Origin of the sequence: Kitasatospora sp. NPDC058048 (assembly GCF_042885555.1) — a bacterium.
GTDB lineage: Bacteria > Actinomycetota > Actinomycetes > Streptomycetales > Streptomycetaceae > Kitasatospora > Kitasatospora lactacystinica.
This window is the reverse complement of record NZ_JBHVRT010000008.1, coordinates 1-224,428: the sequence shown is the minus strand read 5'-3', so window position 1 is coordinate 224,428 and position 224,428 is coordinate 1. Positions and strand designations below refer to the sequence as shown.

General features: G+C 73.2%; 198 protein-coding genes, 5 pseudogenes and 1 CRISPR repeat array (1 of these 204 cut by a window edge). Of the genes and pseudogenes, 93 read left to right on the top strand and 110 right to left on the bottom strand.

Going from position 1 to position 224,428, the window contains the following annotated elements; genetic code table 11:
* Positions 1-685, bottom strand: partial view of a peptide-N4-asparagine amidase gene (locus ACFVVA_RS11500; protein ID WP_387688201.1) — the start only. The gene continues 980 nt to the left of window position 1, outside the view; 685 of the gene's 1,665 nt are visible here — the first part of the coding sequence; it begins with the start codon at positions 683-685; the stop codon falls past the left edge of the window.
* Positions 686-896: 211 nt separating this feature from the next.
* Positions 897-1,799 carry a LysR family transcriptional regulator gene (locus ACFVVA_RS11495; protein ID WP_380356538.1) on the bottom strand — a complete coding sequence of 301 codons (903 nt, stop codon included), beginning with the start codon at positions 1,797-1,799 and terminating at the stop codon, positions 897-899.
* A 138-nt stretch (positions 1,800-1,937) separates the two neighbouring features.
* Between ACFVVA_RS11495 and ACFVVA_RS11490 the strand changes: the two genes are divergently transcribed.
* Positions 1,938-3,029, top strand: a complete 1,092-nt coding sequence (locus ACFVVA_RS11490) for a pseudouridine-5'-phosphate glycosidase (protein WP_387688198.1) — start codon at positions 1,938-1,940, stop codon at positions 3,027-3,029.
* 3 nt (positions 3,030-3,032) lie between these two features.
* On the top strand, positions 3,033-3,911 hold the full coding sequence (locus tag ACFVVA_RS11485) for a carbohydrate kinase family protein (RefSeq protein ID WP_387688196.1): 879 nt from the start codon (positions 3,033-3,035) through the stop codon (positions 3,909-3,911).
* A 9-nt stretch (positions 3,912-3,920) separates the two neighbouring features.
* Here the strand turns inward: ACFVVA_RS11485 and polX are convergent, their stop codons facing one another.
* Together polX and ACFVVA_RS11475 are read right to left on the bottom strand one after the other, a co-directional pair.
* Positions 3,921-5,651: a DNA polymerase/3'-5' exonuclease PolX gene (gene polX / locus ACFVVA_RS11480; protein ID WP_387688194.1), complete on the bottom strand. Its 1,731-nt coding sequence runs from the start codon at positions 5,649-5,651 to the stop codon at positions 3,921-3,923.
* A 76-nt stretch (positions 5,652-5,727) separates the two neighbouring features.
* Positions 5,728-6,453 (bottom strand): sensor histidine kinase, encoded by a 726-nt coding sequence (locus ACFVVA_RS11475; RefSeq protein ID WP_387688192.1) that lies wholly within the window; start codon positions 6,451-6,453, stop codon positions 5,728-5,730.
* A 279-nt stretch (positions 6,454-6,732) separates the two neighbouring features.
* On the opposite strand from ACFVVA_RS11475, the gene ACFVVA_RS11470 reads away from it, so the two are divergent.
* Together ACFVVA_RS11470 and ACFVVA_RS11465 are read left to right on the top strand one after the other, a co-directional pair.
* The gene (locus ACFVVA_RS11470; RefSeq protein WP_387688190.1) at positions 6,733-7,350 is read left to right on the top strand and encodes a helix-turn-helix domain-containing protein; all 618 of its coding nucleotides are present in this window, start codon (positions 6,733-6,735) and stop codon (positions 7,348-7,350) included.
* Positions 7,347-8,714, top strand: coding sequence for an MFS transporter (locus ACFVVA_RS11465; RefSeq protein WP_387688188.1), 1,368 nt, complete (start codon positions 7,347-7,349; stop codon positions 8,712-8,714). The genes ACFVVA_RS11470 and ACFVVA_RS11465 overlap by 4 nt, the downstream gene beginning before the upstream one ends.
* A gap of 182 nt (positions 8,715-8,896) precedes the next feature.
* On the opposite strand, the gene ACFVVA_RS11460 is transcribed toward ACFVVA_RS11465, so the two are convergent.
* Both ACFVVA_RS11460 and ACFVVA_RS11455 read right to left on the bottom strand, forming a co-directional pair.
* Positions 8,897-9,568, bottom strand: coding sequence for a DUF6629 family protein (locus ACFVVA_RS11460; RefSeq protein ID WP_387688186.1), 672 nt, complete (start codon positions 9,566-9,568; stop codon positions 8,897-8,899).
* 6 nt (positions 9,569-9,574) lie between these two features.
* Positions 9,575-10,594 (bottom strand): DMT family transporter, encoded by a 1,020-nt coding sequence (locus ACFVVA_RS11455; RefSeq protein ID WP_387688184.1) that lies wholly within the window; start codon positions 10,592-10,594, stop codon positions 9,575-9,577.
* Between the two features lie 267 nt (positions 10,595-10,861).
* Between ACFVVA_RS11455 and ACFVVA_RS11450 the strand changes: the two genes are divergently transcribed.
* Complete coding sequence (locus ACFVVA_RS11450) at positions 10,862-11,125, top strand: dsRBD fold-containing protein (protein ID WP_380546048.1); 264 nt, start codon at positions 10,862-10,864, stop codon at positions 11,123-11,125.
* Positions 11,126-11,474: 349 nt separating this feature from the next.
* Here the strand turns inward: ACFVVA_RS11450 and ACFVVA_RS11445 are convergent, their stop codons facing one another.
* The 3 genes and pseudogenes from ACFVVA_RS11445 to ACFVVA_RS11435 form a co-directional block, all read right to left on the bottom strand.
* The gene (locus ACFVVA_RS11445) at positions 11,475-12,248 is read right to left on the bottom strand and encodes a hypothetical protein (RefSeq protein ID WP_387688182.1); all 774 of its coding nucleotides are present in this window, start codon (positions 12,246-12,248) and stop codon (positions 11,475-11,477) included.
* Positions 12,249-12,525: 277 nt separating this feature from the next.
* Positions 12,526-13,204: pseudogene (locus ACFVVA_RS11440) on the bottom strand (transposase).
* A 166-nt stretch (positions 13,205-13,370) separates the two neighbouring features.
* Positions 13,371-14,240, bottom strand: a complete 870-nt coding sequence (locus ACFVVA_RS11435; protein ID WP_387688180.1) for an alpha/beta fold hydrolase — start codon at positions 14,238-14,240, stop codon at positions 13,371-13,373.
* A gap of 164 nt (positions 14,241-14,404) precedes the next feature.
* On the opposite strand from ACFVVA_RS11435, the gene ACFVVA_RS11430 reads away from it, so the two are divergent.
* Positions 14,405-14,860: a MarR family winged helix-turn-helix transcriptional regulator gene (locus ACFVVA_RS11430; protein ID WP_387688178.1), complete on the top strand. Its 456-nt coding sequence runs from the start codon at positions 14,405-14,407 to the stop codon at positions 14,858-14,860.
* Between the two features lie 10 nt (positions 14,861-14,870).
* On the opposite strand, the gene ACFVVA_RS11425 is transcribed toward ACFVVA_RS11430, so the two are convergent.
* Entirely contained in the window at positions 14,871-15,797 is a 927-nt protein-coding gene (locus ACFVVA_RS11425; RefSeq protein ID WP_359907535.1) for an AEC family transporter, read from the bottom strand.
* A 286-nt stretch (positions 15,798-16,083) separates the two neighbouring features.
* On the opposite strand from ACFVVA_RS11425, the gene ACFVVA_RS11420 reads away from it, so the two are divergent.
* Complete coding sequence (locus tag ACFVVA_RS11420) at positions 16,084-16,542, top strand: HD domain-containing protein (protein ID WP_387688176.1); 459 nt, start codon at positions 16,084-16,086, stop codon at positions 16,540-16,542.
* A gap of 236 nt (positions 16,543-16,778) precedes the next feature.
* Here ACFVVA_RS11420 and ACFVVA_RS11415 read toward each other — a convergent pair whose 3' ends face one another.
* Both ACFVVA_RS11415 and ACFVVA_RS11410 read right to left on the bottom strand, forming a co-directional pair.
* Complete coding sequence (locus tag ACFVVA_RS11415) at positions 16,779-17,153, bottom strand: transglycosylase SLT domain-containing protein (RefSeq protein WP_387688174.1); 375 nt, start codon at positions 17,151-17,153, stop codon at positions 16,779-16,781.
* Positions 17,154-17,719: 566 nt separating this feature from the next.
* Positions 17,720-19,282, bottom strand: a complete 1,563-nt coding sequence (locus ACFVVA_RS11410; protein ID WP_387688172.1) for a carboxyl transferase domain-containing protein — start codon at positions 19,280-19,282, stop codon at positions 17,720-17,722.
* Between the two features lie 280 nt (positions 19,283-19,562).
* Between ACFVVA_RS11410 and ACFVVA_RS11405 the strand changes: the two genes are divergently transcribed.
* Positions 19,563-19,955: a ribonuclease gene (locus tag ACFVVA_RS11405; protein ID WP_380356563.1), complete on the top strand. Its 393-nt coding sequence runs from the start codon at positions 19,563-19,565 to the stop codon at positions 19,953-19,955.
* 96 nt (positions 19,956-20,051) lie between these two features.
* Here ACFVVA_RS11405 and ACFVVA_RS11400 read toward each other — a convergent pair whose 3' ends face one another.
* Positions 20,052-20,882: an MOSC domain-containing protein gene (locus ACFVVA_RS11400; RefSeq protein WP_387688169.1), complete on the bottom strand. Its 831-nt coding sequence runs from the start codon at positions 20,880-20,882 to the stop codon at positions 20,052-20,054.
* Positions 20,883-21,026: 144 nt separating this feature from the next.
* Here ACFVVA_RS11400 and ACFVVA_RS11395 point away from each other — a divergent pair, with 144 nt between their 5' ends.
* Both ACFVVA_RS11395 and ACFVVA_RS11390 read left to right on the top strand, forming a co-directional pair.
* The gene (locus ACFVVA_RS11395; RefSeq protein WP_387688167.1) at positions 21,027-21,755 is read left to right on the top strand and encodes a TetR/AcrR family transcriptional regulator; all 729 of its coding nucleotides are present in this window, start codon (positions 21,027-21,029) and stop codon (positions 21,753-21,755) included.
* A gap of 234 nt (positions 21,756-21,989) precedes the next feature.
* Complete coding sequence (locus ACFVVA_RS11390; protein ID WP_387688165.1) at positions 21,990-22,517, top strand: universal stress protein; 528 nt, start codon at positions 21,990-21,992, stop codon at positions 22,515-22,517.
* A gap of 39 nt (positions 22,518-22,556) precedes the next feature.
* Here ACFVVA_RS11390 and ACFVVA_RS11385 read toward each other — a convergent pair whose 3' ends face one another.
* Together ACFVVA_RS11385 and ACFVVA_RS11380 are read right to left on the bottom strand one after the other, a co-directional pair.
* Positions 22,557-23,279, bottom strand: coding sequence for an alpha/beta hydrolase family protein (locus ACFVVA_RS11385; RefSeq protein WP_387688163.1), 723 nt, complete (start codon positions 23,277-23,279; stop codon positions 22,557-22,559).
* 290 nt (positions 23,280-23,569) lie between these two features.
* Complete coding sequence (locus ACFVVA_RS11380; protein ID WP_359907558.1) at positions 23,570-24,376, bottom strand: IclR family transcriptional regulator; 807 nt, start codon at positions 24,374-24,376, stop codon at positions 23,570-23,572.
* Positions 24,377-24,702: 326 nt separating this feature from the next.
* Here ACFVVA_RS11380 and ACFVVA_RS11375 point away from each other — a divergent pair, with 326 nt between their 5' ends.
* The 3 genes from ACFVVA_RS11375 (at position 24,703) to ACFVVA_RS11365 (ending at position 28,070) form a co-directional block, all read left to right on the top strand.
* Positions 24,703-26,013, top strand: coding sequence for an extracellular solute-binding protein (locus tag ACFVVA_RS11375; RefSeq protein ID WP_387688161.1), 1,311 nt, complete (start codon positions 24,703-24,705; stop codon positions 26,011-26,013).
* 132 nt (positions 26,014-26,145) lie between these two features.
* On the top strand, positions 26,146-27,123 hold the full coding sequence (locus ACFVVA_RS11370; protein ID WP_359907564.1) for a sugar ABC transporter permease: 978 nt from the start codon (positions 26,146-26,148) through the stop codon (positions 27,121-27,123).
* 122 nt (positions 27,124-27,245) lie between these two features.
* Complete coding sequence (locus ACFVVA_RS11365; protein ID WP_359907610.1) at positions 27,246-28,070, top strand: carbohydrate ABC transporter permease; 825 nt, start codon at positions 27,246-27,248, stop codon at positions 28,068-28,070.
* 111 nt (positions 28,071-28,181) lie between these two features.
* Here the strand turns inward: ACFVVA_RS11365 and ACFVVA_RS11360 are convergent, their stop codons facing one another.
* The 4 genes from ACFVVA_RS11360 to ACFVVA_RS11345 form a co-directional block, all read right to left on the bottom strand.
* On the bottom strand, positions 28,182-28,793 hold the full coding sequence (locus tag ACFVVA_RS11360; protein WP_387688159.1) for a hypothetical protein: 612 nt from the start codon (positions 28,791-28,793) through the stop codon (positions 28,182-28,184).
* A 179-nt stretch (positions 28,794-28,972) separates the two neighbouring features.
* Positions 28,973-29,731, bottom strand: coding sequence for a VOC family protein (locus ACFVVA_RS11355; protein WP_387688157.1), 759 nt, complete (start codon positions 29,729-29,731; stop codon positions 28,973-28,975).
* Between the two features lie 135 nt (positions 29,732-29,866).
* Entirely contained in the window at positions 29,867-30,508 is a 642-nt protein-coding gene (locus ACFVVA_RS11350; RefSeq protein WP_387688155.1) for an alpha-ketoglutarate-dependent dioxygenase AlkB, read from the bottom strand.
* A 257-nt stretch (positions 30,509-30,765) separates the two neighbouring features.
* Complete coding sequence (locus ACFVVA_RS11345) at positions 30,766-31,473, bottom strand: DUF1062 domain-containing protein (protein WP_387688153.1); 708 nt, start codon at positions 31,471-31,473, stop codon at positions 30,766-30,768.
* 722 nt (positions 31,474-32,195) lie between these two features.
* Between ACFVVA_RS11345 and ACFVVA_RS11340 the strand changes: the two genes are divergently transcribed.
* The 3 genes from ACFVVA_RS11340 to ACFVVA_RS11330 all read left to right on the top strand — a co-directional run bounded on the left by ACFVVA_RS11340 (position 32,196) and on the right by ACFVVA_RS11330 (position 33,966).
* Positions 32,196-32,633 (top strand): hypothetical protein, encoded by a 438-nt coding sequence (locus tag ACFVVA_RS11340; protein WP_387688151.1) that lies wholly within the window; start codon positions 32,196-32,198, stop codon positions 32,631-32,633.
* 102 nt (positions 32,634-32,735) lie between these two features.
* Positions 32,736-33,353: a hypothetical protein gene (locus ACFVVA_RS11335; RefSeq protein WP_387688149.1), complete on the top strand. Its 618-nt coding sequence runs from the start codon at positions 32,736-32,738 to the stop codon at positions 33,351-33,353.
* A 94-nt stretch (positions 33,354-33,447) separates the two neighbouring features.
* A complete protein-coding gene (locus ACFVVA_RS11330) occupies positions 33,448-33,966 on the top strand; it encodes a universal stress protein (protein ID WP_380545787.1) in 519 nt (172 codons plus the stop codon).
* A gap of 7 nt (positions 33,967-33,973) precedes the next feature.
* Here the strand turns inward: ACFVVA_RS11330 and ACFVVA_RS11325 are convergent, their stop codons facing one another.
* From ACFVVA_RS11325 to ACFVVA_RS11260, 14 genes and pseudogenes are all read right to left on the bottom strand, one after another.
* Complete coding sequence (locus ACFVVA_RS11325; RefSeq protein ID WP_387688147.1) at positions 33,974-35,650, bottom strand: amidohydrolase; 1,677 nt, start codon at positions 35,648-35,650, stop codon at positions 33,974-33,976.
* The gene (locus ACFVVA_RS11320) at positions 35,647-36,489 is read right to left on the bottom strand and encodes a PaaX family transcriptional regulator C-terminal domain-containing protein (protein WP_387688145.1); all 843 of its coding nucleotides are present in this window, start codon (positions 36,487-36,489) and stop codon (positions 35,647-35,649) included. Before ACFVVA_RS11320 ends, ACFVVA_RS11325 begins: the two co-directional genes overlap by 4 nt.
* 92 nt (positions 36,490-36,581) lie before the next feature.
* Positions 36,582-37,334 carry an Asp/Glu racemase gene (locus tag ACFVVA_RS11315; RefSeq protein WP_387688143.1) on the bottom strand — a complete coding sequence of 251 codons (753 nt, stop codon included), beginning with the start codon at positions 37,332-37,334 and terminating at the stop codon, positions 36,582-36,584.
* A gap of 32 nt (positions 37,335-37,366) precedes the next feature.
* On the bottom strand, positions 37,367-38,299 hold the full coding sequence (locus ACFVVA_RS11310; RefSeq protein ID WP_387688141.1) for a fumarylacetoacetate hydrolase family protein: 933 nt from the start codon (positions 38,297-38,299) through the stop codon (positions 37,367-37,369).
* A gap of 17 nt (positions 38,300-38,316) precedes the next feature.
* Positions 38,317-39,456 (bottom strand): cupin domain-containing protein, encoded by a 1,140-nt coding sequence (locus ACFVVA_RS11305; RefSeq protein ID WP_387688139.1) that lies wholly within the window; start codon positions 39,454-39,456, stop codon positions 38,317-38,319.
* The gene (locus ACFVVA_RS11300; RefSeq protein ID WP_387688137.1) at positions 39,453-40,424 is read right to left on the bottom strand and encodes a carbon-nitrogen hydrolase family protein; all 972 of its coding nucleotides are present in this window, start codon (positions 40,422-40,424) and stop codon (positions 39,453-39,455) included. The genes ACFVVA_RS11305 and ACFVVA_RS11300 overlap by 4 nt, the downstream gene beginning before the upstream one ends.
* Before the next feature lie 9 nt (positions 40,425-40,433).
* Positions 40,434-42,809: an FAD-dependent monooxygenase gene (locus ACFVVA_RS11295; protein WP_387688135.1), complete on the bottom strand. Its 2,376-nt coding sequence runs from the start codon at positions 42,807-42,809 to the stop codon at positions 40,434-40,436.
* 88 nt (positions 42,810-42,897) lie between these two features.
* A pseudogene (locus ACFVVA_RS11290) lies at positions 42,898-43,242 on the bottom strand (acyl-CoA thioesterase); the annotation flags it as partial.
* Positions 43,243-43,314: 72 nt separating this feature from the next.
* Positions 43,315-44,925, bottom strand: a pseudogene (locus ACFVVA_RS11285) (AMP-binding protein); the annotation flags it as partial.
* A 136-nt stretch (positions 44,926-45,061) separates the two neighbouring features.
* A complete protein-coding gene (locus ACFVVA_RS11280; protein WP_387688133.1) occupies positions 45,062-46,114 on the bottom strand; it encodes a hypothetical protein in 1,053 nt (350 codons plus the stop codon).
* A gap of 360 nt (positions 46,115-46,474) precedes the next feature.
* Positions 46,475-47,800, bottom strand: coding sequence for a hypothetical protein (locus ACFVVA_RS11275; protein ID WP_387688131.1), 1,326 nt, complete (start codon positions 47,798-47,800; stop codon positions 46,475-46,477).
* 71 nt (positions 47,801-47,871) lie between these two features.
* Positions 47,872-48,885, bottom strand: coding sequence for an alcohol dehydrogenase AdhP (gene adhP, locus ACFVVA_RS11270; protein WP_387688129.1), 1,014 nt, complete (start codon positions 48,883-48,885; stop codon positions 47,872-47,874).
* Between the two features lie 148 nt (positions 48,886-49,033).
* Positions 49,034-49,531, bottom strand: coding sequence for a GNAT family N-acetyltransferase (locus ACFVVA_RS11265; protein ID WP_380545771.1), 498 nt, complete (start codon positions 49,529-49,531; stop codon positions 49,034-49,036).
* On the bottom strand, positions 49,528-50,874 hold the full coding sequence (locus tag ACFVVA_RS11260) for a DUF6271 family protein (protein ID WP_387688126.1): 1,347 nt from the start codon (positions 50,872-50,874) through the stop codon (positions 49,528-49,530). Before ACFVVA_RS11260 ends, ACFVVA_RS11265 begins: the two co-directional genes overlap by 4 nt.
* A gap of 358 nt (positions 50,875-51,232) precedes the next feature.
* Between ACFVVA_RS11260 and ACFVVA_RS11255 the strand changes: the two genes are divergently transcribed.
* The 3 genes from ACFVVA_RS11255 (at position 51,233) to ACFVVA_RS11245 (ending at position 54,371) form a co-directional block, all read left to right on the top strand.
* Positions 51,233-52,426, top strand: a complete 1,194-nt coding sequence (locus ACFVVA_RS11255) for a peptidoglycan-binding protein (protein WP_387688124.1) — start codon at positions 51,233-51,235, stop codon at positions 52,424-52,426.
* Between the two features lie 158 nt (positions 52,427-52,584).
* Positions 52,585-53,292, top strand: coding sequence for a DUF2269 domain-containing protein (locus tag ACFVVA_RS11250; protein ID WP_387688122.1), 708 nt, complete (start codon positions 52,585-52,587; stop codon positions 53,290-53,292).
* Positions 53,293-53,363: 71 nt separating this feature from the next.
* Positions 53,364-54,371 (top strand): LLM class flavin-dependent oxidoreductase, encoded by a 1,008-nt coding sequence (locus ACFVVA_RS11245; protein ID WP_387688299.1) that lies wholly within the window; start codon positions 53,364-53,366, stop codon positions 54,369-54,371.
* Positions 54,372-54,522: 151 nt separating this feature from the next.
* On the opposite strand, the gene ACFVVA_RS11240 is transcribed toward ACFVVA_RS11245, so the two are convergent.
* Both ACFVVA_RS11240 and ACFVVA_RS11235 read right to left on the bottom strand, forming a co-directional pair.
* Positions 54,523-56,097 carry an APC family permease gene (locus tag ACFVVA_RS11240; RefSeq protein ID WP_387688120.1) on the bottom strand — a complete coding sequence of 525 codons (1,575 nt, stop codon included), beginning with the start codon at positions 56,095-56,097 and terminating at the stop codon, positions 54,523-54,525.
* A 208-nt stretch (positions 56,098-56,305) separates the two neighbouring features.
* The gene (locus tag ACFVVA_RS11235; protein ID WP_387688118.1) at positions 56,306-57,952 is read right to left on the bottom strand and encodes an amidohydrolase; all 1,647 of its coding nucleotides are present in this window, start codon (positions 57,950-57,952) and stop codon (positions 56,306-56,308) included.
* A gap of 205 nt (positions 57,953-58,157) precedes the next feature.
* Here ACFVVA_RS11235 and ACFVVA_RS11230 point away from each other — a divergent pair, with 205 nt between their 5' ends.
* The 5 genes from ACFVVA_RS11230 to ACFVVA_RS11210 all read left to right on the top strand — a co-directional run bounded on the left by ACFVVA_RS11230 (position 58,158) and on the right by ACFVVA_RS11210 (position 61,976).
* On the top strand, positions 58,158-58,766 hold the full coding sequence (locus tag ACFVVA_RS11230) for a TetR/AcrR family transcriptional regulator C-terminal domain-containing protein (protein WP_387688116.1): 609 nt from the start codon (positions 58,158-58,160) through the stop codon (positions 58,764-58,766).
* 659 nt (positions 58,767-59,425) lie between these two features.
* Positions 59,426-59,809, top strand: a complete 384-nt coding sequence (locus tag ACFVVA_RS11225) for a hypothetical protein (protein WP_359898247.1) — start codon at positions 59,426-59,428, stop codon at positions 59,807-59,809.
* 4 nt (positions 59,810-59,813) lie between these two features.
* Positions 59,814-61,043, top strand: a complete 1,230-nt coding sequence (locus tag ACFVVA_RS11220; RefSeq protein ID WP_387688114.1) for a hypothetical protein — start codon at positions 59,814-59,816, stop codon at positions 61,041-61,043.
* Between the two features lie 82 nt (positions 61,044-61,125).
* On the top strand, positions 61,126-61,521 hold the full coding sequence (locus ACFVVA_RS11215) for a roadblock/LC7 domain-containing protein (protein ID WP_387688112.1): 396 nt from the start codon (positions 61,126-61,128) through the stop codon (positions 61,519-61,521).
* An 80-nt stretch (positions 61,522-61,601) separates the two neighbouring features.
* A complete protein-coding gene (locus ACFVVA_RS11210) occupies positions 61,602-61,976 on the top strand; it encodes a hypothetical protein (protein ID WP_359898244.1) in 375 nt (124 codons plus the stop codon).
* Between the two features lie 121 nt (positions 61,977-62,097).
* Here ACFVVA_RS11210 and ACFVVA_RS11205 read toward each other — a convergent pair whose 3' ends face one another.
* The 6 genes from ACFVVA_RS11205 to ACFVVA_RS11180 form a co-directional block, all read right to left on the bottom strand.
* Positions 62,098-63,231 (bottom strand): NUDIX domain-containing protein, encoded by a 1,134-nt coding sequence (locus ACFVVA_RS11205; RefSeq protein WP_387688110.1) that lies wholly within the window; start codon positions 63,229-63,231, stop codon positions 62,098-62,100.
* A gap of 403 nt (positions 63,232-63,634) precedes the next feature.
* Positions 63,635-64,513 (bottom strand): SGNH/GDSL hydrolase family protein, encoded by an 879-nt coding sequence (locus ACFVVA_RS11200; protein ID WP_387688108.1) that lies wholly within the window; start codon positions 64,511-64,513, stop codon positions 63,635-63,637.
* Positions 64,494-65,822 (bottom strand): glycosyltransferase, encoded by a 1,329-nt coding sequence (locus tag ACFVVA_RS11195; RefSeq protein WP_387688106.1) that lies wholly within the window; start codon positions 65,820-65,822, stop codon positions 64,494-64,496. The genes ACFVVA_RS11200 and ACFVVA_RS11195 overlap by 20 nt, the downstream gene beginning before the upstream one ends.
* On the bottom strand, positions 65,819-67,036 hold the full coding sequence (locus tag ACFVVA_RS11190; protein WP_387688104.1) for a glycosyltransferase family 4 protein: 1,218 nt from the start codon (positions 67,034-67,036) through the stop codon (positions 65,819-65,821). The genes ACFVVA_RS11195 and ACFVVA_RS11190 overlap by 4 nt, the downstream gene beginning before the upstream one ends.
* 109 nt (positions 67,037-67,145) lie before the next feature.
* On the bottom strand, positions 67,146-67,334 hold the full coding sequence (locus tag ACFVVA_RS11185) for a YegP family protein (protein WP_387688102.1): 189 nt from the start codon (positions 67,332-67,334) through the stop codon (positions 67,146-67,148).
* Between the two features lie 137 nt (positions 67,335-67,471).
* A complete protein-coding gene (locus ACFVVA_RS11180) occupies positions 67,472-68,149 on the bottom strand; it encodes a TetR family transcriptional regulator (RefSeq protein ID WP_387688100.1) in 678 nt (225 codons plus the stop codon).
* Between the two features lie 81 nt (positions 68,150-68,230).
* On the opposite strand from ACFVVA_RS11180, the gene ACFVVA_RS11175 reads away from it, so the two are divergent.
* Positions 68,231-69,112, top strand: a complete 882-nt coding sequence (locus tag ACFVVA_RS11175; protein WP_387688098.1) for an SDR family NAD(P)-dependent oxidoreductase — start codon at positions 68,231-68,233, stop codon at positions 69,110-69,112.
* A gap of 135 nt (positions 69,113-69,247) precedes the next feature.
* On the opposite strand, the gene ACFVVA_RS11170 is transcribed toward ACFVVA_RS11175, so the two are convergent.
* The gene (locus tag ACFVVA_RS11170; RefSeq protein ID WP_387688096.1) at positions 69,248-69,895 is read right to left on the bottom strand and encodes an HNH endonuclease family protein; all 648 of its coding nucleotides are present in this window, start codon (positions 69,893-69,895) and stop codon (positions 69,248-69,250) included.
* 190 nt (positions 69,896-70,085) lie between these two features.
* On the bottom strand, positions 70,086-71,486 hold the full coding sequence (locus ACFVVA_RS11165) for an amino acid permease (protein WP_387688094.1): 1,401 nt from the start codon (positions 71,484-71,486) through the stop codon (positions 70,086-70,088).
* Between the two features lie 440 nt (positions 71,487-71,926).
* Here ACFVVA_RS11165 and ACFVVA_RS11160 point away from each other — a divergent pair, with 440 nt between their 5' ends.
* Positions 71,927-72,142: a hypothetical protein gene (locus ACFVVA_RS11160; RefSeq protein ID WP_359912359.1), complete on the top strand. Its 216-nt coding sequence runs from the start codon at positions 71,927-71,929 to the stop codon at positions 72,140-72,142.
* Positions 72,143-72,185: 43 nt separating this feature from the next.
* On the opposite strand, the gene ACFVVA_RS11155 is transcribed toward ACFVVA_RS11160, so the two are convergent.
* The gene (locus ACFVVA_RS11155; protein WP_380545737.1) at positions 72,186-73,178 is read right to left on the bottom strand and encodes a deoxyribonuclease IV; all 993 of its coding nucleotides are present in this window, start codon (positions 73,176-73,178) and stop codon (positions 72,186-72,188) included.
* Positions 73,179-73,394: 216 nt separating this feature from the next.
* Between ACFVVA_RS11155 and ACFVVA_RS11150 the strand changes: the two genes are divergently transcribed.
* From ACFVVA_RS11150 to ACFVVA_RS11140, 3 genes are all read left to right on the top strand, one after another.
* On the top strand, positions 73,395-74,759 hold the full coding sequence (locus ACFVVA_RS11150) for a cytochrome P450 (protein ID WP_387688091.1): 1,365 nt from the start codon (positions 73,395-73,397) through the stop codon (positions 74,757-74,759).
* A gap of 347 nt (positions 74,760-75,106) precedes the next feature.
* Complete coding sequence (locus ACFVVA_RS11145) at positions 75,107-76,189, top strand: nitrous oxide reductase family maturation protein NosD (protein WP_387688089.1); 1,083 nt, start codon at positions 75,107-75,109, stop codon at positions 76,187-76,189.
* A 155-nt stretch (positions 76,190-76,344) separates the two neighbouring features.
* Positions 76,345-77,379 carry a methyltransferase gene (locus ACFVVA_RS11140; RefSeq protein WP_387688087.1) on the top strand — a complete coding sequence of 345 codons (1,035 nt, stop codon included), beginning with the start codon at positions 76,345-76,347 and terminating at the stop codon, positions 77,377-77,379.
* 114 nt (positions 77,380-77,493) lie between these two features.
* On the opposite strand, the gene ACFVVA_RS11135 is transcribed toward ACFVVA_RS11140, so the two are convergent.
* The 9 genes from ACFVVA_RS11135 to ACFVVA_RS11095 all read right to left on the bottom strand — a co-directional run bounded on the left by ACFVVA_RS11135 (position 77,494) and on the right by ACFVVA_RS11095 (position 84,283).
* Entirely contained in the window at positions 77,494-78,162 is a 669-nt protein-coding gene (locus ACFVVA_RS11135; RefSeq protein ID WP_387688085.1) for a class F sortase, read from the bottom strand.
* 102 nt (positions 78,163-78,264) lie between these two features.
* On the bottom strand, positions 78,265-78,756 hold the full coding sequence (locus tag ACFVVA_RS11130; protein WP_387688083.1) for a hypothetical protein: 492 nt from the start codon (positions 78,754-78,756) through the stop codon (positions 78,265-78,267).
* Between the two features lie 328 nt (positions 78,757-79,084).
* On the bottom strand, positions 79,085-79,414 hold the full coding sequence (locus ACFVVA_RS11125; protein WP_359912339.1) for a TcmI family type II polyketide cyclase: 330 nt from the start codon (positions 79,412-79,414) through the stop codon (positions 79,085-79,087).
* Positions 79,411-79,866: an SRPBCC family protein gene (locus tag ACFVVA_RS11120; RefSeq protein WP_387688081.1), complete on the bottom strand. Its 456-nt coding sequence runs from the start codon at positions 79,864-79,866 to the stop codon at positions 79,411-79,413. Before ACFVVA_RS11120 ends, ACFVVA_RS11125 begins: the two co-directional genes overlap by 4 nt.
* A 1-nt stretch (position 79,867) precedes the next feature.
* Positions 79,868-80,128: an acyl carrier protein gene (locus ACFVVA_RS11115; protein ID WP_359912333.1), complete on the bottom strand. Its 261-nt coding sequence runs from the start codon at positions 80,126-80,128 to the stop codon at positions 79,868-79,870.
* Between the two features lie 29 nt (positions 80,129-80,157).
* Complete coding sequence (locus tag ACFVVA_RS11110) at positions 80,158-81,396, bottom strand: beta-ketoacyl synthase N-terminal-like domain-containing protein (RefSeq protein WP_387688079.1); 1,239 nt, start codon at positions 81,394-81,396, stop codon at positions 80,158-80,160.
* A 5-nt stretch (positions 81,397-81,401) separates the two neighbouring features.
* Positions 81,402-82,658: a beta-ketoacyl-[acyl-carrier-protein] synthase family protein gene (locus ACFVVA_RS11105; RefSeq protein ID WP_387688077.1), complete on the bottom strand. Its 1,257-nt coding sequence runs from the start codon at positions 82,656-82,658 to the stop codon at positions 81,402-81,404.
* Positions 82,655-83,080 carry a cupin domain-containing protein gene (locus ACFVVA_RS11100; RefSeq protein WP_359912324.1) on the bottom strand — a complete coding sequence of 142 codons (426 nt, stop codon included), beginning with the start codon at positions 83,078-83,080 and terminating at the stop codon, positions 82,655-82,657. Before ACFVVA_RS11100 ends, ACFVVA_RS11105 begins: the two co-directional genes overlap by 4 nt.
* Before the next feature lie 27 nt (positions 83,081-83,107).
* Positions 83,108-84,283: a SchA/CurD-like domain-containing protein gene (locus tag ACFVVA_RS11095; RefSeq protein WP_387688075.1), complete on the bottom strand. Its 1,176-nt coding sequence runs from the start codon at positions 84,281-84,283 to the stop codon at positions 83,108-83,110.
* Between the two features lie 303 nt (positions 84,284-84,586).
* Between ACFVVA_RS11095 and ACFVVA_RS11090 the strand changes: the two genes are divergently transcribed.
* Positions 84,587-86,212 carry an FAD-dependent oxidoreductase gene (locus tag ACFVVA_RS11090; RefSeq protein ID WP_387688073.1) on the top strand — a complete coding sequence of 542 codons (1,626 nt, stop codon included), beginning with the start codon at positions 84,587-84,589 and terminating at the stop codon, positions 86,210-86,212.
* Positions 86,213-86,272: 60 nt separating this feature from the next.
* On the opposite strand, the gene ACFVVA_RS11085 is transcribed toward ACFVVA_RS11090, so the two are convergent.
* On the bottom strand, positions 86,273-87,934 hold the full coding sequence (locus tag ACFVVA_RS11085) for an APC family permease (RefSeq protein WP_387688071.1): 1,662 nt from the start codon (positions 87,932-87,934) through the stop codon (positions 86,273-86,275).
* Positions 87,935-88,202: 268 nt separating this feature from the next.
* Entirely contained in the window at positions 88,203-89,123 is a 921-nt protein-coding gene (locus tag ACFVVA_RS11080) for a serine/threonine dehydratase (RefSeq protein ID WP_387688069.1), read from the bottom strand.
* A 277-nt stretch (positions 89,124-89,400) separates the two neighbouring features.
* Between ACFVVA_RS11080 and ACFVVA_RS11075 the strand changes: the two genes are divergently transcribed.
* Positions 89,401-90,282, top strand: coding sequence for a DMT family transporter (locus ACFVVA_RS11075; RefSeq protein ID WP_380630445.1), 882 nt, complete (start codon positions 89,401-89,403; stop codon positions 90,280-90,282).
* Positions 90,283-90,366: 84 nt separating this feature from the next.
* On the top strand, positions 90,367-90,627 hold the full coding sequence (locus tag ACFVVA_RS11070; RefSeq protein WP_387688066.1) for a hypothetical protein: 261 nt from the start codon (positions 90,367-90,369) through the stop codon (positions 90,625-90,627).
* An 80-nt stretch (positions 90,628-90,707) separates the two neighbouring features.
* Here ACFVVA_RS11070 and ACFVVA_RS11065 read toward each other — a convergent pair whose 3' ends face one another.
* On the bottom strand, positions 90,708-91,034 hold the full coding sequence (locus ACFVVA_RS11065) for a hypothetical protein (RefSeq protein ID WP_359898446.1): 327 nt from the start codon (positions 91,032-91,034) through the stop codon (positions 90,708-90,710).
* The gene (locus tag ACFVVA_RS11060) at positions 91,031-91,381 is read right to left on the bottom strand and encodes an SAV_915 family protein (RefSeq protein ID WP_387688064.1); all 351 of its coding nucleotides are present in this window, start codon (positions 91,379-91,381) and stop codon (positions 91,031-91,033) included. The genes ACFVVA_RS11065 and ACFVVA_RS11060 overlap by 4 nt, the downstream gene beginning before the upstream one ends.
* 425 nt (positions 91,382-91,806) lie before the next feature.
* On the opposite strand from ACFVVA_RS11060, the gene ACFVVA_RS11055 reads away from it, so the two are divergent.
* Positions 91,807-94,029, top strand: coding sequence for an NADP-dependent isocitrate dehydrogenase (locus ACFVVA_RS11055; protein WP_359898448.1), 2,223 nt, complete (start codon positions 91,807-91,809; stop codon positions 94,027-94,029).
* Positions 94,030-94,163: 134 nt separating this feature from the next.
* On the opposite strand, the gene ACFVVA_RS11050 is transcribed toward ACFVVA_RS11055, so the two are convergent.
* Together ACFVVA_RS11050 and ACFVVA_RS11045 are read right to left on the bottom strand one after the other, a co-directional pair.
* The gene (locus ACFVVA_RS11050) at positions 94,164-94,751 is read right to left on the bottom strand and encodes a YdcF family protein (protein WP_387688062.1); all 588 of its coding nucleotides are present in this window, start codon (positions 94,749-94,751) and stop codon (positions 94,164-94,166) included.
* Between the two features lie 178 nt (positions 94,752-94,929).
* On the bottom strand, positions 94,930-95,937 hold the full coding sequence (locus ACFVVA_RS11045) for a cytochrome c oxidase assembly protein (protein WP_387688060.1): 1,008 nt from the start codon (positions 95,935-95,937) through the stop codon (positions 94,930-94,932).
* Between the two features lie 202 nt (positions 95,938-96,139).
* On the opposite strand from ACFVVA_RS11045, the gene ACFVVA_RS11040 reads away from it, so the two are divergent.
* Positions 96,140-97,105 (top strand): NAD-dependent epimerase/dehydratase family protein, encoded by a 966-nt coding sequence (locus ACFVVA_RS11040; protein ID WP_387688058.1) that lies wholly within the window; start codon positions 96,140-96,142, stop codon positions 97,103-97,105.
* Between the two features lie 39 nt (positions 97,106-97,144).
* On the opposite strand, the gene ACFVVA_RS11035 is transcribed toward ACFVVA_RS11040, so the two are convergent.
* The 7 genes from ACFVVA_RS11035 to ACFVVA_RS11005 all read right to left on the bottom strand — a co-directional run bounded on the left by ACFVVA_RS11035 (position 97,145) and on the right by ACFVVA_RS11005 (position 104,462).
* Positions 97,145-98,206 (bottom strand): CU044_5270 family protein, encoded by a 1,062-nt coding sequence (locus ACFVVA_RS11035; RefSeq protein WP_387688056.1) that lies wholly within the window; start codon positions 98,204-98,206, stop codon positions 97,145-97,147.
* Positions 98,203-98,838, bottom strand: a complete 636-nt coding sequence (locus tag ACFVVA_RS11030; RefSeq protein ID WP_387688054.1) for an RNA polymerase sigma factor — start codon at positions 98,836-98,838, stop codon at positions 98,203-98,205. Before ACFVVA_RS11030 ends, ACFVVA_RS11035 begins: the two co-directional genes overlap by 4 nt.
* Before the next feature lie 112 nt (positions 98,839-98,950).
* A complete protein-coding gene (locus ACFVVA_RS11025; protein ID WP_387688052.1) occupies positions 98,951-99,946 on the bottom strand; it encodes a 2-hydroxyacid dehydrogenase in 996 nt (331 codons plus the stop codon).
* A 118-nt stretch (positions 99,947-100,064) separates the two neighbouring features.
* On the bottom strand, positions 100,065-101,090 hold the full coding sequence (locus tag ACFVVA_RS11020) for a 6-phosphofructokinase (RefSeq protein WP_359898455.1): 1,026 nt from the start codon (positions 101,088-101,090) through the stop codon (positions 100,065-100,067).
* A 352-nt stretch (positions 101,091-101,442) separates the two neighbouring features.
* Positions 101,443-102,171, bottom strand: a complete 729-nt coding sequence (locus tag ACFVVA_RS11015; protein WP_359898456.1) for a glutamine amidotransferase — start codon at positions 102,169-102,171, stop codon at positions 101,443-101,445.
* A 46-nt stretch (positions 102,172-102,217) separates the two neighbouring features.
* Entirely contained in the window at positions 102,218-103,480 is a 1,263-nt protein-coding gene (locus tag ACFVVA_RS11010; RefSeq protein ID WP_359898457.1) for a MurT ligase domain-containing protein, read from the bottom strand.
* A gap of 286 nt (positions 103,481-103,766) precedes the next feature.
* On the bottom strand, positions 103,767-104,462 hold the full coding sequence (locus ACFVVA_RS11005) for a GNAT family N-acetyltransferase (RefSeq protein WP_387688049.1): 696 nt from the start codon (positions 104,460-104,462) through the stop codon (positions 103,767-103,769).
* Positions 104,463-104,726: 264 nt separating this feature from the next.
* On the opposite strand from ACFVVA_RS11005, the gene ACFVVA_RS11000 reads away from it, so the two are divergent.
* The 3 genes from ACFVVA_RS11000 (at position 104,727) to ACFVVA_RS10990 (ending at position 109,485) form a co-directional block, all read left to right on the top strand.
* Positions 104,727-108,647, top strand: coding sequence for an amino acid adenylation domain-containing protein (locus ACFVVA_RS11000; RefSeq protein ID WP_387688047.1), 3,921 nt, complete (start codon positions 104,727-104,729; stop codon positions 108,645-108,647).
* 115 nt (positions 108,648-108,762) lie between these two features.
* Positions 108,763-109,002 (top strand): hypothetical protein, encoded by a 240-nt coding sequence (locus tag ACFVVA_RS10995; protein WP_380348989.1) that lies wholly within the window; start codon positions 108,763-108,765, stop codon positions 109,000-109,002.
* A 192-nt stretch (positions 109,003-109,194) separates the two neighbouring features.
* Positions 109,195-109,485, top strand: a complete 291-nt coding sequence (locus ACFVVA_RS10990; protein ID WP_387688045.1) for a muconolactone Delta-isomerase family protein — start codon at positions 109,195-109,197, stop codon at positions 109,483-109,485.
* 9 nt (positions 109,486-109,494) lie between these two features.
* Here ACFVVA_RS10990 and ACFVVA_RS10985 read toward each other — a convergent pair whose 3' ends face one another.
* The 4 genes from ACFVVA_RS10985 to asnB form a co-directional block, all read right to left on the bottom strand.
* Positions 109,495-109,962: a hypothetical protein gene (locus ACFVVA_RS10985; RefSeq protein ID WP_387688043.1), complete on the bottom strand. Its 468-nt coding sequence runs from the start codon at positions 109,960-109,962 to the stop codon at positions 109,495-109,497.
* Between the two features lie 129 nt (positions 109,963-110,091).
* Positions 110,092-111,546: a pyridoxal phosphate-dependent decarboxylase family protein gene (locus tag ACFVVA_RS10980; protein WP_387688041.1), complete on the bottom strand. Its 1,455-nt coding sequence runs from the start codon at positions 111,544-111,546 to the stop codon at positions 110,092-110,094.
* A 159-nt stretch (positions 111,547-111,705) separates the two neighbouring features.
* Positions 111,706-112,824: a hypothetical protein gene (locus ACFVVA_RS10975; protein WP_387688039.1), complete on the bottom strand. Its 1,119-nt coding sequence runs from the start codon at positions 112,822-112,824 to the stop codon at positions 111,706-111,708.
* A gap of 330 nt (positions 112,825-113,154) precedes the next feature.
* Positions 113,155-115,005 carry an asparagine synthase (glutamine-hydrolyzing) gene (gene asnB / locus ACFVVA_RS10970; protein ID WP_387688037.1) on the bottom strand — a complete coding sequence of 617 codons (1,851 nt, stop codon included), beginning with the start codon at positions 115,003-115,005 and terminating at the stop codon, positions 113,155-113,157.
* A 216-nt stretch (positions 115,006-115,221) separates the two neighbouring features.
* Between asnB and ACFVVA_RS10965 the strand changes: the two genes are divergently transcribed.
* Positions 115,222-115,497, top strand: a complete 276-nt coding sequence (locus ACFVVA_RS10965) for a hypothetical protein (protein WP_359898466.1) — start codon at positions 115,222-115,224, stop codon at positions 115,495-115,497.
* A 45-nt stretch (positions 115,498-115,542) separates the two neighbouring features.
* The gene (gene glmS, locus ACFVVA_RS10960) at positions 115,543-117,369 is read left to right on the top strand and encodes a glutamine--fructose-6-phosphate transaminase (isomerizing) (RefSeq protein ID WP_387688034.1); all 1,827 of its coding nucleotides are present in this window, start codon (positions 115,543-115,545) and stop codon (positions 117,367-117,369) included.
* Between the two features lie 119 nt (positions 117,370-117,488).
* Here the strand turns inward: glmS and ACFVVA_RS10955 are convergent, their stop codons facing one another.
* The 3 genes from ACFVVA_RS10955 to ACFVVA_RS10945 all read right to left on the bottom strand — a co-directional run bounded on the left by ACFVVA_RS10955 (position 117,489) and on the right by ACFVVA_RS10945 (position 119,433).
* On the bottom strand, positions 117,489-118,400 hold the full coding sequence (locus tag ACFVVA_RS10955) for a glutaminase (protein ID WP_387688297.1): 912 nt from the start codon (positions 118,398-118,400) through the stop codon (positions 117,489-117,491).
* Positions 118,401-118,600: 200 nt separating this feature from the next.
* Positions 118,601-119,299 carry a DUF3152 domain-containing protein gene (locus ACFVVA_RS10950; protein WP_387688032.1) on the bottom strand — a complete coding sequence of 233 codons (699 nt, stop codon included), beginning with the start codon at positions 119,297-119,299 and terminating at the stop codon, positions 118,601-118,603.
* On the bottom strand, positions 119,296-119,433 hold the full coding sequence (locus ACFVVA_RS10945) for a hypothetical protein (protein WP_387688030.1): 138 nt from the start codon (positions 119,431-119,433) through the stop codon (positions 119,296-119,298). Before ACFVVA_RS10945 ends, ACFVVA_RS10950 begins: the two co-directional genes overlap by 4 nt.
* Positions 119,434-119,783: 350 nt before the next feature.
* Here ACFVVA_RS10945 and ACFVVA_RS10940 point away from each other — a divergent pair, with 350 nt between their 5' ends.
* Positions 119,784-119,999 (top strand): heavy-metal-associated domain-containing protein, encoded by a 216-nt coding sequence (locus ACFVVA_RS10940; protein WP_359898470.1) that lies wholly within the window; start codon positions 119,784-119,786, stop codon positions 119,997-119,999.
* Between the two features lie 68 nt (positions 120,000-120,067).
* Here ACFVVA_RS10940 and ACFVVA_RS10935 read toward each other — a convergent pair whose 3' ends face one another.
* Positions 120,068-120,604 carry a DinB family protein gene (locus tag ACFVVA_RS10935; RefSeq protein ID WP_387688028.1) on the bottom strand — a complete coding sequence of 179 codons (537 nt, stop codon included), beginning with the start codon at positions 120,602-120,604 and terminating at the stop codon, positions 120,068-120,070.
* Between the two features lie 99 nt (positions 120,605-120,703).
* Between ACFVVA_RS10935 and ACFVVA_RS10930 the strand changes: the two genes are divergently transcribed.
* On the top strand, positions 120,704-121,681 hold the full coding sequence (locus tag ACFVVA_RS10930; RefSeq protein ID WP_387688026.1) for a helix-turn-helix transcriptional regulator: 978 nt from the start codon (positions 120,704-120,706) through the stop codon (positions 121,679-121,681).
* An 88-nt stretch (positions 121,682-121,769) separates the two neighbouring features.
* Here the strand turns inward: ACFVVA_RS10930 and ACFVVA_RS10925 are convergent, their stop codons facing one another.
* The gene (locus ACFVVA_RS10925) at positions 121,770-123,104 is read right to left on the bottom strand and encodes a PLP-dependent aminotransferase family protein (protein ID WP_387688024.1); all 1,335 of its coding nucleotides are present in this window, start codon (positions 123,102-123,104) and stop codon (positions 121,770-121,772) included.
* Positions 123,105-123,260: 156 nt separating this feature from the next.
* Between ACFVVA_RS10925 and ACFVVA_RS10920 the strand changes: the two genes are divergently transcribed.
* From ACFVVA_RS10920 to ACFVVA_RS10910, 3 genes are all read left to right on the top strand, one after another.
* Positions 123,261-124,043: a crotonase/enoyl-CoA hydratase family protein gene (locus ACFVVA_RS10920; RefSeq protein ID WP_387688022.1), complete on the top strand. Its 783-nt coding sequence runs from the start codon at positions 123,261-123,263 to the stop codon at positions 124,041-124,043.
* 54 nt (positions 124,044-124,097) lie between these two features.
* On the top strand, positions 124,098-124,868 hold the full coding sequence (locus ACFVVA_RS10915; RefSeq protein ID WP_387688020.1) for a GNAT family N-acetyltransferase: 771 nt from the start codon (positions 124,098-124,100) through the stop codon (positions 124,866-124,868).
* Between the two features lie 88 nt (positions 124,869-124,956).
* Positions 124,957-125,340 (top strand): hypothetical protein, encoded by a 384-nt coding sequence (locus ACFVVA_RS10910; RefSeq protein ID WP_387688018.1) that lies wholly within the window; start codon positions 124,957-124,959, stop codon positions 125,338-125,340.
* Positions 125,341-125,358: 18 nt separating this feature from the next.
* Here ACFVVA_RS10910 and ACFVVA_RS10905 read toward each other — a convergent pair whose 3' ends face one another.
* Entirely contained in the window at positions 125,359-126,282 is a 924-nt protein-coding gene (locus tag ACFVVA_RS10905) for a LysR family transcriptional regulator (RefSeq protein ID WP_387688016.1), read from the bottom strand.
* Between the two features lie 384 nt (positions 126,283-126,666).
* Here ACFVVA_RS10905 and ACFVVA_RS10900 point away from each other — a divergent pair, with 384 nt between their 5' ends.
* Positions 126,667-127,008 (top strand): hypothetical protein, encoded by a 342-nt coding sequence (locus ACFVVA_RS10900; RefSeq protein WP_387688014.1) that lies wholly within the window; start codon positions 126,667-126,669, stop codon positions 127,006-127,008.
* Positions 127,009-127,029: 21 nt separating this feature from the next.
* Here the strand turns inward: ACFVVA_RS10900 and ACFVVA_RS10895 are convergent, their stop codons facing one another.
* Both ACFVVA_RS10895 and ACFVVA_RS10890 read right to left on the bottom strand, forming a co-directional pair.
* A complete protein-coding gene (locus tag ACFVVA_RS10895; protein WP_387688012.1) occupies positions 127,030-129,549 on the bottom strand; it encodes an FtsX-like permease family protein in 2,520 nt (839 codons plus the stop codon).
* Entirely contained in the window at positions 129,543-130,289 is a 747-nt protein-coding gene (locus tag ACFVVA_RS10890; RefSeq protein WP_387688010.1) for an ABC transporter ATP-binding protein, read from the bottom strand. Before ACFVVA_RS10890 ends, ACFVVA_RS10895 begins: the two co-directional genes overlap by 7 nt.
* A gap of 110 nt (positions 130,290-130,399) precedes the next feature.
* On the opposite strand from ACFVVA_RS10890, the gene ACFVVA_RS10885 reads away from it, so the two are divergent.
* Positions 130,400-131,677 (top strand): histidine kinase, encoded by a 1,278-nt coding sequence (locus ACFVVA_RS10885; protein ID WP_387688008.1) that lies wholly within the window; start codon positions 130,400-130,402, stop codon positions 131,675-131,677.
* Positions 131,659-132,312 (top strand): response regulator transcription factor, encoded by a 654-nt coding sequence (locus ACFVVA_RS10880; RefSeq protein ID WP_359898483.1) that lies wholly within the window; start codon positions 131,659-131,661, stop codon positions 132,310-132,312. Before ACFVVA_RS10885 ends, ACFVVA_RS10880 begins: the two co-directional genes overlap by 19 nt.
* 56 nt (positions 132,313-132,368) lie before the next feature.
* Here the strand turns inward: ACFVVA_RS10880 and ACFVVA_RS10875 are convergent, their stop codons facing one another.
* Positions 132,369-132,860 (bottom strand): HPP family protein, encoded by a 492-nt coding sequence (locus ACFVVA_RS10875; protein ID WP_387688005.1) that lies wholly within the window; start codon positions 132,858-132,860, stop codon positions 132,369-132,371.
* 142 nt (positions 132,861-133,002) lie between these two features.
* Here ACFVVA_RS10875 and ACFVVA_RS10870 point away from each other — a divergent pair, with 142 nt between their 5' ends.
* On the top strand, positions 133,003-134,220 hold the full coding sequence (locus ACFVVA_RS10870) for an amidohydrolase (RefSeq protein WP_387688003.1): 1,218 nt from the start codon (positions 133,003-133,005) through the stop codon (positions 134,218-134,220).
* An 85-nt stretch (positions 134,221-134,305) separates the two neighbouring features.
* Here the strand turns inward: ACFVVA_RS10870 and ACFVVA_RS10865 are convergent, their stop codons facing one another.
* From ACFVVA_RS10865 to ACFVVA_RS10850, 4 genes are all read right to left on the bottom strand, one after another.
* Positions 134,306-135,211, bottom strand: a complete 906-nt coding sequence (locus ACFVVA_RS10865; RefSeq protein WP_387688001.1) for an immunity 49 family protein — start codon at positions 135,209-135,211, stop codon at positions 134,306-134,308.
* 109 nt (positions 135,212-135,320) lie between these two features.
* On the bottom strand, positions 135,321-136,736 hold the full coding sequence (locus ACFVVA_RS10860; protein WP_387687999.1) for an erythromycin esterase family protein: 1,416 nt from the start codon (positions 136,734-136,736) through the stop codon (positions 135,321-135,323).
* A 394-nt stretch (positions 136,737-137,130) separates the two neighbouring features.
* On the bottom strand, positions 137,131-138,804 hold the full coding sequence (locus ACFVVA_RS10855; RefSeq protein ID WP_387687997.1) for an amidohydrolase: 1,674 nt from the start codon (positions 138,802-138,804) through the stop codon (positions 137,131-137,133).
* Positions 138,805-138,866: 62 nt separating this feature from the next.
* Positions 138,867-139,559: a TetR/AcrR family transcriptional regulator gene (locus tag ACFVVA_RS10850; protein WP_387687995.1), complete on the bottom strand. Its 693-nt coding sequence runs from the start codon at positions 139,557-139,559 to the stop codon at positions 138,867-138,869.
* 71 nt (positions 139,560-139,630) lie between these two features.
* Between ACFVVA_RS10850 and ACFVVA_RS10845 the strand changes: the two genes are divergently transcribed.
* From ACFVVA_RS10845 to ACFVVA_RS10825, 5 genes are all read left to right on the top strand, one after another.
* On the top strand, positions 139,631-141,067 hold the full coding sequence (locus ACFVVA_RS10845) for a purine-cytosine permease family protein (RefSeq protein WP_387687993.1): 1,437 nt from the start codon (positions 139,631-139,633) through the stop codon (positions 141,065-141,067).
* Positions 141,068-141,336: 269 nt separating this feature from the next.
* Positions 141,337-142,572, top strand: a complete 1,236-nt coding sequence (locus tag ACFVVA_RS10840; RefSeq protein ID WP_387687991.1) for a glycosyltransferase — start codon at positions 141,337-141,339, stop codon at positions 142,570-142,572.
* A 259-nt stretch (positions 142,573-142,831) separates the two neighbouring features.
* Positions 142,832-143,572: a DUF6461 domain-containing protein gene (locus tag ACFVVA_RS10835; RefSeq protein WP_387687989.1), complete on the top strand. Its 741-nt coding sequence runs from the start codon at positions 142,832-142,834 to the stop codon at positions 143,570-143,572.
* A 612-nt stretch (positions 143,573-144,184) separates the two neighbouring features.
* The gene (locus ACFVVA_RS10830) at positions 144,185-145,774 is read left to right on the top strand and encodes an alpha/beta hydrolase (protein WP_387687987.1); all 1,590 of its coding nucleotides are present in this window, start codon (positions 144,185-144,187) and stop codon (positions 145,772-145,774) included.
* A gap of 87 nt (positions 145,775-145,861) precedes the next feature.
* Positions 145,862-146,581 carry a DsbA family protein gene (locus ACFVVA_RS10825; protein ID WP_387687985.1) on the top strand — a complete coding sequence of 240 codons (720 nt, stop codon included), beginning with the start codon at positions 145,862-145,864 and terminating at the stop codon, positions 146,579-146,581.
* A gap of 109 nt (positions 146,582-146,690) precedes the next feature.
* Here the strand turns inward: ACFVVA_RS10825 and ACFVVA_RS10820 are convergent, their stop codons facing one another.
* The gene (locus ACFVVA_RS10820) at positions 146,691-147,284 is read right to left on the bottom strand and encodes a DUF1707 domain-containing protein (RefSeq protein ID WP_387687983.1); all 594 of its coding nucleotides are present in this window, start codon (positions 147,282-147,284) and stop codon (positions 146,691-146,693) included.
* Between the two features lie 532 nt (positions 147,285-147,816).
* On the opposite strand from ACFVVA_RS10820, the gene ftsH reads away from it, so the two are divergent.
* The 4 genes from ftsH to ACFVVA_RS10800 all read left to right on the top strand — a co-directional run bounded on the left by ftsH (position 147,817) and on the right by ACFVVA_RS10800 (position 152,857).
* Entirely contained in the window at positions 147,817-150,009 is a 2,193-nt protein-coding gene (gene ftsH, locus ACFVVA_RS10815; RefSeq protein WP_387687981.1) for an ATP-dependent zinc metalloprotease FtsH, read from the top strand.
* A gap of 65 nt (positions 150,010-150,074) precedes the next feature.
* Positions 150,075-150,914: an ammonia-dependent NAD(+) synthetase gene (gene nadE / locus ACFVVA_RS10810; protein ID WP_387687979.1), complete on the top strand. Its 840-nt coding sequence runs from the start codon at positions 150,075-150,077 to the stop codon at positions 150,912-150,914.
* On the top strand, positions 150,911-151,891 hold the full coding sequence (locus ACFVVA_RS10805) for an ADP-ribosylglycohydrolase family protein (protein ID WP_387687977.1): 981 nt from the start codon (positions 150,911-150,913) through the stop codon (positions 151,889-151,891). The genes nadE and ACFVVA_RS10805 overlap by 4 nt, the downstream gene beginning before the upstream one ends.
* A 198-nt stretch (positions 151,892-152,089) precedes the next feature.
* Positions 152,090-152,857 carry an SDR family NAD(P)-dependent oxidoreductase gene (locus ACFVVA_RS10800; RefSeq protein ID WP_380540564.1) on the top strand — a complete coding sequence of 256 codons (768 nt, stop codon included), beginning with the start codon at positions 152,090-152,092 and terminating at the stop codon, positions 152,855-152,857.
* A 24-nt stretch (positions 152,858-152,881) separates the two neighbouring features.
* Here ACFVVA_RS10800 and ACFVVA_RS10795 read toward each other — a convergent pair whose 3' ends face one another.
* Positions 152,882-153,586: a hypothetical protein gene (locus ACFVVA_RS10795; RefSeq protein ID WP_387688295.1), complete on the bottom strand. Its 705-nt coding sequence runs from the start codon at positions 153,584-153,586 to the stop codon at positions 152,882-152,884.
* Between the two features lie 356 nt (positions 153,587-153,942).
* Here ACFVVA_RS10795 and ACFVVA_RS10790 point away from each other — a divergent pair, with 356 nt between their 5' ends.
* Positions 153,943-155,073, top strand: coding sequence for a YncE family protein (locus tag ACFVVA_RS10790; protein WP_387687974.1), 1,131 nt, complete (start codon positions 153,943-153,945; stop codon positions 155,071-155,073).
* 118 nt (positions 155,074-155,191) lie between these two features.
* Here ACFVVA_RS10790 and ACFVVA_RS10785 read toward each other — a convergent pair whose 3' ends face one another.
* On the bottom strand, positions 155,192-155,629 hold the full coding sequence (locus tag ACFVVA_RS10785) for a DUF5997 family protein (RefSeq protein WP_387687972.1): 438 nt from the start codon (positions 155,627-155,629) through the stop codon (positions 155,192-155,194).
* Positions 155,630-155,687: 58 nt separating this feature from the next.
* On the opposite strand from ACFVVA_RS10785, the gene ACFVVA_RS10780 reads away from it, so the two are divergent.
* Positions 155,688-156,515, top strand: a complete 828-nt coding sequence (locus ACFVVA_RS10780) for a LysR family substrate-binding domain-containing protein (RefSeq protein WP_387687970.1) — start codon at positions 155,688-155,690, stop codon at positions 156,513-156,515.
* A 54-nt stretch (positions 156,516-156,569) separates the two neighbouring features.
* Positions 156,570-157,151, top strand: a complete 582-nt coding sequence (locus ACFVVA_RS10775; protein WP_387687968.1) for a DUF421 domain-containing protein — start codon at positions 156,570-156,572, stop codon at positions 157,149-157,151.
* 88 nt (positions 157,152-157,239) lie between these two features.
* Here ACFVVA_RS10775 and ACFVVA_RS10770 read toward each other — a convergent pair whose 3' ends face one another.
* Together ACFVVA_RS10770 and ACFVVA_RS10765 are read right to left on the bottom strand one after the other, a co-directional pair.
* Entirely contained in the window at positions 157,240-157,971 is a 732-nt protein-coding gene (locus tag ACFVVA_RS10770) for a rhomboid-like protein (protein WP_387687966.1), read from the bottom strand.
* A gap of 140 nt (positions 157,972-158,111) precedes the next feature.
* Positions 158,112-159,461 (bottom strand): cytochrome P450, encoded by a 1,350-nt coding sequence (locus ACFVVA_RS10765; protein ID WP_387687964.1) that lies wholly within the window; start codon positions 159,459-159,461, stop codon positions 158,112-158,114.
* A gap of 308 nt (positions 159,462-159,769) precedes the next feature.
* On the opposite strand from ACFVVA_RS10765, the gene ACFVVA_RS10760 reads away from it, so the two are divergent.
* Positions 159,770-161,173, top strand: coding sequence for an amidase (locus ACFVVA_RS10760; RefSeq protein WP_387687962.1), 1,404 nt, complete (start codon positions 159,770-159,772; stop codon positions 161,171-161,173).
* A gap of 106 nt (positions 161,174-161,279) precedes the next feature.
* Here the strand turns inward: ACFVVA_RS10760 and ACFVVA_RS10755 are convergent, their stop codons facing one another.
* Positions 161,280-163,241, bottom strand: coding sequence for an FUSC family protein (locus ACFVVA_RS10755; protein WP_387687960.1), 1,962 nt, complete (start codon positions 163,239-163,241; stop codon positions 161,280-161,282).
* Between the two features lie 432 nt (positions 163,242-163,673).
* Between ACFVVA_RS10755 and ACFVVA_RS10750 the strand changes: the two genes are divergently transcribed.
* The 6 genes from ACFVVA_RS10750 to ACFVVA_RS10725 all read left to right on the top strand — a co-directional run bounded on the left by ACFVVA_RS10750 (position 163,674) and on the right by ACFVVA_RS10725 (position 170,222).
* Complete coding sequence (locus ACFVVA_RS10750; protein ID WP_387687958.1) at positions 163,674-164,768, top strand: phytanoyl-CoA dioxygenase family protein; 1,095 nt, start codon at positions 163,674-163,676, stop codon at positions 164,766-164,768.
* Positions 164,750-166,063, top strand: coding sequence for a DUF6271 family protein (locus ACFVVA_RS10745; protein ID WP_387687956.1), 1,314 nt, complete (start codon positions 164,750-164,752; stop codon positions 166,061-166,063). The genes ACFVVA_RS10750 and ACFVVA_RS10745 overlap by 19 nt, the downstream gene beginning before the upstream one ends.
* 204 nt (positions 166,064-166,267) lie before the next feature.
* Complete coding sequence (locus ACFVVA_RS10740; RefSeq protein ID WP_387688293.1) at positions 166,268-167,437, top strand: type III PLP-dependent enzyme; 1,170 nt, start codon at positions 166,268-166,270, stop codon at positions 167,435-167,437.
* Entirely contained in the window at positions 167,434-168,006 is a 573-nt protein-coding gene (locus tag ACFVVA_RS10735; protein WP_387687954.1) for a GNAT family N-acetyltransferase, read from the top strand. The genes ACFVVA_RS10740 and ACFVVA_RS10735 overlap by 4 nt, the downstream gene beginning before the upstream one ends.
* A 5-nt stretch (positions 168,007-168,011) precedes the next feature.
* Complete coding sequence (locus ACFVVA_RS10730) at positions 168,012-169,217, top strand: MFS transporter (protein WP_387687952.1); 1,206 nt, start codon at positions 168,012-168,014, stop codon at positions 169,215-169,217.
* Between the two features lie 264 nt (positions 169,218-169,481).
* A complete protein-coding gene (locus ACFVVA_RS10725) occupies positions 169,482-170,222 on the top strand; it encodes a PIG-L deacetylase family protein (protein ID WP_387687950.1) in 741 nt (246 codons plus the stop codon).
* A 7-nt stretch (positions 170,223-170,229) separates the two neighbouring features.
* Here ACFVVA_RS10725 and ACFVVA_RS10720 read toward each other — a convergent pair whose 3' ends face one another.
* From ACFVVA_RS10720 to ACFVVA_RS10710, 3 genes are all read right to left on the bottom strand, one after another.
* Positions 170,230-170,898: a DedA family protein gene (locus tag ACFVVA_RS10720; protein WP_387687948.1), complete on the bottom strand. Its 669-nt coding sequence runs from the start codon at positions 170,896-170,898 to the stop codon at positions 170,230-170,232.
* 44 nt (positions 170,899-170,942) lie between these two features.
* Entirely contained in the window at positions 170,943-171,137 is a 195-nt protein-coding gene (locus ACFVVA_RS10715) for a DUF1918 domain-containing protein (protein ID WP_359898515.1), read from the bottom strand.
* Between the two features lie 127 nt (positions 171,138-171,264).
* Positions 171,265-171,927, bottom strand: coding sequence for a TetR family transcriptional regulator (locus tag ACFVVA_RS10710; RefSeq protein WP_387687946.1), 663 nt, complete (start codon positions 171,925-171,927; stop codon positions 171,265-171,267).
* Between the two features lie 374 nt (positions 171,928-172,301).
* Here ACFVVA_RS10710 and ACFVVA_RS10705 point away from each other — a divergent pair, with 374 nt between their 5' ends.
* The 7 genes from ACFVVA_RS10705 to ACFVVA_RS10675 are packed head-to-tail and all read left to right on the top strand — an operon-like array spanning position 172,302 to position 181,864.
* The gene (locus tag ACFVVA_RS10705) at positions 172,302-173,129 is read left to right on the top strand and encodes a phytanoyl-CoA dioxygenase family protein (protein ID WP_380540512.1); all 828 of its coding nucleotides are present in this window, start codon (positions 172,302-172,304) and stop codon (positions 173,127-173,129) included.
* Positions 173,130-173,140: 11 nt separating this feature from the next.
* Entirely contained in the window at positions 173,141-173,710 is a 570-nt protein-coding gene (locus tag ACFVVA_RS10700) for a DUF6309 family protein (protein ID WP_387687943.1), read from the top strand.
* Entirely contained in the window at positions 173,707-178,152 is a 4,446-nt protein-coding gene (locus ACFVVA_RS10695) for an AMP-binding protein (protein ID WP_387687941.1), read from the top strand. Before ACFVVA_RS10700 ends, ACFVVA_RS10695 begins: the two co-directional genes overlap by 4 nt.
* 11 nt (positions 178,153-178,163) lie before the next feature.
* Entirely contained in the window at positions 178,164-179,438 is a 1,275-nt protein-coding gene (locus ACFVVA_RS10690; RefSeq protein ID WP_387687939.1) for an aspartate aminotransferase family protein, read from the top strand.
* Positions 179,439-179,450: 12 nt separating this feature from the next.
* Positions 179,451-180,314: a TauD/TfdA family dioxygenase gene (locus ACFVVA_RS10685; RefSeq protein ID WP_387687937.1), complete on the top strand. Its 864-nt coding sequence runs from the start codon at positions 179,451-179,453 to the stop codon at positions 180,312-180,314.
* Positions 180,311-181,096, top strand: coding sequence for an SDR family oxidoreductase (locus ACFVVA_RS10680; RefSeq protein ID WP_387687935.1), 786 nt, complete (start codon positions 180,311-180,313; stop codon positions 181,094-181,096). Before ACFVVA_RS10685 ends, ACFVVA_RS10680 begins: the two co-directional genes overlap by 4 nt.
* Positions 181,097-181,099: 3 nt before the next feature.
* Positions 181,100-181,864, top strand: coding sequence for a methyltransferase domain-containing protein (locus tag ACFVVA_RS10675; RefSeq protein WP_387687933.1), 765 nt, complete (start codon positions 181,100-181,102; stop codon positions 181,862-181,864).
* An 87-nt stretch (positions 181,865-181,951) separates the two neighbouring features.
* On the opposite strand, the gene ACFVVA_RS10670 is transcribed toward ACFVVA_RS10675, so the two are convergent.
* Positions 181,952-182,653: a Tat pathway signal sequence domain protein gene (locus ACFVVA_RS10670; protein WP_387687931.1), complete on the bottom strand. Its 702-nt coding sequence runs from the start codon at positions 182,651-182,653 to the stop codon at positions 181,952-181,954.
* Positions 182,654-182,697: 44 nt separating this feature from the next.
* On the opposite strand from ACFVVA_RS10670, the gene ACFVVA_RS10665 reads away from it, so the two are divergent.
* From ACFVVA_RS10665 to cas2, 5 genes and pseudogenes are all read left to right on the top strand, one after another.
* Positions 182,698-184,281 carry a recombinase family protein gene (locus ACFVVA_RS10665; protein WP_387687929.1) on the top strand — a complete coding sequence of 528 codons (1,584 nt, stop codon included), beginning with the start codon at positions 182,698-182,700 and terminating at the stop codon, positions 184,279-184,281.
* A gap of 357 nt (positions 184,282-184,638) precedes the next feature.
* On the top strand, positions 184,639-185,157 hold the full coding sequence (locus ACFVVA_RS10660) for a hypothetical protein (protein ID WP_387687927.1): 519 nt from the start codon (positions 184,639-184,641) through the stop codon (positions 185,155-185,157).
* Positions 185,158-185,261: 104 nt separating this feature from the next.
* Positions 185,262-186,520 (top strand): annotated as a pseudogene (locus tag ACFVVA_RS10655) (rhodanese-like domain-containing protein); the annotation flags it as partial.
* A gap of 45 nt (positions 186,521-186,565) precedes the next feature.
* Positions 186,566-187,060, top strand: coding sequence for a CRISPR-associated endonuclease Cas1 (cas1, locus tag ACFVVA_RS10650; RefSeq protein WP_387688291.1), 495 nt, complete (start codon positions 186,566-186,568; stop codon positions 187,058-187,060).
* Positions 187,060-187,350, top strand: coding sequence for a CRISPR-associated endonuclease Cas2 (cas2, locus tag ACFVVA_RS10645; RefSeq protein ID WP_387687925.1), 291 nt, complete (start codon positions 187,060-187,062; stop codon positions 187,348-187,350). The genes cas1 and cas2 overlap by 1 nt, the downstream gene beginning before the upstream one ends.
* Positions 187,351-187,487: 137 nt before the next feature.
* A CRISPR array of direct repeats spans positions 187,488-188,109; the repeat unit is 37 nt; unit sequence GTGGCGGTCGCCCTCCGGGGCGGCCGAGGATCGCAAC.
* Between the two features lie 31 nt (positions 188,110-188,140).
* Here cas2 and ACFVVA_RS10640 read toward each other — a convergent pair.
* The 3 genes from ACFVVA_RS10640 to ACFVVA_RS10630 all read right to left on the bottom strand — a co-directional run bounded on the left by ACFVVA_RS10640 (position 188,141) and on the right by ACFVVA_RS10630 (position 193,337).
* Positions 188,141-189,577 carry a tyrosine-type recombinase/integrase gene (locus ACFVVA_RS10640; protein ID WP_387687923.1) on the bottom strand — a complete coding sequence of 479 codons (1,437 nt, stop codon included), beginning with the start codon at positions 189,575-189,577 and terminating at the stop codon, positions 188,141-188,143.
* Between the two features lie 372 nt (positions 189,578-189,949).
* Entirely contained in the window at positions 189,950-191,455 is a 1,506-nt protein-coding gene (locus ACFVVA_RS10635) for a tyrosine-type recombinase/integrase (protein ID WP_387687921.1), read from the bottom strand.
* Between the two features lie 739 nt (positions 191,456-192,194).
* Positions 192,195-193,337: a hypothetical protein gene (locus ACFVVA_RS10630; RefSeq protein WP_387687919.1), complete on the bottom strand. Its 1,143-nt coding sequence runs from the start codon at positions 193,335-193,337 to the stop codon at positions 192,195-192,197.
* 116 nt (positions 193,338-193,453) lie between these two features.
* On the opposite strand from ACFVVA_RS10630, the gene ACFVVA_RS10625 reads away from it, so the two are divergent.
* Complete coding sequence (locus tag ACFVVA_RS10625; protein ID WP_387688289.1) at positions 193,454-193,963, top strand: lantibiotic dehydratase; 510 nt, start codon at positions 193,454-193,456, stop codon at positions 193,961-193,963.
* A 9-nt stretch (positions 193,964-193,972) separates the two neighbouring features.
* On the top strand, positions 193,973-194,464 hold the full coding sequence (locus ACFVVA_RS10620; RefSeq protein WP_387687917.1) for an AAA family ATPase: 492 nt from the start codon (positions 193,973-193,975) through the stop codon (positions 194,462-194,464).
* A 357-nt stretch (positions 194,465-194,821) separates the two neighbouring features.
* On the opposite strand, the gene ACFVVA_RS10615 is transcribed toward ACFVVA_RS10620, so the two are convergent.
* The 7 genes from ACFVVA_RS10615 to ACFVVA_RS10585 all read right to left on the bottom strand — a co-directional run bounded on the left by ACFVVA_RS10615 (position 194,822) and on the right by ACFVVA_RS10585 (position 203,362).
* The gene (locus ACFVVA_RS10615) at positions 194,822-195,856 is read right to left on the bottom strand and encodes an aldo/keto reductase family protein (RefSeq protein WP_387687915.1); all 1,035 of its coding nucleotides are present in this window, start codon (positions 195,854-195,856) and stop codon (positions 194,822-194,824) included.
* A gap of 55 nt (positions 195,857-195,911) precedes the next feature.
* Positions 195,912-197,378, bottom strand: a complete 1,467-nt coding sequence (locus ACFVVA_RS10610) for a type II glyceraldehyde-3-phosphate dehydrogenase (RefSeq protein WP_387687913.1) — start codon at positions 197,376-197,378, stop codon at positions 195,912-195,914.
* Positions 197,375-198,367, bottom strand: a complete 993-nt coding sequence (locus tag ACFVVA_RS10605) for an isocitrate/isopropylmalate family dehydrogenase (RefSeq protein ID WP_387687911.1) — start codon at positions 198,365-198,367, stop codon at positions 197,375-197,377. The genes ACFVVA_RS10610 and ACFVVA_RS10605 overlap by 4 nt, the downstream gene beginning before the upstream one ends.
* Positions 198,364-199,383 (bottom strand): hypothetical protein, encoded by a 1,020-nt coding sequence (locus ACFVVA_RS10600; protein WP_387687909.1) that lies wholly within the window; start codon positions 199,381-199,383, stop codon positions 198,364-198,366. Before ACFVVA_RS10600 ends, ACFVVA_RS10605 begins: the two co-directional genes overlap by 4 nt.
* On the bottom strand, positions 199,380-200,507 hold the full coding sequence (locus ACFVVA_RS10595) for a hypothetical protein (RefSeq protein ID WP_387687907.1): 1,128 nt from the start codon (positions 200,505-200,507) through the stop codon (positions 199,380-199,382). The genes ACFVVA_RS10600 and ACFVVA_RS10595 overlap by 4 nt, the downstream gene beginning before the upstream one ends.
* A gap of 66 nt (positions 200,508-200,573) precedes the next feature.
* Positions 200,574-201,620, bottom strand: coding sequence for an alcohol dehydrogenase catalytic domain-containing protein (locus ACFVVA_RS10590; RefSeq protein ID WP_387687905.1), 1,047 nt, complete (start codon positions 201,618-201,620; stop codon positions 200,574-200,576).
* Positions 201,617-203,362, bottom strand: a complete 1,746-nt coding sequence (locus ACFVVA_RS10585) for a 1-deoxy-D-xylulose-5-phosphate synthase (protein WP_387687903.1) — start codon at positions 203,360-203,362, stop codon at positions 201,617-201,619. The genes ACFVVA_RS10590 and ACFVVA_RS10585 overlap by 4 nt, the downstream gene beginning before the upstream one ends.
* A 408-nt stretch (positions 203,363-203,770) precedes the next feature.
* On the opposite strand from ACFVVA_RS10585, the gene ACFVVA_RS10580 reads away from it, so the two are divergent.
* Positions 203,771-204,367, top strand: coding sequence for an LmbU family transcriptional regulator (locus tag ACFVVA_RS10580; RefSeq protein WP_387687901.1), 597 nt, complete (start codon positions 203,771-203,773; stop codon positions 204,365-204,367).
* 156 nt (positions 204,368-204,523) lie between these two features.
* Positions 204,524-204,821, top strand: a pseudogene (locus tag ACFVVA_RS10575) (pyridoxal 5'-phosphate synthase lyase subunit PdxS); the annotation flags it as partial.
* A gap of 53 nt (positions 204,822-204,874) precedes the next feature.
* Here the strand turns inward: ACFVVA_RS10575 and ACFVVA_RS10570 are convergent.
* Positions 204,875-205,726, bottom strand: a complete 852-nt coding sequence (locus ACFVVA_RS10570) for an EamA family transporter (protein WP_387687899.1) — start codon at positions 205,724-205,726, stop codon at positions 204,875-204,877.
* A gap of 232 nt (positions 205,727-205,958) precedes the next feature.
* Here ACFVVA_RS10570 and ACFVVA_RS10565 point away from each other — a divergent pair, with 232 nt between their 5' ends.
* Both ACFVVA_RS10565 and ACFVVA_RS10560 read left to right on the top strand, forming a co-directional pair.
* Positions 205,959-206,765, top strand: coding sequence for an inositol monophosphatase family protein (locus ACFVVA_RS10565; RefSeq protein ID WP_387687897.1), 807 nt, complete (start codon positions 205,959-205,961; stop codon positions 206,763-206,765).
* Entirely contained in the window at positions 206,765-207,691 is a 927-nt protein-coding gene (locus ACFVVA_RS10560) for a PfkB family carbohydrate kinase (RefSeq protein WP_387687895.1), read from the top strand. The genes ACFVVA_RS10565 and ACFVVA_RS10560 overlap by 1 nt, the downstream gene beginning before the upstream one ends.
* Before the next feature lie 81 nt (positions 207,692-207,772).
* On the opposite strand, the gene ACFVVA_RS10555 is transcribed toward ACFVVA_RS10560, so the two are convergent.
* Genes ACFVVA_RS10555 through ACFVVA_RS10535 form a run of 5 tightly spaced genes read right to left on the bottom strand, consistent with a single transcriptional unit; the run spans position 207,773 to position 212,537 of the window.
* Positions 207,773-209,035: an acetyl-CoA carboxylase biotin carboxylase subunit family protein gene (locus ACFVVA_RS10555; RefSeq protein ID WP_387687893.1), complete on the bottom strand. Its 1,263-nt coding sequence runs from the start codon at positions 209,033-209,035 to the stop codon at positions 207,773-207,775.
* Positions 209,032-210,306 (bottom strand): hypothetical protein, encoded by a 1,275-nt coding sequence (locus ACFVVA_RS10550; RefSeq protein ID WP_387687891.1) that lies wholly within the window; start codon positions 210,304-210,306, stop codon positions 209,032-209,034. The genes ACFVVA_RS10555 and ACFVVA_RS10550 overlap by 4 nt, the downstream gene beginning before the upstream one ends.
* A complete protein-coding gene (locus tag ACFVVA_RS10545) occupies positions 210,307-210,555 on the bottom strand; it encodes a phosphopantetheine-binding protein (protein ID WP_387687889.1) in 249 nt (82 codons plus the stop codon).
* Positions 210,556-210,582: 27 nt separating this feature from the next.
* Positions 210,583-211,461 carry a ribose-phosphate diphosphokinase gene (prs, locus tag ACFVVA_RS10540; protein ID WP_387687887.1) on the bottom strand — a complete coding sequence of 293 codons (879 nt, stop codon included), beginning with the start codon at positions 211,459-211,461 and terminating at the stop codon, positions 210,583-210,585.
* On the bottom strand, positions 211,458-212,537 hold the full coding sequence (locus ACFVVA_RS10535; RefSeq protein WP_387687885.1) for a Gfo/Idh/MocA family protein: 1,080 nt from the start codon (positions 212,535-212,537) through the stop codon (positions 211,458-211,460). The genes prs and ACFVVA_RS10535 overlap by 4 nt, the downstream gene beginning before the upstream one ends.
* 189 nt (positions 212,538-212,726) lie before the next feature.
* Here ACFVVA_RS10535 and ACFVVA_RS10530 point away from each other — a divergent pair, with 189 nt between their 5' ends.
* The 8 genes from ACFVVA_RS10530 to ACFVVA_RS10495 are packed head-to-tail and all read left to right on the top strand — an operon-like array spanning position 212,727 to position 222,236.
* Complete coding sequence (locus ACFVVA_RS10530; protein WP_387688287.1) at positions 212,727-213,596, top strand: isocitrate lyase/phosphoenolpyruvate mutase family protein; 870 nt, start codon at positions 212,727-212,729, stop codon at positions 213,594-213,596.
* The gene (acnA, locus tag ACFVVA_RS10525) at positions 213,593-216,193 is read left to right on the top strand and encodes an aconitate hydratase AcnA (protein WP_387687883.1); all 2,601 of its coding nucleotides are present in this window, start codon (positions 213,593-213,595) and stop codon (positions 216,191-216,193) included. The genes ACFVVA_RS10530 and acnA overlap by 4 nt, the downstream gene beginning before the upstream one ends.
* 49 nt (positions 216,194-216,242) lie before the next feature.
* Positions 216,243-217,058 carry a phytanoyl-CoA dioxygenase family protein gene (locus ACFVVA_RS10520; protein ID WP_387687880.1) on the top strand — a complete coding sequence of 272 codons (816 nt, stop codon included), beginning with the start codon at positions 216,243-216,245 and terminating at the stop codon, positions 217,056-217,058.
* 6 nt (positions 217,059-217,064) lie between these two features.
* Positions 217,065-217,820 carry an inositol monophosphatase family protein gene (locus tag ACFVVA_RS10515; protein ID WP_387687877.1) on the top strand — a complete coding sequence of 252 codons (756 nt, stop codon included), beginning with the start codon at positions 217,065-217,067 and terminating at the stop codon, positions 217,818-217,820.
* Between the two features lie 28 nt (positions 217,821-217,848).
* Positions 217,849-218,865 carry a hypothetical protein gene (locus ACFVVA_RS10510; RefSeq protein WP_387687875.1) on the top strand — a complete coding sequence of 339 codons (1,017 nt, stop codon included), beginning with the start codon at positions 217,849-217,851 and terminating at the stop codon, positions 218,863-218,865.
* The gene (locus ACFVVA_RS10505; protein WP_387687873.1) at positions 218,862-219,491 is read left to right on the top strand and encodes an NUDIX domain-containing protein; all 630 of its coding nucleotides are present in this window, start codon (positions 218,862-218,864) and stop codon (positions 219,489-219,491) included. Before ACFVVA_RS10510 ends, ACFVVA_RS10505 begins: the two co-directional genes overlap by 4 nt.
* Before the next feature lie 9 nt (positions 219,492-219,500).
* Positions 219,501-220,739 carry an MFS transporter gene (locus ACFVVA_RS10500; protein ID WP_387687871.1) on the top strand — a complete coding sequence of 413 codons (1,239 nt, stop codon included), beginning with the start codon at positions 219,501-219,503 and terminating at the stop codon, positions 220,737-220,739.
* 12 nt (positions 220,740-220,751) lie between these two features.
* A complete protein-coding gene (locus tag ACFVVA_RS10495; RefSeq protein ID WP_387687869.1) occupies positions 220,752-222,236 on the top strand; it encodes a glucose-6-phosphate isomerase in 1,485 nt (494 codons plus the stop codon).
* A 234-nt stretch (positions 222,237-222,470) separates the two neighbouring features.
* Here ACFVVA_RS10495 and ACFVVA_RS10490 read toward each other — a convergent pair whose 3' ends face one another.
* Positions 222,471-223,511: a tyrosine-type recombinase/integrase gene (locus ACFVVA_RS10490; protein ID WP_387687867.1), complete on the bottom strand. Its 1,041-nt coding sequence runs from the start codon at positions 223,509-223,511 to the stop codon at positions 222,471-222,473.
* Positions 223,512-224,428 lie beyond the last annotated feature (917 nt).

The following is a 224,428-nucleotide window of genomic DNA, read 5'->3' as shown; positions in this document are numbered from 1 at the left end:
CCTCGGCGGTGAGGCGTTCGAGGTTCTGCGGGAAGGTGAGGTCGCGCCCGGCGGCGGGGGAGGTGCTGGTGAGCCCGAACGGTCCGGTGGTGAGCAGCCGGTCGGCGGCGCGGGCGGCCGGCCAGTGGGCGTCGGCGGTGTAGAAGGTCAGGCTGGCGCTGATCGTGAAGACGCCGGTGTAGGTGGCGTCGGTGACGTTGGCGAGGTCGAAGGAGAACTCCTGCGGGCCGCCGGTGAAGAGCGGGGCGTAGCGGGTGACGTCGTGCTCGACGTTCCAGGCGATGCCGTCCTTGGACGGCTCGGGGGTGGAGGAGAGCAGCACCTGGACGCCGCCGACGCGGACGCTGAAGATCCGGTCGAACTGCCGTCCGGCGACCTGTCCGTGGAGGTCCAGGACCACCGCGGACCAGGGGCCGGCGCAGTCGGCGGGCGGGGCGAGGGTGGTGGTGTACGGGGTGTCCGGCGGGTTGCCGTACCCGTTGCGGAACTCGCGCTCGTGCATCGCCTCGACGGTGCAGGAGCGGGTGTCGGGGCGGGTGAGCGGCTTGGTGGCGGTGACCGGGTCGTGATAGTCGGTGCCGAAGTCGGCGTGGGCCGGACCGGCGGCGGTGAGGGTGCCGGCCAGGGTGAGGACGGCGGCGCCGATCAGACCGGCGGCGCGGCGGAGCAACGGGCGCAGGGGCAAGGCGGGTTCCCGGGGTTCGGCGGCCCGCGGGCGGGTGCCGCGGGCCGGTCGGATGATCCGGGAATCCTTCCGGTGGTGGCATGCCAGCGTCAAGGATTCCGTCGGTCGGGCTCGAGCTCGGATTCGGACTCGGACCCGGATTCGGACTCGGACCCGGGCTCGGACCCGGGCTCGGACTCGGACCCGGGCTCGGGCCGCGCGACGGGGCGGGTCAGACGTCCTCCAGCTCCGCGGCCTCCTGCCGGATCAGGTCCCGCAGCGAGGCCAGCCGGGGCCGCCGGTCGTCCGTCCGCCACTGCATCTCCAGCGGTAGGGTGGCCCGCCCCTCCAGCCGTACGGTGGCCACGTCCTCGGTGAGGTGGCCGGTCATCGAGCCGGGCACCAGCGAGAAGGCGCGGTTGCGGGCGAGCAGGTAGAGCCGGGAGCCGACGATCCGCGGCGGGCTGACCAGCACCGGCGGGTCCACGCCGTGGTCCGCGCAGAGGCCGAGCACGTGGTCGTAGTAGCGGGGGTGCTGCTCGCGCGGCCACAACAGCAGTGGCAGGTCGCGCAGTTCGGCCAGGCCAAGGCTGCTCCGGCGGGCCAGCGGATGGTCCCGGCCGAGCGCCACCAGGACCGGCTCGTCGGCGATCCGCTCCAGCCGGTAGCCGGTCACCTCGTCGAGGAAGCGGCCGAGCCCGATGTCGGCCAGCTCGGCGGCCAGGGTGGCGGAGACCTGCCCGGTGTCCACGGCGAGTTCGGTGGTGTCGAGCGCCGGAAGCTCCTGCTCGGCCCGGCTGACCACGGCGGGCAGCAGCCGGTTCACCACGCTCGGCGAGGCGACGATCCGGGCGGTGCCCAGCCGGGACTCCTCGTGCAGCCGTACCCGGGTCAGCAGCGTCTCGGCCTGCCGCAGCAGTCGGGCGCTCTCGGTGGCCATCACCTCGCCGGCCTCCGTGAGCGCCACCGAGCGGCGGCTGCGGTCGAACAGCTCGACGCCGACGGTCCGCTCCAGCCGGGCGACCTCCTGGCTCACCGTCGGCTGCGAGATGTGCAGCCGCTCGGCGGCCCGCCCGAAGTGCAGCGTCTCGGCGACGGTCAGGAAGACCTGGAGCTGACGCAAGGTGAGACCCATGGTTGTCAGGGTAGACGAACCAATAGATGCGGGACTATCGGAAACCTCAGGACTCATTCTGGATTCCGATGCGAGCCGTCCATACGCTGGGCAGCACGTTGCCCCACCGCAGTGGCAGCCTCACAGAGAGTTCGCATCATGACCGGACTTCGCCCCACCGCCCCCGCCGTCCAGGTCTCCGAGGAGGTCGCCCGGGCCCTCGCCGAAGGCCGGCCGGTGGTCGCCCTGGAGTCGACCATCTTCACCCACGGACTGCCGCGGCCGCGCAACCTGGCCGTCGCGCTGGAGGCCGAGCGGCAGCTGCGGGCGGCGGGCGTCGTCCCGGCCACGATCGGGGTGCACGCCGGGGTGCCCACGGTCGGGCTGAGCACCGGGCAGATCACCGAACTGTCCGCCGTCGACGGCCTGGACAAGGTGAGCCTGCGCGACCTCCCGGTGGTCGCCGCGCTCGGCCGGCACGGCGGCACCACCGTCGCCGCCACCGCCTTCCTCGCCCACCGCGCGGGCATCCGGGTCTTCTCCACCGGCGGCCTCGGCGGCGTGCACTTCGGCGCCTCGGAGAGCTTCGACGAGTCGGCCGACATGACCACCCTGGCCGCCACCCCGGTCACCGTGATCAGCGCCGGCGTGAAGTCCATCCTCGACATCAGGGCCACCCTGGAGCGCTTCGAGACCTACAACATCCCGGTCATCGGCTACCGCACCCGCAAGTACCCCGGCTTCTACGTCACCGACTCCGGCCACGAGATCAACTTCAGCGTGGAGTCGCCCGAGCAGGCCGCCAGGATCATCGAGTCCCGGGACCGGCTCGAACTGCCGCAGGCCGTCCTGATCGCCAACCCGGTCGACCCGGCCAAGCAGCTGCCGCCCGAGGAGCTGGACGGCATCCTCGCCCGCGCCTGGGCGGAGGCCGAGCGCCGGGGCGTCACCGGCAACGCCTCCACGCCGTTCCTCCTCGACTTCATCCAGCGGGACACCGGCGGGCGCAGCCTGGAGGTCAACGTCGAGGTGTACCGGGGCAACGTCCGGCTCGGCGGGGAGATCGCGACCGCGCTGGCCGCGGGGGCGGGTGACGCCGCTGCGGACGGTGCGGGCGCGGGTGTGGGAGCGGCTGGTGACGCCGCAGCCGGTGACGCCGCAGCCGGTGACGCCGCAGCCGGTGACGCCGCAGCTGGTGTAGCCCCAGCCGGTGACGCCGCTTCGGCCGCCGTCGCCGACACCGGGGCCTGAGCCGTGCTGGGGGTGCTCGGCGACCTCGTCGAGGACATCGTGGTCTGGGCCGACGGCCCGCTGCGGCACGGCACCGACTCCGGCGCCCGGATCTTCCGGCGGCGCGGCGGCAGCGCGGCCAACGTCGCCCGCTTCGCCGCCGGGCAGCACCCCGCCCGCTTCCTCGGCTGCGTCGGCGAGGACGCGGTCGGGGACGGCGTGGTCGCCGAACTGGCCGGACACGGCGTCGACGTGCGGGTCTCCCGGCGCGGCCGGACGGGCAGCGTCGTGGTGCTGATCGACCAGGACGGCGAGCGGACCATGCTGCCCGACCGGGGCGCCGCCACCCTGCTGGAGCGGGTCCCGGACGAGTGGCTGACCGGACTGACCCACCTGCACGTGCCGGCCTACTCCTTCGACGGAGAGCCGGTCGGCAGCACGGCGGTGGACGCGCTCGCCCGGGTCCGGAGGGCGGGCGGCACCACCTCGGTGGACGCCTCCTCGACCGGCATGCTGGAGCGGTTCGGACGGGAGCGCTTCCTCTGTCTGCTGGCCGAGTCGGCGCCGACCTTCGTGTTCGCCAACCGCTCCGAGTCGGAGTTCCTCGGGCTGCTGGTCGGCGGTCTGCCCGGGCCGGAGCGTGCCCGGCTGGCGGCCACCACGGTGGTCACCAAGGCGGGTGCCGAGGCGACCGCCGTCGACGTGCCCGGTGAGCCGCTGGTCATGGTGCCTGTGCCGCCGGTGGCCGAGGTGCGCGACCTCACCGGGGCCGGGGACGCTTTCGCGGCGGGGTTCCTGGCCGGCTTCCTGGACACCGGGGACCTCGGGCGGGCGGCCGGGCTCGGGCACCGCAGCGCGGCCCGGGTGCTGGCCTCGCCCGGGGCCTCCTGCGGCGGGGAGTGACGTTCGGGGCTACCCGGGCACCGCGTCCTTGCGGAGGAAGTGCTTCAGCTTCTGCCAGGTCCAGGTGTTGACCACGTCCTCGGCGGTGAGCCAGCCGCGCTGCGCCGTGCCGATGCCGTAGCGCGGGTAGCCGAGCTGGCCGGTGGCGTGGGCGTCGCTGTCGATCGCGAAGCGCACGCCGTGCCGCCGGGCCCGCAGGACGTCCTCGTCGCGCAGGTCGAGCCGCTGCGGGGAGCTGTTGATCTCGATCGCGGTGCCGGTGCGCGCGGCGGCCTCGAACACCGCGTCCAGGTCGACGTCGATCGGCCCGCGCCGGCCGATCCGGCGGGTGGTGAGGTGCCCGATGACGTGCACGTACGGGTTTTCGCAGGCGCGGATCAGCCGACGGGTCTGGGCGGCCCGGTCCAGGGTGAAGTGCGAGTGCACGGAGGCCACGCAGACGTCGAAGCCGGCCAGGAACGCGGGTGGCCAGTCCACCCCGCCGTCCGGGCCGATGTTCAGCTCGGTGCCGTGCAGCAGGCGCAACTTCCTGTGCCGGCCGGCGAGTCGGCGCAGCTGCTCGCGCTGGGCGAGCATCTTCTCGTCCGTCATCCGCTGCATCACCAGGTCCGGGGCGTGGTCGGTGACGGCGAAGTAGGAGTAGCCGCGGGCGGCCGCGGTGTCGATCATCTCCTCCAGGGTGGCCAGCCCGTCGGTCAGGTCGGTGTGGGTGTGCAGGTCGCCGCGCAGGTCGGACTCCTGGACGAGGTCCGGGAGTCCGCCGTCCAGCGCGGCCTCGATCTCGCCCCGGTCCTCGCGCAGCGGCGGCGGGATCCACGGCAGTCCGAGGGCCGCGTACACCTCGTCCTCGGTCTCCGAGACCACCTTGGCGCCGCCGTCCACCTCGAACAGCCCGTACTCGGAGAGCTTCAGCCCGGCCCGGACGGCCATCGTGCGCAGCTTGATGTTGTGCGCCTTCGAGCCGGTGAAGTAGACCAGTGCCGCTCCCCAGTCCTCCTCCGGGAGGACCCGCAGATCCACCTGTACGCCCTGGGTGGTACGGATCGAGGTCTTGGTGCTCCCGCTGCCGATCACTTCGGCGACGGAGGGGAGGCCGGTGAGCGCGGCCATCAGCGGGGCGGAGTCCTCGGCGGTCGCGAGCACGTCGATGTCGCCCACCGTCTCGCGCATCCGGCGCAGCGAGCCCGCGTACGCGCAGCGGGTGCAGCCGGGGACGGCGGAGAGCACGGCGACGAGCTGCTCGGCCAGCTCGGTGGCGGTGTCCAGCAGCGTGCGGCCGCCGGACTGCCGCATCAGCTCGATGCCGTGCAGGATCTTCTCGCCGCTGCGCTCGCCGAAGCCGGGCAGGTCGGCGAGCCGCTCCGCGCGGGCGGCCGCGGCGAGTTCGTCCACCGAGGAGATCCCGAGGTCGCGGTAGAGGGCCAGGGCGCGCTTGGGCCCGACACTGGGGACGGCCATCATCTCCCGTACGCCGGACGGGATCTCGGCGCGCAGCGCCTCCAGGGCGGGGACGGTCCCGGTGGCGAGGTACTCGGCGATCTTCTCGGCCGTGGACTTCCCGACGCCGGGGATCTGCTGCAGACCCTTGACGTCCAGTCCGGCCAGGTCCCCGGGGTGGCCGCCGACCGCCCGGGCGGCCTTCTCGTAGGCGCGGGCCCGGAAGGCGTCCCCGCCGGTGATGTTGATCAGGTCGGCGTACTCCTGGAGCAGCTCCCTGACCTGGTCGTTGAGCCGGGGCATGGGGCAAGTCTAGGTTTCGTGGGCCGAATCCGCCGGGTGCGCGCCCCGGTCCGGCCCCGGACGCCGCGGTACTCCGTCAGTCGTACGCGACGGTCAGCAGCAGGACGACGGTCAGCCCGCCGCCGGGGGTGGGCTCCACCGCGAGCCGGCCACCGGCGGCGTCGACCAGGCTGTGCAGGGCGGGCCCCACCACGCCGTCCGTCCGGACACCGGCGGTCAGCCGTTCGCGCGCCCCGCTCGGCTCGGAGGAGCCCCGGTCGCAGACCCGGATCTCCACCCGGCCGCGGGTCGCCGCCGCCCGTCCGGACGCCCGCGGTGCGGACGTGCCACCCGCCACGTCGGCCCGGACCAGCACCCGGCCGCCCGGCGGGCTGCGCCGGATCGCCTGGTCGACCAGCCCGGCGACGGCGGTCTCCAGCCGGCAGGCGTCCCCGGCCACCACCGGCAGCCCCGGCGCCACCCGGACCGTGACGGCCGCCGCCCGGCCACCGCCGCGCACCACCCGGCGGACCAGGTCGGCCACCTGGACGTGCCGGGCCGTCGGCTCGCAGCCGTCCTGCCGGCCGGTCCAGCGCAGCCGCTCCAGCTCGGTGCGGGAGAGCGACCTGGGCGCGGCCATCACGCCCGGTGAGTACGGGCCGAGGCCCTCCTCGGCCTCGGTGGTCGCCGGCGCGCCCGCGCGCCCGGACCCGCTCCGGTGGCCGGTGCCGCCCGCGCCGCCGAACGCGCCGACGGCGCCGCCGAACGCGCCGAGCGCCCGGGCCCCCGACGCGACGTAGCTCCAGAGCCTCCCGCGTGCCATCGCCCTGCCCCTCGTGCTCCCCGGCGGCCGACATCGAATCCGCGGCCGACCGGGACGGGCCGACTACCGGGCCCTTCCTGCCAGCCTGCGCCTCGCCCGGCCGGGTGACAATCCCGCTCCGGGCCGCGGTCCGCCCCGAGGCCCCCGCCGAGCGGCCGGTCGGGCACCCGCCGACCGGCGGGGTCCCGGAGGCGCGGCCTGCTGCGCGTCGAGCAATCGCGAAGACTTCTTCGCAAAAAACCCTTTGCAAAGAAGTCTTTGCGGTTCTAGTCTCCTGCCATGACCGAAGAGCGCGGCTGGAAGCACAGCGACGACCCGCACATCGCCATCACCGCCAAGAACATGCGGGCGATGGCGCACCCCGTGCGCATGCAGTTGGTCGGACTCCTGCGCAAGCACGGCCCGTCGACGGCGACGAGGCTCGCCGCACAGCTGGGGCTGAACTCCGGAGCCACCAGCTACCACCTGCGCCAGCTCGCCGCCGCGGGCTTCGTCGAGGAGGACGAGGAGCGCGGCAACGCCCGCGAGCGCTGGTGGCGTTCGGCCCACCCGCTGACCGTCTGGACGGTGGACGACATGGCGGACGACGACCTCGACACGGCCGCCGGCTTCCTGCGGTCCGTCCTGGCCGCGCACACCCTGACCGCCCAGCGCGCGCTGGACGCCTTCGAGACCATGCCGCGCGAGTGGCGCCGGGTGACGGACCTCAGCGACCGGGTCCTCCAGCTCACCCCCGCCGAGGCGGAGCGGCTCTCCGGCGAGCTGTTCGAGGTGGTCCGGCGCTACCGGCAGATCGACCACGGCGAGCCGGTCCCGGAGGGCACCGAGCAGGTCTCCGTGATCGTCCACGTCCTGCCGGACACGAGCACCACCACGACCGAGGGGGAAACCGCATGACCACCACCACCACCACCGGCACCGGTGCCGCCGCTCTCGACGCGCCCGGGCGCAGCTTCCGCCCGCTGGCCGGGGTGCTGGCCGCCACGGTCGTCTCCGTGACCGGCACGCGCGTCTCGGCCATCGCCCTGCCCTGGTTCGTCCTGGCCACCACCGGCAGCGCCACCATGACGGGCCTGGTCGCCTTCGCCGAAATGGCGCCGTACGTGGCGGTCAAGGCACTGACCGGGCCGTTGGTGGACCGGCTCGGGCCGCGCGTGGTGTCCTGGACGACGGACGCGGTCAGTGCCGTCACGGCCGGGCTGGTCCCGCTGCTGCACGCCCGGGGGCTGCTCCCGTTCTGGGCGCTGCTGGTGATGGTCGCGGTGATCGGGGCGATGCGCGGCCCGGGGGACCTGGCCAAGTCCGTCATGGTCCCGGAGGCGGCCGACCGCGCCCGGGTGCCGATGGAGCGCGCCACCGGACTGTCGGGGGTCACCGAGCGGTTGGCCTCCACCATCGGTCCGGCGGTCGGCGGCGGGCTGGTCGCCCTGATCGGGCCGCTGGCCGGGCTGGCGGTCAACGCGGCCACCTTCGCGCTCGGGTCGCTGATCATCGCGGTCGCGCTCCCGCGCGGCATGGGGCGCCCGGCGGTGCCCGCCGTGGCAGCCGAACCCTCGGCCGAGGAGCAGCCCGCGGGCTACTGGCGGATGTTCCGCGAGGGCTTCACCTTCCTGCGCTCGGAGCCGCTGCTGCTCACCGTGATCGTGATGATCGGCATCACCAACCTGATCGACGCCGGGTTCACCACCGTCCTCGTCCCGGTCTGGGCGCGCGAGTCCGGCAACGGTCCGGCCGCGATCGGCCTGGCCACGGCCGTCATGGGCGCCACCGCGGTCGTCGGCAGCCTGATAGCGGCGGCCGTCGCCTCCCGACTGCCCCGCCGGACGGTGTTCTTCGCCGGCTTCCTGCTGTGCGGCGCGCCGCGCTTCCTGGTGCTCGCCCTCGACGCGCCGATGTGGCTGGTGCTCACGGTCTTCGCGATCGGCGGCTTCGGCGCCGGCTTCCTCAACCCGATCCTCGGCGCGGTCCTCTTCGAACGGGTGCCCCGCCACCTGCTGGGCCGCGTCCACGCCCTCGGCGACTCCCTCTCCTGGGCCGGCATCCCGCTCGGTGGACTGGTCGCCGGTGCGGCGGTCGCGACGGTCGGGCTGATACCCGGCCTGATCGCCGGCGGAGCCCTCTACTTCGCGACCACGACCCTGGCCGGGCTGCGCCCCGAGTGGCGCGAGATGGACCGCTTCCGAGGGCACGCGGGCAGCGCGGTCCAGGCGGGCGGCGCGGCCGACGCGGCCGACGACTCGGAACCGGCGCACTGCGCCTAGGCCCTCTCTTTCGGATCACGCCAGGCGGTCGCCGCCGGAGCACGCACCTCGCCGGCTTGTCGTCGGTCGCCGATGCTCCGCATGGACTCCCTCCTCCGCACCGCCGATGCACGCACTCCAACGACGCCCACTGGTCCGACGTGATCCGAAAGAGAGGGCCTAGGTGGCCCCCAGGACACGCCCTACCGGGCCCGGTCTTCGGCAGGGGCTGGTCGGCCCGGCGGTCGGTGGCCCGCCCACTGGAGCAGCAGCAGGCTGGTCAGCGCGGCGAGGGCACACCACGTGGAGACGAAGGCGAGGTGCCAGAGCAGGGCGCAGGCGGCAGCGCCCGCGCCGGTGAGGAGACCGAGACGGCCGAGCAGCCGGTCGCCGCTCACCAGCAGGGAGCCGACGGTGACGAGGAGGTAGCCGGCCAGCAGGAGAGCCGGGTACGGGATGCCCACCGCATAGCCGAGGGTGTGGCCGTGCACGGTCGCCCCCACCGGGTGGGAGCCGATGGCCACGGCCAGCGGAGCGGCGACCACCGCACCGAGCAGGGTGAGCGCGGCGAGCAGCCGTCGGCGCGGGCCCTCGGTCGCGCACCACACGGCGGCGGGGACCAGGACGGGCAGCAGCGGCAGGGCGACCACCGCCCAGGCGGTGCGGGCCGCTCCGGCGAGGCCGTCCGGCAGCCCGCCGTCGGTGCCGAGCCAGACCAGCGCCTCGATCAGCTGGTGCATGCCCAGGACCAGGGGGAGCGCGGCGAGCGGCAAGCGCTCGGGCCGGCCGGCCCGGTGGGCGCGGACCAGGCACGCCACCCCCGCGACCGCGACCAGCCCACCGGCCACGGCGTCCGCCTGCGCACTCCAGCACATCGGGGCCTAGCCGGTGCTCCCGGGGCGGTCGTGCTCCGCGGACCCGCCCGTCGGTTCGTCCTTCGGCTCATCGTCCGGACTGCCCTCCGCCCCGCCGCCGGACTTCTGCTCCGCCCCGCCCTCCCGCGGCTCCGCTCCGTCCTCCGGCGGTGCCCCGATGCTCTCCAGGGTGTCGCGGACGGTCCCGGGCATCGCCGGATGGCGGCCGATCACGATCACCCCGATCACGATCGCGACCAGCCCGGCGGCCTGCCAGGCCAGCGCCGCCGGGGTCACCCGCAGCCGGTCCCCGAGGAACCCGACCGCGCAGGCGATCCCGGCCACCGGCTGGGCGGCGGTCAGAGCAGGCAGGGACATCCGCAGCGGCGCCGCCTCGAAGGCGCTCTGCACCAGCAGCAGCCCGACCACGCCCGCCACCACCACCGCGTACGGTTGCCAACTGCGCAGCACCGCGGACAGGCCCTCGTGGTCGAGGCGCAGGGTGGTGGTCCGGGTCAGCGCGTCCTGGAGGCCGTAGAGCAGCCCGGCGGCGAGCGCCAGCAGGGTCGCCTCCTCGAACAGCGGCAGCCGCCGGGCCAGCGAGACCAGCAGCACGACCAGCCCGACCACGGTGCCGACCACCAGCCAGTGCCGCAGCTCCCCGGCGGGCGCCCCGCCGCCGGTCGGTTGCCCGGCCACGATGAAGGCCGTCACCCCGAGGGCCAGCAGCAGCACCCCGGCCCAGCCGGAACGGCCCAGGGTCTGACGGGTCAACACCCGGGCCAGTGCCATGGCGAAGATCAGATTGGTGGCTAGCAGCGGTTCGACCAGCGACACCTCGCCCTGGTTGAGGGCGAACGCCGAGAGGATCAGCCCGCTGACCATGAACCCGGTGCCGAGCAGCCACTGCGGCATCCGCATCAGGTCCAGCAGCAGCCGCCAGCGCAGCAGATCGGAGCGCGGGGCTTGCTGCGCCGCGTGCTGCTGGAGGACGAAGCCGAGCCCCAGACAGCAGGCCGCACTGAGAGCGAGGAGGAAGACCGCCACGGAGGGACCACCAGGTTGTCGCTGCCCGCGCCGCGCCGACGGCTCCGAGAGGTGGGTCGGAGGTCGCGGCCGCTCCCGCCAGCCTACCGCCGGGCCGGTGCCCGGGCCGGGCGCACGACACGCGCGCGGCGCGGAGGGCACCGAGCCGTCCGGCAGCGCTTGCCGCCACCGGCGGGGCAGGCGCACGCTGGTGTGAGCGGCCGCCACGGGTCACCGTCCGTGCCGGTCCGGACAGGCGCGACGGGGGCCGGCGCCAGGAGGTGTGGCATGCACAACCAGTGGGACGTGGAGCTCAGCTTCGAGGAAGACGGCGTGCACACGGCGTGCGAGGCCAGGCTGACCGGCGCCAGGGCGCCAGGTCTGAGCGCGCACGGCGAATCCGTGAAGAGCGCGGACGACCGTCCGCTCGCCAGGATCGGCGAGGAGGTCGCGGCCGCCCGGGCCCTGGAGGACCTGTCCCGCAAGCTGCGGGCCCAGGCCACCGGGGAGATCGACGACGAAGGGCACCGCCCGGGGTACCTGATCTACTGAGCCCACCGGCAGCCGAACCCCCGTAGGCCGCGGCGGCCCGTGCACGGCTACCGGACCGGGAACGGCGTGCCATCGTGCCGCCGGATCGTCGTGCCGCCGGATCGTCGCGCCGCTGGATTCGCGCCGCCGAGCGGAGCCGCTCCTCCCGGGTCGCGAAGGCTTCGAGCAGCTCGGCGACCACGCTCGACAGGGTGTTCGCAGCCGACGGCGTCCACGCAGGCGCGCTCCGCCTCGGTCCGGCCCGAGGGAGGCGCCGCCACACCACGTCCGCCGTCCCCCGCGGTGTCACGGCCCCGGCCCTCCGCGGCGCTCGGGACGGCCGCCGCACTGGCGGATCCGGTCGGCGCTCCTACCGGCGCCACCAGGGAGCGCGCAGGACGTCGTCCGGGTCGACGGCACAGTTGGTGCCGCTGACCACCTCGTGCGCCGGGACGTCCCAGCCGACGACGCCCGCGGCCTGCCGGTCCAGCTCGACCAGCCGGGCGCGCTGCGGGCCGGTGCCGGTGTCGACGTCGCACATCAGCACGCTCGTCCAGGAACGGCCGTCGAGAGCGGCGACGACCGAGAACGCCGGAAGCACCACCAGGGAGAGCAGCAGCGCCGCGACCCGGACCGCCTCGACGGCCCGGGCCCCGAGGGCCGTGGCCGGCCGCCCGGTGCGGTGGCCGGTGACGGCCGAACGCGCGCCGGTCCGGTACTCGGCCACCACACCGAGGCGCAGCAGATAGCCCAGGGCGCCCGCCGCTACACCCCACCACAGCCCGTTGAACGCGCCGACCACCACCCCGAGCGCCCCCGGCAGGATCGCCGCCCGGGCCGCCGTCTCCACCAGCGCCCGCCCCTGGTGCCGGGCGGCCCCGCCGTGAGCGGCCCGATAGGCATAGCTGATGTAGGAGAGCACCGCCGCCAGCACGACCGCCAGCACCGGCTCGGCGAAGAACATCCCGATGACGACGTCCACCCAGTTCGCCGGCCCCATCGCCAGCAGCGCGTCCCGCGCCGCGTCCCCGCCCCCGAGCGTCCACGCGAGCTTCAACACCGGAATGGCGAACAACACTGCGGGCGCCATCACATGAGCCGCACTCACCTGCCGCCAGCCGCCGGCCCGCGTGGTTTCGATCATCCGGCAACGCTGAGCACGCCGCCCGTACCCCCGGCCGTCCGACACCCACCGGTGCACCTCGTGGCCCAACCCTCCCGCGCCCCCGGCGACGGCCGGCGACCCTCGCGCGCCGGACCCGTGCTCGTCGAGAAAGCCCGCCCGCCGCCGGTGCTCCTCGCGGCCCCGCCGCCCGAGCAACCACTCCCGCCGGAACGCCCCCGACCCCAGCCACCAGGTCGTCCCCGCCCACCGGAAGTCGACCTGGCCGACTTCCGGCGCCGTCGAACCCTGGAGCGTGTCAGAAAGTTCGTGCAGGAGGAGCTGACACGCGTCGGTATGTGATCACGCAGCAGGCCAGCTTGAGGAAGGCCTCATGGATCGTCGCGGATGTCCCAGCGGATCCGCAGGTGCAGGAAGCCGTGGATCCACGCGGTTGGGCCGCTCGACGACCCATCGCACGGCTCCGAGACCGGAGCCGTGCGGCACACCCCGGTGGGCGATCACCGGCTTGATGCCCTGCTTCCACAGCAGGCGACGGTACTTGTCGAAGTCGTGGCCGCGGTCGGCGAACAGCTGCCGGGGCAGGTGGCGCGGACGACCGGTCCTGTCACGGATGTGGCGGATCGCGTTCAGCAGCGGCAGGAGCCGGGTGACGCCGTGGCGGTCGCCGCCGGTCGGTGCGATGGCCAGGACCGGTCCAACCCGCCGGCGCGGTGCAGTTCGGTCAGCAGCACCTGGTGGAGACGGTCCCACACCCCCGCCTCGTGCCAGTCCCGTAGTCGGCGCCAGCAGGTCATGCCCGAGCCGAAGCCGAGCTCCTGCGGCAGCCACTCCCACTGGATGCCCGTGTGCAGCACGAACAGGATCCCCTGCAGACAGCCCCGGTTTTCCAACGGCGGACGGCCGGTCTTGCGAAGCCGCTGCTGCCGCACGGGCAGCAGCGGCTCGATCCGGCCCCACAGGTCATCCGACACCAACCACGGCGCTCTCTTCCCCGGGGCCCACTCAACGAGCCGCCAGGCGAACAGACATGGGCACCACGCCGTTCTGTCAGCTCCTCTTGCGCGAAGTCCCTTACGTGCCCGAACCCTGCAGCACGAGAAGTCGGGCGGGCCGACTTCTCGTGCGGGTGGGTGCGGGTGGTCAGGTCTGGTGGGTGGGGCTGAGGAAAGCGGTGAGGCGGGGGTTGAGGTCCTGGGCGGCGGCCATGGGGAGGTTGTGGTGGGAGACGCCCGGGAGGATGGCGACCTTTGCTCCGGGGAGGGTGCGGCGGGCGGTCCGGGCGATGCGGTGGGGGTCGTGGGTGCGGCTGTGGGCGGCGAGGAGGGTGAGGACGGGGGCGGTGAGGGTACGGAGGCGTTCGGGCGAGGGACGGGGGCCGGTCACGACGGGGGAGGCGGGGAAGTCGGCGTAGCCGAGGGCGTAGAGCTCGCGCCAGGCGGGGTCGAGGGGCGGGGTGTTGCCGGTCTCCCAGTCGAGGTAGGAGCGGGTGCGGCCCGGGGTGCGGCGGGGCAGGAAGAGGGGGAGGGCGCGCAGCAGGTAGCCGGGGCGGAAGCCGGCGAAGCACTGGGTGGGGTCGAGCAGGGCGAGCCTGCCGACCCGGGTGGGGGCGTGCAGGGCGTACTCCAGGGCGATCCAGCCGCCGTACGAGTGGCCGCAGAGGTCGGCCCGCGGGACGTCGAGTCCGTCGAGGACGGCGTCCAGCCAGTCGAGCAGGCCGGGGACGCCGTTGAGGGCGGCGCCGTCGTGGATGCTGCGGCCGGGGTCGCCGATGAGGTCGACGGCGAGGACGCGGTGTCCGGCCTCGGCCCAGGCGCCGGCGTTGGCGAACCACATGGTGGAGGTGGCGCCGCCGCCGTGGAGGAGGACGAGCGGGTGGCCGTCGGCGGGGCCGCAGGCGTTGATCCGGGTGGTGCCGTGGGCGGTGCGGACGGTGAGTGCCTCGACCGGGACGGGCCAGCGGGCGAGCAGGGCGTCGTAGGCGGCGAGGAAGGGGGCGGTGCGGGCGGACATGGGGCCTCCGCTGGTGTGGTGTGATGGCGGCCGGGTCGGCTGAATCACTCGCCGAACACGAATCGCGCTGAACACGTACAGCGCTGAACAAGCATCTCGCTGAGCAATTATCTCGCTGAGCGAGAGAATAGTCGTACATGCCCTCCCCGAGGAAGGACGACAGGGTGTCCGAGGTTGCCGAGCCGATGCGGCTGGTCCATCTGCTGCGTGGCCTGACGGTCGAACTCGACCTGTTCGGAGCCGAGTTCGCGGCCCGCAACGGTCTGCACCCGACCGATCTGCGGGCGCTGATCCACCTGCTGGACGCGGCCAGGGCCGGGGAGGTCGTCACCCCGGGCCGGCTCGGCGAGGCGCTGGGGCTGAACTCGGCGGGCACCACCGGCCTGGTGGACCGGCTGGAGCGGCTCGGGCTGATCCGGCGCGAGCGCGACCCGCAGGACCGGCGCCGGGTGCGGCTGCTGGTGGAGGAGCGGGCGATGGAGCTGGGGGAGGGCTTCTTCGGCGGGCTGATCGGCGATCTGGTCGCGGCGATGCGGCGGTTCGAGTCGGGGGAGCTGGACACGGCCCGGCGCTTCCTGGCGGCCGTGACCGAAGTGGTGTCGGCCGCCAGGGAGAGGTGAACGGCCGGAACTACGCGGGGCCGAGGGTCCAGCTGATCACCGACAGCGTCGCCATCGACAGGAGCGTCGACCAGAGCACCGCGTCCCGGGCGAGGGCGGTGCCCCGCTGGTACTCGCGGGCGTAGGTGTACACGTTCTGCGCGGTGGGCAGCGCCGAGAACAGCACCACGGTGAGGAGCTGGTGGGCGGGCAGGTGGAGCAGTGGGCCGGCCACGGCGAGTGCGACCAGCGGCTGGACCAGGGTCTTGAGCACGACGATCAGCCCGACCTCGGTGCGGCGCGGACGGCCGTCCGCCGGTGGGCGGTTGTGCAGCGAGAGGCCGAGGGTGATCAGCGCGGTGGGGACGCCGGCGCCGCCGAGCAGTTCGCAGGAACGATTCAGCTCGGCAGGCAGGTGCACGCCGGTCGCCGAGACGACCGCGCCCAGCGCGGTGGCCAGCAGGATCGGATTGCGGACGGGCAGGGTGAGCAGCGCCCGGCGGCCGGCCGCGCCACCGTCCAGGACGGCCAGGACGGCGGGGGTGACCACCAGGATCTGGAACAGCACCACGGGCGCCACGAAAGAGGCGTCGCCGAGGACCTGCATGGTCACCGGGATGCCGAGGTTGGCCGAGTTGACGTAGCCGGAGGCCATCGCGCCGATGGCCAGTTCGCCGGGCTTGCGGTGGAACAGCAGCCGCCCGGCGAGCAGCCCGAGGCCGATCGCGACCGCGGTGCCCGCGGTGAAGGCGAGCATCGAGGCGTTGGCGAAGCGGTCCAGCGGGGTGCGGGCGATCATCAGGAACAGCGCGGCCGGCATCGCCACGTGGAACACGAACCGGTTGAGCACCGTCTCGGCGTGCGGCCCGAGCAGCCCGGCGCGGCCGACGACGTAGCCGACGCCGGTGAGCGCCCAGATCGGCGCGAAGGCGGACAGCAGGGGATGCAGGGCTGGCATGGTTCCTCGGATCGCTCGGACGGGTCTGCCGGTGCGACGGGGGTGTCCCGTCGGGGGCGCCGACTTCCGAGCGCGGTGACCCCCCGAAGCCCATGAACCCCCGGGGCAGTAAACCAGTGGCCGCGGGCGCGGCGATCAGTGGGTCTGTCGCGAGCACGCCAGCAAGTCAGGCCGTCCGGGACGGTGCCGGCCGGCAGGGGACGGGGCCGAGGGACCGGCGCCCGGCCGATCGCCCGGGCGCCGACTGCCCGGAGCCGCGCCGATCGCCCGGGCCTACGATGGCCCGATGGAGGACCAGTACCTGAGCCTGTCCGAGGTGGAGGCGATCGCGCGCCGGGCCCACCAGGGGCAGGTGGACAAGAACGGCCACCCGTACGGCGAGCACATCGCGGCGGTCGCCCGGGGGACGGCGGCGCGCGGCGGCAGTGCGGCGCAGATCGCGGCGGGCTGGCTGCACGACACCGTCGAGGACGACCGGCTGAGCCGGGAGTGGCTGGCCGGGGCCGCGCTGCCGGAGGAGACCAAGGCGATCGTGGACGCGCTCACCCGGCGCCCGGACGAGCCGGTCGAGGAGTACACCGCGCGCATCCTGGCCACGCCGGGCGCGCTGCTGGTCAAGCGCGCGGACCTGGCGCACAACTCCGATCCGGCGCGCCTCGCCACCCTGGACCCGGCGACCGCCGAGCGGCTGGCCGCCAAGTACGCGCGAATGCGCGAGCTGCTCGGACTCACCGGCGAGCTGTAGCCGTACGCCGGCATGCCCCGCGAGCGCGAAGCCCGCACGCCGTAAGCCCGCGAGCGCGTAGCCCGCGCACGGAGGTCCACGGGTCGGGCCGCCGCCGGAGAACCAGGAGAGGGCCCGGACCACGCGGGTCGCGCGGGTCCGGGCCCTCTCGGGCACCCCGGTGGTCCCTGTCCGACCCCCGGGGTGAGGGGGAGTGGTCAGGTGACGGCGGTGGTCGGTGGGCCGACGGGGTCGGCTTAGTACCAGTGGTGGGTCTGCCAGAAGTTCCAGGCGGCGTTCGGGCTGCCGTAGCGGGTGTTCATGTAGTCCAGCGCCCACTTGATCTGGGTGGTCGGGTTGGTCTTCCAGTCCGCGCCGTGCGTGGCCATCTTGGAGCCCGGCAGTGCCTGGGCCAGGCCGTACGCGCCCGAGCTCGGGTTGGTCGCGGTCACGTTCCAGCTGGACTCGTGGGCGATGATCTGGTTGAAGGACGCCAGCTGGTTGGCCGGGACGATCTGGGCGGCGATGGCCTGCGGGGAGGCGGTGGCGGCGTTCGCGGTAGCGGGCAGGACACCCGCGCCCAGGGCGGTCAGACCGGCGGCGCCGGCGAGAATCGCGGCGGAAGTGCGCATGCGGAGCTTGAAAGCGGGCATGAAGAAGAGGACCTCAATCGGGTTGGGCCGGTCGCTCCCCGCCCAGGACCACGGCCCGACAGGGGCCGAACGGTTGCGGGGTGCGACGCGATCAGGAAGCCGTCCACCGGCGGGACAGGAGCCGGTGCGGCTGGCGATGGAAGCCATTGTTGCCAGACCGGATCGGCCGTCGCCAAGACCCGCTCGGTACGACCCGCGGTCGTACGGAACGGGACGCCGTGGATTCGAAGGGCCGGTCGCGCGAAGCCTGCCGACCGGTGCTGAGCTGCGGGAACGCGGGGAGTGCCGGGGTGGCGCGGGTGCCGCCGGGGTGTCCACTACCGTCCGTCGTAGTCGTTGATCACGTGTGAGCGCACTCACCGTTCGGGGCTCGGGGGGCGTCACTCGCCGGTCCGGCGGCCGCACGGTGGGTGCAGATGATCAACGCTGCCTTGAGACCGGGGCCACACCGTGGTGCTGAGACCGGGGCCACATTGCCCTGGCCGTGCCGATGCCGGTGTCACGCGGTCGCGGCGGGACCGGAGCCGAGCCGCCGTGGTGGACGGCTAGCGAAGGTCGCCCAGGCGCCGGTGCCGGGCGGCCCGGGCCGCGAGCCGGTCCGTTTCGGTGGTGGCAGCCAGGGCGCCGAGCGCCGCGCCGACCGCCTGCCCGAGCCGGGCGCAGAAGGCCTCCGGCTCCTCGGAGGCGTCCGGCAGCTCCGGAACCACCTCGTCGACCAGCCCGACCTCGGCCAGGTGACGCGCCCCGATCCCCTGGGAGCGGGCCAGCTCGGCGGCGTGCGAGCCGTCCCGGTGGACGATCGCCGAGGCGCCCTCCGGCGGCAGCGGTGCCAGCCAGGCGTGCTCGGCGGCGATCACCCGGTCCGCCGGGAGCAGCGCGAGCGCCCCGCCGCCCGAGCCCTGGCCGAGCAGTACGGCCAGGACGGGCGTGCGCAGCGCGAGCAGGGTGGTGAGGCAGTGGGCGATCTCCACCGCGATGCCGTCCAGCTCGGCCCGCGCCGACAGTTCGGCGCCGGCCGTGTCCACCACGGTGACCAGTGGCAGCCCGAGCTGTTCGGCCAGGCGCGCGGTGCGCCGTACGGCCCGCAGGTCGGCGGCGGTGAAGGGGCGCTCGTGCTCGAGGGTCTGCCGCTGCTGGCCGACGACCAGCACGGGCCGCCCGCCGAGCACGGCCAGTGCCCGGACGAGCGCGCCGCCGCGCCCGCCGGGGGCGTCCAGCAGCACCAGTTCCTCGGTGGTGTGCCGCAGCAGTTCGCGGGCGCCCGGGCGGTCGGGGCGACGGGTGCGGCGGACGGAGTCCCAGGCGTCCGGGTGTCCGGGGGCGTCCGGGTCGGCCTCGGCCTCGGGCACGGCCTCGGGCACGGGCTTGGGAGTGGGCGTGGGAGCGGGCGCGGACCCGGGGCCGGAGGAAGGGGCCGGCGGTGCGGCGGCGAGCACGGTCAGCGCGCGGCGGAGCAGTTCGCGCAGTTCCTGCGGCGGCACGACGGCGTCCACCAGCCCCTGGCCGGCGAGCGTCTCGGCCCGCTGGACGTCCGGCGGCAGCTCCACGCCGCGCAGTTCCTCGTACACCCGCGGGCCGAGGAAGCCGAGCCGGGCGCCCGGCTCGGCGAGGACCAGCTGCCCGAGCGTGCCCCAGGAGGCGAAGACCCCGCCCATGGTGGGGTTGCGCAGATAGGTGACATAGGGGAGGCCGGCGGCGCGGTGCGCCTGGACGGCGGCGGTGATCCGCAGCATGCAGAGGAAGGCCGCCGACCCTTCCCGCATACGCGTCCCGCCGGAGACCGGCAGGGCGAGCAGCGGCAGCCGCTCGGCGGTGGCGCGTTCGACGGCGCGGGTGATCCGCTCGGCGGTGGCGACGCCGATCGAGCCGCCGAGGAAGCCGAACTCGGAGGCGATGAGGGCGACCGGCCGGCCGCCGATCAGGCCGAGGCCGGTGAGGACGGCCTCGTCCAGGCCGGTGCGCTCACGGGCGCGGTCGAGCGAGGCGCGGTAGCCGGGGTCGGCCCGGTCGTCGGCCGGCGGCTCGTCCCAGCTGCGGAAGCCGTCGGGGTCGACCAGCAGTCCGATCAGCTGGTGGGCCGTCAGTGCCGTGCCCGAGCCCGTACCCATGCCCACCCCGTCAGAGATCGTTCCGGCCCTGCCGTGATCCGCCACGCTACGGGGCACTCTATGCGGCCCGGTCCGGGCGGGACAGCTCCGACTTGAGTTCGATGACGGTCGACCCTTGTGTCGGCCGGGCGGTTCGTGGGCATCGTGCGGGTGGCCCCGGGGGCGGGGTGCGGTGGTCGGCGTACGGCTCAAGTCTCCGCAGGTAAAGGGGGGTTACTCACTGGTTAATAGTTTTCCCGAAGGCTTCCAGAGTTGACGGTGTCCCGCCACACTGAGGGGCATGACTCGCACTCTACGCGCGTGGAAGTCCCGCGCCGCCGCCGTCACCGCCGTCGCCCTGATGACCCTCGCCCCGGTCGCCGTCGCCACCGACGCGCACGCCGACGTGAGCGGAACGGTCTGCCTCTCCGCCCTCCCGTCGCAGGCCGCCGACACCCTCGACCTGATCGCCTCCGGTGGCCCCTTCCCCTACTCCCAGGACGGTGTGGTCTTCCAGAACCGGGAGGGCGTCCTGCCCGGTGAGTCCTACGGCTACTACCACGAGTACACCGTCATCACCCCGGGCTCCCCGACCCGCGGCGCCCGCCGGATCGTGACCGGCCGGTCCTACCAGGAGGACTACTACACCGGCGACCACTACGCCACGTTCTCGCTGATCGACCAGACCTGCTGAACCTCCACTGACCGACCGTCCCGGAACGCTTCCGGCGCGACGGTGGCCCCGGCCCGCTTCCCCGCCGAGGTCACCGCCGTGCGGGTCGCGCCGGGCTCAGAGCTCGGACGGCCCCCAGGCGCCCACCGTCAGCTCGTCCCCCACCCGCAGCGTGCCGGGCCGCAGCACCGCGAACTTGCTGCCGAACGCCACCCCGCCCGCAGCCGCCCGACGGTACCGGGCCAGGGTGCGCAGCGGCTCCGGCCCCGCCTTGGTGCCGCTGGACTGGTCCAGCGTCGTCACGGCGCAGCGGATCGCCAGCTTGGCGTAGCCCAGTTCGGCCTCGCCCACCTCGATCCTGCGGGCCAGGTCCTCGGTGTGCGGTTCGCTCCAGCCGTCCACCACCAGGTTCGCGCGGAACCGGTCCATGGGCACCGGCCGAGCGTCGGAGAGCTCGCCGGACAGCCCGTTGAAGTGCTTCAGCGAGGAGTGCGACACCAGGAGCACGGCGCAACTGTCCGCGTAGCCCGAGGTCCCCGGGGTCAGCCCGGTGGTCACCCGGTCGTGCTCCGGCGGCACCCGGACCAGCCGGCCGCGCGAGCCCAGCACCTCGGACAGCCAGTCGGCGGCCTCCTTGCCCTGATCGATGCCGAGGAACGGCAGGTGGAACAGCCGCACCTCGCGGCGCGGGCCCTCGGTGTCCACCGTCACCGACAGCGGCTCCATCCCGGAGGCGGTCAGCGTCAGTGAGCGGCCGTCCCGCGTCACCGCCGGGCGGACGGTGGCCAGGACCGGGTCCCGGCGCTGGGAGCGGAACACGCCCTCCTCGTCCACCACCATGAACTCCCGATCATGGGCCAGCCCGGCCCGGGTGAGCTCCGCCTGCGCGGCCGTCACCCCGGCGCAGCCCTTGACCGGGTAGTACCGCAGCTCCGTCACCGTGGCCATCGCTTGGTCGCCCCCTTCGTGCAGGCGCACCGTTCTGCGCCTGCGTACCATCCATCTCGTCGACCCCACAGGGTAGTTGAGCGGCTCGGCGGGGCTGGTGGGCGGTGCCCGGTGGGCGAGCCCGGCGCTTGCTAGGGTCGGGGCATGGCACCACCGAGCAGCGCGAACCCCCCGGGGCGGCTCCGGCGGGACGCGCAGCGCAACCGTGACCAGCTGCTCGCCGCCGCCCGCGACATGTTCTCCCGGCACGGCCTCGACGTGCCGCTGGACCAGATCGCCAAGGAGGCCGGCGTCGGCAACGCCACCCTCTACCGGCACTTCCCGACCCGCGAGGCGCTGATCGCCGAGGTGTTCGAGGACGCCGGGGGCGGCCTGGCCGCCGCAGGTGAGGAGGCGCTCGCCGCCGAGGACGCCTGGAGCGGCCTCGAACGGTACTTCGGGCGGATCTTCGAGCTGGTCGCCGCCGACCGGGGCATCAACGACCTGGTCACCCAGGCCATCCCGGCCATCCCCGGAATGATCGAGATCAGCCGCCGGCACGCCTCCACCGTCGGCGCCCTGATCGCCCGTGCCCAGGAGCAGGGCACCATGCGCCGAGACGTGGTCACCATGGACCTGCTCTTCCTCCTCGGCCCGCTCTGCCGTGCCCTGCCCGCCGCCACCGAGCTGCGCCCCGACCTCTGGCGCCGCTACCTCGCCCTCCTGCTCGACGGCTTCCGCGCCCGGGCCGCCCATCCGCTGCCGGTCCCGCCGATCGGGGAGGAGCACCTGGACCGGATGTTCGCAGACCTCTGGGAGGCGGGGGCGCCGGAGCAGCCGGAGTCGCAGAAGCAACCGGGGCGGCAGGAGCGGCAGGAGTCGCCGGAGCGCTGAGCGCGCCTCGCCCGCGCGGCATCAGGGACGCGTACGGAACGGCGGGCTCCACGTCAGAGCCGCGTCAACGGGCGGTGCCGTACGGGCGCGGACCGCTTTGCTGGGGTGGAATCGGCGCGGTCCGGTGCGGCACGGGCCAGGGCGGTCCGGTCCAGTGCGCGGGCACCCGGGCACCTTGGCACCCGGGCACCAGGGCATCCGCGCGCGGCCGGACGGAGAGGCAGGGGCGGAGCCATGGCGGACAGTGGTACCGACGAGGGCCGGATCGTGGTCGGCATCAGCGGCTCGCTCGGCAGCCTCGCCGCGCTGCACCACGCGGTGGCCGAGGCCCGCCGCACGGACGTCGAGGTGCTCGCGGTGCTCTGCTGGACCCCGCCCGGCGACGAACTCGGCTACCGCCGGACCCCGTGCCCGCCGGTGATCGAGGCCGGCCGCGACGCCGCCGTGGCCCGGCTGCGGCAGGCCCTCGACGAGGCCTTCGCCGGACGCTACGCGGGCGTCCGCCTGCGCTGCCAGACCGTTCGCGGCGACACCGGCCACACGCTGGTGCGGTGCGCCGACCGGCCCGGGGACCTGCTCGTCCTCGGCGCCGGCCGGGAGCGCGGCCGCCTCGCCCGGCTGGTGCACCCCTCGGTCACCGCCTACTGCGTTCGGCACGCCACCTGCCCGGTCCTGGCCGTCCCGCGCCCACCGCTGCAGCGCGACCTGGAGGCGCTGGAACGCGGCCATGGGCTGCGGGAGCCGGCGGCGGGGAACGGTTAGCGGCCCGCGTGGCCCGGCGGGCGGGAGCCCGAGGCGGGCCTACGACAGCCCGGCCGCCTCGGCGAGGACGGCGGCGGTCCGTCGGCCGGCGGCCAGGGTGGCGGCATCGGTGGCCGGGAGGCAGCGGCGGGCCTCGGGACGGTAGGCGGTCATCACCACGCCGGCGTGGTCGGTGGGGAGTTCGAGGGTCCGTACCGCCGACATCTGCTTTGTAAGAGCAGCGCTCAACTGCCGGGTGTGCTCGACGTCCACGATCTCGTCCGCCGTGCCGTGGACCAGCCGGAGCGGGACGGGGGAGGGGGTGGCCGCCAGGTGGTCGAGCGGGGCCTCGCCGGTGGTGACGGCCCTGGTCGAGTAGTGGGAGGCGATACCGACCGCGGCGGCGGGGCGCAGTTCGGCGGGGGTGTCGGGGTGGGTGGCCACCGCGATCGCCTCGCGGCCGCCCATCGACCAGCCGGCCAGGACGAGGCGCGTCGGGTCCCCGCCGTACTCGGTGGCGATCGGGCGGGCCCGGGCCAGCGAGGCGAGCAGTTCGGCACTGCCGCCGTCCGGCTGCGTGGCGTCCCAGTCCGGGACGAGCACCAGCAGCCCCAGCCCGGCGGCCTCCTGGGCCAGTGGCCGCAGCACATCGCGCTCGTTCGGGCCGTTGCCGTGCCAGAGCAGCACGACGGGGGCCGGCCCGGTGGCGCCGGAGGCAGGAAGGTGGATGTCCGTCAGTCGTCCGGCGGTGTACGGAACCGTCCGGAGCCGAGCGTTCGTCATCCGGGATTTCCCTCCGATTCGTTGAATGATCACGGAGCTGGTACTGTACTTCTCGTTGCGAGGGAGCGATTCCTCCTCAGGCGTCAGTGGTGCTACCAGAGCACGTCCTACTTTCAGTAGGAAGAGTCCGTGCGACCCGGGCCTGGCGCTCCGAAATCGGACAGGGTCCGGTGCCGTGCAAACGGCGCCGGGCCCTGTCCGCGTTTCCGGGGGGGGCAGGACCCCGGCCGGGCGAGGGCCTGACTGCGGCCGGGCGAGGGCCGGGCGAGAGCCGGCCCGAGGCCCGGCGTTCAGGACGGCTGGCGGTCGGAGCCGAGTTCGCGGGAGATCCGCAGCCCGACCTGGGCGACGACCGGGCCGAGGGCGCGGACCCGGGCGGCGGTCATCCGTGAGGTGAGGCCGGAGACGGAGAGGGCCGCGGTGACCTCGCCGGTGTGGTCGAAGATCGGGGCGGCGACGCAGCGGACCTCGGGCTCGTTCTCGCGGTCGTCGATCGAGTAGCCGCGGGCGCGGATGCGGGCGAGGTCGGCGCGGAGCCGGGGCTCGTCGGCGATGGTCCAGGCGGTGACCGGGCGCAGCCCGGCCGCGACCACCTCGGCGACGGCCTCCTCGGGCAGCCAGGCCAGGATCGCCTTTCCGGTGGCTGTGCAGTAGGCGGGAGCCCGGCTGCCGACCCGGGAGGCCATCCGGACGTTGGTCTCGTCCTCGACCTTGTCCAGGTAGACGATCCCGGGGGCCTGCCAGACGGTCAGGTGGACGGTCTCGCCGGCCTCGCGCTGGAGCCGGCGCAGGTGCTCGGCGGCGACGCTGCGCAGGTCGAGGGTGGTCAGGTAGGCCTGACCGAGCCGCAGCGAGCCGTGGCCGAGCCGGAACCAGCCGGTCTCGCGGTCCCGGTCGAGGAGGTGCTCGTCCAGCAGGGGGCCGGCCAGTCGCAGCACGGTGCTCTTGTTGAGGCCGAGGCCGTCGGCGAGCTGGGCGAGCGGGACGCCGCGCCGGTCGCCGTGGTCGCGGACGTAGCCGAGGACGGCGAGGGCGCGGCGCAGCGAGGAGGACTGGTTGCGTTCGGTCGCGGGTTTCTTGGGCGCCGTCTCCGTCATGGGTCCGTTCCCTGGTGTCGTTCTGCCGGTGTTCCCCCGCAGGTCGGCGGCGGTTGTCAGAACGTACCCGTTCGCGACCCGATCGCCGCATCTTCGATACAACGTTGTGCAGTGCAAAACTTTCACCAACTCCCTCTTGTTGGCGCCGATAGGCCCCGCCTAACGTCCCTGCCATCGAGCAGGCGACGACGCCCCACCCGAGCGCTGCGCCCTGCCGTACCCCCACCACTTCACCCACCATCGGCCCCGGTCAGGGCCTGCTTCGACGTGCCCGTCCCCGGCGGCGGACGTCTCAGCGGCAGCTGTCGGGAGGGGAGGTCTCCACCATGCGACTCATCGGACGGACCGCCGCAGCCGCCGTGCTCGCCGCCGGCTGCCTGGCCGCCACCGCCTGTGCCCCCGGCACCGCCGCGCCGGCGAGCGACAAGGCCGCCGACGACCGGACCGGCACCGTGCAGGTCTGGCTGTACAACGAGGCAGGCAACGCGGCCAAGGAGGCCGTGATCTCCAAGGCCGTGGCCGAGTTCCAGGCCTCCCACCAGGGCGCCACCGTCAACGTCAGCTACATCGACACCGATGCCTCGGCCCGAGCCGCCAAGATGAAGGGCGCCTTCAACGACCCGAACAGCGCCCCCGACCTGGTCGAGTTCGGCAACACCGACCTGCCCGGCTACGTCGCCGCCGGCGGCCTCGCCGACATCACCGCCGACCTGGACAAGTGGCAGGACAAGGGCGACCTCGACCCGGCGATCGCCAAGACCGCCGTGGTGGACGGCAAGACCTACGGCCTGCCCTGGTGGGTCGGCGTGCGCGCGCTGTACTACCGCACCGACCTGTTCACCGAGGCCGGCCTCACCCCGCCGACCTCGTACGCCGAGCTGGTCGCGGCCAACCAGAAGATCCACGCCGCCCACCCGGACACCTTCGGCATCGCCGTCGGCGGCAAGTACACCTTCGCCGCGCTGCCCTTCGTCTGGGACGCGGGCGGCGACATCGCCGCCAAGGACGGCGCCGCGTTCAAGGCGGCGATCGCCTCGCCCGCCTCGCAGGCCGGGATCAAGCGCTACACCGACCTGTTCGGCGCGGACGGCTGCCCCGCCCAGCAGTGCGCGGACCTGACCGGTGGCAAGACCGTGGACCTGTTCGCGGCCGGCAAGTCGGCGATGGCGGTGCTGCTCAACTCCAACCGCAGCAAGGTGGACGCGGGCGCGGTCAAGGGCAAGTACGGCGTGGTGCCGCTGCCCGGCGAGAAGCCCGGCTCGATCGCCCCGGCCTTCGCCGGCGGCAACAACCTGGGCGTGATGAAGGCGGCCAAGCACCGCACGCTGGCCGTCGAGTTCGCCGAGCTGCTGGCGAGCCCCGCGTACCAGGAGCAGATGTACGACGCGATGGGCAACCTGCCGACGCTCAAGTCCGTCAGCGGCAAGGTGGCGGCGAAGGACGCGTTCCTGAAGCCCTTCACCGACACCATCGCGGCCGGCACCAGGTTCGTCCCGCTCGACCAGGCGTGGGCGCAGATCGACGCCCAGTCGGTGATCCCGACGATGCTCCAGCAGGTCGTCACCGGCAAGGCCGACGTGGCCAAGGCCTCGGCCGACGCCGCCGCGCAGATCTCCTCGGCCTTCGCCGCGCACTGACGGCCGGCCGCCGGCGGCGCACCGTCGCCGGCCCCGAGCCGCCGGCACCGCACCGCCGGCACCGCACCGTCGGCCACCGGCCGCGCACGGACGGCCCCCCTCCCGGTTCGTCTCAGAGAGCAGGTCCCGCACGTGTCCGTATCCACCTCGACCGCCCCGGCGCCGCCTTCCCCGCAGAGGCGCCGTGGGGGAAAGGCGCCGGCCGCACCCCCGGGCGGCCGGCGCCGGCGGCCCCCGCTGCTGCTGCTCCTGCCGGCCGCGGTCATTCTGATCCCGCTGGTCGCCTACCCGATCTACCAGCTGGGCCTGCTGTCCGTCCTCGACTTCGGGCAGGCCCAGGCCTCCGGCGGCGTCCCGACCTCCTTCGTCGGCTTCGGCAACTACACGAAGATCCTGGAGGACGAGCAGTTCTGGACGGTGCTGTTCCAGACCATCGGCTTCGCCGCGTTCTGCGTGGTCGCCACCCTGGCGGTCGGTGCCACTCTCGCGGTGCTGCTCACCAAGGTCGGCCGGTGGCCGCGGCTGGTGCTGACCACCGCGGCGATGGCCGCCTGGGCGGCGCCCGCGATGACCGGTTCGACGGTGTGGAGCTTCCTGTTCGACACCAACCTCGGTCTGGTCAACCACACCCTGGAGGGGCTCGGGCTCTCCGGCTTCCACGAGTTCAACTGGTTCTACGACAAGTGGACGGCGTTCCTGATCGTCGGCGCCGTGGTGGTGTGGCACTCCTACCCGTTCGTGATGGTCACCCTCTACGCGGGCATCCGGGCGATCCCGGAGGAGATCATGGAGGCGGCCGCCCTGGACGGCGCCAACACCTGGACGACCTTCCGCCGGATCACCGCGCCGATGCTGCGGCCGATCCTGACCATCGTGGTCATCCAGTCGGTGATCTGGGACTTCAAGGTATTCACCCAGATCTACGTGATGACCGAGGGCGGCGGCATCGCCGGCCAGAACCTGGTGCTCAACGTGTACGCGTACCAGAAGGCGTTCGCCTCCTCGCAGTACGGGCTGGGCGCGGCGATCGGCGTGATCATGCTGCTGATCCTGGTGATCCCGACGGTCCTGTACATCCGCACGCTGCGACGGACGGGGAACGAACTGTGAGCCCGGCGAACTCCTCCCCGGCCACCGTGAAGCCGACCGCCGTGAAGCCGGCCGCCGTGAAGCCGGCCGGCAACGCCCGCGGCCGGAACCCCCGCGGTCGGAACGCCCGTGGCCGCTGGCGGCTGGCCGCCAACACCGGTGCGATCGTGCTGGCGGTGGTCACCGCGTTCCCGATCTTCTGGATGGTGCTCTCGGCCTTCAAGCCCAAGGGCGAGATCCAGTCCCTCGACCCCAGGCCGTGGACCGCCCACCCCACGCTGGAGAGCTTCCGGCAGGTGCTCAGCGTCGACGGATTCGGCCGCTACTTCGTGAACAGCCTGGTGGTCGCGCTGTCGGTGGTGGTGCTGTCGGCGATCGTGGTCTTCCTGGCGGCGGTGGCCGTGACCAGGTTCCGCTTCAAGTTCCGCACCACCATCATGGTGATGTTCCTGATCGCCCAGATGATCCCGGTCGAGGCGCTGACCATCCCGCTGTTCTTCATGTTCCGCGACGCCGGGCGGTTCGCCCCGGGCGTGGGGCTGAACACCCTGGCCTCGCTGGTTCTGGTGCAGCTGGCGTTCTCGCTGCCGTTCGGGATCTGGATGATGCGCGGCTTCGTCGCGGCCGTCCCGGTCTCGATCGAGGAGGCGGCGCAGATCGACGGGGCCGGCCGGACCCGCATCCTGTGGCGGATCCTGCTGCCGCTGGTGGCGCCGGGACTCGCCGCGACCAGCGTGTTCTCCTTCATCGCGGCGTGGAACGACTTCGTCTTCGCCAAGACCTTCATCATCAGCGCCACCCAGAACCAGACGCTGCCCTCGGCGCTGCTGGTCTTCTTCAAGCCGGACGAGAACGACTGGGGCGGCATCATGGCGGCATCCACGCTGATGACCGTGCCGGTGCTGATCTTCTTCATCGCGGTGCAGCGCAAGCTGGTCTCCGGACTTGCCGGCGCGGTGAAGGACTGACGTCCGCCGAGGCCGCGCACCCGGGAGTCCCGCCGTCGGCGGGACTCCCTCGGCCGTTCGGGCCCGGGAGGGGAGGGGCAGAAGGCCGAGCGGCCGAGGAAGTCGGGCGGTTCAGGAGACGAAGCCGACGACGTCGGCACCCTTCCGGCGCTGCGCGAGCCGGAGCCAGCCGACGACCTCCGCGACGGCCTCGGCCACCTCGCGCTCCGGCGCCGGGGTACGGCCCTCGCGCTCGGCCCGTTCGAACTGCTCCAGTGCCCTGCGGCAGTCCTCGGCCGGCCAGGTGCTGCAGGACGGCACGTCGCAGGAGGGCAGTTCGGCCGGAAGGCCGCCGCCGTACTGGAAGTCCGCGACCGAGACGGCCGTGATCCCGTACGCCCTCAGGCCGTCGTCGACCACCTCCAGCCAGTTGCCCCGGAACGGTCCGAAGGAGTCGACCTCCAGGGGCTGCCCGACGAGCCAGCACAGCCGCCGGTACGCGTAGCCGTACTGGAAGGCGTGGTCCGCGTCCGCGGAGAAGGGGCCGCCGTGCACCACGGCGCGCAGCGCCTCCAGGGCGGTCGGCGCGCCCAGCGCGATCTTGTCGGCGAAGTGCTCGTCGGACCTGTCCAGGGACGGGCCGAAGTATGCGAGGGCCTCGTCGAGCGCCCCGTCGTTGCCGCTGCCGACGCGGACACGGAGCTCCGCGGGGTCGACCAGGTACGCGCGCAGGAAGGAACTCATGGCAGCACGGTAGCGGTCGCAACGGACAGCGGGTTCGGCGGGTCGGTCGTCCTCGGACACCGGTGGGTGCGCCGAACGGTCTTGCCAGGAAGGCAACTTGACGGACGGGAGGCGGCGCTCCGGGCCCGCGTTCGGGTGCGCGGACGGGTGGATCGGTGGCCGGTTCGGCCGGGGCGGGCTCAGGCCGCCGCCGCGGAGTCCCGGGTCGGGACGGCGACCAGCACGAACTCCGCGCCGGCGTCGTCCCGGACCAGTGCGGTGCGGCCGAACGGCGCCGGCGCCGGACCGGTGACGACCGTGCCGCCGAGGGCGCGCAGCCGGTCGGCCGTGCGGTCGGTGTCCCCGGTCGCGAAGTGGACCAGCCAGCGCGCCTCGGCGCCCGGGCCGGCGGGGCCGATGCTGCAGGCGGGCAGGCCGGCCACCCGGGCGAGGGTGTGTCCCTCCCGCGGCCGGTCGTAGCCGTAGCCGAGGACCCGGTGGTAGAAGGCCCGGGCGGCGTCGGGGTCGGGGGAGAGGTGCTCGTTCCAGGCGAGCGAGCCCGGCTCGTCGACCAGGCCGGCGCCGTCGATGGTGCCGGCCTGCCAGAGTCCGAAGCGGGCGCCGAGCGGGTCGACGGCGAGCGCGGCGCGGCCCTGCTCGGGCACCTCGTACGGCTCGCGGGCGAGGCGGCCGCCAGCAGCCAGGATCGCGGCGAGGGTGCGCGACGGATCGGGGCAGGCGAGGAAGGTGGTCCAGGTGGCGGGCGGGTCGGTCGGCCGGGCCCGTTCGACGGCCGCGACCTGGGCGCCGTACCGGGTGGCCACCGCCTCGGCGGGGCCGGTCGGAACGAACTCCCAGTCGAACAGCGCGCCGTAGAAGGCCTCGGCCCGTGCGGTGTCCGGCGTGGTGAGAACGACCCAGCACGGTACCCCGGCACGGTAGTTGCCCGGTTTCGGCATGCGACCCTCCTGGCGGGCCCGGTGCCCGGTGCCCGGTGCCCGGTGCCCGGTGCCCGGCGTTCGGCCTTCGGCGTTCGTCGCCACCGGCCCCACCCGCCAGCCTCCGCGCCCGGCGGGTGCGCGGCAAGCGGGGGATCAGGACACTCCGTGCGGCCGGAACTGGACGCTGATCCGCGGGCCCACCGGGCGGGCCGTCTTGGGGATCGCGTGCTCCCAGGTGCGCTGGCAGGAGCCGCCCATCACGACCAGGTCCCCGTGCCCGAGCGGGTGGCGGACGACGGGCCCGCCGCCGGACCGGGGCCGCAGCGCCAGGGTGCGCGGCTCGCCGACGGAGAGGATCGCCACCATGGTGTCCTCGCGGGCGCCGCGCCCGATCCGGTCGCCGTGCCAGGCCACGCTGTCCCGGCCGTCCCGGTAGTAGCACAGGCCGAGGGTGCGGAACGGCTCGCCCAGCTCCTGGGCGTAGTGCCGGCTCAGCGCCGTCCGGGCCAGGCCGAGCACCGGGTGCGGCGGTTCGGCCTGCGCCGGGTAGGAGGCCAGCAGGCGCGGGACGTCGACCGTTCGTTCGTACATTTCGCGGCGCTCGGCCCGCCACGGCACGTCGGCGGCCAGTTGTTCGAACAGCTCGTCGGCTCCGTGCAGCCAGCCCGGGAGCAGGTCCAGCCAGGCGCCGTCGCCGAGCGGCTGCCGCCGCAGGCCGGTGAGCGGGCCGAGGCGGAGGCCGCCGCGGTCCGCGTCGTCGAACAGCGAGGGCTGGAGGTGGACGGTGCCGTGCATGGGGCCAGCGTACGCCTTGATTCGAACATATGCTCGAATGACTGGAGGGTTTCGGGCCGTGCCGCCGCCCTCGTCGGTCAGGTCGAACCGGACCCGCCCGTGCGGGTCGAGGTCCAGCTCCAACAGGGTCGGCGGATCGTAGGCCGTGACGGCGCCGGAGGGGGCTGGATCCATCACGCGGGAGCCCGCCGCGCGGCTCACGAACGGCGAGTCCGTGAGCCGCGCGGGCGGGTACCGCCCCGTACCGAGCCGTCGGCCTACGCCCCGGACACCGCGCGCGGCAGGTGCAGCGGCGCCTCGACGGCGTCGGGGGCGCCGAGTTCGCGCACCGCCTCCCGCCGCACCGCCTCCCGCCGCGACGCCGCGACCGGAGCCGCGAGCCGAGCCAGGGTCGCCGCCGGAGCGTGGACCGTCAGCTCGAAGTCGCGGCGCGTCTTGGCGTCCGGGGCGAGCGGCAGGCGGATGCGGCCGTCCGCGACCATCCGGCGGACCCGGCTTCGGCTGAGGCCGAGGCCGGACATGAGCAGGCGTTCGACCCGGACCGGGACCGGCAGCTCGAAGCTCACCAGCACCGTCAGCGGGGTCGGATCGTCGATCGCGTGGAGCGGCGTGCGTGCCTCCAGCTCCCAGGTGCCGCTCCAGTCGAGGCTGTAGCCGTTCTTGGCGGCGAGCGACGCACTCATCGTCAGTTCCCGCACCACGGCGAGGTCGTTGTTCTCGTACGCCTCCCTGCGGGCGGGTTCCAGCGACGACGTGTGGACGCGCTCGTGGACGGGCACCTTCGAGGTCCGGTCGCAGCCCGCGCAGCTGAGCAGCAGCCAGACGTCGAGGAGCTTGCCGTTGGCGTTGACACGGATCTTGCCCGAGGGCCGGTGCCGCGTGCTGGAGCAGTCCGGGCAGCTGCGGACGACGGTGGGCAGCGCGGACTGGCGCACGGCCCAGCGGGCCTTGCGTTCGGTATGCATGGTGGTCTGTTTCCTGGTTCAGCAGGAACGCGCGCAGGCCGGATCGGCTGGATCGGCCGGGGGCTCCTGGGATCTGACGAGTGCTCATGAGGGCGCGTGTCATCGCCTCGGGGCGGATGGCCGCATGGCGGGCGTCCCGAGGTCGATCGCGCGACAGGTCGTGTCTCTCCGTGGCAACTCGCGACAGCGCGTCTCATCGCCTCGGGACATGGCCGCATGGCCGCATGGCGGCATGGCCGAGCGCCAAGGGCGGTCGATCGCGTGAGCGCGCGTGTCATCGACTCGGCGCGCGGCCGGTGGCCCGGCGCAGAGGTCGATCGCGTGAGGGTGAGTTGCTACGTGGCAGTTGTCAGCACAGGTACATGCCGCACATCGTGATCCGGGCCGCGCTCCCCCGCAACCGATTTTTTCGGACCAACGTCGTCGGGCCGGCGCCGCCGGCTCCCCGCGCGAGCCGACGCCGAGCTTCGCGCAGGTCGCAGGGCGACCCGGGTGACGACCGCCTCGACCGGTCGCATGTGCCGGGCCCGCGGGGCCAGGGCGTGTTCCCCGGCGGCGGAGGAGGGCCGCTACGGCGATCGACGGTCGGTGGGGGCGTCCGTTCGACGCAGCTTCGTCCGGCGGTGGCCGGAGACCGTTGTCAGGCGGTACGGGCGACCGGTAGACGGGAGGCTCCGGGCGCCGATCCTCCGAGCGCCGATCCTCCGAGTACCGGGAGTGCCGTGAATGCCCTGAGACTGCTCGCCGTGCCCGCCGCCGCCCTCGCCCTGACGCTGAGCGCCGCGACCGTCGCACCCGCCGCACCCGCCGCGTCCGTGTCCGCCGCGGCCCCCGACCCCGCGCCCGCCACCGTCACCATCTCCGGTGCGGACGGCGGAACGACCGTCCAGGCGCACGTGGGGGACACCGTGCAGGTGGAGATCCTCGTGGCGCGCGACTACCCGGTGACCTGGTACTGGTACGCCCTGGGCACCTCGACGCCCGCCCTGCTCTCGCAGACGGCGGGCAGTGCCGAGGCCAACGGCGACTCCCACGGGACCTTCTCGGTGACGGCCGCCGGGACGGGCGCCGTCACCGCGATCGGCCGCTGCGTGCCGGACCGCGGCTCGATCTGCCCGCCGTGGGTCATCAACTGGAAGGTCACCGTCCAGATCTCCTGACCGGGCGCGGGACGCACCGCCGCCCCGGGCGCCGGCGACGGTACCGGGGCGGCCGCCGGCCGGTCGAGCGGCCGGTTGCCCGCTCCCGTCTAGGCTTCCGACATGGCGATCAACGGCTTCGGGGTCACCGAGTTCCAGCTGGTGCTGCTGCGCCGGATGGCCGATTTCCAGCCCGGGCTGGTGGAGGGGGCGGTGCGGCGGCTCGGCGCCACCCGGGCCTCGATGCGTGAGGCCAACAAGCGCTGGCAGGCGATGGTCCGCGCGCCCGGCTTCCCGCGCGGTGCGGCCCGGTACGCGGCCGTGCTCGGGCCGGCCGGGGCGAGTGTGCCGCGTCGGATCGGGGATCTGGACTGCGTGGCGCGCCAGTGGGTGCTGCCGCTCTGGCCCGAGTTGCGCTTCGAGGTCCTGCTCGGCCCGGCGGAGATCGGTGGGCCGCTGCTGAACGAGTGGCTGGTGCGGGCGGCGGGCTCCCCGGTGCCCGCGCTGCGCACGCCGGCCGATCTCGCGCCGTGGAGCTGCGTGGTGGGTGACGTCGGGGCCGCGTTCCCGTCCGCGGTGCCGCGCGAGGGCAGTGCGCCGACCAGGTTCCGGCTGGACTTCGCGATCCCGGATGCCGATGGACGGCTGCGCCCGTGCGAGGCCGACTTCACCTGGGGGTTGCTCCAGGAGGTCCGTCCGAGTGGTGGCCAGGGCATGGATATGCCGGGCGATGCAAGGTGATATTCAGTGAATGCCTTCGATTTGCAGGCCAAAAGAGGATGTGGCAATCTAATCGCAGACATTGAAGAGTTTTGGCATCGGAAAGTGAAGGATCATGTCGGACGGCGCCCGCGTCATCGTCGGAGTCAGCGGTTCACTGCACAGCCTGACCGCCCTGCACCGGGCGGCCGAGGAGGCCCGGGCCCGGGGGGCCGTCCTGGTGCCGGTGCTCGCCTGGACGCCGGTCGGCGGTGAGCGCAACTACCGCGCCCGGCCCTGCCCGCCGCTGCTGCGCGCCTGGCAGGAACTCGCCGAGGCGCGGATGGAGAGCGCGCTGGAGCAGGCGTTCGGCGGGCTGCCGATCGGGGTGCCGGTGCAGCCGCTGGTCGTGCGCGGCGAGGTCGCGACGGTGCTGACCGGGCTGGCCGACCGCCCGGGCGACCTGCTGGTGGTCAGCACCGGCGAGCAGGGCGGCCTGCGGGTCAGGCTGCGCGGGCTGACGCGCCGCTCGATCGCCCGGCGCTGTGTGAACCGGGCCCGCTGCGGGGTGCTCGCCGTTCCGCCGTCCACGCTGCACGAGGATCTGCGCGCGCTGCACCGCGGCATCGACCTGCGGGAGCTCGCTGCGGCCTGACGATTCGTCAGGCGCGGTGCACGGTAAGGCCGTCGACCACCGTACGGGTGGGGCGCAGCTCGCGCAGCGCGTCCACCGGGCAGGCCGACGGATCCAGCGGATCGACCGGCCACACCGTGAGGTCGGCGAATGCCCCCGGCCGCAGGCCGCCGCGCACCGCGCTCTCGCCGGTCAGCCGGGCCGCGTTCACGGTGTGCAGCGCAACCGCCTCGGACCGGCCGATCGCGTGCTCCGGGCCGACCACCCCGGCCGTGGTGCCCCGGGTGGTCATGCCCCAGACCGACAGCATCGCGCCGTACGGGCCGACCGGGAAGTCCGAGCCGCCGGTGATCAGCGCGCCCTCGTCCAGCCACTCGCGCAGCGGGAAGAGCGCGGCGGTGCGCTCCTCGCCCCAGGCCCGCTGCTGGGTGAGCGCGCCGTCGTGCAGCAGTGGGTGCTGGACCGTCACCGGGATGCCCAGCGCGATCGCCCGCGCCCGCTGCTCGGGGCGGGCCAGGCCGCCGTGCTCGACCACCAGGGTGCCCGGCGGCAGGCCGGGGTGGCGCTCGGCCACCTGCTCGAAGACGTCCAGCAGGACCCGCAGCCCGCGGTCGCCCCAGGCGTGCACACCGACCCGCCGGCCCCGCCCGACCACCCGCTCCACCGCCGCGAGCAGCTCGTCCGGCTCCCAGAGCAGCCGGCCCTGGTAGCAGGGCTGCCCCTGGTACGGCTCCTCCACCGCGCCCGCCTCGAAGCCGCCGTCGATCCCGAACTTGACGCCCCAGAGCCGCAGTCGGTCGTCGTCCCGGCCAGCCGCCCGCCAGTCGTCCATCCGGTCCAGCAGTGCGTCCACCTGGGCCGGCGTGCGGGCGGCGAAACCGGAGACCAGCGCGCGGACCCGGACGGCCAGGGCGCCCTCGGCCCGGGCGGCGTCCAGGACGTCGAGGTCCTCGGCCGGGACCAGGCAGTCGCGGACGGTGCCGATCCCGGTGGCGGCGAAGTCGGCGGAGGCGGCGCGCAGTCCCTCGATCCGCTCCGTGAGGGTCGGGCGCGGCAGCACCCGCTCGACCAGCTCGACCGCCCGGTCGATCAGCCGGCCGGTGAGCCGCCCGTGCTCGTCGCGCTCGATCACGCCGCCCGGCGGCGCCTCGGTGGCGTCGGTGATCCCGGCCAGCCGCAGCGCCGCCGAGTTGAGCACCATGTTGTACGCGCCGCGGCGCACCAGCACCGGGTGTTCGGCGGTGGCCGTGTCCAACTCCCCGGTGGTGGGCATCCGTTGCTCGGCCAGCAGGATCTCCTGCCAGTTGACCGTGGTGCGGATCCACTCCCCGGCGGGGGTGCGGGCGGCGCGTTCGCGGATCAGGCCGAGGAATCCGGCGAGGTCGCGGGCCCGGTGGACGGGCACACCGTGGACGCTGTGTCCGGCCAGGACCAGGTGGGTGTGGGTGTCGTCGAAGGCGGGCAGCACGGTCGAGCCCGGGGCGTCCACCACCTCGGTGCCCGGGCCGATCAGGGCGTCCAGTCCGTCGGGCGCGGCGGCGAGCGCGGTGATCCGGCCACCGGTGACGGCGACCGCCCGCCGGGGCGGCTCGCCGGGCACCAGGGTGTGCACGGCGGCGGCGCGGATCAGCAGGTCCGCGGGGGTGGGGCGGCCCGCCGGAACGGCGGAGGCGGGTCGGATCGCCGGATCGGTGGGGTCGGTCATTGCGGCTCCTGGGGGCGGGACAGTCCGGTGACCTTCTCGACGTACCGGAGGCTGGGCTCGGCGAGCAGTCCGTGCAACTCGGTGAACACCGCGCGTGCCGGTACCGCGTTCCAGTCGGCGGGCAGCAGCAGCGCGGGCAGCCCCGGATCCAGGTACGGCAGCCGGCGCCACCGGGTGAGCATCGGCACGTAGTCGCGGAAGGCGTCGGCCGGGTCGACCGGAGACCGTCCGCGCAGCTCCTCGGCGGCCGGGTGCCAGGCCTCGGCGAAGGCCCCGTACTGCGCCTCGATCGCCGGGAGGTCCCACCAACTCGCCACCGCCGTAGGGAGATCGGCGAAGCCGGCGTACTCGGCGGAGAGGAACAGATGGACGTAGGCGCTCAGCCCGAGCCGGTCCAGCAGCCGACGGGCGTCCGGCAGCAGCCGGGCCGGTGCCAGCCAGACCCCGGGGGCGGCGTTGCCGAAGCCCAGCCAGCTCAGCCGGGAGCGCAGCTGGTGGCGGTGGGCGCGGGCGGACTCGGGCACCGAGAAGACCGCCACCACCCAGCCGTCGGCGAGTTCGGCCGGCTCCAGGCTGTGGAAGATCCGCCGGTCGCCCTCCTCGAAGACCGGTTCCATCGCGAGCGCGAGCCGGTACCCCGTGCCGGCGCGCCGCTCCTGGAGCAGGGTGCCGGCCTTCTTCAACCGCGAGATCGCCGAGCGGACGGCCGGGCCGTCGACGTCCAGCTCGGCCAGCAGCGCGATCAGGTCGGCGATGGATATCCAGCCGCCGAGGCGGCGGACGAACTCGCCGTAGACGGTGTGGATCAGGGAGCTCGGCCGGGACGTGTTCTCGGACATGCGCGGGCCCTCCTCCCCGGTGGTGGTGGCGATCATAACGAGAGTGCCGGTCCGAGGGCGCGCAATCCCGCGTTCCCAAGGCGCCCGGGAGGCTACGCGTAGGCACCGGAGAGCAGGTGTCCGGCGCCGGGCGCGAAGGCGGGCAGGCCGAGGGCCCGCAGGAGCTGGTGGGTGGTGCAGACGGCAGCCGAGACCACCGGCTTGCCCAACTGCTGCTCGGCCTCCTCGACCGCGGACAGCGAGGGCAGTTGCACGCAGGCCGAGAGCACCACCGCGTCCGCCTCGGCGTGGGCGAGACCGCGGGCGATGGCGGGCAGCAGGGCCGGGTCGTGGGCGGCGACGTCGAGGTTGTCGGCGATCTCCAGGGCGGCGTGGTCGAGCACCTCGATGCCCTCGGCGGCGAGGTACTCGACCACCGTCCGGGCCAGCGGTCGCAGGTACGGGGTGACCATGGCGACCTTCGCGGCCCCGAGTTCGTGCAGCCCGGCGACGAGCGCGCCGGCGCTGGTGACCACGGGCGCGGGGGCGCCGTTCTGGACGGTGCGCAGGTGCAGCCGCCGTTCGGCCTGCCGGTGGTAGCCGGGGCCGGTCGCCATCACGGCGACCAGGCAGGCGTAGCCGATCACGTCCACCCGGGCGTCCGACAGCTCGGCGGCGCAGCGGTCGGACTCGGCGTCCATGGCGCGCAGTTGTTCGGGGGTGACCCTGGTCATCCGCATCCGGCTGGAGTGGAAGGTGAACCGCTCGGGGGCGACGGCCTCGCGGGCCCGCAGCAGGGCGGGGACCTCGGTCTCCATGGTGACGTTGGAGCTCGGGACGATCTGGCCGATCCGGTGGGTGGTCATCGGGTGGACGGTCCTTTCCGGTCCGGGGCGGGTCAGCGGGCGTCGATCACCGGGTTGGCGAGCGTGCCGATCCGCTCGATGGTGGCCTCGACCAGGTCGCCGGGCTGGAGGAACTGCGGCGGCACCATCCCGGCGCCGACGCCGGAGGGGGAACCGGTGGAGATCACGTCGCCCGGTTCCAGGGTGACGCCGGAGGAGATGTCGGCGATCAGCCGGGCGACGCCGAACAGCATGTGGCGGGTGTTGGAGTCCTGCCGCAGCTCGCCGTTGACCTTGAGCGAGAGGTCGAGCCGCTGCGGGTCGGGGATCTCGTCGGCGGTCACCACGACCGGGCCGAACGGCGCGTAGCTGTCCTGGCCCTTGGAGAAGAACCACTGGCCGGAGCGGCGCTGGTCCCGGGCACTGATGTCGTTGACGATGCTGTAGCCGAACACGTGCCGCAGCGCGTCCGCCTCGGCCACCCGGAAGGCCGGTGCGCCGATCACCACGGCGAGTTCGCACTCCCAGTCGAGCTGCTTGGTGAGGTCGGCGTTGTGCAGGATGGGGCCGCCCGGGCCGGTGACGGCGGTCGAGGGCTTGCCGAACAGCACCGGCCGGTCGGGCAGTTCGCGGTCGGTGTCCAGGGTGCGGTGCGACTCGGCCACGTGCTCCACGTAGTTGAGGCCGACGCCGACGATCTTGCCGGGGCGCAGCGGCGCGCACAGCGAGACCTCGGCGAGCGGCCGGCCGGCCGGGGCCCCGGCCAGCAGGTCGCGGACGGTGGCCAGGGCCGGCTCTCCGGCGCGGATCAACCCGAGGAGGTCGGGGGGCAGTAGGACCCCGGCGCCGGTGGCGAGGGCGGTCAGGTCGACGACCCGGTCGCCGTCGATCCGGGCGCCGAGGCGCGGGGTGTCGTCATGGCCGTCGTCCCCGGTGCGGCCGGCGGGGCCGGCGTCGTCGTGGGTGCGGAAGGTCAGCAGGTGCATGGTGGTGGGGCTCCTGGTCAGGCGGTGGTGACGGTGGGCTGCTGCCCGTCCGGGTGGGCCTCCTCGCGGTGGAGGCCGAGCGCGTGCATCACCGGGAAGTCGTTGAAGGAGAACAGGCAGGCGTCCTCGCCCCGGTCGAGGTTCTCGTGCTCGTGCCAGGCCCAGGACGGGACGACGAAGATGTCGCCCTGCTGCCATGCGAAGCGCTGTCCGGCGATCACCGAGGCGCCGCGTCCCTTGGCCGCGGTGTACACCACCGAGCCGGTGTGCCGGTGGGCGCGGGTGGCCTGGCCCGGGCGCAGCAGTTGCAGGTGGGCGGACATGGTCGGCATCACCGGGCCGCCGGTGACCGGGTTGGTGTACTCCATGATCACGCCGTCGTAGGGCGATCCCTCGGTGGCGCGGGCGAGCCGGCGCAGCGCGTGGTAGCTGGGCTCCCAGGGCCAGCCGAGCAGCGGGGAGTACGGCCGGGTCCACTTCTCGACGCCGTACGGCAGCAGGTTGCCGCCGTAGCTGAGCAGCGAGGAGCCGGTGACCGGCCCCGGTCGCTGGTGCAGCTCCGGGTGGACCTCGTAGAAGTTGGCGTCGAGGGTGTTGACCAGCGGGATGTCCAGGCCGTCCTGCCAGATCACCGGGGCGTCGTCGGCCTCGTTGCCGTGCTCGTGCCAGGTGTTGTTCGGGGTGATCGCGAAGTCGCGCGGGCCGACCTTCAGCTTCTGTCCGTCCACGACGGTCCAGGCGCCGGTGCCCTCGTGGACGAAGCGCAGCGCGGAGGCCTGGTGGCGGTGCGCCGTCATCGCCTCGCCGGGCCCCATGATCTGCAGGCCGGTGTACAACAGGCCGACGGCGGCGCTCAGTTCGCGGCGGCCGGGGTTCACCAGCATCACCACCCGGCGGCCGGCGTCGTCGGCCTTCACCAGCGGCAGCGCCTTGCGCACCAGCGGGCGGAGGTCGGCGTAGCGCCAGAGCACCGGGACGGACCTCGGCTGCGGGTACCAGGGTTCGATCTCGTTCGCGACCGTCCACAGGGCGCCCGCCTCGTGCTCGGCCAACTCCTTGTAGTAGGTCAGCAGTTCGGGACTGTCGGTGACCCGGGCCCGGCCGATCCGGTCGTCGTCGTGAGCGTGGTGGCCGGGGGTGGTCTCGGGGCTGGTCATGCCTCCTCCTCGGGGAGCGTCAGCGGCCGCAGCGGGCGGTTGTCCACGTGCAGCCGGAAGACGTCGAAGCGGTTGTAGTGCCCGACGATGTCGTGCATCTGCTTGGGCTGGATGCAGCGGCCGAGGTCGATCTCGGCGTAGACGATGCCCTCCTCGTCCACCAGCGGTTCGGTGACGGGGCGGCCGTCCGGGCCGAAGATCCCGGACAGGGCGCTGTGCGGGCGGGCGAGCTGCTTGCGGACCTGCGGGTCGTCGCCGGCGATCAGGTCCACCATCCCGGGCGAGAGGGTGGAACAGGAGACGACGGAGAACACCTTGCCCTCGAAGCAGTGCGCGGCGGTGCGCAGCGCGATCGAGTCCGCCATGTCGTAGTCCTCCGGGCCCACCGGCAGCGCGATGTAGCAGGCGGCGTGGACCAGTTCGCCCTGGGCCAGCAGGGTGAAGCGGGCCAGCGGATTGGTGTTCTCGCCGCAGGCCAGCGCGCCGAGCGGGCCGACGGCGGTGGGGTGCACCGTGAGGGTGCTCCCGTCGCCCTGGCCCCAGGTCAGTTTTTCGGCCCAGGTCGGCATCAACTTGCGGTGGACGCTGAGGAGTTCGCCGTCCGCGTCGATGATCAGCAGGGTGTTGTGCAGCAGTCCGAGGCCGGGCCGGCCGCGTTCGTTGATCCCGATCACCAGCACCACGCCGGCCTGCCGGGCGGCGGCCCGCAGGGTGTCGACGTACGGGCCGGGGACGTCGACGGCGGCCCGGTACAGGCGCTCGAACCACGGCGAGCCCTGCACCGGGTTCATCGTCCAGTTCCAGTACGGGTAGCCGGGCACGAAGACCTCGGGGAAGACCACCAGTTCGGCGCCGTGCCCGGCCGCCTCGTGGATCAGCGCGACGGCCTTGTCGACGGTGGCGGCCGGGTCCAGGTAGACCGGGGCGGCCTGGACGGCGGCGGCGGTGAAGCGGGGCAGGTGGGGCATGGCTCCTCGTCACTTCTCGGCGGTGTCGGAAGGAAGGGGCGGTGACCAGCGGCGGTGGACGGGCGCGGGCGGCTCGCGCAGCAGGTGCAGGCGCGGGGCGACCCGGTCGGCGTTCGGGCCCGGCGGCCTGCGGCTGCCCGCCGCCCACGGCCCGGGCCAGCGGGCGCCCGGCCCGGTGTGGCCCCGCTCGGCGGCGGCGTGCAGGGTCCAGAGCGGGTCGTACAGCTGGGCGCGGCCGACCGCGACCAGGTCGGCCCGCCCGGCCAGCAGCACGGAGTCGGCGTCGTCGAACCCGGAGATCGCGCCGACCGCGATGGTCGGCAGGCCGGTGGCGGCGCGGATCAGCTCGGCGAAGGGCGTCTGGTAGCCGCGCCCGTACGGCGGCCGCTGGTGAGCCACCACCTCGCCGGTGGAGACGTCCAGCGCGTCCGCCCCGGCCCCGGCGAGCGCGCGGCAGATCGCCACCGCCTCCTCCTCGGTGGTGCCGCCGGTCGCCCAGTCGCTCGCCGAGATCCGCACCAGCAGCGGGCGGCCGGCCGGCCAGACGGCCCGTACCGCCGTCAGTACCTCCAGGGGCAGCCGCAGCCGGTGGGCCAGCGGGCCGCCGTAGCGGTCGGTGCGGCGGTTGGTGAGCGGGGAGAGGAAGGAGGAGAGCAGGTGGCCGTGGCCGAACTGGAGCTCCAGCACGTCGAAGCCGGCCCGGGCGGCCCGCTCGGCGGAGGCTGCGAAGTCCGCGGTGACGGCGTCCAGTTGGATGTCGTTGGCCTCGTGCGGAACGGGGCTGTCGGCGTCCCAGGGAAGGGCCGAGGGGGCGATCAGCGGCCAGCCTTCGGTGAGCGGGCGGCCGATGCCGTCCGGCCCGGGGGCGGTGGTCGCGCCCCGGCGGCCGGCGTGGGTCAGCTGGATGCCGAGCGGGGTGTCGCTCACCGCTCTGACAGCGCCGACGAGTCGGTGCCAGGCGGCCTCCTGGTGGTCGGTCCACAGGCCCGGGCAGCGGTCGGTGGCCCGGCCCTCGGGGCCGACCGCGGTCATCCCGGCGAGCACCAGCCCCGCGCCGCCGAGCGCGTGCCCGGTCAGCTGGGCCCGGTCGAAGCCGCTGGGCAGCGTGTCGGGGGAGGTGAAGGTGGCGAGCGGCGGCACCACGACGCGGTTGCGCAGTTCCAGTGCGCCCAGCTTCAGCGGCCGGAACATCGGCGGCACTCCGGGAGAGCCGCCGAAGGCGGTGTCCACGGCGTCCACGAAGGCGGGGTCGCGGGCCCGCAGATTGCCGTAGGTGACCCGCCGGCTGCGGGTGAGCAGGTTGAAGGCGAACCGGTCGGCGTCCTGCCCGGTCCGCCGCCCGATGGTCTCGAACCACTCCAGACTCGCCTGCGCGGCACGCTGGGTGGACTCCACCACCGGGCGCCGCTCGGCCTCGTAACCGGCCAACGCCTCGTCCAGGGTGGGCTGTTCGCTCAGCGCGGCGGCCAGGGCGAGGGCGTCCTCCAGGGCGAGCTTGGTGCCCGAGCCGATCGAGAAGTGCGCGGAGTGCGCGGCGTCGCCGAGCAGGACCACGTTGCGGTGGCGCCAGCTCGCGTTGCGTACCGTGGTGAAGCGGATCCAGCGGGAGGCGTTGGGGATCAGCCGGTGGCCGTCCAGGTGCCCGGCGAGCAGCTCCGCGCAGCGACGCACGCTCGCCAGATCGCTCTCGCCGCGCGCCGGTTCCCGTGCGGCGAGGGCCTCGAAGCCCGCGCGGCGCCAGGCGTCCGCGGCCGCCTCGACGATGAAGGTCGAGCGGGTGGCGCTGTACGGGTAGGCGTGCACCTGGAGGACACCGAAGTCGAACCGCTCGACGATGAAGGTGAAGGCCTCGAAGACCTTGTCCGTGGCGAGCCACATGTAGCGGCAGTGGCGCTCGTCCAGATCGGGACGGAAGCTCTCCGGGAAGGCGGCCCGGGTGCCGGAGCGGATGCCGTCGGCGGCCACCACCAGGTCGTACTCGGCGGCCAGCCGGTCCACGGGCGGGGCGGGGGTCCGGTAGCGCACGTCCACCGCCAGCTCGGCGCAGCGCCGTTGCAGGACGGCGCGCAGCCGGTTGCGGTCCAGGGCGGCGAAGCCGTGGCCGCCGCTGGTGCGCACCTCGCCCGCGAAGCGGATGTCGATGTCGCTCCAGCGGGCGAACTCGGCGCTGATCGCGGCGAAGACGTGCGGGTCGGCGTTCGCGATGCCGTCCAGGGTCTCGTCGGAGAAGACCACGCCGAAGCCGAACTCGTCGTCCCGGCCGTCCCGTTCGAAGACGGTGAGCTCCCGGTCGGGCGCCAGCTGCTTGGCCAGGGCGGCGAAGTAGAGCCCGCCCGGGCCGCCGCCGATCACGGCGATCCGGGTGCGGTCCCGTGCGGTGCTCATGCGGCGGCCTCGGGGGCGGTGATCGCCCCGGGACCGCCGGACGGTCCGGGGTCGACGGCCGCCCCGGCGCCGGCGGCCGTCCCGGGGCTCATGCGGCCACCTCCGGGCGCTGCGGCCCGGCCTCCGCCAGCGTGCGGCGGACCTGCGAGGGCCACGGCTCGGCGCCCCCGTCGTGCGGTCCGGAGTGCACCACCGACATCCGCCCCTTCGCGGCCAGCCCGTGCGGGCCGTGCACCTCGAAGGCGTAGTGCAGCGAGGAGCCGCCGACCCGGACCACCCGCAGCTCGGTGCGGACCAGGTCGCCGAACCAGAGCCGTTCGCGGTAGTCGGCCTCGAAGTGCACCCGGGGGATCCGCCCGAACAGGTCGGCCAGTCCGAGCCTGCGCAGCAGGGCCGCCTCCGCCGCCTCGGCCCAGCGCTGCACGGCGGAGAAGTGGTAGTGCCCGGCGGCGTCGGTGTCGAACCACTCCACCCGGCGCTCGACGGTGACGCTGGCCGGGGTCGGTGCGGCCCGTCGGCGCAGCTCGGCGCGGTGCAGCTTGCCGGTCGCGGTGCGCGGCAGCCCGGGCACGAACTCGACCGCCCGCGGGTACTTGTACGGTGCGATGGTGCGCTTGACGTGCTCCTGGAGCCCGCGCGCCGTCTCCGGCCCCTCCGGGACGCCCGGGCGCAGCACCACGTACGCCTTGACCACCGTGCCGCGTCGCTCGTCCGGCGCGCCGACCACCGCGCAGTCGGCCACGTCGGGGTGGGTGGCGAGCGCCTGCTCGACCTCGGGCCCGGCGATGTTGTAGCCGGCCGAGACGATCATGTCGTCGTTGCGGGCCCGGAACCAGAAGTAGCCGTCGCCGTCCCGGACGTAGGTGTCGCCGGTGAGGTTCCAGCCGCCGCGGACGTAGTCCAGCTGGCGCTCGTCGTCCAGGTAGCGGCAGCCGGTCGGGCCCTTGACCGCCAGAATCCCGGGTTCGCCGTCCGGCACCGGACGGCCCTGCCCGTCCAGGACCGCGGCCCGGAAGCCGGGGACGGGCCGGCCGGTGGAACCGGGCCGGATGTCCCCGCCGGCGGCCGAGACGAACACGTGCAGCATTTCGGTGGCGCCGATGCCGTCGATCAACCGCTGTCCGGTGGCCTCGTGGAAGGCCCGCCAGACGGCGGCGGGCAGCGGCTCGCCCGCCGAGACGCAGTGCCGCACCCCGGAGAGCCGGTCCGCCAGCCCGGCGGCCAGGATGGCCCGGTAGGCGGTCGGCGCGGTGAACAGCACGCTCACCCGGTGCCGGCGCACCTGTTCGGCGAGTTGCTCCGGGGTGGCGTGCTCCAGCAGCAGGCCGGCGGCGCCCGCCCGCAGCGGGAAGACCAGCAGGCCGCCGAGGCCGAAGGTGAAGCCGAGCGGCGGGGTTCCGGCGAAGAGGTCCTCGGGGGTGGGGCGGAGCAGGTGGCGGGAGAAGGTGTCGGCGATGGCGAGCACGTCGCGGTGGAAGTGCAGGGTGGCCTTGGGGTGGCCGGTGGTGCCGGAGGTGAAGGCGATCAGTGCGACGTCGTCGGCGGCGGTCGGGACGGCCGGGAAACGGGCGGCCTTGGCGGCGCAGCGGGCGGTGAGGTCCTCGGGGCCGGGGCCGCCGTAGCCGAGGACGCGCAGTCCGGGGGTCCGTGCCCGGTGCAGCTCGTCCAGGAAGCGGTGGTCGCACAGGGCGAGGACGGGCCGGGCGATGCCGTGCAGTTCGGTCAGTTCGGCGGCGCGCAGCAGCGGCATGGTGGTGACGGCGACCCCGCCGGCCTTCAGCACGCCGAGCCAACAGGCCGCCAGCCAGGGGGTGTTGGGTCCGCGCAGCAGGACCCGGTTGCCGGTGACGAGGCCGAGGTCCTCGGTCAGCAGGCGGGCGATCCGGTCGGCGTGGTCGCGCAGTTCGCCGTAGGACCACTGTTCGGTGGGGGTGAGCAGGCAGGGCCGGTCGGGGCCGAGGCGCTCGATGGTGTCGTCGAGCAGGGCGGCGGCGCAGTTCAGGCGATCGGGATAGGCCAACTCCGGTAGTTCGAATAGGAGTTCGGGCCATTGCTCGAAGGGTGGGAGGTGGTCTCGGCAGAACGTGTCCACGTGCGCGGAGGGTGAGAGCTCCATGGGCGGGCACCTCGTTGTGCGAGCGGGGAGTGAGGCCAGTATGGCGCGTCCGTGACGCCAGTCAAGGGAGCGATACATGCATTCGGGCGACGACCCGGCTCCCCGCCCGCTCCGGGCGCCGGGGGCGCGCCGACCGTCAGCTCGTCGCCCCCCGGGCGGAGGCGTCGGGAGTGCGGCCCTCCTGGGCCTGCTGGGCGCGGTCGGCGAGCAGCCGGGCGAACACCGTCAGCCCGGGCGCGGTCAGGGCGGCGCCCGGCCCGTCGTCCCGCACCAGGAGCAGCACGCCGCCGACCTGGACCAGCGCCACCGCCGACGAGGAACCGACGGTCCGAGTGGCACTCCGGTCGCCGATCCGCGGGATCGCCACCGCCGTCGACTCCACGCCGCCGGTGCGTTCGAGTGCGCTGTCGAAGGCCTTGGCGGCCGCCTCGGGGGAGGCGAAGGCGACCACGTCGAACTCCACGGTCTGCACCGATGCGGCGCCGAACGTCACGCTGGCCGAGGCGAGTTGCCGGTCGCAGGCGTCCGGCAGCAGGCACGGCACCGCGTCGGTCGGGCCCGTCCCCGACTCCGGCCCCCGCTGCACCCGCCACCCGCGGGGCATCGCCCCCTCGTCGGGCAGCACGCCCCGGACCAGCACCGGGTCGCCCAGCGGCTGCGCGGCGTGCGCCAGCCCGGGCCCGCCAGGCTTCAGCAGCGGGCGCGAGCCCAGGTGGACGCCGAGCGCGACCAGCGCGGCGATCAGCACCAGGACGAGCGCCGCCACGATCCCGGCGTTGCTCCGCCGGGCGGCGAGCGCCCGGGCACGGGCGGCCGCGGGGCCGGTCCGCAGCTGAACGGTGCTCGGGCCCTTCGGCGGCGGTGCGGACGGCGGGCCGACCCGCAGCTGCACGGTGCCGGGCTCGCTCCGCAGTTGGACGGTCGGTGGATCGCCCGGCTTCCCGAGCGCGGTGGTGGCCAGGTACTGCGCGAACGCCGGGTCCGTGGCCAGCAGGTGTGCGACGGCGGCGGCCAGCAGCGCCCGCGCCTGCGCGTCCCCCGGGCTCGCCTGCGCCGCCGCGAGCGCCCCGGCGCCCTCCGGCACCATCCGCAGCCGCGCCCGCACGACATCGGCCACCGCCTGGTGCGGCCCGTCGCCCAGCAGTGCCGCCGCCACCGCATCCGGTGCCGGCCCCCGGCCGTCCCCCATGGCAACTCCCCCTGCCGCACGAGTGGTTGCCCCCCACGATCCCGGACCGCCGGCCACTTCGTACCCACGCCGAACGGAACGGAGACGCAACTGCAACGCCACCCGGACGAACCGGGGCGCCGTGGCGTGGCCGGTGGTGACGGCCGGGAGCGTGCTCGGGCGTTGCCTTCACCTGCCTTCACCTGCCTTCACCCGCCGTCGCCCGCCGTCGCCCGCCTCCGGCTCCCGGCCCGGCGGCCGCGCGGGCCCCGGCCGCGGTGGCCCTGCCCCGGTCCCGGGTCGGTAGGGAGCCCACCTCCGCCTCGTGCAGCGCGCACACCGGTGTCGCGGCCTGATCCGGACAGGTCCGAACGGCGCGCGTCAGCCGACCAGCGCCCTCAGCACGTCCGGGGGCAGGGCCGGGTTGGCCGCCGCGGCCTCGGCCGTGCGGGGGTCGGGGGAGGCGAGGCAGTGGGCGAGGGCGCCGGGGGTGGCGTGGCGGTGGGCGGCGATGGCCCGCAGGGCCTTGATGGGGACGGGCTCGGTGGCGGCGATCCGGTCGAGCAGGGCGGCCGGGGCGTCCGGGTTGGCGGCCAGGGCGGTGGCCACCTTGGTGCCGAACCGGTCGAGCACGGCGGTGAGTTGCGCCGAGGTGAGGCCGGGGTGCGGGGCGACCGCCTTCGCGACGGCGGCGTCCGGGTCGGCGGCGAGCCGGTCCCGTACGGCGGCGGGCAGGTCGCGGTGCTCTGCGACGAGCATCCGCACCCGGGGTTCCGAGGAGCCCGCGAGCGCGGTGAGTTCGTCCGGGGCGGCGCGGGCGATCCGGGGGAGCAGGGCGGCGCCGATCCGGACGGCGACGGCGAGCCGTTGGAGGAGGTCGAGCGGGACGTGCGGGTGGCGGGCGAGCCGGCGTCGGACGTCGGGGTCCTCGTCGTCGAGGAGCCGGTGCATCAGCGGCAGATCGATCCCGGGGTTCTCGGCGAGGCTGCCCCGGACCCGCAGGGCCGGGTCCTCGGCGAGCCGGTGGTAGGTCTCCACCGGCAGCGCGGGGTGTTCGGAGAGCCGCTGCCGGACCAGCGGGTGGTCGTCGACGCGCCGGGCGGCCACCGCACCCGGGGTCGTGGGGTTGCCCGCCGCCTGGCCGCGGGTCCGGACGTCCTCGTCGGCCAGGAGCGCCGTCAGCAGCCGGGGTGGAGCGGCTTCGTTCGCCGCGACCCATCGCCGGACCTCGGCCTCGGGGTGGGCGGCGAGCCGGGCCAACAGGTCCGACCGGCGGGTGTGGAGGCCGAGTTCGGCCAGCACGGCGGTGTCCTCGTCCGTCGCGAGGAGCTCGGCGGCCTCGTCCGGCAGCCCGGGGCAGGAGCAGAGCCGCATCCGGACGTACGGGTCCGGGTCCCGGGCCAGTTGCCGGGCCAGTTGCCGGGCCCACGCCGGGTCCCCGCGTCCCTCGTCCAGCAGGGTGAGCGCGACCAGCGGGCGGGTGACCGGGTCGACGTCCGTGGTGCGCAGCGCGCCGCCGCGGGCGAGCCGGACGGCGCTGTCCTCGTCGCGTCCGGCGAGCCGACGGGCCTGCGCCGGGTCGAGGTCCGGCCGGTCCGCGAGGGCGTCGGCCAGCTCCTCGTCGGTGTCGGCGGCGTCGAGCAGCCGTCCGAGAAGGTCGGGCGGCAGGGCGGGGTTGCGGGCGGCGGCGTGCAGCAGTGGCGGCATCCGGGCATTGTGCCCGCCACCCGGCCGGGCGCGCCGCCGAATTGACCGGCCGGGTGGCGGGCCGGGGGCCGTCAGCGCAGGTCGAAGACCAGGCGGGCGGAGACCTTGCCGCTCAGCACCTCGTCGAAGCAGGCGTTCACGTCGTCGAGGCGGCGGGTCTCGCGGATCACCCGGGTGCGGCCGAGGGCGTGCAGCCGGAAGACCTCGGCGAGGTCCTCGCGGGTGCCGACGATCGAGCCGATCACCTTGGTGCCGTTCAACACCGTCTCGAAGACGGGTAGTTCGAGCTTGCCACCGGCCGGGAGGGCGACCAGGACGAGGGTGCCGCCGCGGCGCAGGGCGCCGTAGGCGGCCTGGAAGGAGGCGTTGCTGACGGCGAGGGCGATCGCGGCGTGGGCGCCTCCGAGGGCCTGGACCTCGGCGGCGACGTCCTGGGTGCGGGCGTCGAGGACGTGGTCGGCGCCGAGGTCGCGGGCCAGGGCGAGTTTGTCGTCGGTGACGTCGACGGCGATGGTCTCGGCGCCGAAGACGCGGGCGTACTGCAGTGCCAGGTGGCCGAGCCCGCCGATGCCGGAGACCAGCACCCGGGTGCCGGGCCCGGCTCCGGAGACCTTGAGCGCCTTGTAGGTGGTGACGCCCGCGCAGGACAGCGGCGCGGCGTCCAGCGGGTCGATGCCGTCGGGGACGGGGACGACGTAGTCGCCGTGCGCGATCGCGTACTCGGCGTAGGCGCCGTCCACCGAGTAGCCGCTGTTGTGCTGCTGGAGGCAGAGGGTCTCCCAGCCGGAGACGCAGTGGTCGCAGCGCCCGCAGGCGTCCGCGAGCCAGGGGATGGCGACCCGCTCGCCCACCCGGACGTGCCGGACCAGGCCGCCGGCCGCCTCGACGATGCCGACGCCCTCGTGCCCGGGCACGAACGGCGGGCTGGGCTTGACCGGCCAGTCGCCGTGGGCGGCGTGGATGTCGGTGTGGCAGAGGCCGGAGGCCTCGATCCGGACCCGGACCTGGTGCGCGGCCGGCTCGGGTACCGGCTGGTCCTCGACGACCAGCGGTGCGGTGAAATCGCGGACGACGGCGGCCTTCATGCGCTGCTCCTCGGGCGTACGGCCGGGTACGGGGGTACTGCCGGCGGCTGCGCGGGGGCGCAGCCGCCACCAGCTTCACCCGACGGGGTGATCTTCGCCGGTCGAACTAGGCCGAACGAGTGATCATCCGTCCGCGTATCCGCGCAGGTCAGCGCACCGGCATCGACATGTACACCGCCCGTCGCCCGTAGCAGGCGGGTACCGGCACCTCCCGGTGCGCCCGGTAGCCGAGCAGCCGGAGCAGGATGTCCGCCCCGCGTACCGCGACCATCGAGATCCGCTCGTAGCCCTGCCCGCTCGCGTGCTCCCGGAAGTGCCGGATGAAGCCCAGCGCGACCTCCCGTCCGCGCAGGTCCTCGGCGATCACCAGGTCGTGCACGTGCAGGTTGGTCGAGCGGAAGGCCTGCTCCTCCGGGCGGCTGAGGTCCGGGCAGCGCAGCGGCGGGTAGGGCAGGCTCAGCAGGTAGCCGCGGACCACGCCGTGCTGCTCCAGCACGAAGCAGGTGCCGGGCGAGCTGCGGGCGCGCGACTGGAGCGCCTCCCGGCCCTCGGACAGGTCGTCGGCCGCGTAGGCGTCGTGCTCCAGCGCGACCACGGCGTCCCAGTCGTCGTCGGCCAGCTGCCGGATCCGGAGGTCCTCGCTCACCGAGCCGGCGCCTCCGTGCCGGCGTCCGCGCCGTCCGTGCCGGCGTCGAGCCCCTCCGCGCGGGCGGCGGCCACCATCGGCGCCCAGGCCTCCAGCAGCACCGCCCACCGCTCGGCGTCCTGCCGGGCCTCGTCCAGGAGCTGCTGCCGCTGCCCGGCCACCACGTCCGCGAGCTCGGCGTACTTGCCGCCCAGCTTGCGGTAGGAGCGGTCCAGGACGTCCAGGCAGTGCACGTTCCCGGCCTGGTCCCAGTCGACGCTTCCCCGCACCAGGTCGAGGATCGGCTCGACCTTCAGCCCGTGCCGCTCGTCCAGCAGCCCGCGGCCGAGGTCGATCATCCCGCCGTAGACCGGGTACAGGTACAGCATCGAGAGCAGGAACTTGACGAACCGCATCTGGTAGGAGACGAAGCCGGTGCCGGTGCGGCGCTCGGGCGTGTAGTAGTTGACGATGTGGCGGTTGTGGACGACGCCGGGCAGCCGGGAGTGGACCATGGCGTGCAGCAGGGCGTAGTCGCTGCCGATGGTCTCGATCGAGGGCAGCAGCGGCAGCACCTCGTAGGCCCGGTGGTCCAGGGCGATGTTGCACATGTAGACGTCCCAGATGTCGGGCACGCCGAGGACGGATTCGTCGGTGCTGAACGGCTCGGAGCCGGCGCCCTTGAAGGAGACGTCCACCATCGCGTCCCTCTCCTCCTCCGACCACACCGGCGGGGTCCACAGGCGCACCACGTCGCGGTAGACGGCCGGGTCCATCTCGTGGATCTCGCTGATGTCCACGTTGAGTTCGCCGATGAAGGAGCCGCTGACCAGCATCACCGGCTTGTCCGCGTCGGCCGGGTCGAGCTCGGAGCGGGACACGCCGGCCGCGGCCTCGCCGGCCGGGCGGCCGATCGAGAGCAGCTCGTGGTGGATCGGGAAGACCTTCCGGCCGTCGACGACCTGGAAGTCGGCGTCGTCGTTGCGCAGGTGCGCCGAGGTGCAGCCCAGGGCGGCCGCGCCCAGGAAGAGCCGGTTGACGCAGGAACCGTACGCGACGGCCCGCGGGAGCATCAGGTCGAGCAGCAGTTCGGGGTCGGCGGCGCCGGAGCGCTCGGACACCCGGCGCAGGAACTCCCGCTGCCCCGCCTCGCTCAGGTGGTGGACGGCCACGCCGGGGGTCGGCTCCAGCGCGGCCACGGCGCCCGCGTTCTCCGCGAACCCGACGGCGTCGGTGGTGTCGAGGACGAGGAGGTGCACCTCGACCCCGAAGGTCGCGACGGCGTAGGCCGCCTCCTCGGCGAGTTCCGCGATGGTGTCGGGGCAGGGCCGCATGGTGGGCAGGGCGAGGCAGACTCTTTGCATGGTGCGGATTTCTCCATCGGATCGTCAGATTCGGTTCCACGGAGGCCAGTTGGGCGCACAGGGAGGCCCCGGGCGCGGGCTGGTGCCGGTCCGCCGGACTACCGTGGACTAGACCACTTTTGATGTCAACGATTGACAGCGGCGCCCCGGCGGGGTGCAATACGCCCCCTCCCGCGCGATCCACCGCCCCCGCACGGGCGCCGGAATCGCACGCGGGGGCGAACGCCCCCTGCAGAGTCGAACGTCCGGACGGGTACGGGGGGTTCATCGCCGGGCATTTGCGCCGTCGGGGTCAATCCGCGAGCCGTTCCTGCCGATACCGGAGGTGATGCCCTTACGCCGTTCGGAGGAGCCCGCAATGCCCGAACCGTGGCTGCCCGGTGCCGAGATCCACGACCTCGGCGACCACGCGCCGACCGATCAGCAGTACCCGCCGAAGGCCATCGCCCACATCACCTGGGACCGCAACGCGACCGCCGCCGCACCGCAGGACTGGTGCCCCTACGAGGACCTGGTCGGCTACTTCACCGGCAGCGGCGCCGGCAGCGCGCCGCACCTGGTCTGGGACCCGTTCAGCGGCCGCACGGCGCAGCTGTTCCCGGCCGACTCCCGCTCGAAGAGCCTGCTCAGCCCCGCCGAGAGCCCGACCCGCACCAACCGGGCCGGTCGGGTGGTGATCCAGATCGAGGCGGTCTTCTTCCCCTACTGCCGCTACCAGGGCGGCGTCTACCCGCGGCTGGTCGACACCCCGTGCGCGGGCTGGGACCGCATCCACGCCTGGATCTCCTCCTGGGGCGTGCCCGACATCTGGCCGATGGGCCGGCCCACCGACTTCTCCGGCCACCGCGACGAGCGGACCTGGGAGGCCTTCGGCGGCTGGTACGCGCACGCCCACGTGCCCTACAACGACCACACCGACCCGGGCTCCTGGCCCGACTTCACGGCCGGGCCCGGCTCTCCGGACATCCCGCCCTCCCAGCAGCACCCGGTGCCCCCCGCCGCGCCCGCCCGCTACCAGGTCAGCATCAACGGCCTCGCGTACGGCTACGGGGCCCAGGGCTACCAGGTGACGGCCGTCGGGCGGGCGCTGGTCGCGAACGGCTTCGGCGACCACTACCGCTCCGGCCCCGGCCCGAACTGGACGGACGCGGACACCGAGAACTACTCGGACTACCAGGGGAGTCTGGGCTACTCCGGGCAGGCGGCGGACGGCGTCCCGGGCGCGAGCTCGCTGCGCCGGCTGCTCGGCTACCTGCCCGGGCAGCGGACGGTCTCGGTGGCCCACGTGATCGAGGCGGCCCGGACCGACCCGGGGGCCGAGCAGGGGCACCTGACCTACCCGGCCGAGGCGGCCATCGTGGAGCAGGCGCTGGTGGACGAGGGACTGCTCGACCAGCGCTGGGTGGACGGCTCGTTCGGCAGCCGGACGGTCTCCGCGTACGCGGCCTGGCAGCGGAGCTGCGGGTACGAGGCGGGGGCGGCGGACGGGATCCCCGGCCCGGCCTCGCTGCAGCGGCTGGGCGCGGCGCAGGGGTTCGCGGTGACCGACTGAGGGCGGTGCTGCTCCCAGGGGAGGCGTGGCCGGTGCCGCGCCGAGGCTGTGTACTCGCTCGGGAGTAGACGAGGTTACTTCCTCCGTCAGATGCCGGATGAGGCAGGGACGGGAGAGTCTGGGGCCGTCCTGGTGACCCCGACTCGAAGGAGGTACCCGTGCGCTCGCCCACCGGCGCCGTCGCGGCGTCCGAACCGACGCCACGGCGGGTGGCGGCACCCGCGTCCGGGGGCCGCCGCCTGCCGCCGCCGGTGCGCAAACCGCTGGTCGTCCTGCACGTCGTCGCCTCGGTGAGCTGGCTGGCCTTGATGCTCTGCCTGCTCACCCTGGCGGTGACGGCCCTGACCACCGCGGACGCCGACCGGCTGCGCACCGCCTACCGGGCGATGGGCCTGCTCGGTGACGCGCTGATCCTGCCGCTGAGCCTGCTCACTTTCCTGAGCGGGGTGGCGCTCGGGCTCGGCACGTCCTGGGGGCTGTTCCGGTACTACTGGGTGAGTACCAAGTTCTGGCTGACACTCGGGGCGATGACGGCCTCCGTCCTCGCCCTCACCGACCGGCTGCACGACGCGGTGCGGGTGGTGGACGCGCATCCGACCGGCCCGATCACGGTGGCGGACCTCGGCTTCGTCCGCTACAACACGGTGATCGTTCCGGCGGTGGCGCTGACGCTCTACCTGTTCAACGTGATCCTGTCGGTGTACAAGCCCTGGGGCCGCCGCAAGGCCCATGCCAAAGTCACCGCCCCGGCCCAGGTCACCGCCCCGGCCCAGGTCACAGCCCCGGCACCGGCCCCGGTCAGGGCCGAGGCTGCGGCCGAGGCCACGGACACCCGTCCGGGCCGAATACCCGGAGCGGGCGACTGACCGGCAGGCCGTCGGCCGCGGCCCGGTCGCGCGGGGAATGCCCGTGCGGGGCGCAGGCGTTGTCCAACGACGTGACCACTGCCGCGCCCACGACCAGGCTCTCCGTGCTCGACCGCTCCCGGACCCGACAGGGCGAGGAGCCGGCCCAGGCGCTGCGGAGCACCGTGGCCTTCGCCCGTGAGGTCGAGCGGCTCGGCTACCACCGGTTCTGGGTCTCCGAGCATCACGGCGTGCCGGGGGTGGCCGGGTCGGCGCCCACCGTGCTCGCTGCGGCGGTGGCGGCCGCCACCACGCGCATCAGGGTCGGTACCGGCGGGGTGATGCTGCCCAACCACCAGCCGCTGGTGGTGGCCGAGCAGTTCGGGGTGCTGGCCGCACTGTTCCCGGGTCGGATCGACATGGGGCTCGGCCGCTCGGTGGGCTTCACCGACGGTGTCCGGCGGGCGCTGGGACGGGAGAAGGACGCCGCGGACGCGTTCGGTGCCCAGCTGGCCGAACTGCTCGGCTACTTCGACGGCTCGCAGCCGGCGAACCGCGGGGTCCACGCCCGGCCGGCCGAAGGCCTGCACGTCCCGGCCTTCGTCCTGGCCACCGGCACGGGCGCCGACCTGGCCGCCGACGCGGGACTGCCGCTGGTGATCGCCGCCCCGCGCGGAATGGACCGGATGCTGGAGGCGATCGACCGCTACCGGGCCCGCTTCCGTCCTTCCGCGCAGGCCGCCGAGCCGTACGTGGTGGTCTCGGGGACGGTGGCCGTCGCCGACACGGCCGAGCGGGCGTGCGAGCTGCTCGTCCCGGAGGCCTGGTCCGGCGCGTACTCCCGCACCCATGGCGAGTTCCCGCCGCTGACCTCCGCCGCCGAAATCCGGGCCCGGGCGATGACCGCCAGGGAGCGGGCCGCGTTCGAGCAGTCGCTCAAGGGCCACATCGCGGGCACCCCGGAGCAGGCCGCCGCCGAGCTGGCGAAGCTGGTCGAGTGCAGCGGGGCGGACGAGTTCCTGGTCACCACCAGCACCTACGACCGCACCGCGCTGCTCGACTCCTACCGGCTCCTCGCCGAGGCCGTCGGCCAGATCTGACCAGGCGAGGGCCGGGGCGGGCCGGATCGGGGGTCGGTCCGGGCAGGGGTGGTCCGGGCAGGGGTGGGCCGGATCGGTCCGGGCCGGGATGGAGCCGGTTCGTCACCCGGTCGCCACCGGGCCCCGCCCGCCCCGGCCGGTCGCCCGCGGCTCAGCCCGCGTCGACCTCGGTCGTCCCGAGCCGCGCGTACACCTCCGGTCGCCGGGCCCGCAGCCGCAGGGCGATCCCGACGCCGGTCAGGAAGACCACCGGCACGATCGCGACCAGCGGCCAGTTGACCTCCGGACCGGCGCCGGTGAAGAGGTCGAGCCGCCACACCACCAGCGCCGTGGCCCCGCACAGCAGCACCGTGGCGGCGAGCGGTGCCACGACCGTGCGGAACACTCCGGCGCTCGCGGCGGCCGCCCGGTTGCGGCGGAAGAAGGCGAACACGGCGAGGCCGGCCAGCGCCTGGAGCACCAGGATGCCCACCACCCCGGGGGAGTTCACCCAGAGGAAGAACTGGTTGTACGGATCCGCCCCGATCAGCGCCGCCACCCCGACGGCCACCGCCGCCAGCACCGACTGCGCGATGCCGCCGATCCATGGCGAACCGTGGCGCGGGTGGACCCGGCCGAGGGCGGCCGGGGCGGCCTGCTCCTTGGCCAGCGCGTAGCCGTACCGGGTGATGGTGTTGTGGAAGGCGAGCAGCGCCGCGAGCAGGCTGGTGACGATCAGCACCCGCTGCACCTCCGTCGCCCAGCCGCCGACGTAGTCGGTCATCGCGGTGAAGAACATCCCGGCCGGGTCGGCGGTGGCGGCGGCGACGGCCTCGGTGTCGCCGAAGGCCTGCACGATCATCCAGGTGACGAAGGTGTAGAAGAGGCCGAGGAAGGCGATCGCGGCATAGGTCGCGCGCGGCACGGTCCGGTGCGGCTGCCGGGCCTCCTCGCGGTAGATCGCGGTGGCCTCGAAGCCGATGAACGCGGCGAAGGAGAGTCCGAGCACGCCGCCCATCCCCCCGGAGAACACGTGCTCGGGGGCGAACGAGGACAGGCTCGGCCCGTGCGCCCCGCCCTTGACCAGCACCGCCACCGCGAGCACCAGCAGGATGCCGGTCTCGGCGATCAGCAGCGCCCCGAGCACCTTGGCCCCGAGGTCTATCGAGCGGAAGCCGAGGAACCAGACCACCGCGACCCCGAACAGCGCCCAGACCGGCCAGGGCAGGTCCAGCCCGAGCAGGTCGGCGGCCGTGGTGCGGGCGAAGAACCCGAAGGCGCCGAACATGCCGATCTGGATGGTGTTGTACGAGAACACCGCGAGCAGCGCCGCACCCAGCCCGGCGGCCCGGCCGAGGCCGCGGGTGACGTACGCGTAGAAGGCACCGGCGTTGCGGATGTGCGCGGTCATGGCGGTGAACCCGACCGCGAAGAGCGCCAGCACCACGCCGGTGGCCAGGTAGGCGACCGGTGTGCCGATGCCGCCGAAGGAGATCGCGAACGGTGCCACGCCGGCCATCACGGTCAGCGGCGCGGCGGCGGCCACGACGAAGAAGACGATGTCGCCGGTACCGAGCACCCCGCGTCCCAGGCCGCCGGAGCCGCCGGAGCCGCCGGAGCCGCCGGGGGAGCCCATGGCGCCGGGGGAGGCGGGGGAGGCGGACGTGGAGGTGGCGGAGCCGGAAGCGGCGGCGGAGCCGGGGGGACGGAGCGCGGAGGAGGAGGCCGCGTCGGAGGGCGGGTTCATGGGGGAGCTCTCCTGAGGTCGTGCGAACGAGGAAGCGACGGTCGGCGGCGGACACGCGCCGGCCGCCGACCGGGGAACGAGGCACGGCCGCCGTGGGGGACGGCCGGAACCGGTCGGGAAGTCCGTCGGGGCGGCTGGGGTTTGCCGGGGTGGCCGGGGTGGCCGGGGTGGCCGGGGCGGTTGGGGTGGCCGGGGGGAGCGGGGCGCCTCAGCGGGTCGAGCGGTCGGCGCCACCGGGCGGGCGGCCGTGGGTGCGCCGCCCGCCGAGCCAGGTGCCCGCCACCTCGATCGAGGCCAGCTCACCGGCCGGCACCGCGTAGGGATCGGTGGCCAGGTGCACCAGGTCGGCCCGCATGCCCGGCCGCAGCACGCCCCACTCGGCCTCCTCGAAGGCCTGGTGCGCCACGCTCGCCGAGTACGCCGCCAGCGCCTCGGTGAGTCCGATCCGCTCCTCGGGCAGCCAGCCGCCGTCCGGCAGGCCGTCCGGGGTCTGCCGGGTGACGGCGGTGGCCAGCCCGGCCAGCGGCTCGTAGCGGGTGACCGGCCAGTCGCTGCCGAAGGACACCCGGGCGCCGCCGCGCAGCAGGGCGGCGATCCGGTACTGCCGGGATCCGCGCTCCGGGCCGATCCGGGGCAGGGTGAGCTCGGTCATCAGCGGGTCGGTCTGGGCCCAGAGCGGCTCGAAGTTGGCGATCACGCCGAGCTCGGCGAAGCGCGGCAGGTCGTCGGGGTGGACCAGCTGCACGTGTGCGATCACCGGCCGGCGGGCGCGCGGTCCGTTGCGGCGGGCGGCGGCCTCGACGGCGTCCAGCGCGATCCGTACGCCGAGGTCGCCGATCGCGTGGATGTGCGGCTGGAAGCCCAGCGCGTCCACGGCGGTGACGGCCTCCGCCAGTTCGGCGCCGGTCCAGTTGGCGACGCCGTGGGAGTGCGGGCAGTCGCTGTACGGCTCCAGCAGCGCGGCCGTCCCGGACTCGATGACCCCGTCGGCGAAGAACTTGACCGCGCGCGCGGTGAGCCGCCCGTGCCCGGCGGCCTGGACCCGGTCGCGGTCGGCGGCCAGGCGGGGGAGCCGCTCGCGCCAGCCGTCCGGTTCGAGCAGCAGGGCGAGCCCGGCCCGGACCGGCAGGCCCTCCTCCTCGACGGCCGCCAGCCAGGTGTCCACCTGCGCGGGCTCGACCCAGGCGTCCTGGAGCCAGGTGATCCCGGCGGCCGCGAGCGCGGCGGTGCTCTCCCGCAGTGCGGCGACCTGCTCGGCCAACGGCGGCGGGGGGACGAGCGCGAGGACGGGGTTGAGCGCACCGAACTCGCGCAGGGTGCCCAGCGGGCTGCCGTCCGGCCGGCGGACGATCTCGCCGCCCACCGGCTCGGGGGTGTCCGGCCCGTACCCGGCCCGGCGCAGCGCCTCGCTGTTGGCCCAGCCGGTGTGGTGGTCCATGGTGCGCAGCAGCACCGGGCGGTCCGGGACGGCGGCGTCGAGCAGTCGGGCGTCGAACAGTCCGCCCTCGGCCAGCCACGGGTCGACGGCGTCGCCGGTGATCCACTCGGCCTCGGGGTGGCGCTGCGCCCAGCCGCGGACGGCCGCCACGACCTGCTCCAGACTGGTGCAGTCGCGGACCGGCGCGCCGCGCAGGCCGATGCCGCCGAGCAGCGGGTGGACGTGTCCGTCGCCGAAGGAGGGCAGCAGGGCGCCGCCGTCGAGGTCGACGGTCTCGGTGCCTTCGTCGCGCAGGGCGAGGGCGGCGTCGCCGAGGGCGGCGATCCGCCCCGCGCCGACGGCGAGGGCGTGGGTGCGGGGGAGGGCGGGGTCTCCGGTGTGGATCCGGCCGCCGGTGAAGATCGTTTCGGCACGCATGAGGGGGTGTGCGTCCTCTCCGGGGCAGGGCGGGCCGACGGGTGCGCGGCCTGCCTAACCGAATGGGGTTCGGTTACCGTAGGCGCGGCACCGGCGGGTGCGGAAGAGTTTTACTGAAAGCCGTTCAGTAACGCTTGGATAACGACGATCTTGGTCTGCCGGTGCCGACGGGCCGCTCGGCGACCCCGAAGGTGAGGAGCCGGGCATGCCCAGGCCGCGCACACCCCTGCTGGACCGGCAGCGCATCGTGGACACCGCGCTGCGGCTGGTCGACGAGGCGGGGGACCTCACCATCCCCGCGCTGGCCGGTGCGCTCAAGGTCAGCCCCTCCGCGCTCTACCACCACGTCACGGGCCGGGCCGAGATCGTCGCCCTGATGCGCGCCGAGCTGGTGCGCACGATCGGCGAGCAGTCGATGTGGGATCAGCCCTGGGACGCCGCGCTGTGCACCTGGGCGCACGCCTACCGGGACGCCTTCGCCGAACACCCCGGCATCGTCCGGCTGCTCGCCACCGCGCCGCTGGCCGAATCGTTCATGCACGAGCTGTACGAGCGGGCCGTCGCCACCCTGGAGGACGCGGGCTTCGCCGCACAGGACGTGATGGGACTGATCACCGCCCTGGAGAGCTTCGTCCTGGGCTCGGCGCTGGACCTGGTCGCCCCGGACGTCATGGTCGACGCCGTCGACCGGGACGCCACCCCGCGGCTGGCCGACGCCCTGGACGCCGTCCCCGCGGGGCGCGAGCGCGCCGACCGGGCCTTCGGGCTCGGGCTCACCGCCCTGATCGAGGGCTACCGGGCGCTGCTGGGCTGACCCGGGCCCAGGCGCGCAGCCCCGGTCCGGCCCCGGCGTGCGGCCCAGGTCCGGCCCCGGTTCGCCCCCCGGTTCGCAGCTCGGCCCGGCCTCGCCCCGTTCGCCCCGGGGTCGCTGCCGTTCGCCCGGCCACGATTTCTGACCAGGCGTGATGTCCTGCTAGTGTTCATCCCGTCGAGAGGAAGTGATCTTCCGGGAAACGGAATCTCGAACAGGCGTCAGCGGTGCTACCAGAGCACGCCCTACTTTCAGTAGGGAGAGTCCGTGCGATCCGGGCCTGGCGCTCCCATCGAAGGGGCTCGTTCCGTCCAGCGGAACGGGCCCCTTCGTCGTGTTCGCCTTCCGTGCCCGCGCCCTCTTATCGTACTTTCGGGCTCGAAACCCTCCCTTGGGGCTTGATACCGGCCAAGGTGCCGTGCCAGGTGGCCGGTAAACGGTACTCCAACCCCCCTGGTCCACCCGTGGGGTCGAGGCTGCATCCGGTCTGATGTGCCGTCAGTTCTTGGCTGGAACTGGCTGTTACTGATGTGAATATGCCATTGGAATGTTCGTCATATGGAATCCGGCAGTAGCCTTCCGTGTCGAACTAGCCACTGCTGGTGGTGAACCGGCCGGTGCCGCGCTGCGCCCGGCCGCCCAGACCCCGCGAAGGAGCCGGTGTGCCCGGTATCGACGAATGCCTCTCCGGAGCGATGGCGATCCACGGGGCCCGCGCCGCGAGCCTGGTCGACTGGAGCAGCGGGCTCGCCCTCGGCAGCCTCGGGGACAGCCCGACCGGAGAGCACGAGACCTCCGCCGCCGAGGCAACCGACCTGGTGCGGGCGGCCGTTGAGAGCCAGACCTTCACCGTGACGGAGGACCGGCGGGCCCCGTTGGAGGACATCATCGTCACCGCCGGCCGCAGTTACCACCTGATCCGCTTCATCGACACCGTCTTCGACAACAGGCTCGTCCTGCACCTCTGGCTGGACCGCGCGGAGGGCAACCTCGCCGCCGCCCGCTTCCGCCTCCAGGCACTCGCCGAGGAGCTGGTGCTGGGGTGAGCGCGTGACCGCCGCGACCGGCACCGCGCCGCCGCCCCCGGCGGAGGTCGCCACCCCGAGGTCCCCGGGCGAGGCGCTCGCCCTGCTCGCCGACCGCCGCGCCACCGGCGCCCTGCGCGGGCCGCTCGGCAGCCTCCACCTGGTCGATGGGCGGGTGGCCGCCGCCGAGTCCCTCCGGGCGCCCGGACTGGCCGACCTGCTCATCGGCTGCGGCCGGACCACCCCCGAGGACTGGGCGGAACTGCTCCGGACTCACGGCCCGAGGTCGAGGGTCGGCGAGGCGCTGGTCGAACGGCGGCTGCTCACCCGGGGAGAGCTCGAACTCGGCCACCTGGGAACGCTGTTCGACGCCGCGTTCTTCGTGCTGGCCGACCCGGCCGGCGGCGTCTGGCGGTTCGAGGCCGACGCCCGGCACTGGCTCGGGCCGGTCGCGGAGGTCGACCCGGCCCGGATCCGCCGCGAGGTCGAACGCCGCCGGAAACTGCTCGACGGGATCTGGCCGTGGGCGCAGCTCGACACCGCGCCCGTCCGCCCGGCCGAGTGCGGCCGCCGGTCGTCCCACCGCTCGTGCGGCCGCCGGCGACGTGAGCTGTTGGACCATGCCGACGGTCGCAGGACCCCGGCGGACCTGGCCCGGCTGCTCGGCCGCTCCGGCTTCGGGGTGACGGCCGATGTCCGTCGACTGGCCGCCGCCGGACTGCTGGACGCCCCGCGCCCGCCTGCCGTGCCGCGCCCGTCCGCCGTGCCGCACCCGCCTGCCGTGTCGCGCCCGTCCGCCGTGCCGCACCCGCCTGCCGTGTCGCGCCCGTCCGCCGTGCCGCACCCGCCTGCCGTGTCGCGCCCGCCCGCCGCGGCACCCGCGGCACCCGCGGCACCCGCGGCGCCGGAGGTCCCGGCGGCGGCCCCGGTGCCCGGGGCGCGGCCGACGGCCGCGCCCCGGCCCGAAGCCGCCCCACCGGTCGCGAGCGGACCGGCCGGAGGGCTGCACCGCCGGGTCCCCGGCGCCAGCCTCCGGGGCGTCGACCTCCCCGGCACCCCGGTCACGGCCGTTCCCGCCCCCGCCGCCGCCGCTTCCATTCCCGCCTCCGCCCCCGAGGCGGCCCGCAGCGGGACCGACGCCCCCACGTGCCCCGAACGCCCGCCCATCACGGCAGCGGCCCACCCGCTGGCCGTCCCCGATCCGGACGTCGCGCTGCTGACCCGGATCCGAGACCTTCTGGAGGCCCGACTTTGACCCATTCCCCGCCCGCGACCCCGTCGTTCCGGCCATGAGGCGGGCACTCAAGCAGCGTGTCGGAAGGAGACAACTGATCGCCTTGGAGACCGAGTTGCTCGCCGAACTGCGTGCCGTCAAACACCGCGTACCGCACCTCGCGGGTGGTCTGGTGGCCAGCGTGGACGGCCTGTTGGTCGCGCACGACACCCACGGCACCGAACCCTCGGGACTGGCCGCGATGACGGCGGCCTCGCTCTCGCTGGCCCAGCGGCTCGCCGACACCACCGGCCAGGGCGAGTTCCGCGAGTCGCTGGTGCGCGGCGAGAACGGCTACGTCGCCACGTACGCGGCCGGCGGCAGCTGCGTGCTGACCCTGCTGGCGCACCCCGACGTCAACGTCGGCCGACTGCACCTGGAGGCCCGCCGCAGCGCCCAGCGCATCGCGGGGCTGCTCAACGACGCCCTCGTGCCCAAGGATCCGCGCGACGCGGGCTGACCCGGGCCGACCCGGGCCGACCACCGAACCATCGTCCCCATCCGTCCCGAACAACCCATCAACGAACGGGAGTTACCCAGATGACCGACGCACCCGGCGCGCTCAAGCAGGCCATGACCAGCATCGAGGGCGCCATCGGCGCGGCCCTGGTGGACTACAACAGCGGCATGGCGCTGGCCACCCTCGACGGCCCCGGCGGCCTGGACCTCAACGTCGCCGCCGCCGGCAACACCGACGTGGTCCGCGCCAAGATGCGCACCATGGACATGCTCGGCCTCCAGGACGGGATCGAGGACATCCTGATCACCCTGAGCAGCCAGTACCACCTGATCCGCCCGCTCACCGGCCGTACCGGCAAGGGCCTGTTCCTCTACCTCGCGCTGGACAAGGCGCGCGCCAACCTCGCGATGGCCCGCCACCAGTTGGGCCGGATCGAGGCCGAGCTGGAGGTCTGACGCACAGTCCCGGCGCGCCACCCGGGCGCGCGGGTCTCGGGCGCGCGGGCCGCGGCCGCGCGGGTCACGGGCGAGGCCCCGGCGGTGGTTCGGGCCACCGCCGGGCTCCGTCCGGCACGGCTCACCCCCGGGGCAGGTCCGGCCCGGCGGCCTGCCCGCGCACCAGCTCGGCCGGCCCGCCCGACCGTTCCCGGGCGGCCAGCGCGGCGGCCGTCCGGTCCCAGGACGGGCCGGTCAGCAGCGTCCGTGCCTCGGCCGGATCGCAGAGCCGCCACTCCACCAGCTCCTCCTCCGGCAGCGCGATCGAGCCGAGCATCCGCTCCGTCACCGTGCCGCCGTCGAACACGTACACCAGGACGGCGGTGTCCCGGCCGGTCACCGGGTCCGCCGCCGGGTCGGCCGCCGCACCCGGCTGCCAGTCCAGCGCCAGCAGCGGTCCCGGTTCGACCTCCCAGCCGAGCTCCTCGCGGATCTCCCGCCGGGCCGCCGCCCGGGGCATCTCCCGGTCCGCCTCGACCCCGCCGCCCGGCAGCGTCCAGTACGGGATCTGCCCGCGCGGCCCGTCCCACGGCCGCAGCCGCACCAGCAGCACCCGGCCGGCGGCGTCGGTGAACAGCGCCCGTGCCTTCGCCCGGATGCGGGGCCGGGTGGCGTAGTAGGTCTCCCGGTCCATCGGCGGCTCAGGCCGCTCCTCGGTCGGCGGCGTCAGCCCCGGTGCCGCGGCCAGTCCGGCGTACGCGGGCACCGGCCCGTCGGCGGGAAGTCGCCGGAGCGTGTGCCCGACCGGCCGGCTGTCCTCCAGCTCCAGCGGCCCGTCGCCGCGCGGCGCCAGCAGGCAGGCCGTCACCCGGCGCGACAGCCGGGGCGGCAGCGCGTGCCCGGCCTGCTCCGTCGTCAGCCAGGTCCAGCCGCCGACCTCCGCCGCGTCCGGCCGGAACGCCGCCGCCTGCGCCGCCGTCAGCGGCTCGGCCCAGTACAGGTACGCGACGATCGGCAGGTCGCCGTGGCGCAGCAGCGCCCAGTCCACGCAGGCCAGCGGTCCCAGTCGGGCCGTGAAGCCCAGCTCCTCCCGGATCTCCCGCAGGGCGGTCTCCCTGGGTGATCGGTCCGCCGGCTCCCACCCGCCGCCCGGGATCGCCACCGGATGCTTCCGGTCGTACGGCAGCCGCACCACCAGCACCCGCCCGGCCCCGTCCGGGAACAGTACCCCCGCCGCCGCCAGGACCTCCCGAGCGGCCGTGCCCGCGCTCTCCACCCCGACTCCCTCCGTTATGTTCTCCCCGGACACGACAACCGGGCCCACCTCTACGGTTCCCACCGGACAGCGCCGCCGACCCTCCACGATCGGGGGATCGGGAGGCCCGGCGCCGCCCGGTCCGGCCGTTCGCGGCGTTCGGTCCGAGTCGGCCCACGGCGGTACTCCGGGGCCGTCCGGCGTGGTCACCGGCACCCGGGGCCCGTCGACGTCGCGGAGCCGGCTCCCGTCCGGACCCAGGTGGTGCGGCTCCTCCGGGTGTCCGCCGGACGCCCGGCAGGGGTTGCTCCCGACGATTCCGCGCGGTGTCGCGCGCTCCTCCCTGGGCCACGCGCGGCTCCACCGTCCGGCGCCGGTGAACTCCTCCTCGAACAGCCGTCGTTCCGGGGTGGGCGCGAGCCCCTCACCCCAGGGAGGCCAGCGCCTGTGCCGCCGCGCGCGCCATCTGTTCGTCGTGCCGTCCGCTGCCGCCGCGCAGACGGGCGACGCCCTCGGCGGCGGCCAGGGCGAGCAGGCCCGGCAGCAGGTCGGTGCTGCGGGCGGCGAGCCAGCGGGTGCCCCGGGTGGCCATCCACCAGAGGTCGGCGGCCGGACCCGGCGGGGCCGCGGCGGGGGCGGCGGCCGGGGGTGGGCCGAGGGGGTGGCCGGCCTCGGCGAGCAGGTCGTGGAACCGCAGGGCGATCAGGTGGTGGCCCTCGGCACTGGGGTGCAGGCGGTCCACGCTCAGCAGCCGGCGCTCGGCCAGCCACGGCAGTTCGGTGATGTGCAGGTGGATCGCCCGGTGGCGCTCGGTGAGGGCGTGCACCACGGTGTTGACCGCCCGCATCCGGCGCGCCAGCGGCCGGGCGAGCGGCGCCGGGAGCCGGAGCAGGCTGCCCGGGTCGGGCAGGCAGGCGGTCAACAGCCTGGCGCCGTGGCCGGACAGTTCCCCCATCGTGGCGTCGAGTTCCAGCGTGGCGCGCCGGATGTCGAAGCCGGTGCGCAGGGTGTCGTTGCCGCCGACCACCACGGCCGCCAGCTGCGGCCGCAGCGCCAGCGCCTGCGGAAGTTGACGGACCATCAGTTCCGTGGTGAGCGCCCCGCTGTACGCCAGGTTGGTGAACTCCGCGGCCCGCCCCTCAGGTGCCAGCGCGTCGGCCAGGACGGCGGCCCAGCCGCGCCAGCCCTCGCCGACCCGGTCCCCGACCCCTTCCGTCAGCGAGTCCCCGAGGGCGACGAAGCGCAGTGGTTCGCCCGTCGCAGGGCGCTCCCGCGCCGCCCGGTCACGCCCGGCTTCCAGCATGCTCGTCCCGACCCCCGTCCACCGCCTCGTCGTGGTGCGCGCCGTGCGCCGCCAGGAACGCCGCCACCGCCGCCGGCCAGCCGTACCGCTCGGCCTGCGCCCGGGCGGCGGCCCGCCGCAGGTCCTCCGGCCGCCCCAGCAACTGCCGTACCGCGGAGGCGAATCCACTGCCCGTGTCGACGGCCGTCGCTCCGGCGAGCCCGATCAGGCCGGGCAGCGCGGAGGAGCGGCTGACCGCCACCGGGGTTCCGCAGGCCAGGGCCTCCATCGCGGCCAGGCCGAAGGTCTCCACCGGCCCGGGCGCGAGCACCACGTCCGCGCAGCCCAGCAGCCGGGCCAGCTCGGCACGCCCGCCCAGGTGCCCGAGGAAGCGTACGGGCAGTCGCAGCCGTGCGGCCCGGGCCGCCAGCCGTTCCCGCAGCGGGCCGGTCCCGGCGACCACCAGCACGGCGGGTCGCCGCCGTGCACGCAGGTCGGCCAGGGCCTCGATCGCCCGCTCGGGCCGCTTCTCCGCCGAGAGCCGCGAGCAGAGCACCAGCAGCGTCTCGTCCGGAGCGGCGTAGCGGGCCCGCTCGGCGGCGCGGGCGGCCGGCGGCAGCGGTCGCATCGTCTCCAGGTCCACCCCCAGCGGGGCCCGGACCAGGTTCGGGGTGCCGATCCGCCGGAACTCCGCGGCGGCCCAGTCGGTGGTGCAGAGCACCGCGTCGTAGGCGCGGGCGGTGGCCGCGTTGAGCCGGTCGGCCGCCGCGCCCGCCAGCGGGCCGGGCAGGCCCCAGGTGCGCAGCACCCCGGCCGCGCTCTCGTGCGAGACCATCACCGACCGCACCCCGTGCCGCCGTGCCCAGGCGCCGGTCCAGCGCAGCGTGGTGCGGTCGGACACCTCCAGCCGGTCGGGGGAGAACCTGGTCAGTTCGGCGGCCACCGCCCGCCGGTCGGTGAGCAGCCGGTAGCCGCCGGCGGCCGGCAGCACCGTCCCGGGCAGGGTGACGACCACCCCCTGCTCGGTCTCCTCCTCGGAGCGCCGCTCCCCGGGGACGATCAGCACCGGACGGTGCCCGGCCGCCCGGTACCCGGCGCCGAGGTGGCGCAGCGCGGTGCGCAGGCCGCCGGAGACCGGGGTGACGAAGTTGGCCAGCCGGACGATCGTCAGCGCCTCGCCGGCCCTGGGCGCGTGGTCGGCCCTCGGCGCGTCACCCGGCCGCGGCGGGTCGTCGGCCCTCGGCGCCCCGGCGGTCGGCCGAGGAGCCCCGGCGGTCGGCCGAGGAGCCCCGCCGGTCGTCCGTGCGCTGTCGTCGGGAACGGGGGTCATGCCGGCAGCTCCTCCGGCAGGACGGGCGCCACCGGTTCGACCGGCGCGGGGGCGGCGGCCGGCAGCGGCAGCCCGCGGTGTTCCGCCAGCACCTCGGCGTAGTGCCGCAGCAGCAGGTCCCCGACCGCTTCCCAGGTGCGTGCGGTCACCTCGGCCCGGCCGGCCCGCCCGTACGCGGCCCGCCGCGCCGGGTCGGCGGCGAGCTCGGCCACCGCGCGGGCCACCGCCGTGCCGTCCCGGGGCGGTACCAGCAGGCCGGTGCGGTGGTGGGCGACGAGGTCCAGCGGTCCGCCCGCCGCCGGGCCGATCACCGGTACGCCGCTGGCCATCGCCTCCTGGATGGTCTGGCAGAAGGTCTCCAGCGGGCCGGTGTGCACGAAGACGTCCAGGGTCGCGAAGCAGCGGGCCAGTTCGTCACCGGTGCGCCGGCCGAGGAACACCGCGCCCGGCATCGAGGCCTTCAGCCCGGGCGCCGAGGGGCCGTCCCCGACGACCACCACCCGTACGCCGGGCAGTGCCGAGGCCGCGGCCAGCAGGTCGACCCGCTTCTCCGGGGCCAGCCGTCCGACGTACCCGACCAGCACCTCCCCGCCGGGGGCGAGCGCCCGGTGCAGCGCCTCGTCCCGGTGCCGGGGGTGGAACCGCACCGAGTCCACCCCGCGCGGCCACAGCTGCACCCGCGGCACCCCGTGCGCGGTCAGGTCCTGGGCGGCGGGGGTGGAGGGCGCCAGGGTGCGGGCGGCCGCGCGGTGCACGGCCCGGATCCGCCGCCAGGCGGCGGCCTCACCGAGCCCCCGCCCGGCCCGGTAGGCGTGGGCGTAGCCGGCCAGGTCGGTCTGGTAGACGGCGACGGCGGGCACCCCGAGCCGCGCCGCGACCTGCATCCCGCGCGCGCCGAGCACGAAGGGGCTGGCCAGGTGGACGATGTCCGGCCGGTGCCCGGAGATCGCGGCCGACAGCTGCCGGCTGGGCAGGGCGATCCGCACCTGCGGGTATCCCGGCAGCGGGACGGACGGGATGCACACCACGGGAATCTCGCCCGCCGGGGTGCCGCCGAAGGTCTCCGGCGGGCACTCGGTGCCCCGTGCCGGTGCGGGGGTGACGACGAGGGGCCGGTGGCCCCGGCGGACGAGGTGCTCGGCCGTCCGCAGCACGCTGTGGGCGACTCCGTTGACCTCGGGCGGGAAGGATTCGGTGACGATGGCGACGCGCATGCCAGTGTTCTGTCCGCGTCCGGCGTGCACCCGGCCAAAGGGATCTGTCGTAGAGGAGAACGCGGGTCGGCGATTTGCACCGCCGACCCGCGGCGCGGTTCGCGTCCGGTCACACGGACCCGGCGGTCTCCTTGAGCTCCGCGTACGGCGCGAGCTTGCGGATCGACTCGATGCTCCTCAGGCAGTCGTCCTTGCTCTCCTGCGGGTCGCCGGTCACCACGATCGTCCCGTTGCTCGCCTTGAGCCGGAACCGGTGCATGCCGCCCTCGTCCACGTACAGCTCGAATTTGCCAGCCATGCCAGAAACAGCCTTCCGCTCGGTTGACCCCCTGGCACCGGAACCTAGGGTCAAATCCCTTGTGCGGCACGTCAGATGATCCATCCGAGTGCACCGGAACGGGAGTTGGCGCGGGCCGGACGGTCCGGGCGGGCGGCTCAGTCGATCGGCTCGGCCCGGCCGGAGGCCAGCCCGGTGACGGTGGCGGTCAGGATGCGGGCGAGCCGGGGTTCGACCTCGATGACGGCGTGTGCCAGCCGGGGATCGGTGCGGTAGAGGGCGGCGACCTCGGTGCCCGGGTTCGCGATCTGCCACATGGCCCCGGCGAGGGAGACGGCGGTGGCGATCAGGTCGGTGACGTCCTGGTCGTCCAGTGCGGGCAGTTGTTCGCGGACGGCCGCGCCGATCGGTTCGCGGGCGGCGAGCGTGGCGAGCTTGAAGTCGCGCACCGCGTCGAGCGAGACGTTGCGTTCGAGGTTGAGCGGGGCGTGGGCGAGCAGGTCGCAGAACATCCCGCGGGCGGCGAGCGTGGTGGCGAAGGCCCGCGCCACGGCGGCCGGGCCCGGCTCCGTGCTCTCCCGCAGCCGCGCGGTCAGCGCGTCCGACCACTCCGCCCAGCCCTCGGCGGTGAGCCGCAGGAAGATTTCCTCGCGGGTCTCGAAGTACCGCAGCAGCGCCGACTTGTGCATTCCCACCGCGGCGGCGATGTCGGTCAGGGTGACGTCCCTGATGCCGTGCTCCTGGCCGAGCGAGCGGGCCGCGGCCAGGATCGCGGCCTCGCGCCGGCGTTTGGCCTCGGGCGAGCGTGCGCGCTGGAAGTCCGATGCTGCATCCACCCGCCCATGGTAGGGCAACGCCGTTGCCGTAATACCGCAACGCCGTTGCACTAATAACGCAACGGTGTTTTACTAGGTGGCATGGAGCAGAACACGGAACAGACCTGGTTCATCACCGGCAGCTCGCGCGGCTTCGGCCGCGCCCTCGTCCGCGCCGCGCTCGAAGCCGGCGACCGGGTGGCCGCGACCGCCCGCCGACCCGAGCAACTCGCCGACCTCGTCGAGGAGTTCGGCGACCGGATCCGCCCGATCGCGCTGGACGTCACCGACCCGGCGGCCGCCCGGGCCGCCCTCGCCGAGGCGCACGCCGCCTTCGGCCGGATCGACGTGCTGGTGAACAACGCCGGCTACGCCAACGTCTCGCCGATCGAGACCACCGAGGACGCCGACTTCCGCGCCCAGTTCGAGACCAACTTCTGGGGCGTCTACCACGTCACCAAGGCCGCGCTCCCGCTGCTGCGCGAGCAGAAGGGCGGTCTGGTCGTGCAGTTCTCCTCGATGGGCGGCCGGGTCGGCGGATCCCCGGGCATCGCCTCGTACCAGGCGGCGAAGTTCGCCATCGACGGGTTCAGCCGGGTGCTGCGCGCCGAGACCGCGCCGTTCGGCGTGCGGGTGCTGGTGGTCGAACCCAGCGGCTTCCGCACCGACTGGGCCGGCTCCTCGATGGTCGTCCACGACGTCCCGGAGGCCTACGACGAGACGGTCGGTGCCGTGAACCGGCGGCTGCGGCAGGGGGGCGACGGCGCCGCGGGCGACCCGGTGCGGGCCGCCGAGATCCTGGTCCGGGTGGCCAAGCGGCGCGACATCCCCCACCACCTGCCGCTCGGGGTCAACGCCGTCGAGGGCTCGATCGCCATGGACCGGCGGCTCCTGGCGGAGGACACCAGGTGGCGCGAGGTGGCCCGCTCGGCCGACTTCGCCGAGGCCTACCCGGTCGACTTCCCGGTCGACTCGGCCGACTGACCGCGCCGACTCGGCCGACTGACCATGCCGAGCGGCCCGGCACCACCACCGCAGCCGCGCCCGGCACCATCGCCGCGCCCGTGCGCGGCGCTGCGGCCCGGCGCGGGGTGAGCGCCGGGCCGCAGGGGTTTCGGGTCAGCAGTTGTCGAGGATGCCGGTGAGCGCGGTCTTCTCGGCGCTGTCCACGCCCAGGCCGTAGTACTGCTTCACCTGCACCCAGGCGCGGGCGTAGGTGCAGCGGTAGGAGGCCTGGGGGAGCCACTCGGCCGGGTCGCGGTCGCCCTTGGAGCGGTTGCTGCTGGCGGAGACCAGCAGCAGCTGGGGGCGGGTGACGTCGTTGGCGAAGGCCTGGCGCTGCGCGGTGGTCCAGGCCCAGGCGCCGGAGGCCCAGGCCTCGGAGAGCGGCACCAGGTGGTCGACGTCGAAGGAGGAGGCGTTGGTGGTGGTCGCGCCGTCGTACGGCGAGGACCAGTTGCCGCTGGTCGCCTTGCAGGAGGTGTCGGTGGCGACGTTGCTGCCGTCCCGCTTGACGACCCACTCGCGGGTGTCGCAGGTGCCGCTGATGGTGATCCAGGTCGGGAACAGCGTGCGGTCGTAGGTGTCCCCGTGGGTCTCCGCGGTGGCGGGCATCGCGGCGAGGTAGCTGCGGGCGGTGGCCGCGGAGATCGGGGTCGGCAGGGCGGCCTGGGCGGGGGTGCCGGCCGTGAGCACGGTCGCGGCGGCGAGGGCGGCGGCAGCCGGTATGCAGGGCAGGAACCGGCGCACGGGTGCGGTGGGGGCCATGGCGGACGCTCCATCATCAGATCGGAAGAACTGCTGAATTGCGTGCGCCAGTGTGGCGATCCGGTCACCTACGCGGGTAGACCCGGGAAGTGAAATCCTCGTGCACATCGGACGTGCACCGGACAAGTCCGGCGTACGTCAAGGGGGTTCGGGGTGGTGTGTCCGGTTTTCCGGCTGCCGCCGGGGGGTTTCAGTCGCGGCGGCGGCCCGCCATCCAGACGTAGACCAGGATGCCTGCGAACAGGAACAGCACGCCCTGGTAGACGGCGGCGTAGCCGGCCCCGGCGAGCAGCCAGAGCGAGAAGGCGAAGGCGCCGAGGCCGAGGACGGCGTCGCGCACCAGTCGCCCGCGGTCGACCTTCTCGCCCGCCCCGCGCACCAGCCAGTACAGCTGGGCGGCGGTGGAGAGCAGGTACGGCACGGTGGCGGTGAAGGTGGTGACCAGCACCAGCATGTCGAAGGCGCCCTTCGCGCCGCTGGCGAAGTTGACCACGGTCAGCGCCGAGGCCAGTGCCACGCTGACCAGCACGCCGAAGGTCGGCACCCCGCGCCGCTCCTTGCCGAAGGCGGCCGGGAACAGGCCGTCCTTGGCGGCCGCGTACGGGGCCTGGGCGGAGAGCAGGGTCCAGCCGTTGAGGGCGCCGGTCATCGAGACCAGCGCGGCGACGGCGATCGCCGTGCCGCCCCAGCCGCCGCCGAACATGGCGTCCACGGCGTCCGAGAACGGCGCGGCGGAGTGGACGAGTTGCTGGTGCGCCACGGTGCCGAACACCGCGATGGTGCCGAGCAGGTAGACCACCGCCGCACCGATGGTGCCGAGCACACTGGCCCGGCCGACGTTGCGCTCCGGGTCGCGGACCTTGCCGGCGCTCATCGCGGCCGACTCCACGCCCAGGTAGCTGAACAGCAGGATCGCCGCGGCGGCGGTCATGCCGCCCGCCCAGCCGTGGCCGGTGGCGTCGAAGGGCCCGAGGTTCTTCGGGTCGAAGAAGAACAGGCCGCCCACCGAGACCAGCAGCAGCGGAATGAACTTCAGCACGGTGGAGACGAGTTGGACGGCCCCGACGTAGCGGGTGCCGGCCAGGTTGGCCAGGGCCGGCAGCCACTGGAAGGCCAGCGCGGCGGTGATCTCCAGCGGGATGGAGTGGTGGAGCGGCAGCAGCACGTCCAGGTACCCGACGGCGGCCACGGCGAGCGCGGCGTTGCTGACCCAGGTGGTGATCCAGTACGACCACGCGGACAGGAAGCCGGCGAAGTCCCCGAAGGCCTCGCGGGCGTAGACGTACGGCCCGCCGGTGCGCGGGTTGCGGCGGGCGAGCTGCCCGAAGACCAGCGCCAGCGCGATCGCGCCCACGGTGAGCACTCCGAAGGCGGCCAGGCTGACCGTCCCGAACGGGGCCACGGCGGCGGGGATCATGAAGATGCCGCCGCCGATGATGTTGCCCATCACCAGGGCGGTGGCGGTCAGCAGCCCGAAGCGGCGGCCGGTGGTCCGGGCCGCGGGGCCGTCCTGCGGGGAGCCGACCGGTCCCGGGGTCTCCGGGCCGCTCGGTCGGGTCGCCTGCCGGGGTGCGGCGGGACTGGTCTGCATGAGGGTGGTGCGCCTTTCGTGGTGCTGCTCCTGCTGGCGCTCGCGCTCGGTGGAGCGTCATGGAGCGACCGTTCATGCTCGGACCGGGCGGCACCTTGCACCAAATCGCCGGGATTTGTTTAGTTCGCCCGGTCCATCGCCGCAAGACTTGCGGCCGGGGGACGGCCGGACGGGTAGTCGTCCGGCCCCCTCCGTCCGGCCGTTCGACCGGATTCACGCGGGTACGCCCGTATTCCTCGACGTACGCCCGGATTCGCCCGGCCGGGGGAGTTGCCTCACCCGAACGCCTCAGCCCGGTTGCGGCGCGCGCCCGAAGCCGCGCGTTCGTGTGCCAACGTTGGCGCGGCGCCCCCGGTGGGGCGCCGCCCGGCCCGTCGGGCGGCCGAACAGGCCGGTCGGGGGCGCGGGTTGAGGACCAGAGACGAACCAAAGGACATCAGATGTCGCTTCGTGGGAAGATCCGCAAGCTCGCCGTGATCGTCGCCGTGGCCGGTGCCGTGGTGGCGGTCCCGACCTCGGCCATGGCGGGGGGCTTCGCTCCGACGCAGTCGGAGGGACAGCACCTGGAGTCCGGCTCCGCGGGCGTCGGGCTGGTCGGCCCGCACGCCACCTGGTTCAACTACTCCGAGCACAGCGAGAGCGACTGCGGCTGCTGATCCCCGCCCCCCGAGCCCGGAGGCCGCCCGTCGGCCTCCGGGCTCACGGCCGTCCCGCGGCGGCCGGCTCCCGCAGGTCCGTCGGACGGGTTCCGGGGCCGCGGACCGCCGCCCGGTCCCGCAGTTCCTTCAGCACCGCGATGTCCATCGCGTGCCCGGTGCCGTCCCCGCCGTGCTTGCGGTCCGGGGTCTCCACCACCAGGGGCACCCCGGCTGTCTCCGGGTGCTCGAACAGCTCGCGGAACGGCTCGGCGCCGATCATCCCGGCGCCGATGTTGGCGTGCCGGTCCTTGCGGGCGCCGACCACGTCCTCGGAGTCGTTGGCGTGGATCAGCCGCAGCCGGCCCGGACCGGCCGCGGCGGCCAGGGCGTCCAGCGCGGCCGTCACCCCGCCCGGCTCCGCCAGGTCGTGCCCGGCGGCGAAGGCGTGGCAGGTGTCCAGGCAGACTCCCACCTTCGGGTGATGGTCCAGCGCCGCCATGTACGCGGCCAGCTCCTCCAGCCGCGAGCAGAGCGAGCTGCCCTGGCCCGCCGTCGGCTCCAGCAGCAGCCAGGGCGCGTCGTCGCCCAGCCCGTCCAGCTCCTCCAGCAGCGGCCGGACGTCCGTCCGGACCTGCGCCATCGCCTCGGCCCGGCGCGAACCGCCGCCGGGCGCGGTGCCGACCGCCGAGCCGGTGTGCAGGACGACACCGAGCGCGCCGATGGCGTGGCCGCGGCGCAGCGAGTGCCGCAGCGACTCGGCGGAACGTTCGCGGGTGGCCGGGTTGTCCGAGCCGAAGTTGATCAGGTACGGCGCGTGCACCCAGGCCGGGACGCCCTGTTCGGCGCAGGCGGTGCGGAACTCCTCGTCCTGGGCCGGGTTGCCCGGGGGAGTGGCCCAGCCGCGCGGGTTGGCCACGAACACCTGCACCGTCTCCGCGCCGACCCGGGCCGCGTACGCCAGGCCGGTGCCGGCGAGTCCGCGCGCGGCCACCGGGACGTGGGCACCGATCGGGTTGCGGAGAGCGGCGACGGGCGGTACGTGCACGGTGGTCATGGCCCCGAGCATGCCACGCGTCCGGACCGGGGTGTCGGGCGGGCCGGGCGGAGCGGGGTGACCGGGTCGGGGTGGCCCGGGAGGGTCGGCCGGGGTCCGGAGAAACGATTCACTGTGCTCGATCGAGTGAATCCGGGCCGAAACCCGGGGACCACCCCACCCGCCTCCGTCACGATCCGTGACCAGATGGACTTCGCGACTCCTGAGGAGGCAGCCGTGAGCACCGCCGAACCGGTCGAGACCGTCGACCTGCGCGCCGACCACCTGATCCGCGACCCCTTCACCGCCTTCGCCGACCTGCGCGAGCGCGCCCCGCTCGCCCGCGCCACCATCCCCGGCGTGGAGCCCTTCTGGATCGCCGTCCGCTACCAGGACGTCCGCGCCGTGCTGTCCGACCCGCGCTTCGTCAACGACGTGAACGCCGTCAACGGCCCCGTCGCCGACGAGCCCGCCGACGAGCCCGCCGCCGCCGACGACCCGTCCGGCCCGGCGGACGCGCCCGCCGCCCCCGCCCCCGTCCCCGCGCACCGCACCGAGCAGGTCTGGCGCGCCCGCGGCATGCCGCCGGAGTGCGCGAAATACCTGCGCGCCGGGGTCTTCGGCGCGGACGGCGCCCGGCACCGCCGGATGCGCGGGCTGGTGCACCCCGCCTTCACGGCCGGTGCGGTGGAGCGCCTGCGGCCCCGGATCGAGCGGCTCGCCGAGGAGTACGCCCGGGCACTGCCCCGGCACGCCGGCCCGGACGGCGTGGTCGACCTGGTGGCGCACTTCGCCTACCCGCTGCCCGTCACGGTGATCTGCGAGCTGCTCGGGATCCCCGAGACCGACCGCCCCCAGTGGCGCCGCTGGAGCTCCTACCTCGGCCGGGGCGCCGGGCCCGGCCTGGACGAGGCGCTGCGCGCCATGGTGACCGCCGCCCGCGACCTGGTCGGGCGCCGCCGGGCCGAACCGGCCGAGGACCTGCTCTCCCGGCTGGCCGCCGCGGAGGGCGACACCCTCGCCCCGGTGGAGACCGTCTCGCTGATCCTCAACCTGATCGTGGCCGGGCACGAGACCACCGCCACCCTGATCGGCAACGGCACGGCCGCGCTGCTCGCCCACCCCGAACAGCTGGCACTGGTCCGGTCCGACCCGGGCCTGCTGCCCGCCGCCGTCGACGAGCTGATGCGCTGGTGCGGCCCGACCATCGGCGGGGTGCCGCGCTACGCGACGGAGGACCTCACCCTGGCCGGCACCCCGATCCGCAAGGGCGAGGCGGTGATGCCGATCCTCGCCGGGGCCAACCACGACCCGCGGGCCTACGCCGAGCCGGAGCGCCTGGACGTCCGCCGGGCGAGCGCGCCGGACCGCGCGGGGCAGCACGAGGCGCACCTGGGATTCGGCCACGGCACCCACCGGTGCCTGGGCTCGGTGCTGGCGCACCAGGAGGCCGTCGTCGCCTTCGACACGCTGCTGCGGACGTACCCGCAGCTGGCTCTCGCGGTCGGCCCGGAGGCCGTCGAGCGCGGACCGAACCCGGCCGCCTGGCACCTCGCCGCGCTGCCCGTCCGCCTCGGGCCGCAGGCCCCGGCCACGGGCTGACCCGGGCCGAAGCGCCCACTGCCGAAGCGCCCACTGCCGACGCGCCCGACCGCCCCCGTGGCCGGGCGCGTCGCCACGACTGCCGCAGCCGCCCACCCGCCGCACGGCACGCCCGCCCCCACCACCCCGCGCCACGCCGGGCCGTCCCACGTCCGGTCGACGCCCCGTCAGTCCCGCAGCCCAGCCCTGGTGGCGGGCCCATCCGGCCGCCCGTACCGTCGACACGGCCGCACCCACCGGCCGTCACCGCCCGCGCACAGCGCGTCAGCCCACACCGCCGGCCCGTGCGGGGGACCACGACACCCGCACGAAACACCGCGCGCGCCGAAAGAAACAGGTCACCACTCATGTCCACGCGACGGGTCCACCACCTCGCCGCGGCCACCGCCGCCGCCACCGCCCTGACCACCGTCCTCGCCGCCCTGGCCGCCGCCCCCGCGGCCCGCGCCGACGGCGGCCTCCCGCTGCACCTCGTCCGGCCAGGAGAATCGATTCAGCGGGCGGTCGACGCCGCCCGGCCCGGTGACACCGTCCAGCTGTTCCCCGGCACCTACCGGGGCAGCGTCCGCATCACCACCCCCGGCATCACCCTGCGCGGCGCCGGCCGGGACAGCGTGATCGTCCCGGGGGACGGCACCGAGAACGCCTGCGCCGCCGCCGGCCACGGCATCTGCGTGGTCGGCACCGAGGAGCACCCGCTGTCCGACGTCACCGTCCACGGCCTCGCCGTCACCGGCTTCCGCAAGAACGGCATCGACGCCAGCGGCACCACCGGTCTGACCGTCAGCGGCACCTACGTCCACGACAACGCCCAGCAGGGCATCAGCCAGGAGATGTCCACCCGGGCCGTCATCCGCGGCAACCGCTCGACCGACAACGGCCAGTCCGGCGTCTTCCTCGCCAACTACGCCTACCGCGAGGGCGGCTCGCCCGACACCGGCGGCACCGTCGTCGAGCGCAACGAGCTGACCGGCAACCGGGTGGGCGTCACCGTCCGCCGGTTGCGCGGACTGGCCGTCCAGGACAACGGGATCAGCGGCAACTGCGCCGGCGTCTTCGTGGTCGGCGACGAGGGCGTGCCCCGCGCCGGGAACCTCGACGTCCGGCGCAACACCGTCGTCGGCAACAACAAGTTCTGCCCGGCCAACCCGCGCCTGGGCGCCATCCAGGGCGCCGGCATCGTGCTCACCGGCACCGAGGACACCCGGGTGACGGAGAACGAGGTCCGCGACAACACGGGCACCTCCGACTTCTCCGGCGGCATCGTCCTCTTCCGGAGCGTCGTCGGCGTCTCCAACGCCCGCGCCGTGATCACCGACAACGAACTGAGCGGCAACGGTCCGGCCGACCTCGCCGACCGCGACGCCGGCGCCGACAACACCTTCGCCCGCAACACCTGCGAGCGCTCCGAGCCGGCCGGCCGCTGCTGAGCCCCGGCGCCCCCTCACCCAGGCCGGCGGCCCGTCGCTCCCCACTCCCACTCCCACCCCCGCCGCCGGCCCGCGGCCGACCGCCGCCCGCCGCCGGCCCGTCGCCCCTCGCCGCCCGCCGCCCCAGGAACCCCCAAGGACCCGAGGAACCCGCCATGACCACCGCACCCGCCCATACCAGCCACCAGGCCGCGATGCGCCTGCGCGAACTCGTCTTCGGCGCCGCCTGCGCCGCCGCCGTCCGCGCGGCCGCCCGGCTCGGTGTCGCCGACGTGCTCGGCGACACCCCGACCACCGTCACCGACCTCGCCGTCGCACTCGACACCGAGCCCCGCCAGCTGCGCCGCCTGCTGCGCGCGCTCGCCTGCTACGGCATCTTCGAGGCGAGCGGCGACGACCGCTTCGAGCACACCGAGATGTCCCGGCTGCTGCGCGAGGACGCCCCCAACTCGCTGCGCTACATCTCCCTCTGGTGCACCGAGCCCTGGACCTGGGAGGCCTGGCCGAAGCTGGACGAGGCCGTGCGCTCCGGCCGCAACGTCTTCCCCGAGCTGTTCGGCAAGGAGTTCTTCGACTACCTGCACAGCGACGCGGGCGACTCGGCGAAGGTCTTCGACAAGGCGATGACCACCTCCAGCCGGCAGTCCGCCGAGGACTTCGCCGAGTACCTGGACCTCACCGGCATCGACTCGGTGGCGGACATCGGCGGCGGCCAGGGACACGTGCTGGCCAGCCTGCTGGAGAAGCACCCGGCGCTGCACGGCACCCTGCTGGACCTGCCCAAGGTGGTGGCCGGCGCCGACCCGCGGCTCCAGGACGGCGGCGCCTTCTCCGCCCGGGCCCGCCTGGTGCCGGGCGACTGCCGGGTGGAGATCCCGGTCCGCGCCGACCTCTACATCATCAAGAACATCCTGGAGTGGGACGACGACAGCACCCGCCGCACCCTCGCCAACGTGGTCAAGGCGGCCGGCTCCGGCGCCCGCGTCGTGGTGGTGGAGAACCTGGTCGACAACAGCCCCTCGATGCGGTTCACCACCGCGATGGACCTGATGCTGATGCTCAACGTGGGCGGTGCCAAGCACTCCGAGGAGAGCATGGTCGGGCTGATGGCGGAGGCCGGGCTGACGGTCACCGCGGTCCGCCCGGTCAACCCCTACCTGCACGCCTTCGAGGCCCTCGTGACCGGCTGAGCCGCCGCCGTACGCCGGTACGCCGGTACGCCGGTACACGCGACCGCCGGCCCCCATCGCTCGGGGGCCGGCGGTCGCGCGTGCCCGGGCCGGATCGGGCCGGATCGGGGCGGGTCAGCCCGGGTGCGAGGACTCCAGGTGGGCGAAGACCACGACGTTGTCGAGGTAGTCCCGCCGCTTCTTGTCGTAGGTGCCGCCGCAGGTGATCAGCCGGAGCTGGGCGTCCGGGGTCCTGCCGTACACCTTGGCGTCGGGGAAGGCGTTCTTGGCGAAGGTCTCCACCGAGTCGACCGAGAACACCGCGACCGTCCCGTCCGCGCGGCTCACCTCGACCTTGTTGCCCGGCAGCAGGAAGCTCAGCAGCAGGAACACCGCCGGGCCCTTGGCGGTGTCCACGTGCCCGGCCAGGACCGCGCTGCCGCGCTCCCCCGGGGTGACGCCGTCCCGGTACCAGCCCACCAGGTTCTTGTCGTCCGGCGGCGGCGCGTCGAGCTGGCCGGCCGGGTTGACGGCCAGTTCGGTGAACGGCGCGTCCACGGCGATCTGCGGGATCCGCAGCCGGGTCGGCTTGGCGCGTTTGAGCGCCGGCGTCTGCGGCGCCGCGTCCGCGTCCGCGGCGCCCGCGGGACCGGGGACGGCCGGTGCGGCGGCCGCCGGGGGAGCGGGCCGGCCGTCCTCCGTGCCGGGGTCCACCGAGTTGTAGATCAGCAGCAGCCCGACCGCTGCCGCGCCCATCCCCGCGCGCAGCAGCCGGGGTGTTCCAGAGGCGGGACCGCCCGTCATTCCTGTCCTCCGCTCGACCTGTTCCACGACGGCCCGCCGCCCCCGGTGCGCCCGCCCCGTGCGGGGAGGCGTCCGGAGGCGGCGGAAGCAGGGTGCCCGGCGTCAGGCGACCGCGCCGGTGGTACGGCGGCCGCGGCGCAGGGCGTACGCGCCCGCCCCGAGGCCGCCGAGCAGCAGCACCGCGCCGGAGGCGAGCCCGCTGCCGGACAGCGCGAGGCCGCCGCCGCCGGTGTGCACGCCGCCGTGCGGGGTCTTGTGGTCCTCGTCCTTGGCTTCGGAGCCCTTGTGCTCGTCGGAGCCCTTGTGTTCCTCGGAGCCCTTGTGCTCGTCGGAGCCCTTGTGTTCGTCGGTGCCCTTGTGCTCGTCGGAGCCCTGGCGCTCGTCGGCGCCCTTGTGCTCCTCGGAGGCGGCACCGCCCTTCCTGTCGTCGGTGGCCTTGGAGTTGTCGGAGGTCTTCTCGGACTTGTCCTGCTTCTCCTGCCAGGTCAGGTTCTTGCCCTGGTCGGCGGCACCGTCGGCGAATGCCATGGGGGTACCGACGGTGATCATGGCGGCGACGGCCGCCCCGGCGAGCAGTGTGCGTGCAGAACGCATGAGGATGATCCTTCCGGCGCGCAGGACCGCGACCGCCGACACGGTGCCGGACAAGGGGACTCGCGGGGGATGCGCCTGATCCACGGTCATCCACCGTGCGGCCGACTGCCACCGGAGTGTGGCAGCGCCGGTACGCAGCGTGCGCTCTTCGGGTGGAGTCCCGGGAGTGTTCACCCGTACGGCCGGGCGATCCGGGTGAATCCGGGCGGGTGCACCCGGGGCGGCCGGATCCGATCCTGGCCGGTCCGATCCGGGGCGCTGCGGCCGGGCACGCGTGGGCCCGCCCCCGGCACACGGCCGGGGGCGGGCCCATCGGGGAGGCGCCGGGTCAGCGGTCCCAGCGGTAGAACTCCCGCGCCATCGCGTCCTTCGGCTCCCGCCAGGTGGCCGGGTCGTACGCCTGCACGTAGGCGGTCAGGCGGTCGCTGACGGTCCGGAAGTCCGGGTGCCCGACGACCTTGGCGACGGCCGGGCCCGGCGGGCGGTCGGCCTCGATCAGGTGCAGGTAGACGTCGCCGAACTGGAAGAGGCTGCGGCCGGTGACACCGATCAGGTGCGGCAGCTCGCCCTGGTCGGACTCGGCGAACACCTCGGCGATGTCCGGTGCGGCCTCGGGCTTCATCCGGGCGACGATCAGCGCCCGGTGGACGCCGGTCACAGCTCCGCCGCCCGCTTCTCGACCTTCTCCCGGATCAGCTGCATCTGGATCTTCGAGTTCCGGTTGATGTGGCCGGTCATGCCGGCGTCGTCGACCGGGGCGGTCGGCTTCATCGCGAAGTCCTGGATCCAGCGCATCCTGGTGCCGGCCGGCACCTCGGCGTACTCCCAGCGGATCTCCATGAACTCGAACGGGCCGGGTTCGACCCGGCGGGCGCGCACCGAGAGCGCCTCCCGGTCGGTCTCCCGCTCGGAGACCCAGCTCCACACTTGGCCGTTCTCGTCGGGGTGCATGGTGAGCCGGAACCGGACGAGGCTGCCCTGCCGGTCCAGCACCTCCACCGAGGCGTACTCGCTGAACAGCTGCGGCCAGTTCTCCAGGTCGTTGGTCATCTCCCAGACCAGGTCGAGCGGAGCGGCGATGACGATCTCGTTGTCGGTGTGTCCGGGCATCTCAGGCACCAGCCTTCGTGGCGAGGGAGGAGTTGATCAGCTCCAGGAACTCGGCCGGGGTCTTGGCCGATTCGGCGCCCGAGGTGACCTTGAGGCCGTGCCGGTTCTCCAGCTCGCCGACCACGCCGAGCAGGCCGAGCGAGTCGACGCCGAAGGTGTCGAACTCCGCGCCCGGCCGCGCCAGGTCGCCCGGGTCGACGGCGACGCCCGCCCGGGCCTTGAGCAGCTCGGCGAGTTCCGGATAACTGAGGGTGTTGCTCACAGGGGTGTCCCTTCGAAGGTGTGGGTGGTTCAGGGCCGCACGCGCCGGACGACCAGTGCGGAGTTGGAGCCCATCAGCCCGCGGCTGAGCACCAGGGCGGTGTTCAGCTCGGCCGGTCGGGCGCGGCCGGTCACCAGGGCGAGGTCGTGGCAGACCTCGGTGACGTTGGGGGTGGGCGGCAGTACGCCGTCCTCCATGGCCAGCACGGCGGCGGTCACGTCGAGCAGCGGGGCGCCGCAATAGGCCCGCCCCGTACCGGTCTTGGGAGCGGTGACCGGGACGCGCTCGGCGGCCGGGCCGAGGGCGTCGGCCAGCGCCAGGGCCTCCGCCCGGTCGGCGGCCGGCACCCCCAGGGCGTCCGCGAAGACCACGTCGATCTCCTCGGGCGCGATGCGGGCCTCGTCCAGTGCGATCCGGATGGCGGCCGCCAGCCCCTCCCGGGACTCCGCCCAGCGGGAGGCGCCGGTGAAGGTGGCGCCGTGCCCGGCCAGCAGCGCCCGGACCCGGGCGCCGCGCAGGCGGGCCGCCTGCTCGTCCTCCAGCAGCAGCATCGCGCCGCCCTCGGCGGGGGCGAAGCCGCAGGCCTGCGCGGTGAACGGCAGGTACGCCTGCTCGGCCTGCTCGGCCAGGCTGAGTTCGGGGTAGCCGAGCTGGCAGACCATCGAGTACGGCGCCAGCGGGGCCTCGGCGGCGCCGGCCACCACCGCGTCGGTGCCGCGCTCGATCGCCCGGACGGCGTGTGCGAGGGCGTCCAGCCCGCCGGCCTCGTCGCTGGCGACCACTCCGCAGGGGCCCTTGTAGCCGCCGCGGATCGAGATCTGGCCGGTGCTGGCCGCGTAGAACCAGGCGATGGACTGGTACGGGCCGACGAACTTCGGCCCCTGGCCCCAGAGTTGCTGGAGTTCGCGCTGGCCGAACTCGCCGCCGCCGGAGCCGGCCGCGGTCACCACGCCGATCGCGAAGGGCTGTTCCGGGTCGGGCCGGAACCCGGCGTCCGCCACCGCGAGGTCGGCGGCGGCCATCGCGTAGTGCGTGAACCGGTCGGTCTGCACCAGGAAGCGGTTGTCGATCGCCGACTGCGGATCGAACCCGTTCACCTGGCCCGCGATCCGGAGCGGAAGCCCGGTGCAGCCCTCGCGGGATATCCGGTCGAGGACGCTCACGCCCTGCCTGGTGGCCTTCCAGAAGGCGTCGGCCCCGACCCCGTTCGGTGCCACCACGCCGAGGCCGGTGACCACCGCCCGGCGGCCCTGCTGACGTGACGTCATGGAACTCACCCCGTTCTGTTGAGCACGACGGCGGACTGGAATCCGCCGAATCCGCTGCCGACCGAGAGGATGTGGCTCAGCGGCAGCTCGCGCGCGGTGCGCGGCACGTAGTCGAGGTCGCACTCCGGGTCCGGCGTCTCGTAGTTGGCGGTCGGCGGCACGACGCCGTGGGCGAGCGCCAGGGTGCAGGCGACGACCTCGATGGCGCCGATCGCGCCGAGCGAGTGCCCGACCATCGACTTGATCGAGCTCATCGGCGTCCTGAAGGCGTGCGCGCCCAGCGAGCGCTTGACCGCGGCGGTCTCGTGCCGGTCGTTCTGCTTGGTGCCCGAGCCGTGCGCGTTGACGTAGTCCACTTCGGTGCGGTCCACCCGGGCGTGGACGAGCGCGTGGTCGATCGCCCGGGACATCTCCAGCCCCTCCTTGGTGAGGCCGGTCATGTGGTAGGCGTTGCCGAAGGTGGCGAAGCCGCCGATCTCGCCGTAGATCCGGGCGCCGCGGCGGCGGGCGTGCTCCAGCTCCTCCAGGATCAGGACGGCGCCGCCCTCGCCGAGCACGAAGCCGTCCCGGCCGGCGTCGAAGGGGCGGGAGGCGTGCTGCGGGTCGTCGTTGCGCTCGCTGGTGGCCTTGATGGCGTCGAAGCAGGCGACGGTGATCGGCGAGATCGGGGAGTCGGAGGCGCCGGCGACGCAGATGTCGGCGCGCCCCTCCTCGACCGCCTGGAAGCCGTAGCCGATCGCGTCCAGGCCGGAGGTGCAGCCGGTGGAGACGGTCTGCACCGGGCCGTGCGCGCCGGTCCGCTCGGCCACCGCGGAGGCCAGGGTGCTGGGCGCGAACGCCCGGTGCAGCTGTGGCTCGGCCTGCCCGGGGTCCACGTCCCAGCGGGCTCCGGCCGCGCTCACCAGGGCGTAGTCGTGCTCCAGCCGGGTGGTGCCGCCGACGGCGGTGCCGAGCGAGACGGCGATCCGCCACGGATCCTCGGCGGCCAGGTCCAGGCCGGCGTCGGCGAGCGCCTCGTCGGCCGCGACCATCGCGAACTGCACGTAGCGGTCGGCCCGTTGGACGTCCGCCGGGCCCAGTCCGTGGGCCGCCGGGTCGAAGTCGACCTCGGCGGCGATCCGGGAGCGGAACCCGGTGGGGTCGAAGAGCGTGATGCCCCGGGTCGCGGTGCGGCCGGCCGTCAGCAGGTCCCAGAACGCCGGGACGCCGACCCCGCCGGGAGCGACCACTCCGATCCCGGTGACGGCGACGCGCCGGGTCACGAGCCCACCTTGGCGTGTTCCGGCGGTCCGGATGCCGCGGTCCCCTCGGTGCTCACGTGGCCGAGGTCGGGGCGGGGGGCGAGCGGGCCGAGGTGGAAGACCATCCGGGCCTCGGTGTCGCCGACGTTGCGGAAGCGGTGGCGCATGTTGATCGGGATCATCAGGCCGTGGTCCGGCTTGAGCGGATGGGGCTCGCCGTCCAGGTCCACCTCCAGGTCGCCGCAGACGACGAACACGAACTCCTCGGAGTACGGGTGGTAGTGCTCGCGGATCCGCTCGCCGGGCTTGACGATCGCCAGGCCCATGAAGCCGCTGGTCGCGCCGCAGCTGGTCGGGGTGAGCATGGTGCGCAGCTCGGCGCCGTGGCGGCGGTTCTCCGGCGCGTCGTGGACGCTGACGATCCGTGGGGACTGGGTGGTCATGGAGTTCTCCCGTGAGGTGACGGAGCGTCAGTTGTTGATCGGGTCGGCGGAACTGCGGTCGGTGACCGGGTTCATGGCGCGGGCGGCGAGGAAGGCGCCGAGCCCGGTGGCGGTGCGCAGGTCGCCCTGCGGTCCGAGGTCCAGCAGTCCGGCGAGCACGGCGGCCTGCCGGTCGTCGGCCACGCCGAGGGCGGCGGCCGGGTCGGCCTCGGCCGGCACCCGCAGGTCGACCAGGCGCACCACCACGTCCTCGCGGTGGAAGACGGTGGCGGCCGCGACCGGCCCGGTCGGGTCGGCGGTGGCCAGGTTGTCGTGCTCGGCCAGCAACTCGGCCACGTCCTGTCCGCTGCCCGGACGGACCGGGTAGAGCACGGCGTGCCGGTGCAGCCGGGCGGAGGCGGGGGAGCTGGCGATCGCCTGGTGCCGGGCGGGCAGCGCGGCCCTGGCGAAGAACGCCCGGGCGGCCTGCGGGTCGCCCAGCTGCCGGGCCTCCTCCAGGTGCGGGTTCAGCGCTTCCTCGACGGCCCGCACCTCGGGCTGCATCGCCACGTGGCGCAGCGCGTCGCCGAGGTTGCCGACCACCTCGACGGCGCGGACCACCCGGTTGCCGAGCATGAACAGCGAGGTGCGGCGCAGCCGGGTGTGCTCGTCGACCTCGGCCCGGGGGGAGGCGTAGCCGGAGAGGATGCGGGCCACCTCGGGCTCGCTGCCGGGCTTGACGGTGAAGGTCAGCGCGTGGCGGACCACGCCGTCCGGGCCCGGAGGGGCCTTGGGCGGGCCGACGTGCCCGGCCGGGGTGGTGCGCGGCAGCCCGGGCGGCACCTCCATCGGTGCCCGGGTGCCGGTGGAGCCGGCGGCGGAGGTCTCGCGCAGCACGGCGTAGCGCAGCGAGCGGAAGTTGTCGCTGACGCAGCCGTGCATCGGCTTGACCATCTCCCGGTGGGCCGGGCTGTCCACCCACTCCAGGAAGGTCTCCTGGTCCTTCCACTCGCTGGTGATCAGCCACTGGCGCGGGTCGTTGATCGACTGGCACAGCTGGTCGCTGACGTGGCCGGGGACCGAGGCCACCTGGTGGCGCAACTGCTCGTACACGTCGAGGAAGCGCTGCTGGGCGCCGTCCTGGATCTCCAGCATCAGCACCACTCGCAGCCGGGTGTCGGCCTCGTCCTGCTGCTTCGGCTGGGGTTCGGACAGAGTTGTCATGATCCACTTTCTGCTCTGGGCCGCACGCTGCGGGCCGTGTCGGCCGTGCCCGGCGGGTGCTCCCCGGCCTGGGAGGGCGGTGCGACGGCGGTTCGGCCGGGCGAGTCGGCGCCAGGCCTGAGGTCGATCGTGGGCGGCGCACCGGGCGCGGCGCGAGATTTGCGGGCCATCCGGGCGAAGGGGCGGCACGGGCCGCCTCCGGCGGGGGATGGAAGAGCGGGGCCCCGGCTGAGCGGGCCCGCCGAGGGCGGCGCCGAGCCCGGTGGCCGGGCCGCGGAATCCCCTGACAGGGCGGAGCAATCGATGAATCCGAAGGTTGACGACCGGGTGCCGGTCCTGATCGTGGGCGGCTCGCTGGTCGGGCTGTCGGCCTCACTCTTCCTCGGCCGGCTCGGGGTCCGGCACCTGCTGGTCGAGAAGCACGCCGACACCTCGCACCACCCGCGGGGACGCGGCAACAACGTGCGGACCATGGAGCTGTTCCGGGTGGCCGGGATCGAGCCGGCGATCCGCGAGGCGGCCTCGATCCTGGCCCCCAACCACGGCATCCTCCAGGCGCCCTCGCTGACCGGCGCCGAGCAGGAGTGGCTGTTCCGGGAGATCGACCCGGGCGGCCGGCTGGCCCGGTTCAGCCCCAGCTCCTGGTGCCTGTGCAGCCAGAACGACCTGGAGCCGGTGCTGCGGCGGGCGGCCCGCGAGCTGGGCGGCGCCCTGCGGTTCAGCACCGAGCTGATCTCCTTCGAGCAGGACGCGGACGGCGTCACCTCGGTGCTGCGCAGCCGGGAGAGCGGCGAGGAGCGGGTGGTGCGCTCGGACTTCCTGATCGCCGCGGACGGCCCGCGCAGCCCGGTCCGGGAGAGCCTGGGGATCGGCCGGTCCGGCAAGGGCGAGCTGTTCCACAACGTCAGCATCACCTTCCGGGCCAAGCGGCTGGCCGAGGTGGTCGGCGACCGGCACTTCATCGCCTGCTACCTGACCAACCCGGAGGCGGACGGCGCGCTGCTGCCGGTGGACAACCAGGAGGAGTGGGTGTTCCACGCGCCCTGGCACCCGGAGGACGGCGAGCCGCTGGAGGCCTTCACCGACGAGCGCTGCGAGCGGCACATCCGCACCGCCGTCGGCCTGCCGGAGCTGGACGTCGAGGTCACCGGCCGGGCTCCTTGGCACGCCGCCGAGCGGGTGGCCGAGCTGTACGGCGCCGGGCGGGTCTTCCTCGCCGGGGACTCCGCCCACGAGATGTCCCCGACCGGGGCGTTCGGTTCCAACACCGGCATCCAGGACGCCCACAACCTGGCCTGGAAGGTCGCCGCCGTGCTGTGCGGCTGGGCCGGGCCGCGGCTGCTGGAGACGTACGGGCAGGAGCGCCTCCCGGTGGCCCGGGTGACCGGCGAGCGGGCCTCGGCCCGGTCCGCCGAGCACAGCCACCCGGGCTACGCGGTGGCGCCGGGCGTGGGCCGGCAGGCCGGGGTGCTGGCGGTGGCGCTCGGCTACCGCTACCCGGTGGGCGCGGTGATCGGCGCGGACCGGGCCGGGCCGGTGGTCCCCGAGCAGTTCGAGTCGGCGGGCGAACCGGGCAGCCGGGCCCCGCACCAGTGGCTGCGGCGCGCGGGCGTGAAGCTCTCCACGCTGGACCTGTACGAGCAGGCGATGGTGCTGCTCACCGGCCCCGAGGGCGGGGCCTGGCAGGCGGGCGGCAGGCGGGCGGCCGACCGGCTGGCCGTCCCGCTGGACGGCTTCCGGATCGGCGACGGCGCCGAGGACGATCTGGCGCCGGAGCCGGGCGCGGACTTCGCCGCGCTGCACGGCATCGGCCCGCAGGGGGCGGTGCTGGTCCGCCCGGACGGCTTCGTCGCCTGGCGCTCGCCCGGCCCGGCGCAGGACGCGGAGGCTGAGCTCGTCACGGCACTGCGGACGGTGCTGAGCCTCTGAGGACGCGGAAGGGCCCGCCGGTCGCACGGCCGGCGGGCCCTTCCTGACGGTCGTCGGCGGTCAGTGGCCGCCCTCGTCGACCACCTCGACGTCGGCGATCTCCTGCTCGATCGCCTCGGTCGGCAGCGCCACCCGGATCGCCCAGTAGTAGATGACCAGCGAGAACACCGACACCAGGGCCATGTCGGCCCACATCGGGATGTTGCCGGTGCCGTCCCCGAAGCTGCCCTGCCAGGAGATCAGGCCGAGGCCCACCAGGTAGGGCGGCAGCCACTGGGCGGACTTCCAGCTCAGCCGGGGCGCGTTCGGCAGACCCTTCTTGATCGCGTACGCGGCGTAGCTGCCGAGCAGGACGTAGCCGAGCACGATCGCGATGCCGAGGCGCGAGAGGGTGTGCCAGCCGGACCAGTAGATGATCAGACTGGAGACCACGAACGCGGCCGGGGAGATCAGCTCGCCCGCCGGCAGCCGGTAGGGGCGCTCGTGCCCGGGCAGGCGGCGGCGCATCGCGCCGAAGGCCAGCGGGGCGCCGGCGTACATCAGCACGCTGGCGGAGGTGATGAAGCCGACCAGCTCCTGCCAGCTCGGGAACGGCAGGAAGCAGATCACGCCGGTGACGAAGGCGATGACCAGGCCGAACCACGGCACGCCGTTCTTGTCGAGCTCCTCGAACCTCTGCGGGGCGTAGCCGTTGCGGCTCAGGCCGTAGGAGATGCGCGAGGTCGAGGTGGTGTAGATCAGGCCGCTGCCGCCGGGGGAGATCACGGCGTCCATGTAGAGCACCCACGCCAGCCAGCCGAGGCCGACCACGGTGGCGAGGCCCGCGAAGGGGCCGTCGATGCCGGGGAAGTCGAGCTTGTCCCAGCCGTTGGCGAAGGCGCTGACGGGCAGCGCGCCGATGAAGACGACCTGGAGCAGGGTGTAGATCAGGCTGCCGATGGCGACCGAGCCGAGCACGGCGCGGGGGATGTCGCGCTTGGGGTTGCGGCTCTCACCGGCGAGCTGGATGGCCTGCTCGAAGCCGAGCAGGGCGAAGATGATGCCGCTGGTGCTGATCGCCGCCAGCACGCCCTGGGCGCCGAACGGCGCGAAGCCGTGCGAGGTGAAGTTGGAGCCGTGGAAGTTGGTCGCGGCCAGCACGAAGATGGTGAGCAGCGGGACGAAGATCTTCAGCCAGGTGGCGATGTTGTTGGTGCGGGCCAGGACGCGCACCCCGAGGAAGTTCACCGCGACGAACACCGCCATGAGCACGGTGGAGACGGCGAAGCCGCTGGCCGTGAGGGTGTTGTTGTCGTTGAGCAGGCCGCCCGCCCAGGACCAGTGCCGGGCGTAGCCGATCATCGCCTCGACCTCGATCGGCGCGACGGTGGCCGCCTGCAGCCAGGAGAACCAGCCGAAGGACATGCCGGCCAGGCCGCCGAAGGCGTAGTGCGGGTACCGCGCGGTGCCGCCCGAGACCGGGAACATGCTGCCGAGCTCGGCGTGCACGAGCGCGAGCAGCACGATCGCGACCGTGCCGATGCCCCAGGACAGGACGGCGGCCGGACCGGCCGCCATCACGCCCTCCTTCGCGCCGAACAGCCAGCCGGAGCCGATGATCGAGCCGACCGAGGCCCACATGAGGCCGATGAGCCCGACGTGGCGGCGCAGTGAGCGGTGGGGAGTCCTGGAGGAGGAGTCGGTGCCCTGGTCGGGCGGCGAGATCTGGTTGAGGGAAGCCATGAACGATCTCTCTGTGGGTGGGGGCTCCGGGGTGGGCGGAGCGATGAGAGTTGCCACACAGTAGGACTATTCAGGGGCCCCTGCACAGATTTCATTACTGAATGTTTACATTCTTTTCTGGACGTCCCTGCAGGTAGGGGGCGTCATTGTCCCCGATCTCTTACGTATTCGATCGACCCACTCGGAATTCGATCAGTGCCGAGTGGGGCCGCATGATAGACGCTCCTTTCGACGATGGGAATAGTGGTCTCCGTATAGCGGTGCGGCGCTAATCCACCAGATCGGACGGGTCGGTGTTGGCGCCGCAGAGCAGGACGGCGACCCGCTCGCCCTCGGCCAGGCCGGCGGCGGCGAGCGCGGTGGCGGCCGCGTACTCGACGGCGATCCGGCGGTCCTCCCAGAGCTGCCGGCGGGCACGCACGATGGCCTCGTCGTCGACCAGCACCGAGCGGACGCCCGCGTGCGCGGCCGCGTCCACGGCGAGGACGGTGGCGCGGCGGGCCCCGAGCGCGTCCTGGGCGACGGAGTCCACCGGGACGTCCACCGGGCGGCCCGCCTCCAGCGCGGCGTTCAGCGCACGGCTGCCCGACGGCTCCACAGCGAGCACCCGGACGCCGTGCTCACGGGCCGCCACCGCCACCCCGGCGAACAGCCCGCCGCCACCGACCGACAGCACCACGGTGTCCAGCCCGGGCACCCCGGCGCGCATCTCCGCCAGCACCGTCCCGGCGCCGGCGGCGATCAGCGGGTGGTCGTACGCGTGCGAGGACAGCGCCCCGCTGCCGGCCGCGAACTCCTCGCAGGCGCTCAGCGCCTCCGCGTACTCCCGGCCCGCCAACCGCACCTCAGCGCCGTACGAGCGCAGCCGCGCCAGCTTCACCGGGGAGGCCGTCTCGGGCAGGAACACCGTTGCCCGGACGCCGAGTTCACGGGCCGCCCAGGCGCAGGCCAGTCCGGCGTTGCCGCCCGAGGCGATGGTCACCCCGCTGTCCGGGAGGGTGCCCGCCTCGGCGTGCGCGAGCAGGAAGTTCTGCGCGCCGCGGGCCTTGAAGCTGCCGGTGTGCTGGAGGAACTCCAGGGCCAGCCAGGTCCGCCCGCCGTCGTCCCCCGGCGCCACCGCCACCGGGCGCACCCGCCCGGCGATCCGCTTCCCGGCGGCCTCGACCTCGTCGTACGTCAGCTGGTCCATCGTGTACCGCTCCTTCGTCGAGTGGGGCGTTCCACCGGGAGCCCCCGGCCCGGTCGACCGTACGTCCCGTTCGTGGGCGAGGAAAAGATCGCGAACACCGCGGCCGGGCGGCGTAGGGTGGCCCCGTGCGTCTTGTGATCCTCCCCCCGCCGGCCCGCTAGCGGGCGGCCCACTCCACCCACTCCGGCCCGACGGGACCTGCCCGCAGCCGGGGCGATGACTGCCGCCCGCCCACCCAGCGGACCCGAACCGGCACCTCATCGTGGAGTACCGACGCATGACCCCCTCGTACACCGCCGTGCCCTTCCGGCACGGCCTCCTGTCCATTTCCGCCGCCGCCGTCGCCTGGGGCGTGGGCGGCGCCGTGTCCGCGCTGCTGATGCGCACCGGCGGGCTCGGCCCGGTGGGCGTCTCCTGCTGGCGCTTCGGCGTCGCCGCGCTCTGCCTGGCCCTGCTGCCGAGCCGCGGGCCCCGCGCCGACCGGGGCGCCGCCCGGTGGCGCTCCGCGGCGCTGACCGGGCTCGGCCTCGCGGTCAGCCAGTGCGCCTACTTCGGCTCGGTGCGCTGGGCGGGCCTCGGGCTGGGCACCCTGATCACGATCGGCGCCGGGCCGGTGTTCACCAGCCTCGGCGCCCACCTGCTGCTCGGCGAGCGGCTGACCCGTCGGGCGGCGGCCGCGGTGGCGTTGGCCCTGGCCGGTCTCGCCCTCCTGGTGGCCGCCCCGGCGGCGGGCCCGCGCCCGGCCCTGGGCGTCGCGCTGGCCGTCCTCGCGGGCGCCGGCCAGAGCGGCCTCACCCTCTGGGCCCGCAGCGGCGGCTCGGCCCGGGCCGGCACCGGCGCCTTCACCACCGGCCTGCTCTGCCTGCTCCCGCTCGCGGCCGTCCAGGGCCTCCACGGCCTCCTGCCGACCGGTGGCGACCCGGTGGTGACCGTGCCCGCGCTGCTCTTCCTCGGCACGGTGCCCACCCTGTTCGCCTACCGCTGGTACTTCACCGGCCTGACCACGGTGCCCAGCACCACGGCCGCGGTGCTGGTCCTGCTGGAGCCCGCGACCGCGGCGGTGATCGGCGTGCTGTTCCTCGGCGAGCCGCTGACGGCGGGCCTGCTGGCGGGCTCCGCGCTGCTGCTCGCGGCCATCGCCGTGCTGGCGCGGGAGTAGCCGGGGCGGGCGGCCACCCGGGCGGCCACCCGGGCGGGCGCCCTGTGGTCGCCCGGGGCCCGGCGGCGTGCTGTCGTGGTCCGCATGAACAGCTCACTCCCGGCCCGGGTGGCCGCCGCGACCGCCTCCGTCCTCCTGCTCACCACCGCCGCCGGGGCCGTGGTCGCCGCCGCCGGTCCGGCGGCGGCGACCGGGCGCCGGGACGTCACCGCGGACCAGTGCCGGAGCGCGGGCGGGCACGTCGAGGGCAGCGGCTACTGCGTCGACGCGGCCGGTGAGGACGGCTGGGGCCAGCCCATCGACGGCCAGGCGATCAACCCGGATCCGCGGCCCGGGGAGGAGTGAGCGCGCTCCGGCGCCCCGCCCCCGGGCGGGGGAACGGGGCGCCGGGTCGGCGGCCCGGACCGGGGCCGCTCACGGCACCGCTACGGCACCGGGCGCAGGGTGACCGGGGCCGGGGTGAGGGCGCGCAGGACGAGGTCGATGTGCACCTTGGCGGCGCCCGCGCGGTGCAGGGCGGCGGCGATCGTCCGTAACTCCTCGGGGCCGGTACAGGCGAGGCGCAGTTCGAGGTCGGCCTCGCCGACCAGGGCCAGGCCGCTCTGGACGGCCGGGAACTCCGCCGCGAGGCGGTCGAAGTCGAGCGGGACGGGGCCGTGGCTGATCCGGACGATCGCGTGCAGGGAGCGGGCCGGCTGGGCCCGCACCGCCGGATCCGGGCCGTCCGGGACGAGTCGGAGCGGGGCGGTCACCGGCGCTGGAGCCGGGCAGCCGGGGCCGGGGCCGGGGCGGTCGGGGTCGGGGCCGGGGCGAGCGGCGCGGCGGGCGGGGCGGAGACGGGCGGGGCGGTGACGGAGGGGGCGACCAGCCGCGGGTCCAGCACCAGGGTGTCGATCCCGAGCGGGGCGGTGAGGTCACGGAGGGCGGGCTCGCCGAGTTCGGCGTGGGCCTGGTCGGGCCCGAGGAGGGCGACGAGGGCCTCGGGGCTGGAGAATCCGACCGCGCAGCGGCGGCCGTCGCGCAGGCGGAACAGGCGGAGTGCGGTGGTGCTTCCGGTGCCGGAGGCGGTGACCGGAACGTGCCAGACGACGCGGGCCATGCGGATGCTCCCGAGTGGGGTGGTGGTGCCTGCCGGAACTACTGCCTCGACGCTAGGGCGGCCCGGCCCGGGGAGCGCCGGTCCTGACGCGCCGTTGACCGAATGGGGTCGTGCGTTGACGCACTCCTGACGTCCGACTCACCCGAGTGGACCAAACCACCGGTCGAGCGCTCCGCTTGCCGTGCGTGCCGACCCGGACCACCGTGGAGTTCGGCTCCCGGCGCGTCCTGCGTCGAGTCCTGCGTCGAGCCCCCCGCTCACGGCCGCCGGAGCGCCCCGCCGCGGGCGCCGCCGTGCCCGCCGACCGGACCCGTGCGGAAGCGGAACGCGACCGGAACGCGACCGGAAACGGGGGGAGGTGGAGCCGGAGGCCCGTGACGAGATATCTTGACGTCAAGACGTTGGAGACGTGAAGCGGAGTACCGATGACTGACTCGACCATCATCTATACGCACACCGACGAGGCTCCGGCCCTGGCGACCTACTCGTTCCTGCCGGTTGTCCAGGCCTACGCCTCGACCGCGGGTGTGCGCGTGGAGACCCGCGACATCTCCCTGGCCGGGCGGATCATCGCGAGCTTCCCGGAGCGTCTGACCGAGGCGCAGCGGATCGGCGACGCGCTGGCCGAGCTGGGTGAGCTGGCCAAGACCCCGAGCGCCAACATCATCAAGCTGCCGAACATCTCGGCCTCGGTGCCGCAGCTCAAGGCCGCCGTCGCCGAGCTGCAGGCCCAGGGCTACGCCCTGCCGGACTACCCGGACGACCCGCAGACCGACGAGGACAAGGACGTCCGCGCCCGCTACGACAAGGTCAAGGGCAGCGCCGTCAACCCGGTCCTGCGTGAGGGCAACTCGGACCGCCGCGCCCCGCAGTCGGTCAAGAACTACGCCAAGACCCACCCGCACCGCATGGGTGCCTGGACGGCCGACTCGAAGACCAACGTCGCCACCATGGGTGAGAACGACTTCCGGTCCACCGAGAAGTCCGCCGTGATCGCCGCCGACGGTGCGCTGCGCATCGAGCTGCTCGGCGAGGACGGCGCCACCACCGTGCTGCGCGAGAAGGTGCCGGTGCTGGCCGGCGAGGTCGTCGACGCCTCGGTGATGCGGGCCGCCGCCCTGAACGAGTTCCTGGCCGCGCAGGTCGCCCGCGCCAAGGCCGAGGGCGTGCTGTTCTCGGTGCACCTCAAGGCCACCATGATGAAGGTCTCCGACCCGATCATCTTCGGCCACGTGGTCCGCGCCTTCTTCCCGAAGACCTTCGCCAAGTACGGCGAGGTGCTGGTCGCCGCCGGTCTGAACCCGAACAACGGCCTCGGCGGCATCCTGGCCGGCCTCGACAACGTGCCGCACCTGGGTGCCGAGATCAAGGCCTCCTTCGAGGCCGAGCTGGCCGAGGGCCCGGCCCTGGCCATGGTCGACTCCGACAAGGGCATCACCAACCTGCACGTGCCGAGCGACGTCATCGTCGACGCCTCGATGCCGGCCATGATCCGCACCTCCGGCCACATGTGGGGCCCGGACGGCAAGGAGGCCGACACCCTCGCCGTGCTGCCGGACAGCAGCTACTCCGGCGTGTACCAGGCCGTCCTCGACGACTGCCGCGCCCACGGCGCCCTGGACCCGGCGACCATCGGCTCGGTGCCGAACGTCGGCCTGATGGCCCAGAAGGCCGAGGAGTACGGCTCGCACGACAAGACCTTCGAGATCGCCGCCGCGGGCACCGTCCGCCTGGTCGACGCCGAGGGCAACGTGGTGCTGGAGCAGGCCGTCCAGCCGGGCGACATCTTCCGCGCCTGCCAGACCAAGGACCTGCCGATCCAGGACTGGGTCAAGCTGGCCGTCACCCGCGCCCGCGCCACCGGCGTCCCGGCGGTGTTCTGGCTGGACGAGAACCGCGCCCACGACGCGGTGCTGATCGAGAAGGTCAAGCAGTACCTGCCGGAGCACGACACCACCGGTCTGCAGATCGAGATCAAGTCCCCGGTCGAGGCCACCACGTTCTCGCTGGAGCGCATCCGCCGCGGCGAGGACACCATCTCGGTGACCGGCAACGTGCTGCGCGACTACCTGACCGACCTGTTCCCGATCCTGGAGCTGGGCACCAGCGCCAAGATGCTGTCGGTCGTCCCGCTGATGGCGGGCGGCGGCCTCTTCGAGACCGGCGCCGGCGGCTCCGCCCCGAAGCACGTCCAGCAGCTGGTCAAGGAGAACTACCTGCGCTGGGACAGCCTGGGCGAGTTCTTCGCGCTGGCCGCCAGCTTCGAGCACCTGGCCACCACCACCGACAACGCCCGCGCCCAGGTGCTGGCCGACACCCTGGACCGCGCCACCGGCACCTTCCTCAACGAGGACAAGTCGCCGAGCCGCCGCCTCGGTGGCATCGACAACCGCGGCAGCCACTTCTACCTGGCCATGTACTGGGCCCAGGAGCTGGCCGGGCAGACCGCCGACGCCGAGCTGGCCGAGGCCTTCGCCGGCCTGGCCGCGACGCTGACCGAGCAGGAGTCGGCCATCGTGGACGAGCTGATCGCCGTCCAGGGCTCGCCGGTCGACCTCGGCGGCTACTACCAGCCGGACGCGGCCAAGGCCGCGGCCGTGATGCGCCCGTCCAAGACCTTCAACGAGGCGCTCGCCAACCTCGGCTGAACCTGGCCGAGCTGAGCTGACGAGAGGCCCCGGGTCCGCATCGGACCCGGGGCCTCTCGGCGTTCAGGCCCGGATCGCCGGTTCGCTGTTCACGTCCGGACCACCGGTTCGGTGTTCACGCTCCGGACCGCGGTTCAGGCCCGGCCGAGCAGGGCGAGGGCGGTGCCGACGGCCTCGCGCAGCAGGAGGTACGGGCCGTGGGCCAGCGGGCCGTCCGCGCCGAGCACGGCGGCGGTGGCGCCCGCCCGGCGGGCGGCCAGCGCGGAGCGGACGGTGTGGAAGCCGTTGGTGACCACCGTGCAGCGGTAGCCGGGGTGCTCGGCGGCCATCAGGGCGGCGCTGAACCGCAGGTTCTCGGCGGTGTTCACGGCCCGCTCCTCGCGTCGGATCCGCTCGGCCGGGACGCCCCGGGCGGTCAGGTAGCGGGCCATCGCGGCGGCCTCGGTGCACTCCTCGTGCGGGCCCTTCCCGCCGGTCACCAGGAGCAGTGGGGCGTACCCTGCGGCCTCCTCGGCGGCGAAACGTTCCAGCGCGGCGTCCAGCCGGGCCGCCAGCGGGGGAGCGGGCTCGCAGCCGTCCAGCGCGGCGCCCAGGACCACCAGGTAGTCGGAGCCGGCCGGCGCGGGCCGACGGCGCTGGTACAGCGCCACGCCGAGGAAGCCGAGCGGCCAGAGCAGGACGGACCCGCAGAGCAGGACGGCGACGAACAGCAGGACGTGCATATCCGTTCGAACGCCCGCGGCGGAACGACCGTTCCGGGGCCCGGTGGAACCCCCGCCCCGCGACCGCTCCGGCCTCCCGTGGACCCCTGCTCCGCGGGCGGCCGGAAACGGCGGAACCCCCGTTCCGGAGGTGGAACGGGGGTTCCCGGGAACAGGGGTTCCGCGGCGGGCGGCGGGCTCAGCCGACGTCGGCCGCCGGGGCGGCGCCGGTGACCGGGGCGGCCGGGGCCGTGCCCGGGCGCCGGTCACGCTTGTGCAAGGAGGCCAGGTAGGCGTTGTACGCCTCCAGCTCGGCGTCGCCGGTGCGCTCCTCGGAGCGGTCGCGGCGGCGGGCCTGCCGCTGCTCGGAGCCCATCCACTGGTAGACCAGCGCGATCAGCACGATCGCGGTCGGGATCTCGCCGAACGCCCAGGTGATGCCGCCGGCCAGCTTCTGGTCCTCCAGCAGGTTCGTCCCCGGTGGCGCGCCCTCCACGGTGAAGGTGGTGACCAGCGGGTGGGCGGCCATCATCACCGCCACGCCGAAGAAGGCGTGGAACGGCATCCCCATGAACAGCTCGATGATCCGCATCACGTGGCCGGGGCGGTGCGGGCCCGGGTCCACGCCCATGATCGGCCAGAAGAAGGCCAGACCGGTGAGCAGGAAGTGCACCATCATGAAGATGTGCCCGAGGCGGTACTGCATCAGGAAGTCGAACAACGGGGTGAAGTAGACCCCGTACAGGCTCGCGATGAACATCGGGATGGTGAACGCCGCGTGCGAGACGATCCGGACGTACCGGCTGTGCAGCAGCGCCACCAGCAGCTCGCGCGGCCCGCGCGGACGGCCCTTGCCGGCCGGGCGCAGCGCCCGCAGCGCCAGCGTGATCGGGGCGCCGAGCAGCAGCAGGATCGGCGTCAGCATGGAGAGCACCATGTGCTGGATCATGTGCGCGCTGAACAGCACCATGCCGTAGTCGTTCAGCCCGGTGCAGGTGACCAGCAGCAGGCTGGCGACACCCATCGTCCAGCCCACCATCCGGCCGATCGGCCAGCGGTCGCCGCGCCGGTACAGCCGCACCACGCCCGCCGCGTACAGCCCCAGGAGGACCAGGCCGCCGAGCAGGAACACCCAGTCCGGCGACCAGGTCCAGACGTTGGACAAGGTGAACGGGCCTAGTCGGGTCATCCCGCCGTGGTGGTGCATGCCTGACATTCCGTCGCCCATCGGCGGGTCCCGCTTTCCGTCCTCGTGGTCCCCGGTGGGGGTCCGGTTCGCCCGTTTTGCTTGGTCTACAGCCTAGGTGGGCCTTACCTCGGGCCATCCCCCCACCCCCTCCGTACGGGTGCCTCCCCACGGGGGCGCCCGCTGGCTAGACTGACCGGCCGGTCGGCAGGGAGGCTCGGAGATGGCGACGGAACACGGATCCGCGGCGCGCCCCGCGGTCGCACTGACCGGGGCGACCGGCTTCATCGGCTCCGGCGTGCTGGTGGCCCTCAGGGCGCGCGGCGTCCCGGTGCGGGCGCTGGCCCGCACACCGCCCCAGGACGCCGCTCCCGGCACCGCCTGGGTACCGGGCGACCTCGCCGACCCGGCCGCGCTCACGGAGCTCTGCACGGGCGCCGGGGCCCTGGTGCACCTCGCCTCCCGGGTCGACGGCGGCGCCGAGGAGTGCGAGGCGGTGAACGACCGGGGCACCGCCGCCCTGATGGCGGCCGCCACCCGCGCCGGGGTGCGGCGGATCGTCCACCTCTCCACGGCGGCGGTCTACGGCGAGGGCCCGCACGCGGACGTCGAGGTGGGCGAGGTGCCGCCCGCCCCGGTGTCCGAGGCCAGCCGCACCCGGCTGCTCGGCGAGCGCCACGCGCTCGCGGCCGGCGGGTACGTGCTGCGCCCCGGACTGGTGACCGGCACCGGCGACCGCTGGGTGGTGCCCGCGTTGGCCGAGCTGGTCCGCCGGGTGCCGGTCCGCTGGGAGGGCGGCAGCGCCCGGCTCTCCCTGGTGGACCGCACCGACCTGGCCCGGCTGATCACCGCGCTCGCCCTGGACGAGCACGCCGCCCCGCCGGGCGTCCACCACGCCTCGCACCCCGGGCCGGTCCGTGGCGGCGACCTGCTCGCCGCCCTGGCCGCCCTCGGCCTGCTGCCCGCCCCGGACGGCCCGGCCGTCCCGTGGGAGGAGTGCCGCCGACTGCTGGCCGCCGCCCCCGGCCGGGTCTCCGAGCGGCAGTTCGGCCTGATCGCCCGCGACCACTGGTACCGCAGCGAACGGATCTGGCGGCTCGCCGCCTGCCCGCCCGGCCCCGGCCCGCTGGCCCGCCTCCCGGAGGCCGCCGGCTGGTACCGCGAGGTGCTCGGCCTGAGCGGGTCCTGACCGACAGGGGCGTAGGCAGCCCCGCCCGGCGTGGAACCGTCAGGCCGTGGCCTGCCCGGTGCCGGGACGCTGGTTCTTCGCGTCGACGACGGCCCGGGTGAGGATGGTCGTGCGCTCCACGACGGTGCCGGGCTTGACGCCGTTGAACTCCCGGACCTGCACGCCACGGCTGCCGAGGTACTGGTGGCTGTCCCGGTCGAAGATCCACTCCGATCGCTCGCCGGTCTGCGGGTCGAGTCGCGCCAACGCGATGCCGTCGCGGCCGGAGGCGTCCTGCGCGTGCTCGACCACGACGACGCCCGGGATCTTGCCGGCGGCCTCGTAGAGCGAGGCGGCGAGGCCGGAGGGGACGAGCTGCTCGCGGATGATGGAGCCGATCTCGTTGAACGCCTGCTGGTCGTGGTCCCGGTTGCCGCTCACCGTCGAGTAGACGGACTTCAGGAACGCGTCGGGGTCGGCGGGTTGGGCCGCCAGCCACGTGTAGGACAGCTGCTTGCGGGGCTCGTTGGTGTCCAGCGTGATGCCGCCCTTGTCCTGGTAGCCCGGCTCGTCCAGCCAGCCCTTGGTGCCGTCGGGGGACTTCCACACCTCGCGGTCGTGCAGCGGCTGGACCCAGGTGACGGACTCCCCGGTGTCCGCGTTGTTGCGGGTGGACATGAAGGAGACCTGGCTCTTGATGTAGATGAACTGGCCCGGTCCGGGCTGGGGTGTGGTGCGCGCCGTCGCGGCGGCGGCGATCGCGTGGACCGTCGAGGCGAGCTGGACGGTGCTCCCCTCCTCGATCTGTACGACGGGGGCCTTGACCGGCCGCGGGGAGGCGATGGTGCCGGCCGGGTTGCTCATGGAGACGACCACGGCCAGGGCCGCGGCCGCGGCGACAGGTGCCGCGAAGAGGACGGTGCGGCGCAGCGGGCGCCGCAGCGGGCGCCGCACCGGGGACGCCGCGGGGGCGTGGTCGGGCCGGTGGATCTCGCTCATCAAGTGCTCCTCGAGCAGGTCCTGGCGGCTGGCCGCCAGTTGGGGATCGGCCGGCGCCGGCAGCAGACGGGCCAGTTCCGCGTGGTCGAGCGGTTCGGTGCGCCGCCGCGAGTTGCGGATCATCGGTGCGTCTCCTTGTGCGGCCGGGCCGCAGTGCTGCGGCTGTCCTGTACTTGTCCGGGGATCGGGAGCGGTTCCGTGTTCTTCTTCGCGGCGCGCAGTTCCTCGGCCGCGAGTTTGCGCAGTCGGGCGCGGGCGCGGGAGAGGCGCGAGCGTACGGTGCCGACGGGTACGCCGAGGGTGGCTGCCGCTTCCGCGTAGCCGAGCCCGGACCAGACGCAGAGGGCGAAGACCTCGCGTTCCGAGCGCCGCAGACGCCCCAAGGCCTTGTGGGCGGCCGCGAGTTGCTCGGAGTCGGCCATGCGGCCGACGAGTTCGTCGGCGAAGTCGGGGACCGGATCGGCCGCGGGCATGCGGGCCATGGCCGCGCTGTGGCGGCGGGCGGCGCGCGTCGTGTTGCGCAGCACGTTGACGGCGATGCCCATGAGCCAGGGGCGTGGACTGTCGCCCTCGTCGCGGAGTTTCCCGCGCAGGCGCCAGGCTTCGAGGAAGGTCAGCGAGACCACGTCCTCGGCGAGTGCCCAGTTTCCGGTCACGCGCACGGCGTGGCGGTACACCAACGAGGCGTGGTCCCGGAAGAGGTCGCGGAACGCTTCGGGGTTCCCGGCCCGGAGCCGGGAGTGTGGATGGTTCACGTCATGCCTTGTCCGAGCGGCGGCACCGGTTCCCGTGACACGGGTCACCACCCGCGGCCGGCACGAGCGTACGACTGCGGACCGGGGAGCTCGCGTTCCGGATCCCTGCGGGCTACTTCCTGGGGACGAGGGTGTTCTCGTTGGTGCGCCCGGCGGCGAAGTCGTCGATGTTGCGGGCGGTGGCGTCGATGATCTGGCCGACGGCGGTGCGGGTGAAGTAGGCCTGGTGGCTGGTGACGAGGACCTGGGGGAAGGTGACGAGGCGGGCGAGGGTGTCGTCGGTGATGCCCTCGATGGAGCGGTCGGTGAAGAAGACGCCGGTCTCCTCCTCGTAGACGTCGAGGCCGACACCGGAGAGGCGTCCGGCGCGCAGCGTTTCGACGAGGGCGGCGCTGTCGACGAGGCCGCCTCGGCTGGAGTTGATGAGGATGGCGTCGTCCTTCATCCGGGCGAGGGCGGCGCCGTCGATGAGGTGGTGGGTGGCCGGGAGCAGGGGGACGTGGAGGCTCACCAGGTCGGCGCGGGTGAGGAGTTCGGGCAGTTCGGTGTAGTGCATGCCGAGGTCGAGGCAGGCGGGGTTGCGGGCGATGTCCCAGCCGAGGAGTTCGGTGCCGAAGCCGGCGGCGATGCGGGCGAAGCACTCGCCGATCTTGCCGGTGCCGATGACGCCGACGGTCATGCCGTGGATGTCCCGGCCGAGCAGGCCGTCGAGCCGGAAGTCGAACTCGCGGGAGCGGTTGGCGGCGCGGGTGAGGCGGCGGTTGACGGCGAGGGCCAGGGCCCAGGCGTGTTCGGCGACCGCGTACGGGCTGTAGTGGGAGACCCGGGCGACGGTGAGGCCGAGTTCGGCGGCGGCGTCGAGGTCGATGTTGTTGAAGCCGGTGGAGCGCTGGGCGATCAGTTCGGTGCCGCCCGCCGCCAGGGCGGCGAGCGTCCCGGCGTCGAGGACGGCGTTGACGCTGCTGCTGACGGCCGGGTAGCCGACGGCGAGTGGGGCGGTGTCGCGGTTGAGGAACACGTCCAGGCAGCGCAGCCCGTGTCGGCCGGCGAAGGCCTGCTCCAGCAGCGGCCGCTCGTCGGCCTGTACTCCGTACGCGAGGATCTCCATGCCGGACACGCTAACGGCCGGGGCCCGCGGACGCCCGCCGGATGCGGCGGCCCGTCCCCGGGACGGGCCGGGCCCCCGGACGGTGCGGTCCGGGGGCCTCGGGAGGGGCGGAGGGCGGTCAGATGACCGTCTCGGCCTCCAGGTAGCGGTCCTGCGGCACGGTCTTCAGTTCGGCGACCGCCTCGGCGAGCGGCACCAGGTTGATGTTGGTGCCCTGCAGCGCGGTGATGTGCCCGAAGGCGCCCTTGTGGACGGCCTCGACGGCGTGCCAGCCGAAGCGGGTGGCGAGCACCCGGTCGTAGGCGGTCGGGGTGCCGCCGCGCTGGGTGTGGCCGAGGATCACCGGGCGGGCCTCCTTGCCGAGGCGGTGCTCCAGTTCGCGGGAGAGCTGGGTGGCGATGCCGGTGAACCGCTCGTGGCCGTAGATGTCCTTGGTGCCCTCCTCCCAGTGCATGGTGCCGGGCTCGGGCTTGGCGCCTTCGGCGCAGACCACGATGGCGAACTTCTTCTGGCGGTCGAAGCGCTCGCGGACGACGTCGGTGAGCTTGTCGATGTGGAACGGGCGTTCCGGGACGACGATGGCGTGGGCGCCGGCCGCCATGCCCGCGTTCAGCGCGATCCAGCCGGTGTGCCGGCCCATGACCTCGACGACCATGACCCGCTGGTGGGACTCGGCGGTGGTCTTCAGCCGGTCCAGCGCCTCGGTGGCCACCGAGACGGCGGTGTCGAAGCCGAAGGTCACGTCGGTGGCGGCGATGTCGTTGTCGATGGTCTTCGGCACCCCGACGATCGGCAGGCCCGCGTCGCTCATCAGCTTGGCGGCCTTGAGGGTGCCCTCGCCGCCGATCGGGATGACCGCGTCGAGGCCGAGGTCGGAGCAGTACCGCTTGGCCCGCTCGACGCCGTCCCGCAGGTGGCTCGGCTGGACCCGGGAGGAACCGAGGATGGTGCCGCCCTGGGCCAGGATGCCGCTCACCGAATCCAGGGTCAGGGGGCGGTGGTGGCCCTCCAGGAATCCGCGCCACCCGTCCTCGAACCCGATGATCTCGTCGCCGTGGTCGACCACCCCCCGGTGGACCACGGAGCGGATCACCGCGTTCAGGCCGGGGCAGTCACCGCCGCTGGTCAGCACTCCGATACGCATTAGCTTTGCAACTCCCGAGCAGAACCGAGGAACGGCCGGACTACAGGCTGGGACGACGAGCCGTCACCGTAACGGGGCGCTCCCACGCCGCGGTGGCGGGGAGGTGGCCGTGGGGTGAAGGACCGGCCGATCCGGACAGAACGCCCGAAAACGGCCGCGAAGTCGAGCATACGGCCCCTGGTCCGGCCGGGCAGGAGCCGACGCGGGAGCGGCGCCGTCGGCGCCCCCGCGCGGAATTGCAGCCTGCTGCCGAGGAGGGTGTGCAGTAGGCAGCCCCATTGTGGTACGTCCGGGGCCACCCGCGGACCGGGTGACCGCATGGCGGGCACCCGGCCGGGGCGTACCGGACGTACTACTGGGGGCGCGTCGCGGCCGCGATGCGCTCGGCGCGCAGCGCGTCGTACCAGGTGGTGTCGGCCGGCGGCAGGGCGTTGACGTCCAGCGCCAGCTTGAGCAGCATGTCGGCCACGGCGGGGTTGCGGGCCAGCACCGGGCCGTGCAGGTAGGTGCCGAACACGGTGTCCCGCCAGGCGCCCTCGGTGCCGTCCCCGGTGCCGTTGCCCCGGCCGACGGAGACGGTGGCGAAGGGCTGCACGCCCTGGCCGAGATGGGTGACGCCCTGGTGGTTCTCGAAGCCGGTCAGCTGCGGCAGGCCGAGTCGGGGGTCGACGTCGGCGAGCACGTCGCCGACGCAGCGCTCGCCCTCGCCGCGGGCGGTCCAGACGTCGAGCAGGCCCAGGCCCGGCTCGCGCTCGCCGAGGTCGTTGATGAACTCGTGGCCCATGATCTGGAAGCCGGCGCAGACGCCGAAGATGATCGCGCCGTTCTCGGCGGCCCGCACCAGGCCGCTGTCGGCGCGCAGCCGCTCGGCGGCCAGGCGCTGCGGGCGGTCCTCGCCGCCGCCGATCAGGTAGATGTCACCGCTGGTGGGGATCGCCTGGTCGGAGCGGACGTCGATCCGGGTCACGTTGAGGTGGCGCTGGCGGGCCCGGCGCTCCACGACCAGGGCGTTGCCCCGGTCGCCGTAGGTGCTGAGCAGGTCCGGGTAGACCCAGACCACGCGCAGGCTGCTCTCACTCATCCTCGAAGGCCTTCCGTCACGTAAAGACTGGTGTGCGGGCGCGGCATCAGCCGGCCACGACCTTCCGCAGCTGCTGGAAGGCGGTGTAGTTGGCGATGGCCTCGATCCGGCCGGGCGGGGCCATCCGGACGGCCTGCTCCAGGGTGTCGACCACGTGGAACTGGAGTCCGGCGACCTCCAGGCGGACGGCCAGGTCCAGCTTGCGCTGGCCCATCACGAAGACCGGGTGCCCGGCGAGGCGCTCGTAGTCGACGTCCCACAGCCAGGAGGTGTCGGTGCCGTCGGCGTCGAGGGCGTTGACGGAGAGGATCACCGGGGCGGGCGGGCCGTCGATCAGCGAGAAGGTCTCCAGCCAGCCGGCCGGGTTCTTGGCCAGCAGCAGGCGGATGTCCCGGCCCTGGTACTGGACCACGTCGTAGCGGCCGGCCACGGCGGCCACCGAGCGCATCCGCTCCAGGGCGACCTGCGGGGCGACGCCGAAGACGGCGGCGACGGCGGCCGAGCTGGTGGCGTTGGCCAGGTTGGCCCGGCCGGGGAGCTGGAGCTGGATCGGCCAGGCACCGCGCTGCGGGTCGATCACGTGGGTGCCCTGGAGCGCCCAGTGCGGGTTGGGCCGGCGGAAGCCGCAGTCCTGGCAGAACCAGTCGTCGCCGGGGCGCTGCATCACGCCGCCGCAGGCGGGGCACGACCAGGCGTCCTCCTTCCAGGCCTGTCCGGCGGCCACCCAGACCACCTTCTTGCAGGAGGAGGCGGCCCAGGTCACCAGCGGGTCGTCGGCGTTGGCGATGACCACGGCCTCGGTGTTCTGGAGGCCCTCACGCCACTTCTCGGCCATCATCCGGGTCTCGGCGGCGCGGTCGAGCTGGTCGCGGGAGAGGTTGAGCAGGGCGATCGCCTTGGGGCGGGTGTCGCGGGCGACCATCGCCAGGTACTTCTCGTCGACCTCGATCACGCCGAAGCGGGCGTCCGTGCCGCCGGCCAGGGCGGAGGTGATGCCGGCGGGCATGTTGGCGCCCAGGGCGTTGGAGACCACCGGGCCGGCGGCGCGCAGCGCCTCGGCGATCAGGCGGGTCGTGGTGGTCTTGCCGTTGGTCGCGCTGACCAGGACGACGTCGAGGTGGTCGGCGAGGGTGGCGAGCAGGTCGGGGTCGAGCCTGAGGGCGACCTTGCCGCCGATCACCGAGCCGCTCCCGCGTCCGGCCTTGCGCGACACGGCGGCGGCGACCCGCCCGGCGGTCACCGCGATCTTCGCGCGGGCCGGCAGCGAGGCGTCGCGTGCGCCTGTGGGCTCCGATTCGGTGCCTGCCATGCTCAGTGGTTCCTCCTTGCTGCGGCACCGCTCGCGGCCGGATAACGGGCCGTCGGGCGGCGGGGACGGGGGTCAGCCTACCGACTCCGTCGCCCGGCCGGACGATCCGGACCCCGTGCCGCCTGCTGCGACGCGTTCGCGGGTGCGGCTGAGGGCCCGTCGAGGAGGGCGGTGTACGGAGCGACCCCGGGGCTTCGGCCCCGGCCGAGCCCCTACTCCTTGACGACGTTCCGCGGGCACCGCCGGGTTCCCGAGGTGCCCGGGTAAGGATCTGGTGAAGAAATGATCAGCGGCCCGGACGGTGGGAGCAGTCGGCCGGATCGCCGGCGGCCAACGTGGCGGTGATCACCAGAGTGCCGTCCTCGGCCCGGAAGTCCAGCGGCGCGCCCAGTCGGCGCATCGCGGCGATCAGCCCGCTGTTGGTGCCGTGGGTCACCGCGTACACCGTCCGCACGTCGGCCGACCGGGCCGCCGCCGACAGCCGCCGCAGCAGCGCCAGACCCAGCCCCTGGCGCTGCCAGGCGTCCTCGACCAGGACGGCCAGCTCGGCCTCGCCGTCGTCCCACATCAGGTGCCCGAGCGCGACGAGCCGCCCGTCCGGGGCGGTCACCGCGAAGCTGCGGCCGTGCCGGGGGTCCAGCAGGTGGTCCAGGTAGCGGCCGGCGTCGCGGACCGGGCCGTGGTAGCGCTGCCGCAGCGAGGCGGGGGAGCAGCGGCCGTGCATCGCCAGCGCCGCCGCCCGGTCGGCCGGCCCGGCCGGGCGCAGCAGCAGCCCGGTCCCGTCCGGCAGGGACAGCCGGGACGGGGCGTCCGGCGTCCGGGCGGCGCGGGTCGCGGGCGGGTGGGGCCGGGCGGTCCGGTACGGCCCGCCGGTGAGCGCGGGCAGCCGGGTGGCCTGGCCCTCGGGCGCCGCGCACCTGCGGTCGGACCTGCGGAAGGGCCGGTGCCAGAGCCGTTCGGGGCGTGTGCGTGATGCCTTCATGCCGCCGACGCTACCGACGGTGCGCTTCCGTTCGGTTACGTGATCGTGAACGCGCGAATGCCCCCGGGGCGTGGTCGGCGGCCCGGGACCGGGCGGGCCCCGGCCCGGGACTGCGGGCCGCCCGGCCGGGACGGTGTCGGCGCAGGTCACGGCCGGTGCCTCATGCGGGTGGGACGGCGGGCGGCCGACGGTGGGTTGCGTCCCGGTTGCTCCTGGTGAGCAGGAGGCCGGGCCCCGTACGTCCACGTACCGAAGGCCGTTCCCATGCGTGACACCCCGTCCGTCCCCACCACCACCGACACCACCACCACCACCGCCACCCCCGTCGTCCCGCACGCCCGCCGCGCTCCGGCCGGCACCGCGCTCACCGGCCTGCTCGACCGGCAGGCGGGCCTGCGGCCGGACGCGCCGGCCGTGCTCGGCGCCGGCGGCGGCCTCAGCTTCCAGGAACTCGTCGGGACCGCCCGCCGGCTGGCCGAGCGGCTGCGCGGCCTGGGCGCCGGCCCGGACGGCTGCGTCGGCCTGTACGTCGAGCCGTCCGTCGAGCTGATCGCCGGAGCCTGGGGCGTGCTGTACGCCGGGGCCGGCTACCTGCCGCTGTCGCCCGAGTACCCCGAGGACCGGATCCGCTACATGATCGAGGACAGCGGCACCGGCATCGTGCTCACCCAGGCGCACCTGCGCGAGCGGCTGGCCGCGCTGGCCCCGGCCGGGACGGCGGTCCTCGCCTTCGAGGACGCCCCGCCGCCGCGGGACGCGGAGGGGCGGGAGCCCGTCGAACCGGAGTCGCTGGCCTATGTGATCTACACCTCGGGCAGCACCGGCCGGCCCAAGGGCGTGATGATCGAGCACCGCTCGGTGGTCTCCCAGCTGCACTGGATGCACTCCGCGGGCCACCTCGACCCCGAGGTCACCGTGCTGCAGAAGACCCCGATGAGCTTCGACGCCGCGCAGTGGGAGATCCTCGCCCCGGCGGTCGGCGCCCGGGTGGTGGCCGGCACCCCCGGCCTCTACCGCGACCCGGAGGCGCTGGTCGCCGCCGTCCGCCGGCACGGGGTGACGGCGCTCCAGTGCGTGCCGACCCTGCTCCGGGCGCTGCTGGACACCGAGGGCTTCGCCGGGTGCACCGGCCTGACCCGGGTGTTCTCCGGCGGCGAGGCGCTCTCCCGGCGGCTCGCCCGCGACCTGGGCCGGGCCCTGCCGCAGGCCGCCCTGGTCAATCTGTACGGCCCGACCGAATGCACCATCAACGCCACCTCGCACCTGGTGGACCCGGCCGATCCGGCCGACGGCGCCGGATCGGTGCCGATCGGGCGCCCGGTGGCCGACACCGACTGCTACGTCCTCGACGAGGAGCTGGTGCCGGTGGCCGCCGGCGGCGTGGGCGAGCTGTACATCGGCGGCGTCCAGCTGGCCCGCGGCTACCTGAACCGGCCGGAGCTGACCGCGGAGCGGTTCGTCTGCTCCCCGTTCGCCCCCGGCGAGCGGTTGTACCGCACCGGCGACCTCGTGCAGTGGAACCCGGACGGCACCCTCCAGTTCGCCGGCCGGGTGGACAACCAGGTCAAGCTGCGCGGGTACCGGGTCGAGCTGGACGAGATCGCCCGCGCGATCGAGGAGCACACCTGGGTGCGCCGTGCGGCCGCCGTCGTCACCGGGGACGGCCGCACCGGGCACCCGGACCTGGTCGCCTGCGTCGAGCTCAACCCGCGTGAGGCCGCCCTGATGGACCAGGGCGTCCACGGCGGCCACCACCAGTCCAAGGCCAGCAAGCTCCAGGTCAAGGCCCAGCTGTCCGACCCGGGCCTGCGCGACCGGGACCGGCTGGCGGGCCGTGAGCGGGTCGAGCTGCCCGGCCGGAAGGAGACCGCGGCCCAGCGCCGGGAGGTCTTCGCCCGCAAGACCTACCGCTTCTACGACGGCGGCGCGGTCACCCGGGACGACCTCACCGCGCTGCTCGCCCCGCGCCCGGCCGGCGCCTTCGGCCGTGACCCGGAGCTGCTGAGCCTGCCCGAACTCGGCCGCGTCCTGCGGTGGTTCGGCCAGTTCCACAGTGAGGAGCGGCTGCTGCCCAAGTACGCCTACGCGTCGCCCGGCGCGCTGTACGCGACCCAGCTGTACCTGGAGACCGGCGGCCTGGACGGGCTCGCGGCCGGGCTGTACTACTACCACCCGGTCGAGCACGTGCTGGTCCGGATCGGGCCGGCCGAGACCCGGGCCGAGGCCTGCCTGACGCTGCACTTCTCCGGGAAGCACGGCGCCGTCGAACCCGTCTACCGCAACAACATCCGGGAGGTGCTGGAGTTCGAGACCGGCCACATGCTGGGCGTCCTGGAGGAGGTGCTGCCCGAGTACGGGCTGGACGTGCGTCCGCTCGGCCTCGACCCGGCCGTCAAGGACCGGCTGGACGTCGCCGAGGAGGACCACTACCTGGGCGGCTTCGCGGTCGTCCGGGCCGGCGGCCCGGCCCGGGCCGAGCGCACCGAGCTGTACGTCCAGGCCCACCAGGACCGGGTGGACGGCCTGCCGGGCGGCCTCTACCGGTACGCCGACGGCGAGTTGACGCGCGTCTCGGACGAGGTGGTGGAATCCCGGCACGTGATCGCGATCAACCAGGCCGTCTACGCCCGGGCCGCGTTCGGCATCACGGCCGTCGGCCGCGCCGAGGAGGAGTGGCTGGAGTACATCGCGCTCGGGGCGGTGCTGCACCGCCTCCAGCGCAACGGCCTGTCCCTGGGCTTCATGTCCTCCGGCTACAGCTCCAAGTCCGGCCACCCGCTGCCCGCTTCGCGGCGCATCGACGAGATCCTGGCCGGCCTCGGCATCACCCCCGGCCCGTCGTACTTCTTCCTCGGCGGCAAGGTGAGCGAGGAGCAGATCAGCAGCGAGGGCATGCGCGAGGACACCGTCCACATGAAGGGCCCGGCCGAGATCATCAAGGACGAACTGGCCACCCTGCTGCCCGACTACATGCTGCCCAACCGGGTGCTGGTGACGGACGCCCTGCCGCTCACCGCGAACGGCAAGGTGGACCTCAAGGCGCTGGCCGCCTCGGAGGCCGTCCGCACGGCCGACGCGCGCGGCGAGTACGTCGCCCCGGCCACCGGGTACGAGCGGTGGCTGGCCGAGGCCTGGGGGCGGGCGCTGGGGTACGAGGACGTCTCGGTGACGGACGAGTTCTTCGCCGTCGGCGGGAACTCGCTGATCGCCGTCGCCCTGGTCCACCGGATCAATCGGGAGTTCGGCATCGCCCTGCCGCTCCAGGTGCTCTTCGAGTGCCCCCGGCTGGGCGAGCTGGCCGCGCGCGTCGAGCGGGCGTGCGGCGAGGACGGCGCGGGCGGGGCAGGGGCCGCCGGTTCGCGGCTGATCCGGTTGCACCCGGGAGCGGCCGACCGGGCGGTGTTCTGCTGGCCCGGACTGGGCGGCTACCCGATGAACCTGCGGCTGCTCGGCCGGGAGGCGAGCGGGGACCGGGCCTTCTACGGCATCCAGGCGCACGGCATCAACCCGGGCGAGACGCCGTACCCGACCATCGGGGAGATGGCCGCCGCCGACGTCGCCGAGCTGCGCCGGGTGCAGCCGCGGGGGCCGTACACGCTGTGGGGCTTCTCCTTCGGCGCCCGGGTCGCCTTCGAGGCGGCCTGGCAGCTGGAGCGGGCCGGGCAGCGGGTGGAACGGCTGCTGCTGATCTGCCCGGGCAACCCGAAGGTGCGCCGGGCCGACGGCGAGCGGTGGGGCCGCGAGGCCTCGTACGCCAACCCGGGGTACCTGACCATCCTGTTCGGGGTGTTCGCCGGCCGGATCGGCGGCCCCGAGCTGGAGCGCTGCCTGGCCGACACGGTGGACGAGCCCACCTTCGTGGCCTCCGTGCACCGGATGCTGCCGGAGCTGGACGAGGAGCTCATCCGGCGGATCACCGGGATCGTCGGTGAGACGTACGAGTTCGAGTACAGCTTCCGCGAACTCGCCGAGCGGCGGCTGGACGCGCCGGTGACCGTCTTCAAGGCCGCGGGCGACGACTACTCCTTCATCGAGGGCAGCACCGGCTACTCGGCCGCCCCGCCCGCCGTGGTCGACCTGGCCGGCGACCACTACGGGGTGCTGCGGGAGCACGGGGTGGGCGAGCTGGCCGCCGCGATCCGGGAGGTGGAACGGACGGTCCCCGGGGAGCTCCCGGACCGCTGATCGGATGATGTGGACACGCTCACGGACGGCCCAGGATCCGTGAGCGGGGAAGCCCCTTCGGGTAGGGATGGCTCGGCTTTCCGCCGATCCCGACTCCCTACCGAAGGGGTTCCCCGTGTTCCAGAAGTCAGTACGGGCCGCCGCGTGTTGCGCGCTGCTCCTCGTCGCCCCGCTCGCCCTCGCCCAGCCGGCCGCAGCCGTCGCCTCCTCCACCGTCAACCCCTCCGGCAACCAGGGGCCCAAGACCCCGGAGGAGGCCGCTGCCTGCAAGTCCGTCACCAGCGCACTGCTCGGCGGCTTCGGCACGTTGCTCGGCAACGCCGTGTGCGTCGTGAAGCCTGCCGACCAGGGCTGAGCAACCACCCCCTCGCCGGTGCGTGCCCCGGGCGCGCACCGGCGAACCCCTGAGCGGAACCGGGGCCTCGGGGACAGCCGCGGGAGGGCCGCCGACATGGCGCCGGGCGGACGGCCGACGGACGATGAGGGGGCGGCGGAGCCCCGGTCCGGGAGGTGACCCGCCGGAACCTGCTGAGAACGGAGCCGTGCCATGCAGGAGTTCCTGGTCGAGATCACCACCGCCGTACCCGAGGGCACCGCCGAGGAGGAGGTCGACCGGCGGCGCGCCGCCGAGGCCGTCCGGGCCCGTGAGCTGGCCGCCACCGGCCACCTGGCCAGGCTGTGGCGCCCGGTCGGCGAACGGCGCAGCCTCGGCGTCTGGCGGGCGGCCGACGAGGCGCAACTGCGCGCGGAGGTGCTCGGCAGCCTTCCGATGTGGCCGTGGATGACCGCCGTGGTGACCCCGCTCGAACCCCACCCCAACGACCCTGGCCCGGCCTGAGGCGACGGCTCAGGCGATGCGGGTCGGCGCGTCCTGGAGGGTGTGGCCGGTGGTGGTCAGCAGCGCCGTCAGAACGGCCGGGGTCACCGAGTGCTCGGTGCGGAGGAAGAGCTCCTGGGGGTGGAGGGAGAGCAGGGTGATCCGGTGGTCGGCGAGGGTGGTGGGGGTGTGGGCGAGGACGGTGGTGCGGACGCGCCAGAGGGTGGTCGGGGGCGGGGCGTGCGGGGACACCCAGGCGTGCAGGAGGGTGACGGCGAGCAGGGCGAGGGCGGAGCCGACGAGGACGGCCGGGCCCTCGGGGCCGTGGACGACGACCTTCGCGATCAGGTCGGCGGCGGTGACGGAGAGGAAGACGGCGGCGAGTTCGACGGTGTCACGGCGCCAGTGACGGGTGCGGCGGGCGCGGGGACCGGCGGGGGCGCGGAAGGCGTCGGGGGCACCGGGGGCACGGCGGGGAGAGGGCTTCGAATGCTCCATGCCGCCACCGTGCCCGACCGGTGTTTCCCGGTCGGGCATCCGTCGTGACCAGCCGGTTACGGTCCGCGCCGGGCTGTTACGGGAGGAACGCGCGGGGCCGCCCCGGGGGGCCGGACGGCGTCCGGCGGCCTACCGGAGCAGCTCGCGGGCCGCGGCCCTGACCTCGGCGAGCAGGAGGTGGAGGTCGGCCTCCGTCGTGGCGGCGTTGAGGAGGCAGGCGCGGAGCATCTCGGCGCTGCCGAGGCGGGCGCCGGTGACGAAGACCCGGCCGCGCCGCTGGACGGCGGCGGGGAGGTCGCGGTTGAGGGTGTCGCGCGCGGCCTCGTCCAGGCCGGGGGCGCGGTGGCGGAACGCCACGATCGAGGTCTGCACCTCGGCGAGCAGCTCCAACTCCTCGTCGGCCTGGACGAGTTCGCCGAGCCGGCGGGCCAGCGCGGTGCACCGGGCGATGTCCCGGGCGAGGCCGGCGCGGCCCTTGTGGGCGATGGTGGCCCAGACCTTGAGGGCCCGGAAGGGGCGGGTCTGCTCGGTGCCGTACTCGGAGAACCAGCCGAGCGCGCCGGCCGCCTCGTCGCGCAGGTAGGACGGGACGAGGCTGAAGGTGCCGCGCAGCTCCTCGGCATCGCGGACCAGCGCGCAGCCGCAGTCGACCGGGACGCCGAGCCACTTGTGCGGGTCGAGGGCGAGCGAGTCGGCCCGCTCCAGGCCGGCGTAGCGGTGGGCGATGGCCGGGTCGAGCCGGCCGAAGGCGCCGTACGCGCCGTCGACGTGCAGCCAGAGGCCCTGCTCCTCGCAGAGGTCGGCGATCGGGCCGAACGCGTCCACCGCGCCGGTGCCGACGGTGCCCGCCGAGGCGACGACCAGGAAGGGCAGCAGGCCGGCCGCGCGGTCGCGCTCGACGGCTGCCCGCAGGTCGGCGGTGTCCAGCCGGCCGTCGGGGCCGGAGGCCACGGTGCGCAGGTGCCTGCTGCCGAGGCCGAGGAGTTCGGCGGCCTTGCGGACGCAGGAGTGGGTCTCGCCGGTGACGTAGCCGACCAGCGGCGGCAGGCCCGCCAGGCCCTCCTCGCGGACGTCCCGGCCGGCCCGCCGGGCGGCCCGGTCGCGGGCGGCGGCGAGGCAGACGATGGTCGCCATCGAGGTGCCGGAGGTGAGCAGGCCGCCGCCGGCGGGGTGCGGGAAGCCGACCAGTTCGGCCGTCCAGCGGACCACGGCGCGCTCCAGGTGGACGTCGGCGTGGTCGCCGCCGGCCGAGCTGGGGTTCATCGCGGAGGCGGCGAGGGTGGCGAGCACCCCGGCGGGGGCGGGGGCGGAGTTGACCCAGCCGAAGAAGCGCGGGTTGCCGTTGCCCATCGGGTACGGCAGGACGTCGCGTCCGATGGCGCCGATCAGCTCGTCGAGCGGGCGGCCCTCGGTGGGCAGCGGGGCGTCGAGCAGGGCCCGGCGGGCGGTCTCGTCCATGGGCTGCCAGACCGGGCGGCCGGGCAGTTCGGCGAGGTAGTCGGAGACCAGGTCGGCGGTGGCGTGGGCGGCGCGGCGGAAGTCGGTGCCGGGGAGGTCGGTGCCGGGGAAGTCCTCGGTGGTCATGGCGTGCTCCAGGGAGGCCGGGGGACGGTCTGGGCGAGGCGCGGCGTCCTTGGCGCACCCTGATCAGGCGATGATCGGGCGATCCTACGCATGAGGGCCCGCGCCGTGCGGCGCGGGCCCTCATGCCGGGACCGGGGTGTCGGTCGGGAGACCGGGGCGTCAGTCCAGCGAGCCGGACAGGCCGCTCGCCGAACGGCAGTACCCCTGCATCTCCTTGTTGGTGATCTTGGCGCAGAGCCGTCCGGCCGCGCCCCCGTCGGTGTAGTTGACCGTGTAGTAGCTGACCAGGCCCTCGGCGCAGGCCTTGCGCTGCCAGCCGTCGGCGGCGGTGGCGCACTGCTCGGCCGCCCAGTCCTCGCGGTCCAGGTTGTACTTCATGGTGCGCGAGCCGACACCGCGGCTGCAGTCCACCGCCCCGCCGCTCGCCTTGCCGTTGAGGCACCACTTGAGGGCCTCGGCGTAGACCTCGGGGTGGTTCGGATAGTCGTGCGAGGACAGGAAGAAGGTCGGGGCGTAGAAGAAGCAGGCGGACTGGAACAGCGACGGCTGGTCCTTGCACGGGTAGAGCGGGTCCTGGGCGAGCTTGTCGGCGGGCAGGTTGGCCTTGGCCAGCTCGTCCTCCTCGTCCGGGCCGAAGAGCTGCATGAACAGGCCCTCGGAGCAGCGGATCCGGTTCTGGTCGGAGGGGAACTTGTTGCACAGGTCGCGGGCCTTGGCGACGTCCTGCTTGACCACGAACATGGTGCCGTGGCCGACGCCGTGGATGCAGGGGCCGCTGTTCTTGGGCGCGCAGAGCTTGAGCAGGTCGGTCTCGGGCTGGGCGGAGGCGTTGAGCATCTCCTCGACCGCGCCGTGCAGGTAGCCGGCCGCGCAGGTTTCGTGCGGGTAGGAGATGACCTTCTGGAAGTCGGCGTTGAAGCGCTTGACCGCCGCGTGGCCGAGCTCGTGCGCGATCGGGTGGCAGAAGCGCACGGTGTACGGCTTCTCCTTGGTGATCCTGTCGAGGTCGGCCAGGGCGACGCCGGGGTCGCTGGCGTCCATCTCGGCCATCAGCTTGTTGCGCAGCGTGGAGCGGGTCCACACCGCGGGGTCGCCGGTCGGGGTGGCGCTCGCGGGCCCGGCCGCGGCCGGCCGGGCGCCGGTGGCGGGGGCCCCGGGGGCGACGGCGGCGGGGGCCGCGCCGGACGCCGCGGGCGACCAGTCGGTGACGGCCACCGATCCCAGGCCCAGGACGCCCAGGAGCAGGGCGGTGAGAATCGCGAAGACTCGCGGCTGCATGACGGGATCCCCCGGCGGATCGAGGTGAACGTTTCGCTCCCATCCTGACGGCAGATGAGCGGTTAATCCGCGAATTCGCCCGCCATTCGGGAGGTGTCGGCGACGCTATCGCACGGTCGGACCGCCGGGACCGGCGGGATGCTCCCCCTCACAATCACCCGGACGGAGTATGGGGGCGCGGGCGCGGGCCACTGCGCCGTCCGAGTGGTGGTACCCGCGCCCCGGTGCCCCGCGCGCCGCCGTTCGGGGGCTCCGGCGTCCTCCTCGCGCCGCCGTTCCGGGGCTCCGGCGCTCACGGCCCCGGTGGTCGGGGCGCCGGGCCGCGACCGTTCACAGCTCCAGCGTCACCTGGTAGTCCGTCAGCCAGGCGTCGAAGTCCAGTGCGAGGTCGACGGCCAGCCGGACGGACTGCGGGTCGGTGTCCGGGGCGAGCGCGTCGGCGAGGCGCCGCCGGTCGAGCAGGTCCAGGGCCGGGGAGGTGCGCTCGGCGGCGAGCCGGGCGAGTTCGGCGCGCAGTTTCGCCGGGTAGTGGGGGTCGGTGGTGACCGGGTACGGGCTCTTCGGCCGCTCGGCGACCGCGGCCGGCAGCACGTCCCGGACGGCGGCGCGCAGCAGGCTCTTCTCCCGGCCGTCGAAGGACTTCATCGCCCACGGGGCGTTGAAGACGTACTGGACCAGCCGGTGGTCGCAGAACGGCACCCGCACCTCCAGCCCGTTGGCCATGCTCATCCGGTCCTTGCGGTCGAGCAGGATGCAGACGAAGCGGGTCAGGTTGAGGTACGAGATCTCGCGCATCCGGCGTTCCACCGGATCCGCCGCCGGCAGGTGCGGGACCTCGGCGATCGCGTCGCGGTAGCGGGCCCTGCGGTAGCCGTCCAGGTCGAGCTTGCGGAGCAGCTCGGCGTCCAGGAGGTGTTCGCGCGGGGTGGCCCCGCCGCCGGCGATGCCGGTGAGGCCGAGGGCCCAGGGGAAGTCCTCGACGGCGACGGTCTTCGGGTCGTGGAACCAGCGGTAGCCGCCGAAGAGCTCGTCCGCGGACTCGCCGGACAGTGCGACCGTGGAGTGGCGGCGCACGCCCCGGAAGAGCAGCAGCAGCGAGGTGTCCATGTCGCCGACGCCGTTGGGCAGGTCACGGGCGCGCAGCACGACGGAGCGCCGGGACGGGTCGGTCAGGTCGGCGGCGTTCAGCTCGACGACGCTGTGGTCGGCGCCGACGTGCGCGGCGAGCAGCCGGGCGAACGGGCCGTCCTGGGTCTGCCGGACGTCGTTGGCGTGGAAGGTCTCGCTCTGCCCGGCGAAGCCGACGGAGAAGGAGCGCACCGGGCCGGCCCCGGCGGCGCCCAGTGTCCGGGCGGCGAGGGCGGTGACGGCACTGGAGTCCAGGCCGCCGGAGAGCAGTGAGCAGAGCGGGACGTCCGCCTCCAGCTGGCGGTGCACGATGTCGTCCAGCAGGGCCCGGACGGTGGCGACGGTGGCCTCCAGGCTGTCACGGTGCTCGCGTGCCTCCAGCGCCCAGTAGCGGCGGACCGACAGGCCCTCGCGGCGCACCCGGACGACGTGCCCGGGCCGGACCTCGTGGATGTCCCGGTACGGGGTGAGGCCGGGGGTGCGGGTGTAGCCGAGCAGTTCGCGCAGCCCGTCCAGGTCCACCACCGGGCGGACGGCGGGGTGGGCGAGCAGGGCCTTGACCTCGGATCCGAAGATCACGCCGTCCGGGGTGCGGTGGTAGTACAGGGGTTTGACGCCCATCCGGTCGCGGACCAGCAGCAGCTCCTCGCGCCGGACGTCCCAGACCGCGAAGGCGAACATGCCGTTGAGCCGCTCGGCCAGGTGCTCGCCCCACTCCAGGTAGGCGCGCAGCACGACCTCGGTGTCGCTGCGGGTGCGGAAGCGGTGCCCGGCCGCCTCCAGTTCGGCGCGCAGTTCGCGGTGGTTGTAGACCTCGCCGCTGTAGGTGAGCACGGCGAGCGTCCGGCCGTCGTGCTCGGCCGTCATCGGCTGGACGCCGCCCTCGATGTCGATCACCGCGAGCCGGCGGTGGCCGAGCGCGGCGTGCGGCTCCAGGTGGACGCCGCCGGCGTCCGGGCCGCGGCGGACCTGGGTGGCCGTCATCGCGTCGAGGACACCCCGTTCGGCGGTGAGGTCGCGCTCGAACGCGACCCATCCGGTGATCCCGCACATCAGCAAGCCTCCGGTCTTCCGCTTCGTGTTCAGGGGGTCACGCTACGTGCGGAGTTGGTGCCGCTTCAAGGGGCTTTCGGGAACGGGGGTGATCGGGTGGTCGTTCGGTGGTCGAATGTGAAGGAGGAGTGAAGCCAGTCTGAAAGTCGTAATGTCTGCCCGATTTCGGGCAGAAACTTTGGCTTCGGCGGGCCCGCCGACCTAGGCTCCTCACTCGTGCCGAGCTCACCCCACCCCCACGAAGACCTCCTCGCCCACCTCACCCGGACCAGCCCGCTCGGGCCCCGGGAGGCGGCGCGGGTCGTGGCGGAGGTGCTGGCGTACTTCTCCGAGAGCACCGAGGACTACGTGCGCCGCCGCCACACCGAGCTCCAGGCACGCGGACTGACCAATGAGCGGATCTTCGCCCGGCTCGCCGAGGAGCTGCCGCAGCGCCGGGTCTCGGCGCCGGAGCTCTCGGCCCGCCAGCTGCGGCGGATCGTCTACGGCTGAGCCGTCGTTCCCGACCTTCTGAAGACCTCGAAGAGGAGACCACGCATGTGCGGAATCGTGGCCTACATCGGCCCCAAGGATGCGACCCCCTTCCTGCTGGAGGGGTTGGCGCGGCTGGAGTACCGCGGCTACGACTCGGCCGGCGTCGCCGTCACCGGGCGCAGCGGCGGGATCAAGCTCCGCAAGGTGAAGGGGCGGGTCGCCGACCTGGCCGCCGCCGTGCCGGCCCGGTTCAAGGGCACCACCGGCATCGGCCACACCCGCTGGGCCACCCACGGCGTCCCCAGTGACGCCAACGCGCACCCGCACCTGGACAACGCCGAGCGGATCGCCGTCGTCCACAACGGCATCATCGAGAACGCCGACGAGCTGCGCGCCAAGCTCACCGCCGACGGCGCGGTGTTCCGCTCCGAGACCGACACCGAGGTGCTCGCCCACCTGATCGCCGCGAACGTCGCCGAGGGCGTCGAGCTGGAGGACGCGGTACGGGCCGCGCTCGCCCGGGTGGTCGGCACCTACGGCATCGCGGTGCTCGACGGCGAGCGGCCGGACCGGATCGTGGTCGCCCGCAACGGCAGCCCGATCGTGCTGGGCATCGGCGAGAAGGAGATGTTCGCGGCCTCGGACGTCTCCGCGCTGGTCCGCTACACCCGCCAGGTCGTCCACCTGGAGGACGGCGAGCTGGCCACCGTCCGGGCCGACGGCTTCCGCACCTTCACCGCGGACGCCCGCACCACGCACCGCCAGCCGTCCACCGTGGACTGGGAGGTCGACTCCTACGACACCGGCGGCTTCGAGCACTTCCTGCTCAAGGAGATCCACGAGCAGCCCGGCTCGGTCGAGCGCACCCTGAGCGGCCGGCTCGACGAGCGCTTCGCCACCGCGCACCTCGGTGGCCTCAACCTGGACGCCCGGGAGCTGCGCGAGATCCGCCGGGTGAAGATCCTCGGCTGCGGATCGGCCTACTACGCGGGCGAGATGGGCGCGCAGCTGATCGAGGAGCTGGCCCGGATCCCCGCGCACAGCGAGCCGGCCTCGGAGTTCCGCTACCGGAACCCGGTGATCGAGGCGGACACCCTGTACGTGGCGGTCAGCCAGTCCGGCGAGACCTACGACACGCTGGCCGCCGTCCAGGAGGTCAAGCGCAAGGGCGGGCGGGTGCTCGGCGTCGTCAACACCGTGGGCAGTGCTATCGCCCGAGAGTGTGACGGCGGTATCTACCTGCACGCCGGTCCGGAGGTCTCGGTCGCCTCCACCAAGGCGTTCACCTCCACCGTGGTCGCCTTCGCGCTGCTCGCCCTGCACTTCGGGCGCATCCACGACCTGTCGCCCGCCGACGGGCGCCGGATCGTTTCGGCGCTCCAGGCGCTGCCGGACCAGATCCGCGAGGTGCTGGAGCAGAGCGAGGCCATCGCCGGGCTCGCCGCCGAGTACGCCGACTCCACCGGCATGATGTTCATCGGCCGGGTGCGCGGCTTCCCGGTGGCCCGCGAGGGCGCGCAGAAGCTCAAGGAGATCTCCTACGTCCACGCCGAGGCCTACCCGGCGAGCGAGCTCAAGCACGGCCCGCTGGCGCTGATCAGCCCCGAACTGCCCACCGTGGCACTGGTTCCGGACGACGAGCTGCTGGACAAGAACCTGACCACGCTCGGCGAGATCAAGGCCCGCTCCGGGCGGATCATCGCCGTCGCCCACCGGCGGCCGGAGGAGAAGCTCGCGGACCACTGCATCCTGGTGCCCAAGAGCGAGCCCGAACTGGACCCGCTGCTGCTCAACATCCCGCTCCAGCTGCTGGCCTACCACGCCGCCGTCGCCCTCGGCCGCGACGTGGACAAGCCGCGCAACCTGGCGAAGAGCGTGACAGTGGAGTAGGGCCCCTCGCGGCGAGCGCCCCGGGAGCGGGGCGCTCGCACCGGACCCGCGGGTCCCGGTCGCTGTGCGGACGGCCGGGGCCCGCGTCCTCTCCTTGCGTGCTCTCGGATTGCGTGCTTTCAGAACACCGAGCACCCGGAGAGGGTGGTCAGGGTGTCCAGGGCAGCGACCGCGGCGACGGAGTTGCCGGCCTGGTCCAGGCGCGGGCCCCAGGCGCAGACGGCGGCGCGGCCGGGGAGTATGGCGAGGATGCCGCCGCCGACGCCGCTCTTGCCCGGCAGGCCCACGCGGAAGGCGAACTCGCCGGCCGCGTCGTAGGTGCCGCAGGTGAGCAGGACGGCGTTGATCCGCTTGGTCTCGCTGCGGGACATCAGCCGGGTGCCGTCGGCGCGCACGCCGTAGCGGGCGAGGAAGGAACCGGCCAGCACCAGGTCGCGGCAGCTGGTGGCCACGGCGCAGTGGGCGTAGTAGTGCTCCAGCACGGTCTCGACCGGGTTCTGCAGATTGCCGTGGCTGGCGATGAAGTGGGCCAGCGCGGCGTTGCGGTGGCCGTGTTGGGCCTCCGAGGCGGCGACCACCGGGTCGGTGTCGAGCAGCGGGTTGCCGGACTCGCGGCGCAGGAACTCCCGTACCGCGCCCGAGGCGTCGCCGGTCATGGTCTGGAGGCGGTCGGTGACCACCAGGGCGCCCGCGTTGATGAACGGGTTGCGCGGGATGCCGTGCTCGGTCTCCAGCTGCACCAGGGAGTTGAACGGGTTGCCGGACGGCTCGCGGCCGACGCCCTGCCAGAGCGCGTCGCCGCCGTACGCCACCGCGAGGGCGAGCGAGAACAGCTTCGAGACGCTCTGGACGGAGAACGGCCGCTCCCACTCCCCGACGCCGTGCAGCTCCCCGTCGACGGTGGCGACGGCCATGCCGAAGGCCTCCGGGTCGGCGGTGGCGAGGGCCGGGATGTAGTCCGCCACCCGGCCCCGGCCCGCGGTCGCCCGGGCGGCCGCCTCGGCGGCCTCCAGCAGCACCGGCCAGTCCAGGATCTCCCCGCCGGGCACACCGTTCAACGCTTCTCCTCCACCGGCACCGACCGCGGACAGCACCGGGACCGGCAGCGGACACCGGCGGGACCGGCTGCGGACACGGGCGGGACCGGTCGCGCGGTGCGGGGGCGTCCGGTCCGACCAGGATTATCCGTGTTCCGGACCCGGACCCGGTACGGGGGTCGGGCGCGGGCGGGTCACGGCGCGTCGGTGGGCGCCTGGACGGGCGGGCCGGTGAGCAGGGTGCCGGAGTCCGAGTACGGCCGGCCGTTGGGGACGCAGCCGTGCAGCCCCTTGATCTGCTGCATCATCACCGGCGCCGGGGCGCCCGGGCCGGGGCAGTCGACGTGGCCGTTGCCGAGGATGTGGCCGACCTCGTGGTTGACGGCGAGCGCGTGGTACAGCTCGGGCCGGCCCTGGTAGAACTCGGACAGCTCGGTCCAGCGCTTGAGGTTGACGACCACCTGGTGGGTGACGCCGCAGTTCACCCAGCCGCCGGTGTCCAGCCCGTACTGGCCGCAGATCCGGTCGGTGGACCTCGGGGTGGCCAGGTAGACGGTGAAGTCCACCGGGTCCGCGGGCACCCGCTGGAACGAGACCGTGCCGCCGGCCGCCCAACCGCGCCGGACGTCGCCCAGGACGGCGTCCACCTCGGCCGCGAACTGCTCCGGGCTCTCCGCGATCCCGTCCTCCACCCGCACCTTGTAGCGGTAGAGGCGCTCACCGGTGCCGAAGCGGGCCGAGCCGCCGGACGCGGTCGTGAACGCCAGCCGGTCCCCGTCCCCGCCGCTCCACGGCTGCCACCAGAGCAGCCCGGCGGTCAGCGCCGCGGCCAGCGCGAGGGCGAGCGCGCCGTGCCGGGGCTCGCAGCGGCGGAGCCGCGCGAGCGCCCTCAACGGCCCGCTCCCGCCGCGTCCGGGTGCGCGCGACAGGCCTCGGCGAGGCGGGCGGACCAGCCGCGCGGGGCGTCGTGGGTCATCGGGAGGGCGGTGGTGTCCGGTCGGTCGTGGATCGGGGCCAGGGTGGACATGGCGGAGGCGCTCCAGGACGGGATCGGCGGGCCGCGGCGGCCGATCGTCGGCCGGGCCGTCGCCCGGTCGTGCGAAAGGGTGGTACCTGGAGGAACGGGACGGGGCGCGGCGGAGGTTCAGGACGTGGCGCACGCCACGGCCGGGCCCTGTCGGACGGCAGGCCCGGGCGGTTCCCGGAACCGCTCGATGGTGTCACCCGCGCGGCGTGTCCCTGGGCGGCGCCGTCGGAATCGGGTGTCGTAGGGCGGGCGGGTCGACCCGTCCGGGTCGGTTCGTCGGAGTCGACGCGTCGGGTTCGACCCGCCCGGGTCGAGCCCGTCCCGTCCGGAACGCCATCGGAGGCGCCGTCATGTCCACCACCGCCGTATTCGCCGTCGACGGCATGAGCTGCGGCCACTGCGAGAAGACGGTCAGCGCCGGGCTCGCCGTCCTGCCCGGCGTCACCGACGTCAGTGCCGACGCGCCGAGCGGCCGGGTCACCGTGGCCTCCGCGCAGCCGCTGGACGAGGCGCTGGTCCGCGGCGTGGTCGACGGGGCCGGGTTCACCTTCGTCGGGCGGGCCTGAGGACGGCGGCGGGGCCCGTCGGGTTCGGCTGTCGCCGAGGGGCCCCGCCGCCGTGCCGCGGGCCGGGCTCAGCCCATGCTCTTCGCGCCGTCCAGCGACTCCCGGATGATGTCGGCGTGACCGGCGTGCTGGGCGGTCTCGTTGGCGACGTGCAGCAGCACCCGGCGGGCCGACCACCGGGCGCCCCCCTCGAACCAGGGGGCCTTCGGCAGCGGCTGGGTGGCGTCCAGGTCGGGGAGGACCGCCACCAGCTCGTCGGTGCGGCCGGCCACCTCGGCGTAGTCCGCGAGGACGCCGGCCAGCGTCTCGCCGGGCAGCATCCGGAACTCGTCCGCGCGGCGGGCGAAGTCCTCCTCCGTCCAGCTGGTGAAGTCGGGCATCGCGGACGGGCCCTGCACGATGAACTCCGCCCAGAGCCGCTCGACGTTGGTCACGTGCTTGATCAGGCCGCCCAGACAGAGCTCGCTCGCACAGGTGCGCAGGCCGGCCTGCTCGTCGGTGAGGTCGCGGGTGGTGAAGCGCAGGAAGTGCCGCTGCTTCTCCAGGGCCGCCAGGAGGTCGGCGCGCTCGCCGGTCAGGTTCTGGGCTGCGGAGGTCGTGGTCATCGTCAAGGCCTTTCGTTCGGGTCCTGCTCCCTCGGACAAGAACAACGCTACGGACCATTGCGGCCACTTCCTGTCCTGAATCCCGGGGAGAATCGACGCATGGCGAACACCAGCACCCGGACGCTTCGACTGCTCTCCCTGCTCCAGACCCACCGGTACTGGCCGGGCGACGAACTGGCCGACCGGCTCGGCGTCTCCGTCCGCACCCTGCGCCGGGACATCGACCGGCTGCGCGAACTCGGCTACCCCGTCGAGGCGCAGCGCGGCGTCGACGGCGGCTACCAGCTGGCAGCGGGCGCGGCGCTGCCGCCGCTGGTGATCGACGACGAGGAGGCGGTGGCCCTCGCGGTCGGGCTGCAGGCGGCGGCCGAGAGCCCGGTGGAGGGGGTCGCCGAGGCCTCGGTGCGGGTGCTGGCGAAGGTCGTCCAGGTGATGCCCGCCCGGCTGCGACGGCGGGTGGAGGCGCTGCGCGCGGTGACCGTCCCGGTGGACTGGGGGACGCCGACGGGCGCGGGCGTCGACCCGGACATCCTGACGGTGGTGGCGCTCGCCTGCCGGGACGACGAGCGGGTGCGGTTCTCGTACACGGCCGGCGACGGGCGCGGCACGGAACGGCACGTCGAACCGCACCGGCTGGTCTGCCTGAACCGCCGCTGGTACCTGGTCGCGTACGACCTCGACCGGGCCGACTGGCGCACCTTCCGCCTCGACCGGCTCACCGCCCCCTCCGGCAGCGGTGCCCGCTTCGCCCCGCGCACCCTCCCGGCCGCCGACGCGGCCGAGTTCGTCCGCGCGGGCCTCAACGGCATACCCCGGCCGCACCTGGTGGAGGCCCTGATCGAGTCGCCGGCGGAGCACGTCCGGGCCAGGGTCGGCCGCTGGGCCACCGTGGAGCCCGTCACCCCGGACCGCTGCCGGCTGCGGATGACCGCCGACTCGCTCGACTGGCCCGCCATGGCCCTGGGCTCGCTCGGCGCCGAGTTCCAGGTGCTCGCCCCGGACGCGCTGCGGAGCCTGCTCGCCGAGTGGAGCGCCCGCTTCGCCCGCAGCGCGGGCGCGGGCGCGGGCGCGGAGTAGGGAGAAGCGGGAGCGGGACGTCGGGCTCGTCGGGCTCGTCGGGCTCGTCGGCTCGTGGTGCGGCGTGGTGGATGGGCGGGGGCGTCGGTCAGGGGGCGATGGCGTCGAGGGTGGTGCGGAGGCGGGTGAGGGCGGCGGGGAGGGTGGGGAGCGGGGGCGTGGCGAGGGCCAGGCGCAGGGCGTTGGGGTGGTGGGGGGTGGTGGCGAAGGCGTCGGCGGTGGAGACCAGGATGCCCTCGGCGGCCAGGGCGGCGGCCGCGTGGTCGGGGCGCTGATGGGGTTCGAGGGTGAGCCAGAGGATGTAGGAGGTGGGGTGGGCGGTGGTGGTCAGGCCGGCCAGGGCGGTGCGGGCGACGGCCTGACGGGCGGCGGCGTCCGCGCGGCGTTCCCGCTCCAGGCGGGCGACCGTACCGTCGGTGAGCCAGCCGGTGGCGAGGGCGGTGATCAGGCCGGGGGCACCCCAGGCCGTGGTGCGCAGGGCGGTGGTGGCGGCCCGGAGCAGGTGGCCGGGCAGGACGGCGAAGCCGAACCGCAGACCCGGTGCCACGCTCTTGGAGAGGCCGGCCAGGTAGCAGGTGCGCTCGGGGGCGAGGGCGTGCAGGGGTGGCGGCGGCGCGGCCTCCAGGAAGGCGTAGGTGCCGTCCTCGATCAGGGTGAAGCCGTGGTCGGCGGCGAGCCGGACGAGGCGCTCGCGCTGTTCCGGGCCGAGCACCCAGCCGAGCGGATTGTGGACGGTCGGCTGGGTGTACACCGCCCGCACCGGCCGGGCGCGGCAGAGCCGGTCGAGCGCGTCGAGGTCCGGGCCCGCGGCGGTGACCGGGACGGGCGCCAGGTCCAGCCCGTGGGCGGTGGCGAGCAGCTTGATGCCCGGGTAGCCGAGGGCGTCCACGGCGAGGACGTCGCCGGGGCGGGTGAGCGTCCGCAGGACGCAGTCCAGGGCCTGCTGCGCCCCGCTGGTGAGCAGGACGTTCCCGGGCGCGGTGTCGATCCCGCGGTCCAGCAGGTGGGTGGCCACCGCGGCCCGGTCGTGCCGGTGGCCGCCCGGCGGGTGCTGGCGCAGCAGGGCTTCGGCGTCGCCGGAGGAGGCGAGCGCGCGCAGGGCCCGCCGCAGCAGGTCGCCCTGCCCGGGGGAGAGCGGCTGGTTGAAGGAGAGGTCGGCCACCCGGGGCACCGGCAGGGCGCGGGAGGGTTCGAGGCCGTCGTAGCCGGCGCGCAGCCGGACGAAGGTGCCGCGGCCCTGCTCGCCCACCACCAGTCCGGCGGCGGCCAGTTCGGCGTAGACCCGGGTGGCGGTGGCGAGGGCGATCCGCCGTTCGCGGGCGAGGGTGCGGTGGGTCGGCAGCCGTGCGCCGGCCGGGAGCGCGCCGGAGCGGATGGCGGTCGCGTACTCGTCGACGATGGCCTTGTAGGAGGGCGGTCGCACGGGTCACCTGCCGTTCCCGGGAGTGGAGGCACGGGCGTGCACGGGTGCGCACGGGCGTGCGCCCGAGTGTATCCAGGACAATAAGTGGATTGTCCTGGCCGGGTGTTCCTAGCCTCGTCACATCCAGCAGCGAGGCCAGGAACGGAGCACGCGCCCATGACCATCCGCAGCGAGCGGGACCGGCACGTCGTCACCCTCACCATCGACCGGGAGAAGAAGCTCAACGCCCTCGACTACCCGACGATCGACGCGCTGCTCGCCGAACTCGACCGGATCGACGCCGACGACACCGTCCGCGCCGTGATCCTCACCGGCGCCGGCGAGCGGGCGTTCAGCGCGGGGGCCGACATCCCGTCCCTGGCGGCCAGCGTCGCGGGCGGGCCCGAGCGGGCGCTGCGCGAGTTCGTCCGGCGCGGGCACACCCTCACCCGGCGGATCGAGGAGTTTCCCAAGCCGGTCATCGCGGCCGTCAACGGCCTGGCCTACGGCGGTGGTTGCGAGATCACCGAGGCGGCCCCGCTGGCCGTCGCGGCCGAGCACGCGAGCTTCGCCAAGCCCGAGATCTCGCTCGGCTTCCCGCCGCCCTTCGGCGGATCGCAGCGGCTGCCGCGGCACGTCGGCCGCAAGCGCGGCCTGGAGCTGATCCTCACCGGCGACCCGATCCCGGCCGCCCGCGCCGCCGAGATCGGCCTGGTCAACTCGGTCGTCCCGGCCGACGAACTGCTGGACACGGCACGGCATCTGGCCGAGCGGATCGTCCGGCACGCGCCGACCGCCGTGGCCGCCTGCCTGCGGGCCGTGACCCGGGGCATCAACCTGCCGATCGACGAGGGGCTCGCGGTGGAGGCGGCGGCCTTCGCGGCGACCGTGCCGACCGACGGCGTCCGCGACGGCATCCGGCGCTTCCTGGACCGCTCGTCCTCCGGCGCGGCCTCCTGAGCCGGGTACGGGAAATCCGTTGTCCGGTGGCGGTCGAGGGCCGATCATGACGGAATGTCGGATCTCCTCGCCCGCGTGACCGCCCTCCGTGCCGCCTTCGCCCGCCGCCAGGCGCAGGAGGTCCTCGAACTGCCGGAGTTTCCCGGGGTGTTCGCCGTCCGGAACACCGAGTACGACCGCTCCGAGGAGCACAACCAACTGATCGTCGAGGGGCCGGGAACCGACCCGGCGGCGCTGCCCGGGCTGGCCGCCCGGTGGCTGGGGCCGCGCGACCGGTACCGCGTCACCGTGCTGGACCAGGATTCGGGCGAGCAGGCCGCCCCGGTGCTGGCGGCAGCGGGGTGGGAGCGGCAGGGCGAGGTGATCCTGACCCGCTCGACGGACGGCTGCCCGCGTCCCGAACCGGCCGCGCACCCCGTGGAGTTGGAGGAGGTACGGGAGGCGGTGCTGCGTCAGCAGCGGGACTGGACCGAGGACGAGGAGCTCGCCCGGCAGCTCACCGACCGCCGCGCCGCCCGGCTGCGCGGCGCCGCGCGGGTGCACTTCCTGGCCGTGCGGACACCGACCGGCGAGGTCGCGGCCTGGAGCGACCTCTACCTCGAACCGTCCGCCGGGCTCGCCCAGTTGGAGGACCTGGTGACCGGCTCGCGGCACCGCGGCGCGGGGCACGGCGGCACCCTGCTGGCGACCGGCCTGGCGCTGGCGGCCGAAGCCGGCATCCCCCGGCTGTTCCTGCTCGCGGACGCGGTGGACTGGCCGCGCGGGTGGTACGGCCGCCGCGGCTTCGCGGAGATCGGGCGCGGCCACTCCTTCTACGGCCGCTGAGCCGCTACAGCCAGGGAGCTTCTGCGGCCACGGAGTTTCGTACGGCACCGGCAGGGTGCCGTACGGCTGCACCGGCCATCATGGAGCCATGGACCGGTACGAGGACCTCCCCGGCGAGGTCAAGGTGATCGACACACCCACGCTCCTGTGGCTGCAGGAACGGGCGGAAGGGCTCGGCCTCTCCCAGCGCTTGGGCCGGGCGTGGGTGCGGGCCCATGCCGATCCGCAGGGACAGCACTGGCTGCGGCCGGCGCTGTGGCACGAGCTGACCCACCGCCCGGAGCTGCCGAGGCAGTTGCGCTGCGAGGCGGCGCTCGCCGTGCGGGGCGGGGACCGCGTGCGCAGCCTGCTGGACGTCCTGCCGGAAGACTTCGCCCCGCGGCGGACGGCGACCTCCCGGGACAGGGTGTGGATGCCGGTCGGAGGCGTCCTGTCGGCAGGGGACCTGACAGCCCGGCAGGATGAGGGGTAGCGGCGGCCGGTCGCCGGGTCAGTCCCTCCCCGCTCCGACGGCCGGCGGGGTGGTTTCGCGACCGCAGTGGGCGGCGACGGTGTCCGCGAAGGCGCGGGCGAGCGGGCCGAGGTTCTCCCAGTCCCGGACGGCCCAGCCGGCGGTGAGGGCGGGCAGGTCGGGCAGCGGGAGCAGCCGCAGGCCGGGGTGGCCGGGACCCTGCCACTGCGGGAGCGCGGGGACGACGGCGTGGCCGAGGCCGAGTTCGGCGAGCAGGATCGCGGTGTCCCAGTCCGCGACGCTGGTGTCGAAGACCGGCCGGACGCCCGACTTGCCGAGCCAGGCCTCGACCTGGGAGCGGGAGACGGAGTTCTGCGGCAGCCCGATCAGCCGGGCGTCCTGGAGGTCGGCGGGCGAGATCCGGGCCCGGCCGGCGAGCGGGTCGCCCGCCGCGACCGCGAGCACCCAAGGCAGGTCGACCACCGGCCGCTGGTCGATGCCCCGGGCCGGGACGCCGAGGGTGATCCAGGCGAGGTCGACCCGGCCGGCGTTGAGCGACTCCAGGCAGCTGCGACTGGAGACCTCCGTCTGGAACTCCAGGCTGACCTGGGGAAAGCGCCGCCGGAAGTCCACCACGGCCACGGACATGAAGTGCCGGATGCTGGTGGCCCCGGTGGTGATCCGTACGGATCCGCCCTCGCCGCGCGCGAGTTCGGCGATCCGGTGCAGCGCGTGGTCGATGTTGCCGAGCCCGGTGGCGACCGCCGCGCGCAGCAGGCTCCCCGCCCGGGTGGGGACGACCCCGCGCGGGTGGCGCTCGATCAGGGCGAGGCCGACCTCCCGTTCGAGCCGCTTCACGTGCTGGCTGACGGCGGACTGGGTGCGGTTCAGGTCGCGGGCGACGGCGCTGAGCGAGCCGGCCCGGCAGACCGCGGCGAAGACGCGGAGGTCGTCGATGGTCACGGAGACCCAAGGTATCGCTTGGGGGTGCCCCAGTAAATCGGCGGATTGACTTGGATGTTCCGCGGGATCGATCATCGATCCAGGGCCCAGGGCGGCAACCCGCCCGCTGTCCTCGCCGGCGTTCCGGACGCCCTGGCGGGGGCACGGGCGGGTGTCGACCCGCATCCGTACAAGGCGATGTGCGCGCCGGTGCGCACATCGATGTCCAGGTCGCCGTTCACGTCGATGCGCATGTTCACGATGCGCATGTCGACGTGCGGGAGCGGTGACGTCGGGCGGGAGCGGTGACGTCGGGCGGGCAGGCCGATGTCCGTCACCCTCGAAGGCATCAAGGCACGGCACCGGCGGAGCGAGAGGCCCGGGCCGGGCGGAAGGAGCGGTGAGGTGGCACGTGTGAGCTGGGCGGGTTCCGAGGTCCTCTGGGTGGGACAGCTCGGTCGGCTGCTCGCCGTGGTGCGGGAGGTGGACGGTGAGCGGATCCTGCACATCGACGACTGGTCCACGGTGGTGGACGACCGGACCGAGATCCGGCACTCCGGTCTCCTGCGCTGTCGCCTCACCGTCCGCCGACCGGACCGGCCGCCGGTCGTGTTCCGCTACCGGCTGTCGTGGCTGGTCCCGGTGATGATCCTGCTGGATCCGACCTACGACCGGTGGGACGCCGAGCAGGACGACCCGGGCCTGCTGCTGGTCGAACTGCTGGGCGGAACGGACGACTGGGAGTAGCCGATCCGCGTGGTGGGTCGGTCAGTCGGCCGGTCGGGCACCGGGCCGGCGCAGTGCCGCCCGGGCCGGCAGCACGCCGGCGAGCAGGGCCAGGAGCAGGCAGAGGCCGGTGGTGAGGGCCATGGTCGACCAGGGCAGGGCGAGGTCGACCCGGGTGCCGAGCCGGGCGGAGAGGCCGGAGCGGACGCCCGCCAGGGTGACCACCGCGATCAGCAGGCCGAGCGCGGCACCGATCCCGACCACCAGGGTCGACTCGACGGCCACGATCCGCAGCACCTGACGGCGGGTCGCGCCGGACAGCCGCAGCACCGTGAAGTCCCCGGCCCGCTGGGCGGTGGCCATCAGCAGGGTGTTGGCGACGGCCAGGCAGCTGCAGCCGAGCGACGTGCCGATCAGGACGACCAGGAAGATCCGGACCAGGGCGTCGTCCTCGGAGGTGGTGCGGGAGGCGTACTCGGCGCTGCTCAGCGCCCGGGCGCCGAGCGGGGCGAGGACGGCCGACGAGGTGGCGCCGGCGGTGTGGACGACCGAGGTGAGCGCCGAGGGGTCGTGCGCCCGGACGGTGCGGGTGGTCAGCAGCACGCTCGCGGTGGCGGAGCCGTCGGTGATCTCGGCGACGACCGTGACGTCCACGGTACTGCCGTCCTCGAAGGTGACCGGGACGCGGTGGCCGGTGGTCCAGCCCAGCCAGGCGGCCGTGCCGGCCTTGACCACCATGGTGTTCTCGCCGGTCAGGCCGTCCAGGGAGCCGGAGGTGACGGTCATCCGGGCGCGGGCCCCGCGGAACGCGGCCTCGCTCATCCCCACCGCGCCGACGTGGTCGGTGCCGCCGGCGTAGAGCCGGGTGGGCAGCAGCGAGGCGCCGCCCGGTACGGCGGCCACGGCGGCGTCTGAGAGCCCGGGTGTGCCCTGCGGGGTGACCACCGAGGTGGCGTGCTGCCGGACGGTCTCCTCCAGCGCGTAGCCGCCGGCCCGCAGCTGGAACAGTCCGGCGATCAGCACCGCGAAACCCACCGTCACCAGCACCGGAGCGGCCGTCGAGGCGGTGCGCCGGACGGCGGTCACCGCACTCTCCCGGGCCACCGCGGCGGTCGCGCCGCGCAGCCCGGCCAGCGGCCGGCAGACCGCGCGGACGATCGGCGGGAGGACGGCGGGTGCGAACAGCATGAGGCCGACGATCAGCGCCATGGCCGCGTACAGGGCGTTGTTGATCATGCTGTCGGACTCGCTGCCGGCCGCGACCACCACCAGCCCGAGGCCGAGGGCGGTGGAGATCCCGCCGGCGATCCACCGGCCGCGGGTCATCGGCCGGTGTTCGACGGCGGCCTCGCGCAGCGCCTCCAGCGGGGCCGTCCGGGCCGCCCGGCGGGAGGCCGACCAGACCCCGAGCAGCGCGACCACCAGGCCCAGCGCGAAGGAGCCGAGCAGCGGCAGCGCCCGGAACCGTACGGTGAATCCCGCCGGCTCCAGGCCGCCCTCGACCATCAGCGCGCCCAGCGCGGGCGCCAGCACCGCGCCGAGCAGTATGCCCGCGCCACCAGCCGCGACGCCCACCCCGAGCGACTCGGCGTACACCGTGCGCGCGATCTGACGGGGGGTGGCGCCGATGGTGCGCAGCAGGCCGAACTCGCGCCGCCGCTGGACGATCGCGAAGGCGAAGGTGGAGGCGACCACGAAGACGGAGACGAAGGCGGTCAGCCCGGCCGTCGCGGTCAGGATCTGCAGGCCGATCCAGCGGGTCTTCTCGGCGCTCCTGTCCTCCAGTGCGGTGAGCGCGGCGCCGTGCAGCACCGTCCCGTCGCCGCCCACGGCGGAGGCCGCGGCCGCGGCGACCGCCGGGACGTCGGCGCCCGGCGCGGTGACCAGGCCGATTACCCGGACCCCGGGGGCGAGCGCCTCGGCGGCGCGGTCGGACAGGTAGAGGGACGGCGGGTCGACGGTCCCGGGGGCGGCTGCGTCCAGGGCCCCGGGGGCGGTCCCGGGGACCGTTCCTGACGCGGTGCCGGAGACGGTGCCGGAGACGAGGCCGGACACGGTGTAGCGGGCCGGCCCGGCGGCGGTGAGCAGGGTGACCGGCGAGCCGGGCGCCAGGCCCAGCGAGGCGTCCAGCACCACCTGGTGCTCGTCGGCCGGCGGGCCGCCCGCGACGAGCCGCTCGGGCCCGAACGCGGTGCCGGACCAGTTGCGGCCGCGCGGTTCCGGGCCCGGGGCGCCCACCGGCCTTCCGTCGATCACCGGCTGGGCGTAGAAGGCGCGGTCCGGCACGACCCGGTCCACGCCCGGAACGGCGGCCAGGGCCCGCAGCAGCTCCCGTGTGCGTTCCTGCGACCAGGGCCGGCTCGGGGTGAAGGTGCCGTCGGACTGGTCGACGGCGGGGCTCTGCACCACGACCCGGGTGCCCGCGTAGCGTCGGGGCACCTCCGGTTCGGCCGAGGTGAGCACCAGGGCGGTCATGGCCAGGACCGTCACGCCCAGGCCGAGCGCGACGAAGGTGCCGAGGAGGGATGTCCAGCGGGCACGGACGGTGGCGAGGCTCAGCATGCCGGGGCCTCCAGGGCGGCCATCCGGCCGGCGATGACCGCGGCCCCGCTGCGGCCGTGCAGCTCTTCCACGATCCGTCCGTCGGCGAGCAGCAGGACGCGGTCGGCGTAGCCGGCGGCGGTCGGGTCGTGGGTCACCATGATCACGGTCTGCCGGTGGCGGTCGACGATGCCGCGCAGCAGGGTGAGGACCTCACGCGAGGTACGGGTGTCCAGGGCGCCGGTCGGCTCGTCGGCGAACAGCACGGCGGGCCGGGTGATCAGCGCCCGGGCGATCGCGACGCGCTGCTGCTCGCCGCCGGACAGCTCGCTCGGCCGGTGCCCACCGCGGTGGCCGAGCCCCACCTCGGCGAGTGCCGTGGCGAGTTCGGCCCGGTCCGGGCGGCGTCCGGCCAGCCGCAGCGGCAGGGCCACGTTCTGTTCGGCGGTCAGCGCGGAGACCAGGTTGAAGGACTGGAAGACGAAGCCGAGGCGCTCGCGCCGCAGCAGGGTCAGCCGGGTCTCGTCCAGGCCGCCGAGTTCGGTGCCGTCGATCACCACGGTGCCGTCGGAGACCTGGTCCAGGCCGGCCGCGCAGTGCAGCAGCGTCGACTTTCCGGAGCCGGAGGGGCCCATCACCGCGGTGAAGCTGCCGCGCGGGAAGGCGACGGTCACGTCGTCCAGTGCGGTGACGGCGCGGTCGCCGGTGCCGTACTGCTTGGTCACGGCCCGCAGGAGGACCGTGTCGGTCGAGTTCGTCATGGTCCCAGGCAACCCGTCAACGGTGGGGGAGCGCAGGGGCGTTGGGGCGAGAACAGAGGTAGTGCCAGCACCCCTGCGGCGGGCGGTGGGCGGCGGCTAGGGTCGGCAGGGTGATCGCTGTCCGCAACACCCTGGAGGCGCTGGCCCAGCGGCCGTCGGCGTTCCTCGGCTCCGTGTGGCCGTGGCGTGCGCTGGGCTTCCTGCTCGCGGGAGCCGTGGTGGGGGCGACGGCGGCCGGGCTGGCGGCGCTGCCGGTGCTGCTGTGGGGCGGGCTGGGCCCCCTGGCGGTGGCGGTCGTGCTGCCGCCGCTGGCCCTGGCGGGGCGGGCGGTGACCGGGTACGAGCGGTGGCGGCTGCGGCTGGTGCTGCCCGGGGCGGGGCCGTCGGGGCGGGTGCGGTCGGGGCGGGCGGTGCCGGGGCCGGTACCGTCGGGGCCTGGGCCGCGGGGCGGGGCGGAGGGTCGGCGCGGACGTGCCCGCGAACTGTTCCGGGGGCCGGCGGCCCGGCGCGACCTCGGCTACGGGCTGGTCTCCTTGCTGCTGCTCTGGTGGATCGACCTCGGACTGGTCGCGGTGGGCCTCGGCACCCCGCTGTTCCTGCTGGCCGCCCCGCTCCAGCCCACCGCGAACCCCACCGCCTCCTGGCTCGGACCGCTCGCCGGACTCGTGCTGCTCCCGGTGGCGGCCTACCCGCTGGCGGCCTGGGCGGGGGTACGGGCGGTGACCGCCCGGGCCGTGCTGGAGCCCGCCGAGAACGAGCTGCACCGGGTGGTGGCCTCCCGGGCCCGGCTGGTGGACGCGTACGAGGTGGAACGGCGCCGGATCGAGCGCGACCTGCACGACGGCGCCCAGCAGCGGCTGGTCTCGCTCTCCGTCAAGCTCGGCCTGGCCGGTCTCGACCTGCCCGAGGACTCGGCCGCTGCCCGGCAGGTCCGGGAGGCCCGGGAGGAGGTGCGGACGGCGCTGCGGGAACTGCGCGAGCTGATCCACGGCATCCATCCGCAGGTCCTCACCGACCGGGGGCTGGAACCGGCGGTGCGGGACCTCGCGGGCCGCTCGGCGGTGCCGGTGGACGTCGACGTCGCGCTGCCCGGGCGGCCGCCCGCCCCGGTCGAGGCCGCCGCCTACTTCGTGGTCTGCGAGGCGCTGGCGAACGTGGTCCGGCACAGCGGCGCCCGGCGCGCCTCGGTGCACGGCCGTGCGGCGGCGGACGGGCTGGTGCTGGAGATCCGGGACGACGGGGCCGGCGGCGCCGACCCGGCCGCCGGGACCGGCCTGCTGGGCATCAGCGACCGGCTCGCCGTCATCGACGGCACCCTGTGCCTGCGTTCCCCGGCCGGTGGGCCGACCGTCCTGCGAGTGGAGATCCCGTGCCGGCACTTCGGTTAGTCGTCGCGGAGGACTCGGTGCTCCTGCGGGAGGGCCTGGTCTCCCTGCTGGAGCGGTTCGGACACACCGTGGCGGCCGCCGTCGGCGACGCCCCGGCCCTGGTCGAGGCGGTCCGGGAACACCGGCCGGACGTGGTGGTCGTCGACGTCCGGATGCCCCCGGACAACACCGACGACGGACTGCGCGCGGCCCGCCGGCTGCGCGAGGAGGATCCGCGGCTGCCCGTCCTGGTGCTCAGCCAGTACGTCTCGCAGGGGTACACCGCGGAGCTGATCTCCGCCGGCGACCGGGGCGCGGGCACCGGCTACCTGCTCAAGGACCGGATCGGCGAGGTGCGGGAGTTCGTCGCCGCGCTCACCGACGTGGCCGGGGGCGGGACGGTGGTGGACCCGGAGGTGGTCCGCCAGCTGCTGACCCGCCGGCACGACCCGCTGCAGCGCCTGAGCCCCAAGGAGCGCGAGGTGCTGGCGCTGATCGCGGAGGGCCGTTCCAACGCGGCCGTCGCCCGCCGGCTGGTGGTCACCGAGGCCACGGTGGCCAAGCGGATCGCGAGCATCTTCACCAAGCTCGACCTGCCGCAGGCGCCGGACGACCACCGCCGGGTGCTGGCGGTGCTGAGGTACCTGGGGTCGTGAGGACTGCCGCGGTCGTGGCCGTCCCCGCGGTCGCGGCCGTCAGATCGGCGTGGCCGTCACCAGGACACCGGGTAGCGGACCGGGTGCCTGCCGATCCTGCCGGGCAGCAGGCCGATGACGACCAGCAGCACGCTGGCCAGGACGAGCAGCGGGAGGAAGGGCACGGGGTGCGGGGCCTGCAGGACCACGATCACGGCGGTGGCCGCGGCCGGGGAGTGCGAGAGGTGGGTGAGCATCATCGAGCCCAGCGAGAGCCCGGCGGCCACGGCCGCGCCCCAGGTGGTGCTGCCGGTGACGGCCAGGGTGGCGAAGCCGATCAGGGCCGACATCAGCTGGCCGCCGATCAGGTTGCGCGGCTGCGAGATCGGCAGCGCGGGCGCTCCGTGCACCAGCGCGGCGCTGGCGGCCAGCGGCGGGATCAGCAGCGGTTGGTGGAGCAGTACGCCCACCCCGACCAGGAGGAGCAGGGCGCCGATGGCGAAGACGGTGGCCCGCAGGACGTGCAGTGGGTGCGGCCTGGGTGTGGCGGCGGGCGGTGGTGTGGACATGCGTGAGCGACTCCGGACGGGGGACAGGGACCCGGAGATGATAAACAGACTGTTGAATGAAAGGTAGGACGTTTTGCCTGTCGGACAGGATCCGTCCACGGAGCCGGACCACCCCGGGAACCAGAACGAGAGCGAGCAACCCATGACCACGCCTTCCGTCACCGTCTTCCGGGACGTCCGCCCGTACGGTGCCGACCGGGCCGTCGACCTGGTCGCCGTGGACGGCCTGCTGGCCGAGCGGGTGCCGGACGGGGCGGTGCCGGAGGTGGTCGAGGGCGGTGGCCGGATCGCGCTGCCCACCCTGGTGGACGCGCACATCCACCCCGACAAGACCGCCTGGGGCGAGCCCTGGTACAGCCGGCGCCCGGCCGGCTCGCTGCCCGAGTACGTCCGGGGCGACGTCGACCTCCACCGGCACCAGCGCACCCCGCTCGCCGACCGCGCCCACCGGCTGCTGAGCCACGCCGTGGCGCGCGGCACCCGCGCCGTGCGGGCCCACGTGGACGTGGCGCCCGCGTACGGGCTGGCCGGGGTGACCGGGCTCGCCGAGGTGCGCGAGCGGCTGGCCGGCGCGCTGGACGTCCAGCTGGTGGCCTTCCCGCAGCACGGCGTCCGGCGGACGCCCGGCGCGGGCGCGCTGCTCGCGGAGGCGGCGGCGAGCGGACTGGTCGACGCCGTCGGTGGCATCGACCCGGCGGGCTTCGACGCCACCCCGGCCGAGGGCGGTGAGGGTGAGGGGCCCGCCCAGCTGGAGCTGCTGTTCGGCCTGGCCGAACAGCACGGACTGCGCCTCGACATCCACCTGCACGACCGGGGCGAGCGCGGCCTCGGCCCGCTGCGCGACATCGCCGCGCGGACCAGGGCGGTCGGACTGGCCGGACGGGTGGTCGTCAGCCACGCCTTCTGCGTCCCCGAACTGACCGGCGCCCCGCTCGCCGACCTCGCCGCCGAGCTGGCCGAATCCGGCGTCGGCCTCACCACCGTGGCGCCCTCGGCCCACCAGGTGCTGCCGTTCCGCGAGCTGCGGGCGCACGGGGTGCGGGTCGGGCTCGGCTCGGACGGCGTACGCGACTCGTGGAGCCCGTACGGCAACGCCGACATGCTGCACCGCGCCCACCTGCTCGGCTGGACCACCGACGCCCGCACCGACGAGCAGCTGGCCGACTGCTTCGCGCTGGCGGCCGACGGCGGCGCCGAACTGCTGGACCTGCCGGTCGCCACCCTGGCGGCCGGCTCGCCCGCCGACTTCATGCTGGTGACGGGCGAGTGCCTGCCGCAGGTGGTGATCGACCTGCCGAGGCCCGACCTGGTGGTCCGCGCGGGCCGGGTGGTGGCGCGGGACGGGCGGTTCACGGGCTGAGCGGTGCCGCGGGGGCCGGTGCGGGCCGGTCCGGGTTGTTGGGGGCCGGCGGGGGCCGGTGCGGGCCGGTCGATTCGAGGATCGGTCAGCCCGCGCCGACCAGCGTCGCCGGGAGGTAGCCGGAGGATATGCCCAGCTCCCACCCGTGCGCCTGGACCGCGAGGGCGGCGAGAGCGATCGGGACGACCGGGAGCAGGGTGCGGGGCCGGGCCGTCGCGGGCGTGCTGTCGCGGTGGAGGGCGAGGCGGGCGGCGAGTGCCTCCTCGAAGGCGGCCCGGTCGTCGTCCAGCAGGACCCGCAGCAGCCGCTGGTCCGGGCTCAGCCCGCCGGGCGTCGCCCCGGCCGCGGCGTCCAGGCCCCGGGCGGCGGCCGCGCGCTCGTCGGCGTCCGGCTTGCGGAGCGGGACGGGACCGGGGGCGATCCACGGCGACCGCTCCGTCTCCACGACGAAGAGGTACGAGCCGAGGGCCGTCATCCCGGCCAGGTCCGCGGGCTCGGAGACGGACGTCAGGTCCGAGTGGGGCAGGCCGTCGCGGACCGCGGGCGCGTAGTCCTCGACGAGCAGCGGGCCGAGCATGCGGTCGCGGTGCGGCAGCAGACCGCCGATCAGGCACATCGCGAAAGCCTCCACCCAGGTCGCGGCCGTGGGCGCGAAGTCCACGACCGCACCGAAGCGGACGTCCTCGCTGTCCAGCGTCCTGCCGATGTACGGGAAGGGGACGTCGAAGTCGCCCCGGGGGAAGCAGCCGAGCTGGAGCACGCCGAGGGCGCACTCGGCCGCCGTCCACAGGGCCGCGCGGGCGTCGGCTCCGGTGAGGGCCCCGTCCTCCAGGGAGAGGGCGGCGACGTGGTCGAGCAGTTCCTCGCCCATCGCGCGGACCGAACCGATGGTCAACTCGTCCTCGAGGTCGTACCAGTGGCCGAGCGCCCGGCCGCGGACGTCCCCCAGGGCGTCGCGGATCCGCTGCTGGACCACGCTGTGTCGCGTCACTTCCCGCACGTGCTGGTGCCTCCCCGTCGGTGGTGCGGTCCGTCGTCCCGCGTACCCGTGCTGACGGAGAGGCACGCTAGCAGCGACCACCGACAGCGGGAGCCGGCGCTCAGAGGAGGCGGGCCGCGCCGGTCTCGTGGAGGTGCACCAGCGCGTCGTAGGCCGGGCCGATCGCCAGACGCGGCAGCGGGTCGCTGCGGAACTCCGTCCCGGCGTCGTAGGTCGGGCGGGCGGTGTCCAGCCAGGAGCGGGTGGCCGGCGGGGCGGAGCGCAGGTCGACGTAGTAGTCGCGGGGGCGCACCCGGTCGAGGACGTACTCGTTCATTCCGGCGGTGGCCGGGGGAACGGTGACCTTCTTCCAGTCGGGGGCGAACGGGGAGTCCTTGGTGAGGAACGAGCCGCGGCCGAAGGTGAGACCGATGGCGACGTAGCCCGTGCCGAGGGCGTCGCGCAGGTACTCGCCCTGGGTCCTGGGGTAGAGCTCGGGGTCGCTGCTCCGGTACCCGACATGGCCGTTGTGCGCGGACAGCAGCACCTTTCCGCCGGTGCGGCGCTGCCACCAGAGGGTGTTGTCGGTCATCGCCCGGTCGCGGAGCTGCTGCATCGCGGCCACGTCGGCGGTGTCCTCCAGGTTCACCGCGCTGAAGGCGAAGGTCAGGGCGATGCTCCGGGCGTTCTGCACCGCCCACGCGTACGCCTCGTCCTCCGTGCCCCCGGCTCCGGCCGCGGGCCCGGCGGCGGTGACCAGTTCCAGCGTCCGCTGCGCCACGACGGCGTTCTGCCGCCGCTCGGCGAGCGGCCGCGTGGTGACGTAGCCGATGGCGTCGTCGAAGGGGCGCAGGCCGGCGTACAGCTGCTCCAGCCGCGGCAGCGACCCGGGGGCGGCCTCGCGCACATAGGCGGTCACCTGGTCGAAGAGCTGGTCGCCGATCGCGGGGAAGTTCAGGTCGTCACCGAGGAAGTGGACCGGGCGCAGCGGGTGTTCACGGTTGTGGTCGCGCATCCAGTCGATCAGGTCGGCGAACTCCTGGCGCTCCCAGGGTGAGGTGCCCATCGTGTCCTTCACCAGCTGCCGGGCGTCGCCGCCGGTGCGGCCCTGGACGTAGTCGTCGATCCGCAGGCCGCTGGACCAGCTCGTCTCCAGGGCGAAGGTGGTGAACCCCTTCTCCTCGACCAGGTGGCGCAGCACCCGCTGCTTCAAGGTGAAGAACTCGTGCGCGCCGTGCGTGGCCTCGCCGAGCCCCACCACCGTGGCGTCGCCGATCATCGCGCCCAGCGGCCGCAGGTCGGTGGTCCGGCCCGTGGGTTCGGTGGACCGCAGGGGGTGGGCGAGCGCGCCCAGTTCGCGGACCATGGTGGAGAACTGACGGTCCGTCCGGTTTGCGCTGTCCGGCTGGTCGGCGCTCCTCGACTGGTCCGCGCGGGCCGCGGGGGCGAGCAGGGTGGCGGTCACGGCGGCCGCGGTGGCGGTCAGCAGGGCGCGTCGGTCGATGCGCTTGCCGCGCTCCTCGCTGCGTGCGGTCATGTCGGGCTGCTCCTCGGTTCCTCGAAACCATCGATCCGCCGGTCCGCCGATCCGTCAATTCGACGATTCGGGCAGCAGGTTCGATGGGTGCGAACGGTTCGCCGACGAATGCCGGCCAACGAATCGTCGATCACCGGGGGGCGGCGACGCGCTGGGGAACACCACCGGATCCGGTGGGGGGACAACCCCCGGGAGGTCCGGCGCTCCCGGCGGGGCGGGTCGGAGCGCGGGACCACCGTACGGACAACGGAAGCAGAAGACAACGGAGTGCGGGGGCTGCGCGGTTCAGGACGACTGGACGCGGACACGGACACGGGGCCCGGGCGGCCCCGCGTGCCCCCGTCCCCGGGGGGCACGGCGGGGCCGCCGGACGTTCGCCACCCGCGCGGCCGGTTCAGAGCGAGGCGGACCGGTGGGTGGGACGGCCGTCCAGGACGGTCAGCAGGACGGGGAGGTCCGCCAGTTCGGTGGCCGGGGTGGTGAGCGGGTCGGCGGCGAACACGGTGAGGTCGGCGCGGTGGCCGACGGTGATCCGGCCCGCCAGCTGCTCCTCTCCGGCCGCGCGGGCGGCGTTGGCGGTCATCGCCAGCAGCGACTCCAGAGCGGTGAGCGCCTGGCCGGGGTTGTGCGGGGCCTGGCTCAGGTCGCGGGTGGGGCGGCGGTGGCGGGCGCCAGCCATGACGCCCAGCGGCGGGTAGGGGGCGATCGGCCAGTCCGAGCCGAGGACGACGGTGGCGCCCGCGTCCCAGAGGTCGCGGCAGCGCCACGCGCGGTCGGCCCGCTCCTCGCCGAGGCGGCGGGACCAGTTGTCGGTGTGGTCGGCGCGGGTGAAGTCGCAGCAGTGGGTGGGTTGCATGGAGGCGACCACGCCCAGCTCGGCGAACCGCCGGACCACCGGGTCCGGAACGGTCTCGATGTGCTCGATCCGGTGCCGCACGGGGGAGGTCCCGGGCCTCGCGCCCCCGTTCGCCGCCGCGTTTCTTGCCGCGTTCGCCGGCTCGCTCGTCGTCGCCTTCTCGATCGAGTCGAGCGCGTGCCGGACCGCGGCGTCGCCGATCGCGTGGGTGGCGGTCGGGACCCCGGCGCGGTGCAGCTCCCCGATGACGTGGGTGTAGTGCGCCGGGTCCGGCCAGAAGGCGTGGGTGGACTCGCCGTGGCAGTCCGGGCGTTCCAGCCAGGCCGTCCCGTTGTCGATCGTGCCGTCCATGAACAGCTTGACGCCGTCCACCCGCCAGAGCCGACCGCCCCGGTCCTGCTGCGCGATCAGCGCGCTCAGCCCGTCCGCGTCCACGCCGGGCTGGCACCAGGGGGCGACGCGCAGCCGCAGCGGCAGCTCGCCCGCCTCGTCCAGGTCGGCGTAGAGGTCGAGGCTGTCGCCGTTGGCGTCCATCGCGTGGCCGCCGGTGAGGCCGGTGGCGGCCATGGCGCGCAGCGCGACGGCGAGGCGGTCGCGGCGCTCGGCGCGGGTGGGCCGGGGGGCGGCGCGCTCGACCAGCTCACAGGCGGCATCCTCCAGCAGCAGGCCGGTGGGGCGGCCCTCGGCGTCGCAGACCACCTCGGCGGCCTGGTCGAAGCTGCGTGGGCCGTCCACGCCGGCCAGCTCCAGGGCGCGCGGGCTGGCGAGCATCGAGTGGGCGTCGAAGAGCTGGAGCAGCGCCGGGACTCCGTCCAGGACGGACGCGAGGGCGGCGGACTCCACCGGACGGTCGCCGAAGACGTTCGGGTCCAGCCCCCAGGCGTGCAGCCAGGTGCCGGGGGCGAGGCGCGCGGCCTCGGCGGCGAGGGCGGCGCGGACGCCGGCCAGGTCGGTGCAGGCGGAGAGGTCCAGGCCGTGGGTGAGCTCGGCGCCGGTGACCGGATGCAGATGGCCGTCCACCAGGCCGGGGGTGACTACGGCGCCCTTGAGGTCGATCACCGTGGTCGTGGGGTCGGCGAGTTCGCGGACTGTGCGGTCGTTGCCGAGGGCGGCGATCCGGCCGTCCACGACGGCGAGGGCGGTCTGCGGGAGGAAACCGCCCGAGGCGGGGTCGAGCAGACGGGCGGAGAGGAGGACCAGGGAGGTGCGCACTTCGGCTCCAGCGGTGCTGCGGGTGGGGGCGGGGTGGGGTTGCGGGGGTGCGGAGGCTTCGGTCAGGACTGCTCGGCGACCGGGGCGGGAGCGGGGGGCGTGGGCGCGTCCGCCGGGCTCGTGGTGTCCGCGGGGTTCAGCGTGCCGTCGGCCAGGCCCAGTTCGCGTTCGGCGGTGGCGGCGGCGAGCCGGGTGACGGAGGACGGGTGGTCGCGCAGTCCGGTGTTGGCGTGGACGGCCAGGCCGTCGATCACGACGAGGATCCGAACGGCGGTCAGTACCGGGTCGTCGGTGCGGAATTCGCCCCGCTCGACCCCGGTGGCGATGACACCGCCGAGTCGGCCGCGCCAGCCGTTCTCCTGGTCGAGCACGCGCTCGCGCAGGACGGGGCGGTAGCGGCTGAGGTGGCGGGCGTTGAGCCAGAGCCGGCTCATGTCGTCGTAGGACGGGCCGGTGGTGCGGGCGAAGAAGCGCGCCAGGTGTCGCAGCGCGGACCCGTCCGGCGGCTCGGTGGGCAGCAGCGCTTCCAGCTCGGCGGTGGCGGCGCTGCCGAAGGCCTCGGCGACGAGGTCCTCGACGGCGGGGAAGTAGTGGCTGATCAGGCCGGGCCGGACGTCGAGTTGCTCGGCGATCCGGCGCAGGGTGATGCACTCCAGTCCCTCGGTGAGGGCGACCTCGGCCGCGGCGCCGACGATCTCCGCCCGGCGGTCCTCGGGGGACTTGCGAACCCGTTTGCGCTGAACGCTTGACGTCATGTTCCGGATGCTATTGAGTGTGCGACCAATAAGCAAGCAGGTGGGCACGACACCCCCACGGAGGGCCCCCAATGGCGTCCACGCTCCCGGACCACCCCCGCACTTCCCCGGACCTGCCCCCGCACCCGGCCGCCCCGCCCCAGCAGGAACGGGGCGGCCGGGTCGAGGTCCACGGCATCGACCACATCCCCGAGACCGAGCGGCGCGGGCGCGCCCGCGAACTGTTCCCGGTCTGGGCCGCGGCCAGCGTCAACTACCTCAACCTGGTGGTCGGCGGCGCCCTCGTCCTGAGCGGCCTCGACCTCTGGCAGGCCTTCGCCGTGGTCGTCCTCGGCAACCTGTTCTGGCTGGGCACCGGCCTGCTCGCGACCTCCGGACCGGCCGCCGGCGCGCCCAGTGAGGTGATCACCCGCGCCATGTACGGCATCCGGGGCAACCGGGTGAACAACGCCGTCACCGGCTGGATGATCTCGGTCTGCTACTTCGCGCTGAACCTCGCCGCGGCCGCCGTCGCCGCCTTCTCGCTCGCCGAGGAGGCGGGAATCACCCCGACCACCCCGATCAAGATCACCATCGTGATCGCGATCGTCGTGCTGACCCTCACCATCAGCGTGTACGGGCACGCCGTGATCGTCCGGCTCTACCTGCCGATCACCCTCGCCCTCACAGCGGCGTTCGCGGTGGTCGGCTACGCGATCGTCACCCACGCCGACCTCGCCTGGAGCCAGCCCGAACCGCTCACCGGCGGACGGCTCTGGGCGGCCCTCCTGGCCGGCGTCACCCTGATCGCCTCCGGCCCGCTCTCGTACACCACCAGCGCGGACTTCTCCCGCTACCTGCCCGCGACCACCGCCCCGCGAGCGGTCCTCGGCTGGACGGCCCTCGGCGGCTTCCTGCCCAGCGTGGTGGTCGGCGGCCTCGGCGTGCTCGGCGCCACCGCCGTCGACATGACCGACCCGCAGGCCGCCCTCCGGCAGATCCTGCCCGGGTGGTTCAACCCCGTGTTCCTGCTCTCCCTCGTGGTCGGCACCATCGTGGTCAACGCCCTCACCGCCTACAGCGCGGGCCTCGCCCTCCAGGCCGTCGGCATCCGCATCCGCCGCACCCTCAGCGTGCTGGTGGACGGCGCGGTCGCGGTCTCGCTGACGCTGTACGCCCTGCTGGTCTCCAACTTCCTCGACACCGTCAGCAACGTCCTCCAGCTGACCGTCGTCCTCCTCGGCCCCAGCACCGCCGTCTACGCCGCCGACATCCTGCTGCGCCGCAACCGCTACGACGGCCGCGCCCTCGGCGACGAGAGCCCCGGCAGTCCCTTCTGGTACCGCGCCGGTGTCAACCCGGCCGGCGCCATCGCCCTCGCGGGCGGCGTCACGGCAGCGGCGCTCGGTGTGGACACGCTCTACACGGGTCCGTTGGCGGCGTTGGCCGGGGTGGATCTGGCCTTGCCGGCGGGTGTGGTGGTGGCCGCGGTGCTGTACGGGGTGCTGATGCGTCGGCGTGGTGTGTAGCGCGCGGCGGTGTGCCGGGCTGCCGGGCTGCCGGTCGCCCGCCTGCCCGCCCGCCTGGCCGCCCGCTCATCGCGGGTGGCCGGCCGGTGCGGCCGGTGCGGCCGGTTCGGGGGAGCGGGTGGGACCGGGCGGCCAAAGGAAACGGCAAGGAGAGTCGATCTCCCTGCCACTATCAAGCTACAGCGTGACCCGGGGCTTGCGGCAAGGCCCCCGTTGTGGCGCAGAATCCCGACCGTAAGGCCATGACCTGCGGAAACGGGAGTCGTGAAATGCGCGTGTTGATGACGACATGGGGATCGCGCGGGGATGTCGAGCCGCTGGCGGGGCTGGCGGCGGCGCTGCGGGGGCTCGGCGCGGAGGTACGGGTGTGCGCGCCGCCGGACGAGGAGTTCGCGGCCCTGCTGGCGAGGGCCGGGGTGCCGCTGGTGCCGCTCGGCCCGTCGGTGCGCTCGATCGTCGCCGGTCCGAAGCCGCCGACCGCGGAGGACGCGTTCCGGCTGGCCCGCGAGCTGGTCGCCGCGAGGTTCGAGACGCTGACCGCGGCGGCCGAAGGCTGCGACGTGCTGCTGGCGACCGGCCTGATGCCGGCCGGGGCGCGGGACGTCGCGGAGAAGCTCGGCCTCCACTACGTGCTGGCCTGCTTCCACATCTTCGGACTGCCCTCGCGGAACTTCCGGCCCGGCCGGCGGCCGGGCACGCCGTCCCCGCAGGACGAGACCGACTACCGGAAGCTCTGGGAGCAGGACGCCCAGCGGGTCAACGGGCTGTACCGGGAGGCGCTCAACGACCACCGGGCGGCCATCGGTCTGCCGCCGGTGGAGAACGTCCGCGACCACGTCTTCACCGGGCGGCCGTGGCTGGCGGCGGATCCGACCCTGTGCCCGTCGGAGGGCATGACGGAACTCGACGTGGTGCCGACCGGGGCGTGGATCCTCCCCGACGACCGCCCGCTCCCGGCCGACCTGGAGGCGTTCCTGGACGCCGGTGAACCGCCCGTGTACGTCGGCTTCGGCAGCATGGCCGCGTACGCCCCGGAGGGCATCGCGCGGGTGGCCGTCGAAGCGAGCCGTGCGCACGGCCGCCGGGTGCTGCTCGCCCGTGGCTGGGCCGGGCTCGCCCCGATCGACGACCGCGAGGACTGTCACGTCGTCGGCGAGGTGAACCAGCAGGCCCTGTTCCGCAGGGTGGCCGCCGTCGTCCACCACGGCGGCGCCGGCACCACGACGACCGCGGCCGTGGCGGGCGCGCCGCAGGTGGTCGTCCCCCGGATTGCCGACCAGCCGTACTGGGCCGCCCGGGTCGCCGAGTTGGGCATCGGCGCGGCCCACCTCGACCGGACGCCGACCGTGGACTCGCTCTCCGCCGCGCTCGGTACGGCCCTGGCGCCCGGGACCCGGGCGCGGGCGGGGGCTGTGGCCGGCGGCATCCGCACCGACGGGGCGACGGTGGCCGCGAAGCTGCTGTTCGAAGCCGTGGGCCGGGAGGTGCCCGCCGGGTCCGGGTGAGTGCTCGGGGAGCCGGGCCGCGCAGGTGCCGGGTGAACGGCGGGGCCCGGTGAACAGCGGCGCCCGGTGAACGGCCGTGCGGGCCGGGTGGGTTCGATTCCGGATCGGCCTCCTTCCGATCGATCAGGGGTGGTTGTCGGCCCGCGCACGGCCGGTTCCGGCAGTGATCCGGCGACCGGCGGCCGGGTGCCGGCAGGGTCGGTTAGGGTGCCCACTTGCGCGCCCGGTCACCGCAGGCCATGCGCGAGGGGAGGGCGGCATGACCGACGGCACGCACGGGGGAGTGGGACAGGACGGGGACGGCATCCAGTGGCTCGCCGACATCGGCCGGCCGGCCACGGGCCGACCGTCAACGGGGCGCCGGTCGACCGGCCGGCCGTCAACGGCCGGACCCGACCCGGACGGTGAGGTCGGCGGCGTCGTCTTCGCCCGGGGGATCACGCCCCAGGAACTCGCCCGCCGGATGGGCGCCGACCCGGCCACCGCAACCGAGCCGATCAGCGACACCGAGATCCGGGACCTGGACATCGAGGTCTACCGCCCCGGTGACGACGGCGACGGTGTGATCCGGGTCGGCGAGTGCGCCGGCTGGTCGTTCGCGATCGAGTACGGCGACTCCACGGGCGGCGAACTGCTCATCGAGATAGCGCGCGACGGCGTCGAGGTGGTGCACTTCCGCCCGATGCCGGAGCAGCGGCCGGCCCTGCTCGACTACGCCCGGGACGGCGCCGTGCTGTGCGGCTTCGGCCTGGGCGAGGAACGCTGGCGCTGGGGCCAGGAGCCGGACCTGCTGGTGCCGGACCTCGTCGCCGCCGGAGTCCTGGAGGCCGACGGCGTGACCCCCCGCGACCCCGGGCGCGAGCCCGAAGGGGACGCCCGCCGCCGCGCCCTCGGTGCCGTCGAGCGGCGCTTCGGGCTGAGCCTGCCCCGGGCCGCCCTCGGCGGGCTGCGCCTGCCGGCGTACGCGGTGCGGGGAACCCCGGGCATGGCGCTGCGCTGAGGGGGTACCGCGCCGGCGATCCGCGGCACCGACGGCCCGCGAAGCGTTGACGCGGGCGCGGAGGAGGACCCGGCGGACGGAGGGCAGGGCGAACGGCAGACGCGGGAGCGGCGGGAACGCGAGCTGCGGGAACGGGAGCGACAGGAACGGGAGCGGCGGGCGCGGAAGCGACAGGAACAGGGTGGTCACGGCAGGGTTCCTTTCCGGGCCCCACCGGCGGGGCCCCGATGGCCGTCATCCTTGCGCGCCGGCTGCTCGTCGCACATGTGCCGATCGGGAGGTTCCCGAGGCGCAATCCCTGCTCTGGCCCTGCTGATCGGCAGGGCCAGGGCAGGACGGGGCCGGGGAGACGCGCCCCCACCGCCGTCGCGAGCCTCCGCAGTCCGGCCGTGCGGCCCCGTCCTTCACCCGGTCGGCCGGTGGAATCCGGTTCGGCGCACGCCCCCGTCCAGGGGGTCCCACCAGGCATCCGCGGGATCCGGCCCCTAGGGTCTGTGGTGCGTCGACGAACCGAGCGCCGGGCGTACGCCGGCCCGTCGAGCGCCGGCGTCGTCCGGCCGGCCCGAGGCCGCGTACCGGGTGCCCGGCCGACCCGAGAGGTGGACCCACCCCATGCACACCGTCGTCCGCGGCGCCGGAGCGTTCGGCCTGGCCGCCCTGCTGCTCACCGCCGCCACCGGCTGCCAGGGCGACGGCTCCTCCGCCGCCGAGCCCGCGCCCACCTCCGCGCCCGGCGGCGCGGGGACGGGGACCGGCGCCGCCACCGGAGCGGCCGCCCAACAGCTGGACTGGCACGCCTGCTCCGCCCCCACCAGCGCCCAGGGCAGCGGCACCGCGCCCGCCACCGAGGACTGGCAGTGCGCCACCCTCAAGGCCCCGCTGGACCACACCAAGCCGGACGGTACGACGATCGACCTCGCGCTGATCCGCAGCCGGGCCAAGGACGAGGAGCACCGGATCGGCTCGCTGCTGTTCAACTTCGGTGGCCCCGGCGCCTCCGGCGTGGCCACCCTGCCCGCCCTCGCCGCGAGCTACAGCTCCCTCAACTCCCGTTACGACCTGGTGAGTTTCGACCCGCGCGGAGTCGGTGCCAGCGCCGGGGTGACCTGCCTGGACGACCGGGCGATGGACGCCGCCACCGCCGCCGACAGCACCCCCGAAACCCCCGAGGCGGTGAAGGTCCTGGACGCCGACAACGCGGGCTTCGCCGCCGCCTGCGAGCACAACTCCGGCGCGGTGCTGCCGTATGTGGACACCGAGAGCGCGGCGCGCGACCTGGACCTGATGCGGCAGGTGCTGGGCGACCAGAAGCTCTCCTACTTCGGCATCAGCTACGGCACCCAGCTCGGCGGCGTCTACGCGCACCTGTTCCCGCAGCAGGTCGGACGGATGGTGCTGGACTCGGTGGTCGACCCGACCAAGGACCCGCAGCAGTCCGCGCTCGGCCAGGCCCAGGGCTTCCAGCTCGCCCTCGGCGACTTCATGAAGGCCTGCGCCGCCCAGGCCGGGACCGCCTGCCCGACCGGTGCGGGCGGCGAGGACGGCAGCGCGAAGGTCGAGGCACTGGTGCAGAAGCTGGCGCAGTCGCCGCTGCCCACCAAGCAGGGGCGGCAGCTCACCGAGAGCCTGGCCGTCACCGGTATCGCGGCCGCCCTGTACAGCCAGGAGACCTGGCCCGCGCTGGCCACCGGGCTCACCGAGGCGATGGAGCTGGGGACCGGCGACACGCTGCTCCAGCTCGCCGACGCGCTGAACGGGCGAGACGCGCAGGGGCACTACACCAACCTGAACGCCGCGAACCGGGCGATCAACTGCGTGGACGCCCGGCAGCGCTACTCCGACCAGGACGTGCAGCAGCAGCTGCCGCAGTTCCGTGCCGCCTCCCCGGTGTTCGGGTCCTTCACCGCCTGGGGCCTGACCGCCTGCACCGGCTGGCCCGTCCCGGGCAGGGCCGCCCACCCGGACGTCTCCGCGCCGGGCGCCGCCCCGGTCCTGGTGATCGGCACCACCGGCGACCCGGCGACCCCGGTGGAGGGCGCCCGCACGATGGCGCAGCAGCTCGGCGCGGGCGTCGGCGTCACCGTCACCCTGCAGGGCGAGGGGCACGGCGGCTACAACACCGGCAACCCGTGCCTGAAGCAGACCGTGGACGCCTACCTGCTGGACGGCACGGTGCCGGCGGACGGGACGACGTGCGGCTGAGTGGCCGGGCGGCGGGAAAGTGGCCCACTGCGGCAGCTGTCGATTGGCTCTGGAGAGTGGGCCACTCGGTCCACTAGCCTCTCCGGTGTGACGAACGATGTGACGAACGATATGACGACCGGCGCGCCCGCCCAGCAGCTTGCCCAGCACCTCGACCAGCACGTTGACCAGCACCTCGGCAACGGCCACCGGGCCGACAGCGACACCGTCAAGGTCGACTTCTACTTCGACCCCGTCTGCCCCTTCGCCTGGATAACCTCCCGGTGGATCCTGGAGGTCGATCGGCAGCGCGAACTCGACCTGAACTTCCGGGTGATGAGCCTGTCCGTCCTCAACGAGGGCCGCACCGACCTGCCCGAGCGCTACCAGCGCCTGATGACCACCGGCTGGGGCCCCGTGCGGGTCTGCATCGCCGCCGCCGAACAGCACGGCCCGCAGGTGCTGCGCGAGCTGTACACCGAGCTCGGCACCCGACTGCACGACCAGGACCGCGAGGCCGACGACGCCGTCATCCGCGAGGCGCTCGTGGCAGCGGGGCTGCCGGAGGAGCTGGCCGAGGCGGCGAACAGCACCGCGTACGACGAGGCCCTGCGCAAGAGCCACCACGAGGGCATGGACCCGGTCGGCGAGGAGGTCGGCACGCCGACCATCCACGTGGACGGCGTCGCCTTCTTCGGCCCGGTGCTGAGCGCCATCCCGCGCGGCGAGGACGCCGTACGGGTCTTCGAGGGCGTGCGGCTGCTGGCCGGGTACCCGAAGTTCTTCGAGCTCAAGCGGACCCGGACGGGCGGGCTCGACTTCTCCTGAGCCACCCCGGCGGAGGCCGCGCCGAGCCCTCGCCGTGCCCTCGCCGTGCCCGCACCGAGCCCCCTCGGTGCCCGCACGGAGGACCGCCGCGGGCCCGGCCTCCGGTCCGTCAGCCCCGGCGGCGCTGCTTGATCCTGATCGGCCCCGACCGGGGGTGGCCGATCACGGTCAGCACGGGGGCGCCCGGCTCCGCCTGCTCGGCGGCCTTGTTGACGATGTTTCCGGTGTTGGTGCTCGACGGGTCGATCCGTACGCCCCAGCCGCGCGGGACGATCAGCCGGATGTGGCCCATGCCGGTCGACGCCTCGACCGTGATCTCCTTGTGGGGGCACACGGCCTCGGTGAAGTCGACCGTGAGCAGCGAGATCTTGGTCTCCGCGACGATCCGGCGGGGCACGGACCAGCGGCCGCTCTGCACCATGTTGTTCATCCGGGGCCGGAGCGTGAGGACCTCCTCCGCCGCGGACGCCTCCCGGGCCACCACCCGGCCGCCGAGGTCGGCCACCAGGATGTCGAGTTCGCCGTACGTCCGCGCGGCGTAGGTGCGGTCGAGCCGCTCCTCCAATTCCCCGAGGTCGATGCGGCCGTCACCGGCGGCGACCCGCAACTGCTCGGCCACCGCCTCCCGGTCGCTGTCCCCGGCCCGGGGTTCCACGGCGGCCTCGGGCGTCTTGTGCAGGGCTGGCAGTTCCTCGTTGACCATGCGGCTACTCTAGGTCACGAATCGTCCTGGTGGGCGGCTCGATCGCCAACTCCGCACGGCCCGAGGATCTTTGAGCGCGCCCGGAGGAGCGGCCGAAGAAGCGGCCGGCGGGGGACGGTCGGAGGGGACGGCCGAGGACTCGGGTCGAAGGGCCGTCGAGGACGCGGCCGCCTCGGCCGGAGCGGCCGGGCGAAGGCTTCGCCGGGTGCGGTGGCAGCGCCCGGCCGGCTTCCGCGAACCCGTTCGCGGCGGCCCGCCCCCACGTACCGGACCGGCCTTCGGCCTGCCCGAGTCCGCCCCCACGTACCGGACCGGCCTTCGGCCTGCCCGAGTCCGCCTCCCGTGCCGACGCCGAGCCCGACGCCCGAGTCCGCCTCCCGAGCCCGATCCGGCGCTGCGGGCCGTGGCGCCGAGCGGGTCGTTCTCCCCCGAGTGGACCGTTGCCACCCCCTTCGGGCTCCCGTCCGGGCCCGGACCGTCCGACCATGGAGGGGCGGAGGCTGTTCGGCCCCCCGAGAGGCGGTGAGCGTGGATGATCGTACGAATCCGGCTGCGCGCTGTCCGTCACTCCGCGACTCCACCCGGTCCCGGTTCCAGCCCCGGCGCCGACCCCGGTCCCGGACCCGGCCCCGGCGCCGACCGCGACTCCGACCCGGGCCCGCGCCCGAGGCAGAGCTGGGGCCAGCCGCGAGGCCCGAGCCCCGGGCAGGGCCAAAACCGGGGCCCCGGGCAGGGCCCCGGCCAGGGCCGGAACCAGGGCCCCGGCGGCCCGGCCAAAGCTCCGCCCCCGCCGTCGTGGCGCCGCTGGCTGCTGCCCGTCGCGGTGCTGGTCACGCTGCTCCTGCTGGTGCTCTTCTCCAGTTCCGGCAAGCCCGGCACGCGCTACGGCTACTCCGACTTCGTGAGCCGGGTGGACTCCGGCCAGGTGCAGACCGTGAACGTCAGCGACACCGGCGGGGTGAGCGGCACGCTCAAGGACGGCACCCACTTCACCAGCCAGATCCCCACCGCCCTGGACACCTCCCAGCTCAGCGGCGCGCTCGCCGACCACCACGTGACCGTCACCGGCAGCCGGAGCAGCAGCGGCTCGATCTGGTCGACCCTGCTGCTGTTCCTGCCGCTGCTGATCTTCGGTGCGCTCTTCCTCTGGTCCGGCCGGATGGCCGCCCGCTCGCTGGGCGGCGGCCTGAGCGCCATCGGGCGGTCCCGGGCCAAGATCATCGAGGCCGAGCGGCCGGACACCGGGTTCGCCGACGTGGCCGGGTACGAGGGGGTGAAGCAGGAGGTCAGCGAGGTGGTCGACTTCCTGCGCAGCCCGGAGCGGTACGCCGCCGCCGGGGCCAAGGGGCCACGTGGGGTGATCATGGTCGGGCCGCCGGGTACCGGCAAGACCCTGCTGGCCCGGGCGGTCGCCGGCGAGGCCTCGGTGCCCTTCCTCTCGGTGACCGGCTCCGGCTTCGTGGAGATGTTCGTCGGCGTCGGCGCCTCCCGGGTCCGCGACCTCTTCGACGAGGCCCGCAAACGCGCACCGTCGATCATCTTCATCGACGAGATCGACGCCGTCGGCGGCCGGCGCGCGGGCGGCACCCGGTTCGGCGGCAACGACGAGCGCGAGCAGACCCTGAACCAGCTGCTCGCCGAGATGGACGGCTTCGACCAGAGCACCGGCATCGTCGTCATCGCCGCCACCAACCGCCCGGACGCCCTCGACCCGGCCCTGACGCGCCCCGGCCGCTTCGACCGGCAGGTCACCGTCCCGCTGCCCAACCAGGCCGAGCGGGCCGCCATCCTCGCCGTGCACTCCCGCGGCAAGACCCTGTCCCCGGACGTCGACCTCGGACGGCTCGCCCGCGGCACCCCCGGCTTCTCCGGCGCCGACCTCGCCAACCTGGTCAACGAGGCCGCCATCAACGCCGTGCGCGCCGACCGGGCCACCCTCACCGCCGACGACCTCGACACCGCCCGCGACCGGGTGCTGCTCGGCCGCCGGGAGTCCTCCAACGCGCTGCTGCCCGAGGAGCGGCACGCCGTCGCGGTGCACGAGTCCGGGCACGCCCTGATGGCCGCGCTGTGCGAGCGCGCCGACCCGGTCGCCAAGGTGACCATCCTCCCGGCCGGCGTCGCCCTCGGCGCCACCGAGCAGCTGCCCGAGGCCGAGCGGCACCTGTACAGCGAGGGCTACCTGACCGACCTGCTCACCGTCCAGCTCGGCGGCCGCGCGGCGGAACTGGTGGTCTTCGGCGAAGGCTCCACGGGCGCCGCCAACGACCTCGCCAACGCCACCTCGGTCGCCACCCGGATGGTCCGGGAATTCGGCCTCTCCCCGGAGCTCGGGCCGGTCGGCTACTCCAGCGGCACCCCGCACTACCTCGGCGACAGCCCCGAGGACCTGCTGCGCCGCCCGTACTCCGAGCAGACCCAGCGCGCCGTGGACGAGGCGGTGGCCGGCCTGCTGCGCCAGGCCGAGCGGCGGGCCCTCGGCCTGCTCACCGAGCACCGGCACCACCTGGACGAGCTGGCGGCGCTGCTGGTGGCCCAGGAGACGGTGGACGGCGCGGTGGTGCTCGGCATCCTGACGCACCCGGCGCCGGGCCCCGAGCGGCCGGTCTCGCTGCGGAAGCCGGACGGGGCGGCGGACGTGGAAAGGGCGGCGGACGTGGACGGGCCCACGGACGCGGACGGCCCGGGGGAGCCCGCCGGCCCGGGGGAGACCCCCCGCCCGTGACGGCCGCATCGCCGGTGGTCGTATCCTCGTGACCGCGCCACCCACCACCGTCCCGAGGAGTCGGAATGACCGAGCCCCTGCCCGCCGACGTCCAGCGGGAGATCGCCCGTGCCCTCGGGGTCGCGCCCGTGCCGGACCCCGCGACGGAGGCCGAGCGCCGGGTGGAGTTCCTGGCCGAGCAGGTGCGGACCAGTGGCGCGCGGAGCCTGGTGCTGGGCATCAGCGGCGGCGTCGACTCCACCACCGCCGGCCGGCTCTGCCAGCTCGCCGTCGAGCGGCTGCGGGCCGAGGGCCGCCAGGTGACCTTCACCGCGATGCGGCTGCCGTACGGAGTCCAGGCGGACGAGGCGGACGCCCAGCTCGCGCTCGGCTTCATCCGCGCCGACGAGGTGCTGACCGTCGACGTCAAGCCCGCCACCGACGGCGCGCTCGCCGCTCTGAAGGCCGCCGGCCTGACCTACACCGACCACGGCCACGAGGACTTCGTCGGCGGCAACGTCAAGGCCCGCCAGCGGATGGTGGCCCAGTACGCGGCGGCGGGCGCCAAGGGCGGGCTGGTCGTCGGCACCGACCACGCCGCCGAGGCCGCCGTCGGCTTCTTCACCAAGTTCGGCGACGGCGCGGCCGACGTGATGCCGCTGTCCGGCCTGACCAAGCGGCAGGTGCGGGCGATCGCCGAGGCGCTGGGCGCACCGGCCGAGCTGGTCAAGAAGGTCCCGACCGCGGACCTGGAGGACCTCGCCCCCGGCCGCCCCGACGAGGACGCCCTCGGGGTCGGCTACGACGAACTGGACGACTTCCTGGAGGGCCTGCCGGTCAGCGAGGACGTCTTCCGCACCGTCCTCGGCCACTACCGCCGCACCGAGCACAAGCGCAACCTGCCGGTCGTCCCGCCCGTGGCATGACCGGCCCCGACGAGCGCGCCGCCGGAGCCGTCCTCGGAGCCGCCGTCGGCGACGCCCTCGGCGCCCCCTACGAGTTCGGCCCGGCCGGCGCCTTCTCCGCCCGCTTCCCGGATACCCCCGGTGACCTGGTGGCGGGCGGCGGCTGGGGGCTCGGCGAGGCCACCGACGACACCCAGATGGCCGTCCTGGTCGCCGAGTCCCTGATCGAGCGGGGAAGCCTGGACCTCCCGGACGTCTTCGACCGGTTCCGCCGCTGGGCCGCCGCCGACCCCCAGGACATCGGCATCCAGACGGAAGCCGTCCTGACCAGCGGCCTGCCCTGGGACCTCGCCGCCGCCGTCCACTTCAACACCACGCTGCGGGCCGCCGGCAACGGCGCCCTGATGCGGGCCTCGACCTCCGCCGTCGCGTTCGCCCGCGCCGGTCGGCGGGCCACCATGGACGCGGCCCGGCGCATCGCGGCGCTGACCCACGGGGACGGGGCCGCCTGGGAGGGCTCGGCGATCTTCCACGAGCTCGTCCGGCTCGCGCTCCACGGCGCCGACCCGCTGGCCGAGCTCCCCGCGGTCCTCGCCCACGTCGACCCCGGCCACCGGGAGCGCTACGCCACCGTCCTCGCCCCGGACTGGCACCCGGAGCGTGCCACCGAGGCCAACGGTGCGGTATGGCCCTGCCTCGGCTCGGCGGTCTGGGCGCTGCGCACCACCGAGGGCTTCGAGCAGGCGCTGCGCGCCGCGATCGACCTCGGCGGGGACACCGACACCGTGGCCGCCGTCACCGGCGCCCTGGCCGGCGCCCGGTACGGCCTGGCGGCGATCCCGGAGCGCTGGACCGGGCCGCTGCACGTCGAGCTGCCCGGGTTCGGCGGGCGGGTGCTCCGCGCGCCCGAACTGCTCGACCTGGCGCGGAGCTTGACGGCCTGGGAGGCCGATGGCGCGGATCGGGGCAACGGGGGTGCCCGCCGGCACGACCGGTGACGCGGTGCCCAGGGGCGGCGGCATCGGCAGGGCGGGCGTTCGAGGGGTTGACGGGCCTTCGGGAACGGACCTCTGGGTGCGGGGTGCCGGGGTGCGGCGTGGGGGCCAAGGGGCGGGGCTGCCACGATGGGGGTGTGCGGCCCGATCCGGGGTCGGCGCGACCGGCGTGCGGCCGGTTGACGAACGGGGGACGAAGTGATGACGGTGGATCGGCTCGCGGTGGTGTCCGGGGGCGGTACCGGGATCGGCCGGGCGATCGCGGCGCGGTTGGCCGGGGACGGGCACCGGGTGGTGATCCTGGGCCGCAGGCCTGCCGTGCTGGAGCAGGCCCGGGAGGAGATCGAGCGGGCCGCCGGTCCGGGGCGGGTCGTGCCGGTCGCGGCCGATCTGACCGACCCGGCGGCGGTCGAGGCGGCGGCGGCCCGGATCACCGGACTCGGGCCGGTGGACGTGCTGGTGAACAACGCGGGTGCGATCGTCACTCCGCCGGCCGACGGCAGCCTGGGCGCGCTGGCCGCTTCCTGGCGGCGGGACCTGGACGGCAACCTGCTCACCGCCGTGCTGCTGACCACCGCGCTCCAGGACGGGCTGCGCCGTCCCGGCGGCCGGCTGGTGGTGGTCAGTTCGGCCGCGGCCCAGCGCGGTGGCGCGGGCCCGCACTCGGCGGGCTCGTACGCCGCCGCCAAGGCCGCGCTGCACGGCTGGGCGTTCGGTCTGGCCCGGCAGTTGGGGCCGGACGGGATCACGGTGAACGTGCTCGCGCCCGGTTACATCGAGGACACCGAGATCTTCGGGGCCGGCTGGAGCGAGGAGTTCCACGCCCGGAAGGTCGCGGACACCCTGGTCGGTCGGGCGGGCACCCCGGCCGATGTGGCCGAGGCGGTCGCCTATCTCGCCTCGCCGGCCGCCGGGTATCTGACCGGTCAGGTGATCGGACTCAACGGCGGTGCGGTGCTGGGACGTTGAGTCCGGGCTTCGGGGAGTGGCCGGTCAGTCCCCGTCGGCGTCGGGCTCGGAGGCCGGGCTGGATGCGGCGCGGAGGGCGAGCTTGGCCTCGGCGGTCGTCCAGTCGGTGGCGATCGCCTGCTGGGCGGCGGCCAGGGTGACCTGGCCCTTGCAGATCGCGGTGTGGAGGTGGGTCTCCACCGAGTCCTTGGGGTTGTTCGGGCCCTTGCCGGGGACGTGGCCGGGGGAGGGCGGCTGGACCCACAGGTTGCGCGGGTCGTTGGGGTCGCCGCCGAGTTGGAGGCTGATCAGGTGGTCGTACTCGGCGTCGCCCATCGGGCCGTCATAGCCGTAGGACTTGGCGTTCTCGGCCTTCTCCTTGCCCGTGATGTTCGACGGCGGGCGGATGGTCGAGGTGTAGCCGCCCTGCTTGCAGATGGTGTCCTTGAGGTTGCCCTGGTTCACCGCGGGGCTGATCGCGCCCGGGGTGCAGGAGGGGTCGGGCAGCGGCTGCTTGTCCGCGGTGTAGCGGTAGTGGCAGCTGCCCGGCGCGGGCTGCGGCTGGACGTCGTAACTCGCCTTCGGGCCGGGGCCGGTGACGATCGCGGCGGCCAGCGGCGGGGCGGCCGCCGCGGCATCACCCGCAGCGGCCGGGGCGGAGGCGGAGGCGGACCTGGCCCCCTTGGCGGCGTGGTCGCCGCCGGGCGAGCAGCCTGCGGCTGCGGCGGCGAGCAGGACGGCCGCGGCCATGGCCGGGGCTCGGCGGGCGGGAGCCGGCACGGGGTTCCTCCCTCGGGGGTGGGCGTGGGCGGCGGCCGCCGGACGGGCCGGTGCCGCGCCAGCGGACCCTACCGCGTCCGCGGGGCCGTCGGAGTGACGCCACGTGCGGGCGCGGGAAGCCTTCGCCGGGCGTGCGGAACCGTTTCCGCGGCGGAGGTGGATCCGGCCGCCGCCGATGGCCGGTTCCGGTTCTGTCGATGCCGTGAAGGGGCTGTGTCCGGACGGAGCCGGGCAGAGTACGACCGAACCGCTTCGCCGTCCGCGGGCCGTGTCGTAGCCTGACGCGGACGCGGCAGTGCCGCGATCCGACCGGCGGGAGGGAAAGCATGAACAGGCTTGTGCGCAAAGCGCGTTGGTTTGGAGCGGTGGCGGCGGCAGGGGCACTGCTGCTGACCGGGACGGAGGCCGCGGCCGCGGCGCCCGAGGGCCCGCCGGTCAGCGCGGCCCGGGCCGTCCCGACGGCGGACAACCTGGCGTTCGGCGGCACGGCCGAGTCGTTCGCCGTCGTTCCGGACGGCACCCGCGTCTACGCGGTGGTCGGCCACGCCGTCGACCCCGGCCACTCGGCCCGGGTCGTCCGCAGCATCGACACCCGTACCGGGGCCAGCACCGACCTGCTCACCGTCACCGGCTTCGACAGCGTCGGCCGTCCGACCGTCAGCCCGGACGGCAGCCGGGTCTACGTGACCGTCGACTGGGACCTGCTGACCTTCGACGCCGCGACCGGACAGCAGCTCGCCCGGGTCGCCACGCCCGACCAGCCCCGCCCCGGGGCCATGACCAAGGGCGCGCTGAACGGCGTGACCGTCAGCCCGGACGGAACCCGGGTGTACCTGTCCCAGTACGGCCCCTGGGGCGTGCGCCTGGGCAGCCGGGCCGGCCGCGTCCTCGCCTACGACCCCGCCACCCGGACCTTCACCGGCGGCGTGACCCTCACCGGCTACACCGTCGGCCGGGTGGTGCTCGGCCCCGACGCCACCGACGCCTGGGTCGGCACCGCGGACAACCTCTACCACCTGGACGTCGAGGGCGCCGCCCCGGAGGTCATCGACCCGGTGGCGGACTTCGGCTCCGCCGAGGAGATCGTGCTCGCCGCCGACGGCCGCACCGTCTACGCGAGCGGCTACCGCGACTACGGCACCGTCACCGCCGACATCCTGGACCCGGAGACGAACACCTTCCGGTCCGCCTTCGGCCTCGGGGCCTTCGCCGACGGTCCCCAGCTGCTCGGGACGAGCCCGGACTCCGGCCGGGTCCGCGTGTTCACCGGCGCGAGGACCCCGCAGGCCGCACTGCTGTCGTACGACCCCGCGACCGGCGCGGCCGTTCCCGGCGAGACCGTCACCGGCTTCGGCCTGGACTCCGTCGTCCAGGTCCAGCTCGGCGCGGACGGCCGCACCCTCTACCTGGCCGGGCTCAAGGGCGGGGACTCCGTCCTGCGGACCGTCCGCTTCTAGGGACCCGACGAGCGGCGCCCGACGGGAACGGGCCCGACGAGAACGGGAACGGGCCCGACGAGAACGGGCCCGGCAGCCGGCGCCGGAGCGCCGCCGTGCCGGGCCCGAGGAGGGCAGGTCAGCGGGCCTGGGCGGCCTTCGCCTCCCTGGCGGCCTTGGCGGCGGCCTCGGCGGCCTCCTTCTCGTGCTTCTCCTTGATCCGGGCGGTCTCCTTGCGGAGGTCCACCTGGTTGGCGCGCTCGTGCTGGAGCCAGAGCGGGTTCTCGGCCCGGAGGGCCTCGATCTGCTCGGTGGTCAGCGCCTCGGTCACGCCGCCCCGGGCCAGGCCGGAGATCGAGATGCCGAGCCGGGCGGCGACCACCGGGCGGGGGTGCGGGCCGTTCTTGCGCAGGTCCTGGAGCCACTGCGGCGGCTCGGCCTGCAGCGCGTTCAGCTCCTCGCGGGAGACCACGCCCTCCTGGAAGTCGGTCGGCGCGGCGTCGAGGTAGATCCCCAGCTTCTTGGCCGCCGTGGCCGGCTTCATGGTCTGGCTGGTCTTCTGCTTGAGCGATGTCATGGTGACAAGGGTAAGGGAGTGCGCGGGCGCTCCCGGTCACGGTCGGTAGCCTTGCCCTGTGACAGACATGCAGGTGAACCCGACCTTCCGGCTCGTGTACGTCCCGGGCGTGACCCCCGGCAAATGGGTCCGGGTCTGGGAGGAGCGGCTCCCGGACGTGCCGCTGGACCTCCTCGCGGTCGCGTCCGGCGACGCCGAGCGGACCCTCCGCGAGGGCGGAGCGGACGCCGGACTGGTCCGGCTGCCGGTCGACAAGGACGTGCTGAGCGCGATCCCGCTCTACACCGAGACCACCGTCGTGGTCTTCCCCAAGGACCACTGGCTCGCCGCCGCCGAGGAGGCCTCGGTGGAGGACCTGGCGGACGAGGTGGTCTTCCACCCGCTCGACGACACCCTGGGCCTCACCGCCGACACCCTGCCCGGGCGCCCCGCCGTCGCCCGTCCGGACAGCACCGAGGACGCGGTCGAGCTGGTCGCGGCGAACGTCGGCGTGCTCCTGGTGCCGCAGTCCCTGGCCCGGCTGCACCACCGCCGGGACCTCACCTTCCGGCCGGTGGCGGACGTGCCGCAGTCCCAGGTGGCGCTGTCCTGGCCGCAGGAGCGGACGACGGACCTGGTGGAGGAGTTCATCGGGATCGTCCGCGGCCGTACGGTCAACAGCTCGCGCGGCCGCGGGGCCGGGCAGGCGGCTCCCGAGGCGCAGCCGAAGAAGGCGGCGGCGGGCCGGGGCAAGCCGCAGCCGCAGCGGGCCGGCGGGCAGAAGAGCGGTGCGCAGAAGGCGGGCGGCCAGAAGTCCGGCGGGCAGCGGGCCGGGGCGCCGAAGGCCGGGGGAGCCAAGGCCGGCGGGCGGGGCGCGGCGGCCCGGCGCGGCAGGCCCAAGCGGTGACCTTGGCGTAGCGTCTGCCCCGTTCGCAGCGGGCGAGGCGGGAGGAGCGGGGCAGTGTGGCACGACCTGATGGCCGTCCAGATTCCGATCGTGGAGAAGGTCCTCCGCACGATCGCCGTCTACGTGCTGATCCTGGTGCTGTTCCGGCTCGCCGGGAAGCGCGGGCTGGCGGGGCTGAACACCTTCGACATGGTGGTGGTCTTCCTGCTCTCCAACGTGGTGCAGAACGCCATCATCGGCAATGACAACAGCCTGCTCGGCGGCGCGATCGGAGCGGTGACCCTGATCGCGGTGAACGCCGCCGTCACCCGCTGGCTCGCGCGCGACCCGAGGGCCGCGCGGGTCCTGGAGGGAAGGCCGACCACCGTGGTGAAGGACGGCAAGCTGGTCGACGGCGCGCTGCACAGCCTGGCGCTGCGCCCGTCCGAGCTGGAGCACGCCATCCGGATCCAGAACGGCGACAAGGTCGGCGACGTCGCGCGGGCCCGGCTGGAGCCGGACGGACAGCTGCTGGTCTCCCTCAAGGCGGGCGAGCAGAGCGCCACCCGGGGCGACGTCGCGGACCTGCGGCGCCGGCTGGAGGAGATCGAGCGGCTGCTCACCGCCATCGCCGCCGACCGGCGCCCGCCCGGCTGACCGCCGCCCGGGCCTCGGCCCGCCCGCCCCGACGGGTCCTGGGACCGACTGGCTCTGGAACCGGGAGGCCCTGGAGAGCCGGGGCCGGTCACGGGTTCGGGTGGACGTCCGCCGGCCGCTCGGCCCCGGCACGCCGGCGCCGCGAGGCGCCGAGGGCCACGGTGGCGGCCAGGGCGAAGCCGAGGGCGGCGGCGAGGAGGTGCCCGACGGTGGTGAAGCCCGGGAGAGGGCCGGGCCAGTCGCCGCCGGAGAGCGGCCAGGCGACGACGAAGGCGGCCCAGGGCAGCCGGGCCCGGCGGGGCACGGCGAGGGTGGCGAGGGCGAGCACGGTCTGGGCGCCGTAGCTGATGCCGTAGTCCGAGGCCCCGCGGACGCTCTCCGGGTACCAGCCGTGGCGCAGGGCGAGCAGGATCACCGCGGCGGTGATCAGGGTGGCGCCGATGTGCCCGCCGAGGAACACGGCGGCGGCGCGCAGGCCGCCGAAGCGGCGCTCGGTCCAGGCGAGGCAGCAGCAGACGCCGAGGCCCAGGGTGATCAGGGTGCTGCCGAAGCCGGTGGAGAGGATCTCGGTGAGGGTGCCGTCGAAGAGCAGCGCGCTGCCGAGCAGGGCGCTGACCGGGTGGTCGTGCAGGTTGTCGAGGTTGGTGCTGATGTGGTCGCGCAGCGCGTCCGCGCGGTCGGCGGCGAGCAGGTTCTCGACCCAGACGTGCCCGAGCAGGAGCAGGACGACGTAGCCGAAGGTCAGCGGCGAGCGGCGCGGGTACGTCCGGGCGGCGCGCAGCAGCCCGGTCAGGAGCCCCGAGGGGGTTCGAGCGTTCATGGTCTGGTGGCGTCCCGGTCGAGCGGCGTGGTTCCGGCCGGCGCCCGTGCGGCCGGCCACGCCGGGACAGTACCGAAGCCGGGCCGGGATCCGGTCGGCGGACCCGGCGCGGACGGCGTCGGAGCCCGGTCGCGGTCCGGTCAGCGGACCCGGCGGGTGAGTGTCGCGGTGAAGGGCCGGGGCGTGAGGGAGGAGCCGCGGGTGGGGCGGACGGGCCGGCCCGGGGCGGGGGCGATGGTCCAGCGGGCGGCGATGGTGGCGATGGCGAGGACGGCCTCGGTGGTGCCGAAGACCTCGCCGATGCAGCGGCGGGCGCCGAGGCCGAAGGGCGCGTAGGTGCCGGGTGCGGGGCGGGCGGTGGTGAGCCAGCGGTCGGGGTCGAAGCGGTCGGGGCGGGGGAAGAGGTCGGCCCGGCGGTGCAGCAGGTAGGGGCTGTACAACAGGGTGGCGCCGGCCGGGATGCGGTGGCCGCCGAGCTCGGTGTCGACGGTGGCGGTGCGGCTGAGGATCCACGGCGGCGGATAGAGCCGCAGGGTCTCGCTGACGATCCGGGCGGTGAGCGGCAGGGCGGGCAGGTCCTCGTGGCGGGCGGGTCGGCCGTCCAGGACGGTGTCGAGTTCGGCGTGCAGCCGCATCCGGACGGCCGGGTTGGCGGCGAGCAGCGTCCAGGCCCAGGAGAGGGTGGCGGCGGTGGTCTCCGTGCCGGCCAGCAGGAAGGTGACCACCTGCTCGTGGACCTCGGCGTCGGTCAGGCCCCGGCCGTCCTCGTCCGTCGCGTCGAGCAGGGTGGAGAGCAGGTCGTGCCGGTCGGTGCCGGCGGCGCGGTGGTCGGCGATCAGCCGCCGGGTGATCTCCCGCAGGTCCTGTCGGGCGCGGCGGAAGCGGCGGTTGCCGGGGGTGGGGAGGCGGTCGGCGCCGGGCAGCGGCAGCATCACCCGGCGGCCGACGCCGCGGGTGACGGCGTCCATGGACCGGCGCACCGGCAGGGTGCCGGCCCGCTCGTGCGCGGCGAACAGGCAGCGGGCGGTGACGGCGGTGGAGAGGCGGTGCATCGCGGCGGGGACGTCGATCACGTCGCCGTCGCGCCAGCGGGCGGTGGCGCCGCCGATCTCCTCGGCCATCAGCGCGGCGTAGCCGGGCAGCCGGTCGCGGTGGAACGCGGGCTGCAGCATGCGGCGCTGGCGCCGGTGGGCGGCGGCGGGGCAGGTGGCGAGGCCGTTGCCGAGGACCTCCCGGGCCTTGTCGAGGAGGGGCCCGCCCTTGTCGAAGGTGCGGTCGTCGGCGAGCAGCCGGCGGACCAGCTCGGGGTGGCAGACCACGTACGCGTGGAGCGGGCCGAGCCGCAGCCGGACGAGGTCGCCGTGGGCGGGCAGGCCGGCGACGAACTCGTGCGGGCGGTGGAGGAGGGCGGGGGCGTGGCCGAGCAGCGGGAGGCCGCCGGGGGCGGTGGCCGCGGTGAACCGGGTGGTCGGGAAAAAGGGGGTCGGCACGGGCGTCACCTTGGTTGGGGCGGGAGGACCGGGACGAATCGCGAACGTGATCTTTCCCGGCGGCGTGCGGCGAAACGATCGTGGACGGGCGGACGGGGTGAACGCGGGGGCGCGGGCCGAACGGTCGTGCGCCCTCGAAGATTTGATGGAGCGTTTACCCGTCGGGGTCGACCCCGGTCGGGCGACGGCCGCCGGTCGTGCCTACACTCGAAGCCCTGCGAGATTACCGGTCAGTAGAGCCGGGCAGGTACGACCAACCGGTGTGATCGCCGGACGGTGGAACGTCCGGCAGGGAGTGGGGAGTTCGGATGACCGACGAGCGGGTCCACGCGTTCGCCGACGACGCCCTGGGCGCCCACGACGCGGTGGCGCTCGCCGCGCTGGTCCGGGCCGGCGCGGTCAACCCGAGGGAACTGGTCGGCGCGGCCGTCGACCGGGCCGCGCGGGTGGACGGCGCGCTGCTGCCCGTCGCCCATGCTTCGTACGACAAACCGCGGATCAGCCGGGAGGGGATCGGCGGTCCGCTCTGGGGCGTACCGACCTACCTCAAGGACAACGTGGACCTGCGCGGCCTGCCGACCGCGATGGGCAGCGAGGCCTACCGCGCCCGCCCGGCCCGCCGCAACGCGCGCTTCACCGACCAGTTCCTCTCCACCGGCCTGGCCGTCCTCGGCAAGACCAGACTGCCCGAGTTCGGCCTCAACGCCTCCACCGAGTTCGCCACCGCCCAGCCGGTGCGCAACCCCTGGAAGCCCTCGCACTCGCCCGGCGCCTCCTCGGGCGGCGCGGCGGCCCTGGTGGCCGCTGGCGTGGTGCCGATCGCGCACGCCAACGACGGCGGCGGCTCGATCCGCATCCCGGCGGCCTGCTGCGGGCTGGTCGGGCTCAAGCCCACCCGGGGCCGGCTGGTCACCAACGCCCAGAGCGGCAAACTGCCGATCGACCTGGTCACCGACGGCGTGCTGACCCGCTCGGTGCGCGACACCGCCGCCTTCTTCGCGGCCGCCGAGCGGCACCGCGGCAACCCCGGGCTTCCTCCGCTCGGTCTGGTCGAGGGGCCGGGCGATCGGCGGCTGCGGATCGGCCTGGTGGTGGACTCGCCGATCGCCAAGACCGACGGGCCGACCCGGCAGGTGGTCGAGGAGACCGCCGCCCGGCTGGAGGCGATGGGCCACCTGGTCGAGCCGACCGCACTGCCCTTCGGCGAGGAGTTCTCCCGCGACTTCGTCAGCTACTGGGGCTACATCGCCTGGGCCATCGCCGCCACCGGCCGGCTGCTGATCGACCCGAGCTTCCGGGCCGGGAAGCTGGACGGCCTGACCACCGGACTGCGCCGTCGGTTCCGGGCGGAGTTCCCGCAGACCCCCGGCGTGCTGCGGCGGCTGCGCCGGGCCGAGGGCGTGTACGCGCGGATCTTCCGCGACCACGACGTGATCCTCTCCCCGGTGCTCGCCCACACCGCCCCGCCGATCGGGTACCTGAGCCCGAACGTGGACTTCGACGAGCTGATGGACCGGCTGATGCGCTACGTCGCCTTCACCCCGGTCAACAACGTGACCGGCGGCCCGGGCATCGCGCTGCCGGCGGGCTCCGAGCCCGGCGGGCTCCCGGTCGGGGTGCACCTGTCGGCGGCGCACGGGCAGGAGCGGCTGCTGCTGGAACTGGCCTTCGCGCTGGAGGCGGACCGGCCCTGGCGGCGGATCCAGGACTGAACCCGGCGGGGCGGGGCGCACCCGGAGCCGGGACCGAATCCGCGGGGTCGGGGATCGAACGCCGCGGGGCGGGGACCGAACGCCGAGCGTCCGGGACCGGCCGCGCTCAGGGCGCCGGCGTAGCGGTTCGGGCCATCGGCGCCACCACCGACCGGGCGGCGCGCACCTCGTGGTGGAGCCGGGCCAGCGCGCAGTCCGGCGCCAGCGCGTCCGGCTCCGCCCCCGGCGGCGGCCCACCGGTGCGCAGCGCCTCGGCGAGGCCGGTCAGCTCCCGGGTGACGGTGGCGACCTCGGCGGCGGTCGGCACCGGAGCGCCGTGCTCGATCCGCACCCGGGTGGCGGTGGTGGTGTCCACGATCCGTTCGACCGCGATCACCACCGGCCAATAGGCCTCCGCCCGGGTGCCGACCGGCGGCGGCTCGGTGAGCGCCCGCTGGAACTCGCTGCGCACGGTGGACAGGTCCCGGTAGAGGCGGCGCCGGTAGCGGGCGCGGGCCGGTTCGTCCCGTCCGGGCGCGGTGGCGAGGGCCAGCGACACGTACGAGGCGGTGTCCTGGACGGCGTCGGCGAGCCGGTCGCCGATCCGGGTGTGCCAGGAGTCCGGCCACAGCAGGTAGCCGACCAGCAGCGCGATGCCGCAGCCGATCAGCGAGTCGTAGAGCCGGGGCGGCACCAGGCGGAAGCCCTGGTGGTTGAGCAGGTCGGAGAGCAGCAGGATCACCGGGGTGATGGCCGCGGTCTGGAAGGCGTACCCCTTGGCGGACAGGGCCGGAATCAGGGCCGCCAGTGCCGCCATCACCGGGACGTCCCACCAGCCGTGCGGCACCTCGGCCAGGACCGGGACGGCGATGAGCAGCCCGGCGGCGGTGCCGAGCGCGCGCAGCACCGCGCGGGAGAACACCGAGCCGAAGTCGGGCTTCATCACGAAGGTCACGGTCAGCGTCACCCAGTACGAGCGGGGCACCGCGATCACCGAGACCAGCACCTGTGCCAGCCCGATGCACAGTGCCAGCCGCAGCCCGTACCGCCAGGACGCGCCGGACAGCAGCAGTGCCCTGGTCGCCCGCCGGGCCCGGACCTCGATCCCGGCGGGGCGGCCCAGCCGGTCGCCGGTGGCGTACGGGTCGGGTGCGGCCTCGTGCACGACGACGGCGGCGTGCCCGATCGCCTGGACCAGCGCGCGGGTGGACGGGCCGGCCGGGACCGGCAGGCCGAGCGGAGGGGGCGGGCCGGTGCGGTTCTGCTCGACGGCGTCGGCCAGCGCGCGTACGGCGGCCGGGTAGCCGGCGGCCAGCGGGCCGAACTCGGGCGGGCGCAGCTGGGCCGCCGAGGCCGCCTCGACCACCGGGATCACCGCGTTGAGCTGGGCGAGCAGCCGTACCAGGGTGGGTGAGCGGCCGTGCCGGCGGGCCCGGCGGGCGAGCAGCAGGTCGTAGGACTGGTTGAGCGAGCGGGTGAGTTCGCGGCGGCGTCCGTCGTACTCCGGGGTGCCGGCCGCCTCCAGCAGGTCGGCGACCGCCCGGTAGGTGCCGGCCACCACCGCCCGTTCGGGGACGCCCACGCGCAGCGGCCAGGCGAGCAGGGTCAGGGCGAGCACCACCAGGCCGCCGAGCAGCAGCAGGGCGGGCGGCAGCCACCAGGGGGAGGGCAGCGGCAGCCCGGCCCCGACGACCGCGTTGAGCAGCAGGAGCAGCCCGGAGACGGAGGCGACGGCGCCGATCGAGGAGATCATGCCGGAGACCAGCGCGACGACGGTCACCGTCGCGACGGCCGTCCAGCCGGCGCCGAACACCAGGGTGCCGAGCAGCATCCCCAGGGCGCCGAACAGCTGGGGCACGGCGATGTTGTGGACCCGCATCCGGTACGCGTCGGCGGTGTCCCCGATGACTCCGGACAGCGCGCCCATCGACACCAGCGCGCCGTAGGCGGGCCGCCCGGTGGCGGTGCCCACCGCGAGCGGCGCGGAGAGGGCGACGGACGCGCGGGCGACCGCGGCCCACGGGACGGGCGCGGCCCGGGGCCGCAGACCCTCGGTCAGCCACGGGGGAGCCGTCAGCGCGGGTGCCATGAGCCCAACGTACGGCCGGGCCGACCGGTTCACCGTGCGCGCGAATATGTCAATTCCAGAAACATACCCGCTCTTATGTCAGTCTCCGAAACATAAAGCGAACCCCGAGAGGCGTCGTGAGCTGCGTTGATTTCCCAATCGGTAACCCGCAGGAAAGGGTTGACACCATTAGTTGGTCTAGTCCAACGTATGGGGAGCGCGGTTCGGCAAAGGCTGATGCGGGGTGAGGTGCCTTGCCGGGCGGGAGAGTTGGCCCCCTGACGTGGCGCTGTTCCGCGCCCGCGGGCCGAGGCGAGAAGGACCGTATGCGGACGGCCCTCCGGGCCGCACTCGAATTCCTGTTGCGGCCGGTGGCCGGCCGTCGACTCGCCGTGCCCGCATCGAGCCCGCGAGGAAGCGCTGCGTCGACTACGAACCATGGAGTGACTGCCCATGCCGAGCCCTGCCGAACACCCCGACGGACCCGACGGGGAATACCTGTACCGGGCTGCGTCGCAGCGCCCCTACTTCAGTGCCGACACCGAGAGCTACCTCGCCCCGACCGCGCTGCGCGAGGTCCGCAAGAAGCACCCGCTGCGGGTGCTCTCGGAGGAGGACCACGCGTTCTGGCGGACCTACGGCTACGTGGTGGTGAAGCAGGCGATCCCGGCCGGAGCCGCGCGCCGACTGCTCGACTTCGCCTGGGAGTTCCAGGGCCTGTCGCCGGACCGCCCCGAGGACTGGTACCGCGAGCGCGAGTACCGCGACGAACTCGACCGGCACCTGCACGTCTACGGCTTCGTCGAGGCCTACCACCACCAGCTCATCTGGGACAGCCGCCAGTCGCAGCGCGTCTACGACGCCTTCGTGGACGTGTGGGACTGCGAGGAGCTCTGGGTCACCCTCGACCGGCTCAACCTCAACCCGCCGAACGTCCGCAACCGCGACCGCGCGCTGATCGAGCCCACCGACCGCGGCTTCGACATTGAGCTGCACTGGGACGTCGACACCACCCGGGGCATACTGCCGCAGCGCGTCCAGGGCATCATCGCGCTCAACGACACCGCCCCCGACCACGGCGGCTTCCAGTGCGACCCGGAGCTGTTCCGCCGCTTCGACGAGTGGCGGGCCGCCCAGCCGCCCGACCGCGACCCGATCCGCCCGGACGTCGACCGCGCCGAGTTCCCCGTCGTCCGGCCCGAGTTGAAGGCCGGTGACCTGCTGATCTGGAACGGCCTGCTCGCCCACGGCGTCGAGCGCAACACCTCGGCCGACGGCGTGCGCGCGGTGCAGTACCTGTCGATGATGCCCGCGCTGGAGGAGTCCGAGAAGCTGCGCCGCTCCCGGGTGGAGTCCTGGCGCACGCTCGGCACGCCGGACTGGAACCGCACGCTGGTCGGCGACGCCGACCGGCCCGAGGCGCAGCGCTACGGAACCGCCGAACTCACCGAGCTGGGGGAGAAGTTGCTCGGACTGCGGTCCTGGAGCGGCAAGCCGTTCGACGAATGCGGGGACACCGGGGAGCTGGAATGCGCGACGTCTGCCTGACCCTGCCCACCAACCGCGCGTGCGCGGACACCATCACCGCGATCGGCGCCGAAGCCGCCCACGCCGTACGGCGGTTCGGCGTCCGGGTGCACCTGCTGGTGCTGGACTCCGCCAAGCCCGCGGACCGTGCCCGGCACGCCGGGGCCCTCGCCGGCCTGCCGGCCGTCGACGGCGTGGTCGTCCACCACCTGGACGAGGACGCCCAACGCGCCTTCCTGCGCGAGGTCATCGACCGATCCCGCGAGGCCGACCGGGGCCGGCTGCTGCGCCTGATGCTGCCCGACGCCGTCTCCTACGGCGCCTGCACCAACCGGGCGTTCCTGCTGGCCGCCGCGCTCGGCTGCGAGTCGGTGCACCGCCGGGACTCCGACAGCCGGTACCAACTGCTCGACGGCGAACCGGTGTTCCCGATCGAGCACGAGCTGGCCACGCTCGGACTGAAGGCCGCCGACGCGGCCGCCGCCGTCACCGAGAACACCCTCGACGCGGCGCACGCGGACAAGCCGGTCGCACTGGTCGGCGCCTCCTTCGTCGGTGAACCCTCCGTCGACATCGGCGGGATCCGTGAACTCGACCCCGAGGTCCACCACGACGTGGTCGCGCTCTGGGCGCCCACCGGCGCGAGCGAGGAGGAGAAGCGCGAACTCGTCGCCGATTCCTTCACCGGAGGCGGCACCGAGCCGTTCACCGCCGACCGCGCGGTGCTCGACCTGCCCGACATCTGGCACATCGACATGTGCAACATCGGCCTCCACCACGAGGTCTACGAACGGGTGCCGCTGCCGCCCGCCACCGACACCATCGGCAGCGACTACTTCCTGCACCACCTGGTGCGCGACGCGACCCTGCCGGGCGTCACCCACAACCGCCACATCGTCAACTACCACACCCCGGAACGGCGCACCGGCCCCGGCTTCACCGCCTACCAGCTGCGCTACGCCAAGTTCCTGCTCTCCATGCTCTACCTCTACCCGGTCTACTCCGAGATGGAGGCGGCCGGCGGCGCCCTGCTGGACGAACAGCACCGCGTCCGCCCCGAACCGATCGCCCAATCCGCCCGTCGCAGCGCCGCGACGGACCGCGCGGAGAACCACCGCAGGCTCGCCGAACTCGACCGCTGCTACCGACGCCTCGGCGGAAAGTACGCCGAGTTCGCGGACCACCTGGCGCCCCTGCGGGCACGCCTGCTCGACGAGGCGCAGACGGACATCGAGGACTTCGCAGCGCTGATCGACGCGTGGGGCCCGCTGGTGCGGGCGAGCAGGGCCACCCCCGTCGACCGGCGGCCACGCTAGCCGGACGGGGAACTCCACGTGATACGCCAGACCACCAGCCATGCCACCGGCCACACCACCGGTCACGCCACCAGCCATGCCGCCGGCCACCCCGGCGGCCGCGCCGGCGGCCACAGCGCCGCCCACCCGCCCGCCCACCGTGCCCCGGCCGTCTCCGCGGTGCGCACCGAGACGCGCCGCGCCGACGAGCACGACCGCACCGCGCTGCGCGCCGCACTCGCCGCCGCCACCGACGACCGGATCATCTACGACCTCGACGGCATCGGCCGCCAGTACGCCGCGCTCTGCGCCGAACTGCCCGGGGTGGCCGTCCGCTTCGCGATGAAGGCCTGCCCGGTGGACGAGGTGCTGGACCACCTCGCCGCCCTCGGATCGGGCTTCGACGCGGCGAGCCCGCAGGAGATCGCCCAGGCGCTGCGCACCGGCGTGCCGCCCGAACTGATCCACTACGGCAACACCGTCAAGTCCGACCGCAACATCGCCGAGGCCCACCGGCTGGGCGTGCGGGACTTCGCCACCGACAGCCTGGAGGACGTCGCGGCGATCGCCGAACACGCCCCCGGCGCACGGGTGTTCTGCCGCATCGCGACCACCGGCGAGGGCGCGCTGTGGGGCCTGAGCCACAAGTTCGGCTGCTCGCCCGAGGACGCCGTGCGGGTGCTCGACGCCGCCCGCACCGCCGGGCTCGTGCCGTCCGGACTGTCGGTGCACGTCGGCTCCCAGCAGATGACCGCCGAAGCCTGGAGCGCCGCCGTGGAGTCGCTGGCCGCCGTACTGGAGGCGCTCAACTGGCGCGGCATCACCCCGACCCGGATCAACCTCGGCGGCGGCCTGCCCGCCCTCGGCGTCCTCGACCGCGGCGGACGCCCGCTCGACCCGCCGCTGGACAAGATGTTCGCGGTGATCCGCGAGGGCATGGAGCGGCTGAGCGCCGTCAACGCCGCGCCGCTGGAGTTCCTGCTGGAGCCCGGGCGGCACCTGGTCGCCGACCACGGCGCGATCCGCGCCCACGTCTCCCGGCTCACCTCCCGCCACCGCCCCGACGGCACCCGGGAGGACTGGCTCTACCTCAGCTGCGGCAAGTTCAACGGCCTGTACGAGATGGACCAGCTCCAGTACCGGCTGGAGTTCCCCACCCACCCGGGCGGTCAGTTCGTCAACGCCGTGGTGGCCGGCCCGACCTGCGACAGCGACGACGCGTACGCGCAGGAGGGCGGCCTGGTGCGCGTCCCGCGCGCGATCGGCTCCGGCGAACCGGTCTGGATCCACTCCTGCGGCGCGTACGCCACCGCCTACGCCACCCAGGGGTTCAACGGCTTCGCGCCGCTGCCGTACAGCTGCATCGGCGGGCGCCGCGACGGAGGAGAGCGATGAGCGAGTACCGCATCCGGCTGCTCCGGGAGGAGGACTGGGACGCCGTGGTCGCGCTGGAGGAGCGCGCCTACGCCGCCAGCGGCCTGTCCGAGGGCCGCGAGGCGCTGCGCTCCCGGCATCGGGCCTCGCCGGACACCTGCTTCGTGCTGGAGCACCCGGGCGGCCTCGGCGGCTACCTGCTCGCCCTGCCGTACCCGCTGTTCCGCTGCCCGGACCTCGGCCGCGGCGAGGACGGGGCCGACGCGGGCGAGCGGCCGACCAACATGCACGCCCACGACCTGGTGATCTCCGAGGACCTGCGCGGCCGGGGCCTGTCCCTGCGGTTGCTGCGGCACCTGGAGCACACCGCCCGGACGGCCGGCTACCGGAGCGCCTCGCTGGTCGCCGTCCGCGGTTCGCACGTGCTGTGGACCCCGCTGGGCTACCGCGCCCGGCCCGAGATCGACCTGCCCGAGAGCTACGGCACCCGGGCGGTCTACATGGCGATGCCGCTGGACGCCGTCCCGGTCCGGCCGCTGCCGCACTCCACCGCGATCCGCGGGCCGTACTCCAGAGCCGAAGTGGGCTGATACCGATGTCCCCCGTTCGCGACGACTTCCGCCGGTCCCAAGTGGCCATCGGCGCCCTGTTCTTCGTCCTCGGATTCCAGTACGCGACCTGGGTCTCCCGGGTGCCCGCGCTCAAGGCCCGGCTCGATCTGGGCGAGGCCCAGATCGGCCTGCTGCTGATGACCTGCGGAATCGGCGCGGCGGTGTCCTTCCCCCTGGTCGCGGTGCTGACCCGGCGGCTCGGCTCCCGCCTGCTCTCGGTGCTGTCCGCGCTCGCCCTCGGCGTGATCCTGCTCGCCCTGTCGGTGGTGCCGAACTACCCCGTGATGCTGCTGGTGCTGTTCCTCGACGGCGTCGCGGTCGGCTGCCTGAACGTCGCGATGAACGCCCAGGGCGCCGCGCTGGAGGCCCGCTTCGAGCGGGCCACGATGTCCCGGCTGCACGCCACCTTCAGCGCCGGTTCGCTGCTCGCCGCCCTGCTGGCCTCGGGCGTCACCTCCGTCACCGGCACCCTGGCGGTGCACTTCGGGGTGGCCGCCGCGCTGCTCGCGGTGCTGGTCGTGACGGCCCGGCCGGGGCTGCTGGCGGACCGGCCGGCCGAAGCCGCCGAACCAGAGGAGAGGAAGCGGCGCCGCGGCTTCGTGCTGCCGACCGTCGCGACCCTCTGGATGGGCCTGGCGATGGTGTTCGGCACCGTCACCGAGGGCGCCATGAACGACTGGTCGGCGCTCTACCTCAAGGACTACGTGCACGCCGGCGCCGGGCTCGCCCCGCTGGGCATCGCGGTGGTCTCGGTGATGATGGTCTGCGCCCGGATCTTCGCGGACGGCTGGCGCACCCGCTTCGGCGACGGCCGGATCGTGCGCACCGGCAGCCTGCTGGCCGGTCTCGGACTCGCCCTGGCCCTGGCGGTCGGCGGCGTGGTCCCGACCCTGCTCGGCTTCGCCTGCGTCGGCCTCGGCGTGGCCGCGGTGACCCCGTGCGTCTACGTCGCCGCCGCCCGGCAGGGCGCCGACGCCCTCTCGCTGGTCGCCGCCATGGGCACCACCGGCCTGCTGGCCGGCCCCGCCATGATCGGTTTCATCGCCGGCGCCACCAGCCTGCTCTGGGGCATGGCCGCCGTCGCCGCCTCGGCGGCCGTCGTCTCCCTCTGCGCCACCCGGATCCGCTGGCCCGGCCAGGACACCTCCGCCGCCCCCGCCGATCCTCTGCTCGCCGCCGACCCGAGCTGACCCCTCCCGCACACCCGCCCGGGACCGCCCGGGACCTCCGGCACACCCGTCGCGAGGTCCCGGGGCGGGCCGGTGCCGCCGAGGGACGCCCGGACGCCAACCCCTGACGCCCGCGACAGGGGCAAGCCGACCGGGGGCGACGGTGTCTGACGGGGCGTGGGGGAAGCCGGTCTTCTAGAGTCACGGGTGGTACGGCCGTGCGACTGTGGTGCGTCCGTACGACCGTGAGCCGCACCGTGAGCCGCACCGAGAGGAACGAGCAGCATGACCGAGCAGGCCCCCGAGCCCTTCGAGCCCGTCGACGAGGACTGGCAGACCGCGCTGGCGATCGTCGCCCACCCCGACGACATGGAGTACGGCGGGGCCGCGGCCGTCGCCCGCTGGACCTCGCAGGGCAAGAAGGTCGTCTACGCGATGGTCACCAGCGGCGAGGCGGGCATCGACTCGCTGGACCCGGCCGAGTGCGGCCCGCTGCGCGAGGCCGAGCAGATCGCCTCGGCGCGCGTGGTCGGCGTCGACACCGTCGAGTTCCTCGGACACCCGGACGGGGTAGTGGAGTACGGGCTGCCGCTGCGCCGGGACATCGCCCGGGTGGTGCGCAGGCACCGGCCGGACATCGTGATCACCAGCAACTTCCGGGACACCTACGGCGGGCAGTTCCTCAACCAGGCCGACCACATCGCGGTCGGCCGGGCCACCCTGGACGGGGTTCGGGACGCCGGGAACCGCTGGGTGTTCCGCGAGCTGCTGGCCGAGGGCCACGAGCCGTGGAACGGCGTGCGGCAGATCTGGGCGGTGGCCTCGCCGGACGCCGGGCACGCGGTGGACACCACCGCGCACTTCGACCGGGGCGTCGCCTCGCTGGAGGAGCACAAGGCGTACCTGGCCGGGCTGGGCGGGGCGATGGCGGAGCCGCGGGAGTTCCTGGAGGGCTTCGGCCGGGGCGCGGGCAGCCGGCTGGGGACGCGCTTCGCGGTGCCGTTCGAGGTGTTCCCGCTGGGCTGACCGGCGGCTACTCGGGCCCGGGCCCGGTGCCGGTGCCTGTGCCCGTGCGGCGCCGGCGCCGGTGGCGCAGCACCTGCCGGAGCAGGACGGCGGCGACCAGCACGCCCAGCCCGACCGCGAACCAGACCTGGTAGCGCAGCGCCGTGCGGTACACCGCGCCGATGTTGGCCCCGGCGAGGTAGCCGAAGGTGCCCCAGACCGCCGTCCACAGCACCGCGCCCAGCAGGTTGAACGGCAGGAACCGGCGCCAGGGCATCTCCGTGGTCCCGGCGATGATCCCGTTGTACTGGCGCAGCCCGTCCACGAAGCGGGCGACCGTGACCACCTTGCCGCCGTGCCGGGCGAAGAAGTCCTCGGCGCGGTCCATCCGGGCCGGGGTGAGCAGCACGTAGCGGCCCCAGCGGTGGACGAAGGCGCGCCCGCCGGTGCGGCCGATCAGGTAGCCGAGGCTGTTGCCGAGCGCGGCGGCGCCGGCCGCGACCAGCAGGACGGCGGCGAAGTCGAGGTGCCCGGCGCCGGCGTACACCGAGGCCAGCACCAGCACGGTCTGTCCGGGCACCGGGATGCCGCAGTTGTCGAGCAGCACGAGCAGCGCCACCGCGAGGTACCCGTAGTGGTCCAGCAGTGGCGCGAGCCCGGCGAGTGCCCCGGGCAGCGGGGTCGGGGGAGCGGACACCGCTCCTCACCACCTCGCGCGGGGCGGGGTGACGGGGGTGTCGGTCAGAGGTTCGCCTCGCGACGCTCGATGTTGCAGTCGGGGCCCGGGTAGATCAGACCCTCGTGGCCGTCCTCGAACCGGACCATGTACGGCGGCTGTCCGTCGGTGCCGCGCACCTCGACGATCTCGCCCTTCTGGTCCACCATGCCCACCGACCTGCTGTGGATGTGGAGCTGGTCACCTACCGCTGCCTGCATGGTCTGCTCCCTCGGGTCGTGTGCCCGGCCGCCTCCACGGCCGTTCCCGCTATCCACTGTGCTGCGGGTGCGGCGGGCGCGCAACGCCTCGGGCGGACGGGGTGCGCGAGGGGCGCGGGGTCCGGCGTCAGCGGGCGGAGGACTGTTGCGCGAGGTAGCCGCGGACCAACCGCTTGCATTCGGCGATCAGCGCCGGATCGCCGTCGGGCGCCTCCCGGAAGGCCAGCTTGAGCACCGCGTCGGCGGCCTCCAGGGCCACCCGCAGGGTCAGCGTGGTGGCCGACGGGTCGCCCGTCCGGAACAGTTCGCCGCCGAGCGCCTGGAGCCGCAGCGCGACGGCGGTGTTGTTGTCCACGCTCGCGTCCAGCAGGTGCAGGTCGTCCTGGACGCCGGTGGGGACGGCCGGGCCCGCCAGGCCGAAGTCCAGCTGGCCGAAGCCCGGCACCGCGCGCTTCATCGCCACGAACTCCTCCACGGCCAGGTCGGTGAAGAGGGCGGGGCCGACCGGCGCGGCGGCGGCCAGCCGGGCGTCCAGGCGCTGGAGGTAGTGGTCGAGGTTGCGGGTGGCGAGCGCGGCCAGCAGGTCCTCCTTGCCGGCGAAGAACTGGTAGAGGGTGCCGATCGGCACCTGGGCGCGCTGGGCGACCTCCTTGGTGGTGAGCGCGGTCGCCCCGACCTCGTCCAGCAGCCCGGCGCAGGCGTCCAGGATGCGGCCGTACCGCTCCAGGCTGCGCTGCTGGACCGGGCGGCGCCTGACCGGTCCGGGGGCGGGGTGACTCCTGTCGCTCATGACCTCACTGTGCCGCATCCGCCGTGACGGCGGCGAATCACCGGGGCGCGAACGGCCCGGAGTTCCCCGTGGGACGGGAGCCGACTGGTGGCCGGAGCTGAACGGCACGGTGGCGGGAAGGTGTCCACGAGCTGGTATAGGCCTTGTCGTGGACGCGATGACAGGTTCATACTCCTGGGGCGGACTACTTTGCGTGATCAACGCATGCCTCTTCGTGGTGATCGCGATTCAGCTGTGGCGGCCGAGACGCCTGTGACGGACGCACCGCCGCCACCCGAGGTCTGGACGACACGTGTGCCTCCACTGCCCGCGCCACGTCCCGTGGCGTCACGACCCTGTGTGTGCCCGCCCGACGGAAGGAGGGGATCGGTTCGGTGACGTTGCACTCCGGAGGGCGTGAGGCCCTCGACACCGAGCACCGCCGCCAGTTCCTGGAGTCCGGATACCTGGTCCTGCCCGGCCTGCTGCCGGAAGCGCTGCGCGAACGCCTCGCCCCCGAGGTCGACCGGTGGGTGGACGAGGGCCTGCGGGCCCGGTCGATCGCCGCGTGCGCCGACCCCTTACGCCACGGACCGCCCCCGCTGCTGGAACTGGAACTGCCCGCCCACGGCGAACTCCTCACCCACCCACCGCTGCTGCGCACCCTGACCCGCCTGCTCGGGCCGGACTTCGTCTTCCACCACCTGCACAGCGACCGCCAGGACCCGGGGATCCCGGGCAAGGCCTGGCACCACGACTGCGAGCCCAACGACCGCTCCGACCCGTCGCTGCTGATGGTCCACGCGCTGCACTACCTCGGCGGACTGGACGAGCGGGTCGGCAGCCTGGCCGTGCTGCCCGGCTCGCACCTGCGCACCGTCGGCAAGTCCGCCTTCGCCCACCACGGCACCGCGGAACTGCCCGGCGAGGTGGTCCTCGACCGGCTGCCGCCCGGCTCCACGGTGCTGCTCAACTCGGCGCTGTTCCACACCCGCAGACCGGCGCCCGAAGGGCCGGGCCACCCCCGGTACTTCGTCGACGCCTCCTACTGCCAGGTCGGGGCGCGCTGGCGCCCGGTGAAGCCCTACTGGCGGCAGATGCTCGCCCGGGCCCGCGAACTGGACCTGGCCGACGGCCAGTGGCCCGAGCTGTTCGCCGAGCGGCACTTCACCGAGTACACCGCCGGCGAACACGCCCGCACCGAGTACACCGGAACCGTCTGAGGAGCACTGCCGTGGAGATCGTCACCGCCGTCGCCTTCCCCGAGGTCCACGACGCCTACCTGCGGGACCATCCGGTGGAGCGGGCCCACGAGGCGAACAGCAACATGTACGGCGAGGAGAACCTCGAACGTGCCGACCGCATCCCCGGCGGCTGGTGGCGGATCCGGCTCTCCCGGGCGGACGTCCTGGGCGTCGTGCTGCCCTGGCACGTCAGCGAGGGCGGGGAGGTCGAAACGGTGCCGCGCTCCGGGCTGACGGTGGCCGAGGCGGCCGAGCGGGTCCGCGCCGGCGGAGCCGCCTGGGCCGTCGCCAACCCGGTCTGCGCGGCCAAGCTGCGGCTGCTGCGGTGGGCACCGTTCACGCCCGTCTTCCTCAGCACCGCGCCCGTCGACCACTCCGACTACGGGGACCTCGCGGTCCGGTCCGGGCTGATCCACCTCGACGGGCTGCACCGCATGCTGGCTTGGGAGTTGGCCGGACGGCTGCCCGAGCGGGCGCTGCTCGACGGATACCTGGTGGGCGACCCGGGGGTGGTCGCCGGGCCGGCCCGGGCGGGCCGGACGGGGGGCGAGTCGGCGTGACCCCCGCGACGCAGCACCTCCGCTCCGCGTCCCGCGGCCACGCGGCCGACCCCGTCCGCGGGGCCCGCTCGCTGCCCGAACTTCTCGCGCACCTCGCCCGGGCCCACCCCGACCGGCCCGCCCTGGGCGACGGGGTCCGCAGCTTCGACTACCGCACGGTCGACGCCGCGGCCGGCCGGATCGCCGCCCGGCTGGCCGCCGCCGGCACCGGCCGGGGCGACCGGGTCGCCCTGGTCGGGCCCCGGGACGCCCGGATGCTGGTGCTGCTGTACGGGGTGCTGCGCTCGGGCGCGGCGGCCGTGCTGGCCGATCCGGACTGGTCGGCGGCCGACCTGGCCCGGCGGCTGGCGTCCGTGCGGGTGGCCCGGGTACTGGCCACCGAGGGCGGGCTCGGCGGGGAGGTGGTGGACGTCGGGGCCGGGCGGACGCCGGGCGCCGAGCACGCCGAGGCGCCCGGCACCGGGACCGGGCAGACGCCGGGCACCGGCGTCGGGGTCGCGCCGGCCGTCGAGGCGCTGCCGGGGCCGCGGTCGGCGACCGTCGAGGTACGGGGCGAGGACCTCGCCTACCTCTCCTTCACCTCCGGGTCGAGCGGCGAGCCCAAGGCGGTGGCCGTCACCCACGCCAACGCCGTGCACTACGCCCAGGAGCTGGCCGGGCGGCTCGGCCTCACCGAGGCCGACGCCCCGTGCGCCGCGCACGTCACCACCCTGGCCGCCGACCTCGGCCACACCGCCTGGCTGCTCGCCCTGGCCACCGGCGGCTCGGTGCACCTCGTGCCGGACCGCGAGGTGCGCGACCCGGAGGCGTTCTGGGCCTCGCTGCGCCGGGCCCGGGTGGACGTGCTGAAGACCACCCCCTCGCACCTGACCGCCCTGCTGGAGGGCCGTCCGGCCGACTCCCCGCCGCTGCACACCGTGCTGCTCGGCGGCGAGCCGCTGCCCCGTCCGCTGGCCGCCGCCCTGCTCGACCGGGGCACCACCGCGCGGCTGGCCAACCACTACGGCCCGACCGAGACCACCGTCGGCGCCACCTGCCTGCTCGTCACCTCCGCCGGCCAACTGCCCGCCGAGGAGCCGACCGTACCGATCGGCACCGGGATCGGCGAGGTGCTGCTGACCGTGGTGGACGGCGCCGGCCGGGCGGTACCGGACGGCACGGTCGGCGAACTGCTCATCGGGGGCCGGGGCGTGACCGCCGGCTACTACGGCCGGCCGGCCGAGACCGCGCGCGGCTTCGTCCGGTACGACGGCCGACTCGTGTACCGCACCGGGGACCTGTGCCGCCGGCGGGCGGACGGCGACCTGGTCTTCCTGGGCCGGGTGGACCGCCAGGTGAAGGTCCGCGGCTACCGGGTGGATCTCGCCGAGGTCGAGCGGGCGATGGACGGCCACCCCGGCGTCGCCCGCTCGGCGGCGCTGCTGCGGGAGACCGCACTCGGCAATCAACTGATCGGCGTCGTCCGGCTGTTGGGAGGCGCCGGCGGCTCGGAGGGGCCGACGGGGGCAGCAGGGTCGGCGGTGGAGGAGACGCTGGAGGAGACGCTGGAGGACCTGCGCGCGCACCTGCGGGACCGGCTGCCCGGCTACTCCGTGCCGCAGCCGATCCTGGTACTGCCGCAGTTCCCGGTCGGGCCGAACGGCAAGCTCGACCGGCAGCGGCTGGCCGAGCTGGCGGCCGAACTGGTCGAGGCCCGGGCGGAGTCCAGCGGCACCGCCGGGAGCGGCCCGGCCGGGGAGATCGCCCGGTTCTGGGCGGGCGCCCTCGGCCTGCCCGCGGTCGGTCCGCGCGCCGACGTGCTCGCCCTCGGCGGGGACTCCATCCTCGCCATGCGCACCATCGCCTTCCTGCGGCGCTCCGGCCTGCGGGTCGCCTACGAGGACTTCTACCGGCACCCGACGGCCGAGGGCCTGGCAGCGGCCGCGGTCCCGGCCGCGCCGTCCGTCCCCGCCCCGCGCGGTGACGCCGGCGGCTACCGACTCGCCCCGGCGCAGCGCTGGTTGTACCGGCAGCGGTCGCTGCGGGAGCCGCGGCACTGGAACCAGTCCGTGCTGCTGCGCTGCCGCACCGCCGTCGACCCGGAGGCGCTCTCGGCGGCCGTCGCGGCCGTCCTGGAGCGGCACCCGGCGCTGCGCCGCCCGGTCACCCCCGACGGCTGCGGCGAGCTCCGGGAGGTGGCCGGCCTCGACCCGGTCTCCTGTTCCCGGATCCCGCGCGCGGCCGGGGAGATCGCCGACACGGTCGCCGGGGTCTGCACCGAACTCCACCGCAGCCTCGACCCGGCGGCCGGCCGGCTGCTGCGCGCCCACCTGTTCACCGGTCCGCCCGGCACCGACGACCGGCTCGCGCTGATCGCGCACCACCTGGTGGTCGACGGGTTGTCCTGGCGGATCCTGCTGGACGACCTGGCGCACGCGTACCGGGCGGTGCTCGACCGGAAGCCCGCCGATCTGCCGCCGACGGCGGACTTCTACGCCTGGGCGGCGGCCGCGTCGCCCGCTGTCGAGCCGGCCGCCGGGGAGGCCGAGGAGCCCGCGGTCGGGGAGCCCGCCGTCGGGGCGGGCGCCGTCGGAGAACCTGCCGTCGCAGAGGCCGGGGAGCCCGGCGCGCTCAGCTGGGTGCTCGACCCGGCGGCCACCGCCCGGCTGATCGCCCGGCACGGCGCCGGGTCCGGGCTGGAGGCCGTGCTGCTGGCCGCCTTCGCCGGGGCCGTCACCGGCGACAGCGGCCGCCCCCGGCTCGCGGTGGAGGTCGAGACCCACGGCCGGGACGCGGTCGGCGACGAGGGCGAATTCCTGGACACCGTCGGCTGGTTCACCGCCGTCAAGTACGTCGCGCTGGACGCCGGGGCCACCCCGGACGCCGTGGCGCGGTGGCTGCGCGAGGCACCCGTCCGGCCGATGGACGCGCCCGGCGGGCGGCCCGCCGTCGGCTTCAACTTCCTCGGCACCTTCCGGCTGCCCGAGGAACCCGCGCTGGACTGGACGGTCGCCGCCGAACAGGCCGGGACGGCCCGCTGTACCGGGGGCGACCCGCTGTACGAACTGCGCCTCACCGCACGGGTGGTGGAGCAGCGGCTGGTCGCCGACCTGGTGTACGGGCGGCCCGGCCTGCCGCACTCCGCCGCCGAGCGGATCACCGGGCGGTTCGCCCGGGTGGTGGCGGCCGAGGCGCGGGCCCCGGAGGCCGCACCGGTCGTCCGGGCGCCGCTGTCCACCTCCGGCCAGCTGCTGCACCCCGGCGTCGCCCCGGCGGCCCGGGCGAGGGTGCGCGAACCCGCCCGGTTACTGCTCACCGGCGCCACCGGCTACCTCGGGCGGCACCTGCTGGAGGCCTTCCTCCGCCGCGGCGCCGAGGTCACCTGCCTGGTGCGGGCCGCGGACGACGCCGAGGCGCTGAAGCGGCTCGGTGCCGGGGCGGCCGGCCCCGTCCGCGCGCTCGCCGGGGACATCGACCGGGACGGCCTCGGCCTCTCCCCGGCCGGGCTGGAACTCGCCCGGGGCGCCCACCTGGTGGTGCACGCGGCGGCGGACGTCCGGCTGGTGGCCTCGCCCGACGAGCTGGAGCGCACCAACCACACGGCGGTGCGGCGGCTGCTCGACTGGGTCGGGGAGAACGCGCCGGACGCCCGGCTCCACCACGTCTCCACGCTCGCCGTCTCCGGCGGCGTCGACGGCCCGCCGCGCCGCTTCAGCGAGGCGGACCTGGAGATCGGCCAGTACTTCCGCACCCCGTACGAGCGGACCAAGTACCGGGCCGAGCAGGCCGTCCGGGCCTGGGCCGCCCGCGGGCACACCGCCCACCTGCACCGCAGCGGCCACATCGCGGCGCACAGCCGGACCGGCGCGTTCCAGGCCAACGCCGGCGACAACCGGATCTACCAGCTGATCCGCGGCTACCTGCTGGCCGGCGCCGCGCCGAGCCGGCCGGACACCGCGTTCGCGTTCTCGTACGTGGACACGGTGGCCGCCGGGATCGCCGCGATCGCCCTCGACCCGTACACCGCGCCCGGCGCGTACCACGTGGAGACGCCGCACGCCGTCCCGCACGACGAGCTGGTGCGGTGGCTGGCCGGGCACGGCCACTCCGTGCGGCTCACCGACGAGGAGGGCTTCGCGGCCGCCCTGGCCCGGGCCGAGCGCCGCCACCCGACGGCCGCCCGGGTGGCCGCCGCGTGGGCGGCGCAGGAGGAGCGCCGGGTGCTGGTGGACAGCGCGTACACCACCGCGGTGCTCGACCGGCTGGGTGTGCGCTTCGCCGCGCCGACCCCGCAGTGGTGGTCGGCCGCGCTCACCTGGGCCGCCGAGGCCGGCTACCTGCCGGGCGCCGGCCCGATCCCACCCACCCGTGAAGACATCCGTGACGACACCCGTGACGACATCCGTGACGAACGTCGCGACCGACGTCGTGACGACATCCGTGAAGGCAGGACCAACCCGTGAAGGCAGGCCCCGTGTCTCAGCTCTCCCCGGCGCTCAAGCAGGCCACCCCGGTCGTCGCCGTACGCGGCGAAGGACTCCACCTCTACGACGCCGCCGGCCGCAGCTACCTCGACTTCACCTCCGGAGTGGGGGTGACCAGCACCGGCCACTGTCACCCGAAGGTGGTCGAGGCCGTCCGGGAGCAGGCCGGCCGGCTGATCCACGGGCAGTACACCACCGTGCTGCACGACCAGCTCCTCACGCTCACCGAGCGGCTCGGCGAGGTGCTGCCGCCCGGCCTGGACTCGCTGTTCTACGCCACCGCCGGCACCGAGGCGGTGGAGGCCGCGCTGCGGCTCGCCCGGCACGCCACCGGACGGCAGAACGTGATCGTCTTCGAGGGCTCCTTCCACGGCCGGACCATGGGCGCGGCCTCGCTGACCACGGCCGGCACCCGGTTCCGGGCCGGTATCGGCCCGCTGATGCCCGGGGTCGCGGTGGCGCCCTTCCCGGCCGCGTTCCGGCTGGGCCTGTCCGAGGACGAGGCCGTCGCGCACGCCCTGCGCGGACTGGACGAGGTGCTCGCCACCGTCTCCGCGCCCGCCGAGACGGCCGCCGTGTTCGTCGAGCCGGTGCTCGGCGAGGGCGGCTACGTCCCGGCCCCGCCCGGCTTCCTGGCCGGGCTGCGCGAGCGGGCCGACCGGCACGGCTTCCTGCTGGTGGTGGACGAGGTGCAGACCGGCTTCGGCCGTACCGGCCGGTTCTGGGCCCACGAGCACGAGAGCGCCCACCCGGGCGGGGCCGGCGTCCGTCCCGACGTCCTGATCACCGCCAAGGGGCTGGCCAGCGGCTTCCCGCTGTCCGCGATCGCCGCGCCCACCGAGCTGATGGGGCGCGCCTGGCCGGGCTCGCAGGGCGGCACCTACGGCGGCAACCCGGTGGCCTGCGCCGCCGCGCTGGCGACCCTGGACGTGCTGCGCGAGGAGCGGCTGGTCGAGAACGCGGCCGAGCAGGGCGTCCGGCTGCTGGCCGGGCTGCGGGCGGTGGCCGCCGGGACGCCCGGGATCGCCGACGTCCGCGGGCTCGGGCTGATGGCCGCCAGCGAGTTCTGCCGTCCCGACGGCACGCCGGACCCGGAGGCGGCCCGGCGCGCCCAGCAGGCCGCGGCCGAGCACGGGCTGCTGCTGTTGCTGTGCGGGATCCACCTCAACGTGGTCCGGATGATCCCCGCGCTGGTCGTCACGGCCGAACAGATCGACGAGGGCCTGGAGTTGTGGGCGAAGGCCGTTGCGGCCGGCGACCGGTAGGGAGGAGAGGACATGGATGCGGTGACCGAAATCGGCTGGAGCAGCCTGGAGTTGGACGCCCGGCGGGAGCTCTGGTCGCTCCCGCTCGGGGAGCAGGAGCGGCGGCTGCTCTGGGCCGACGCGCGGGCCGGGCGGTGGGACGCGGCCGGGGAGGTGCGGGCCAGGCTGCGGGAGTTCGTCCGGAACGCCGCCGACTCGGTCGGCATCACCCATGTGAGCGGCCTGGTGGACCCGGCCCACCCGGAGCAGGAGGTCACCGAGGTGCTCTCCTTCCTGCTGCGGGACTTCGGCCGGATCGTCCCGCAGAACGGGCGCGGCGACCTCACCTCGGTGCTGCACGACCAGGACGGTGACGGCAACACCGAACTCGGCTTCCACTGCGACACCTGCGACCTGCTGGTCCTGCTGTGCCTGCGGCCCGCCTTCGACGGCGGCGGGCTGACCAAGCTGGCGAGCGCCCGGCACGTGCACGACCTGATCCAGCGGGAGCGGCCCGACGCGCTGGCCACGCTCCGCGAGGAGTGGACCTTCGAGCGCAGCGGCCGGGCCGGCCCGCAGGTGGTGGTCACCCCCATCCTGTACGACCGCAAGGACGGGACGGTCGGCTGCTACTACCAGACCCGCACCGTCCGTTCCTCGCCCGACCGCGGCGGGCCGGAACTGACGGACCATCAGTGGGAGGCGCTTGGCGTGCTGGACGAGGTGCTCTACCGGCCGGAGATCGCCTTCGGGCTGCCGATGGCCGCCGGGGACCTGCTGATCATCCGCAACAGCCGGGTGCTGCACGGGCGTTCGCCGTTCGTCGACGAGCCCGGGCCGTACTCCCGGCGGATGCTGCGGGTCTGGGTGAACGAGGGGGAGGAGTGGGCGCCGTGAGCAGTGGAGGAGATCCCGGTGCGGTGACCGCACCGCACGGACGGGTGGCGATCGTCACCGGCGGGGGCAGCGGCCTGGGCCGGGCCTCGGCGCTGGCGCTGCTGGCGGCCGGCTGGACCGTGGTCGTCGCCGGGCGCCGCAAGGACGCGCTGGAGGGGACCGCGGCCCTGGCCGGCCCGGCCGCCGACCGGGTGCTGCCCGTCCCGACCGACATCCGCAGCCCCGAGGAGGTCGCCCGGCTCTTCGACACCGTCCTCGACCGGTACGGCCGACTGGACCTGCTGTTCAACAACGCGGGCGCCGCCGCCCCGCGCCGGCCGATCGCCGAGACCCCGTTCGAGGACTGGAACCGGGTGCTGGACACCATCGTCACCGGCGGATTCCTCTGCGCCCGCGAGGCCTTCCGGGTGATGAGCACCCAGTCCCCGCAGGGCGGACGGATCATCAACAACGGCGCGCCCTCGGCCTACGTGCCGCGCCCCAACTCGATCGCGTACACCGCCGCCAAGCACGCCGTCCTCGGCCTCACCAAGGTGCTCGCCCTGGACGGCCGGCCGTACGGCATCTCCTGCGGGCAGATCGACGTCGGCAACGTCACCCCGGTGGACGGCGGTCCGCAGCCGGCCGCGATGCAGGCCGACCGGACCATGGCCGTCGAGGCGACCATCCCGGTGGACCGCTTCACCGAGGCGCTGGTGCTGATGGCCTCGCAGCCGCCGGACACCACCATCCAGTCCCTGGTGGTGCTGCCGACCACCATGCCGTTCGTTGGGCGGGGTTGAGCCGTGCTGGTCAGTGCACGCTCCTTCGCGGAGTACCGGGCGATGTTCGCGCTGGGGGACCGGGACCTGGAGCAGCGCATCCTGGACTGCCCGGCCGGCGCGGCGAGCTTCGTCGCCGAGGCCGGGCGGCGCGGTGTCGACGCCGTCGCCGTCGACCTCCAGTACGCCGAGCACCGCGAGGAGCTGGGCCTGCTGGTGGAGCGGGAGACGGCGTTCAAACGCGAGCTGCTGGTGAAGGAGACCGAGGGCTGGGACCGGTCCTGGTACGCCGACGCGGACGACATGATCGGCCAGTGGACCGCCAACGCCCGTACCTTCCGCGCCGACATCGCAGCCCGACCCGAGCGCTACGTGGCCGGCTCGCTGCCCGAACTCCCCTTCGCCGACGACTCCTTCGACCTCGTGCTCAGCTCGCACCTGCTGTTCTCCTACGGCAACCGGCTGGACGAGGACTTCCACCGGGCGGCCCTGCTGGAACTCGCCCGGGTGGCGCGCCGGGAGGTCCGGATCTTCCCGCTCGTGGTGTACGACACGGGAGTCCGCTACCAGGGGCTGGACCGGCTGCGCGGGGAACTGGCCGAACTCGGCGTCCCGAGCCGGGTGGAGCAGGTGTCCTACGAGTACCGGCCCGGGGGGAACGAGTTGCTGGTGCTCTCCACCGCCGCCCACCGGCCGTCGGCCCGGACCGCACCGGGCGCTTCGGGCGCACCGGGCGCGGCGGAGGCCGTGGACCCGGTGCGGTGGCGGCACCGGGAGCCGGGGGCCTGAGCGGCCGGCCGGTCGCGGGCCGGACGACGGGAACCGGGGTGGGCGCGGCGGCGTTGCCGCGCCCACCCCGGTGGTCCCGCGGGGCGGTCAGTTGACGAAGACCGCCGGGCCGCCCGCCTGGCTGGTGTCGGCGACCGGGCCGTACGTCGCGGAGAAGTAGCCGTCGGCCGGGCAGAGCGTCGAGCCGCCGCTCTTGGCGAAGTGCTCGGTGCGGAACGCCAGGCTGTGCGCGGCGTTGTCGGCGTTGCCGGTGAAGGCGCCGCTCAGCTGGTAGGAACAGGTGATGGTGCCGAACCAGGTGTCCAGGACGGCGGTGGCCTGGATCGTCCCGGCGGACCCGCCGGTGAGGGTGACCGGCAGTCCGGGCGCGTCGGAGACGGTGACGCCGTACGGCAGGTTGCCGACCGTCAGGCTGCGCACCGAGGTGACCCCGGTGACGTTGGCGGTGCACGAGCCGAAGGTCAGCCCGGTCAGCGAGGCGGTCGCGCTGCCCGGCGCCGCCGGGTTGCCCAGCACCGAGGCCGAGAGCTGCGACGTGGCGCAGGTGACGCCGGTGGTGCTGGTCGCGGTCGAGTAGAAGGTGGCCTTGGTGCCGGTGGCGAGCGGCGCGGCGAGCGCGTCGCCCACGGCGACGGCGATACCGCCCGCGCTCCCGGTGGTGAGCACCGGACCGGCGGCGAGGGGCTGCGGCGACGCGGAGGCGGGGGCGGCGGCCAGTGCGCCGGCCGCGCAGACGGCGGCGGCGGTGACGGCGAGGTGACGGCTGAAGCCCGTCGAACGTACTGGCATTTCTCGGCCGCACCGAATCGCGGTCCTCCCGGAGGATCCCATCCATGCCCGCGTACCACCACGAATCCCCGACCAGGCACCCGTCAATGGACCCGGCCGACTGGCCGGAGATCGATCTGTACCTCCGCAAGTCCAAGGTCGTCCGTGAGGGGGAGAAGCGGGACATCACCTCGATCAGGACCCAGGAAGCCGAGGGCAGGGAGTGGGCCGCGGCGAACCACTACCGAGTCCGGAAGGTGTGGATCGACAACCTGTCCGCCTGGTCGGACGTCGCTCGTCCGGGCTTCGACAACGCACTCGCCGCAGTACTCGACGATCAGGTCCCGGCTCTCTGGTGCTTCGCGCTGGACCGCTTCACGCGCAAGGGCATCGACGACATCGGTCCGGTGCTGGGCAAGGCCCGGGTCATCTTCCACTGGGAGCGACTCGACAGTTCCGACCCCAACGACCGCCGCTGGATCACCGACCGCGCGGAGCAGGCTCGCGAGTACTCGGAACGGCTCAGCTACAACATCCGCACCACGAAGAGGAACCAGCTGAAGAACGGCCAGTGGTCGAGCCAGCCGCCGTACGGAACGGAGGCCACGAATGACCGGAAGCTCACCAACGGAGACCTGTGGCCCGTTGTGCTCCACATCTTCCGCAGCTTGGCCGACGGCATCAGCGCTCGTACTCTCTGCAAGGCGCTCAACTCCGGTCCGAGCCCGATCCTGTCACCCCGGGGGGCGGTATGGGGGGTTTCCACCATCTCGTACATCGTGCACAACCCGGTGTACGAGGGCTGGCAGACCATGAGGCATCCCGAGAGGCCTCTCCAGCCGATTCCCTACCGGAACGAGAACGGTGACCGGGTGCGTGTGTGGGCCGAGGAGGGGACGCCGGTTCCACACGAACTGGCTGTGCGCGCCCGGCAGATGCTCACCGGTGGAACCCGCCTTCCCGTCCGGTCGGTGGGAAGCAACCGCAAGCGACACCTGCTGACGGATCTCGCCAGGTGCTCCGGTTGCCGCGGATCGGCATCGGCCGACGGACAGAGCCATCGGTGCATACGGCACAGGGCGGGACAAAGCTGTTCCGCACCCGTCTCCGTGAACCGAAAGGTTCTGGAGCCCTGGGTCGTGGAGGCTTGGTTCTCCCGGTTGAACGGTGCCGAGATCGACGACCCGCTCTTGATCGTAGCGGCCGAGCGGTGGACCGGCTATCAGCACCCGGAGACAGCGGAGCAACTTGCCGACGCCGTCGCCGCGCTCGCTGCAGCGGAGGCTGCCGTCCAGCGGCTGGCCAAGCAGCAGGCGGACGGATTCTTCGAGCCGCCGTTCGACACTCATCTGCCCAAGCTCCAGGCCGAGGCCAGGGCCGCTTTGGTGGCTGCCAAGCAGAAGGTGGCCGAGGCGATGCCGAAGCGCCTTGACGTCAGTTGGTTGTTGGAGGACGGTTCCATCCGTGAAGCGTGGGGCAGGGCTGGCCATGAGCTCAGGCGTGAGCTGATTCGCCTCCTGGTGCGGCGAGTAGTCGTCTCGAAGGGGCGCCGAGGAATCCCGTTCGACGGCATGTCCCGGGTTGAGATCCACTGGCTGGACGAGCCGGATCCCTGGGCTTTCCAGGAGGAAGCTTCGGCAGAAGTGTGAGGCTGCCAGGTCGGGCCATCGGCCTGTGACGAGCTGACTCGGGGCCGGGCGGACAGGCGACGATCTTGCTGCCCGGCCCCAACTCCGTCAGGCGGACCGGGGCGATTTACCAGAGAAGTTCGGCCTCGCCAAGCTGTTGTTTCTTCGGACGATACGGGAGTCCTGCCTCACGGATTCTCGGAGGTCTCGTTGTTCATCGTTGCGTCGTCTGATGCTCCTTCTGTCGCTGGTAAGGGGGTCAGTGGTAGCTGGGAATCGAGTCCTGTCGTGGGGAGGTTCCATGTGACTGGACCAGCGGGCGACCGTGCCGTCTCCGACCATGGTTGGCAAGTCTCCATGTCGTCACAGGGAAAGGCATTGGCCCTGGCGCGCTTGATCGATGGTGAAGTGAGCACGGAGCCGTCCAGGGTTGAGCTGAATACCCACCGGGACCGAATTTTGATCAAACTTGAAGGGCCGCAGTCGCTGAATATCAGGATGATGCTGAGGGGCCACGAGGGCGCACATGTTTGCGACGGATCCCGGTTCCTGGAACCGGTACAGGTGTCAGGATCTGCTTGTGGCTGCCCACCTACCTGGGGGCAGCGTCGTGCGGCATCCAGGGGCGGACAGGGGCCGAAGCCGGAAATTACCGTCCGGTTCCGCCTGGTCGAGGCGTTGGGGATCGGATGCTTCGACCTTGTGTCGTCATCCTGGGCGTTGATCGAGGATATCGAGGCGGCGCGGGCATCGCTGAGTGCGAGCGACTGGCCAGCGAAGGCTTGCCTGAGCATAGATCGCTCGGTGTTCACTACAGCGGAGGGCGTTGAAGTCATCATTCGGCGGCCGAAAATGCGTTTGCTGAACCCTATTTCGCGATTCCTCATTTCCGTCTGAGGGGGCGTTTGATCTGAAGGGATTGCCCTTTATGACCTAGTATGTCCCTCGCCAGGCTGGTGTGGTCTCGTCCGTTATGCGCTTGGTGAGGTTGTCGATCGAGGATCGCCGACGAGCGCACCGGCCGGGCCGTCGTGGTCGACCCGCGCCGCGACGTGGACGAGTACGTCGCCGACGCCCAAGCGCACGGGTTCACCGTCGAGGCGGTCATCAACACCCACTTCCACGCGGACTTCCTGGCCGGCCGCCTCGAACTGGCCGACCGCACCGGTGCCTGGATCGGGTACGGGCGCCGCGTGGAGACCGAGTACCCGATCCGCAAGCTCGCCGACGGTGAGCGGATCGAACTCGGCGACGTCACCCTGGAGATCATGGAGACCCCCGGGCACACGCCCGAGTCGATCAGCGTCCTGGTCTTTGAGCAGCCCGACGACACCGTCCCGTACGGCGTGCTCACCGGCGACGCGCTGTTCATCGGCGACGTCGGCCGCCCCGACCTGCTCGCCTCGACCGGTGTCACCGCCGCCGAATTCGGCACGATGCTCTACGACAGCGTCCACCGCAAGCTGCTGGGCCTGCCCGACGAGACCCTGGTCTTCCCCGCCCACGGCGCCGGCTCGGCCTGCGGCAAGAACCTCGCCACCGACCGCCAGTCCACCATCGGCCGCGAGCGCGCCACCAACTACGCCTGCGCCCCGATCGACGAGGCGGCCTTCGTCGCGCTGGTGACCGACGGCCAGCCCACCGCCCCCGGCTACTTCGGCTACGACGCCGACCTCAACCGCCGTGAGCGCGAGCTGTTCGACCCGACCGCCGTCCGGGCCCTGACCGGCGCCGAGTTCCTGCGCCGCCGGGCCGAGGGCGCCCTGGTGGTGGACGGCCGGGCCCCGGCCGCCTTCGCCGCCGGGCACCTCGCGGAGTCGATCAACGTTCCCGCCGACGGGCGCTTCGCCGAGCAGTCCGGCACCGTGCTGGCGCCCGACCGCGAACTGCTGGTCATCGCCCGGAGGAACGCGGCGCCGAACTCGTCACCCGCCTCGCCCGGATCGGCTTCGACCAGGTGGCCGGCCGCCTCGCCGACCCGCAGGACACCTTCCGAGCCCACCCCGAACTGATGCGCCAGGGCGCCCGGCTCACCGCGCACGCCCTGCGCCAGGAACTCGCCGGCCCCCGGCCCCCGCTGGTCGTCGACGTCCGCGGCGCCGCCGAGCGCGAGTCCGGCGCCATCCCCGGCTCGCTCCACCTCCCGCTCGCCGAACTCCCCGCCCGCCACGGCGAACTGCCCACCGACCGCCCCGTCGTCCTCCACTGTGCCGGCGGCAGCCGCTCCTCCACCGCCGCCAGCCTGCTGCACCACCACGGCCACCCTCACACCGCGTGCGGCCCGTCTTCCCTGCATGCCCGGGCGATGCACCGACCCGCCGACGGCATCCCCGCCTTCACACACCGCAACCGGCGCCCACCCACCGACCCGGTCAATGCCCTGCTGTCCTTCACCTACGGACTGCTGCGCAACCTCGTCCACGGTGCGATCGAACAGGTAGGACTCGACCCGTACATCGGCTTCCTCCACGGCCTGCGGCCCGCGAAGCCGGCCCTGGCGCTCGACCTCATGGAGGAGTTCCGGCCCGTCCTGGCGGACCGCTTCGCACTCACCCTTCTCAACCGCCGCGAACTCAAAGCCCACCACTTCGACCACCTCGCCGGCGGCGCCGTCAACCTCACCGAGGACGGCCGCAAGACCGTGCTCTCCGCCTGGCAGGACTGGAAGACCCAGACCTGGGAACACCCGATCGCAGGACGAGCAGTTCCCGCCGCACTCCTTCCGGTCGTTCAGTGCCGCATCCTCGCCCGCCACATCCGCGGCGACCTGCCCGGGTACCTGCCCTGGACGGCCGCCTGATGGACCTCCTCCTCACCTACGACGTCGACACCACGACACCAGAAGGACGCCGCCGACTCCGAAAAGTCGCCAAACTCTGCGAAGGACACGGCCTACGCGTCCAGAAGTCGGTCTTCGAAATCGTCGCCACCGACATCGATCTCCTGCACCTCCTGAACGACATCAACAAGACCATCGACGCAGACACCGACAGCATCCGGATCTACCGGCTTCCACACAACGGCTTCAACGACGTACAGACTCTAGGAGTCGCTCAGGTACAGCCCCATCGTGACGACCTGGTTCTGTGACGGAAGGCTTCGGAACCCGGAGTTCACACGTGCCACGCGGGCCGCACCGAAGCCAGATGTCTGGTTTGAGTGGATCTGCTGGCAAACGGCGCGCAAATACTCGTCACACAGGTAGGGTCCTGACCTGGTCAAGTGCCGTGGCGGTCGCCCTCCGGGGCGGCCGAGGATCGCAACCTCACCGTCGACGGCGAAGAGGACCAGGTCCCGGGTGTGGCGGTCGCCCTCCGGGGCGGCCGAGGATCGCAACCCGGTGGTGCGCACCGCGGCGGTGTTCGCCGCCACGAGTGGCGGTCGCCCTCCGGGGCGGCCGAGGATCGCAACTCGAACTTGACGCCCGAGGCACGGAACGCGGCGTTGTGGCGGTCGCCCTCCGGGGCGGCCGAGGATCGCAACTCGGGGTCGCGCTGCACCTGGCGCTCGATCTCGTAGTGGCGGTCGCCCTCCGGGGCGGCCGAGGATCGCAACGCGAGAAGGAAGGCGCCGGCGCGGGCCAGCGCCTCGTGGCGGTCGCCCTCCGGGGCGGCCGAGGATCGCAACGTGGTGGGTCGGACGCGCCGTCATCCGCGACAAGGCGGTGGCGGTCGCCCTCCGGGGCGGCCGAGGATCGCAACAGCCGCCGTCACGCCCAGGTCGTTGCCGAGGTTGGCCGTGGCGGTCGCCCTCCGGGGCGGCGGCCGAGGATCGCAACACCGTGCTGGTCACCGAGATCCCCGCCCACCGGAGTGGCGGTCGCCCTCCGGGGCGGCCGAGGATCGCAACTCCTCCAGCCATCGGGCGACGTCCTCATGCTCTACAGCTCCCGCTTCGACGGCATTGAGGATCCCGACGGCGACGCCAACCGGCAGCTCGGTGTGGGGGACCTGCGCGCGCAGGCCTGGTTCGAACCGTTCGGGAACGTCGAGGCCCGTGACCCCCACCGCGGCTTCCGCCGCTGAACGGCCGAGCCCGCGCCGGACGGTGGGCGGAGGAACCTTGTGTGCCTCCGCCCGCCGTCCGCGACAACCGGGTAGGAAGGCCGACTGGGCACTTTCGGCCCGGCACGGCAGGTCGGGTGACCGACCGGGCGGCTATGCGGCAAGTGGCAGGTCATCGTCGCCAGGGGGGACGGCTCGGAGCCGCCCCCCTGGGCTTGGTCGAGGGCTCGGGCGAGGGCGTTGACGGCTTGGTCGGCGGAGTCCTTGAAGAGGTGGTCGTAGAGGTTGATCGTGGTCGCCAGGGCGGCGTGGCGCAGGGTCTTGGACACGATGGCGATGGGGATGCCTTCGGCGATCATGATGCTGGCCGCGGTGTGGCGCAGGTCGTGCAGGCCGATCTTCGGGAGTCCGAGCTCGGCGGTGCGTTTGTGGAGCTGGTCGAGGACCCACTGGGGCCGCAGGGGCGATCCGTCCGAGTTGGCGAAGACCAGGCCCTCCAGCCGCCCCTTGGGGTGGGCGGACATCTGGAGGTCGGCCTGGCGGTGGAGGGCGGTCATGACTCTGGGGGAGAGGCTGATCCAGGCGCGGCTGGCCTCGGTCTTGGGCTGGTTGAAGTGGAGGTCGCCGTTCTCCACGGCGGACAGGGTCCAGCGGACGAACAGCTTGCGGTCCATGAGATGGACGTCCGACCAGTGCAGGGCAAGAACCTCACCGCGGCGCATGCCGGTACCGAGCAGGACCTCGAACAGGTCGGCCAGCTGGTCGGCGTACTGCTCGGCGTTGTGCCGCAGGAACGCCGCAGCCTGCGCCGGGGTCCAGCAGGTCCGCTCCTCGGCGCGGGGCTTGGGCGGCACGCAGTGCTCGGCCGGGTTGAACTTCAGCCGCCACGACCGCACCGCGTGGTTCAGCGCGTTGCGCAGCGTCGAGACCACCCGGTACAGCGCGACCCGGCCCCGACCGGCCTTGCGCTGCGCGGCCATCCAGTCCTCGATCTGCTTCGGCCGCAGGTCCAGCAGCCGGCACCGCCCGAACGCAGGGATCAGGTCCCGCTCCACGTACGCCTTGTAGCCGGCGTAGGTGTTGACCGTGAGCTCCTCCTTCCGCGCCGCCAGCCACTCCCGCAGGTACTCCGCCACGGTCGTGCGACGCTCCTCGTACGCCCCGCTCAGCTCACCCTCCAGCACCGCCGCCAACTCCTGCGCCGCCTCGGCCTCGGTCGCGAACCCGCCACGACGCCGGGTACGACGCCGGCCGTCCTCCGGTGCCAGATCGACGCAGTACGTCCACGACCCGTGCGCCGCCTCCTCCAGCAACCGCTCACACCATGCACCCAGCTGCTTCCCGCCCTCGTCCCGGCACCCGCACCGCCGGTACACCCTGCCCCGCTGCGCACGCTGTCCCATGAGCTTCCCCTTCTCCCGGACTGCCTGGTGAATCTGGGGCAAGAGTGGCTGCTGTGTCGGGTGTGGCGGCAGAGCGTGTTGGGCGGTGCGCGAAGCACTCAGAGCCGGAAGGCGAGGACACGCTCAAGACGACACACCGCCCGGAAGATCACGATCCGTACTTGGTGGGTAAGCGACCGTGATCCGCCCGCAGGAGCCGGCCCCGCGAGCCGGCCAGCGCCGTAGATACAGCGGCTGTTGGGATCGCACGGTGGTGCTTGCTGAAGGGCCGACAGATCTCGGTCACCGGCAGTAGCTGCGGCGGAGTGGCCAGCCTGGGGACCATTTTGGGACCACACCCGATGAGCGCTGGGGGTCAAGGGGTCGCAGGTTCAAATCCTGTCGTCCCGACCGGCGTTTTCGCAGGTCGTAGGCCGCTTTCACCGAAATGGTGGAAGCGGCCTTTTTGATATTCCGTCGGCTGGTGGTCGCGGTGTGGTCCCGCCATTTCGTCGGCGCGGCATTCCGGCGGGTCGGGCGGGTCCTGCGGGCGGGACGGGTGATGGGCCGGGTCCCGGTTCTCGGGGTGGTGTGGCGGCCGTATCTGGCGTCGCTGTCGGCCTGGTTGAGGGCGTGGTCGATGGCGTCGACGGCTTCGCGTGCGGCTCGGGCGCTGAGGAAGTGGTAGATGTCCACGGTCGTCGACAGGGTGGAGTGGCGCAGGGTCTTGGAGACGATGGGGACCGGGACGTGCTCGTCCATGGCGAGGGTGCAGGCGAGGTGGCGCAGGTCGTGCAGGCGGATGACGGGGACTCCGGCGTCGTGGCAGAGGCGGTGGAAGCGGTCGAGGACGTAGCCGGGGCGCAGTGGCCGGCCGTGGCGGTGGAAGACGAGACCGTGGCCGGGGGAGGGGTTGGGGCCGCGGAAGCTGGCGTGGGTGATCTGGTCGGCGATGGCGTCGGTGGCGCGGTCGGACAGGGCGACCCAGTTGCGGCTGGAGCGGGTCTTGGGTGCGGTGAAGACGAGCTGGTTGTTGTCGACGGCGGCGAGGGTCCAGCGGATGTACATGAAGCGCTTGTCGAGGTAGGCGTCGTCCTCGTGGAGGGCGAGGGCCTCCCCGCGGCGGATGCCGGAGCCGATGAGCAACTCGGTGAAGTTGGCGATGAGGGGGTCGGCCCCGTGGGCGTAGCGCAGGAAGCGGGCGGCCTGGTCGGCGGTCCACTGGGGGCGTTCGGCGCGGCGGGGCCGTCTGATGATCATCGGACGGGCGATGTTGCGGGGCAGGCGGTCGTTGCGCACGCCGTCGCCGAGCGCGCTGGAGAGCGTGGCGAGGATGCGGTAGACGGTGACCTCTCCGCGCTGGTGGGCGAGCTGGTCGGTGACGAAGGCGCGCAGGTGGGGGCGGGCGAGGTCGTCGAGGAGGACGGTGCGGAAAGCGGGGACGAGGTCGTCGTAGACGTAGCGGCGGTAGCGGGCGATGGTGGTGGGCTTGAGGAAGGCCTGCTTGTGGTGGAACCACTCGTCGAGGTAGTCGGCGACGGTCTGGTCGGGGTCGCAGGAGAATCCGGTGCGCTCGCCTTCGAGGAAGCGGTGCAGGGCCTTCTTCGCGGCCTTCTTCTTGGGGAAGCCGCCGCGGCGCACGGTGTGGCGCCGGCCGTCGAGGGTGGTGTGGCTGTCGACGGCGAAGGTCCAGGTGCCGTGGTGGGGGTCGGTGGCGAGGAGGGGGCAGCGGGCGCCGAGCTGTCGGCGCTGGTCGTCGCGGCAGCCGCAGCGGCGGTAGACGCGGCCACGCTTGGCTGTGGAACGCATGGCGATCACTTCATCGAGCTGGAGGAACGGCCTGGATCCCACCAGTCTCGCCCCGCCGTGCGCTCCGGGACCACGATGCGACCACCAGGACGATCGGTGTCCTCTGACCTGGGGTGATCCCTTGACGTGCGCGAACGTCGGCCACCGCTTCGTTCCACGGCTCGCGTCCTTGACGATCACGCCGGGAGAACCGGATTCGCGCACTCGGGCCACTCCTGGTGGCTGGGTGAGGACTCTCCGGGGCTGTCGGACGGGGCCGCGAGCCGGGGCGGCGGCAGAGAGGTTTTGCGGGAGAAACTCCCGGGGAACTGCTTCGCGCTCCTCCTGAAGTTTATCGAATTCCATCGAGAAATCAGCAGGTCGCTTTTCCTGTGGGCGCGGGTCGGCGCCCTGCCTGCGGCGAGGAAACCGAGGCCGACGGTCGGCTGGGGGAATTCCCTTGCCTGATTATGCCTCAGCCCTGTTCCCTGCGGCGACTACAGAGGGTGACATTCGCGGTGGTCGACAGCTGCTCGCGCAACTGTGAATAGGCCTGGACCATCCCGAGAAATGGTCTGGACCATCTGGCGTGGATCGCGCGGATGATCTCCGGTGGGGCCCCTTCCCGGGCCTCAATTTCGTGACTTTACGTGACCATTTTGGCTGGGTGATCGGCCCCCCGTTCCCGCCCGTCGGCCTGGCGGGGAACGGGGGCCGGCCGGGTTATCGCCCGCCGGACTGGGCAGGCGTCCGACTGTGGTCAGATGATCGGTTCGCGGTGGGCGGCGTTCTCCCGGACGAGCTGGGCGAAGCGCTCGCGGCTGCGCTGCTGGTGCTGTTCGGCCTGTTCGTCGGTCCAGTCTTCCGCGCTGGTGTCGTCGTCTTCGTCGTCGAGGTCGTCGTACTGGGTGTGGAGGAGCCAGCAGGCGTGGATGCCGGTGAGGAGGTCTTCGAGGAGGTCGCGGGCGGGGCGCTTGGGGTCGAGGGGGGTAAGGCGCAGTTCGACGTCGGCGAGGTCGGGTGCGTCGTCGCCGTAGTCGGCGAGGGTCTCCTCCAGGTCGTCGAGTTGCTCGCGCAGGGCGTCGGGGTCGGGCAGGAGGCCGTCGGTGATGTGCAGGGCGTGGCGCACGAGGCCGGTGACGGCTTCGTGCGGAGTGGCGCCGTCCTCGATGAGGCCGAGGACGAGGGTCGGGGTCTCGTGCGGGAGCGCCTCGATGTTGTCGGCTTCCTGGACGACCTGGGCGGCGTCGTGGCCGGATGCGTCGGCGGTGACTTCGGCCGCGGCGGCGAGCCAGTGGGCCGCGGCGACGGCGGCCGCCGTGGGGTCGACGGCGGAGAACAGCTCGGCCGGGCCGAAGGGGTCCTGTTCGAAGAGGCGGTTCGCGGCGGCGACCTGGACGGGGGAGGCGTCCTCGCGGCTGAGGAGGACGGCTTGCTGGGCTCGGCCGGTGAGGTCGCCGAGTTCGGCGTTCTCGACGGCGGCGAGTTGGGTGGCGGCCTCGGTGAGGACGGCCTCCGTCAGCGCCGGGTCGCCGAGGTCGTGGAGTGCGCGGCCTACTTGGTGGGCGGATTCGAGGAGGGGGCTGTAGGAGACGATCATCGCGCCGCCGCTGGGCAGGTTCGGCTTGGCGATCGCGTCCGCGACCTCGCCGAAGCGTCCGCGTTCCTGCTCGCGGCGCCAGCCCTCGGTGTTGGGTTCCAGGGAGCCGGCGGCGCTGGCGGGGTGGGTGTAGGTGCGCCAGGCGGCCTCGGAGAGGTGGCTGAGTGCGCGGGCCAGACCCAGGAGCACCGAGATGTCGGCCTTGGCCGGGAGGGATGCGACCCGGGTGGCGAGGTCGCCCTCGCCGGTTCCCCAGGTGGCGATCAGCTCGCGGCGGTCGGGGTCGATGCTGTAGAGGGTCATGACGTCCTGTCTTCGGTCCTGCCGGCACACCGCCGGGCCACACGGCATTCTGACGTTCCAGCAGGTGCCGGTGTTCCCAGGAAGGCCCAGCCTCCAGGGCGCGGTCAGGACATGCTCTGGCATGCTCCACGCCCCTCGATCTGCCCGGGCTCCTCACCGAACGCGGACAGTGCGGCGTCGGACGCGCGGTGGCGCTGCTTGAAGTGCTGGATTTCGCAGCTGGATTGGGAACGCCCATCACGCCGCTGTCACCGCCGGCAGGTACGGATGGGGAACGCGACCGCCTGCTGCTCGAACTCGCGCAGGAGGCCTTGATGGCGGGCACGGGCGAGGTGGTTTTCGATGACGGCTACTCGCTCGTGACGAGCCTCGTGCTCAAGCGAGATGACGCACTGCCCCGGTCGGCCGAGTTCGCCGTCCAGCTGCTGGCCGACTCCGTGGACGCTTTCCCGGAGCAGGAGGACCGCCTGGCGCAACTCGCCAGATCCGAAGGAGAGTCGAGCGCCACGCCGGACGTCCTGCAGGCCCAGTTCGCCTTCGGGCGAAGACCTCGATCCCCCGCGTTCCTCCGGGTGCGGTACCCGGGACGCCTTCTCGTTGTAGAGAGTGCATGTCTTCCGGGCTAATCTGGCTTCGTGACGCAGCAAGTGAGCACGGTTGTGTTGATGTGTGGCCTTCCGGGGGCAGGCAAGACCACCTACGCGATGGAGTTGGTGCAACGCGGTTATGTTCGGCTCTCGATCGACGAGGCGGTTTGGCGACGACTTGGGCAGCGCGATGCTGGCCTGGTGCTGGAGGCGGATGCGTTCGACAAGCTCAAGGAAGAGGTTCGCCGCGAGCAACGGCATGAGTTGGTCGGACTGATGCTGGCAGGGCGTGATGTGGTGGTGGACTACAGCTTCTGGAGTCGCGCGGCACGCGATGATTACAAGGCGTTGATTGCGAGCCACGGTTGCTGCTGGGAACTGGTGTACCTCAAGGTCGATCGGACGACGTTGGAGCATCGCCTCGAGCTACGGAACGGAGAGGAAGGCGCTAACTCCGTCACCGTGGATGAGGCGCTGTTTAGCCGCTACCTAGCCAATTTTGAGGAACCGAATGGAGAGGGTGAGCAGGTCGTCATGTAAAGTCCTCCACTTGATCTGAAGGCATCGCCGAGAGGCGTTCGGCGGGCAGGGCATAGGCGTCGGCTGAACATGATTCTCGTCGCCATCGCCATTCGGCGTCCCGTCGACCTGCTGCCTGCCCGTACCGTCGAGACGGTGCGGGACTGGCTGGCCGACCACCCAGGGGTGTAGGTCGTCCGCCGTGACCGCTCCGCCTTCGGTCTGGTCACCGACGGCGATTCGGAAGAGCGAGACGTCTTCGAGGACCGCAGATTCTCCTCCAGCGTTCGAAGGCCGCACGCGCGGGTTCGAAGGCAAAGATCGGGCCTGTCCAGCCGAACGAAGACTGTACAGACCCGATGCCGAAGTGCGCAGATCTCACTGACGATGCCCGTCAGGCCCTGCCGATGCGACGGTGCTTCGGGTGCTCGAGGCTGGCGTCAGGCAAGGATCGGTGATGATCTGTCCCTCGAAGATCTTGTCGATCTCCCTGAGCATGTCCTCCGGCAGGCGCACGCCCGAGGCTCGTGCGTTTTCCCGTATCTGGTCCGGTCGGCTCGCGCCGACAACGGCTGCGGCGACCCCGGGGTGCTGTAGTGTCCACGCGATGGCGAACTGGGCCGGTGATAGCCCCACCTCCTTGGCGAGGGATCGGAGCCGTTCCACGCGGGTAAGGATTTCGTCGGCTAGCAGGTTGCTGATGTAGCCCGATCCCTCGGCATGGGAAGCACGTGACCCCGCCGGGACCGGGAGCCCCAGCCGGTACTTGCCGCTGAGCACCCCTTGCGCAATCGGTGACCACACGATTTGGCCGATCCCTTCGCGCATGCACAGCGGGAGGATCTCCGTCTCCACCACCCGCCAGATTATGTTGTACTGGGGCTGGTTGGAGATGATGCGGTGCAAGCCCATGGCATTCGCGATCTCCAGAGCGCGCTCGATCTGTTCGGCGCGCCACTCAGAGACGCCGATGTACAGAGCCTTGCCCTGCCGCACCAGATCGTCGAAGGCCTGGAGGGTCTCCTCGAGTGGCGTGTCGGGGTCGAAGCGGTGCGCTTGGTAGAGATCGATGTAGTCGGTCCGTAGCCGACGCAGCGAGGCATGTGCTGATTCCATAATGTGCTTGCGCGAAAGACCACGGTCGTTGGCGCCTGGCCCCGTCGGCCAGAAGACCTTCGTGGAGATCTCCACCGATTCCCGCCGAAGGCCGAACAGGGCGTCACCGAGCTCCTGTTCGGCTTTGGTCATGGCGTAGACATCGGCCGTGTCGAAGGTGGTGACGCCCTCGTCCAGAGCGGCCTGGATGCAGGAGCGAGCCGTGTCCTGATCGATCTGCGCGCCATGTGTGAGCCAGTTTCCGTAGGCGATCTCGCTGATTCTCAATCCGCTGCCGCCGAGTCGCACGTAGTCCATCGATGATCGGAGGCTCGGCGCCCGCACGGGCCGGGTGCCTCCGTCCCCCCTTCGGTCAGGTGGCTGCGTTCTTCCCTGCAGGGCCGACACCGATGGTCTCGCCGCGAGCTGGCCCGGTCGTGGTCGTCGCCAGTACGTCGAGTGCCTCGGGGATGGTGATTGCCTCGTTGTCCAGGGCGAGCCAGAGGTCGAGCCTGTCGGGCGTACCGGTGTCGACCACCTGCACATCGAGGTCGTACCGGTTGTGCCACGGGGTTTTCGTCGTCGCCCGGCGGTGCGCCTGGTCGATCGTCGAACCCTCGTGGATCACATTCAGTCGCGGCGCCTCCGCGAGCCGGGCCAAGGCTGCCTTTCGGCTCAGCTGAGGCGAAAGGGCAATCCGTGCATGGATGACATGACCGGCATCCATCGGCACGGTCAGGGCCAGCGAAGTCGCTCGGAGCCCGGGGACGACACTGACGAGATCCTGGGCGTGGTGCGATGGAGCGGGGCCGAGTACGGCGCCGTTTGTGATCCCTTTGCCAGCCTTGTCCGTGTCGGTGCAGCAGCGGACGACCGTCACGTTCAGTTCGTTGATGCTCGCCGGGGCGAGCGCCGCGACCACTCGGGCCAGCGCCGTGGTGTTGCAGCTTGTCAGCCGTACGCTCTGTGCCGAGAGCAGCTCTTCGGAACTCAGAGCGGGGTGGACCACCGGCCCGAGCGTGCGGTCGCGCTCTCCGCCGCAGAAGACACTGCGTATGCCAGCTTCATGGTACAGCGCGGCACGTGTCGCACCGGAACGCGACGGGCCGCAGTCGATGATGACATCCGCTTGGGCTAGGAGGTCCTCAAGGCGGCCCCGGACGCCGACACCCTGTGTCTGCAGGGTCCGTGCTGTGTCCTCGCCGAAGGCGTAGTAGGGCATGTCCGGCCGGGCGTGCACGAAGACGTTCGCGCTGCGCACCACCACGCCGGCAAGCGTGAAGCGGTTGTCCGATAACACCTCGTGGATCACACGCTTACCGATGGCACCGGCTCCGAGTACGGCGACTCGGATGTCGCCGTACTGGGAGGACTCAGGGGACGCGTCTCGTGCGCGGACGGCGGCATGGGGCCGAATGCCCTCGGTGAACGCCACCAGGAGGCGGTCCGGGGAGCCGAAGCGGACCACGTGTGGCCAGTCGTCGCCGAGACCACGGTCGAGCATGAATTCACTCAGCTGCGCGGTGTCCGTGACGGCGGCCGGCAGCACCTCCACTCCACTCATCGGTCCGCCGACCGAGAACGTCTGGCCGGGCAGATCGCAGGAGAGCAGCCAGCACCGTGTGTGCTGGGCGCTCAGTATACGCAGGGTCACCGCCGTGGTCCCGACGGTGGTGTGCATCACCCCGTGGTCGCGGACGGCGTCGACCGGGCCGTTTGCAGCTGGTCCGCACGTCCCGGCAGCGGGTGCGATGACCAGCGCCTGAAGGTCGGCCGGAGGGTTCTGCACCCCGGCGAGCAGGAGGTCCAGGGCGCTTCGGACCGGTGCGGGCACGGTCACGATGCCGCCGCCTCGGCACACACGAAGTCGGTGATCTCCGCGGTGCCCGAGCTGCCGCCGAGGTCGTGGGCGCGGGGGCCGTCGGTACGCAGCCGCGTCAGGGCCGTCCGCAGCCTTGCTGCCTCGCGCTCGGCGTTCATGGTGTCGAGTAGGAGGACGATCCCCTCGAAGAATGCCGCCGGGTTGACGGTGCCCGTGCCAGCGAGGTCACCCGCGTCGCCGTGGCAGCCCTCGGCGATGTGTACGCCTGGCCCGCTATCGAGGCTGCCGACCACGCCCAGGCTCCCCGCAAGTGCGGCACCCAGGCTGCTGAGGATGTCCCCCACCGTGTGGTTCGTGACCACGACGTCAAGCCGTTCGGGTTCCCGCACCATCAGTGCGGCGGCGGTGTCGGACAGTACGTCGTCGAACGCGATGTCGGGGTAGCCCACGGCGACCTCCCGCGCGGTCGACAGGAAGAGCCCTTCGGTGAGTTTGAGGTTGTTCGCCTTGTGGACCAGCGTCACCTTTGCGCGCCGCTCTCGGCGGGCGAGCTCGAACGCGTATCGGACGATCCGCTCACATCCGCTGCGCGAGGCGATCTTGACGGCCTGGGCGACATCGGGGCTCGCCATCCACTCGATCGCACCGTAGAGGTCCTCGGTGTTCTCCCGCACCAGGAGCATCGGCGGACGGTCCCGCCGGATGGGGAGGGGACGAAGGCAGGCGTAAAGGTCAAGTCCGTGCCGGATGTAGTGGTTCCCGCTGCGGATTGTTCCGCCGCTAGGGGTGCGGAACGGACCCTTGATCGCGAGTCCGTGCGTGCGCAGCGCGTCCAGCGTCTCCTGCGGCGCAGTCGTCCCGTGTCGTTGATATGCCGTCAATCCGGCGTCGGCGTCGATCCAAGTGATGGGTAGGCCGAGTGATTCGAGCACCCGGCTGCCGCTGTCGACGAGTTCCGGGCCGACCCCGTCCCCGGCGATCCGCACGATGGTGATCAGCTCGGTCATCGCGCCCTCCCCTGCCTCTTTTGTTCGATCAGGCGCCGGATCCGGCGCGCGGGCTCGGTCGCCGCGATGGCAGGGATTTGTTCCAGGGCGCAGGCGAGCAGCGGAGCGAGCGCTTGTGCCTTTGTCCCTGCTTCGGTCCCGTGGACCGCGTACGACGAAGTGAAGTTCCGGATCAGGTGGTAGACGAGCATTGTGTCCGACTCGCCGGGAAGAGCGCCGAGGTCCAGCGAGTGGGCGGCGGCCTCTTCCCTGGCCTCGGCGAAGCGGTCGTCGAGTGACCCCGTGCCGGGCAATTGCACCGGATGGGAGAATAGCGCGAGGATCACCTGGAGGGACACCGGACACGTGTAGGTCATGAGGTCCAGGTCGATGCGCTTCGGGCGTTCGTCCCCCACGCCGGTGAGCAGGAAGTTGGCCGGCTTGGGGTCGCAGAACAGCGTGGCGCGGCCGCCCGGCATCGGTGCGGGAACCTCGACGTCGGTCCGGAGCAGCCCCTCCAGCTTCGCGACGGCGATGAGGTGGCGATCGCTCACGGGGAACCCGAGGACGGGGGCGCACTCCGCTTCGGTCAGGACGGTGCGGAGCAGCGCGTCGTGCTCGCAGAACTCGGCGAGGGATTCGAGGCATTGCTCGTGCACCCATTGGGCCAGCGCCGTCGAGCGGCCGGCGACCTCACGCAGATCGATCGCCTTGTGGAGCTGCAGCGTGAACACCCGGCCGCCCGCCACCCAGTGCGGCACGACGGGCAGGTCGAGTCCCCGGATCCGGTCGACCAGCACACCGAGCTGCAGCAGCTGGGACGGAGAGAGGTCCGGGCGCTTGATCCGGTACGGGCCGTCGCCCGGCGGGACGAGTGTGCCGTGCTCGTCCCGCAGTTCGCCCGCCGCGACGCAGGCTTCGATGAGTCGGTTCACGCTCGCGTCATTCGCTCGCGCCTCGACGGCTCGGACGAGTGCGGACAAGGCGGAGCCCTCGTCGGCCTGACGTGTGGTCAGGCCGACGGAGGCATCACTCAACGAGAGGTCCACGATGAGTCGAACGCCGCGACCAGTTCCTTCGGCTCGACGGCGCCGCCACGATCGATCGAGGTCTGACGTACCCAGGCGAGCCCGGCGACGAGGTCCGCGTCGGTGAAGGTCCGGTTGTGCTCGGTCAGCACCGACTCGATCAGGGCGCGCCCGGAGTGCTTGCCCAGGATGTACTTGCGTTCCCCGCCCACCTGCTCCGGCGGGAAGGGCTCGAACGTGGAGGTGTCCTTGAGCATGGCGTTGACGTGGATTCCGGACTCGTGTGCGAAGACGTTCTCGCCGACGATGGGCTGCCAGGGTACGGTCTGGTGCTTGCAGGCCTTCGCGACCAGGCGGCTGAGGGCGGTCAGCTTCTCCGTCTTGATGCCGAGGTCGAGGCCGTAGAGCTGCTGCAGGGTGACGGCCGCCTGCGAGAGGTCGGTCATGCCGGCGCGCTCGCCGACGCCGTTGACGGTGACGTGGAAGTACCGGGCGCCCGCCCGCAGCGCCGCCAGAGTGTTCGCGAAGCCGAGGCCGAAGTCGTTGTGCGCGTGGGCCTGGACGTCGATCGAACTGCTGTTGACAACGGCGCTCACCCGCGCTTCGTACTCCTCCGGCGAGAGGATGCCGATGGTGTCCGAGAGGCGTAGGCGGTCGGCACCGGCCGCGGCCACGGTGCCGGCGTACTCAACCAGAAAGTCGAGCTCGGTGCGGGCCACGTCCTCCGCGCTGACCGACACGAAGGCGCCGCGGTCCTTGGCGTAACTGATCAGCTCGGTGGCCGACTTCAAGAGCCACTCGCGAGTCTTGCCGACGCTGTTGTCCAGGTGGATCTTGGACGCCGGAAGGCCGATGTGGATGGCCTTGAAACCCAGGTCGAGGGAGGTTTCGATGTCGGCCTTGACCCCGCGGTTCCACACCATGAGGCGTGCTTCGTCCTGACGGGCGGCGGCCTCCTTGATGAAGTCCAGTTCCTCCCCGCCCATGGCGGGAATTCCGATCTCCACCCACCGGACCCCGGCCTCGATGAGCGCGTCGAGAATGGCGGACTTCGTCTCCTTGTCGAAGGCGACCCCCGGAGCCTGCTCGCCGTCGCGCAGAGTGGTGTCCTCGAGAATGATGTCAGAGCGCAAAGCAATCCCCTGATTCATGCGTATCCGGTCGCTGTCCTGTGTGGCTGCGTTGTGAAAGCTGTTTCGTCACGGTTCGATGGTGACCTTCATGGCCTGCCGAGACTCCACGAGTCGGATCCCTTCCACGATGCGGTCCAGTGGCAGGGTGTGCGTGATCAGATCGGCCACCGGCACCGCCCCGGAGGAGATGAGTCCGAGTGCTTCGGCGTTCTGCCCGGGGTGCGAGGAGTTGGAGCCCACGATGGTGAGCTCGCGATAGTGCGCCAGATTCGTGTCCAGCACGGGCGCGGCGCTTCCCGGCGGGAGGCTGCCGAACAGGCTGACCCGACCCCGCGGCGCGGTGTAGTGCAGGGCCTGCTGCTGCGCTGGCGCGGAGGCCGCCGCGAGCAGCACCACGTCGGCGCCCCGGCCGTCGGTGAGGCCGAGGACGCGTTCCGCCACGTCGACGTCCGCACCGAGGACGGCCTCGTCCGGCACCACCAGCCTCCTGGCCAGTTCGAGCCGGGCCGCGTCCAGCTCGACAAGCAGGACCCGGTTCGCCCCACGTGCCCGGGCCAGCCGGACGTGCATGCAGCCGACCGGCCCAGCGCCCACGACCACGACGTCGTCGCCCTTGCCGACACGAGCCAACTCTTGTCCGTTGAGCACGCAGGCCAGCGGCTCGGCCAGGGACGCCTCGGCGAAGCTGAGCGAATCGGGTATCCGGTGCAGCCCGCCCACGTCGAGCACCTTGGCGGGCACAGTGACGAACTCGGCGAACCCGCCGTCGTAGTGGTACCCCATCGCCTCGAAGCGCGTGCACACAGTGGGTAGTTCGTCGCGACAGCTGCGGCAGGAGCCGCAGGGGATCGCGCCGATCAGCTGGACCCGATCGCCGACCTGCAGGCCGTGAGCCGAGGCTCCTTCACCCAGGAGTACTACCTCTCCTGCGATCTCGTGGCCGAGCACTCGTGGCGGCACGATCCGCTGGTGGCCGTGGTGGTAGATCTTTACGTCGGTTCCGCAGAGCGAGCAATTGTGCACTCGCAGAACCACCTCGCCGGGGCCGGGCGTGGGATCGGGCGTCTCTTCGAGGACGACGACCCCCGGGGCTCGATAGCGCAGGACCTTCATGGGAGATCCAGCAGGGTGCGCGCCTTCGTCACCACGCCCGTGGTGTTGACTCCGGACTCGGCCAGCAGATCCTCGCGGATGCCCCACGGCAAGAAGGCCGCTGGGAGCGCCACCTGGGCGGTCGCCGGGTGGGGCCCAGGGCTCTCCGCGAGATGGGCGAGTAGATCGGGGTAGAGGCCGGAGCCTTCGGAGAGGTCCTCGACCGTGATGACGGCACGGTGCGTGGCCGCGTCGGCGAATGCCTCGGGTACGGAGGGTCGCAGACGCACCACCTCGCGCACGGTGGTGCTCACCGAGTAGTCGCGTTCCAGAACGGCCGCCGCTGCCATCGCCGTCTGGATCATTGCGCCGTGGGCGAGGAGGCACAAGTCGGTGCCCCGTTGCCGCAACACGGTGTCGGAGGCGACAGGCGTGCCGGTGTCATCGAGGGGCTTCCACTTCGCGTAGCGCAGCGCCACAGGTCCCTTGTCCCGGCCGACTGCGGTGCGCAGGATCTGCTCCAGTTGGCCCGGCGTGCTAGGCGCGTAGATCTCCAGTCCGGGCACCATACGCAGCAGACCGATGTCGTAGATGCCGTGGGACGAGGCGCCGTCCCCGCCGGCCACGCCGCCGCGATCGACGACGAACGTCACTGGTAGTTCGTGCAGAGCCACGTCGTTGAGCAGCTGGTCCAGTCCTCGGGTGAGGAATGTTGCGAAGACGGCGAACACGGGCCGGGCGCCTTGGGCAGCGAGTCCAGCAGCCATGGAGACCGCCAGTTGTTCGCTGATCCCCACGTCGTGGTAGCGCTCCGGGAACCGCCGCTGGAACTCCAGCAGGCACAGAAGGTCGGGCATCGCTGCGGTGATCACGTGAATCCGCTCGTCGTTCTCGGCCATCTCGCACAGCAGGTCGCTGAGCGAAGCGCCCCAGGCGTCCTTCGCGGTCGGCACGGGGGCGTCGATGGGTACCGAGGGCACGGCCACTGTTCCCGGTACTTGGTGGAGGCGCATCACCTCGTCCTGTTCGGCCTTGTCCCACCCCAGGCCCTTCTGCGTGCGGACGTGCACGACGACAGGTCCGGCGATCGACTCGGCCTTCTTGAACGCTGCCTCCAGTTCACCGAAGTCATGGCCGGCGACCGGTCCGACGTACGCGAATCCCAAGGCAGTGAAGAACATTTCGGCGCTCTCGTGAACCTGGGGACTCTCCTGAGGCTCGCCGAGTGTGAGCAGGCTCGGCGTGCGGGCGTAGGAGCGGCCGTTGTCGTTGAAGACGACGGTCACCGGACGACGGCGAACGCCGATCGCGTTGAGCGCCTCGTACGCCACACCTCCGGTCAACGCTCCGTCACCGATGACCACGGCGCAGCGTGTCCGGTCGGCGAGGTTGATTCCCAGTGCCCAGGCCGGGCTGGTGGAGGAGTGACTGCTCTCCAGCACGTCGTGGGCGGATTCAGCTCGGCTGGGAAATCCGGACATTCCTTCGCGCTGTCGAAACGTGGTGAACTGCGCTCCGCGACCTGTGAGGATCTTGTGCGTGTAAGCCTGGTGGCCGATGTCGAAGATGATCCTTTCGGTCGGGGAATCGAAGGCGCGGTGCAGAGCAATCGTCAACTCCACCACGCCGAGATTTGCACCGAGATGCCCGCCGCTGATGTTCACCTGGCTGATGAGAAACTCTCGTATATCTGCGGCGAGTTGCTCGCATTCGACCAGGTCAAGCTCTCGCACAGCATCCGGTGTGAGGTGGTTCAGATCCATTTCAGACGCCCCCTTCGGTCGGCGTGGACCACCATAGGTCGCAGGTCGATTTGGCATCAAAGATCGATTCTGAGGAATCAAGGAGAAGGCGGCGGAGCGCCTCGCGGCTCGGTGCTGCTTGTCCAGGGGGAACTTGGTGGCGCTTCGGGGGGAGCGCCCCGATGTGCACCAACTGTCAAGCAGCACTTGGTAGTTCGATCAGTGTCGCATGGGCGTGTTGCTGGGTACTGTGATCGCCTTCGGGCCTCTATGGGGGAGGAGATCCATCTCGTGCGTTCTACTAGTGCAGCCAGAGGACAATCCATCAAGGAGACCGACGACAGCCGCCTACTGGCCGGGCAGTGCCTGGCTCCCAGGCGCGTCAGTCGGCCGAGCGGCTTGACCACAGGGCCTGCCAACATCGTGGCGATGCCGCCCACCGGACTCAATCTGACTGAGCGTCTTCCCTTTGAGAAGTGGGTGGCGATCGGGCAGTTACTGGCCACGTCTCAGTCTTCCATGGCGTGGTGTCTCGGGGACTGGCTCATCCACGGGGAGTCGGCCTTCACAGGGCGCTACCGGGAGGTCATCGAGCTCTACTCGTTCAACTATCAGACGCTTCGCAACTACGCGTGGGTCGCCCGTCGTTTCCCGCTGTCCCGCCGGCGGGACAAGCTCAGCTTCGGCCACCACGCCGAAGTCGCATCCTGCCCTGAGGCGGAGCAGGACTATTGGTTGCGTCGGGCAGAGGAGCACGGCTGGTCGCGCAATCGGCTCCGGTGCGAGGTTCGTGCGAGTGCTCGGCTTCGTTCGGCGGCAGAATCCGATGGTTCGGGCGACGATGCTCTCAAGGAGGCAGCGATCCGACTGAGCCCGACCGCCGGTCAGCTTGAGATCTGGGAACGGGCCGCGTCCAACGCGGGCGTGGAGCTTTCGGTCTGGGCCGTCCAGGTCCTCAACGCGTCGGCCGGCGCCCGTGGCGCGGCTGGGGCTCTCGTTGTCGACGACCCCGACCGAACGCGATGAACTGAACATTTGAAGATCGCCTCTCTCCGTAGGTTGGCGATATCGGAGAGAGGCGATCCACGAATCCATCCGACTGGCGGCGAGGTCTTCGTGTCCGCCAATGCCCCCTCCACTCCCGACCAGCCTGCGGTCGGCACTGCTCGCGTCAAGCGCGGTATGACCGAGCAGCTTAAGGGCGGTGTGATCACGAACGTGGTCAACGTCGAGCAGGCGAAGATCGCCGAGGACGCCGACGCGGTGGCCGTCATGGCCCTGGAACGCGTCCCCGCCGACATCTGCAAGGACGGCGGCGTGGCCCGCATGTCCGACCCGAACATGATCGAAGAGATCATCAACGTGGTCTCGATCCCGGATGACCAAGTCCCGCATCGGTCACTTCGGCGAGGCCCAGGTGCTGCAGGCCCTCGGTGTCGACTACATCGACGAGTCGGAGGTGTTGACCCCGGCCGACGAGGTCCACTATGTGGTGGGGCCTGAAGGTCGGCCTCACCACAGGTCTGGTCTGAGTCAACCGGAATGGAGCATCAGCGCGATGCCTGCCACGATCACGGCAGCGCTCAGCATCCGTGCGCGGCCGAAACGTTCCTTGAAGAACACCGCGCCGATGACGGCGCCGATCACGATGGACGACTCACGCAGAGCCGAGATGGGGGCGAGATCAGCGCGGCTCTGCGCCCACAGAACCAACCCGTAGGCGAACGCCGAGAGCAACCCGCCGAGCGCTCCACGGAGAACCATTGGACGTAGCTGCGCGGTCAGGGCGCCTCGGCGGGAGACGAACGCGAAGGCCGGGACCGCCACGCCCTGGAGAAGCAGCAGCCAGCCGGTGTAGCCCGCCGCGGTTCCGGCGGCCCGCACGCCGACTCCGTCGACGACGGTGTAAGTGGAGATCGACAGGCCGGTTCCCAGGGCGGCGGCGAGCGCGAGACGATCAACGCGCCGACTGCGGCCACGCATGCCCCACAGGGCGAGACAGCTCAGTCCGCCCGACACGAGCGCCACTCCGGCGATCTGCCACCTGCTCAGGTGCTCACCGAGGAGTAGCACCGCCAGTACCGTGACGACGAGCGGTGCCGTCCCGCGGGCGATCGGGTACATCTGACTGAAGTCGCCGAGGCGGAACGATTGGATCAGCAGCGCGAAGTACAGCAGATGCGTGGCGATCGACGCGATCAGGTAGGGCCATGCGGGTCCGGCCGGAATCGGGGCGTAGCAGACCAGCAGGAGTCCGCATGCCGCTCCGCCTCCGCACACGAGGGTGAACGCGATGACCTTGTCCGTGATGCTGTGCGCCAGCGCGTTCCAACTGGCGTGCGTGACAGCAGCGATGAGTACCACGAGTGTGATGCCTGGAGTCATGCCGACGAAGTCCGATCGGAACGTGAGGAGGCGGGCTCTGGTGCGGGAAAGGCGGGACAGGCAGGACGGACGGGAGCGGCGGTGCCCGCAACGGGCCTGAGGCGCCCCCTGGTCGGCATGGTGCCAGCACTGCCCGCCACGACTCCATGTCGACTGAGAGCGAGGGATATGAATGTCGGACAGAATCAGACGATCTGCCACGGGCCGCAGCCTCAGTGCCGCGCCTCGGAGCATGACGCCGTCGCTGGATCGGCGGAGCCTCCTACGTCATGCGGAGGAGGCGGTGGCCTCCGCGGAATCACTGCTCAGGGCCTTCGAGAAGGACGGCATCGAGACCAGCCTGAAGGCGTCGGGGGAGGAGGTCACCCAGGCCGATCGCGGTTTGGAGCGGCACATCTCCGGTTTTCTTCGTGAACGCGCACCCGGGCTTCCCCTGCTGGGGGAGGAGACCACGCAGGACGGGAGCGTGCCCGAGACGGGCTGGATCCTCGATCCCATCGACGGGACCATGAACTTCGCCCGTGGAGCGCCGTATTACGCCATCGCCCTGGGGCTGGTGGACATCGGCAGGCCGGTTCTCGGTGTGGTCAGCGCGCCGCGGCTGCAGCTGCGGATCGCCGCTGATGTGGATGCGCATCCGGCCGCGGAGCCTCCGGCCACGTCGGCGCGGTCACTCTCGCGGGCGATCGTCGGTGTCAGCGGCACGGGCAGCAGGCGCCTGCCGGCCGAGGCGGAGTTGGTGAACGCCCTGCAAGCCGAGGCCCACCGCGTCCGCATGTACGGCTCCATGTGCCTCGACGTGGTCGGAGTCGCGATGGGCTGGCTGGACGCCTGCGTGTGCGTCCGGCCGAAACCTTGGGACGTCGCTGCCGGTCTCGCCATCGCCAGGGGCCGCGGATTTGCGGCGCTGGGCGCCGATGGCGGTGATTTCACCTGGTCGTCCCCCGTGCTCGTGGTCGCGCACCCGGAGCTGGCGGCCGAGTTGGTCCACTTCGCTTGGGCTGTTCTTTCGGCGGAGCACCGACCTCGGGAGCTGTGATGGGTACGGCCGGCCAGCCGACGGATGCCCCGCCTCCCCGTGGGCTCTTCGTGGGCCTCTGCACCTTGGACGTGGTCCACCTCGTGGCCAGGCGACCGGACCCCGACGAGAAGGTGTCCGCCGAGGACCAGGTCGTGGCGGCCGGGGGGCCCGCGACCAACGCGGCCGTTGCCTTCGCCCACCTCGGGGGTGCGGCGACGCTGGTCAGTGCCATCGGCGGGCACGGTCTCGCCGGGATCATGCGTGATGATCTGACCGAGAACGGGGTCCGTATCGTCGACATTGCTGTGGACCAGACCAGGCCGCCCCGGGTTTCGGCCGTCGCCGTCACCAAGGGCACTGGTGCACGGGCTGTCATCGCCTACGACACGGCGCCCCCCGGGATCGCCCCGACCGCGGCGGTCACGGCACTGGCTCGGAGGGCGGAGATCGTCGAGGTGGACGGGCACTACCCCGAAGCCGCCCTCGCGGCGTTGCGGGCCGCACGTGCCGAGCATCGGCTCACCGTCTACGACGGTGGTCGCTGGCGACCCGAGATCCGGCAGCTGCTGCAGTGGGTTGAGGTAGCGGTCTGCTCGGCCGATTTCCGGCCGCCGGGCTGTAGCACGCCGGCCGACGTCCTGGCGTTCCTGGCAGAGCGCGGAGTGCGGTATGCGGCCCTGACGAGCGGGAAGGGAGCGGTCGACTGGCGCGGTCCGAACGGGGCCGCGGGGCGAGTCGAGGTGCCCGGAGTGGATGTGGTCGACACATTGGGAGCGGGTGACGTCTTCCACGGGGCACTGAGCTATGGTCTCGCGCAGGCGGAAGTCCTCGACCCGGACGTGTTCGAGAGCGCGATCGGCTTCGCCGTTGATGTGGCGAGCCGATCCTGTACCGCCTTCGGTACCCGCGCGTGGATGACCGACACGGCGGAGCCGTCGAAGTGAACGGGCCCTCGGCCGCGGAACGCGATCGTGCCCGCCGTCCAGGCGGACGGCGGGCACTGCGGTCCGGCGGGCGTCGCTTCCTCAGCAGACCACGGTCAGGGCACGGTCGTACGCGGACAGTAACTCCTGTAGAGACGGACCATCGGGTGTCTGCCGGGCGATCACGTTGCAGAACGGCTCCGCGTTGAGATCGTCGTCGGCGAGCAGGTGACTGCCCGGCTGCTTGTAGCAGTGGCACAGCAGAACTTCTTCTCGGCCCGCCAGCTCGTCGAGGCCGTGGATCTCCTTGACCAGCCCTGCGCCCGAGTGCGGTAGGTAGTAGATGAAGTGGCTCACGCCCTCGGGAACCGAACGCCAGGCGACGGGGCCCAGCCTCTGCTTGAACTCCTCGGCGTCGGCACATACATGGCTGAGGTACAGAGCGCGCGTGAAGTCCGCGTCGTGGGCGAGCCTCATCAGCTCGTACACGAGCCAGGAACCGCCGGGACGGGCCGCAGTCTCCAGCATGTACGGAAGCCCGGAGTCGTACCGGACCTCCGAGTGGGTCGCGCCATGGGTAATGCCGAGGGCTCTCACCGCCGCGTACGTGATGTCGAGGATCTCCTTGCGCCGTTCGGCCGGCATGGCCGGGTCCAGGAGGTAGACCCGGTCGGGAAAATACGGAGAGTCCGAGCATTCGTCGTGGTTGCGCGACTGCACGCAGTCGTGGATGGGTTCACCGTCGAACCAGACGGTGTCCACGGCGAATTCGGGCCCGCGCAGGCACTGCTCAACGAGGAACCCCGTCCCTTCGGTCGCGTCCCTGGCCACGGTGGTGGCGTTGAGCAGACCGATGCGCTGCGCCTGGGCGAGCAGCGCGGCCGTGTCGTCCACGCGGCGTACCCCGCTGCTGCTGTAGCCGTGCGTCGGCTTGATGACAGCCGGGAAGGTGATGTCTGCGCCGGCGATCTCTCTACGTGAGCGGAAGGTCGTTCCCGCGGGGGTCCGCACTCCGGCGGCTTGCCATGCGTGCTTCATGCGGGACTTGTCACGCGCGTTGGTTGCGGTCTCGACGGAGTGACGGGCCACGCCGAGGGCCTGGGCCACCGCTGTGGTGTTGACCACGAACGCTTCCTGGTCGGTGAGCGCCCCGATGATCCGAGCACCTGTGATCTGCTCGCGTATCCGCGCGGCAACGCGCTCGGGCTCGTCGCGCAGATCGAGTTCGAGCCAGTCTGTACCGGTCGGGCCCCGGTTCGAACTCGAAACGAGAACCACACGGTCACCGAAGCTGTGCGCGACGTCGACGATTCGGCGGGTCATCGCGTCGGTGGTTTCCAGGCAGAGGAACACCGTGTCAATCATGCCCGCTCCTTGAGCAGGGCTTCGACGTTCGCGTCCACCTGGTCACCGAGCGCGGAAAGGTCGAGGCCGAAGCGCTCGAAGAGAAGGTAGGCCAGCCGATCCAAGCCGAACCCCAGACACATCGTCGATGTCGGCAGCCCCCGCTCGTCGGTGATGTCGAACGCCTTGGCGAAGTGGCTGCCGTGTTTGTTGAGCGAGGCCGTGGCCACCGGGCGCCCGACCGAGGCGGACCGGACGGCAAGTTCGATCTTGTTCGTGGAGGCCAGCTGGTTGAAGAGCAGACTGCCGGCGGCGTCACCGAAGAAGATGTCCGCGGCGCTCTGCAGCGAGAAGTCGAGGCCCAGTACCGTGGCGACGCAGACCAGTAGGTCGGCGAGCTCCGCGTGGATCCGCGCGAGCGGATCGGCCCCGCCGATCACCACCATCTCCTGAGTGTGGAACTCGAGCAGTCGCTCTCGATTGTTCAGGTTGCCTGACTCGTCCCGGAAGACGGAACCACCGACGGAGAGCACCAGTGCCTCGTCCGACGCGACGGTCTGCCCTTCCAGTAGCGGGTAAGTCGACAGGCAAGCGGCGGGGGAGAGTAAATCGCGCGGAGTCCGGACGTAGTCGAGGATGCTCCGGTCGTCGCGCCCATCGGACTTCCAGAACGGAACGAAGGCGTCGAAGACATCCGGATCGGTGCTGAGCGGGGCGACGAAGCTCAGGTGCTGGCATCCGGTGTCGACGTAGCCCGCCCGCTCCACCAGGCTGCTCGGAATCAGCGAGGGGACGTGGATGACCTCCGCTTCGTAGACACCGCGGATGCAGGAGGACGTGAGTCGGTCCAGGGCGGCTAACAGTGCGGCGGTCTCGTGCCCGTAGACGTTGATGCCAGCATGCAGGGGGGCGGAGCGATCGGGCAGGACGCGACGACGCGGTGGCGGGACGGCCCCGCGCAGCTCTTCCGAGAACGCACGCGCGGCATCCGCGAGCTTGGCGACAGGAAAGGTGGGCCGGCGCGATCCCCATGCTTCCATCGAGCCGGCGACGCGCGAGTCCAGTAGCACCTTGGAGCGAATCGCCGGCGGGACCGAGGCGAACCTGTCGAGGATACGGCGGACGGTTCGCTCCACTGTGGCCGTGGCCAGTTCCTGCTCGGCGTGGATCGTGACCTCGTCGTCCGTGAACTCGAGGGCGGTGATCTCGGGGAAGTGGAAGCGCAGCTGGGTCGTGAGGTTGTCCCGTAGGGGCGGGGCGGTGTGCACTGCGATGGTCAGCTGATTCATCATCTAGTCGATTTCCAGGTACGTCTTGATCTTGCCGAGGGTGGAGACCTCGTCGAGGTCGAACTCCTCGTAGTCGACCTCCCGACCGAACTCCGAGCTCAGCCGCAGGACCAGGCCCATTACCGCCATCGACTCCAGGCCGATGTGGGTGAGTGGGGTGTCCTTGTACTCCTCGTACTTGTTGCTCAGGAGTTGAACGGTATCGGCGGGGAGCAGGTTGGTGAGGAGCACGGAGATCCACTCGTTTCCCATGCGAACGCCTTTCTGTCGTGCGACGGGTCAGGGGAGGCCTCCGGACCACAGGTCCACCGCGAGCGGGAGCAGACGGATGGGCGCGGAGCGGTCGCCGCAGCTGTCGGAGTGCAGCAGTCGGTCCACTCCCTCGATCGAGGAGAGTCGACCCTGGGAGGTGGGGACGACGTGTGTGATCACGACCGTCAAACGTGCTCCCAGGGCAGCGAGTGCGGCGCAGAGCGGCCGGATCGTGGACCCGGAGGTGCACACGTCGTCGACCAACAGCAGGTGACGATAGGCGAGTTCTTCGGGGAGCCGCCCGTAGTAGGTGCCGCGTTCCGGAGACTTCGATTTTTGCAGCGTGATCACGGGTACGGAAAGCGCCTGCGCGATCGACGACGCCCGTGCGGCCCCGCCACGGTCGGTGGAGACGACCAGATCGGGTGGGTCGGCGGAGCAGAGTTCGACGATCGTCTCCGCGCAGCCGAAACTGACCACTTCGGGGAGGTCGTCGCCGTCCCAAGCGGGAGTGCTGTGGCGGTCCACAGTGATCACGCGGTCCGCTCCCGAGCTGCCGAGCAGGCGCAGGACCAGCCGGGCACCGCGCGACTCCCCCGGGTTCGTCTCCCGGTCCTGTCGTTGGTAGCAGAGGTACGGCACGAAGCAGGTGACCGATGCGGCTTTGGCCGTCACGGCGATGTCGACGAGCTGGCACGCGGTGAACAGACGCGCGTCCTGCGGGGGAGCGGTGGTCTGCGCGACGAGCACGTGGCGTCCGTGGATACGCTCGACCTCCGGAACGGTGAGCAGCTGCTCGCCGTCGGGAAAGGTCGACCGGATCGCGCGGATCCTCTCGACGCGGTCCGGAATATCGGCTTCCCGGTGCAGGTCGTCCGGTCCGAGCAGTACGAGACGGTCGGTCACTCCTCCACCCCCGTACAGGCGAGTGCCGCCTCCCTGGCTGCGGTCAGATCGCGCAGCGCCTCCGTCGTGGAGGGCAGGGCCGGACCCTGGCGGCGCAGGAAGGCCGCCCAGTGCTCGAGTTGCCGGACGAATCCATTGCTCTGTGCGGGGAAGCCGTGAGTGGTGACGCGGTCCGCGCGGAACTCCGTGAGCCGCATCCCTTGTTCGATGAGATACGGCGATCCTGCCTCCAGGAGGATTCGTGCGTCGTCCGTCACGACCTCGATCCGCTCCTGGTACTCAGGGATGCCCGGAAGCCGTATGTGGCTCATCTGTACGGCGATCTCGCCGCTCGGCCACCAGCCGCACGCGGCCGCGCTGCCGTTCGCCCAGTGCCTTCCGTGCGCGACATGCCCGACGAGGGAATGCGGGGCCAGTGCTGTGTGGACGAGGTTGATCTGGTGGATGAGCGAGGCGCCGATCCCGCGTTCGTACACCGTTCGCTGGCCGGCAGTCGCGTCCGCGAGCACCTCGGCGACGATGCGGGCGGCGGCAACCCGACTTTCAGGCTTGGGAGCGGTGGGGGTGATCAGCCGGTGGGCCACCTGGAGAGGCGAATCCGGGTCGACGATATCCACGGAAATCCGGCGGACCCGGTCGAGTTGTTCGGAGACGAGCTCGACGAATCGCACGGCGGCCGGGTCGTGGCGCTTCATGTAGCCGACGGCCACATTCGCTCCGCTGATTTGTTCTGCGGCGATGAGTGCTTTGAGATCGCCCGGATCAAGGCTCGCGGGCTTTTCCACGAGCACATCGATGCCACGGTCCAGCACCTCGGTGACGATGTCGCGATGAGTTGGCCAAGGAGTCGCGCAGATCACCGCGCGAGCGCCTTTGTCGAAGGCCACTTCGAGGTCCGCGCCCACGGTCAGCCCGGAGAACTCCCGTCCGAGCACGGTCGAGCGGTCAGAGTCCGGTTCGACGACTGCGACGAGGTCGAACAGATCCGGACGTCTCAAGAGTAAGGGGATGTGTACGGCAGAAGCGACCCTCCCGCCGCCGACCACCGCCACCGGGATCACTGCCTGTGTTGTCATCGCCAGCCTTCGATTCTCCGGCAGGTTCTGTCCCGCCGGCGGGACAGAAGGCGAATCTAGCGGAGAGGGTGCTCATCGCGTGTCTCTCGGACCGAGGTCGACCTATCGTCATGGCCCGACGGCACGATTCATTGACCGGCTTTCCGGACTTCATGACGATGACTGCAGCGCCGGACGGAAAACGAGGTGATGATGGTGGGCAAAACGTTACGTGGGCTCATCTCGGCCAATGCGCCGATTCGTGCTGTCGGCGTGCATGACGGTTTGAGCGCAATCATGGCGGAGAACGCGGGATTCGAAGCCCTGTGGGCCGGCGGACTCGGCATCTCGACGTCCCATGGGGTGCCCGACGCGGGAATCCTGACGATGACGGAGTTCCTGCAGGACGCCGTGCGCATCCGGCGGGCGTCGTCCCTACCGGTGATCGCCGACGTGGACGCGGGCTTCGGAGATGTCAATGTCGTACGAAGGATGGTCGGCCTCTACGAGGCGGAGGGCATCGATGCCGTGTGCATCGAGGACAAGCAGTACCCTAAGCGCAACAGCTTCCTCGACGGTCACCTGCTCGAGGAACCGCTGACCTTCGCCCGCAAGATCGAGGCGGCCAAGGCGGCGCAGCGTGGCGAGTCCTTCATGGTGGTCGCCCGGCTTGAGTCGCTGATCGCCGGGGCCGGGATGGAGGACGCACTTTCCCGCGCGGTGCTCTACGCGAAGGCCGGCGCGGACGCGATCCTGGTCCACAGCAAGGAGCGTCGGCCCGACGAGATCGCCGAGTTCTGTGCCCGAGCCGGCGACGCCGGTCTCGAACTGCCGCTGTTCGCGGTACCGACGACGTATCACGCCACCACGGTCGAGAGCCTGCATGTGATGGGCATCGCGGTCATGATCTACGCGAACCAGCTGATCCGGGGTTCGGTGACGGCGATGGAGGAGGTACTCACCTCGCTCGCACGCACGTCCTCCACCACGGAGATGGAGGACCAGATCGTTCCGGTCAAGCGGCTGTTCGACCTGGTCGGCACGGAGAGGCTTGACAACGCCGGGATACCGGTCCGATGAGCCTGCTCGTCACGCCGACCGTTCTCGGGCACCGTGTGCTGAACCTGCGGGCCGCCGAAGCGACGGGACTCCCCGGTCTTGCCGATGCGTCGATCACCACGCGCATCCTCGTCGAGAACGTCCTACGCCGGGCCGAAGGCGGAAACGACCCCGACGAGGCGATCGCCCTGGCCGACGCGATCGTGCGTGCGGGGTCCGGCGAAGGGGTCGACGTTGCCTTCGACTTCCACCCCAGCCGGCTGCTGCTTCAGGATCACTCCGGAGTCCCGGTACTCGCGGACCTGGCGTCGCTGCGCGAACTGCTGGCCGAGCGAGGCCTCGACCCGGGTGTCGTTTCCCCCGCGCTGCCAGTCGATCTGGTCGTCGACCACTCGGTGGAGGTCGACGAAGCGGGTAGTCGCATGGCGCTGGCCCGCAACATGAGCCGGGAGATGCGGCTCAACGCCGAGCGTTTCCGCTTCCTGAAATGGGCTCGGCAGTCCATGGCCGGTGTGCGGATCGTTCCGCCGGGCCACGGCATCATCCATCAGATTCACTTGGAGCGGCTGGCCCGAGTGGTCGGCATCGGCAGCGACGGTATCGCGGCCCCGGACACCGTCTTCGGCACGGACTCCCACACCCCGATGGTCAACTCGATCGGCGTGCTCGGCTGGGGAATCGGCGGGCTCGACGCGTCCGCGGTCCTGCTCGGGATGCCCGTCTCGCTGCTGGCCCAGCCGGTCGTCGGCGTCTGGCTGACCGGGCGGCTGCCGGCCGGCACCACCGCCATGGATCTCGCTCTCACCCTCACCGAAGTCCTTCGGGCCCATGGCGTGGTCCACTGCATGGTCGAGTTCCGCGGCCCGGGAACGCTGTCGCTGTCGGTCACCGACCGGGCGACCGTGGCCAACATGGCTCCCGAGTACGGTTGCACCTCGACGCTCTTCCCGGTGGACGCACGGACGATCGAGTTCCTGCGCCTGACAGGCCGTACAGAGGAGGCGCTCGCGCTGGTCGAGGGCTACGCCAGGCATCAGGGCTTGTTCGTGGAGGAAGCCGGATGGCGTCCGGCCTTCGCACGGACCATCGAGTTGGATCTGGCCACGGTAGAGCCGAGTGCGGCCGGGCCGCGTCGTCCGCAGGACCGGGTACCGCTCGCCCGCGTACCCAAGAGCTTCGCGTCCGAGGTCAGGAAGGGGAGCGACGAGGACGGAATGATCGCCATCGCAGCGATCACGAGCTGCACCAACACGTCGAACCAGACATCGATGATGCTCGCGGGTCTGCTCGCCCGGAACGCGGTGGGTCGCGGTCTGAAGGTGCCGGCTTGGGTGAAGACCTCGTTGGCCCCCGGGTCGCGGACTGTGACCGGCTTTCTGGAGGCCGCCGGGCTTCTGTCCGCGCTGGCCGAGCTCGGATTCGATGTCGCCGCCTACGGGTGCACCACCTGTATCGGCAATTCGGGTCCGCTGCACGCCGACGCCGCGCGGTCGGTCAGCGAGCGCGGGACGAAGACAGTGGCTGTGCTCTCGGGCAACCGCAACTTCGAAGGCCGCATCCACCAGCAAGTCGCCGCGGCGTATCTCATGTCGCCCCCGCTCGTCATCGCTTATGCGCTGGCCGGCCATGTGCGCGTCGATCTGACCTCGGAGCCGCTCGGCACCGACCCGGACGGGCGCCCGGTCATGCTCGCCGACCTGTGGCCCACCGCAGAGGAGGTCGACGAGGCGCTCGGACAGGTCACGCTGGAGCGCTATGCGGAGAATGCCCAAGGCCTGTTCGAAGGGGACGAGAGTTGGCAGGCACTGGAGAGCCCGGTCGGAGCCCGGTACGACTGGCCGACCGGTTCGAGTTACCTCACCCCGCTGCCCTTGATCAGCCTCGACGGTGACGCCTCGCTCGAGGACGTGCGCGGCGCCCGCGCGCTGGTGAATGCCGAGCATTCGACCACGACGGATCACATCTCGCCGGCCGGCCAGATCAGGGCCGATTCCATGGCGGGTCGATACCTGGGTGAACTCGGGGTCCAGGAGGCGGAGTTCAACACCTTCGGCTGCCGCCGGGGCAATCACGAGGTACTGGTACGAGGCACCTTCGCCGGCGCCGGAATGGTGAACCGACTGGCCGATCGCAAGGGCGGGTTCACCCGGCATTTCCCCACTGGCGAGCAGACCACGGTCTACGAGGCCGCGACGCGCTACCGCCAGGAGGGAGTCCCGCTCATCGTCTTGGGCGGCCGTGCCTACGGCATGGGCAGCTCCAGGGACTGGGCGGCCAAGGGACCGCGGCTGCTGGGCGTGCGGGCTGTACTGGCCGAGAGCTTCGAGCGCATCCACCGCTCCAATCTCGTGGCCGTCGGCATCGTGCCGATGGAGTTCGCCGCGGGGGAGGGCGTGCAGTCACTGGGCATCACGGGCGAGGAGCGCTTCGACGTGACCGGGTTGGATGCCCTGGAGCCGGGAGGCGAGGTGAACGTGCGTGCCTACGACGAGTCCGGTGCCGAGGTCGCCGCCTGGACGATGACGGCCCGGGTCGATACGCGGCATGAGCTGGACTGCATCCGCCGCGGCGGTGTCTTCGGCGTCATCGCGGACACGATGATCCGCATGAAGGGATGAAGATGACTGAGGAGATCAAGCCGGCCCCGCCAGGGTTCACCGACGACCAGTGGCGCACTTTCGCCACCGAGGGCCTACTCCACGTCGAGAACGCGCTGAGCGAGGAGCAGGTCGAGGAGCTGCTCGGTGCCGTCACCGGTACGTCGGTGGCGCGACCGAGAAGGAACACACCAACAAGGTCGAGAACATCATCGCGAAGCACCATGAGTTCGCGTCGCTGATCGACCTCGAGACCCACATCGGCTACGCCTACGACATCTTCGGCGACCAGACGCGGCTCAGCCAGAACGACCTGTTCATGCGACCCCCCGGCAGCGTCATCAACCACTGGCACTTCGACGGCCCGCGAGCCGTCCCCTACCGTGTCTTCTCCCCGGTCCTCCCACTGAAGTTGCGGATCGGATACTGGCTGACTGATCTCCCCCGTGAGGGGATGGGCAACTTCGTCTACATCCCGGGGAGTCACCTCGCCGACTACGAGGCCGAGCACGCCGGCATCGACGAAGTCGCCGGGCAGAAGGTGCTGACGTGCCGCAAGGGCTCGATGACCATATTCGGTGCGAACCTGTGGCACCGCATTCAGCCGAACCACAGCGAAGTCACACGGATCAATGTCTTCCTCTCCTACACGCCGACCTGGGTGAACGGGTACTACTTCCAGAGCCTGGAGGACTACCCGGACCTCACTCGGGAGCAGCGGATCCTGTTGCGTCCCTACGGCAAGTCTCAGGAGGACTTCAGCCGTCCGCCCGCCCAGGACCAGCCGCTCTACCAGGGCGGGTTGGAGCGCCCCGCCCCGGAGCCGGTCGAGCGTCACAAGGTTCGTCGGCTCACCCGCTACGAACAGCACCTGCGGCACCTGTAGGCCGCGATGAGATATGAGGAGTTCACTGCCGCGCTCACAGCGCTCGCCGATCGCCTGCCGACAGCGCAGGCATGGGTGAGCGCCGAACCGTCGCGGGTGGTTGAGGTCGAACGCCGCCTGGAGTCGGACATCGTCGCGCTCATCCTGCGCCACTTCGGACCGGTGACGGTCCTGGCGGAGGAGCACTACACACTTCACGGCGACTACGCCCACAAGGCGCCCGGTGATCTGTGGTTCGCCGTCGATCCGCTGGACGGCTCCAAGTCCTACAAGGCCGGGCGGGACACCTACGCCGTGTCCGTCGCGGCATGCCGGGGCACGGAGCCGGTTTTCGGCGTGGTCCACCGGCCGAGTTCGGGGGCGCTGTACGTCGCGGAGAAGGGCAGCGGCGCGAGCGTGAACGGCCGCCCGCTCAAGGCCCCGATCGAGCCGGAACGCAGGCTGATCGCGGTCGGCAACGGAGTGGTCCTCAGCCCCCAGTCCAATTTCGCGCTGGAGAACCTGCTGCTTCTCTCCTACGAGCTCGAACACATGGCCTGCACCTCGTTGAAACTGTGCTTCCTGGCCGAGGGTACGCGTGCCGGATTCATCAAGCTGCTCGGTACCGCTGGCGGGCTGCCGCGCGTGTGGGGCCTCGCCGCAGGGCAGCTGATATCCACCGAGGCCGGGGTGAAGACCGCGAGGCTCGACGGCGAAAGCTGGCACTGGGGAGCAGGCGCGATCGCCGTGGGCGACCAGCGATTCCATGAAGAACTTCTCTGAGCACAACACGGCCTAAGGAGCGGCGCGGATGCCAGAAGTGTGGGAACCCTCCGAGGAGATGCTCGTTCAGGCGCAGTACTACATCTGCCACGAGCGGCACTACTTCCACCGCTACCGAATATTGCGCGACTGTCCCAACCTGTCACTGTTTTTCATGGACCGCTGGTACGACTGGCAGTACGAGAGCTCGGGCGATGTCCCGATGATCAGCCGTTACAACGGTCTGATGGAGATTGCGTGCCGGGAGTCCTGGGCCGAGGAGGAGGTGCCCCTCGCGGTGCTCCCCGACCGGATCCGTCGTGCGTTCGATCGCGGCTCGCACATCACGGTGCCGGTGGCCTTCGTCCACAGCGATGGCACGCCCTACGTCACCGAGTGGTTGCTCGAAGGGATCGACGCCGACGACACGGTCTACTACACCAAGTCGACCTCGGACGCTGCCAGCCGGACCTTCCGCAAGCCGGTGGCCTTCGAGAAGCTGGCGGATCAGCTGTTCCGCACCGATGACGGGCTCGTCGCCGTGACGGAGATCAAGGCTGCCCCGACCATCGAGCGGATCCTCTCCCTGGAACCGATGGAGGCCTACCGCGCGGTCTTCGCCGAGTACGGTCTTCGTTGGGAGGGCGGCCGGCTCTCGCGCTATGTGACGCCGGTCACCATCGGCGTCACCGGGATGGACCAGCTCATCGAGGCTTGGCAGGAGCGCGCGGAGGAGATCCTCGTCGCCGGCGAGTTGCGCTTCAACGACCAGTCCCGGGTCAGTAAGCACCTGCAGAACCGCTTTCACCCCGTACAGCACTATCTCGGCTTCCTCCTGGAGAGTCCCGAGACCAATGCCGCGCTCGGTGATCTGGCCTCGGACGTGCGGCGAGGCCGGGACGACATGGGCCGCGCGCTGTCGGATGTGCTGAAGTTCGCGAGCCTGCTGGTGCAACGGACCGATTCGTCCAGCCTCGGGCTGTATCTGAAGTACCTGCGCAACCTGCGCGAGACCGTAGTGGACTACCAGGCGTTGAATCTTCGGGTGCAACGGGCCCTCGCGTGACCTCGGAGCCCGAGTTCCTGGATGTCGTCGATGCCGACGACCGGGTGATCGGCAGGGCGACGCGCGAAGTGGTGCACAGGGACCACCTGATGCACCGCGGAGTCCACGTGCTCGTCGTCAACGCGCTTGACGAGATCCTCGTACAGATCCGCTCGCAGCACGTGCCCAATCATCCCGGCCGGCTCGACGCCTCCGCGGGCGGACACGTCGTCAGTGGCGAGAACTACCGGACCGCGGCCTCCCGAGAGCTGTTCGAGGAACTCGGCTGTCATGACTCCGGGCTCGACCACGTCTGCCTGTACGACGGTTTCTCGGAGCGGCAGTTGGAGAAGCGCGCGCTCTACGTGCACCGCTGTGAAGGACCGTTCGCACCTGATCCGGAGGCAGTGGCGGGGGTCACGTTCATGGCTCCGCAAGCGCTGGTGGAGACCTTCTCGCGGCGGGCCTGGGAGTGCACCGAGGGGTTCATGCGGTCGGTCAGCCTGTTCTTCGATCACCAGGCGATGCAGGGTGCTTCCACGCTGGCCTGGAGATGGTGCGAGGCTCCCGATCGGGAGTCGGTCCGGGGCACGCAAGGGGAAGTGGCGGCCACGCAGAGCTTCCGTTACCCGACGAGCAAATCCTAGGAACCCTCCATGACGACAGCGAACGCCGAATCGGCTGCGCCGGCTGAACATCGGAAGTGGGCCAGGGTGATACCGGCCAAAGGGCCGCAGCGCGTTCTCGCGACGTCCCAGCTGATCAATAACCTCGGCAACGGGATGTTCATCACCGGCCAAGCATTGTTCTTCACCCGCTCGGTCGGGCTGCCCGTCGGCCAGGTGGCGACCGGCCTCGGCATCAGCGCGTTCATCGGGCTGCTCGTGGGGATCCCGGTCGGCCGGCTGGCGGATCGGTATGGCTCACGCGAGGCGTACGCGGCAACGATGACGATCGAGGGCGTCGCGGCCGTATCCCTGGTCTTCGTGCACACCTTCTGGTCCTTCCTGGCGCTCGTCTGCATCACCCAGATGGCGCAGACCGGGAGCTTGGCGGCCCGAAGCCCCATGCTGCGAGCCCTCGGGGGTGAGAAACCGGCGGAGTTCCGCGCCTATCTCCGTACCCTGACCAACATCGCGTTCCCGCTCGGAGCGGCGGTGGCCATGGCCGCCATCCAGGTCGGGACCCGGTCGGCCTACCTGACCCTTATCCTCGGCAACGCACTGAGTTACTTCGTGTGTGCCCTGCTGATGACGCGGATCCCTCACGTGCCGCCGAAGCCGGCCCCGCCCCAGACCAGCCGGTGGATCGCGCTGCGGGACAAGCCCTTCCTTGCCGTCACCCTGCACGAGGGGCTGCTCGCCACCCAGCTCGGGGTCCTCACCTTCGCGCTCCCGCTCTGGATCGTGAGCCGGACCGAAGCCCCCCGTTGGACGATCGGTCTCGGATTGCTTGTCAACACCGTACTGTGTGTGGCGTTCCAGATCCGTTTCAGCAAGGGTGTGGACTCCCCGGGCGCTGCGGGCAGGGTTCTGCGGCGCGCCGGTTTCGCCTATCTGGTAGCGGCCTTCCTGCTGGCTCTGATGGCCGGGGTGCCCGGGTGGGCGGCCGTTCTTCTTCTGATCCCCGGTGCCGCCATCCACACCATTGGCGAGATGTGGCAGTCCTCGGCGGGCTTCGAGCTCTCCTTCGGTCTCGCGCCGGAGCACGCCCAAGGCCAGTACTCGGCCGTGTACAACATGGGTTTCGGCTTCGCCAATGCGGTCGCACCGCCGGTGCTGGCGCTGCTGTGCATCACCTGGGGCCGCCCGGGCTGGTTCGTCCTCGGGGCGCTCTTCGGTCTGCTCGGCCTGGCTGGCCCGCCGCTGGTCGCGTGGGCCGAACGCACCCGTTGAGAGATGGTGAACATGACTGATCCCGTGAGCGCGGCCCATGAGGAACTCCTGGGTCGTGGGCACCCCGCATGGATGGACTTTCCGCGCAGCTCGCCAGCCCTTCTTCCGGCCTTGTCCCGACTGGCCGCGCAGCGGGCCGATCTCGACGACGTCGTGCTGGTCGGCATGGGCGGCTCCTCTCTGGCCGCGGAGGTGATCGCCTCTGCGGCGGGCAGGCCTCTGACCGTGCTGGATACCACCGACTGCGGGCAGGTCGAGGCCGTCCTCGAGCGCGACCCGGAGCGCATGCTGGTGATCCTGTCCAGTAAGAGCGGCGAGACGATCGAGACCAACAGCTTGTGTCGGGTCATGATCCAGCATCTGGCCGAGCGCCTGCCATCTGATGAGGCCGCCCGCCACTGCGTCGCCGTTACCGACCCGGGCTCGCTATTACACCGCATCGCGCTGGACCGGGGCTATGCGGCAGTTCTGGCCGACCCGAGCGTTGGCGGACGCTACAGCGCCCTGGGACCCTTCGGGCTTGTCGCGGGGGCGTTGCTGGGAACGGACGTGGATGGCCTGCTCGCTGACAGCGCGGTGATCCGTGACGAGCTCGAACGCGCGGATAACCCGGGCCGGGAACTCGGCAGTGTGTTGGCGCATTCGGCTCTCGCTGGTCGCGGCGCACTGGTGCTCGACGTGCCGGATCCGCGGCTGAGCGGTCTGGGGGACTGGATCGAACAACTCGTCGCCGAGTCGACGGGCAAGGACGGACGTGGCATCCTGCCCGTGGTTGGAGGCTGTGATCCCGACGGTTCGATCCGAGTTCTGCTTACAGCGGGCGGCGGGATACCCGCGGTTGAGGGCGTCGGTACGCTTGGGATTCACCGGCCGCTCGGCGCGCAGTTCCTGCTCTGGGAATACGCGACCGTGATCGCCTCTCGAATACTCGGGGTAAACCCCTTCGACCAGCCCAACGTGGAGGAGTCCAAAGCGAACACGGCAACCTTGCTCGGTGAGGGCAAGGTTGATGAGAAGCCTGGCTTCACCGAGGACGCGATCGAGGTCTACACGGCCGGAGCGGACCTGAGGGCCCGGACGGTAGCTGGAGTGCTCAGCGAGCTGACGGAGCGCATTCCGGCGCAGGGATATCTGTCGGTGATGTCCTACCTCGACCGTGAGCGCGATGCGAAGGTGGCCGAAATCGGTGACGGACTGCGGGCACAGACGCACTGGCCGGTGACCTTCGGTTGGGGTCCGCGCCTGCTGCACTCGGTCGGGCAGTATCACAAGGGAGGTCCGTCCGGCGGGGTGTTCTGCCAGATCACCGGAGCGGTGAAGGCCGATATCGAGATTCCGGGCCGCCCGTTTACCCTGGCCGGTCTGCAGGCAGCTCAGGCGGGCGGCGACCGCAGGGCGCTGCTCTCCCGCGGGCGCACGGTGCTCCGCTTGCACTTGCGTGACCGGGAGAGCGGGATCGAGCAGTTGGTCGAAGCAGTCGCAGGTGCCCGGCCGTGAATCTGGCGCGCCACCTGCTGTGACGACCCGGCGGCGGAAAGATTGTCATGCCGGGAGAGCAGGCTTGTCCTGCGCCAGCGGTGGTGATGTCGCTGGGACGGGTGACCAGAGCCGTCCACCAGACCGGTGTCGGCCGCCAACGCTGTCGCACGCCGCTGAGGTCCCCCACAGATTGCACACCGGATGCGGCCACCGGCCGGACGGAAGAACGAGTCCCGACCTCGCGGCCATCGGCTACGCCGCCAGCGGCAGGTCGTCGTCGTCACGGGGGAGGGCTCGGAGCCGGCCTGCTTGGGCTTGGTCGAGGGCTCGGGCGAGGGCGTTGACGGCCTGGTCGGCGGAGTCCTTGAAGAGGTGGCCGTAGAGGTTGATCGTGGTCGCCAGGGTGGCGTGGCGCAGGGTCTTGGACACGATGGCGATGGGGATGCCTTCGGCGATCATGATGCTGGCCGCGGTGTGGCGCAGGTCGTGCAGGCCGATCTTCGGGAGTCCGAGCTCGGCGGTGCGTTTGTGGAGCTGGTCGAGGACCCACTGGGGCCGCAGGGGCGATCCGTCCGAGTTGGCGAAGACCAGGCCCTCCAGCCGCCCCTTGGGGTGGGCGGACATCTGGAGGTCGGCCTGGCGGTGGAGGGCGGTCATGACTCTGGGGGAGAGGCTGATCCAGGCGCGGCTGGCTTCGGTCTTGGGCTCGCGGAGGTGGATCTTGCCGTTGTTGATGGCGGCGAGGGTCCAGCGGACGTAGAGCTTGCGGTCCATGAGGTGGACGTCGGACCAGTGCAGGGCGAGGGCCTCGCCGCGGCGCATGCCGGTGCCGAGCATGACCTCGAACAGGTCGGTCAGCTGATCCGCGTACTGCTCGGCGCCGTGGCGCAGGAAGGTGGCGGCCTCGTCGGGGGTCCAGCAGGTGCGCTCGGCGGCGCGGGGCCGGGCGGGGACGGAGTGCTTGGCCGGGTTGTAGCGCAGGCGCCAGGAGCGGACTGCGGCGTTCAGTGCGTTGCGCAGGGTGGACACGGCCCGGTAGACGGTGACCTTGCCGCGCTGGGCCTTCAGCTGGGTGGTGACCCAGGCGTCGACGTGCTCCGGGCGCAGGTCGAGGAGCCGGAGGTGGCCGAAGGCGGGGATGAGGTCCCGCTCGACGCACGCGGCGTAGCCGGCGTACGTGTTCGGTGCGAGGTGTGGCTTCCTCGTGGTCAGCCACTCCCGCAGGTAGCTCGCGACGGTGGTGCGGCGGTTCTCGTAGACCCCGCGCAGCTCACCGTCGAGCACCGCCCTCATCTCGCGGGTCGCCTCAGCTCGGCTGGCGAAGCCGCCCCGCCGGCGCGTACGGCGTCTGCCCTCCTCCGGGGCCAGGTCGACGCAGTAGGTCCACGACCCGTGACCCGTCTCCTCCAACAACCGCACACACCACGGACCCAGCTGCCTCCCGTGCCCGTCCGAACAACCACACCGCCGGTACACCCTGCCCCGCTGCGCACGCTGTCCCATGAACTTCCCCTTCTCTCGGACTGGGTGGTGACTCTGGGGCAAGAGTGGCTGTTGTGTCGGGTGTGGCGATAGAGCGTGCGAGGCGGTGCGCGAAGCACTCAGGACCAGACGGCGAGGACACGCTCGAGACGACACACCGTCCGGAAGATCACTATCCGCATCCGGTGGGTAGTCGACCCTGATCCGACCGGACCGTCTCGTCTGCCAGGGGCGATGCACGACGGGCTGCGGCGGTCGACAGAAGGGTCCTGCTGAAGGGCCGACAGATTGCTGTCACTGGCGGTGACGGAGGCGGCTCCGGGGGCCTGGGGACCATTTGGGGACCGCATCTGGTGGGCGCCCATGAGCGCCCGTGGGCGCTTACGGACATCTATGTACGAACTTGAACCCGGCTGAGCATCGGCCGGGTCCCGGCTCTGTCGACCGTGGATCTTTATGGAGAGTCTCAACTTCCCGTGTTTTCAGCTTAGTTGAGCAACAAAAAAGCCGAGGCCGTGAGGCCTCGGATGTCGACAATAGTTGAACCCCTTGACTGGGGGTCAAGGGGTCGACTCGGCGGAAGCATCCGGGCGGTAGGTGTTGGGAAGATGGTGCAGGCGGTGAGGATGGTTAACGACCTGGTGCGTGATTGCGGCGGCGATGTGACGGGCTGAGCGACGGCCGTTGTCAGGCTGTGGCGGTGCGGTCGGAGACGAGTCCTGCGACGG

Excerpts from the sequence above, each read along its gene's own strand:
- ACFVVA_RS10665 (WP_387687929.1), top strand. The coding sequence starts at position 182,698 with ATGCCCGCGTACCACCACGAATCCCCGACCAGGCACCCGTCAATGGAC.
- ACFVVA_RS11420 (WP_387688176.1), top strand. The coding sequence starts at position 16,084 with ATGGAGGACCAGTACCTGAGCCTGTCCGAGGTGGAGGCGATCGCGCGC.
- ACFVVA_RS11350 (WP_387688155.1), bottom strand. The coding sequence starts at position 30,508 with ATGCACGGCACCGTCCACCTCCAGCCCTCGCTGTTCGACGACGCGGAC.
- ACFVVA_RS11465 (WP_387688188.1), top strand. The coding sequence starts at position 7,347 with ATGACCACCACCACCACCACCGGCACCGGTGCCGCCGCTCTCGACGCG.
- ACFVVA_RS11015 (WP_359898456.1), bottom strand. The coding sequence starts at position 102,171 with ATGAGTGAGAGCAGCCTGCGCGTGGTCTGGGTCTACCCGGACCTGCTC.
- ACFVVA_RS10985 (WP_387688043.1), bottom strand. The coding sequence starts at position 109,962 with ATGGAGCATTCGAAGCCCTCTCCCCGCCGTGCCCCCGGTGCCCCCGAC.
- ACFVVA_RS10710 (WP_387687946.1), bottom strand. The coding sequence starts at position 171,927 with ATGAGCGACAGGAGTCACCCCGCCCCCGGACCGGTCAGGCGCCGCCCG.
- ACFVVA_RS10785 (WP_387687972.1), bottom strand. The coding sequence starts at position 155,629 with ATGACATCGCTCAAGCAGAAGACCAGCCAGACCATGAAGCCGGCCACG.
- ACFVVA_RS11060 (WP_387688064.1), bottom strand. The coding sequence starts at position 91,381 with ATGGCCCGCGTCGTCTGGCACGTTCCGGTCACCGCCTCCGGCACCGGA.
- acnA (WP_387687883.1), top strand. The coding sequence starts at position 213,593 with ATGAGCCTGCTCGTCACGCCGACCGTTCTCGGGCACCGTGTGCTGAAC.
- ACFVVA_RS10875 (WP_387688005.1), bottom strand. The coding sequence starts at position 132,860 with ATGTCCACACCACCGCCCGCCGCCACACCCAGGCCGCACCCACTGCAC.
- ACFVVA_RS10570 (WP_387687899.1), bottom strand. The coding sequence starts at position 205,726 with ATGACTCCAGGCATCACACTCGTGGTACTCATCGCTGCTGTCACGCAC.
- ACFVVA_RS10735 (WP_387687954.1), top strand. The coding sequence starts at position 167,434 with ATGAGCGAGTACCGCATCCGGCTGCTCCGGGAGGAGGACTGGGACGCC.
- cas2 (WP_387687925.1), top strand. The coding sequence starts at position 187,060 with ATGGACCTCCTCCTCACCTACGACGTCGACACCACGACACCAGAAGGA.
- ACFVVA_RS11390 (WP_387688165.1), top strand. The coding sequence starts at position 21,990 with ATGGCGGACAGTGGTACCGACGAGGGCCGGATCGTGGTCGGCATCAGC.
- adhP (WP_387688129.1), bottom strand. The coding sequence starts at position 48,885 with ATGAAGGCCGCCGTCGTCCGCGATTTCACCGCACCGCTGGTCGTCGAG.
- ACFVVA_RS10615 (WP_387687915.1), bottom strand. The coding sequence starts at position 195,856 with ATGGACTACGTGCGACTCGGCGGCAGCGGATTGAGAATCAGCGAGATC.
- ACFVVA_RS11160 (WP_359912359.1), top strand. The coding sequence starts at position 71,927 with ATGTCGCTTCGTGGGAAGATCCGCAAGCTCGCCGTGATCGTCGCCGTG.
- ACFVVA_RS10940 (WP_359898470.1), top strand. The coding sequence starts at position 119,784 with ATGTCCACCACCGCCGTATTCGCCGTCGACGGCATGAGCTGCGGCCAC.
- ACFVVA_RS11090 (WP_387688073.1), top strand. The coding sequence starts at position 84,587 with ATGAATCCGAAGGTTGACGACCGGGTGCCGGTCCTGATCGTGGGCGGC.
- ACFVVA_RS10830 (WP_387687987.1), top strand. The coding sequence starts at position 144,185 with ATGCACACCGTCGTCCGCGGCGCCGGAGCGTTCGGCCTGGCCGCCCTG.
- ACFVVA_RS10795 (WP_387688295.1), bottom strand. The coding sequence starts at position 153,586 with ATGGCCGCGGCCGTCCTGCTCGCCGCCGCAGCCGCAGGCTGCTCGCCC.
- ACFVVA_RS11450 (WP_380546048.1), top strand. The coding sequence starts at position 10,862 with ATGCACAACCAGTGGGACGTGGAGCTCAGCTTCGAGGAAGACGGCGTG.
- ACFVVA_RS10930 (WP_387688026.1), top strand. The coding sequence starts at position 120,704 with ATGGCGAACACCAGCACCCGGACGCTTCGACTGCTCTCCCTGCTCCAG.
- ACFVVA_RS10560 (WP_387687895.1), top strand. The coding sequence starts at position 206,765 with ATGGGTACGGCCGGCCAGCCGACGGATGCCCCGCCTCCCCGTGGGCTC.
- ACFVVA_RS10630 (WP_387687919.1), bottom strand. The coding sequence starts at position 193,337 with ATGACCCTCTACAGCATCGACCCCGACCGCCGCGAGCTGATCGCCACC.
- ACFVVA_RS10750 (WP_387687958.1), top strand. The coding sequence starts at position 163,674 with ATGCCGAGCCCTGCCGAACACCCCGACGGACCCGACGGGGAATACCTG.
- ACFVVA_RS10490 (WP_387687867.1), bottom strand. The coding sequence starts at position 223,511 with ATGAGGGCGGTGCTCGACGGTGAGCTGCGCGGGGTCTACGAGAACCGC.
- ACFVVA_RS10870 (WP_387688003.1), top strand. The coding sequence starts at position 133,003 with ATGACCACGCCTTCCGTCACCGTCTTCCGGGACGTCCGCCCGTACGGT.
- ACFVVA_RS11405 (WP_380356563.1), top strand. The coding sequence starts at position 19,563 with ATGACTCGCACTCTACGCGCGTGGAAGTCCCGCGCCGCCGCCGTCACC.
- ACFVVA_RS11070 (WP_387688066.1), top strand. The coding sequence starts at position 90,367 with ATGAACAGCTCACTCCCGGCCCGGGTGGCCGCCGCGACCGCCTCCGTC.
- ACFVVA_RS11050 (WP_387688062.1), bottom strand. The coding sequence starts at position 94,751 with ATGCACGTCCTGCTGTTCGTCGCCGTCCTGCTCTGCGGGTCCGTCCTG.
- ACFVVA_RS10805 (WP_387687977.1), top strand. The coding sequence starts at position 150,911 with ATGACCGGCCCCGACGAGCGCGCCGCCGGAGCCGTCCTCGGAGCCGCC.
- ACFVVA_RS11410 (WP_387688172.1), bottom strand. The coding sequence starts at position 19,282 with ATGGGTACGGGCTCGGGCACGGCACTGACGGCCCACCAGCTGATCGGA.
- ACFVVA_RS10545 (WP_387687889.1), bottom strand. The coding sequence starts at position 210,555 with ATGGGAAACGAGTGGATCTCCGTGCTCCTCACCAACCTGCTCCCCGCC.
- ACFVVA_RS11200 (WP_387688108.1), bottom strand. The coding sequence starts at position 64,513 with ATGCTGGAAGCCGGGCGTGACCGGGCGGCGCGGGAGCGCCCTGCGACG.
- ACFVVA_RS11415 (WP_387688174.1), bottom strand. The coding sequence starts at position 17,153 with ATGCGCACTTCCGCCGCGATTCTCGCCGGCGCCGCCGGTCTGACCGCC.
- ACFVVA_RS11260 (WP_387688126.1), bottom strand. The coding sequence starts at position 50,874 with ATGCAAAGAGTCTGCCTCGCCCTGCCCACCATGCGGCCCTGCCCCGAC.
- ACFVVA_RS10515 (WP_387687877.1), top strand. The coding sequence starts at position 217,065 with ATGAGATATGAGGAGTTCACTGCCGCGCTCACAGCGCTCGCCGATCGC.
- ACFVVA_RS11355 (WP_387688157.1), bottom strand. The coding sequence starts at position 29,731 with ATGCCGAAACCGGGCAACTACCGTGCCGGGGTACCGTGCTGGGTCGTT.
- ACFVVA_RS10555 (WP_387687893.1), bottom strand. The coding sequence starts at position 209,035 with ATGATTGACACGGTGTTCCTCTGCCTGGAAACCACCGACGCGATGACC.
- ACFVVA_RS11235 (WP_387688118.1), bottom strand. The coding sequence starts at position 57,952 with ATGCGTGCCGAAACGATCTTCACCGGCGGCCGGATCCACACCGGAGAC.
- ACFVVA_RS11300 (WP_387688137.1), bottom strand. The coding sequence starts at position 40,424 with ATGCCCCACCTGCCCCGCTTCACCGCCGCCGCCGTCCAGGCCGCCCCG.
- ACFVVA_RS10915 (WP_387688020.1), top strand. The coding sequence starts at position 124,098 with ATGTCGGATCTCCTCGCCCGCGTGACCGCCCTCCGTGCCGCCTTCGCC.
- ACFVVA_RS10845 (WP_387687993.1), top strand. The coding sequence starts at position 139,631 with ATGGCGTCCACGCTCCCGGACCACCCCCGCACTTCCCCGGACCTGCCC.
- ACFVVA_RS10860 (WP_387687999.1), bottom strand. The coding sequence starts at position 136,736 with ATGACCGCACGCAGCGAGGAGCGCGGCAAGCGCATCGACCGACGCGCC.
- ACFVVA_RS10890 (WP_387688010.1), bottom strand. The coding sequence starts at position 130,289 with ATGACGAACTCGACCGACACGGTCCTCCTGCGGGCCGTGACCAAGCAG.
- ACFVVA_RS11055 (WP_359898448.1), top strand. The coding sequence starts at position 91,807 with ATGACTGACTCGACCATCATCTATACGCACACCGACGAGGCTCCGGCC.
- ACFVVA_RS11275 (WP_387688131.1), bottom strand. The coding sequence starts at position 47,800 with ATGCCGCCACTGCTGCACGCCGCCGCCCGCAACCCCGCCCTGCCGCCC.
- ACFVVA_RS10975 (WP_387688039.1), bottom strand. The coding sequence starts at position 112,824 with ATGCAGCCGCGAGTCTTCGCGATTCTCACCGCCCTGCTCCTGGGCGTC.
- ACFVVA_RS11360 (WP_387688159.1), bottom strand. The coding sequence starts at position 28,793 with ATGAGTTCCTTCCTGCGCGCGTACCTGGTCGACCCCGCGGAGCTCCGT.
- ACFVVA_RS11470 (WP_387688190.1), top strand. The coding sequence starts at position 6,733 with ATGACCGAAGAGCGCGGCTGGAAGCACAGCGACGACCCGCACATCGCC.
- ACFVVA_RS11345 (WP_387688153.1), bottom strand. The coding sequence starts at position 31,473 with ATGCATACCGAACGCAAGGCCCGCTGGGCCGTGCGCCAGTCCGCGCTG.
- ACFVVA_RS11330 (WP_380545787.1), top strand. The coding sequence starts at position 33,448 with ATGTCGGACGGCGCCCGCGTCATCGTCGGAGTCAGCGGTTCACTGCAC.
- ACFVVA_RS10755 (WP_387687960.1), bottom strand. The coding sequence starts at position 163,241 with ATGGCACCCGCGCTGACGGCTCCCCCGTGGCTGACCGAGGGTCTGCGG.
- ACFVVA_RS11385 (WP_387688163.1), bottom strand. The coding sequence starts at position 23,279 with ATGACGAACGCTCGGCTCCGGACGGTTCCGTACACCGCCGGACGACTG.
- ACFVVA_RS11020 (WP_359898455.1), bottom strand. The coding sequence starts at position 101,090 with ATGCGTATCGGAGTGCTGACCAGCGGCGGTGACTGCCCCGGCCTGAAC.
- ACFVVA_RS10920 (WP_387688022.1), top strand. The coding sequence starts at position 123,261 with ATGACCATCCGCAGCGAGCGGGACCGGCACGTCGTCACCCTCACCATC.
- ACFVVA_RS10500 (WP_387687871.1), top strand. The coding sequence starts at position 219,501 with ATGACGACAGCGAACGCCGAATCGGCTGCGCCGGCTGAACATCGGAAG.
- ACFVVA_RS10990 (WP_387688045.1), top strand. The coding sequence starts at position 109,195 with ATGCAGGAGTTCCTGGTCGAGATCACCACCGCCGTACCCGAGGGCACC.
- ACFVVA_RS11075 (WP_380630445.1), top strand. The coding sequence starts at position 89,401 with ATGACCCCCTCGTACACCGCCGTGCCCTTCCGGCACGGCCTCCTGTCC.
- ACFVVA_RS11140 (WP_387688087.1), top strand. The coding sequence starts at position 76,345 with ATGACCACCGCACCCGCCCATACCAGCCACCAGGCCGCGATGCGCCTG.
- ACFVVA_RS11080 (WP_387688069.1), bottom strand. The coding sequence starts at position 89,123 with ATGGACCAGCTGACGTACGACGAGGTCGAGGCCGCCGGGAAGCGGATC.
- ACFVVA_RS11175 (WP_387688098.1), top strand. The coding sequence starts at position 68,231 with ATGGAGCAGAACACGGAACAGACCTGGTTCATCACCGGCAGCTCGCGC.
- ACFVVA_RS10935 (WP_387688028.1), bottom strand. The coding sequence starts at position 120,604 with ATGACCACGACCTCCGCAGCCCAGAACCTGACCGGCGAGCGCGCCGAC.
- ACFVVA_RS11210 (WP_359898244.1), top strand. The coding sequence starts at position 61,602 with ATGACCGACGCACCCGGCGCGCTCAAGCAGGCCATGACCAGCATCGAG.
- ACFVVA_RS11025 (WP_387688052.1), bottom strand. The coding sequence starts at position 99,946 with ATGGAGATCCTCGCGTACGGAGTACAGGCCGACGAGCGGCCGCTGCTG.
- ACFVVA_RS11045 (WP_387688060.1), bottom strand. The coding sequence starts at position 95,937 with ATGCACCACCACGGCGGGATGACCCGACTAGGCCCGTTCACCTTGTCC.
- ACFVVA_RS10585 (WP_387687903.1), bottom strand. The coding sequence starts at position 203,362 with ATGGATCTGAACCACCTCACACCGGATGCTGTGCGAGAGCTTGACCTG.
- ACFVVA_RS11475 (WP_387688192.1), bottom strand. The coding sequence starts at position 6,453 with ATGGCACGCGGGAGGCTCTGGAGCTACGTCGCGTCGGGGGCCCGGGCG.
- ACFVVA_RS10550 (WP_387687891.1), bottom strand. The coding sequence starts at position 210,306 with ATGATGAATCAGCTGACCATCGCAGTGCACACCGCCCCGCCCCTACGG.
- ACFVVA_RS10590 (WP_387687905.1), bottom strand. The coding sequence starts at position 201,620 with ATGAAGGTCCTGCGCTATCGAGCCCCGGGGGTCGTCGTCCTCGAAGAG.
- ACFVVA_RS11185 (WP_387688102.1), bottom strand. The coding sequence starts at position 67,334 with ATGGCTGGCAAATTCGAGCTGTACGTGGACGAGGGCGGCATGCACCGG.
- ACFVVA_RS11295 (WP_387688135.1), bottom strand. The coding sequence starts at position 42,809 with ATGAGCACCGCACGGGACCGCACCCGGATCGCCGTGATCGGCGGCGGC.
- ACFVVA_RS11190 (WP_387688104.1), bottom strand. The coding sequence starts at position 67,036 with ATGCGCGTCGCCATCGTCACCGAATCCTTCCCGCCCGAGGTCAACGGA.
- ACFVVA_RS10510 (WP_387687875.1), top strand. The coding sequence starts at position 217,849 with ATGCCAGAAGTGTGGGAACCCTCCGAGGAGATGCTCGTTCAGGCGCAG.
- ACFVVA_RS11325 (WP_387688147.1), bottom strand. The coding sequence starts at position 35,650 with ATGACCGACCCCACCGATCCGGCGATCCGACCCGCCTCCGCCGTTCCG.
- cas1 (WP_387688291.1), top strand. The coding sequence starts at position 186,566 with ATGCACCGACCCGCCGACGGCATCCCCGCCTTCACACACCGCAACCGG.
- ACFVVA_RS10910 (WP_387688018.1), top strand. The coding sequence starts at position 124,957 with ATGGACCGGTACGAGGACCTCCCCGGCGAGGTCAAGGTGATCGACACA.
- nadE (WP_387687979.1), top strand. The coding sequence starts at position 150,075 with ATGACCGAGCCCCTGCCCGCCGACGTCCAGCGGGAGATCGCCCGTGCC.
- ACFVVA_RS10760 (WP_387687962.1), top strand. The coding sequence starts at position 159,770 with ATGACCGACGAGCGGGTCCACGCGTTCGCCGACGACGCCCTGGGCGCC.
- ACFVVA_RS10495 (WP_387687869.1), top strand. The coding sequence starts at position 220,752 with ATGACTGATCCCGTGAGCGCGGCCCATGAGGAACTCCTGGGTCGTGGG.
- ACFVVA_RS11435 (WP_387688180.1), bottom strand. The coding sequence starts at position 14,240 with ATGTCCGCCCGCACCGCCCCCTTCCTCGCCGCCTACGACGCCCTGCTC.
- ACFVVA_RS11110 (WP_387688079.1), bottom strand. The coding sequence starts at position 81,396 with ATGACGTCACGTCAGCAGGGCCGCCGGGCGGTGGTCACCGGCCTCGGC.
- ACFVVA_RS11445 (WP_387688182.1), bottom strand. The coding sequence starts at position 12,248 with ATGATCGAAACCACGCGGGCCGGCGGCTGGCGGCAGGTGAGTGCGGCT.
- ACFVVA_RS11305 (WP_387688139.1), bottom strand. The coding sequence starts at position 39,456 with ATGACCAGCCCCGAGACCACCCCCGGCCACCACGCTCACGACGACGAC.
- ACFVVA_RS10715 (WP_359898515.1), bottom strand. The coding sequence starts at position 171,137 with ATGCAGGCAGCGGTAGGTGACCAGCTCCACATCCACAGCAGGTCGGTG.
- ACFVVA_RS10730 (WP_387687952.1), top strand. The coding sequence starts at position 168,012 with ATGTCCCCCGTTCGCGACGACTTCCGCCGGTCCCAAGTGGCCATCGGC.
- ACFVVA_RS11005 (WP_387688049.1), bottom strand. The coding sequence starts at position 104,462 with ATGAAGGCATCACGCACACGCCCCGAACGGCTCTGGCACCGGCCCTTC.
- ACFVVA_RS10725 (WP_387687950.1), top strand. The coding sequence starts at position 169,482 with ATGACCGAGCAGGCCCCCGAGCCCTTCGAGCCCGTCGACGAGGACTGG.
- ACFVVA_RS11145 (WP_387688089.1), top strand. The coding sequence starts at position 75,107 with ATGTCCACGCGACGGGTCCACCACCTCGCCGCGGCCACCGCCGCCGCC.
- ACFVVA_RS10770 (WP_387687966.1), bottom strand. The coding sequence starts at position 157,971 with ATGAACGCTCGAACCCCCTCGGGGCTCCTGACCGGGCTGCTGCGCGCC.
- ACFVVA_RS10670 (WP_387687931.1), bottom strand. The coding sequence starts at position 182,653 with ATGCCAGTACGTTCGACGGGCTTCAGCCGTCACCTCGCCGTCACCGCC.
- ACFVVA_RS11375 (WP_387688161.1), top strand. The coding sequence starts at position 24,703 with ATGCGACTCATCGGACGGACCGCCGCAGCCGCCGTGCTCGCCGCCGGC.
- ACFVVA_RS11195 (WP_387688106.1), bottom strand. The coding sequence starts at position 65,822 with ATGACCCCCGTTCCCGACGACAGCGCACGGACGACCGGCGGGGCTCCT.
- glmS (WP_387688034.1), top strand. The coding sequence starts at position 115,543 with ATGTGCGGAATCGTGGCCTACATCGGCCCCAAGGATGCGACCCCCTTC.
- ACFVVA_RS11425 (WP_359907535.1), bottom strand. The coding sequence starts at position 15,797 with ATGCCAGCCCTGCATCCCCTGCTGTCCGCCTTCGCGCCGATCTGGGCG.
- ACFVVA_RS10745 (WP_387687956.1), top strand. The coding sequence starts at position 164,750 with ATGCGCGACGTCTGCCTGACCCTGCCCACCAACCGCGCGTGCGCGGAC.
- ftsH (WP_387687981.1), top strand. The coding sequence starts at position 147,817 with ATGATCGTACGAATCCGGCTGCGCGCTGTCCGTCACTCCGCGACTCCA.
- ACFVVA_RS11230 (WP_387688116.1), top strand. The coding sequence starts at position 58,158 with ATGCCCAGGCCGCGCACACCCCTGCTGGACCGGCAGCGCATCGTGGAC.
- ACFVVA_RS11320 (WP_387688145.1), bottom strand. The coding sequence starts at position 36,489 with ATGTCCGAGAACACGTCCCGGCCGAGCTCCCTGATCCACACCGTCTAC.
- ACFVVA_RS10800 (WP_380540564.1), top strand. The coding sequence starts at position 152,090 with ATGACGGTGGATCGGCTCGCGGTGGTGTCCGGGGGCGGTACCGGGATC.
- ACFVVA_RS11255 (WP_387688124.1), top strand. The coding sequence starts at position 51,233 with ATGCCCGAACCGTGGCTGCCCGGTGCCGAGATCCACGACCTCGGCGAC.
- asnB (WP_387688037.1), bottom strand. The coding sequence starts at position 115,005 with ATGTGCGGGATCACCGGATGGGTCGCGTTCGAGCGCGACCTCACCGCC.
- ACFVVA_RS10790 (WP_387687974.1), top strand. The coding sequence starts at position 153,943 with ATGAACAGGCTTGTGCGCAAAGCGCGTTGGTTTGGAGCGGTGGCGGCG.
- ACFVVA_RS11100 (WP_359912324.1), bottom strand. The coding sequence starts at position 83,080 with ATGACCACCCAGTCCCCACGGATCGTCAGCGTCCACGACGCGCCGGAG.
- ACFVVA_RS11495 (WP_380356538.1), bottom strand. The coding sequence starts at position 1,799 with ATGGGTCTCACCTTGCGTCAGCTCCAGGTCTTCCTGACCGTCGCCGAG.
- ACFVVA_RS10565 (WP_387687897.1), top strand. The coding sequence starts at position 205,959 with ATGACGCCGTCGCTGGATCGGCGGAGCCTCCTACGTCATGCGGAGGAG.
- ACFVVA_RS10635 (WP_387687921.1), bottom strand. The coding sequence starts at position 191,455 with ATGCGTTCCACAGCCAAGCGTGGCCGCGTCTACCGCCGCTGCGGCTGC.
- ACFVVA_RS11460 (WP_387688186.1), bottom strand. The coding sequence starts at position 9,568 with ATGTGCTGGAGTGCGCAGGCGGACGCCGTGGCCGGTGGGCTGGTCGCG.
- ACFVVA_RS10605 (WP_387687911.1), bottom strand. The coding sequence starts at position 198,367 with ATGACCGAGCTGATCACCATCGTGCGGATCGCCGGGGACGGGGTCGGC.
- ACFVVA_RS10850 (WP_387687995.1), bottom strand. The coding sequence starts at position 139,559 with ATGACGTCAAGCGTTCAGCGCAAACGGGTTCGCAAGTCCCCCGAGGAC.
- ACFVVA_RS11135 (WP_387688085.1), bottom strand. The coding sequence starts at position 78,162 with ATGACGGGCGGTCCCGCCTCTGGAACACCCCGGCTGCTGCGCGCGGGG.
- ACFVVA_RS10895 (WP_387688012.1), bottom strand. The coding sequence starts at position 129,549 with ATGCTGAGCCTCGCCACCGTCCGTGCCCGCTGGACATCCCTCCTCGGC.
- ACFVVA_RS11040 (WP_387688058.1), top strand. The coding sequence starts at position 96,140 with ATGGCGACGGAACACGGATCCGCGGCGCGCCCCGCGGTCGCACTGACC.
- ACFVVA_RS11130 (WP_387688083.1), bottom strand. The coding sequence starts at position 78,756 with ATGCGTTCTGCACGCACACTGCTCGCCGGGGCGGCCGTCGCCGCCATG.
- ACFVVA_RS10580 (WP_387687901.1), top strand. The coding sequence starts at position 203,771 with ATGCCGCCCACCGGACTCAATCTGACTGAGCGTCTTCCCTTTGAGAAG.
- ACFVVA_RS11165 (WP_387688094.1), bottom strand. The coding sequence starts at position 71,486 with ATGCAGACCAGTCCCGCCGCACCCCGGCAGGCGACCCGACCGAGCGGC.
- ACFVVA_RS10980 (WP_387688041.1), bottom strand. The coding sequence starts at position 111,546 with ATGACCACCGAGGACTTCCCCGGCACCGACCTCCCCGGCACCGACTTC.
- ACFVVA_RS11240 (WP_387688120.1), bottom strand. The coding sequence starts at position 56,097 with ATGAACCCGCCCTCCGACGCGGCCTCCTCCTCCGCGCTCCGTCCCCCC.
- ACFVVA_RS11085 (WP_387688071.1), bottom strand. The coding sequence starts at position 87,934 with ATGGCTTCCCTCAACCAGATCTCGCCGCCCGACCAGGGCACCGACTCC.
- ACFVVA_RS11035 (WP_387688056.1), bottom strand. The coding sequence starts at position 98,206 with ATGATCCGCAACTCGCGGCGGCGCACCGAACCGCTCGACCACGCGGAA.
- ACFVVA_RS10835 (WP_387687989.1), top strand. The coding sequence starts at position 142,832 with ATGACCGACGGCACGCACGGGGGAGTGGGACAGGACGGGGACGGCATC.
- ACFVVA_RS11010 (WP_359898457.1), bottom strand. The coding sequence starts at position 103,480 with ATGGCAGGCACCGAATCGGAGCCCACAGGCGCACGCGACGCCTCGCTG.
- ACFVVA_RS11315 (WP_387688143.1), bottom strand. The coding sequence starts at position 37,334 with ATGACCACCCACCGGATCGGCCAGATCGTCCCGAGCTCCAACGTCACC.
- ACFVVA_RS11120 (WP_387688081.1), bottom strand. The coding sequence starts at position 79,866 with ATGCCCGGACACACCGACAACGAGATCGTCATCGCCGCTCCGCTCGAC.
- polX (WP_387688194.1), bottom strand. The coding sequence starts at position 5,651 with ATGCCCCGGCTCAACGACCAGGTCAGGGAGCTGCTCCAGGAGTACGCC.
- ACFVVA_RS11000 (WP_387688047.1), top strand. The coding sequence starts at position 104,727 with ATGCGTGACACCCCGTCCGTCCCCACCACCACCGACACCACCACCACC.
- ACFVVA_RS11310 (WP_387688141.1), bottom strand. The coding sequence starts at position 38,299 with ATGCACCTGCTGACCTTCCGCACCCACGACGACGCCGGCCCCGCCGGC.
- ACFVVA_RS11395 (WP_387688167.1), top strand. The coding sequence starts at position 21,027 with ATGGCACCACCGAGCAGCGCGAACCCCCCGGGGCGGCTCCGGCGGGAC.
- ACFVVA_RS10840 (WP_387687991.1), top strand. The coding sequence starts at position 141,337 with ATGCGCGTGTTGATGACGACATGGGGATCGCGCGGGGATGTCGAGCCG.
- ACFVVA_RS11380 (WP_359907558.1), bottom strand. The coding sequence starts at position 24,376 with ATGACGGAGACGGCGCCCAAGAAACCCGCGACCGAACGCAACCAGTCC.
- ACFVVA_RS10820 (WP_387687983.1), bottom strand. The coding sequence starts at position 147,284 with ATGGTCAACGAGGAACTGCCAGCCCTGCACAAGACGCCCGAGGCCGCC.
- ACFVVA_RS10685 (WP_387687937.1), top strand. The coding sequence starts at position 179,451 with ATGGATGCGGTGACCGAAATCGGCTGGAGCAGCCTGGAGTTGGACGCC.
- ACFVVA_RS11170 (WP_387688096.1), bottom strand. The coding sequence starts at position 69,895 with ATGGCCCCCACCGCACCCGTGCGCCGGTTCCTGCCCTGCATACCGGCT.
- ACFVVA_RS11490 (WP_387688198.1), top strand. The coding sequence starts at position 1,938 with ATGACCGGACTTCGCCCCACCGCCCCCGCCGTCCAGGTCTCCGAGGAG.
- ACFVVA_RS10535 (WP_387687885.1), bottom strand. The coding sequence starts at position 212,537 with ATGACAACACAGGCAGTGATCCCGGTGGCGGTGGTCGGCGGCGGGAGG.
- ACFVVA_RS10945 (WP_387688030.1), bottom strand. The coding sequence starts at position 119,433 with ATGTCCACCCTGGCCCCGATCCACGACCGACCGGACACCACCGCCCTC.
- ACFVVA_RS11280 (WP_387688133.1), bottom strand. The coding sequence starts at position 46,114 with ATGGGGGACGGCCGGGGGCCGGCACCGGATGCGGTGGCGGCGGCACTG.
- ACFVVA_RS10530 (WP_387688287.1), top strand. The coding sequence starts at position 212,727 with ATGATGGTGGGCAAAACGTTACGTGGGCTCATCTCGGCCAATGCGCCG.
- ACFVVA_RS11335 (WP_387688149.1), top strand. The coding sequence starts at position 32,736 with ATGGCGATCAACGGCTTCGGGGTCACCGAGTTCCAGCTGGTGCTGCTG.
- ACFVVA_RS11155 (WP_380545737.1), bottom strand. The coding sequence starts at position 73,178 with ATGACCACCGTGCACGTACCGCCCGTCGCCGCTCTCCGCAACCCGATC.
- ACFVVA_RS11095 (WP_387688075.1), bottom strand. The coding sequence starts at position 84,283 with ATGACAACTCTGTCCGAACCCCAGCCGAAGCAGCAGGACGAGGCCGAC.
- ACFVVA_RS11400 (WP_387688169.1), bottom strand. The coding sequence starts at position 20,882 with ATGGCCACGGTGACGGAGCTGCGGTACTACCCGGTCAAGGGCTGCGCC.